The organism is Pseudomonas sp. 910_21 (assembly GCF_052850735.1).
Genome location: NZ_VXCY01000004.1, coordinates 1 through 229,314, shown reverse-complemented (window position 1 = coordinate 229,314; position 229,314 = coordinate 1). Strand labels below are relative to the sequence as shown.

The following is a 229,314-nucleotide window of genomic DNA, read 5'->3' as shown; positions in this document are numbered from 1 at the left end:
GGCCGGTTGTGCCAGCGGGGGCTTGGGCAGGGTGGGGAGGGGATCACTGTGGCCTGGACGAATGCCGTCGCGCTCCAGGGCTGCGAGGACTCGATCGGCGAAGTCCGGCGCCAGGGCCAGTTTGGTCGGCCAGCCCACCAGCAGGCGATCCTGCTCGGCGAGGTAGGCGTTGTCCGGCCGAGTCAGCCCCGATTGCGCCGGCTCGGCCCGGTCCACCCGCAAGGTGGCCCATTGCGCTTGGCTCAGATCGACCCAGGGCAGCAACTGAGAAAGCTCTTTGCGGGCTGCAGCGATCTGCGCCGCTGGTTCCCGGGCCACGCCTTCGGCCTCGGCGATGTCGCCACCCAGGTACCAGACCCACTGACCATCGGCAGCTGGGTGAGTGGTGACGGTGATCCGGGGTTTGGGGCCGCCACCCAGGCAATGGGCGTACAGGGGTTTCAGGCTCGGTCCCTTGACCAGCACCATGTGCAACGGACGTCGTTGCATGGCCGGCTGGCTCAGGCCGACGGCCTTGAGCAGGTCGGCATTGCCGGCGCCGGCGCTGAGGACGATGCGTTGCGCGCGAATCTCGCGCTCATCGACCCGCAGGCCCACCAGTTGATCATTTTCCAGCAGAGGTTCGATTTTCTGCCCGGCCAGCAGGCTGTCGCCGCCCAGGTCCGCCAGACGCTGGATAACGCTGGGCACATCCACTACCAGTTCAGCCAGGCGATAGACCTTGCCTTTGAAGCGCTTGTCCTGCAGGGCCGGGGGCAGTTGCTCGCCCTTGACCTGATCGACCCGGCCGCGCACGGCCTTGCTGGCAAAGAAGCTGGTGAGGTTGCCGGCCAGAGTGCCAGGTGACCAGAGGTAGTGGGCCTCGGACAGCAGGCGCACGCCGGACAGGTCCAGCTCGCCGGTGCCGGCCAGGGCTTCGCGCCAGCGCCGCGGCATGTCGGCAATGGCTTCCGAAGCACCGGTGAGGGCGCCATGCAGGGCGTATTTGGCGCCTCCGTGGATGATCCCCTGGGATTTCACGCTCTGTCCGCCACCGAGGCTGGCGCTTTCCACCAGCACAGTGGAAAAGCCCTGGCGCCGCAGGCGGGCGTTGAGCCAGAGACCGGCGACGCCTGCGCCGACAATCAGCACATCGGTGGAAATAGCGGATGGCATGCAGCGACCTCAGTGTTCAAAACGAGAGGCGCAGTATACAGGCTCATGAATCTGTAGGAGCGGCCGGGCGAACCGCGTGACAGGTTGTCACGGGGTGGGCTGTTCGCCGGCAAGCCGGCTCCTGCATGAGGCGAGGGTCAGTGCCCGGCGGTTTTCGAGAACAGCTGGATCACCACGACCCCAAGGACGATCAGCGCCATGCCGAGCATGGCCGGGATATCCAGCTTCTGACCGTAGAGAAACAGCGCGGCGATGCTGACCATGACGATGCCCATGCCGGCCCACACTGCATAGGCCACGCCTACCGGGACGGTGCGCACCACCAGGGTCAGCATCCAGAAGGCCACGCCGTAGCCGACGATGATCAGCGCCAGGGGCAGCGGTGTGCTCAAGCCCTTGACCGCTTTCATTGAAACAGTGGCAATTACTTCCGCGCAGATGGCGATAGCCAGGTAGTAGTAAGCGTTCATGGGAGGGTTCCTCGTGTCTGGGACTGCTTTTCTGAGGTCGGCATTCTAGAGGCTGATCAGATGGGGTAAAGTCATTACCTATCTGTTATGGAGATAGGTTGCTCTATGAACATGCAATGGAACCTGGAGCAGCTGCGGCTGTTTGTCAGTGTCGCCGAATTGCGCTCGTTTTCTGCGGTGGCCCGCCAGCAGCGCAAGGCTCAGTCCGCCATCAGCAACGCCATTGCCCTGCTGGAGGAGGACTTGGGAGTCAGCCTGTTCGAACGCAGCAGCGGTCGTCAGCCAAAGCTCACCGAAGCGGGCAGTGCCTTGTTGCAGGAGGCCCGGGAAATCCTGCGCCAGTGTGATCGCCTCAATGGCCGTGCGCTGGCCTTGATGCGAGGCCAGGAGGCTCGGTTGCGCCTGGCCCAGGACGAGGCGATGCCCTATCAGCCGGTGCTCGACAGCCTCGAAGCCCTGGCCGAGCGCTTTCCCAGCCTGGAAGTGCAACTGGCCAGCGGTGCCCAGGGGGACGTGGCACGCAAGCTGGTGGAGCGCCGTGCCGACTTGGGGCTGCTGTTTCACCATGAGCAGATGCCGGAGACTCTGGAGCGTCGGGCCCTGGGGAGCGTCGAGATGGTCACCGTCTGCGCCGTGGGGCATCCGCTGGCCCATGAGAAGCGGGTCAACCGTCAGCTTCTGGCCCGGCACCGGCAGTTGCTGATCGCTCCCCAACTCAGTGGTTATCCCGGTGGGGAGCAGGTCAGCCCCCAGGTCTGGCGGGCTGACAGCTTTTATGTAATGGCTGAATGGCTGATGCGGGGCCTGGGCTGGGCCTGGCTGCCGCGGCATGTGGTGCAGTACCCGGCTTACCAGCACCAGATGGTCGAATTGGTCAGCGAATGGACCCCGCCGGCGCTGGTGGTGGAGTTGGCCTGGCGTCGCGATGAACCTTTGGGGCCGGCGGCGCGCTGGCTGGCGGAACGTTTTGCCGTGCACTTGAAGGCGATCGGCTAAAAAACCGATAAACTCCGCCGCCATGAATAGAACTCTCTATACCGCACTGTTTTACCTGGGGCTGCCATTGGTAGCGATTCGCCTGTGGCTGCGTTCGCGCAAGGCCCCGGCTTATGCCAAGCGCATTGGCGAGCGTTTCTCCCTGGGCTTGCCGGCCATGCAGACTGGCGGCATTTGGGTGCATGCGGTGTCTGTGGGCGAGAGCATCGCCGCCGCGCCGATGATTCGTGCCCTGTTGGCGCGTTATCCCCAGTTGCCGATCACTGTGACCTGCATGACGCCCACCGGCTCCGAGCGTATCCAGGCGCTGTTCGCCAATGAGCCGCGAATCCAGCATTGCTACCTGCCTTACGATCTGCCCTGCGCCGCGGCGCGGTTTCTTGACCGGGTGCAGCCCAAGCTGGCGGTGATCATGGAGACCGAGCTTTGGCCCAATCACATTGACCAGTGCGCCCGGCGCGGGATTCCGGTGGCCCTGGCCAATGCCCGGTTGTCCGAGCGTTCGGCCAAGGGCTATGGACGTTTTGCCCGGCTGACCGCGCCCATGTTGGGGCAAATGAGCCTGTTCGCGGTGCAGACCGAAGCCGAAGCCGAGCGTTTCCGTCAATTGGGTGCACGTCCCGAGACGGTCGAGGTCACAGGCTCGATCAAGTTCGACCTGAGCATTGACTCGCAACTGCTGGAGCGTGCCCGGGCGCTGCGCCAGCAATGGCAGGCCATGGAGCGCCCGGTGTGGATCGCCGCCAGTACCCACGAGGGTGAAGACGCCGTGGTACTCGACGCCCATCGGCAACTGCTGGCCAGTTACCCGAACGCCTTGCTGATCCTGGTGCCACGGCACCCGGAGCGCTTCAACTCGGTGTTCGAGCTGTGCCAACAACAGGGTTTTGCGACGGTTCGTCGGTCTTCCGGGGAGCCGGTAAGTGCCACCACTTCGGTCTTGCTGGGGGACACCATGGGCGAGTTGCTGTTCCTTTACGCCCTGGCCGACAGCGCTTTCGTCGGTGGCAGTCTGGTCGCCAATGGCGGGCACAACCTGCTGGAACCGGCGGCGCTGGCCAAGCCGGTGATCAGCGGACCGCACCTGTTCAACTTCCTGGAAATCGCCGCGATGCTGCGCGAGGCCGGTGCCCTGCAGGAGGTGGATGACGCTGAAGGGCTGGCGGTGGCGGTGCAGCGTCTGTTCGAGCTGCCCCGGGATGCGCAGAAGATGGCCGAGGCCGGGCTCAAGGTGCTCAAGGCCAATCAAGGGGCGTTGCAGCGTTTGCTCGAGGGTCTCGATCGCTTGCTCAAGGGGCGCTGAGCCTTAGCTCCGAAAGGGCTTTGCCGGCATGCAAAAAGGCCACCCATTTGGGTGGCCTTTTTTATTGCTTCAGGCTTCAGGGACGAGCCTTGAGTTGCTCTTGCGCGGCCTTGGCCAGGTCCGGCGGCAGGAAGTCGCGGTCCGGGTTGTAGTCGGCCTTGAGGTAGCGCGACAGGTCCTGCAGATCCCCGGGGTTGAGGGTGCCGGCGGCCTGCTTCAGGCGCAGGTTGTCGAGGATGTAGTCGTAGCGGCTGTTGTTGTAGTTGCGCACCGAGGTGTACAGCTGGCGCTGGGCATCGAGCACATCGACGATATTGCGCGTCCCCACTTGGTAACCGATTTCCGTGGCTTCGACTGCGCTCTGGTTGGAGATGATCGACTGACGTCGGGCCTGGACCTGCTCGACATCGGTGTTCACTGCGCGGTGCAGGTTGCGGGTGTTCTCCACCACCTGGCGGCGCAGGGATTCACGCTGCTGTTCGGTCTGGCTCAGGCGCGAATAGGACTCGCGAACCTGGGAGCTGGTCAGGCCGCCGCTGTAGATCGGGATGTTCAACTGCAGGCCGATTGAGCGTTGTTCGACATCGCTGCCATAGCGCGTCAACGGATTGGGGTTGCTGAAGCCCAGGGCGTCGTTGTCGCCTTTCTTGTACTGCGCCACGGCGTCCAGGGTCGGGGCGTGCCCGGCCTTGCGCTGCTTGAGGGTTTCCTCGGCGGCGCTGACGGCGTAGTTGCTGGCCAGCAGGTTGAGGTTCTGCTTGGCGGCGGTGTCGACCCAGGCCTTGGCATCGTTGGGCGTCGGCGCGAGCACCGGCAGGGTATGGACGATGCCCTGGATCGAGTTGTAATCACGATTGGTCAGGGTGATCAGGGCTTCGAAGGCGTCGTCCACCTGACGCTGGGCAAGGATGCGGTTGGCCCGGGCGGTGTCGTAGCTGGCCTGGGATTGCAGCACGTCGGTCTTGTCCGACAGGCCCACATCGAAGCGCTCGTTGGACTGGTCCAGTTGGCGTTTGAAGGCGGCTTCTTCGGCCTTGGTCGAGGCCAGGTTGTCCTGGGCGCGCAGCACGGCGAAGTAGTTCTCCGCGCTTTGCAGGATCAGGTTCTGTTCGGTGGCCGAGAGTTGCAGCGAGGCCTGTTCGTTGATGTCCTTGGCCGCTTGCAACTGGAACCAGCGATCGGCGCGGAACAGCGGCTGGGCCAGGGTTGCCTGGTAGACGTTGCCGCTGCGGGTCGAGGTCATGGACGGTTCATCGAACTTGGTGCGGGTGTTGCTCATGTCCGCGCCGGCCGAAAGATTGGGCAGCAACCCGGCGCGAGCCTGGGGCACCACTTCCTTTTGGGCGCCGTACTGGGCGCGTGCAGCGGCCAGATCGGCATTGTTGTCTACCGCTTCCTGGTAGACGCTGACCAGGTCGGTCTTGGTGGTCAAAGGCGCTTCTGCTGCCCAGGCCATTCCATTGGACGCACAAGACACGGCAACAGCCAGTGAGAGTTTGCGCAGCATTCGGCGATCCCTAGAGTTGATATTACGGAGATAATCCAGGCGCCAAGGCTAAGGCGCGACCCATAGAGCGTCAAGGTTCGACACAGGGCAAGGAGTGTAGAGCCGCTGGCAGGTCGCAACAATCCGCTGATTACGCCATTCATCCTGCTTATTGCACGGGGGTTGGCGTTCTGTCCCGGCTTTGTCTAGACTGGCCCGGTTCTTGTCGGGGTGCCTTGCTGTGAGGCTGAGATCGGATAATCCGGATCCCGTTGAACCTGATCAGGTTAGCGCCTGCGTAGGGAACAAGATTTCTCGTCACCCGGCGAGTCCTCTTGTGCTTCGTCCGGGATGTTGTTCGACAATCGAACACCCCTCGAGTACCAAGCACTGCACTCACTAGTTGCTTAGACAGGGTGCGTCCGTCCGTTACAGGTTCGCTCCGACAAAATTCCACTGCCTGGATGCTGTCTGGAGAGCCCGTGATGACGACAAAACTAAAAAACGCTAGCAACCTCAGTGAGTCGGCCCAAGTCGACCAACAATCGGTTCAGCCCTTTACCCGCTCGCAAAAAGTCTATGTCCAGGGTTCCCGCCCGGACATCCGCGTGCCCATGCGCGAAATTACCCTGGACGTGACCCCCACCGATTTCGGCGGCGAGATCAACGCGCCGGTTACTGTGTATGACACCTCCGGTCCCTACACCGATCCCAATGTGGTGATCGACGTGCGCAAGGGCCTGGGCGATGTGCGTTCGGCGTGGATCGAGGACCGTGGCGACACCGAGCGCCTGGCGGGCCTGAGCTCCAACTTCGGCCAGCAGCGCCTGGCGGACCCGGAGCTGACCAAGCTGCGTTTTGCCCACGTCAACAACCCGCGCCGGGCCAAGGCCGGGGCCAACGTCAGCCAGATGCACTACGCGCGCAAAGGCATCATCACCGCCGAGATGGAATACGTCGCCATCCGCGAAAACATGAAGCTGCAGGAGGCCCGCGCCGCCGGCCTGCTGAAGCAGCAACACGCCGGTCACAGCTTCGGCGCCAGCATTCCGAAAGAAATCACCCCAGAGTTCGTCCGCGAAGAAATCGCCCGCGGCCGCGCCATCATCCCGGCCAACATCAACCATGTTGAGCTGGAGCCGATGATCATCGGCCGCAACTTCCTGGTGAAGATCAACGGCAACATCGGCAACAGCGCCCTGGGTTCCTCCATTGAGGAAGAAGTGGCGAAACTGACCTGGGGCATCCGTTGGGGTTCGGACACGGTGATGGACCTGTCCACCGGCAAGCACATCCATGAAACCCGCGAGTGGATCATCCGTAACTCGCCGGTGCCGATTGGTACCGTGCCGATCTACCAGGCCTTGGAAAAGGTCAACGGCGTGGCCGAAGACCTGACCTGGGAGCTGTTCCGCGACACCCTGATCGAGCAGGCCGAGCAGGGCGTGGACTATTTCACCATCCACGCCGGCGTGTTGCTGCGCTATGTGCCGCTGACCGCCAAGCGCGTGACCGGCATCGTTTCCCGGGGCGGTTCGATCATGGCCAAGTGGTGCCTGGCGCACCACAAAGAGAACTTCCTCTACACCCACTTCGACGAAATCTGCGAAATCATGAAGGCCTACGACGTCAGCTTCTCCCTGGGGGATGGTCTGCGTCCGGGGTCGATTGCCGACGCCAACGACGAAGCCCAGTTCGGTGAGCTGGAGACCCTCGGCGAGCTGACCAAGATCGCCTGGAAGCACGACGTGCAGTGCATGATCGAAGGCCCTGGCCACGTGCCGATGCAGTTGATCAAGGAGAACATGGACAAGCAGCTGGAGTGCTGCGACGAAGCACCGTTCTACACCCTGGGTCCGCTGACCACCGACATCGCTCCGGGCTACGACCACATCACCTCCGGCATCGGCGCGGCGATGATCGGCTGGTTCGGCTGCGCCATGCTCTGCTACGTCACGCCCAAGGAACACCTGGGCTTGCCGAACAAGGATGACGTGAAGACCGGGATCATCACCTACAAGATCGCCGCCCATGCGGCCGACCTTGCCAAAGGTCATCCTGGCGCGCAGATCCGCGACAACGCCCTGTCCAAGGCGCGTTTCGAGTTCCGCTGGGAAGACCAGTTCAACCTGGGCCTGGACCCGGACACCGCCCGTTCCTACCACGACGAAACCCTGCCCAAGGACTCGGCCAAGGTGGCGCATTTCTGCTCCATGTGCGGGCCGAAGTTCTGCTCGATGAAGATCACCCAGGAGGTTCGTGAGTACGCGGCCAACCAGCGCATCGAAGCGGTGGACGTGGACGTCGCCAAGGGACTGGCCGAGCAGGCCGAGCGCTTCAAGCAGGAAGGCAGCCAGCTGTACAAGAAAGTCTGACCCCCCTCTGTAGGAGCGGGCTTGCCCGCGAACCAGGCGCCGCGCTCTCAACGAGGTGGCGCTTTCGCCGGCAAGCCGGCTCCTACAGACCCTATTCCTTCGAGATAACAACCTTGAGCAGTCCAAGTACCTACTCTCCCAATCTCGCGGTGCCGGCCGACAAGCGTGTGTTTGGCGCCCGCGATCTGTTTTCCCTGTGGTTCTCCCTGGGCATCGGCCTGATGGTGCTGCAGACCGGTGCGCTGCTGGCGCCGGGCCTGGGGTTGTCCCACTCTTTATTGGCGATTTTCCTTGGCACCGCAGTGGGCGTCCTGCTCCTGGCGGCGGTGGGGGTGATCGGCAGTGACACCGGCCTGTCGTCCATGTCCGCGCTCAAACTGAGCCTGGGGCGGCGCGGCGCGAGCTTGCCGGCGGTGCTGAACCTGCTGCAATTGGTGGGCTGGGGCTCGTTCGAGATCATCGTCATGCGCGATGCCGCCAGCCTCCTGGGTGCCCGTGCTTTCAGTGAGGGCAGCCTCTGGACCAGTCCCTTGCTCTGGACCCTGTTTTTCGGCGCCTTGGCCACCTTGCTGGCGGTCAGTGGTCCCTTGACCTTCGTCCGTCAGATCTTGCGCAAGTGGGGCATCTGGCTGTTGCTGGCGGCCTGTCTGTGGCTGACCTGGAACCTGTTCGCCCGGGCCGACCTGGCGGCGCTCTGGGCTCAGGCGGGTGACGGCTCCATGCCGTTCGCTGTGGGCTTCGACATCGCCATTGCCATGCCCTTGTCCTGGTTGCCGTTGATCGCGGATTACTCGCGTTTCGGCAAGCGCGCCAAGAGCGTGTTCGGCGGCACCGCCCTGGGGTTCTTCATCGGCAATTTCTGGCTGATGAGCTTGGGCGTCGCTTACACCCTGGCGTTCGCTCCCAGCGGTGAAGTGAATGCACTGTTGCTGGCGTTGGCGGGAGCCGGCCTGGGGATTCCGCTGTTGTTGATCCTGCTGGACGAATCGGAAAACGCCTTTGCCGACATCCACTCGGCGGCGGTCTCCAGCGGCATTCTGCTGCGCCTTAAAGTCGAGCACCTGGCCCTGGCCATCGGCGTGCTCTGCACCCTGATCGCGTGTCTGGCGCCATTGGCCCAGTACCAGAATTTCCTGCTGTTGATCGGCTCGGTATTTGCGCCGTTGTTTGGCGTGGTGCTGGTGGATCACTTCATCCTGCGTCGCCGCAGCGGGCAGATCCCGGAGTCAGCCCTGCGCTGGACGGCGTTGCTGGCCTGGTTGGGTGGGGTGAGCACCTATCACGTGCTGGCCAATCTGTACCCGGATGTCGGTGCAACCCTGCCGTCGCTGGTGCTGGCAGGGCTGCTGCAGTGGCTGCTGGGGCGGGCGTTCAGTTCCCGGGAAACAGCTCGGGCTTGAGTACGCCCTTGAGGCGGTCGTAGGGAATCTGCAATTCGATATGGCCCAGGACCGAGGGCGCGATGGTGGTGACGTCGTACTTGAGGGTCACGGCTTTCTGGGTCAGGGCGACATTCGGGGTTTTCTGGAACGGCCAGGTCTTCACGAATTCGGCTTCGCGATCCAGGTGGGTGCTGATCAGCCAGTTGTTGTGGGCAACCCGCGCAGCCTTCCAGAACATGTCTTCCTGGCCGGGCAGGAGCATGTCCGCCAGGTTCAGGGACTTGTGCTGCTGACGCGAGTAGTTGACGAAGCCCCGTCCCGGAGTGCCATTGGCGGCGCCGGTGTCCAGGTAACTGGCCAGCTCGATGATCACCAGGCCGTCATGCTGCTCGCGTACCTTGGATTGCAAGTACATGCCGTGGCGGTCCGCTGCGCTGCGCAGGAACTGTTCGCGGTAGGCGCTGAGGCTGGCCGGCAATGGTGCGTCGGGGCTGGTGCGGGTCATTTGCAGCAAGCGTTTTTCAACGATGGCATCCAGTTGCGGCTCGGCGGGAAAGTGCACGGTGTCGAGGTTGACCAGTGGGCAGTCGGCGCCGCTGCAGCCGGGCTTGAGTTGCTCGGACTTCTCGCGCTTGGTTTCCAGTGGGGTGTTGTAGCTTGGCTGAAACAGGCTTTGGCACGCGCCCAGGGTCAGGGCGATACAGGCCACGGAGGCGATTTTGACAAGCGACATGGGCGTCCTTCATAAACCAGGGGGAGGCAAAAGTTACCGGCTTCGACTGTCTGCGAGGCAGTCGGTTCGCCACTAAGCTCAATAGAGGCAATTAGAGTAGGTTTAGCCCCTCGCCGTCTATCCCGCTGAGGGCAAAGGGGCTGCATCGGCAGCCGCGAGCGCGTTAGGATGGCGCGAAGTCGAGGGGGATCCTCGGGTCGAACACGCTGTACACGAGGATTGTTATGACTGACTTTGCCAACTCCACGCCCAGTGCCGTTGAGATCATCCGGCGTGAAAACTGCTTCCAGGGGTTCTACCGGCTCGATCGCTTGCAACTGCGCCACGAGCTGTTCGCCGGTGGCATGGGGCGGGAAATCAATCGTGAGGTCGTTGTCCGTCACGATGCGGTCTGCGTACTGCCGTACGATCCGCAACGCGATGAAGTGGTGCTGATCGAACAGTTCCGCGTCGGTGCCATGGGCAAGACCGCTACGCCCTGGCTGGTAGAACTGGTGGCCGGACTGATCGACAAGGACGAGCAGCCGGAACAGGTTGCTCGGCGTGAAGCACAGGAGGAAGCTGGCCTGGACATTTGCGCGCTGTGGCCGATGACCCAGTATTTTCCGTCGCCGGGGGGCAGCACCGAGTTCGTCCACCTGTTCCTGGGTCGTTGCGACAGCAGCGCTGCCGGCGGGCTGCATGGGCTGGAAGAAGAGGCGGAAGATATCCGGGTTTCGGTGATGGCCTACGAGGATGCCTTGCAGGCCATGCGTGACGGGCGGATCTGCAATGCCGCCAGCATCATTGCCTTGCAGTGGCTGGCGCTCAATCGCGCTGAAGTGAGGGGGTTATGGTTGTAAACAAGGCTCGCGACCGCTATCGGGTTGATCTCGCGGGGCTGCAAGCTTCCTGCGAGGCCAACTACGCTCGGCTGATGCGCTTGTTGCCCGACATGCGCAACCAGCCTGTGGCGCGGCGCATTGCCGTGACCCAGGGTGATCAGATGCTCGGCGTACTGGCTCTGGAAGTGGTGCTGGCCTGCCCCTACACCACCACCTTGCAGGTGCGTCAGGAGCACAGCTTGCCGTGGCTGCCGGTGCCGCAACTGGAAGTGCAGGTCTATCACGATGCACGCATGGCGGAAGTCATCAGTGCCGAGCATGCCCGGCGTTTTCGCAGCATCTATCCCTATCCCAATGCCTTCATGCATCAGCCGGATGAAAAGGCTCAGTTGAATGTCTTTCTTGGGGAGTGGCTGAGCCATTGCCTGGCCTGTGGTCACGAGTTCGAAGCCGTGCGCTAGATGTGAACTGGGTCCGTTTCCCAGGTTTCCTCTTTTCCATTTCCCCCAGCATAATTGCCACCTTCATCATGCTTTGTGCCCTTGCTCCGGGAGAACGCCGTGCCAAGCGTATCCGCACTGACTGCCGACGATTCCGTACTGTTGGTGCAACTGTCTGACAGCCACCTGTTTGCCGACACTGACGGCACCTTGCTGGGCATGAACACCGCCGACAGTCTGCAGCGGGTTATCGAGCAGGTGCTGGCGCAGCAGCCGCGGATCGACCTGATACTGGCCACGGGCGATCTGTCCCAGGACGGCACCCTGGAGTCCTATCAGCGCTTTCGTCAGTTGACCCGGCAGATTCCGGCACCGGGCCGCTGGCTGCCGGGCAACCATGACGAGCCGCAGATCATGCAACTGGCGACGCGGGACAGTGACTTACTGGAGCCGGTAGTGGATATCGGCAACTGGCGCATCACCCTGCTGGACTCAGCGGTGCCTGGCTCGGTGCCGGGTTATCTGCAGGATGACCAACTGCAATTGCTGGCCCGCTCCCTGAGCGAGGCTCCGGAACGCCATCACCTGATCTGTCTGCACCATCACCCGGTATCCATCGACTGCGCCTGGATGGAGCCCATTGGCCTGCGCAACGCCGAGGCGCTGTTCGCCGTGCTCGACGCTTTCCCTCAGGTCCGTGCCTTGCTCTGGGGGCATGTGCACCAGGAGATCGACCGCCAGCGCGGCGCCGTGCGGCTATTGGCCTCACCCTCGACCTGCATCCAGTTCGAGCCCGGCAGCGACGACTTCAAGGTCGAGGAGCAGGTGCCGGGCTATCGCTGGCTGCGGCTGTGGCCCGATGGACGGTTGCAAACCGGAGTGGAGCGGGTCCTGGGCTACGAATTCACCATCGATTACGGCAGCAACGGCTACTGAAGCGGCTTCGTAACCTGCCTTCATCCCTGTAAACTGCGGCTTTTGCCCAGGTGCACAGGGAGTTCGCATGTCCGGTTCGATCCTTTATATCCACGGCTTCAACAGTGCTCCCGCGTCGACCAAGGCCTCCCAGTTGCGGCGCGTCATGGAGCAGTTGGGGCTGGCTGAACAATTGCGGGTGCCGGCCCTGCATCATCATCCGCGACAGGCCATTGGCCAGCTGGAGCAGGCGATTGCCGAACTCGGTCGACCATTGCTGGTCGGCAGCTCGCTCGGCGGCTACTATGCGACTCACCTTGCCGAGCGCTACGGGCTCAAAGCCCTGCTGATCAACCCTGCTGTCAGCCCGCACCGGATGTTCGACGGTTATCTGGGCACGCAGAAAAACCTGTATACCGATGAAACCTGGGAGCTGACCCATGACCATGTGGCGGCTCTGGCAGCGCTGGAAGTAGCGCCGCCCCAGGACCCACAGCGTTATCAGGTGTGGTTGCAGACCGGGGACGAGACGCTGGACTATCGCAGCGCCGAGCGCTATTACCGTGCCTGTGCCTTGCGCATCCAGGCCGGCGGCGATCATAGTTTCCAAGGTTTTGCCGGACAATTGCCGGCGATGTTGAATTTTGCCGGCATCACTGCCGATCAGTACCAGGCGATCGACTTCACTGCACTGTGAAAGCCTCGCCCCATATTCATTGAACGACTAACGACGAGAACCCATGGCCACTCCCAGCGCTAGCTCTTATAACGCAGACGCCATCGAAGTCCTCTCGGGACTCGACCCGGTGCGCAAACGCCCGGGCATGTACACCGACACCACGCGGCCCAACCATTTGGCCCAGGAAGTCATCGACAACAGCGTCGACGAAGCCCTGGCCGGCCATGCGAAGTCGATACAGGTCATCCTGCATGCCGACCACTCCCTGGAAGTCTCCGACGACGGCCGCGGCATGCCCGTGGACATCCACCCGGAAGAAGGCGTGTCCGGGATCGAGCTGATCCTCACCAAGCTCCATGCGGGCGGCAAGTTTTCCAACAAGAACTACCAGTTCTCCGGCGGTCTGCACGGGGTAGGTATTTCCGTGGTCAACGCCTTGTCGAACCAGGTGCGGGTGCGGGTCAAGCGCGACGGCAACGAATACCAGATGACTTTCGCCGACGGCTACAAGGCCACCGAGCTGGAAGTGGTCGGCACCGTGGGCAAGCGCAACACCGGTACCAGCGTGTACTTTGCCCCGGACCCGAAATACTTCGATTCGCCGAAATTCTCCGTCAGCCGCCTCAAGCATGTGCTCAAGGCCAAGGCTGTATTGTGCCCGGGGCTGTTGGTGAGCTTCGAGGACAAGTCCAGCGGCGAAAAGGTCGAATGGCATTACGAAGACGGCCTGCGCTCCTATCTGGTGGATGCGGTCAGCGAGTTCGAACGCCTACCGGACGAGCCGTTCTGCGGCAGCCTCGCGGGTAACAAGGAAGCGGTGGACTGGGCCCTGCTGTGGCTACCGGAAGGTGGCGACAGTGTTCAGGAAAGCTACGTCAACCTGATCCCCACGGCCCAGGGCGGTACCCACGTCAATGGTTTGCGCCAGGGTTTGCTGGATGCCATGCGTGAGTTCTGCGAATTCCGCAACCTACTGCCCCGTGGTCTGAAGCTGGCTCCGGAAGATGTCTGGGAGCGGATTGCCTTCGTCCTGTCGATGAAGATGCAAGACGCGCAGTTCTCCGGCCAGACCAAAGAGCGTTTGTCGTCCCGTGAGGCGGCGGCTTTCGTTTCCGGTGTGGTCAAGGACGCCTTCAGCCTGTGGCTCAATGCCAATCCCGAGCTGGGCATGCAACTGGCTGAACTGGCCATCAGCAACGCCGGTCGCCGCTTGAAGGCCAGCAAGAAGGTCGAGCGCAAGCGCATTACCCAAGGCCCGGCACTGCCCGGCAAGCTGGCGGACTGCGCGGGCCAGGACCCGATGCGTTCCGAACTGTTCCTGGTGGAGGGTGACTCCGCCGGTGGTTCGGCCAAGCAGGCACGGGACAAGGAATTCCAGGCGATCCTGCCGCTGCGGGGCAAGATCCTCAACACCTGGGAAGTGGACGGCAGCGAAGTCCTGGCCAGCCAGGAAGTGCACAACATCGCCGTGGCCATTGGCGTCGATCCGGGCGCCGAGGACATGAGCCAGCTGCGCTACGGCAAGATCTGCATCCTCGCCGACGCCGACTCCGACGGCCTGCACATTGCCACCTTGCTCTGTGCCTTGTTCGTCCAGCATTTCCGCCCCTTGGTGAATGCCGGTCACGTCTATGTGGCCATGCCGCCGCTGTACCGCATCGACCTGGGCAAGGAAATCTACTACGCCCTGGACGACGCCGAGCGTGATGGCATTCTCGACCGCCTGGTGGCCGAGAAGAAACGCGGCAAGCCCCAGGTCACTCGATTCAAAGGCCTGGGCGAAATGAACCCGCCGCAACTGCGCGAGACCACCATGGACCCGAACACTCGGCGCCTGGTGCAGTTGACCTTGGAAGACGTCGAGGCGACTTCGGAAATGATGGACATGCTGCTGGCGAAAAAACGCGCTGGCGACCGCAAGACCTGGCTGGAGTCCAAAGGCAACCTGGCCGAGGTGCTGGCCTGATGCACAGAGGTTTTGCCTTGGCCCTAGCGCTATTGGCAACCTCGGTGGTGGCCGCGCCAGTGCCCGAACTGACCTTGTTGTCCGAGCATCCTGTTGAAGGCATGCGCGGTGGCAATCTGTCCGGGCTGGCACTCTGTGGCGAGGATTTGTGGACGGTTTCCGACCGCGATGACGATCAAATCTACAAGCTCGATACCCGCGACAGCGTCTGGCAGGCCGAGACCGTCAAGCTGGAGGTGCCTGCAGTACCCGACACCGGCTTGCCCTGGGGCTTGAAGTCGCGAACTTGGGCGGCGTCCTTCGTGCGTGGCGGCGACCTGGATTTCGAAGGCATCTCCTGCGATGCAGCCGGCAACAAATATGTGGTCAGCGAAGCGCATGCGACGGTGCTGCAGGTGCCGGTGCAAGGCGCACCGGCCTGGTTGAAGATCTCCCCGATCATGGTCCGTGAGGCTCGGGCCAGTGGCATGCTCCTGCATTTCAACGCCTTGTTCGAAGGCCTGGCGGTGAACCCCGCCGGCGACCGGATCTGGCTGGCGGCGGAGCGTGAGCGGCGCGGGTTGTTGTTGATCAAGCGCGGGCAGACCACCTGGGACTGTGACGGCGGTTGCGTGCTACTCAGTGAGGCCGGCTCGGAAATGCAGCCGGAGCAGGTGCCCAACGCCAAGGCGGTGTCCCGGGATTTTGCCGACCTGTCGCTGTTCGACGGCAAGCTGTTCACCCTGGAGCGCAACGCCTATCAGATCTGTCGCCGGGATGCGCAGACCGCCAAGGTCGAGCAGTGTTGGTCCTATGCCGCCGGGGCGCTGGTGGAACATCGACGTTATCCACAGCCCTATGGGCTGGCGGAAGCCTTGGTGGTGGACGCCAAGGGTGCCTGGATCGGTGTGGACAACAACAACGGAGCCCGCGCCGATGGCGAGGCCCGTCCGATCGTCTGGCGTTTTGCCGCGCCTGAAGGTGGTTGGAGTAGCAAGTCATGAGCCAGCAACCGGGCAAGAGTGCCGGGCGTGTGATGCTGATCATGGCCTGGGCCGCGGCGCTGTTCCTGGCCACGCGGTTCTTCGCCGATTGGGAGGCCCGTCAGGAAAACCCGAACACGGTCGTCAGTTCGCAACAACATGAGGGTTACATCGAAGTGAAACTGGTCGGCAACGGCCAGGGGCATTTCGTCGCCAGCGGCCATATCAACGGGCAGCCGGTGCAATTCATGCTCGATACCGGCGCCACCGAGGTGTCGATTCCTTCTGGGCTGGCCGAGCGCCTGGGCCTGGAACGCGGGGTGCCGGTCACCCTGAGCACGGCCAATGGGCGCAGCGAGGGTTACCGGACCCGCATCGAGCGTTTGCAACTGGGGGATATCGTTCTACAGGATGTCAGGGCCCTGGTGGCCCCGGGGCTCGATGGCGATCAGATTTTGCTGGGCATGAGCGCTTTGAAGAAACTTGAATTTACTCAGCGCGGCGGCACCATGCTGCTGCGCCAGACAACGAACCAATGAGGCCCGCATGAGCGACTCCCTTGATCTCAGCCTGGATGGCGTAGAACGCCGGTCACTGGCTGACTTCACCGAAAGTGCCTACCTCAACTACTCCATGTACGTGATCATGGACCGTGCTTTGCCGCATATCGGCGACGGCCTGAAACCGGTACAGCGGCGTATCGTCTACGCCATGAGTGAGCTGGGGCTGGATGCCGATTCCAAGCACAAGAAATCCGCGCGTACCGTGGGTGATGTGCTCGGCAAGTTCCACCCCCACGGGGACTCCGCCTGCTACGAAGCCATGGTGCTGATGGCGCAGCCGTTCAGCTATCGCTACACACTGGTGGACGGCCAGGGCAACTGGGGTGCGCCGGACGATCCCAAGTCCTTCGCGGCCATGCGTTATACCGAGGCGCGTCTGTCGCGCTATTCCGAAGTGCTGCTCAGCGAGCTGGGCCAGGGCACCGCGGATTGGGGGCCGAACTTCGACGGCACGCTCCAGGAACCCCTGGTGTTGCCGGCCCGTTTGCCGAATATCCTGCTCAATGGCACCACTGGTATTGCCGTGGGCATGGCCACCGACGTACCGCCCCATAACCTGCGGGAAGTGGCTTCGGCCTGTGTGCGTCTGCTGGACGAGCCCAAGGCCACGGTGGAACAGCTCTGCGAACACATCCAGGGTCCGGACTACCCCACCGAAGCGGAAATCATCACCCCGCGCGCCGACCTGCTGAAAATCTATGAAACCGGCCGTGGCTCGGTGCGCATGCGCGCCGTGTATCGCGTCGAAGATGGCGACATCATCGTCACCGCGTTGCCGCACCAGGTCTCCGGGGCCAAGGTGCTGGAGCAGATTGCCGCACAGATGCAGGCCAAGAAGCTGCCGATGGTGGCCGACCTGCGTGACGAGTCGGACCATGAGAACCCTTGCCGCATCGTGATCATCCCGCGCTCCAACCGGGTCGATCCCGAGGAGCTGATGCAGCATTTGTTTGCCACCACCGAGTTGGAGTCGACCTACCGGGTCAACATCAACATCATCGGTCTGGACGGCAAGCCGCAGTTGAAGAACCTGCGGGCGTTGTTGGTGGAATGGCTGGAGTTCCGAGTTGCCACCGTGCGCCGGCGTCTGCAGTTCCGCCTGGACAAGGTCGAGCGTCGCCTGCACCTGTTGGATGGTTTGCTGATCGCTTACCTCAACCTGGATGAAGTGATCCACATCATCCGTACCGAGGAGCATCCGCGGGCCAAGCTGATCGAGCGTTTCGCCCTCAGCGAAATCCAGGCCGACTATATCCTCGACACCCGTCTGCGGCAGTTGGCGCGTCTGGAAGAGATGAAGCTGCGGGCCGAGCAGGATGAATTGCTCAAGGAGCAGGCCAAGCTGCAAGCCCTGCTCAACAGCGAGACCAAGCTGAAGAAGCTGGTGCGTACCGAATTGTTGCAAGACGCAGAAACCTACGGCGACGACCGTCGCTCTCCGATCGTCGCCCGCGCGGAAGCCAAGGCACTGTCGGAAAACGAGCTGATGCCAACCGAGCCGGTGACCATCGTTCTGTCGGAAAAAGGCTGGGTTCGCTGTGCCAAGGGGCATGATATTGACGCCACTGGTTTGTCCTACAAGGCAGGTGACGGCTACAAGACCGCTGCTGCGGGGCGTTCCAACCAGTTTGCGGTGTTCATCGACTCCACCGGCCGCAGTTACTCGGTGGCGGCCCATACGTTGCCATCGGCCCGTGGTCAGGGCGAGCCGTTGACCGGTCGTCTGACGCCGCCGCCGGGGGCGACGTTCGAGTGTGTACTGCTGCCCGATGACGATGCCTTGTATGTGATCGCTTCCGACGCGGGCTATGGCTTCGTGGTCAAGGGCGAAGATCTGCAGGCCAAGAACAAGGCGGGCAAGGCGCTGCTGAGCCTGCCGAACAACGCCAAGGTCCTGGCGCCACGGCCGGTGGCCGACCGCGAGCAGAACTGGCTGGCCTCGGTGACCACTGAGGGTCGTCTGCTGGTGTTCAAGATCAGCGATCTGCCGCAGTTGGGCAAAGGCAAGGGCAACAAGATCATCGGCATTCCCGGTGAGCGCGTGGCCAGCCGCGAAGAGTACGTCACCGACATCGCGGTACTGCCGGATGGCGCGACCCTGGTGTTGCAGGCGGGCAAGCGCACCTTGTCGTTGAAGGCCGATGACCTTGAACACTACAAGGGCGAGCGCGGACGTCGCGGCAACAAACTGCCTCGCGGTTTCCAGCGGGTCGATGCGTTGTTGGTAGAGCCTCTCAGTTAAGGGCGGGCTAGAGCGTTCGATCTGGGATTTAAGCGCCAGATCGACGCTAGAACACTGGAGTCACGGCGCATATTCACGGATGATATGCGCTTTCAAACGCCGGCGTGGCCGGGCGTTATTCAATTTTTTTGAGTATTTACACTGTGGCCAGCCTTGTGGCCGCCACTTGGATGGGATGATGACTGCTCTGCGCCTTCCTCTTGTTTTCTTGCTCGCGGGCGTTCTTGGCCTGGCGGGTTGCAGCGTTCACCAGCCGGTGTCGCTGTATCAGCTGGACAGCGGAAGTCCAGCCCAGCCGGCCAGTGCCGGCATGTCGGTATTGTTGGGGCCGGTGTTGATCGCCGACTACCTGCAACGTGAAACACTCCTGCAACGCCAGGACGATGGCAGCCTGCAAGCCTCCACCGATGGTCGTTGGGCCGGCAGCCTGTCTTCGGACATCGACCAGTTGCTGCTGCGCCAGGTGGCCGGTCATCTGGACAGCCAGCGCGTGGTACTGGCTCCGGCGACCAGCGGCTTCACTCCGGATGTGCAGGTGTTGCTGTCGATCACCCGGCTGGACTCCGGCAAGTCGCAACCCGCGGTGCTGGATGCGCAGTGGCGCCTGATCGATCGTCGTGGTCAGGTGCGGGACAACCGTATTGTTCACCTGCAGGAGCAGCACGCAGGGACCACGGCTTCCCAGGTCCAGGCTCAGGGCGTGCTGTTGCAGCGTCTGGCCGAGCAACTGTCGGGCGCTCTCAAGCCCCTGGCCAATCAGCCGGCCGTGGCGGAAGTGCCACGCAAGGCAACACCGGCGCCAGCGCCCAAGCCTGTCGAGCACGAGAAACAGCCGAAGATTCCGATGGCCACGCCGATCCGTACGGATATGGAAGTGTTCAGGTTCTGAGGTGAATGGCTGCAAGACAAGGCCCGCCCATTGGCGGGCCTTGTTGTTTCTGCCGTGGGGTGGATGTGTAGCCGATAGTGTTCGCTGGCAAGCCAGCTCCTACGGAGTTTGCGGGGCTGTTGTAGGCGCTGGCTTGCCAGCGAAGGGCAGAACGCCGCCCGCCAGTCGGGCACAAAAAAGCCCGCACTGAGCGGGCTTTTTCTTGCACGGTTTCGGCCTTACAGCTTGGCCCGTGTCTCATGCATGCGCGCCAGTTGCCGTTCCAGCATCGACGGATAAGGCTCCATCAATCGCTCCACGCAGCAAGCCCCTTCCGGGCTGGCGATTGGGCGAATACGTGCTCGCTGACGAATCAGCGCGTCGTCATTGATCTTGCGCTCCACCAGCAGCAGGTTGCGGCTGTGCTGGGACAGTGCCAGGGCATCCTGGGCGGTCTCGGTCAGCAGCAGATCGATCTGGCTGAGGCCGAACAGCTCCTCGCCCAGCGTCAGGCCCAATTGCAGTTGCAAGGTGATGCCGCTGTCCGCCACTTCGATCTGCAGGGCATGGCCCAGGGCGCGCAACAACTCGCCGCAGCAGATGGCGTTGGTGAGGTAATCGTCGCCGCTGTCTTCGCTATGGAACAACATCAGCGTGCTGCCGTCGTTCAGGGTGTGCAGTTCGCTCTGGTACAGCGAGGCCGCCTGGTCGAGGCAATCGCGATAGCGCTCCAGCAGTTCCATCAGGCGTGCGCGGGGCAGGCGGCGCAGCTGTTCCTGGGCTCCCAGCTGCACGGCGAGTACTGCGCTGTGCTGAGGCTGGCTCGGGACCTGGGGCTGCAGCGCAGGTTTGGGGGCGGGAGTCGACGAGTGATCACGCAGGTCGGCGAACGGATCTTCTTCGTCCAGTTCGTCTTCCTCGGCGCTGACCAGATGCCGTGGCGCAGGCTTCAGGCCGGCGACCGGGGCGCTTTCGTCAAAGCTTGGGTCACGCAGGTTGCGTACTTCGAACGCGGCTTCGTGTTCCTCGTCATCCTGCTCTTCGAGTTCTGGCTGCGGCTCTGGCTCGGGCTTTTCCGGTACCAGGCGAGCGTGCAGCTGACGCGCCAGATCGCCGATCTCGTCCTGGCGCTGGGTCGCTGGGGTGTGTTCATCCAGATCCCGCAGCCAGACCCGCAGTTGCAGCAGCGGGGTGGAGATGTGGCGCCCCAGGCGCAGGCTCAGGGCCAGAGCCAGAGCCAGCAGGATGGCGCCGAGAATGCCCATGCTCTGCAGGCTGATGGTCATCGGCTGCTGGAACTGCGCCATGTCCAGGCTGATCCGCAGGTTGCCGGCGGTCACATCCTGGAAGGTGATCTTGGTCTGGTACACACCTTCGGTTTCACCCAGCAGGCTGCTCTTGGGCCGCTGACCGGCTTCGGCGAGGATACGGTTGTCGACGCTGTAGATCGCCGCATGGGCCACCAGCGGGTTTTTGGTCAGGTTGTTGAGCAGGACATTGAGGCTGAGGATGTCATTGGACACCAGCAGCTCGGTGGCCGAGGTAGCGGTCTGGGTGGTCAGGCTCTGACCCAGGGCGTCGGCTTGTTCGTGCATGGCTTGCTTGAACTGCAGGCCCATCACGCCGGCATAGATCACCAGGGCCAGGGCGACCAGGATCACGTTATGGCTGGCAATGCGCAATGCAATCGGCACACGGCGGTGGCGCAGTGCACGGAAGATCAGCAGGAAGAAGTTATCGGTTTTAACTGGCGTGGGCCGGTTCACTGAGCTCGGCTCTTTTGTCCGTGAAGTTGACGCGCAGTATAGCGACAGGCCCTAGACCGGCAAAGCGCTGGCTGTGCCCGATGGTCACCGAAAGTGGGTAGAATGCGCTTTTTTTCCACCTCGGGGGTGCGCCTTGCGCGAAATTGTCCTGATAAACATCACCGGCGAAGATCGTCCCGGTCTGACTGCGGCCATTACGGGTGTTCTGGCCCAGGGTGGTGTGAACATTCTCGACATCGGTCAGGCGGTGATTCACGACACCTTGTCGTTCGGCATCCTGGTTGAAATTCCCAGCAACGAGCAGAGTTCGTCGGTGCTCAAGGACATTCTGTTCACCGCCTACAAGCTCGACCAGCAGGTGCGTTTCACACCGGTGTCCGAGGACGATTACCAGCAGTGGGTCGCCGGGCAAGGCAAGCAGCGCCATATCGTCACCCTGCTGACGCGCAAGGTCACCGCCGAGCAGTTGCAGCGGGTGAGCTCGATCACCGCCAAGTACGGCTTGAACATCGACCATATCGATCGGCTGTCCGGGCGCATGCCCTTGGATATGCCAGCGGATCAGGGCAAGGGTTGCATCGAGTTCTCGGTGCGTGGCGAGGCCGCCGATCCGCAAGCCCTGCGCGCCGAGTTCCTTAGTGTGGCCCAGGAGCTGAACGTCGATATCGCCTTCCAGGAAGATTCGCTGTTTCGCCGCAACCGGCGCTTGGCGGTGTTCGATATGGACTCGACCCTGATCGAGGCCGAAGTCATCGACGAACTGGCCAAGGCGGCTGGGGTGGGTGAGCGGGTGGCAGAAATCACCGAGCGGGCCATGGCCGGCGAGCTGGATTTCCGTGCCAGCTTCAAGGAGCGCCTGGCCTTGCTCAAGGGCCTGGACGTCAGCGTGCTGGACTCCATCGGCGCTTCCCTGCGCCTGACCGAGGGTGCTGAAACCCTGTTCGCCGAGCTTAAGCGCCTGGGTTACAAGACCGCGATTCTCTCTGGTGGCTTCACCTATTTCGCCAAGCAGTTGCAAGCCAAGCTGGGTATCGACTACGTGTTCGCCAACGAACTCGAGGTGGTGGACGGTAAGGTTACCGGCGTCGCCATCGAGCCGATTGTCGACGCTCAGCGCAAAGCCGATCTGCTGCGCGAGCTGGCCCACAAGGAAGGCCTGCGTCTGGAGCAGACCATCGCTGTGGGTGACGGCGCCAACGACTTGCCGATGCTGGGAATTGCCGGCTTGGGCGTGGCCTTCCGTGCCAAGCCGCTGGTCAAGCAATCGGCCAAGCAGGCGATCTCGACCCTGGGCCTGGATGGCGTGCTTTATCTGCTGGGTTTCCGCGATCGCGACGGGCAGCTCTGAGTCACCGGGAAAAATCCCCGCCGATAAAAAACGCCGCTGATCAGCGGCGTTTTTTGTGTCCGGCATTCAGGCCTCAAGCCTTGGGCAGACCCAGACCCTGGCCCATACGCACTGGCGAACCGGCGGCCAGTTCTTCAGCCCACTGCACCTGATCCGGGCCAAACAGCACGATTGCCGTGGAGCCCAGTTTGAAGCGACCCATCTCTGCGCCTTTTTCCAGATGGATCGGGGCACGGGCCGCTTCGTCGTAGCGAACGGTCTTGAGCTCGCGCTTGGGCGGCGTTACCAGGCCGGCCCAGACGGTTTCGATCGAAGCGACAATCATTGCGCCGACCAGTACCAGCGCCATCGGGCCGCGCTCGGTGTCGAAAATGCACACCACGCGCTCGTTGCGGGCGAACAGTTCCGGGACGTTCTCGGCGGTGGTCTGGTTGACCGAGAAGATCCGTCCAGGCACGTAGACCATTTCCCGTAGGGTGCCGGCCAGGGGCATGTGCACCCGGTGGTAATCCTTGGGCGACAGGTAGACGGTGGCGAAGTCGCCGCCCATGAAAGGCGCGGCCAGGGCCGGATCGCCACCCAGCAGTTCCAGTACGCTGTAGCTGTGGCCCTTGGCCTGGAATACCCGGCCGTGCTCGATCGGACCCAGTTGGCTGATGGCTCCGTCGGCGGGGCTGAGGATTGCCCCAGGGGTCGGGTCCAGCGGTCGTGCGCCCTCTTTCAGGGCGCGGGTGAAGAAGGCATTGAAATGTTCGTAGGCCGTTACGTCCTCCACTTGGGCTTCGGACATGTTCACTTGGTACTGCTTGGCGAACCAGCTGGTGAACGCATTCTTGAACCAGCGCACGCGGCACTCGGCAATGCAGCCGGCCAGGCGCGACAGCAGGTGATGAGGCAGCAGGTACTGGCTGAGGATGAACAAACGCTTTTTCATTGGGTGTCCTTAAAAACCTTAAATCTCTACGGGCGTATCGGGATGATTGCCCCATTCGCCCCAGGAACCGGCGTAGCCCTTGACCCGCGGGTAGCCCAGCGCCTTGGCCACCAGATAGGTGAAGCCCGAGCGGTGGTGGGTCTGGCAGTGGGTGATCACTTCTTTGTCTTTGCTGATGCCTAGATCCGCGAGGATCTGCGGCATGTCGCGGCGAATGCGCAGATGACGCGCCTGGTCCATGCCGGCGGTCCACTCGAAGTTCACCGCGCCGGGAATGTGTCCGCCCTTGGCGGCCAGGACTTTCTCCCCGGAGTATTCCAACGGTCCGCGGGCGTCCCAGATTGCAAGGTCGGCTGCACCGAGGCGGCTTTGCAGGTATTCGCGGGTGGCGGTGGGTTCGTCATGCAGGGTCAGCGGCACTGGGCGGCCTGCCGCGGCCGGTACTTCGGTGGTCACCGGCAGGCTTTCTGCCAGCCAGGCCGGCAGGCCGCCGTCCAGGTAGTGGTAGCCAGTGTGGCCGATCACGTCCAGCAGCCAGATGAAGCGGCCGGCCCAGCCACCGCCTTCGTCGTCATAGACCACGTAGACCGCGTCAGGGTTGTGTCCGAGTTCGCCGAACAGTGCTTCGAGAGCGGTCTGCGGCGGCAGCAGTCCAGGGGCGGGAGCCTGGCCGAGTTGAGTGCGTTTGGGATCGACGAAGCGCGCTCCGGGAATATGCCCGGTTGCATAGCGGGCAGCGCTGGTCAGGTCGACCAGGATCAGTTCGCGGGCGTCAAGGCGGGCGAGCAAGTCGCTCGGTTCGATGACCAGCGGCAAGCCAGAGAAGTCAGACATGTCAGGTCCCCAGGGCACAAAGGGAAGGATTGTAGCGCAAGCGTCATTGGCTGCGGTTGGTAAAGCTATGCAAGGCTTTTTCGATGCACTGAGCGGTCTTGCCGAACGCCTGGACGCTGATTTCCGAGAACGGAACACCACCCTGATCGGCCACGGCCAGCATCAGTACCCGGCCGTTGCACGACAGGGAGCGCATTAGCAGGTGTTCGCCCCGAAACAACTGGCGCAAGGAAGTTGGCAGGTGGGCGGAAAACTGCCCATTGTTGACCGGTGTCAGACGCACCTGGGCAGACTTTTCCAGCAGGCGTTGCAGCACCGTGCTCTGCTTGGCCTGCAGTGTCAGCCCTGCTGTTTCCTGGGGCAGACCATACAGTTGCTGCACCCGCAGGTGGCTCTGGCTGCGGTCGACCATCAGTAGCAGCACTCGATGCATGCCGCAGGCCACCAGGGCATCTCGGGCAAAGCCGGTGAGGTGCACGGCATTGGTGAAGGGGCTGGGCTCCAGTAGAAGTTCGCCGCAGAGCTTGCGCCATTTGGCCAGCTCCTCGGCTGTCGGAGCCGGTGCCGGCTGTTCGCCGTTGTGCAGGCGCCGCACATCCCAGGGCCAGATCAGGGCCTGGGCCGGGTGCCATAGATCGGGCTGGCTGTCATTGCGGGCGCTGGTTGCCGCCTGCTGGTGCAGCTGTTGCTGGACCTGTGCGACCGGCATTTGCAGGTACAGACCGGTGAGGTTTTGCCAGCGTCGGCCATGAGCGTTGTTCCAGGAGTGCTGCGCCGCCAGGGCCAGGCCGTTGGCCAGCAGGACGCAGTTGGCCGGCTGGTTCAGCCAGCGCTGCAGGTCCGGGTCCGCATCCAGGCGTTGTTGCTGGCGCAGCGGATGTTCGCTGTCGCGGGCGATCAGCATGACCTTGGCCAGTTGATGCTGCTCCTGGGTCAGCAGGCGATAACCCTGCTGCACCCAGATCGGCAAGTGCCAGGCATGGACCAGGGCCTGGCACAACTCCATCAGCCGAACACCGAACAGTTGCATTTCTACCTGGCGAGCCGACTCGTGCTTATAGATGACCCGCAGTTCCCATTCTTCCACGAGCTTGGGGTAGACCAGGGCCATGGCCCACAGTGGCGAGAGAAACAGCAGGCTGCCCCAGTGAATGTCCTGCCACAGTCGTGCCAGGCGCCCGGCGAAAAAACCGTTGGCTTGCTGGGTGGCGTGCTGGCTGATCAGTTGCAACTGACGCAGTGCCTGGGGGATCTGTTGCTCTGGCAGGGTGGGCAGTTGCTCGAGCAGTTCTTCGGTGCGCTTGAGTCCCAGGCGGTTGACCGCGACCTCCAGGTTTTCTGCCGGTTCGCTCATGCTGCCGTGGGAGTGTCGATTGGCTTCGCGGATCACACTCAAGGCCAGCGCCGGGCTGTTTTGCATCAGTTCGGCAATGTCGCGTAGCGAACTGCGATTGTTGGCGATGGCTTTGCACACTCGATCATGACTGGCTTGCGGCACGGGCAAGCGCACGCCATTGAGGAGCTTTACCCAGGCGTCGAGAGAGGCGGGCGGGGAATGTGGGACGTTGGTTTCATTAGACATGGTCGGGCGCAATCATCGTCTGCTGTGAACACGCCCAGAGCGGGCCAAACTGGCTTTTCGCCTTAACTGGCTATAGTCTGGCGCAGTTTTGCCGATAAGTAGAAGAAGAGTTTTAAGAACTTCCGAATATGACCTTGAACCCGACTCAATAAGTACTCTCCTACCTATGGCTAAAATTATCGGCATCATCGTCGTATTCGCGAGCGTGCTCGGCGGATACGTGCTTTCACACGGCAAAATCGCGGCACTGATCCAGCCCTTCGAGGTTCTGATCATTGGCGGTGCTGCCTTTGGCGCATTCCTCCAGGCCAACCCGGGCTACATGACGATGCACGTCGTCAAGAAATCCCTGGGCATGTTCAGCTCGCGCTTCACCCACACCTTCTATCTGGAAGTGCTGGGTCTGATCTACGAGATACTCAACAAAAGTCGTCGCGAAGGCATGATGGCCATCGAAGGGGACATCGAGGACGCTGCCGCCAGCCCGATTTTCGCCAAGTATCCGGCAGTGCTCAAAGACGAACGCATGACCGCTTTTGTCTGTGACTACCTGCGCATCATGTCCTCCGGCAACATGGCTCCCCACGAGCTGGAAGGCCTGTTCGACATGGAGCTGTTCAGCCTCAAGGAAGACCTTGAGCATCCTTCTCATGCGGTCAACGGGATTGCCGACGGCATGCCGGGCTTCGGTATCGTTGCGGCGGTACTGGGGATCGTGGTGACCATGGCCTCCCTGGGCGACGGCGACCAGAAGTCCATCGGCCTGCACGTAGGTGCGGCGCTGGTAGGTACCTTCTTCGGTATTCTCGCGGCCTATGGTTTCTTCGGCCCGCTGGCCCATTCCCTGGCCCACGATGCCAAGGAAGAACTGAACGTCTACGAAGCCATCAAGGCGTCCCTGGTAGCTTCGGCTTCCGGCATGCCGCCGTCCCTGGCGGTGGAGTTTGGGCGCAAGGTTCTGTACCCGGCGCACCGTCCTAGCTTCGCCGAGCTGGAACAAGCGGTTCGCGGTCGCTAAGTCATGGAAAATAATCAGCCGATTATCATCAAGCGCGTCAAGCGCTTCGCTGGCGGACATCACGGGGGCGCCTGGAAAATCGCCTTCGCCGACTTCGCCACGGCGATGATGGCGTTCTTCCTGGTGCTGTGGCTCTTGTCCACCGCGACCCCGGAACAGAAGATCGCCATCGCCGGTTACTTCAAGGACCCGATCGGCTTCTCGGAAAGCGGCACGCCCTACATCATCGACCTGGGCGGCTCTCCTGAGCTGGCGCCGGACAACACCCTCAACCCCGAGATCAAGTCCCAGCCGCAGCCGGACAAGGTCACGGTGGATGCCGATCAGGTGGAGGGCATGGCCGAGCAGGTTGAGCGCGAGCGTCTCGAACTGCTGCTGCAAGAGTTGCAGAACAAGGTTGAAGAGAATCCCCAGCTGCAGAAGTTCAAGGATCAGATCCTCTTCGAAATCACTCCGGACGGCTTGCGGATCCAGATCATGGATGCCGAGAACCGGCCGATGTTCGACTCTGGCAGCGCCCGTCTGAAGCCGTATTTCGAAGACATCCTGCTGGCCATGGCCGACACCATCAAGGCGGTGCCGAACAAGATCAGCATCAGCGGCCATACCGATGCCACGCCTTATGCCGGCAGCGGTGAGTTCGGCAACTGGGAACTGTCCGCCAACCGTGCCAACGCTGCGCGTCGGGCTCTGGTGGCTGGCGGTTATCCCGATCCGCAAGTGGCGCGGGTGGTGGGCTTTGCCTCCTCGGCGCTGTTCGACCGCAAGAATCCGTTCAACCCGGTCAACCGGCGGATCGACATTGTGGTGCTGACCAAGAAGGCCCAGCGCGCCATTGAAGGCGAGCAGACGGATCCCAACGCTCCAGTGCCCAATCAGGGGAGTGGGGCGCCAGGTGAAGTGCCGGGTGCGGCGGCGGATCCGAATGCCTTGCCGCCGGGCAGCGAGCCATTGCCGGCCCATGAAGTGCGCCAGCGCATGAACATCTTCGAGGATGGTGTATTGAAGATGGATGAGCAGGGATCGGCCGGCCAGGCGCCGGCTCCCAAGCCGGTTGCGCCGGCGTCCCAGCCTGCGACCCCAGCGGCCGCACCGGGAACTGTCAGGTGACAAACAACAAGGCCGCGAAGATCGCGGCCTTGTTGTTTCTACGGCGGTGGGTTCAGTAGCTGCTGTCTGGCAGGCTGGCGAGGATCGAACGGTAGCTGTTCATCCGTTGCTGCTGGATGCGCCCGTCTTCCAGAGCCTTGAGCAGTGCACAGCCCGGCTCGCGATCGTGCTTGCAGTCGCGGAAACGGCAGGTGCCCAGCAAGTCGTTGAACTCAATGAAGCCGGCTTCGACATCGGCGCGGCTGACATGCCCCAGGCCGAATTCCCGGATACCGGGGGAGTCGATCAGTTCACCGCCGCCCGGGAAGTGGAACAGTCGCGCAGTTGTGGTGGTGTGGGTGCCCTGTCCGGAGTATTCCGACAGCGGGCCGACCCGGGTTTCGACTTCCGGCAGCAGGCTATTCACCAAAGATGACTTGCCCACCCCCGATTGCCCCACGAATACGCTGATGCGCCCGTCCAGCAAGCCTTGCAGTTGCTCCATGCCGTCGCCGTGGTGGGCCGAGACTTCCAGCAGCGGATAGCCCAGCTGGCGATAGACCGCCAGCAACGCGTTGAGCGCTGGGGCGTTCTGCTCGTCGATCAGGTCGGCCTTGTTCAGCAGCAGCAACGGCCGGATCCCGGCGTGCTCGGCGGCAACCAGGTAGCGGTCGATAAGATTGGCATGGGGCTCGGGCATGGGGGCAAACACGATCACGATCATGTCGACGTTGGCGGCCACCGGCTTGAGCTGGCCACGGCTGTCCGGTCGGCACAGCTCGGTGCTGCGCGGCAATTGCGCGACGATTACCCCGATGCCTTGATTGCCGGCGCGCCAGACCACCTGATCACCGGTCACCAGGGCCGGCAGGTTGGCTCGCAGGTAGCAGCGGAACACTTGGCCGGCCAGCTCGCCTTCCCGGGCCTCGACCTCGACCTGTACGCCGAAGTGAGCAATGACCAGGCCGGTCTGTTCCGGGCCCAAGTCGCCACCCTCCAGCGCCTCTACGGCGGAGGACTCGCGTTTGGCGGCGCGGGCAGCGCGCTCACCTTGAATCTTTTCGATGCGCCAGTTTTGGCGGCGATTGAGCTGGCGTTTGGCCATTGGTGTTCCGTGTCGATAGTTACGGCGGATAGGTAAAACGGCGGCGAGTTTAGCACGCCGGACAGGCCCTCTAGGCTAAACTGCGCAACTACGCCGAGGAGCCCTCCCCATGCAAAACCCGCAGAACCTGATTTGGATCGATCTGGAAATGACCGGTCTGAACCCCGACACCGACGTCATCATCGAGATGGCGACCATTGTCACTGACAGCAATCTGAACACCTTGGCTGAAGGACCGGTCATCGCAATCCACCAGAGCGACGAGATTCTTGCCGGCATGGACGAGTGGAACACTCGCCAGCACGGTGGTTCCGGCCTGACTCAGCGGGTTCGCGACAGCCGCATCAGCATGGCCGAAGCCGAAGCCCAGACCATTGCCTTTCTGGAGCAGTGGGTACCCAAGGGCAAGTCGCCCATCTGTGGCAACAGCATCTGCCAGGACCGACGCTTCCTCTATCGCCACATGAAGGCCCTGGAAAGTTACTTCCACTACCGCAACCTGGACGTCTCGACCCTCAAGGAACTGGCCGCCCGCTGGGCCCCGGACGTGCGCGACAGCTTCAAGAAAGGCAGCACTCACCTGGCTCTGGACGACATCCGCGAATCCATCGCCGAGCTGCAGCATTACCGCAAGCACTTCATCAAATTCTGACCTGCAGGAGCCGGCTTGCCGGCGAACGGGCGCGCGCTGTTGGCGGCGCCCGTACCCGCCCTCTTTTGGTGCTCGCTTCAACTGAGTAGACTGCGCGCCTTCCTGTAAGGACCGCCATCATGCTGTTGATGCTTTATCTGATCGCCATTACCGCCGAAGCCATGACCGGCGCCTTGTCTGCCGGCCGTCGCGGCATGGACTGGTTCGGCGTGGTGCTGATCGCCTGTGTCACTGCCCTTGGCGGCGGCTCAGTGCGTGATGTGCTGCTGGGCCATTACCCGCTGACGTGGGTCAAGCACCCGGAATACCTGGTGCTGACCTCGGTGGCGGCCCTGGTGACAATCTTTATCGCGCCGCTGATGCGCCATCTGCGTTCGCTGTTTCTGGTGCTCGACGCCGTGGGCCTGGTGGCTTTTACCCTGATCGGTTGCATGACAGCCCTGGAAATGGGGCACGGCATGCTGGTGGCGGCGGTCAGTGGGGTGATCACTGGGGTCTTTGGCGGCATCCTTCGGGATATCTTCTGCAACGACATTCCCTTGATCTTCCGCCGTGAGCTGTACGCCAGCGTGTCCTTCGCAGCGGCCTGGTGCTACATGCTATGCATTTATCTGCAGTTGCCCAGCGAGCAGTCGATCCTGGTCACCCTGTTCGGCGGCTTTCTGTTACGGCTGTTGGCCATCCGCTTTCATTGGGAAATGCCCAAGTTCGTCTACAACGACGAACATTGACGCTTGGCGTGCTGGCTCAGGGCCCACTGCACGTGCTCGCGGACCAGTTCAGAGGGGTAGTCCTGGCGCGCCTTCAGGGCTTCAAGTACCGGAATGCTGGAAGGGGCGTTGCCCAGGCCTACCGCCAGGTTGCGTAGCCAGCGCTCATAACCGGCGCGGCGCAGGGGCGAGCCTTCGGTGCTGCTGAGGAATTTGTCCTCGTCCCACATGAACAGTTCTGCCAGTTCGGCATTGTCCAGGTTGTGCCGGGGTTTGAAGTCGCCTTCTCCCGAGGGGCGGGCGAAGCGGTTCCAGGGGCAGACGATCTGGCAGTCATCGCAGCCGAATACCCGATTGCCGATCAGGGGGCGCAGGTCTTCGGGAATGGCGCTTTTCAGTTCGATGGTCAGGTAGGAAATACAGCGCCGGGCATCCAGTACATAGGGGCCGACGAAGGCGTTGGTCGGGCAGATGTCCAGGCAGGCGGTGCAGCGCCCGCAGTGTTCGGTGGCGTGGGGCTCGTCCACTGGCAGAGGCAGGTCGACGAACAGCTCGCTGAGGAAGAAGTAGCTGCCGGCCTTGCGGTTGAGTACCAAGGTGTTCTTGCCGATCCAGCCGAGCCCGGCCTGCTCAGCGATGGCTTTTTCAAGCACCGGCGCGCTGTCGACGAATGCGCGGTAGCCAAAGGGGCCAATGGCTTGCTGGATGCGTTCAGCCAGTTGCTGCACACGCTTGCGGATCAACTTGTGATAGTCGCGGCCCAGGGCGTAGCGCGAGACATACGCCTTGGACGGCTCGGCCAGGCGCTGGGCCATCTGGGTGTCGCCGGGCAGGTAGTCCATGCGCAGCGATACCACCCGCAGCGTGCCGGGCACCAACTGATCAGGATGGGAGCGTTTGCTGCCATGGGCGCCCATGTATTCCATTTCGCCGTGGTAGCCGGCGGCGAGCCAGCGTTCCAGGTGCTGCTCATGCTCGGCCAGGTCCAGGCCGCTGATGCCGACTTGCTGAAAGCCCAGTTCGCGGCCCCAGTCCTTGATCGATTGGGCGAGAGCGGGGAGATCCTGGGTAATAGCGGGCATGAGGCGAGAGAAACCGGAGCTGAGGTGCGTATAATTCTGCCAGACATCGGAGCCCGAAGACGCATGCCGCAGACAAAACACCCTTTACCCGACGTTCAGTTGCTGACTGGCGCCCATTTGCCGCGACTACAGGCTCGTCCTCTGGACGCTCATAAGGGCCAGTTCGGTCATTTATTGCTGATCGGTGGCGACTGCGGCTTTGCCGGCGCCGCGTTATTGAGCGCGGAAAGTGCCTTGCGCAGTGGTGCGGGACTGGTGTCCCTGGCGACTCGCAGTGAACACGTGGCGGCGGCCGCCGCACGGCTGCCGGAAGTCATGACCCAGGGCACCCATTCGGCCAACCAACTGATGGGGTTGTTGGCGCGGGCCACGGTGTTGGTGGTCGGTCCCGGGCTGGGGCAGGGCGCTTGGGGGCGCAGCCTGTTGTCGGCAGCGGCCAGCGCACCTTTGCCACAGGTATGGGATGCCGATGCCTTGAACCTCCTGGCTCTGGGCGGCCTACAACTGCCGGCGGCCTGCGTGATCACCCCTCATCCTGGGGAGGCGGCCCGTCTGCTGGGGGTTTCCATCGCCGAGGTCCAGGGTGATCGTCCGGCGGCGGCCCGAGCCTTGAGCGCAAAATACTCGGCGGTTGCCGTGCTCAAGGGCGCCGGTAGCCTGATCGCCAGTCCCGACGGGCAAGTGGCCCGTTGTGAGGGTGGGCATCCGGCGATGGCCACGGCGGGGTTGGGGGATGTGCTCGCGGGGTTGATCGGTGCGTTGATGGCGCAGGGACTGTCGACATTCGATGCAGCTTGCCTGGCGGTCTGGGTACACGCCCGCGCCGGCGAGCAGCAAGGCAAATTGGGCCGAGGGCTGGCGGCCAGTGATCTGATTCCAGCCATTCGTCAGTTGTTGGAGGAGCAATCACCGTGTCTGAGTTAACCCTTTATCTGGCCGATGAGCAGGCCATGGTGGAATTTGGTGCACGCATTGCTCAGGTCACTCAGGGCGTGGGGGTGATCTTTCTTGAAGGCGATCTGGGGGCGGGTAAAACCACCTTGTCCCGTGGGATCATCCGGGGGCTAGGGCATAAAGGGGCGGTAAAAAGTCCGACCTTTACCCTGGTGGAGCCCTACGAGATAGGCCCGGTGCGGGCTTTTCACTTCGACCTGTACCGTCTTGTGGACCCGGAAGAGCTGGAATTCCTGGGGATTCGCGACTACTTCGAAGGCGATGCACTGTGTCTGTTGGAGTGGCCCCAGCGTGGTGCAGGCTTTTTGCCAAAGCCCGACCTGACCATTACCATTACCCCGCATAACAATGGGCGTTCTGTGCATCTGTTGTCTCAAGGCTCGCGAGGCGAGTCCTGGTGTGCCGCTTTGGCGTTGGAATTCAAATAATTGATGGGGTTAGGTATGCGCATTCGCGCGTTGGTTGCTGTCGTAGGACTGTTGCTTACGGCATTGGCCGTCGATGCTGTGGCCGCTACACAGGTTCGCAGCGTCCGCCTGTGGCGGGCACCGGATAACACGCGACTGGTATTCGACCTGTCCGGCCCGGTTCAGCACAGCGTCTTTACCCTGACGGCCCCGGATCGTCTGGTGATCGATATCAATGGCGCGACTCTCGGCGGTCCGCTGAATGTTGCCACGGCCAATACGCCGATTACTGCCATGCGCTCGGCGCAGCGTACCCCCAGTGACCTGCGGGTGGTCATCGACCTGAAAAAGGCCGTCACCCCCAAGAGTTTCACCCTGGCGCCCAACGCCCAGTACGGCAATCGCCTGGTAGTCGATCTGTTCGACAACCCGGCTGATGCCGCGCCGCCTGTTGCTCCGCCCCCTGCTGTGGCTACCGTTCCAGCCGTGCCAGTCACGCCTGCGGAGCCGGCGATCAAGCTGCCGCCGGCCCCGGCGGGCAAGCGCGACATCATTGTGGTGATCGATGCCGGTCACGGCGGTGAAGACCCGGGTGCCTCCGGTTCGCGTGGCCAGCATGAGAAGGACGTGGTGCTGGCCATTGCCCGCGAACTGCAGCGCCAGGTCAATGGCCTCAAAGGGTTCCGCGCCGAGCTGACTCGTACTGGCGACTACTTCATTCCGTTGCGCGGTCGCACCGAGATCGCTCGGAAGAAGGGGGCTGACCTGTTCGTTTCGATCCACGCCGATGCCGCACCTTCTGCTGCGGCCTTTGGCGCCTCGGTATTCGCCTTGTCCGAGCGCGGCGCCACATCGGAAACTGCTCGCTGGCTGGCGGACAGTGAAAACCGCTCCGACCTGATCGGTGGTGCGGGCAACGTCAGCCTGGATGACAAGGACCGGATGCTGGCCGGGGTGCTGCTGGATCTGTCGATGACCGCATCCCTGACCTCCAGCCTCAATGTCGGGCAGAAAGTCCTGAACAACATCGGCCGAGTCACCCCGCTGCACAAACAGCGTGTGGAACAGGCCGGGTTCATGGTGCTCAAGTCCCCGGACATTCCATCGATCCTGGTGGAAACCGGCTTTATCTCCAACTCTAATGAAGCTTCGAAGCTGGCCACCGCCAGCCACCAGCAGGCCTTGGCTCGCTCCATCAGCAGCGGCGTGCGGCAGTTCTTCCAGCAGAACCCGCCACCGGGCACTTATATCGCCTGGCTGCGGGACTCCGGGAAGATTGCCCAGGGCCCTCGTGATCACCGGGTCAACCCGGGGGAAACCCTGGCGATGATCGCGGTGCGCTACCAGGTATCGGCGGCCACCCTGCGCAGTGCCAACAATCTGAAAAGTGATGAATTGAAAGTGGGGCAGGTCCTGACCATCCCCGGTACTGAATTGGCGGCCAAGGAATGAGTGACTCGGTAATCAGCAGCGCGCGCATCGAGCTGCTCAGCCCGCGCCTGGCCAACCAGATCGCCGCGGGCGAGGTGGTTGAGCGCCCGGCTTCGGTGATCAAGGAGCTGTTGGAAAACAGCCTGGACTCCGGCGCCAAGCGCATTGATGTGGATGTCGAGCAGGCTGGAGTCAAGTTGCTGCGGGTCCGTGATGATGGCAGTGGCATTTCCTCCGACGATCTGCCCCTGGCGCTGGCGCGGCACGCCACCAGCAAGATCCGCGACCTGGAAGACCTGGAGCGGGTGATGAGCCTGGGGTTTCGTGGGGAAGCCCTGGCCTCCATCAGTTCCGTGGCGCGCTTGACTCTGACTTCACGTACCCGTGATGCCGATCAGGCCTGGCAGGTAGAAACCGAAGGCCGTGACATGGCGCCGCGAGTGCAGCCTGCGGCCCACCCGGTAGGCACCTCGGTGGAAGTACGTGACCTGTTCTTCAATACTCCGGCCCGACGCAAGTTTCTCAAGGCGGAGAAAACCGAGTTTGATCACCTGCAGGAAGTGATCAAGCGTTTGGCTCTGGCGCGTTTCGATGTGGCTTTCCACTTGCGCCACAACGGCAAGAGCATCCTTAGTCTGCATGAAGCCAAGGACGACGCAGCTCGCGCCCGGCGCGTGGCGGCGGTCTGTGGCTCGGGCTTTTTGGAGCAGGCGCTGCCCATTGAGGTCGAACGCAACGGCCTGCATCTGTGGGGCTGGGTGGGCTTGCCGACCTTCTCCCGCAGTCAGGCGGATTTGCAGTATTTCTACGTCAACGGTCGTGCGGTACGGGACAAACTGGTGGCCCACGCGGTGCGTCAGGCCTATCGCGATGTACTGTTCAACGGCCGGCATCCGACTTTTGTGCTGTTCTTTGAAGTCGACCCCTCGGTGGTCGACGTCAACGTGCACCCGACCAAGCATGAAGTGCGCTTCCGTGACGGGCGCATGGTCCATGACTTCCTTTATGGCACCTTGCACAGGGCCTTGGGCGATGTGCGCCCCGAGGACCAGTTGGCAGCGCCGGCGGCGGTCGCAGGTATTGTGCGGCCCAGCGGTATCGAAGCCGGTGAGTTCGGACCTCAGGGTGAAATGCGCCTGGCTGCGAACCTGGCGCTGGAACAGCCGCAGGCCCAGCCGAGCTTCAGTGCGCCGGGTTCCGGTGTTGGCAGTGGCTATCAATATCAGTACACGCCACGGCCCCAGCCGGTGCTGCCGGCGGCGGAGTCCCAGGGAGTCTATCGCGAGTTCTTCGCACCTTTGCCGGGGGCTGCGGCGACAGCGCTGCCGGAAGGGCAGGAGGATATTCCTCCGCTGGGCTATGCCCTGGCGCAGCTCAAGGGCATCTATATCCTTGCGGAAAACGCTCTGGGCCTGGTGCTGGTGGATATGCACGCCGCTCATGAACGGATCATGTACGAGCGCCTGAAGGTGGCCATGGCCAGCGAAGGCTTGAGTGGCCAGCCGTTGTTGGTGCCGGAATCCATTGCTGTCAGCCAGCGTGAAGCTGATTGCGCGGAAGAGCATGTTGCCTGGTTCCAGCGTCTGGGCTTCGAGTTGCAGCGCCTGGGGCCCGAGTCCCTGGCGATCCGACAGATTCCGGCGCTGTTGAAGCAGGCCGAAGCCAATCGCCTGGTGCACGATGTGCTCGCTGATTTGATGGAGTACGGCACCAGCGACCGAATTCAGGCTCATCTTAATGAGCTGCTCGGTACCATGGCCTGCCACGGTGCCATTCGCGCCAACCGGCGCCTGGCCCTGGCGGAAATGAACGGCCTGTTGCGGGATATGGAAAACACCGAACGCAGCGGCCAGTGCAACCACGGTCGACCGACCTGGACCCAATTGGGTCTGGATGATCTGGACAAACTCTTTTTGCGCGGCCGTTGATGACTCAGCTTCCTCCTGCGATTTTCCTGATGGGCCCGACCGCTGCGGGCAAGACCGACCTGGCCATCGAGCTGACCAAGGTGCTGCCTTGCGAGCTGATCAGTGTCGATTCGGCGCTGGTGTATCGCGGCATGGATATCGGTACTGCCAAGCCCTCCAAGGAGCTGCTGGCGCAGTTTCCCCATCGCCTGATCGATATTCTCGACCCCGTCGAAAGCTACTCGGCGGCAGATTTTCGTACCGATGCCCTGGCGGCTATGGCCGATATCACCGCCCGGGGCAAGATTCCGCTGCTGGTGGGCGGCACCATGCTGTATTACAAGGCGCTGCTTGAAGGCCTGGCGGATATGCCGCCAGCAGACCCGCAGGTCCGCGCCGAACTCGAAGACGAGGCGCAACGCCTTGGTTGGCAGGCGCTGCATGACCAGTTGGCGGCTGTGGACCCCGAGTCTGCGGCGAGGATTCATCCCAATGATCCTCAACGCCTGACGAGAGCGCTGGAAGTCTATCGGGTCAGCGGCCTGACAATGACCGCTCATCGTCAGCGTCAATTGGCGCAAAGTGCTGAAGCAGGCGCATCGGGACGCGGTCAATTGCCCTATACTGTCGCCAATCTGGCCATCGCTCCGGCGAATCGTCAGGTACTGCACCAGCGTATTGCACAAAGATTCACACAAATGTTGGAACAGGGATTCATTGACGAGGTCGTAGCTCTGCGCTCAAGAAGTGACCTGCATGCCGGGTTGCCGTCTATACGTGCAGTGGGTTATCGCCAAGTCTGGGATCATCTGGATGGCAAGCTGACGTCAGCCGAAATGCAGGAGCGGGGCATCATTGCCACGCGCCAATTGGCGAAACGGCAGTTCACCTGGTTACGCAGTTGGGCTGACCTGCAATGGTTGGACAGTCTGGATTGCGACAATCTGCCACGCGCCTTGAAATACTTAGGGACGATCTCCATATTGAGCTGAGTCCTTGCAATTGCCGTCTATCCTTGGGGGTGTGACGGTTTTAGCTATCTGTTTTCCGATTTTTATTATTGATCCTTAAAGGAGTGCGGCACATGTCAAAAGGGCATTCGCTACAAGACCCTTACTTGAATACATTGCGTAAAGAGAAAGTTGGGGTTTCCATCTATCTGGTTAACGGGATCAAACTGCAAGGCACGATCGAGTCCTTCGACCAGTTCGTTATCCTGCTGAAAAACACCGTCAGCCAAATGGTTTACAAGCACGCTATCTCGACAGTGGTTCCGGTTCGCCCAATTCGTCTGCCTAGCGCATCCGAATCCGAACAGGGTGACGCTGAGCCAGGTAACGCCTGATAGGAGTCTCCTTTGTTCTTTGAGCGCCACGGTGGTGGTGAACGGGCCATTCTCGTTCACTTGGATGGTCAGGACCCTGAGGCGCGCGAAGATCCGCAGGAGTTTCAGGAGCTGGCATTATCGGCCGGCGCCGAGACCGTCGCGTTTGTTAGCGTGCCGCGTCATCGGCCAACCGCCAAATACCTGGTTGGCAGCGGCAAGGTCGAGGAATTGCGCGATCTGGTCAAAGCCGAACAGGTAGACCTGGTGATTTTCAATCACATCCTCACGCCCAGTCAGGAACGTAACCTCGAACGTGTATTCGAGTGTCGCGTGATTGATCGCACGGGTCTGATTCTCGATATCTTCGCTCAGCGCGCGCGCACTCATGAGGGCAAGCTCCAGGTTGAACTGGCACAGCTTGAGCACATGAGCACGCGATTGGTTCGTGGCTGGACTCACCTTGAACGGCAGAAAGGCGGTATTGGTCTGCGTGGCCCGGGTGAAACTCAGTTGGAAACCGACCGGCGCCTGCTGCGAGTGCGTCTGCGGCAGATCAAGGCGCGGCTGGAAAAGGTTCGCAGCCAGCGCGAGCAGGCTCGTCGAGGCCGCAAGCGTGCCGACATCCCTTCGGTTTCGCTGGTGGGTTACACCAACGCCGGCAAGTCCACGTTGTTCAACGCGGTCACCCAATCCGATGTTTTCGCCGCCGACCAGTTGTTCGCCACCCTCGATCCGACCTTGCGCCGTTTGGAGCTGGATGATCTGGGGCCGATTGTGCTGGCTGATACCGTAGGTTTCATTCGCCACCTGCCGCACAAACTGGTGGAGGCCTTTCGGGCTACCCTCGAAGAGTCCAGCAACTCTGACCTGCTGCTTCATGTGATCGATGCTCATGAGCCCGAACGCATGGCCCAGATCGAGCAGGTGATGGTCGTGCTGGGGGAGATCGGGGCTCAAGACTTGCCGATCCTGGAGGTCTATAACAAACTCGATTTGCTCGAGGGTGTGGAGCCACAGATTCAGCGCGATCCCGATGGCAAGCCGCAGCGGGTCTGGTTGTCGGCCCGTGATGGCCAGGGACTGGATCTGCTCAAACAGGCCATTGCGGAGCTGCTGGGCGAAGATTTGTTCGTGGGCACCTTGCGCTTGCCTCAGCGTTTTGCTCGACTGCGAGCACAGTTTTTCCAGTTGAACGCTGTGCAGAAAGAAGATCACGACGACGAAGGGGTCAGTTTGCTGGCCGTTCGCCTGCCGCGGGCCGAGTTGAACCGGCTGGTCAGTCGCGAAGGTCTGCAGCCGTCGGAATTCATCGAGCAACACACTTTGCAATAAAAGCCTGGGCATGCGGTTGTGCCGCTGTAGCAGGCATTCTGTAGCATTGGTCGGCGCGCCGTGGGTGCGTCTTTGCTTTATCAGATGGAGAGCGCTATGGCTTGGAATGAGCCGGGTGGCAACTCGAATAATCAGGACCCTTGGGGTGGTAAGCGCCGCAATAATGGCGATCGCAAGGGGCCACCAGATCTCGACGAGGCCTTCCGTAAGCTGCAGGAAAGCCTGAATGGGTTGTTCGGTGGTGGTAAGAAACGTGGTGATGACGGCGGTGGCTCCGGCAAGGGCGGTGGTTTCGGCTTGCTGGGTATTGGTCTTGTCGTGCTGGCGGCCGTGTGGCTGTACAGCGCGGTATATGTAGTCGATGAGCAGGAGCAAGCCGTGGTGCTGCGCTTCGGCAAATACTACGAGACCGTTGGCCCGGGTCTGAACATCTACTTCCCGCCGATCGATCGCAAGTACATGGAAAACGTCACGCGTGAGCGTGCCTACACCAAGCAGGGGCAGATGCTCACCGAGGACGAGAACATCGTCGAAGTGCCACTGACCGTGCAGTACAAGATCAGCAACCTGCAGGACTTCGTGCTGAACGTTGATCAGCCGGAAATCAGCCTGCAGCATGCGACCGACAGTGCTCTGCGCCACGTGGTGGGTTCCACCGCCATGGACCAGGTGCTGACCGAAGGTCGTGAATTGATGGCCAGTGAGATCAAGGAGCGGCTGCAACGCTTCCTCGACAACTACCGCACCGGTATCACCGTGACTCAGGTGAACGTACAGAGTGCAGCCGCACCGCGTGAAGTGCAGGAAGCCTTCGACGACGTGATCCGTGCTCGTGAAGACGAACAGCGTTCGCGCAACCAGGCTGAAACCTATGCCAACGGTGTTGTGCCGGAGGCTCGTGGTCAGGCTCAGCGCATCCTCGAAGATGCCAATGGTTATCGCGACGAAGTGGTATCGCGGGCCAAGGGTGAGGCTGATCGCTTTACCAAGCTGGTTGCCGAGTACCGCAAGGCTCCTGAAGTGACTCGTCAGCGCCTGTACCTGGATACCATGCAGGAAGTCTTCAGCAATACCAGCAAGGTGCTGGTGACCGGCAGCAAAGGTGGGCAGAACAACCTGCTCTACCTGCCTCTGGACAAGATGATCGACAGTGGTCGTAGCGGTGGTGTTCCGGCAACGGGCTCGGCGTCTGCGACCAGCAATGAAGCGAATGCGCGCGCCGCTGCTGATCACATGCAGCAACAGCAGCAGACGCGTTCTAGGGAGAGTCGCTGATGAGCAATAAATCGCTGATCGCCCTGATCGTGGGCGTTGTCGTGGCGGTGGTTGCCTGGAACAGCTTCTACATCGTCGCTCAGACCGAGCGCGCGGTGTTGCTGCAGTTCGGTCGCGTGGTTCAGGCTGATGTCCAGCCTGGTCTGCATGTGAAAGTGCCCTACGTGAACCAGGTGCGTAAGTTTGATGCGCGCCTGATGACCCTGGATGCACCGACACAGCGCTTCCTGACCCTGGAAAAGAAAGCCGTAATGGTGGATGCCTACGCCAAGTGGCGAGTGAAGGATGCCGAGCGCTTCTACACCGCGACTTCCGGTCTCAAGCAAATTGCCGACGAGCGTCTTTCCCGTCGTCTGGAATCGGGCCTGCGTGACCAGTTTGGTAAGCGCACCCTGCATGAAGTGGTTTCCGGTGAGCGTGATGCGCTGATGGCGGATATCACGGCTTCGCTGAACAAGATGGCGGAAAAGGAGCTGGGTATCGAAGTGGTCGATGTCCGGGTCAAGGCCATCGATCTGCCGAAGGAAGTGAACCGCAGCGTGTTCGAGCGGATGAGTACAGAGCGTGAGCGTGAGGCTCGCGAGCATCGTGCCAAGGGTAACGAGTTGGCCGAAGGTATTCGTGCTGACGCTGATCGTCAGCGTCGCGTGCTGCTGGCCGAAGCCTATCGTGAGTCTGAAGAGGCGCGCGGTGACGGTGATGCTCAGGCGGCGGCGATCTACGCCAAGGCCTATGGCCAGGACCAGGAGTTCTATGCGTTCTACCGTAGCCTGCGTGCCTACCGTGAAAGCTTTGCGAACAAATCCGACGTCATGGTTCTGGACCCAAGCAGTGACTTTTTCCATTACCTGGAAAAGTCCAAGCCTTGATCCGGCCCTGATCCTGGGGCACCCCGCCGGGCGGCTAAAATGCCTCGCGGGGTGATCCTTTGGGAAAACGGGTGTATGATGCGGCAGCCGGGAAATTCCCGGCTTTTTTGCGTCTGCATCTTTGATTGGCCGCGGCTCGTTCAAGAGCTCGGCAAGATTTTTCGAGGAAAATAGTCTGTACAGCTGATTTCTGGCTGCCTGTCCGGCTGAGCTCGCGTCGGATGCGACTGTTTTCTGCTTCACTCTAAGGCTGGCCCCAGGCTTGCCGCCCGGACCATAGGGGAATGGCGTAATGGCAACGGTAGACCGCTGGCTGCTGCCAGATGGCATCGAAGAAGTATTGCCGCCGGAAGCGGCGCGCATTGAAGTGGCGCGTCGTCAGGTGTTGGATCTGTTTCAGAGTTGGGGTTACGAATTTGTCGTTACTCCCCATATCGAATACCTGGAATCCCTGCTGACAGGCGCTGGCCAGGACCTGGACCTGCGTACCTTCAAGGTCATCGACCCGCAGTCGGGTCGGCAGATGGGGTTCCGTGCCGACATCACGCCACAAGTGGCGCGAATCGATGCTCACACCTTGCGCCGTGAAGGGCCGAGCCGCCTGTGCTATGCCGGCAGTGTGCTGCATGCTCAGCCGCGGGCCTTGTCGTCTTCGCGCAGCCCGATCCAGTTGGGCGCCGAGTTGTACGGCGACGCCAGCCCGAGCAGCGACGTTGAGGTCATCAGCCTGATGCTGGCCATGCTGCAGTTGGCCGATGTGCCGGATGTGCACATGGATCTGGGGCACGTAGGCATCTACCGTGGCCTGGCCCAGGCTGCCGGCCTGTCCGGCGCCGTAGAGCAACAATTGTTCGACGCCCTGCAGCGCAAGGCGATCGATGAAGTCATCAGCCTGACCGAGGGCTTGCCAGCCGACCTGGCGGACATGCTGCGCTCCCTGGTGGAGTTGTGTGGCAGCCGCGAAGTACTGGGCGATGCCCGCCGTCGCCTGGCGGGTGCACCGACCTCGGTGCTGCTGGCTCTGGATGAATTGCTGACGATCGCCGAGCGCTTGTCGGTGCGTTTCCCTGATTTGCCGCTGTACTTCGACCTGGGCGAGCTGCGGGGCTATCACTACCACACGGGTGTGGTGTTCGCAGTGTTTGTACCGGGCGTGGGTCAATCGATTGCTCAGGGTGGCCGTTACGATGACATCGGAGCCGATTTTGGGCGTGCCCGTCCAGCGACCGGTTTTTCTACCGATTTGAAAACCCTGGTGACCCTGGGGCGTGCTGAGGTCGAGCTACCGTCTGGCGGTATCTGGATGCCTGACAGCACTGACGCGGCACTCTGGCAGACCGTCTGCCAGTTGCGCAGTGAGGGTCAGCGTGTCGTTCAGGCTCTGCCTGGGCAACCTTTGGCCGCCGCCCGTGAAGCGGACTGCGACCGGCAATTGATTCAGCAGAATGGGCTTTGGCAAGTTTTGCCGCTGGCTTCTTGAGTTTTCCTGCCGGCGGCTGCCGGCACCAAGTTTGCGCGAATGAGGACAAGTGTTATGGGTAAGAATGTCGTAGTCCTGGGCACCCAATGGGGTGATGAGGGCAAAGGCAAGATCGTTGATCTGCTGACCGAACATGCCGCCGCCGTAGTGCGCTACCAAGGTGGTCACAACGCTGGCCACACCCTGGTGATCGACGGTGAGAAGACCGTCCTGCACCTGATTCCGTCCGGCGTGCTGCGCGAAGGCGTGCAGTGCCTGATCGGTAACGGCGTGGTGGTGGCACCGGATGCCTTGATGCGTGAAATCGTCAAGCTGGAAGAGAAAGGCGTACCGGTGCGTGAGCGCCTGCGTATCAGCCCTTCCTGCCCGCTGATCCTGTCCTATCACGTAGCCCTGGACCAGGCCCGCGAGAAGGCCCGTGGCGAGCAGAAGATCGGTACTACCGGTCGCGGTATCGGCCCGGCTTACGAAGACAAGGTTGCACGTCGTGGCCTGCGCATCGGTGATCTGTTCCACCGTGAGCGTTTCGCCGCCAAGCTGGGCGAGTTGCTGGACTACCACAACTTCGTGCTGGTCAATTACTACAAAGAGCCGGCCATCGACTTCCAGAAGACTCTGGACGAGTGCATGGAATACGCCGAGCTGCTCAAGCCGATGATGCTCGACGTGACTGCCGAACTGCACCAGCTGCGTCGCGCTGGCAAGGACATCATGTTCGAAGGCGCCCAGGGTTCGCTGCTGGACATCGACCACGGTACCTACCCGTACGTCACCAGCTCCAACACCACCGCGGGCGGCATCGCCACCGGTTCGGGCGTGGGTCCGATGTACCTGGACTACATCCTGGGTATCACCAAGGCCTACACCACTCGCGTGGGCTCGGGTCCGTTCCCGACTGAGCTGTTCGACGATATCGGTGCATTCCTGGCCAAGCGCGGTCACGAGTTCGGTGCCACCACTGGCCGGGCCCGTCGTTGCGGCTGGTTCGATGCCGTAATCCTGCGTCGCGCCATCGACGTCAACAGCATCTCGGGCCTGTGCCTGACCAAGCTGGACGTACTGGACGGCCTGGAAACCATCAATATCTGTGTTGGCTACAAGAACCAGGATGGTGCAGTCATCGACGCACCGACCGACGCCGACAGCTACATCGGCCTTGAGCCGGTGTATGAGCAGATGCCAGGCTGGAGCGAATCGACCTTGGGTGCCAAGACCCTGGAAGAGCTGCCTGCCGCCGCCCAGGCCTATATCAAGCGCATCGAAGAGCTGGTCGGCGCGCCGATCGACATTATTTCGACAGGTCCGGACCGCAACGAAACCATCGTTCTGCGTCATCCGTTCGCTTGATAAGTTGTTGATGTAAAAACCAAAGGGCCCTTGATCGGGCCCTTTGTCGTTTCTGTCTGCCGTGCGGCACGACCCTTGCTGTGAAATTCGCTTCTAGAGTGCCATCAGAATAATGGCGTCAAAAGTAGAGGGATTTCCTGTGTCGGCCGTTCTCTCACTGTTACAAAGCCGTTTACTGCGGCCTGTGTTCGTTACTCTCGGTATCGCCCTTTTGGTGCAAGTGTTGCTCGCTGTTGCCCTGACTCGGAGCACAGTGACGGCCCTTGAGGCCGATCTGGCTGCGCGTTTGGGTGTCGATAGCCAGAAGTTGTCTGGCGAGCTCGAGCAAGCGGGCAAGGAAGTCACTTCCAGTCTGGAAAGCCTGTCCAGCAGTACGCGTCAGCGTCTGACGGCGGGGTTGTCTTCGCGTCTAAAGGAAGAGCAGGTCCAGCTGCGTGCCGCGCTGGAGAAGGACCTCAAGGACTCCGCCAATGACATGGCCCAGTTGCTGGCTTCTGTGGCTCCTCGTGCCATGTGGGACAGTGATGTGCCGACTCTGTCCGAGTTCGCACGGCGTGCCCAGCGTAATCCCAACGTACTGTTCGTGGTCTATGACGATGCGGCGGGTGAGCATCTGACTCGCTATCTGAATCGTGAGAATCCGATCAACAAGGCCCTGTTGGAAAAGGGCAAGGGCGATCGGGCCTTGGACAAGGTTCTGGATGCGGCCAAGAACGATCCTTCTGTCTACTACCTTGAGGCGTCGATAAATCCTAATGGAGTGGAAATCGGCAAGGTGCTGATGGGGGTTTCCACGGCCTCGGTAGAGGCAGATATCGCTGCTTTGGATCAGCGTTTCGGGGCATTGATCGCCAGCAGTGACCAGTTGGTTGGCGACAGTCTCAAGGGTGCCTCCGCCGACAGTTCGGCGGCCATGCGCTCGCGCTTGCAGTCGGCTCAGGCCACTGCCGCGCAGATGCAGGCCAATACCGCAAGCACGGTGCAGGAGGCTGCGGCCACCTTGCGCTGGCAGATCGGTGTCGGCCTGGCGCTGGTGGGGTTGGCTCTACTGCTGTTGTTGGCGGTGGTGCTTGGGCGGCGAGTGGTGAACAAGCTGCATCTGTTGATCACGGCGCTCAACGATCTGGCCGCGGGCGAAGGGGATCTGACCAAGCGCGTGCCCCTCAACAGCAATGATGAGATCGGTGATATGGCCTCGGCGGTAAACCGCTTTGTGGATAAGTTGCAACCCATTGTGCGTGAGGCGGGCGATGTGGCGCAGCGCACCGGTGTGGAGATCGGGGCTATGAGCCTGCGCAATGCCGGGGCGGATGCAGCGGCCGAGGCGCAGCGTGACGAAGTGGCCGAAAGCTTGCGGGCGCTGTCGCAGATGGCCGATGAGGCTCAGGCGGAAAGCCAGGCAATGCAAGCAGCGCTGCGGCAGGTGGTGGAGATCCGCCAGGCCACTGACGAGAATACTCGTACCTCGGAGCAGGTCGGCAGTCTGATCGAGGCCTTGGCGGGGCAGGTGGATACCGGGGCCAAGGTGATTGAGCGGCTGGCTCAGCAGAGTGAGCAGATCGAGGTGGTGTTGACGGTGATCCATGGTATTGCCGAGCAGACCAACCTACTGGCGCTGAACGCGGCGATTGAGGCGGCGCGAGCCGGTGAAACCGGTCGTGGTTTTGCCGTGGTGGCGGATGAGGTGCGAGCCCTGGCCAGCAAGACGCAAAGCTCCACTGGCGATATCCAGGCGCATATCGGTGCTTTGCAGCAAGGTGCTCGAGAAGCGGTTGCGGCCATCGGTCAGGCCGGGCGTCAGGCCAGCGAGGGTTTGCTGGTGCTGCGCGACAGTGCGCGGTTGCAGCAATCGGTGCAGTCCTCGGTAGAGCAGGTGCATGCGGCTATCGGTCTGGCCACCCAGGCTGCAGCGCATCAGGCTCAGGGCGCGCAAGCGGTGCGGGGGCGGGTGGAAACCATTCATGCTCAGGCCGAGCGAGCGGCTCAGGCTGTGGTTGAGACCACTGCCAGCGGCAAGGTGCTGGACAGCCTGGCGGCGCAGCTCAAGGCTAGCCTGGGGCAGTTCCGCGCCTGATGCTTTGCCGGCAAGCCGGCTCCTACGAGCGTTCTGTAGGAATCGGCTTGCCGGCGAAGGTCTTCTCAGCGATTCAAATACATCCGTGTCGTCAGCAGATACACCGGCAGCCCCGACACCAGAATCAGCAGTGCCGCATAAGGTGCTGCGGCCGCAAACTCCACATTCGCCGTATGGGCCCAGACCTCTGTGGCCAGGGTGTTCAACCCGGTCGGGCTGAGCAGCAAAGTAGCAGTGAGCTCTTTCATCGCATCCAGAAATACCAGGGCGAAGGCCGCGCCCAGCGCTGGAAAGATGATCGGTAAAGTCACCCGGCAAAAAGCGCTGAACGACGATGCTCCCAAGGTTCTTGCCGCTTCTTCCAGTTGCGGTGCGGCCTTGTTCAGGGCAGTGCGGATCGGCGCCTGTGCCAGGGGTAGGAACAGCAAGGCATAGGCGATCAGCAACAGCGCCGAGGTTTGATACAGCACCGGTACATAGTGCAGGGCGAAGTACACCAGCGTCAGGGCGATCACCAAGCCCGGTAGGGCATGTAACAGGTAGGGCAGACGCTCGGCCCAGATGGCCAGTCGTCCCTTGTAGCGCACCACCAGCAGTCCCACAGGAACCGCCAGCACCAGGCACAGGGCGGCACCGCCCAGGGATAGTGCCAGGGAGGAAAGCAGTGCTTCGCTGATGGCGGCGACCGGGAAAGCGGCCGATGAACCTACGGCCAGCCAGTAGGCAAGCATTCCCAGGGGAACGCCGCTGCCAATCAAGGCCAGTAGCAGGCAGTAGATCTGCCCGCCTGCGGACCAGCGTCCCAGGCGTACCTGATCTGCATGTCGCGCTGCGCCTTGGCCGGTGCGTACGTGGCGCCCCTTGCCGCGAACCCGCAGCTCCAGTCCCAGCAGTACCAGGCATAGCGCCAGCAGCACTGCCGAGAGCATGGCTGCGTTGGCATTGCTGAACTCCAGCTCGAATTGCTGATAGATCGCCGTGGTGAAGGTCTGCAGGCCGATGATCGACAGGGCGCCGAATTCCACCAGCATGTGCAGGGCAATCAACAGAGATCCCGCCAGCAACGACGGCCAGAGCAGGGGCAGGGTGATCTTGAAGAACACGCCCCAGCGATTTTGCCCAAGGGTACGTGCGGACTCTTCGAGGGAGGGATCCAGATTGCGCAGGGTGGCTGCCACCGGCAGGAACACCAGGGGGTACTTGGACAGGGTCATCACCAGGATCGCACCGCCCAGCCCTTCGAATCCGGCACTCAGGGACACCCAGGTGAAGCTGCTGACGAAGGCCGGTACGGCGAAGGGCAGGCATAGCACCACGCCCCAGATCCGTCGCCCTGGCAGATCGCTGCGTTCCAGTAGCCAGGCCAGGGATAGGCCAATCACTGCGCAGGCGATGGTTACTCCCAGCATCAGTAGCAGGGTGTTGCTCAGCAGGCGGAATACATAAGGGCGCCACAGCAGGTGCAGGGCTTCGGCCCAGCCGGCCTGCCAGGCCTTGAGCCCGACATACAACAGCGGCTGCAGGCTCAGGCAAACCAGTAACAATACCGGCAGCAGCAGCCAGATCGAGGGCCGCTTGCGCCTCGGCACATAAAGCGTGCGCGAGGCGGGGGCGCAGAGTGGCGGATTCATCAGTTCAGGCCGACGTCGCGTTCCAGGTCTAGTGCTTCCTCGGCATTACCGAGATCGGCCGGGGTGACTTTCGGAGCCTGCAATTCACTGAATGGCTTGAGGCCGCGATCCGATTCCATGCCTTTATGCAGTGGGTACTCGGCGGTGGTCTGGGTGATCACCCGCTGACCTTCTTCACTGGCCATGTAGGCAAGGAATTGCTGAGCTTCTTTCGGGTGCTTGCTGGACTTGAGCACTGCGGCGCTGGATACAGTGATCAGGCCGCCGACGTCGCCGCCGGTGAAATAGTGCAGTTTCGAGTCCAGCTGACCTTTTTCCCGTTGCAGGGCAAACCAGTAGTAATTGTTCACCAGGACGGTGGCCACTTCGCCGTTTTCCACGGCCTTGAGGGCTACCATGTTGTTGCTATAGACCTTGCCGAATGCCCGCAGGCCGGTCAGCCACTCTTCGGCTGCATCCATGCCGTGCAATTTGATGATGGCCACGGCCTGTTCCTGAAACGCGCCGCTGGTCGGTACGAAGCCGACCTTGCCTTGCCATTGTGGCTGGGAAAATTCCATCACCGACTTGGGGAGGTCTTTCTCGTCGATCAGCTTCGGGTTGAAAGCCACCACCCGCACTCGCGCAGTGATGCCGATCCAGGTGCCGTTGCCGGCCACGTATTCCTTGGGCAGGACGGCCAGGGTTGCGGCATCGGTCTGTGCTAGCAGGCCTTGTTCGCCCAGTTTGTTCAGGGGCGGGGACTCTTCGGTGTAGATCACATCGGCGGGGGAGCGATCGCCTTCTTCGACGATCTGGCTGGCCAGCTGATTGCTGCTGCCCTTGCGCACGTTGACGTGAATGCCGGTCTTGGCTTCGAAAGCCTTGGCGACGGCGTCGCCGACTTCCTTGTGCTGGCCGTTATACAGGGTCAGGGAAACCGGATCGGCTGCCTGGGTGAGTGGAGATGCCAGGGTCAGTCCTAGCAAAGTGATGGTCAAGCCACGCAGAAGGGATGTTGGAAGGAGGGTATTTCTGAACATCATTCGCAGGTTTCCTCACTGTAGTGCCGCAAAAACTTGTAACAATCATAAACGATATCGTTTCTCATGTGCGCTTTGCGGGTAAGGCGGCGGGTTGATGAAGTGAGGAAATACCTGAAGGCAGAAACGCAAAAACCCGCTTTCGCGGGTTTTTGAGAGACTTGAAAGCGATGCTCTCAAGCTTGAATTGGTGCCCAGAAGAAGACTCGAACTTCCACGACCTTGCGGTCACCAGCACCTGAAGCTGGCGTGTCTACCAATTTCACCATCTGGGCAATATCGACGTTGTCGCCGTGTCGATGGAGCGCACTATACGGACCGTGTTTTGATCTGTAAACCCCTGTTTTGGTTTTATTAAATCAAACACTTAGAATGCAAAAACCCGCTTTCGCGGGTTTTTGTTTGAGCCTTGAAACTGATCTAATCTCAAGCTCTTGAATTGGTGCCCAGAAGAAGACTCGAACTTCCACGACCTTGCGGTCACCAGCACCTGAAGCTGGCGTGTCTACCAATTTCACCATCTGGGCAGTATCGCTGACGTCTCCGTCGTCGATGGCGCGCACTATACGGAGGCTCTTTTAAGCTGTAAACCCCAGATTTCAAAAAAGCTCGAAAAAAGTCTTCGGTGGCAGGCGTGAGGATGTTTCTGAGGTGGCGATGAAGATTTTTCCAGCGTTGTCTGAGCCTGAAATTTCCCGTTTCAATACGCGTATGCCAAACTAACCCGCATATAGACAAGGTGAAATTTATCTAATGGCCGATTGGCAGTCCCTCGATCCCGAGGCCGCTCGTGAAGCGGAAAAATACGAAAACCCTATTCCTAGCCGCGAACTCATCCTCCAGCACCTTGCTGATCGGGGTTCGCCTGCTAGTCGCGAGCAGTTGGTAGAAGAGTTCGGTCTGACCACAGAGGACCAACTGGAAGCCCTGCGCCGCCGCCTACGCGCCATGGAGCGCGATGCTCAACTGATCTATACCCGCCGTGGCACTTATGCGCCGGTGGACAAGCTTGACCTGATCCTTGGTCGTATCAGCGGCCACCGCGACGGCTTCGGCTTTCTGGTGCCGGATGATGGCAGTGATGACCTGTTCATGAGCCCGGCGCAAATGCGCCTGGTATTCGATGGCGACCGTGCCTTGGCCCGGGTTTCCGGCCTGGATCGTCGTGGTCGTCGCGAAGGGGTGATCGTCGAAGTGGTATCCCGTGCCCATGAAAGTATCGTGGGTCGTTACTTTGAAGAAGGCGGTATTGGCTTTGTGGTAGCGGATAACCCGAAGATCCAGCAAGAAGTGCTGGTGACCCCGGGGCGCAATGCCAATGCCAAGGTCGGTCAGTTTGTTGAAGTGAAAATCACTCACTGGCCGACGCCGCGCTTCCAGCCACAAGGCGACGTGGTTGAGGTCGTAGGCAATTACATGGCACCGGGCATGGAAATCGACGTTGCCCTGCGCACCTATGATATTCCTCATGTCTGGCCCGAGGCTGTGCTCAAGGAAGCGGCCAAGCTCAAGCCGGAAGTGGAGGAGAAGGACAAAGAGAAACGCATCGATCTGCGTGATCTGCCTTTCGTCACCATCGACGGTGAAGATGCTCGCGACTTCGACGACGCAGTGTTCTGCGAAGCCAAGCCCGGAAAGCTGCGCCTGTTCGGCGGTGGCTGGAAACTGTACGTGGCCATTGCCGACGTCTCCAGCTACGTGAAGATCGGTTCGGCCCTGGATGCAGAAGCCCAGGTGCGTGGCAACTCGGTGTATTTCCCCGAGCGGGTTATCCCGATGCTGCCTGAGCAACTTTCCAATGGCCTGTGCTCGCTGAACCCGAAAGTCGATCGTCTGGCCATGGTTTGTGAGATGACCATCTCCAAGTCCGGCGAAATGACCGACTACCAGTTCTATGAAGCGGTGATCCACTCCAAGGCGCGACTGACCTACAACAAGGTCAGCGCCATGCTCGAGCAGCCGAAAACCACCGAGGCCAAGCAGTTGCGCGGTGAGTACGCGGATGTCGTACCGCATCTGAAGCAACTGTATGCGCTGTACAAGGTCCTGCTCGGTGCTCGCCATACCCGTGGCGCCATCGACTTCGAAACTCAGGAAACCCGGATCATCTTCGGTTCCGAGCGCAAGATCGCCGAAATTCGTCCAACCACGCGCAACGATGCTCACAAACTGATCGAGGAATGCATGCTGGCGGCCAACGTGGCTACCGCCGAGTTCCTCAAGAAGCACGAGATTCCTGCCTTGTATCGGGTGCACGACGGTCCGCCGCCGGAGCGTCTGGAGAAACTGCGCGCCTTCCTTGGCGAGCTGGGCCTGTCCCTGCATAAAGGCAAGGATGGTCCGACGCCGAAGGACTATCAGGCGCTGCTGGAAACCATCAAGGACCGTCCGGATTACCACCTGATCCAGACCGTGATGCTGCGCTCCCTGAGCCAGGCGGTGTACAGCGCTGATAACCAGGGTCACTTCGGCCTGAATTACGAAGCCTATACCCACTTCACTTCGCCGATCCGTCGTTATCCGGACCTGTTGACCCACCGGGCCATCCGCAGTGTCATCCACTCCAAGCAAGACACGCCACACGTGCGTCGCGCTGGAGCGATGAGTATTCCGAAAGCGCGTATCTATCCCTACGACGAGGCTATCCTCGAGCAGCTCGGCGAGCAGTGCTCGATGAGCGAGCGTCGTGCCGACGAAGCCACTCGTGACGTGGTGAACTGGCTCAAGTGCGAGTTCATGAAGGATCGCGTCGGCGAATCCTTCCCAGGAGTGATCACGGCGGTCACCGGTTTTGGTCTGTTCGTCGAACTCACCGATATCTACGTCGAAGGCCTGGTGCATGTCACCGCGCTGCCAGGCGACTACTACCACTTCGACCCTGTGCATCACCGCCTGGCGGGCGAGCGCACCGGTCGCAGCTTTCGCTTGGGTGACACTGTGGAAGTGCGGGTCATGCGCGTCGATCTGGACGAGCGCAAGATCGATTTCGAGATGGCGGAAAAGACCATCGCTGCACCGATTGGTCGCAAAAAGCGAGGTGCTGCGGACGTACCGGCAAGCAAGGCAGTCGAAGAGCCGGCTCCAGCGAAGGCGGGGCGTCGCAGCTCTGCCAAGGAGAAGGCTGTCGAGGCTTACCGTCCCAGCGACGCAGCGGCAAAAAACGCCGAAGTACGCAAAAGTCGTGAAATGAAACAGGCGCTGCTGGCGGGAGCCAAGGGCGGTGGTAAAGCGGCGTCTGGGGGAAAGTCCGGCAAATCGGCTCCGGCCAGAGACAGCGACAGGCCAGCCAAACCGAGCAAACATCGTAAGGGTCCGCCCAAGGCGGGCTCCGCTTCCGGCGCGAAAAGCGGCGGGGCGCGCAAACCTAAGGCCAAGTCATGAGTCAGTTGGAAAAGATCTACGGCGTGCATGCTGTAGAAGCGTTGCTGCGTCACCATCCCAAGCGGGTCAAGCAGATCTGGTTGGCTGAAGGGCGCAGTGATCCACGGGTTCAGGTGTTGGTGGATCTGGCAGCGCAGAATCGCGTTTCAGTCGGCCAGGCCGAGCGTCGTGAGATGGACGCCTGGGTTGAAGGCGTGCACCAGGGGGTGGTGGCGGAAGTCAGCCCAAGCCAGGTGTGGGGCGAGGCCATGCTCGACGAGCTACTGGATCGCACCGAAGGCGCGCCACTGTTGCTGGTGTTGGATGGCGTGACCGATCCGCACAACCTTGGCGCCTGCCTGCGTACTGCCGATGCGGCGGGTGCCCTGGCAGTGCTGGTGCCCAAGGACAAGTCGGCCACTCTGACCCCGACCGTGCGCAAAGTGGCTTGCGGCGCTGCGGAAGTGATTCCGCTGGTGGCTGTGACCAACCTGGCGCGGACCCTGGAAAAACTTCAGCAGCGCGGCCTGTGGATCGTCGGTACCGCCGGCGAGGCTGAGCAGGAGTTGTACGATCAGGATCTGACAGGCCCGACCATCATCATCATGGGGGCCGAAGGCAAGGGCATGCGCCGTCTGACTCGCGAGCACTGTGACTATCTGGTGCGTCTGCCAATGGCTGGCAGTGTCAGCAGTCTCAACGTCTCCGTGGCCACAGGCGTCTGCCTGTTCGAGGCCATGCGCCAGCGCGGTGCAAAAGCCAAGGCCGTCGCCAAGAAAGCCTGATCTATCCCGTAGGAGCCGGCTTGCTGGCGAACCACGCCCAGCCGTCCATCGCCGGCTCGTTGGCTCCTGCAGATGATTGTTCAAATAATCACCAATTGCCTTGCGCCGCTGTTCCCCCTTCTCTACAATTGCGCCCCTTGCCGTGACGGCAGGCGCATATGTGCCTATCTGTGGCAAGACACACAAGTGTCATTCACTCCTTGTCTGACCGCTTATAGGCGGCAGGCTACAACCCGTAAGGAGCATTCATGCGTCATTACGAAATCATCTTTTTGGTCCACCCGGATCAAAGCGAGCAAGTCGGCGGCATGGTTGAGCGTTACACCAAGCTGATCGAAGAAGACGGCGGCAAAATCCACCGTCTGGAAGACTGGGGCCGTCGTCAACTGGCCTACGCAATCAACAATGTTCACAAGGCTCACTACGTGATGCTGAACGTTGAGTGCACTGGCAAAGCCTTGGCTGAGCTGGAAGACAACTTCCGTTACAACGATGCTGTGATCCGTAACCTGGTCATCCGTCGCGAAGAAGCCGTTACCGGCCAATCCGAGATGCTCAAGGCTGAAGAAAACCGCAGTGAGCGCCGTGAGCGTCGTGACCGTCCTGAGCATTCTGACAGCGCCGATGGCGATGACAGCGATAACAGCGACGCCAGCGATAACGCTGACGAGTAATCCACGGACCTTTTAAGGAGCCAATTACATGGCACGTTTCTTCCGTCGTCGTAAATTCTGCCGCTTCACCGCTGAAGACGTGAAAGAGATCGATTACAAAGATCTCAACACTCTGAAAGCCTACGTATCCGAGACCGGCAAAATCGTTCCAAGCCGCATCACCGGTACCAAAGCTCGTTATCAGCGTCAGCTGGCCACCGCTATCAAGCGCGCCCGCTTCCTGGCCCTGCTGGCCTACACCGACAGCCACGGCCGCTGAGACCGGGCAGTCGACAAGTAGTAAGGGATTGAATGCATGCGCGCCTTAGCTGAGTTCATCATGCGCGGTCGTATGCAGGCCACTCTGGTAGTGGCTGGCTGTTCGGCATTGCCGTTGTTGTATTGGTTGGGTGCTGCCGCGGGGAGCCTGGTGCTTCTGCGGCGCGGGTTGAAGGATGCCCTTGGTGTCCTCGCTCTGGGAGTGCTGCCGGCTTTGTTCTGGTGGCTGGCGTTCGATGACCCGCGAGCATTTCTGGTGCTGGTGGGGTCTTCGAGTCTTGCGTTGGTTTTGCGCGCAAGCGAGTCCTGGAGCCGCGTGCTGCTGGTCAGCATAGCGATGGGATTGGTGTTTGCTGGAGTCCTGGGTGCGGCTTTCCGCCCTCAGATCGAAGCGTTGTCGCAGGAATTGATAAAAATCCTGCCGATGGCCTTGGGTGAGGTCTACCAGCAGTTATCGGTTGAAGAGCGAGCTCGTCTTGCCACGCTGATTGCACCGATCCTGACCGGCCTGATAGCGGCCTTGTTGCAAGCCATCAGCGTGCTGAGCCTGATTCTTGGGCGTTACTGGCAGGCTGTGTTGTATAACTCGGGTGGTTTTGGTCGCGAGTTTCGCGCCATCAGAATCCCTCTTGGGCCAGCGATGTTACTGCTGGCGTGCATGTTGGTGGGGCCGAACTTCGGACCTCAACTGGCCATGCTCACGCCGATGTGCAGTGTCCCGCTGGTTTTTGCCGGGCTGGCCCTGATTCACGGGCTGGTGGCGCAAGGGCGACTGGCCAGATTCTGGCTGGTGGGGTTGTACGTCACGCTGTTGCCATTCATGCAGCTGATCTATCCGTTGCTCGTGGTCCTGGCCATTGTCGACAGTCTGGTTGATTTTCGCGGTCGTTTGGCGCCGAAAGACGCCGATAGCGCGAACGGTGAAGGTTAAAAGTTAAGAGGATTTTCACATGCAACTGATCCTTCTGGAAAAAGTCGCCAACCTGGGCAACCTGGGCGACAAAGTGAACGTTAAGGCTGGTTACGGCCGTAACTACCTGCTGCCTTACGGCAAAGCCACCGCTGCTACCGCTGCCAACCTGGCTGCGTTCGAAGAGCGTCGTGCTGAGCTGGAAAAACTGGCTGCAGACCGTAAAGCTTCGGCTGAAAGCCGCGCTGCCCAACTGGCCGAGCTGGAAGTGACCATCACTGCCACCGCCGGTGACGAAGGCAAGCTGTTCGGTTCGATCGGCACCCACGACATCGCTGATGCACTGACCGCCTCCGGCGTTGAAGTTGCAAAAAGCGAAGTTCGTCTGCCGAACGGCACCATCCGCAACGTAGGTGAATTCGACGTAGCCGTGCACCTGCACGCTGAAGTTGAAGCAACCGTACGCGTTGTCGTGGTGGCTGCTTAAGCAGTACCAAATCGTCTGGCACCTTGTGTGGCTGACGGTTAACATCGGGCACGATCCTGTTTACAGGTCGTGCCCTTTGTCTTTCTGCTGATCCTGTTTTTCACCCCCCGAATTCCAAGTGGCCATGAACGATATCTCCGCTCCCGAGCAATACGATCTGCAAACCGCTGCCCTGAAGGTGCCGCCGCATTCCATCGAGGCCGAACAGGCCGTGCTCGGTGGTCTGATGCTGGACAACAACGCCTGGGAACGCGTGTTGGATCAAGTGTCCGACGGCGATTTCTATCGGCATGACCACCGTTTGATCTTCCGCGCCATCGCCAAGCTGGCCGACCAGAACATGCCGATCGACGTGGTCACCCTGTCCGAGCAACTGGACAAGGAAGGGCAGACCTCCCAGGTCGGTGGCCTGGGCTACCTCGGTGAGCTGGCGAAGAACACCCCGTCGGTGGCCAACATCAAGGCCTATGCGCAGATCGTTCGCCAAAGGGCGACCCTGCGCCAGCTGATCGGTATCAGTACCGAGATCGCTGACAGCGCCTTCAACCCTGAAGGCCGCACCGCCGAAGAGATCCTCGATGAGGCCGAACGGCAGATCTTCCAGATCGCCGAGGCGCGGCCCAAGACTGGCGGCCCGGTAGGGGTCAACGAGTTGCTGACCAAGGCCATCGACCGTATCGATACCTTGTTCAACACCGACAACGCCATCACTGGCCTGTCCACCGGCTACACCGACCTCGACGAGAAGACCAGTGGCCTGCAACCGGCCGACTTGATCATCGTCGCCGGCCGTCCGTCCATGGGTAAGACCACCTTCGCCATGAACCTGGTGGAAAACGCGGTACTGCGCAGCGACAAGGCGGTGCTGGTGTACTCCCTGGAGATGCCAGGCGAATCGCTGATCATGCGTATGCTGTCCTCCCTGGGCCGCATCGATCAGACCAAGGTCCGTTCCGGTCAGTTGGAAGATGACGACTGGCCGCGCCTGACCTCGGCGGTCAACCTGCTCAACGACCGCAAGCTGTTCATCGACGACACCGCGGGCATCAGCCCCTCGGAAATGCGTGCGCGGACCCGGCGCCTGGTGCGCGAGCACGGCGACATCGGCCTGATCATGATCGACTACCTGCAACTGATGCAGATCCCGGGCTCCAGCGGTGACAACCGGACCAACGAGATTTCCGAGATCTCCCGATCCCTGAAAGCCCTGGCCAAGGAATTCAACTGCCCGGTGGTGGCTCTGTCCCAGCTCAACCGCTCCCTGGAGCAACGCCCCAACAAGCGTCCGGTGAACTCCGACTTGCGGGAATCCGGAGCGATCGAGCAGGACGCCGACGTGATTATGTTCGTGTACCGGGACGAGGTGTATCACCCCGAGACCGAGCACAAGGGCATTGCCGAGATCATCATCGGCAAGCAGCGGAACGGCCCCATCGGCTTTATCCGCCTGGCCTTCATCGGCAAGTACACCCGCTTCGAGAACCTTGCTCCGGGCAGCTACAACTTCGACGACGACGAATAACGGCGCCAGCCATAGTGGTTGGCCACGGGTCGCGTGACGTGACAACGAATTCCGACCATTACGGTCGGAATTGGTTATTTTTTGTGCTATATTCCGCGCCCGCGAATTTCCCTGTGAATCAACGCGTCCCTATCCAAGCCAACACCGGTCATCGACATGCAAGCAGCCAAGCCGTTATTTGACTATCCAAAGTACTGGGCCGAATGTTTCGGGCCGGCACCATTCCTGCCCATGAGCAGGGAGGAGATGGATCAGCTCGGCTGGGATTCCTGCGACATCATCATCGTCACCGGTGATGCCTATGTCGATCACCCGTCGTTCGGCATGGCGATCATCGGCCGGCTGCTGGAGTCCCAGGGCTTTCGCGTCGGGATCATCGCCCAGCCCAACTGGCAATCCAAAGACGACTTCATGAAGCTCGGCGAGCCGAACCTGTTTTTCGGTGTCGCCGCCGGCAACATGGACTCGATGATCAATCGCTACACCGCCGACAAGAAGATCCGCTCCGACGACGCCTACACCCCGGGCGGCCTGGCGGGCAAGCGTCCGGACCGTGCCAGCCTGGTCTACAGCCAGCGTTGCAAGGAAGCCTACAAGAACGTGCCGATCGTCCTTGGCGGCATCGAGGCGTCTCTGCGTCGCATCGCCCACTACGACTACTGGCAGGACCGGGTGCGCAACTCGATCCTGATCGACGCCAGTGCCGATATCCTGCTCTACGGCAACGCCGAGCGAGCCATTGTCGAAGTTGCCCAGCGCCTGTCCTACGGCCACAAGATCGAAGACATCACCGACGTGCGCGGCACCGCCTTCATCCGCCGCGACACGCCCAAAGACTGGTACGAAGTGGACTCCACCCGTATCGACCGTCCGGGCAAGATCGACAAGATCATCAACCCCTACGTCAACACCCAGGACACCCAGGCCTGCGCCATCGAGCAGGAGAAGGGTCCGGTTGAAGATCCGAGCGAAGCCAAGGTGGTGCAGATCCTGGCCAGCCCGCGGATGACCCGGGACAAGACCGTGATCCGCCTGCCGTCCATGGAGAAGGTGCGCAACGACCCGGTCCTCTACGCTCACGCCAACCGCGTGCTGCACCTGGAAACCAACCCGGGCAACGCCCGTGCCCTGGTGCAGAAGCATGGTGAAGTAGATGTGTGGTTCAACCCGCCGCCCATTCCCATGACCACCGAGGAAATGGACTACGTGTTCGGCATGCCTTATCAGCGCATTCCGCACCCGGCCTATGGCAAGGAAAAAATCCCGGCCTACGACATGATCCGCTTCTCGGTGAACATCATGCGTGGCTGCTTCGGTGGCTGTACCTTCTGTTCCATCACCGAGCACGAAGGGCGGATCATCCAGAACCGTTCCGAAGAGTCGATCATTCGCGAGATCGAAGAAATCCGCGACAAGGTTCCCGGCTTTACCGGGGTGATCTCCGACCTTGGCGGTCCGACCGCGAACATGTACCGCATCGCCTGCAAGAGCCCGGAAATCGAATCCGCGTGCCGCAAGCCGTCCTGCGTGTTCCCCGGCATCTGCCCGAACCTGAACACCGACCATTCGTCGTTGATCCAGCTGTATCGCAGTGCTCGCGCCCTGCCTGGGGTGAAGAAGATCCTCATCGCCTCGGGCCTGCGTTATGACCTGGCGGTGGAATCGCCGGAGTACGTCAAGGAGCTGGTGACCCATCACGTGGGTGGCTACCTGAAGATTGCCCCGGAACACACCGAGGAAGGTCCGCTCAATCAGATGATGAAGCCGGGCATTGGTACCTATGACCGGTTCAAGCGGATGTTCGAGAAGTACTCCAAGGAAGCGGGCAAGGAGCAGTACCTGATTCCGTACTTCATCGCCGCGCACCCGGGGACCACCGACGAAGACATGATGAACCTGGCCCTGTGGCTCAAGGGCAACGGCTTCCGCGCCGACCAGGTGCAGGCGTTCTATCCGTCGCCGATGGCTACTGCCACCGCCATGTACCACTCGGGCAAGAACCCGCTGCGCAAGGTCACCTACAAGAGCGACGGCGTGACCATCGTCAAGAGCGAGGAGCAGCGTCGCCTGCACAAGGCGTTCCTGCGCTATCACGATCCGAAGGGCTGGCCGATGCTGCGCGAAGCCCTGCTGCGCATGGGCCGTGGTGATCTGATCGGCCCAGGCAAGAACCAGCTGATTCCGACCCATCAGCCGGCCACCGACAGCTACCAGAGCGCCCGCCGCAAGAACTCGACACCGGCCGGCAGCCACAAGGTGGCCAAGGAAACCAAGATCCTTACCCAGCACACCGGCTTGCCGCCGCGAGGCAGTGACGGTGGCAATGCCTGGGACAAGCGTGAGCAGGCCAAGGCCGCTGCCTTCGCCCGCAACAAGCAGGCTGCCAAGGAGCGTGCCGATGCGGCCAAGGGCAAAGGCAAGAAGCCAACCCGCAAGCCGGTGGTGCCGCGCTAGACAACAGAACGCCAGCTCCTCGGAGCTGGCGTTTTGCTTTGGCTCTCGATAGCGGCGCAAGCCGGTCTTGTTGGCGATCGGCTGTCAGCGCTGGCGCTCCATTAACAGTGCGAGCGCAGCCGCTTCGAGCCATGCCGTCTGGCACATTTCTGTGCAGTGAGCTGCACAGGGATGCACCGGTTGCGCGGTTTTGGTGCTGTACTGCCCTGAGTCGTTGAACAACCCCCCGGACTTGGGCCCTGGCACAAGTCTTGCGCGGGTTCATCCACCGCTCAGGCTCGCAGGAGGCACGCCGTGTCGATTCATGTCGCATTGCACCATGTCACGCACTATCGCTACGACCGCGCCGTCGAACTTGGCCCGCAGATCGTCCGCCTGCGCCCGGCTGCCCACAGCCGCACGCGAATCCTCTCCTATGCGCTGAAGGTCCAGCCCGAGCAGCATTTCATCAACTGGCAGCAGGACCCACAGGGCAATTACCTGGCGCGCCTGGTCTTTGCGGAGAAAACCACCGAGCTGCAGATCGAAGTGGATCTGCTGGCGGAGATGGCGGTGTTCAATCCGTTCGACTTCTTCCTCGAGCCCTACGCGCAGAAGATCCCTTTTGCCTACGCCGCCGATGAGCAGCGTGAGCTGGCGCCCTACCTGGAAACCCTGCCCCTGACGCCGAAGTTCCAGGCCTACCTGGACGGTATTTCGCGTACGCCGTTGCCAGCGGTGGACTTCCTGGTGGCGTTGAATCAGCGGCTCAGCGCAGACATCGCCTACCTGATTCGCCTGGAGCCGGGGGTGCAGAGCCCGGAGCAGACCCTGGTCAATGGCTCCGGCTCCTGCCGCGATTCGGCCTGGCTGCTGGTGCAGCTGTTGCGCCACTTGGGACTGGCGGCGCGTTTCGTCTCCGGCTACCTGATCCAGCTCACGGCCGACGTCAAATCCCTGGATGGTCCTTCGGGCACCGAGGTGGACTTCACTGACCTGCATGCCTGGTGCGAGGTCTACTTGCCCGGAGCCGGCTGGATCGGCCTGGACGCCACCTCGGGGCTGTTTGCCGGAGAGGGCCACATTCCCCTGGCCTGCAGCCCCGATCCCTCTTCAGCGGCGCCCATCACTGGCCTGGTGGAACCTTGCGAGTGTCAGTTCAGCCATGAAATGAGTGTGGAACGGATCTGGGAAGCACCCCGGGTCACCAAGCCTTACACCGACGAGCAGTGGCTGGCGATCCAGGCCCTGGGCCGGCGGATCGATGTGGACCTGCTGGAGGGCGATGTGCGCTTGACCATGGGCGGCGAGCCGACCTTCGTGGCCATCGACGACCCCGACGGCGCCGAGTGGAACACCGCCGCCCTGGGAGCGAACAAGCGGCGTCTGGCCGGTGAGCTGTTCCAGCGCCTGCGCCAGCGCTACGGGCCTCAGGGGCTGGTGCACTTCGGCCAGGGCAAGTGGTACCCGGGGGAGCAATTGCCGCGCTGGTCGCTGAACTGCCATTGGCGACGGGACGGCGTGCCGATCTGGCACAACAACGCCTTGATTGCCGATGAGCACGAGGACTACGGCGCTGATGCAGCACTGGCCGGGCGCTTTCTCGCCAGTGTCGCCGAGCGCCTGAAGCTGCCGGGGCGCTTCGTGTTTCCCGCCTATGAAGACCACTTCTACTACCTGTGGCGCGAGGGCAGCCTGCCCCTCAATGTCAGTGCCGAGGACTCGCGGCTGGAGGATGCCCTGGAGCGCCAGCGGTTGCGCAAGGTGTTCAGCCAGGGGCTGGACAAGGTCATTGGCCAGGTGCTGCCCCTGGCCCGTACCGCCAAGGGTGATCAGTGGCAGAGTGGCCGCTGGTACCTGCGCGACAGTCATTGCCGGCTGGTGCCCGGGGATTCCGCTCTGGGCTATCGCCTGCCCCTGGCGTCCCAGCCCTGGGTGACGGCGGCGGAGTACCCCTTCATACATCCCAACGATCCGAACCAGGACTTCCCTGAGCTGCCGGACCTGGCGCGGCTCGCAGAAGTCCCTGAGGCGGCGGTTCTGGATGAGCGCGTGCCAATGATCGATCAGTCCGCGGACTGGTTGACCCGTACCGCGCTCTGCGCCGAGGCGCGAGAAGGGCGGCTGTATCTGTTCATGCCGCCCCTGGAACGACTCGAGGATTACCTGCAACTGGTCAGCGTGATCGAAGCCACGGCGGCAGAGTTGCATTGTCCGGTGCTGCTGGAGGGCTACGAGCCGCCGGCGGACCCACGCTTGTGCAACTTCCGGGTGACGCCGGACCCGGGCGTGATCGAGGTCAACGTGCAGCCATCGGTCAGTTGGGACGAGCTGGTGGAGCGCACCGAGTTTCTGTATGAGCAGGCCCGGCAGACCCGCCTGACCAGTGAGAAGTTCATGATCGACGGGCGCCACACCGGCACCGGCGGCGGCAACCATTTCGTCCTCGGTGGCGCGACGCCGGCGGATTCGCCGTTCCTGCGCCGCCCCGACCTGCTGCGTAGCCTGATCAGCTACTGGCACAATCATCCGTCGTTGTCCTACCTGTTTTCCGGGTTGTTCATCGGCCCCACCTCCCAGGCTCCCAGGGTCGACGAGGCGCGCAACGACTCGCTTTACGAACTGGAAATCGCCTTTGCGCAGATACCCGCGCCGGGCGAGGAGTGCCCGCCGTGGCGAGTGGACCGCCTGCTGCGCAACCTGCTGATCGATGTCACCGGCAATACCCATCGCGCGGAGTTCTGCATCGACAAGCTCTATTCGCCGGACGGCGCCACCGGGCGTCTCGGTCTGCTCGAGCTGCGGGCCTTTGAAATGCCGCCCCATGAGCGCATGAGCCTGGTCCAGCAGTTGCTGCTGCGGGCGCTGGTGGCGCGGTTCTGGCGCGAGCCTTATGCCCCGGCCAAGCTGGCGCGTTGGGGCACCGAGCTGCACGATCGCTTCCTGCTGCCGCATTTCATCGAGCAGGATTTCGCCGATGTGCTGGTGGAGCTCAATGCCGCCGGATATCCGCTGCGGGCCGAGTGGTTTGCCCCGCACCTGGAGTTTCGCTTTCCCAAGGTCGGCGATTACGCGGTCAGCGGCATCGAGCTGGAGTTGCGTCAGGCGCTGGAGCCCTGGCATGTGCTGGGGGAAGAGGGCGGGGCCGGGGGCGCGGTGCGTTATGTCGACTCTTCTCTGGAGCGTTTGCAGGTCAAGGTCAGCGGGTTGACGCCGCAGCGCCATGTGCTGACCTGCAACGGTGTGGCGGTCCCCTTGCAGCCCACCGGTCGGGTAGGGGAATTTGTCGCCGGAGTGCGTTATCGCGCCTGGCAGCCGGCCAACTGCCTGCAACCCGGCATCCCGGTACACGCACCGCTGGTGTTCGATCTGCTGGACAGTTGGATGCAGCGCTCCCTGGGGGGCTGCCAATACCATGTGGCCCATCCTGGGGGACGCAACTACGACAGCCTGCCGGTCAATGCCAATGAAGCGGAAAGCCGGCGCATGGCGCGTTTCTTTCGCCTCGGACACAGCCCCGGGAGCCTCGCGGTGCCGCCTCTGATCATCAATGACGAGCTGCCCATGACCCTGGATTTGCGACGCTTCTAATCCACCTGCGACGCCCGCGATATAGCCATATCCGGGTGTCGGGGCTGTGGGTTAATCTGACTTTCCCTGCCGTCTGCCGAGTGTTCCATGCCTGACTTGCTAGACCGTTACCCGCTGACGGCGGGTACCTACCACGAGCTGCTGGATGACCAGGGTGCGGTCCGGGCGCACTGGCAGCGCCTGCTTGAACAACTGCAACGCAGCAGCCCCGCGCAACTGGCCCAGCGCCAGGCGCTGCTGACCCGGCAGATCCACGAGAACGGTGTCACCTACAACGTCTATGCCGACCCCAAGGGCGCGGACCGGCCCTGGGAGCTGGACCTGCTGCCCCATGTGATCCCAGTGGAGGAGTGGCAGCTGTTGTCCGCCGGTATCGCCCAGCGAGCGCGCCTGCTCAATGCCGTACTGGCGGACCTGTACGGCCCGCAGCGACTGATCAGCGAAGGGCTGTTGCCCGCGGAACTGGTGTTCGGACACAACAATTTTCTCTGGCCATGCCAAGGCATCCAGCCGCCCGAGCAGACCTTTCTGCACCTCTATGCAGTGGACCTGGCGCGCACCCCCGATGGTCGCTGGTGGGTCACTGCCGATCGTACCCAGGCGCCGTCCGGGGCTGGCTATGCCCTGGAAAATCGCATGATCGTGTCCCGGGCCTTTCCGGATCTGTACCGCGACCTGCAAGTGCAGCATCTGGCCGGCTTCTTCCGTGCCCTGCAGGAAACCCTGGCCCGGCAGGCGCCCCGAGATGCCGAAGCACCGCTGATCGTGCTGTTGACGCCCGGGCGTTTCAACGAGAGTTATTTCGAACATCTGTACCTGGCACGCCAGCTGGGTTACCCGCTGGTGGAGGGCGGCGACCTGACGGTGCGCGATGCCACGGTCTATCTCAAGACCCTCAGTGGCTTGCGTCGGGTGCACGCCATCATGCGTCGCCTGGATGATGATTTCTGTGACCCCCTGGAGCTGCGTACCGATTCCGCCCTGGGGGTGCCCGGCCTGCTGGATGCCGTGCGTCAGGGCCGGGTGCTGGTGGCCAATGCCTTGGGCAGCGGGGTGCTGGAGTCCCCAGGGCTGCTGGGCTTCCTGCCGAAAATCAGCCAGTTCCTGCTGGGGGAGGAATTGCTCCTGCCTTCCATTGCCACCTGGTGGTGTGGCGAGGCACCCGTGCTGCAACAGGCCCTGGAGAAACTTCCGGAGCTGCTGATCAAGCCGGCGTTTCCGTCCCAGAGCTTCACACCGGTGCTGGGGCGCGACCTGAGCCCCGAGCAGCGCGCCAGCCTCGCCGAGCGCATGCGTGCGCGGCCCTACGCCTATGTCGCCCAGGAGTTGCCGCAACTGTCCCTGGCGCCGGTGTGGCAGGCCGAGGACGGTCGCTTGCAGCCCCGGGCCATCGGCATGCGGGTGTACGCGGTGGCCAGCGACGACGGCTATCGGGTGCTGCCCGGCGGCCTGACCCGGGTCGCTGCCGATGCTGACGCCGAAGTGGTGTCGATGCAGCGCGGTGGCGCCAGCAAGGACACTTGGGTGCTGGGGGAGCGCGCCCCTAGCGGCGAGCAATGGAAGGCCCAGCGCACCATTGGTGTCTATGACTTGGTCCGTCGTGATCCCTACTTGCCGTCGCGGGTGGTGGAGAACCTGTTCTGGTTTGGTCGTTATTGTGAGCGCTGTGACGACAGCGCACGGCTGCTGCGGATCATGCTGGCCCGTTACGTCGATGGCGACGATCCGCGAGCTTTGCTGGCCGCGGTGGACCTGGGGGAAAGCCTGATGCTGTTGCCGGATGAGGGCGAGTTGCCCGAGCGTCTGCTGGCGGCCCTGCTGGGGGAGGACTGGTCGTTCAGCTTGCGCTCCAACCTGCAGCGCCTGCAGTGGGCTGCCTCCCAGGTGCGCGGCAAACTGTCCCGGGAAAACTGGCAGGCCCTGGTGGAGCTGCAACGCGAAGCCCAGGAGCTGGACACCGCGGAGCCGGACTTCGGCGAGCTGCTGGATTTTCTCAACCGTCTGGTGATGTCCTTGGCGGCGCTCTCGGGGTTCGCCCTGGACGACATGACCCGGGACGAGGGTTGGCGCTTCCTGATGATTGGCCGGCGCATCGAGCGCCTGCAATTTCTCAGCAGCAGCCTGGCGGCCTTCCTGCGGGGCACTGCGGTTTTCGACCAGGCTGGCCTGGAGTGGCTGTTGGAGCTGGGTAACAGCAGCATCACCTATCGCTCCCGTTATCTGGCGGTGGCGCAGTTGATCCCGGTCCTCGACCTGTTGCTGCTGGATGAGCAGAACCCCCACGCCGTGCTGTTCCAGCTCAAGCTGGTGACCCGTACCCTAAAGCGACTCAACGATGACTTCGGTGTGCCCCGTGAGGTGGCGTTGCCGAGGCTGGTGGAGCGCCTGGCCCATTTCGACCTGGGCTGCCTGGAGAACTCGCTGTTTGGCGAGGCCAGCGTGAGAGCCGCCGTGGCAGGGTTGGCGGACCTGTTGCAAGAGATCGCCGAGGTCAGCGGCCAGGTGTCCGATCGCCTGGCCTTGCGGCATTTCGCCCATGTGGATGATGTCAGCCAGCAAACGGTGTCGGTCTGATGAGCGCTCGTTACCAGATTTTCCATGACACCCATTATCGCTATGACAGCCCGGTGTCCCTGGCCCAGCAGCTGGCGCACTTGTGGCCCCGGGCTTGCGCCTGGCAACAGTGCAGCGAGCGGCAATTGCTGATCACTCCCGAGCCCACCACCCGCCGTGACGAGCAAGATGTGTTTGGCAATCCCCTGACCCGGCTGGCCTTCGAGCGGCCCCATGATGAACTGCAGGTCAATGCCCAGCTTGGCGTCGAGGTGCTGGATCGGCCGCGTTTGGACTTTGCCGCGTCTATGGCCTGGGATGTCGCCCGGGGAGCCCTGACCTACAGCGGTCGGCCGTTGCCGGTGGCTTTGCTGGAAGCCAGCCGCTATCGCTTCGAATCACCCTATGTGCATCTCAAGCAGCGCTTCGTCGAGTTTTCCGAAAGCTGCTTTGCTCCGGGACGGCCACTGTTGCAGGGCGTCCAGGCCTTGATGGAGAAGATCTTCAGCGAGTTCACCTTCGATGCCGAGGCGACCCAAGTGGCGACACCTTTGGTGGAGGTGCTGGAGCGTCGACGGGGTGTGTGCCAGGACTTTGCCCATCTGATGCTGGCCTGCCTGCGTTCACGGGGGCTGGCGGCGCGCTACATCAGCGGCTACCTGCTGACCCAGCCACCGCCGGGGCAGCCGCGGCTGATCGGTGCCGACGCTTCCCATGCCTGGGTTTCGGTGTTTTGCCCGGTGCTGGGCTGGGTGGATTTCGACCCTACCAACAACGTGCAGCCGGCACTGGAGCACATCACCCTGGCCTGGGGCCGTGATTTTTCCGATGTTTCGCCGTTGCGTGGAGTGATTCTTGGTGGTGGCAGCCATGACCCGGAGGTTCGAGTCACCGTCATGCCCCTGGCATAACACCGCCAATCTGTAGGAGCCGGCTTGCCGGCGAAGAGGGCGGCGGATACTGCGTAGGGCTGGAGAGCGCTTTCGCTGGCAAGCCAGCTCCTACGGCTAGGCGCGAAATCAAACCTTGTAGGAGTCGGCTTGCCGGCGAAGAGGCCAGCGGATACTGCGTGGGGCTGGAGAGTGTTTTCGCTGGCATGCCAGCTGCTACAGTCTCGGGTCAGGCCTGGGGGGCCTGGGGCTCGGCGTCATCGACGCTCACTTCACCTTCAGTCTCCGGGGTCAGTGTGCTGGTTTCTTCTGCAGCAGCTTTCTTGCGTTGCAGCTTTTCCTCTTTCTTCTGTTCCTTGGCCAAGTCTCGTTGACGTTTGGCGAAGGAGTAGTTGGGTTTGGCCATGGGCGATCCTCTGGGGTCGAAGGTGAGGTTGAGCGGCGCGTATTCTGCCTGTTATCGGGCGCTGACGGTTAACTGGGTTTGCGCTCGGCCCACTTGTCCGCCACCGAAGGCTTCCAGGCGTCCAGGGCATCCAGCAGGCTGGCCGGCGATTCGCTCATTTGCAGCATGTCACGGTGTGGGGCACGGACGAAGCCTTCGCCGACGATATGGTCGAGAAATCCACTGAGTTTTTCGTAGAAGCCGTTCACTTCCAGCAGGCCCAGGGGCTTGTGGTGATAGCCCAGTTGTCCCCAGGTCCAGACTTCGAACAACTCTTCCAGGGTGCCCAGGCCCCCAGGCAGGGCAATGAAGGCATCGCTGAGTTCGGCCATGCGCGCCTTGCGCGCGTGCATGCCGTCCACCACTTCCAGACGGGTCAGGCCGCTGTGGCCGATTTCCTTGTCTTTCAGGCTTTGCGGGATGATCCCGATGACTTCACCACCGGCTGCCAGTGCAGCATCGGCCACTAGGCCCATCAGGCCCACCGCGCCGCCGCCATAGACCAGGGTCAGTTTGCGCTCGGCCAGGGCGCGGCCCAGGGCCTGGGCCGCTTCACGATAGAGGGGATGGCTGCCAGTACTGGCGCCACAAAATACACAGACAGAAGTTAACGACATGCCTTACTCCGAGGTCATTGATGGCCTCAGAGTAAAGGCTGAAAGATCTGGCTCCAAGCATTAAACCTCGCGTTGCGGGGTTTCATGGGTACCGCTGGCACCGCAGGCGTAGGCGGCGAGCAAACTGCGAAACAGGCTGTTGAGAGGCATGACCAAGGCTCCGAAAAGATGCTGATGGGCAGATTTTAGGGGGCGGTCCCGCAGTCGGCTGTTTGATTGTCTTGATCGGCCCGATAGCAGAGAGTTGTATACAATTTTTTGATGCAAATCATAGGAACTTGGTAGAAATTCAGGCAGTCTTCGGTCCCATGGATTCAGATGGATTTTGTTAACCCTGCCTTGGAGATTCACCATGTTTGCCAAACTCGTTGCGGTATCCCTGTTGACACTGGCCAGCAGCCAATTGATGGCCGCCGAATGCAAGGTCGATGTCGACTCTACCGACCAGATGTCCTTCAACACTAAGGAAATCACCATCGACAAGAGTTGCAAGACCTTCACCGTGAACCTGACTCACTCCGGCAGCCTGCCGAAGAACGTCATGGGCCATAACTGGGTCCTGAGCAAAACCGCAGACATGGCCGGCATCGCCACCGACGGCATGGCCGCCGGCATCGACAAGAGCTACTTGAAGGAAGGCGACACCCGCGTCATCGCCCACACCAAGATCATCGGTGCTGGCGAGAAAGATTCGGTGACCTTCGACGTATCGAAGCTGACTGCTGGCGAAAGCTACCAGTTCTTCTGCTCGTTCCCAGGCCACAACTCGATGATGAAAGGCGCTGTGGTCCTGAAGTAAGCATCAGGCCCGGCTGCAACAGGAAAGCGCCCCGAGGGGCGCTTTTTTTGTGTGTGTCTGTAGGAGCGGGCTTGCCCGCGAACAGGCCGTTGAACCTTGTGCAGCATCAAGCGGCCGCTTCTCCGGCAAGCCGGCTCCTACAGAACGTGGTGGGTCACGGGGCGAAGGGCATGACGCGCTTGTGATGGGTCTTGCGGTAGGTGTCGCAGATGATCTTGAAGGCTTCTTCACGCACCGGCTGGCCATGCAGGAAGGCGTCGATCTCGGTGTAGGTGACGCCGTGTGAGGCTTCATCCGGTTTGCCCGGGGAGAGGTCCTCGAGGTCGGCGGTAGGCACCTTCTCCACCAGGGATTCCGGAGCGCCGAAGTAGCGAGCAATCGAACGCACCTGATTCTTTACCAGGCCGCTCAGTGGCGCCAGGTCGCAGGCGCCATCACCGAACTTGGTGAAGAAACCCATCACCGCTTCGGCGGCGTGGTCGGTACCGATCACCAGGCCTTGGGCGGCGCCGGCGATGGTGTACTGGGCCACCATGCGCATCCGTGCCTTGGTGTTGCCGAGGACAAAGTCCCGGGACACCGCGTGCTGGCCTTCAAAGGCCGCCACTTCATTGGCCAGGGCCTTGACCGCCGGGCCGATGTTCACGGTGTGGCGTTCGTCGGGGTTGATGAAGTCCACCGAAGCCTGGGCGTCGTGTTCGTCGAACTGGGTCTCATAGGGCAGGCGCACGGCAATGAAACGGTAGTGCTCGTCACCACTGCGCTCGCGCAGCTCACGCATGGCGCGTTGGGCCAGCAGGCCAGCGGTCAGGGAGTCGACACCGCCGCTGATACCCAGGACCAGGGACTTGAGACCGGAATTGACCAGGCAGTCCTGGATGAAACGGATGCGCCGGGCGATTTCCGCCTCCAGGGCAGCATGGTCGGGAAAAGGTGCTTGGACCTTCAGCTGCTGCGCAATCTCACGCTGTGCGGCTTGCATGATTCACTCCTTGCCAGGTTGGGCAGGTACTTGGAAAACGTGGCGCAAGTAAGCGACGAAGTTGGGATCCTTGCAATGGGTCTTGCCCGCTTCATCGGAGATCTTGGCGACGGGCTGGCCATTGCAGGCGGCCATTTTAAGCACGATGCTCATCGGCTCGACACCGGGAATATCGCAGGTCAGGTTGGTGCCGATGCCAAAGCTGACGTTGATCCGCCCCCGCAGCGCCCGGAATATTTCCAGGGAGCGTGGCAGGGTCAGGCTGTCGGAGAACACCAGGGTCTTGCTCATCGGGTCGATGCCCAGCTTGTGGTAGTGGGCGATGGCTTTCTCCGCCCAGAGGATCGGGTCCCCGGAGTCATGGCGCAGGCCGTCGAACAGCTTGGCGAAGAACAGATCGAAGTCACCGAGGAAGGCGTCGGTGGTGATGCAGTCGGTCAGGGCGATACCCAGCAGCCCGCGGTATTCACGGACCCAGCAGTCGAGGGCGGCGATCTGGCTGTCGATCAGTCGGGGGCCCAATTGCTGGTGGGCCATGATCCATTCGTGGGCCATGGTGCCCAGGGGCTTCATGTTCAGCTCGCGGGACAGGTGCACGTTGCTGGTGCCGACAAAACGCCCGGGGAAGTCGTGCTTGAGCACGTTCACCACTTCTTCCTGGACCCGGTAGGAAAAGCGTCGGCGGGTGCCGAAATCCGCCACTTGCAGCTCGGATAACTCTTCGCTGCTGGCGTTGGCGCTCAGCCAGTCGAACTTGCGGTACAGCTGCTCCCGGGCCTGCACCAGCAGGATCTCGCGGTAGCGGTAGCGGTTACGCACTTCGCTGATGATGGCCAGCATCGGCACTTCGAACAGAATCACGTGCAGCCAGGGACCGCGCAGGCGGATGAACAGTTCGCCGTTTTCGATACCGGTGTGCACGTAGCGCAGGTTGAAGCGAAACAGCCCGAGAAAGCGCAGGAAGTCCGGCTTGAGGAAGCTGATGCGTTCGAGAAAGCCCAGTTGGTCGGCGCTCAGGCTCAGTTCCGCCAGGCGCTCGAACTGATAGCGGATCTCCGCCAGGTACGGCTGCAGATCCTCGCTGTTACGGCAACGAAACTCCCATTCCACTTCCACGTTGGGATAGTTGTGCAGCACCGCCTGCATCATGGTCAGTTTGTAGAAGTCGGTGTCGAGCAGGTTCTGCACGATGCGATCGGCAAACACACTCTCGCTCATAACGGGAATCTCCATGCTGGCCGCAACGGACAGCGGCGGCTTCAGCTCTTTCAATGAATGCGCTAGTGGCGCATAGACGTCCTGCGCTTGACCAGCGTTTTTTGCGGCGGGCCATTCTCCAGCTGTAGGCGCTGGCTGGCCAGCGAATGGCTCTTCAGCCTTGTGCAGGGCTCAAGGGCTCCATCGCCGGCAAGCCGGCCCCTACGGGAGGGGGGCGTCGTTGTGTTCCAGCATCCAGCGCACGAAGTCACGGACCTTGGGCACTTCCGCCGAGTGCTCGGGATAGGCCAGGTAATAAGCGTCCTGGCTGGGCATGGCGTATTTCCAGGCGATCACCAGCTTGCCTTCGGCCAGCTCTTCTTCCACCAGGAACCTGGGCAGCAGGGCCACGCCACACCCGACCTGGGCGGCGCGAATGCACATATAGAAGGTTTCGAAGCGCGGGCCATGGTAGCTGTGTTCGGTCTGATAACCCTGCTGGTCGAACCATTCGTGCCAGCCTTGGGGGCGTGAGGCGTTTTGCAGCAGGACCAGGTCGGTCAGCTGCCTGGGGTCGGTCAAGGGTTCGGCGGGCAGGCTGTCGGGGGCGCAGACCGCCACCAGCTCCTCGCTGAACAGCTTCAGGCTCTCGGTGCCGGGGCGCGAACCCTGGCCGAAGTAGAACGCCAGGTCGGCGTGGCCCTGGAGCAGTTCGTCCGGCTCCTGCTCGTTGCACAGGTCCAGGTGGATATGCGGATGGCGCAGGCGCCAGCCCTTGAGGCGCGGCACCAGCCAGCGAGCGCCGAAGGTGTAGGGCGTGGAAACCCGCAGTACTTCGGTCTCGCCGCCGTAGGAGCGCAGGTAGTGGGTGGACATCTCCACCTGGGTAAGGATCTTGCGCACCTCGACCAGATACAGGTCGCCGGCCGGGGTCAGTTGCAGGCGGCGGCGTACCCGACGGAACAACAGGTGCTGCAGCAGCTCTTCAAGCTGCGCCACCTGCTTGCTGACCGCGCTCTGGGTCAGGTTGAGTTCCTCGGCGGCGCGCGTGAAGCTCAGGTGCCGGGTAACGGCCTCGAAGCACTGCAGGGCAGTGATCGACGGCAGGTAGCGTTTGTTGAGCATGGGTGGTCCTTGTTCTTATCGGTGCTGGATGCCGGCTCAGCATGAATAAACGGAATGATATCTCGCTTAAAGGTCGTTTGTTGGCAAGTCTCAGGCCAGCTACAACTACAGGCCTTGATGGCCGTCGCAGCGGTCGGTTTTTTTGGCTTTTCATCTGTAAGGAGTGACCCCATGGTTGCCGCATTGCTTGATCGTCTGGGTGTGAACCCGGCCCTGTACCAGTCGGGCACCCAGCCTGTGCATTCGCCGATCGACGGCAGCCGTATCGCCGCAGTGAACTGGCAGGGCGCCGCCGAAGTGGAGCAGCAGGTCAGTCGCGCAGAGCATGCATTCGCCCTGTGGCGCAAAGTACCGGCCCCCCGTCGTGGCGAGCTGGTGCGGCAATTCGGTGAGGTGCTGCGCGAGTACAAGGCCGATCTGGGCGAACTGGTTTCCTGGGAAGCCGGCAAGATCACCCAGGAAGGGCTGGGGGAGGTGCAGGAGATGATTGACATCTGCGACTTCGCCGTCGGCCTGTCGCGCCAGCTCTATGGCTTGACCATCGCCTCCGAGCGCCCCGGTCACCACATGCGTGAAACCTGGCATCCGCTCGGGGTGGTGGGGGTGATCAGTGCCTTCAACTTCCCGGTGGCGGTCTGGGCCTGGAACACCGCCCTGGCGCTGGTTTGCGGCAACCCGGTGATCTGGAAACCCTCGGAGAAGACCCCGCTCACCGCCCTGGCTTGCCAGGCACTGCTGGAGCGCGTGCTGAAGAATTTCCAGGACGCTCCCGAGTACCTGAGCCAGGTGATCATCGGTGGCCGCGACGCTGGCGCCGCCCTGGTGGACGATCCGCGAGTGGCCCTGATCAGCGCCACCGGCAGTACCCGCATGGGCCGTGAAGTGGCGCCGAAAGTGGCCGCACGCTTTGCCCGCAGCATTCTCGAACTGGGTGGCAACAACGCCATGATCCTTGGCCCGAGCGCCGACCTGGACATGGCTGTGCGCGCCATCCTGTTCAGCGCCGTCGGCACCGCCGGCCAGCGTTGCACCACCTTGCGCCGCTTGATTGCCCACGAGTCGGTGAAAGAGGAAATCGTCACCCGTCTCAAGGCGGCCTATTCCAAGGTGCGCATCGGCCACCCTCTGCAAGGCAACCTGATCGGCCCGTTGATCGACAAGCACAGCTTCGAGGCCATGCAAGATGCCCTGGAGCAGGCCCTGAGCGAGGGCGGCCGGGTGTTCGGTGGACAGCGCCAGCTGCAGGACCAGTTCCCCAATGCCTATTACGTGTCGCCGGCAATTGTCGAAATGCCGGAGCAGAGTGATGTGGTGTGCAGCGAAACCTTCGCTCCTATCCTCTATGTCATTGGTTACAACGACTTCGAAGAGGCCCTGCGCTTGAACAATGCCGTGCCCCAGGGCCTGTCGTCGTGCATCTTCACCACCGACGTGCGTGAAGCCGAGCAGTTCATGTCGGCGGTGGGCAGCGACTGCGGCATTGCCAACGTCAACATCGGCCCGAGTGGTGCAGAGATTGGCGGCGCCTTTGGTGGCGAGAAGGAAACCGGCGGCGGCCGCGAGTCCGGTTCCGATGCCTGGCGCGGTTACATGCGGCGCCAGACCAACACCGTCAACTACTCCCAGGAGCTGCCATTGGCCCAGGGCATTACCTTCGATTGACCTGGTATCGCCGGTAGGAGCCAGCTTGCTGGCGAACAGCGGCAAACGCGCTTCTTGGTTTGTGGTGGGTTGATTCGGAGTCTGGCAATGGCGTTACGTGAAGAGTGTCTATGGGAAAAACTGACTCCGCAAAGGCCTGACAACGCGCCGCTCAAGGGCGAGCTGACGGCGGATGTGTGCATCATCGGCGCCGGCTTCACCGGTTTATCGGCGGCCGTGCATCTGCTGGAGCAAGGCAAGCGGGTCTGTGTCGTCGAAGCCCACCGCGCCGGGCAGGGCGGTTCAGGGCGCAATGTCGGGCTGGTCAATGCCGGCCTGTGGATTCCCCCGGACGAGATCGAGGCCGGTTTCGGCGAGCAGGTGGGCAGCCAGCTCAACCGCATGCTTGGGGCCGCGCCGTCCCTGGTGTTCAGCCTGGTGGACAAATACCAGATCGATTGCCAGTTGCGCCGCGAAGGCACGTTGCACATGGCCCACAACGCCCGGGGCGAAGCCGACCTGCGCAGCCGTGAAGAGCAATGGAAGCGCCGCGGTGCGCCAGTGGAACTGTTGACCGGTGCCGCCTGTGAAACCGCCACCGGCACCCGGAAGATCGCCGCTGCCTTGCTTGATCGGCGCGCTGGCACCCTCAACCCGATGGCCTACACCACCGGGCTGGCCAAGGCCGCGATCAAGCTCGGCGGCCAGTTGTTCGATCATTCCCCCGTCACCCGCCTGGAACGCCAGGGCCAGCGCTGGTCGGTGCAGACCGACCAGGGTTCGGTGCTGGCCGAGCAGGTGGTGATTGCCTCCAATGCCTACACCGAAGGCGACTGGACCGAGCTGCGGCGCAACTTTTTCCCCGGCTACTACTATCAGGTCGCCTCGGCGCCGCTCACCGAAGAGGCCGCCCGGCAGATCCTGCCCGGGGGCCAGGGCTCCTGGGATACCCGCCAGGTGCTGAGCAGCATTCGGCGCGATGCCGATGGCCGCTTGTTGCTGGGCAGCCTGGGCAACGGCAACCAGAAACCCCTGTGGTTCCTCAAGGCCTGGGCCGACCGAGTGCAGCAGCATTACTTCCCCTACCTCAAGCCGGTGCAGTGGGAATCCACCTGGACCGGCTGCATTGCCTTTACCCCCGATCACTTGATGCGTCTGTTCGAACCGGCCCCCGGCCTGGTGGCAGTCACCGGTTACAACGGCCGTGGCGTAACCACCGGCACCGTGGTCGGCAAGGCCTTCGCCGACTACTTGTGTAACGGCAATCCCCAGGCCCTGCCGATTCCCTTCGCCCCCATGCAGCCCCTGGCCGGAGTGGGGCTGCGCAGTTGCCTGTACGAGGCCGGATTCTCCCTCTACCACGCGGGCCAGTGCCTGCGGATCGTCATCTGAACAAGGAAATAAACAGTCGAGGACGACGCTTTTCGATGCAGCGACTAGCCTGTAATGGTGCGGCTCGTAGCAGTCTCGCACCAGCAGTGTGCAGTTCGGTGACGCGGGCTGTTACAGCAGGGTTGCACGTTGAATTGTGTCGCGGTTGCAATGATGGCACGCATGGGTTGCGCCCATTAAAAAGCAGGGTTTTACCTTCCGCGGTTTAGACGGTTGCACGCCCAATAAAAATGGGCTCGAAACAGTCGAAATAACAATAAGACAGCGACTTTTTTCAGAATAAAAAACCACTGGCACGGCGCTTGCTCTGAGCAATTCTAGTGAAGTCGCAGTGCCAACTAAAAAAACCTTGGAGCACCACCTCATGTCCCAGACGTTTTACAAGAAAGGCTTTCTGGCCCTCGCAGTGGCAACTGCGCTGGGTGTTTCTGCGTTTGCTCAAGCCGACCTGAAGATCGGCGTAGCGGGTCCCATGACAGGCGCCAATGCGGCATTTGGCGAGCAGTACATGAAGGGTGCACAGGCAGCGGCTGACGAGATCAACGCCAAGGGCGGGGTCAACGGCGAGAAGATCGTCCTGGTCAAGGGCGACGACGCCTGCGAACCGAAGCAGGCCGTGGCCGTGGCCAACCGCCTGGTGGACCAGGACAAGGTGGCGGGCGTCGTGGGGCACTTCTGCTCTTCGTCGACCATTCCGGCTTCCGAGGTGTACAGCGACGCCGGTGTGATTGCCATCACCCCGGGCTCCACCAACCCCCAGGTCACCGAGCGTGGCCTCTCCGCCATGTTCCGTATGTGCGGGCGTGACGACCAGCAGGGCATCGTTGCCGGCGACTACATCGTAGACGTGCTCAAGGGCAAGAAAGTCGTGGTGCTGCACGACAAGGACACCTACGGCCAGGGCCTGGCGGACGCCACCAAGGCACAGCTGACCAAGCGCGGCGTGACCCCGGTGCTGTACGAGGGCCTGACCCGTGGCGAGAAAGACTTCAGCGCCGTGGTGACCAAGATCCGCGCTGCCGGTGCCGACGTGGTGTACTTCGGCGGCCTGCACCCGGAAGCCGGTCCGCTGGTACGCCAGCTGCGCGAGCAGGGCCTGAAGGACGTCAAGTTCATGTCCGATGACGGCATCGTTACCGACGAACTGGTGACCACCGCCGGTGGCCCGCAATACGTCGACGGCGTGTACATGACCTTCGGCGCCGACCCACGCTTGCTGCCGGACAGCAAGGCGGTGGTGGATGCCTTCCGCAAGGCTGGCACCGAGCCTGAAGGCTACACCCTGTACGCCTACGCGTCGGTCCAGGCCCTGGCCGCCGGCTTCAACGGCGCCAAATCCAACAAGGGCGAAGACGCCGCCAAGTGGCTCAAGGCCAACCCGGTGAAAACCGTGATGGGCGAGAAGTCCTGGGACGCCAAGGGCGACCTGAAGATCTCCGACTACGTGGTCTATCAGTGGGACAAGGACGGCAAGTACCACCAGCTGGAAAAACAGAAGTGACATGAGTCCGACCGAACCGGTACCACCCCCTGGTACCGGTTCGTACTCGTGCAGTACTTGCCTTTTCTCGTAGAGCTGCACAACGGACGTGTTGCGCGGACCGGTGATCCCTGTCCGTCGCTGACGCCCTGTGCCGTCTCTCAAGTCCGTGAGATTGCGTTATGGATGGTATTTTCCTGCAGCAACTGATCAATGGACTGACCCTCGGGTCTGTCTATGGTCTGATCGCCATCGGCTACACAATGGTCTATGGCATCATCGGCATGATCAACTTCGCCCACGGCGAGGTTTACATGATTTCCGCTTACCTCGCGGCAATCAGTCTGGCTCTGCTGGCCTACTTCGGCATTGAATCCTTCCCGCTACTCATTCTCGGCACCCTGATCTTCACCGTGGTGGTGACGGGGATCTATGGCTGGGTCATCGAGCGCGTGGCCTACAAACCCCTGCGCAACTCCACCCGACTGGCACCGCTGATCAGCGCCATCGGTATCTCGCTGATCCTGCAGAACTATGCGCAGATCAGCCAGGGCGCCAAGCAGCAAGGGGTTCCGACCCTGCTGGCCGGGGCCTGGAAAGTCGATATCGGTACCGGCTTCGTGCAGCTCACCTACACCAAGATCTTCATCCTGGTGGCGGCGTTCGCCGGCATGGCTCTGCTCACCTACATCATCAAGTACACCAAGCTCGGACGCATGTGCCGGGCCACCCAGCAAGACCGCAAGATGGCCTCGATCCTGGGGATCAACACTGACCGGGTGATCTCCTACGTATTCGTCATCGGCGCGGCCATGGCGGCCCTGGCCGGTGTGCTGATCACCATGAACTACGGCACCTTCGACTTCTACGCCGGCTTCGTCATCGGCATCAAGGCGTTCACCGCAGCTGTGCTCGGCGGCATTGGCTCGCTGCCCGGAGCGATGCTCGGCGGGATCATCCTCGGGATCTCCGAGTCGCTGTTCTCCGGCTTGATCAACTCCGACTACAAAGACGTGTTCAGTTTCTCGCTGCTGGTGCTGATCCTGATCTTCCGTCCCCAAGGCCTGCTGGGTCGCCCACTCGTGGCGAAGGTATAAGTATGTCTGCTGCCAATAAACCGATTGATATCAAAAAGAGCGTCATCGACGCCGTACTGGCCGGGCTGATCTCGCTGATCGTGTTCGGTCCCATCGTGGGCGTGGTCCTGGATGGCTACAGCTTCAACCTGGAACCGACCCGGGTCGCCTGGCTGGTGGCGATCGTCATGGCTGGCCGCCTGGCCCTGAGCCTGTTCCTGCAAACCCCCAAGGGCCTGAAGATTCTCCAGGGCTTTGAAAGCACCGGCTCCGGGGTACATGTGCTGGCGCCGGACTACAAGTCGCGGCTGCGCTGGATCATTCCGGCCCTGATCGTGATCGCCATCGTGTTCCCGTTCTTCGCCAACAAGTACCTGCTGACCGTGGTGATCCTCGGCCTGATCTACGTGCTGCTGGGCCTGGGACTGAACATCGTGGTGGGGCTGGCGGGGCTGCTGGACCTGGGTTACGTGGCCTTCTACGCCATCGGTGCCTACGGCCTGGCCCTGGGTTACCAGTACCTGGGCCTGGGCTTCTGGAGCGTGCTGCCCCTGGCGGCGATTGCTGCGGCGCTGGCGGGGTGCATATTGGGCTTCCCGGTGCTCCGAATGCATGGCGACTACCTGGCCATCGTGACCCTGGGCTTCGGCGAGATCATCCGCCTGGTGCTCAACAACTGGCTGTCCTTCACTGGCGGCCCCAACGGCATGCCGGTGCCATCGCCGACTTTCCTGGGCCTGGAGTTCGGCCGCAAGGCCAAGGATGGCGGGGTGCCGTTCCACGAGTTCTTCGGCCTGGAATACAACCCCAACCTGAAGTTCCTGTTCATCTACATCGTGCTGTTCCTGGTGGTGCTGCTGGTGCTGTACATCAAGCACCGGCTGACCCGCATGCCGGTGGGCCGGGCCTGGGAAGCCCTGCGTGAAGACGAGATCGCTTGCCGTGCCATGGGCCTGAACCATGTGCTGGTGAAACTCTCGGCCTTCACCATCGGTGCCTCCACCGCCGGCTTGGCCGGGGTGTTCTTCGCCAGCTACCAGGGCTTCGTCAACCCGTCCTCGTTCACCTTCTTCGAGTCGGCGCTGATCCTCGCCATCGTGGTGCTGGGCGGCATGGGCTCCACGGTGGGCGTGGTAATCGCAGCCTTCGTGCTGACGGTGGCGCCGGAGCTGCTGCGCAGTTTCTCCGAGTACCGGGTGCTGCTGTTCGGCATCCTCATGGTGTTGATGATGATCTGGCGACCGCGAGGGCTGATCCGCATCAGCCGTACCGGGGTGACGCCACGCAAAGGTGCTCTGACTGAGGGGAACGCGCCATGAGCGAATACATTCTTTCGGTCGAAAACCTGATGATGCACTTCGGCGGCATCAAGGCCCTCAGCGACGTCAGCCTCAAGGTCAAGCGCAACTCGATCTTCGCCCTGATCGGTCCCAACGGCGCCGGCAAGACCACGGTGTTCAACTGCCTGACCGGTTTCTACAAAGCCTCCGGCGGGCGTATCGAACTCAATACCCGGGGCCAGCAGACCAACGTCATCAAGCTGCTGGGCGAGCCGTTTCGCGCCAGCGACTTCGTGTCGCCGAAAAGTTTCGCCAGCCGCCTGTACTACAAGATGTTCGGTGGCACCCACCTGGTGAACCGTGCCGGCCTGGCACGGACCTTTCAGAACATTCGCCTGTTCAAGGAAATGTCCGTGGTGGAGAACCTGCTGGTGGCTCAGCACATGTGGGTCAACCGCAACCTGCTGGCGGGCATCCTCAACACCAAGGGCTACCGCAAGGCGGAAAGCGCCGCCCTGGACCACGCCTTCTACTGGCTGGAAGTGGTGGACCTGGTGGACTGCGCCAACCGCCTGGCCGGCGAGCTGTCCTACGGCCAGCAGCGGCGCCTGGAGATCGCCCGGGCCATGTGCACCCGGCCGCAGATCATCTGCCTCGACGAACCGGCCGCCGGCCTCAACCCTCAGGAAACCGAAGCGCTGAGCGCGATGATCCGGCTGCTGCGCGACGAGCACGATCTGACCGTGGTGCTGATTGAACACGACATGGGCATGGTGATGAGTATTTCCGACCACATCGTGGTGCTCGACCACGGCAACGTGATCGCCGAAGGCGGGCCGGAAGCGATCCGCAACGATCCGAAAGTGATTGCCGCCTACCTGGGTGCCGACGAAGAGGAGCTGGTATGAGTCAACCCATACTCCAACTCAAGGACCTGGACGTGTACTACGGCCCGATCCAGGCCCTGAAGAAAGTCTCGATGCACATCAACGAAGGGGAAACCGTGAGCCTGATCGGCTCCAACGGGGCCGGCAAGTCGACCCTGCTGATGTCGATCTTCGGCCAGCCCCGGGCTGAGTCCGGACAGATCCTCTATCGCGGCGTGGATATCACCCACAAGTCGTCCCACTACATCGCCTCCAACGGCATCGCCCAGTCCCCGGAAGGGCGCCGGGTGTTCCCCGACATGACCGTGGAAGAGAACCTGCTGATGGGCACCATCCCCATTGGCGACAAGTACGCCAGCGAAGACATGCAACGCATGTTCGAACTCTTTCCACGGCTCAAGGAACGGCGTACCCAGCGGGCCATGACCATGTCCGGTGGTGAGCAGCAGATGCTGGCCATCGCCCGGGCGTTGATGAGCCGGCCCAAGCTGCTGTTGCTGGATGAACCCAGCCTGGGGCTGGCGCCGATCGTGGTGAAACAGATCTTCGCCACGCTGCGGGAACTGGCGGCCACCGGCATGACCATCTTCCTGGTGGAGCAGAACGCCAACCACGCCTTGAAGCTCTCGGATCGCGCCTATGTGATGGTCAACGGCGAGATTCGCCTGAGCGGCACCGGCAAGGAACTGCTGGTCAACGAGGAGGTGCGCAACGCTTACCTGGGCGGTCACTGACGGCCCGATCTGTGGATAAACCATGCCCCGTCGGTTCACGCCGCCGGGGCATTTTTTATCCACAGTCCCCACCCGCCCTGTAGGAGCTGGCTTGCCAGCGAAACGCCCCTCCCCGATGGCCGCTTATTCAGATGCTGTTGTGTGTTCGAGGTTCGTCGGCAAGCCGGCTCCTACGCGCTTGACGCGCGCATGGGCAAGGGTGCGTTTGCAGAAGGGCAGCCTGCGTCCGACAATTGTGGAAAACATTATTCGCAAGCTGGCAAAGCGCGGCATAAAGACGCTGCAAACAGTTGTTTTTCCACCGTTTTGACTTGTCCCCGTTTGCTGTGGAGCGGGCTGTGGGTAACGTGGGAGTAGCTGGCTGGAGCCCTTTATTTACGTGGCTTGCAAGCAATTGATTGTTTTTTGATCATGGCTTTTTGGGTAACTTGAAGACGCGCTTGTCAACCTTTTTATTGTCGCAGCCGTACCGGTAAAAGACCTTGGACAAGCCTGTGGATAAGTCTGTGACTAAACTCTGGAAAGACTGCTCCGGGCAGCGTCGTTACTGGCCTCTGGCCTTATGCACTTTGACCGTTCGGTCATCTTTTTCGTCGCCACCTGCATGGACCGCCTCTGCGGGTCAAGCAAAAAACTTCCCATGATCCGCTGCAAGCCCTGTGTACAGCGGCTTTGCGAGATTTGCACTTGCCCCCAAAGACTGTGGACCGGCCTGTGGATAAGGTGCGGGCATGTGGCTGCAGGCCGTGCCGGCCATAGCTTTCAGGCATGTGAGCGTTTTTTGTACAGTGACGTCGGATATCCAGCGCTTCTGTTGCCGCCCAGAGCCGGGCCGGGCATGCTGCGAAACGCTTTTTTATCGTAACGGCGGCTCGCCACCCAGCTAGGAGAACACCATGACTTCCACACTGTTCATTACGGGCGCGACGTCCGGTTTTGGCGAAGCCTGCGCCCGGCGTTTTGCCGAGGCCGGCTGGTCGCTGGTGCTCACCGGCCGTCGCGAGGAACGCCTCAACGCGCTGTGCGCAGAGCTGTCCAAGCAGACCGAAGTGCACGGTTTGGTGCTCGATGTGCGGGACCGCAAGGCCATGGAAGCAGCCATCGCCAACCTGCCGCCGTCCTTCAGCAAGCTGCGCGGCCTGATCAACAATGCCGGCCTGGCCCTGGGCGTCGATCCGGCGCCCAAGTGCGACCTGGATGACTGGGACACCATGGTCGACACCAACATCAAGGGCTTGATGTACAGCACCCGTTTGCTGCTGCCGCGGCTGATCGCCCATGGCCGAGGCGCCGGGATCGTTAACCTGGGCTCCATTGCCGGCAACTACCCGTACCCGGGCAGTCACATCTATGGCGCGAGCAAGGCCTTCGTCAAACAGTTCTCCCTGAATCTGCGCTGCGACCTGCAGGGCACTGGCGTGCGGGTCACCAACATTGAGCCGGGCCTGTGCGAAAGCGAGTTCTCCCTGGTGCGTTTTGCCGGTGATCAGGCGCGCTACGACGCCACCTACGCCGGTGCCGAACCGATCCAGCCCCAGGACATTGCCGACACCATCTTCTGGGTCCTCAATACGCCCGCCCACGTCAACATCAACAGCCTGGAGCTGATGCCGGTGAGCCAGACCTGGGCCGGTTTCGCCATCGAGCGCAACGCCAAGTCCTGAAGCTGTCACCTGGAGCGACTACAGTTGGTTGTACTCGGAAACACATAAGCTGATTCGTTTCAGCTGAAGGTCAGCCCCGGCAAGGTAGAATTCCGACCCGAAATTTCGCTGCCGCCTCACTCGAGGCGGTGTTTTTGAAGTTCGATAGGAGGAATTGTGAGTAACCGAGGTGAGCAGGCTCTGCTCAAACAATCGACTGTACTGATGTTCGCCGTGGCGATCGCCGGTATCGTCACAGGTTTTGTTTCTGGCGCCCAATCCATTCTGTTCGATGGATTTTTTTCCCTGATCGCGACCTTCATCAAGGTCCTGATGCTGATCACTGCCAAGCTGATCGCCAAGGAAAGCAATCACCGTTTCCAGTTCGGCTTCTGGCACCTGGAACCCATGGTGCTGCTGATCGAAGGCAGCTTCCTGCTGCTGATCGCTATCTACGCCTTTCTTAACGGTGTGTTCGGCATCATCAATGGCGGCCGGGAGATCGAGCTGGGGATGGTGATCTTTTACGCCGGGTTCTTTGCGGTAACGGAGTTCGCCTACTTCTTCTATGTGCGCCGGCGTAACCGCAAGCTCAAGTCGTCGCTGATCCAGTTCGACAACATCAGCTGGCTGGTGGACGCGATGCTCTCGGTGGGGCTGCTGGTGAGCTTTATCATCGCCTTGCTGCTCAAGCAGTACGGTCATGGCCAGTGGGCGGTGTATGTCGACCCGGCGATCCTGATCCTGCTGGCCCTGAGCATGTTGCCGCCGGCGCTGAAGATCCTGCGTCCGGCCTTGCGTGATGTGCTGGGGATCGCCCCGGACCAGTTGGACGAAAAGGTCCGCAACGTGATGGAGCAGGCCAAGGCCGTCCATGGCTTTGACGACTACATCAGCTACGTGCAGAAGCACGGTCGGGCGCGGTTCATCGAGATCCATATCGTCTTGCCGGCGGACTATCCGCTGCAGGATGTGGCGACTCTGGACCGCTTGCGCGAGGAGATTTCCAGTGAGTTGGGAGAGGCCGACGCAGCGCGTTGGCTGACCATCAGCTTTACCGGGGATCGCAAGTGGATCGCTTGATGGGTGGTGCGCCCTTCGCCGGCCAGCCGGCTCCTACGCGGTGTTTTAGGAGCCTGCTTGCAGGCGAAGGGCTTCAGGCAAAATATTCCGCCAGCCCGCGATAACAGGTCGCCAGGTGATAAGGCGTGGTCGACGGCATATCCCGCCGGCTGACCGCGCCGCTGGCATCCAGGCATTCATTCCAGCCCCCGGCATGCAGAAAATGCGCGTGCAGCGCCTTTAGCTGACGCAGCAAGGGTGCCTGGCTGTCCGCACGCAAGGTGAGGGCGCGCAGGTACTCGGCCTGGGCCCAGATGCGTTGGGTGGCGTCCTTGACGGGGGCTTCCGGTTGCAGCTCAAGCATGGCGCACACCGCGCCGCTCTGCGGATCGACGCCAAGTTGCTCGGTAAAGGCAAAGGCACGGCTCAATGAAGCGTGCAGCGGGCTGCTGCGCAGCAAGGGCGAAGAATCGAGCAGGAAGTACCACTCGAACTGATGCCCTGGCTCGAACCAGTTATCCACAGCCCCCAGGGGTTTCTCCAGCATCACCCCGTGCTGCGGGTCGATGAACTGCTGCTGCATGGCCTGGCACAGCTCCAGAAGTGCGGCTTGTACCGCGGTGTCCTCGCGTACTGCCAGGATCGCGAGGAAGGCTTCGGCCAGGTGCATCAGTGGATTCTGCAGGGGGCCCGAACCCAATACGGACCAGTCCTCGGCCAGGCTGGCTTCGTAGAGGCCGTCGCCCCGGGTGAAGCGCTGGGCCACCACTTCCAGGGCGGCGTTGAGCACCGACTCCACCAGCGGCTCGCGGACCTTGGCCCAGTAATGAGCGCAGGCGAAGAGGATAAAGGCGTGGGTATAAAGGTCCTTGCGGCGATCCAGCGGCGCGCCTTCTGGGTCGATGCTGTAGAACCAGCCACCGTGCTCGGCGTCGTGGAAGTGCCGCTGCAGCGAGCGGAACAGTGCGGCGGCACGCTCCTCGGCAAAGGGGGCGGCGGCATCACCGATCAATTGGGAGAACAGATACAGCTGCCGGGCACAGGCCATGGCTCGGTAGCGCTGCGGCGGCAACGGCTGATGCTCGGCATCCAGCGCCTCATAGGGCAGCGCCAACTGCGGATTCCAGCCCGGGCCTTGCCACAGCGGCACTATCACCTTGTGGAAATGCTGCTGCATGGCGTTGAACAGAGCGCTCGATTCAGGCGAGGTGGCGGAGCGGGATACATCGGGCATTGGCTGGCGTCGTCACGGCAGGTTTGAGTGCGCGACATGTTACCAGAGAAGCCCCACAAGGCGGCTTGCCCGCCGAGCAGGACGTACTGATGGGCGCTGGCTTGCCAGCAAAGACGGCTGAAAGGTCACCTCAGCCTTGTAGGAGCTGGCTTGCCAGCGAAGGCGGCCGAAAGATCACCTCCGTCTTGTAGGAGCTGGCTTGCCAGCGAACGAGGCCCGCAAGACCGTCTTCGCCGGCAAGCCGGCTCCTACAGATGAAGCGGGGATCAGCCTGCCAGCAACCACACGCCCGTAGCGGCCGAGGCCGCGCCGGCCACGCGCACCAGCGGCGCCGCCGCCTGAGGCAGTACTCGCACCACGGCATAACCGGCGGCATGCAGGGCCGCAGTGGCCGCCACAAAGCCGGCGGCATAGGCCCAGGGGCTGGACATGTCCGGCAGTTCCAAGCCGTGGGCCACGCCATGGAACAGGGCAAACAGCGCAGTGGCGGCTAGCGCCAGGCTCAGCGGCGGACGCACTGCCAGGGCCACGGCCAGGCCCAGGGCCAGTACCGAGGCGGCAATCCCGCTTTCCAGGGCCGGCAGGTTCAGCCCTTCGAAGCCCAGCAGGCCGCCAATCAGCATGGTGCCGACAAAGGTGCAGGGCAGCGCCCAGCGCGCCGCACCTTGTTGCTGGGCGGCCCACAGGCCGACAGCGACCATGGCCAGCAAGTGGTCGAGGCCGCCGATGGGGTGACTGATGCCGGCCATCAGGCCGTTGTCGCCGTGGCCCGGGTGGGCGAAGGCCAGGGCCGGGGTCAGCAGCAGCGCCAGGGTGCCGAAGAGAGATTTCAGGGTCATGAGTGGCTTCCTTGTTGAGCTTTTTTCAGGTTCGGTTTCAGGCCGCGGTCAGCAGTCCCTGGCGTTCGATGAAGGCGATGATGTCTTCCAGGCCCTGGCCGGTCTTCTGGTTGCTGAAGACGAACGGCTTGCCGCCGCGCATGCGCTGGGTGTCGCTGTTCATCATCTCCAGAGAGGCGCCCACCAGCGGTGCCAGGTCGATCTTGTTGATCACCAGCAGGTCGGATTTACAGATGCCCGGGCCCCCCTTGCGCGGCAGCTTGTCGCCGGCGGAAACGTCGATCACATAGATCGTCAGGTCCGACAGCTCCGGGCTGAAGGTGGCTGAAAGGTTGTCGCCGCCGGACTCCACCAGGATCAGATCGAGCCCCGGGAAGCGCCGGTTCAACTGGTCCACCGCTTCCAGGTTGATCGAGGCGTCTTCGCGGATCGCAGTGTGCGGGCAGCCGCCGGTTTCCACGCCGATGATCCGCTCCGGCGCCAGGGCTTCATTGCGTACCAGGAAGTCGGCGTCTTCGCGGGTGTAGATGTCGTTGGTCACCACCGCCAGGTTGTAGCGTTCGCGCAGGGCCAGGCACAGGGCCAGGGTCAGGGCGGTTTTTCCGGAGCCCACCGGGCCGCCGATGCCGACGCGCAGAGGTTGTGCGTTCATGAGTTTCTCCTAGGAACGAAACAGGCGGCTGTACTGGCGCTCGTGGGCCATGCTCGCCAGGGACAGGCCGAAAGCGGCGCTGCCAAGGTGGTTGGGGTCAAGGTGGGTGGCGTGTCGCTGGGCTTCTTGCAGCAGCGGCAGCAGCTCGCTGGTCAAGCGCTGGGCCGCCTGCTGGCCCAGGGGCAGGGTTTTCATCAGCACCGCCAGCTGGTTTTCCAGCCAGCTCCAGAGCCAGGCGGCCAGGGCATCTTCGGGGTTGATGTGCCAGGCGCGGGCGGCCAGGGCCCAGCCCAGGGCCAGGTGCGGTTCGTTCTGGTGCGCCAGCAGTTCCCGGGCGCCGCTGTCCAGCTCCGGCAGGCCTTCGAGCAATTGCTTGAGGGAATAGCCCATCTGCCGGCTTTCCTGGTACAGCTCGCGGGTTTCACGGCTGGCCCGGTGCTCTTCGCAGAGTTGCTGGAGCCTGGTCCAGTCCTGATCCGCGGCGGCCTGGCAGTGGGCGAGCAGCAGTGGAGCCTCGAAGCGCGCCAGGTTGAGCAGCAACTGATCACTGATCCAGCGCCTGGCACTGTCCGGGTCGTTCACCCGTTGTTGCTCCACTGCCATCTCCAGTCCCTGTGAATAGCTGTAGCCACCGATCGGCAACTGCGGGCTGGCCAGGCGCAGCAGGGCCCAGGCTGGGTTCATTGACGGACGCCGAACTGGTGCAGGCGCGGCGGGTAGTTGAAGTCTTCATCGCCGTGGCGGGAATGATGGTGGCCGCCACCGTAGGCGCCGTGTTCGGGCTGGAACGGCGCCTCGATGGTTTCAGTGCTGGCGCCCAGTTGTTCGAGCATGGCCTTGAGCACGTAGTCATCGAGCAGGCGCAGCCAGCCATCGCCCACTTGCAGGGCGACGTGGCGGTTGCCCAGATGATAGGCGGCGCGGGTCAGTTCGAAGGCATTGCGGCAGGTGACATGGAGCAGGGTTTCCGGGCGGGCGCAGACCTTGACGATGCGTCCGTCCTCGGCCGCCAGGAACTCGCCGTCATGCAGGGGGGGCTGGCCGCGCTCCAGAAACAGGCCGACGTCTTCGCCTGTGGCACTGAAACAGCGCAGGCGGCTTTTGCTGCGAGCCTCATAGGTGAGGTGCAGCTCGGCGGACCAGGTGGCTTGGGGTTCGGTTCTGCGGTGGATCACCAGCATCGGAAAGCTTCCAGCTATGAGCGATGCACAAGCCAGAGCAAGGGCCTTGCCAATCGCCCGGAGGAGAGGAAAAACCCTTTGTCGACACCGGAGCTGCGCCTGAAAAAGGGGCAAAACCTTGTTTTATCTTGTTACAAAATGGCGCGCTGAGCTGATTTATAGCACTGAGTTGGTGCGCTGGAAATAATTTTGCTGCAATCCGGTGCCGGGCCGACGAGCAGGCGCAAACGCACCGCCCAGAGCGGGGCACGCTGATTGATAGGGGGAGAGGGGCAGGCAGTGTTACTCGGTGCTGCCCAGGCCTTGCCAGTGCTTCAGGCCAATGAAGATGAAGCGCAACTGCTGGGTGATCTTCGCCTGTGGCGTCAGGTGTTCAGGCAGGGCCTGGGCCGGGGGATCAATGATGTCCGGCAGGGTGGCGAACACGCTCTTGACGATCAGGTCGGCCATGACGCCCAGGTCGGCGGCGTTCAGGTGCTGCAACTTGGGCATCAGGGTCAGGTCGGCAGCCAGGTCCGAACTGATGTTCTCGCGCAGGGTGGCGATGGCCTGGCGCACCGGCAGCGAGCCGCCGTATTGCTCACGGGCGAGAAACAGAAATTGCGCGCGCTTGGCTTCCACGACATCGAGGAAGATGCGCACCGAGGCGTCGATGATGCCGCCCATGACGAATTCGTTGTGGCGTACCAGGCGGATGGTTTCGCGGAAGGTCTGGCCGACCTCGCTGACCAGTTCCAGGCCCAGTTGGTCCATGTCGCTGAAGTGCCGGTAGAAGCCGGTGGGGACAATGCCGGCGGCTTTGGCCACTTCCCGCAGGCTCAGGCTGCCGAAACCACGACCACACTCCATCAGATGTCGGGCGGCATCCATCAGGGCATTGCGGGTCTGTTGCTTCTGTTCGGCGCGGGGCAGCATCGGCGGGTGAATTCTTTGCTCAATGGGAGCGGCGCACTCTAGCAAATCAACTTTGCCGGAGTCGAACTGGAGTCAGGCGAAGGCGCGAGGTGCAGCGGGGAAAATGCAGCGGCTATAAAAGTCAAAGCCCGATCCGGGGATCGGGCTTTTTTCCAGGGCCAGCATGGCCTCAGCTCGCTGCTTGATGACGTTCAGCCAGACGATCAGCACCGCCTTCGGCAACGGTCTGACCTTGAGGAGTGCGGCTGTAGCCGTCTTCAACCAGGCCTTTCTCTTCCAGGCGATCACGGCCGCCTTCAGCTACGTTCTGACCTTGTGGGGTGCGGTCGTAGCCGTCTTCGGCAACGTTCTGACCTTGTGGAGTACGGTCGTAGCCATCTTCGGCAACGTTCTGGCCTTGTGGGGTGCGATCATAGCCATCTTCGGCAACGCTCTGACCCTGCGGAGTGCGGTCGTATCCGTCGGCAGCGACTTTGTTGCGTTCGATCAGACGGTCCGAACCGCCTTCAGCCAGGGTCTGGGTGAATACGCTGTGGCTGGCCTTGACCTGCGGAGTGGCCTGTTCGGCGGCGGGCAGGGCGTAAGCGTTGGCGGCCAGGATGGATAAGGTCAGGCTCAGTAAGAGGTGGCGTTTCATGATGAGGTGCTCCTTGGGAGGGCGATAAATTGGGTACGGAGCTAATGTTACCGCCGCTAAATCGATATAAAAGTTCATAAACACAATGGTAATAATCAACGGAATTGATTGTTTGGTCGCGACGCTCTAGCACGGGCGTTTGCGTCGTTGGCTTTTGCACTGGGGTGGGTATTTTCGACCCATTCATGCTTCACGAAAGGGCGGAGGGAGGTAACACAAAGCTGCCTGATTGATCAGGAATCCGGGTTTTTTCGCCCGAACGAGCTCCCCGATTAAACCTGCGGGGGCTTTGTCAGTCGTAGTTTTCATGGCCGGTGATTTTCCATCGGCATTTCATCGATGCGTCGTGGTTTGGCGCTCAGTTGTCTTCAGGAGCCTCGTGCAATGACGCGCACTCGTAAAATCCTCGCCTGGTCCGTCGCCAGCCTGATCCTGCTACTGGCCGTGCTGGTGCTGGTGATCGCGTTCTTCGACTGGAACCGCATCAAGCCGACCCTCAACGCCAAGGTGTCCGAAGAGTTGCATCGGCCCTTCGCGATCAATGGTGACTTGTCCGTGGCCTGGCAGCGCGAACCCGACGAGGGTGGCTGGCGGGCCTGGGTGCCCTGGCCTCACGTAGTGGCTCAGGACCTGACCCTGGGCAACCCGGAGTGGTCCAAGGCGCCGCAGATGGTCAGCCTCAAGCGGGTCGAGTTGCGCATCTCGCCCCTGGCCCTGTTGGCCCAGCGAGTCAGCATCCCGCGTATCGATCTCACCGAGCCCGATGCCGCGCTGCAGCGGCTGGCGGACGGTCGCGCCAACTGGACCTTCAAGTTCGACCCGAAGGACCCCGAGGCCGAGCCTTCCAACTGGACGGTGGACATCGGCGCCATCGGTTTCGACAAGGGCCATGTGACCCTGGACGACCAGAGCCTGAAAACCCAGCTTGATCTGCAGGTAGAGCTGCTCGGCAAACCCATTCCCTTCAGCGACATAGTCGGTGAGAGCGAAGCGAAGAAAATCAGTGAAAAAGGCGCCGAGGCCCAGGCCTATGCCTTCGCCCTCAAGGTCAAGGGCCAGTACCACGGGCAGAAGCTGGCCGGCACCGGCAAGATCGGCGGCTTGCTGGCCCTGCAGGACGGGCGCAAGCCGTTTCCATTGCAGGCCCAGGCGCAGATCGGCGACACCAAGGTGGAACTGCGTGGCAGCCTCACCGACCCGCTGAACCTCGGCGCCCTGGACCTGCGCCTTAAATTGGCGGGCACCAGCCTGGGTAATCTCTATCCGCTGACCGGGGTGACCCTGCCGGACTCGCCGCCCTACGCCACCGACGGCCACCTGACCGCCAAGCTCCACGACCCGGCGGGTGCGACCTTCACCTACCAGGACTTCAACGGCAAGATCGGCGACAGCGATATCCACGGCAACCTGACCTACGTGGCCAGCCAGCCGCGACCCAAGCTCAGCGGTGCATTGGTCTCCAACCAGTTGCTGATGAGCGACCTGGCGCCGCTGATTGGTGCCGACTCCAACGCCAAGCAGAAGGCCCGGGGTGGCGAGAGCAAGCAACCGGCGGACAAGGTGCTGCCGGTGGAGGAGTTCCGCACCGAGCGCTGGGGTGACATGGACGCCGATGTGGAGTTCACCGGCAAGCGCATTGTCCACAGCGCCGAGTTGCCGTTCACCGATCTCTACACGCACTTGGTGCTCAACGACGGCCAGCTCAGCCTGGAGCCCCTGCGCTTCGGCGTGGCCGGGGGCAAGCTGGACGCCCAGGTGCGCCTCAATGGTCACACCACGCCGCTGGAAGGCCGGGCCAGGCTGACGGCGCGCAACTTCAAGCTCAAGCAACTGTTCCCCACCTTCGAGCCGATGAAGACCAGCTTCGGCGAGCTCAACGGCGATGCCGACATCACCGGGCGCGGCAACTCGGTGGCAGCCTTGCTGGGCAGCGCCAACGGCGACCTGAAGATGTTGATCAATGATGGCGCCATCAGCCGCAGCCTGATGGAAATCGCCGGGCTCAATGTCGGCAACTATGTGATTGGCAAGATGTTTGGCGACAAGGAAGTGAAGATCAATTGCGCCGCTGCCGACTTTGGCATCAAGAGCGGTCTGGCTACATCACGGCTGTTCGTCTTCGACACGGAGAACGCCATCATCTACATCGATGGCACCGCCAATATGGCCTCCGAGCAACTGGACCTGACCATCACGCCGGAGTCCAAGGGCTTGCGTCTGTTCTCCCTGCGTTCACCGCTTTATGTGCAGGGCAAGTTCATCAAGCCCAGTGCCGGGGTCAAGGCGGTGCCGCTGGTGCTGCGCGGTGCCGGGATGGTGGCGCTGGGGCTGATCGCCGGGCCGGCGGCGGGCTTGCTGGCGCTGGTGGCGCCCAGCGGTGACGAGCCCAATCAGTGCGCGCCGCTGCTGCAGCAAATGCGCTCGGGCAAGGCACCGGTGACGGTCAAACCGAGCAAGTAAGAGGGGCAGGGGCTTCGCCGGCGAGCCCGCTCCTGCGCTAGGCAGAGGCGGGCTTGGAAGAGCGCGTTACAGGTCGTTGAGGATGTCCGCCATGTCGTCGGCGTGTTCCTCTTCCTGGGCCAGGATCTCTTCGAACAGACGGCGAGTGGTGGGGTCCTTGTCGCCGATGTACTGGATGATCTCGCGGTAGCTGTCGATGGCGATTCGTTCGGCCACCAGGTCCTCGTAGACCATTTCCCTCAGAGTATTGCCGGCCACGTACTGGGCGTGGGAGTGCTTGGACAGCAGGTCCGGGTTGAACTCCGGCTCGCCGCCGAGCTGGACGATCCGCTCCGCCAGCTTGTCGGCGTGTTCGGCTTCCTGGGTGGCGTGTTCGAGGAACTCATCGGCTGCCACGCTGGCCTTGAGGCCGCTGGCCATGAAGTAGTGGCGCTTGTAGCGCAAGACACACACCAGCTCGGTGGCCAACGATTCGTTGAGCAGCCGCAGCACCTCCTCGCGATCGGCGTTGTAGCCCTCGGTCACGGCACCGTTTTCCACGTGTTGGCGGGCCCGTTCGCGCAGGGTGTTCACATCAGATAAGTGCTTGTCGCTCATGTCGATCTCCTGGAGGCTAATCCGTTTTGCGTCAGGCTCTGTCGACCTGATCACTACCTGAGTTGTGAGTCCCGGGCGCAGCAAAAAGTTTTATCGGATGTGCCCGATGGTCTGCGCCGGGGTCAGCTGCGGACCAGGGGTGGATGCCCGGCCAGCAGCGCTTCCTGTTGCAGCCACTGGAGGAAGGCCCGCACCGGTGGATGCCGCTCCCGTCCCGGCACGCACAGGGCGCTGTAGCCCGCGCCATCCACCTGGACCTCCGGCCGATAGGCCTGCAGCAGGCCGTTGGCCACGCTCTGGGACACCAGAATGTTGCTCGCCAGCACCAGGCCCTGGCCGGCAATGGCGGCTTGCAGGGCGTACTGTTCCTCGTCGTAGGAACGGATCTGCGGCTGAGCGTCGAGCCAGTTTTCCCCGGCCTGGGCACACCAGGCCTGCCAGCCATCGGCATACAACCTGGAGTTGCGCCAATGCACGCTGATCAGGGACGGTGGCTGCTGCCGGACCAGGGCCACCTGCTGCGGCGCGCCATAGACCGCAAAGCGCTCGTCGAACAGACACAGGCCATGGAGATTCAGGTAGCCGTCCTGGCTGTAGCGGATCGCGACATCAATGCTGGCGTCCTGTTGCAGGTCCACCACCTCGCACTGAGTGTCCAGGCGCAGGTTGATGCCAGGGTGCCGAGCGTAGAAGCGCCCCAGGCGCGGCACCAGCCACAGGGCGGCGAAGGCCGCAGTGGTGGACACGGTCAACTGCGCGGCGCTGGGACTGGGGCGCAGGGTATCGACGCTCTGGGCCACATCCAGCAGAGCGCCATGCAGGCTGTGGAACAGTCGGCGGCCGGACTCCGTCAGGCGTACCTGACGGGGCAGGCGTTCGAACAGTGGCACCCCCAACCAGTGTTCCAGGCTGCGGATCTGGTGGGACACCGCCGTGGGGGTTACCGACAGATCCTCGGCAGCTGCCTTGAAGCTCAGCAGCCGCGCGGCGGACTCGAAGGTGCGCAGTGCGGTAAGGGGCAGGTGGGCGAACATGATGGGCTCCATGGATGAATGCAGTTCATCCAAGTGAATTTTTAGTCATTTGTTGGTGAGTCGCGGTGGCTCTAGCTTTAACGCGGAATAGGGCCGACTTCAAGGCCGTTTCAGCCAATCCGTACACGAGAAATCAGATGAGCACAATTCTTGCGATTCACGGCAGCCCACGAGGCGAGCGCTCCTACAGTCGGCGTCTGGCCGATGACTTTCTACATGCCTGGCAACAGGCCAATCCCGAGTCAATCCTGACCCGGCGCGAAGTTGGGCGGGGCTCCTTGCCCCATGTCAGCGAAGCCTTTATCGCGGCGGCGTTTTATCCACAACCCGAGGCTCGACCGCTATCGATGCAGGCCGATCTGGCCTTGAGTGACGAGCTGGTAAGCGAGTTGCTCGGCCATCAGCGCCTGGTGATCTCGGCGCCGATGCACAACTTCAGCGTGCCCAGCGGGATCAAGGCCTGGGTCGATCACATCGTGCGTCTGGGGCTGACCTTCAACACCCTGCAGGACAACGGCGTGGCCCAGTATCAGCCCTTGGTGCAGGGCAAGAAGGTGTTGATCGTCACCAGTCGTGGCGGTGGCGGCTTTGGTCCGGGGGGCGAGCATGAGGCGATGAACCATGCGGACCGCTGGTTGCGCACGGCGCTGGGTTTTATCGGTATCGAGGACATTACCGTGGTCGCGGCGGAAGGCGAGGAGTCGGCGCCCGAGCGTTTCGCGGGCTCCTGCGGCGAAGCTCAGCAGCGCCTGCTGGCGCTGGCGCAGGGTTTCTGAGGCGGCGCCATGGCCTGGATGCTCCTGCTGCCGGCGGCGGCCTGCGAGGGCAGGTTCGCCATGGGCTGTCATCGGTTTGTCGCCAAAGCGTCACGGGGGCTGACGACGGCCTTGGTTATGGTCTAGCTTTCAGCCAGCCCCGCTGCCTTCGCACAAGGATGTCCCCCGCATGTCCCAAGAGCTTGCCACGCGTTACCCCCTGGTACTGGTGCCCGGCATGCTCGGCTTTGTCCGCCTGCTGTTGTATCCCTACTGGTACGGCATCATTCCAGCCTTGCGCCAGGGTGGGGCCCAGGTGTTTGCGATACAGGTGTCGCCGCTCAACTCCAGCGAGGTGCGCGGCGAACAGCTGCTGGCCCAGGTCCAACGGATCATGGCTCAGACCGGTGCCGCCCGGGTCAACCTGATCGGCCACAGCCAGGGCGCGCTCACCGCCCGTTATGCGGCGGCCAAACGCCCGGACTGGGTCGCCTCCGTGACTTCGGTGGCAGGCCCTAACCACGGTTCCGAACTGGCGGATTACCTGGCACGGCATTCCCCGGCACACAGCCTCAAGGGACGTGTCCTGAGCTGGCTGTTGCGGGGCATCTCGGCCTTGATGACGCTGCTGGAAACCGGTTATCGCGGGCCGAAACTGCCAGTGGATATCCACGCCTCGCATCAGTCCCTGACCACCGAGGGCGTGGCCCTGTTCAACCGCCAATACCCTCAAGGGTTACCGTCCACCTGGGGTGGCCAGGGCGCGGAAGAGGTTGGTGGCGTGCGTTACTACTCCTGGTCCGGCATTTTGCAGCCGGGCAAGACCAATCGTGGACGCAACCTGTTCGACGGCACCAACCGCAGTTGCCGCCTGTTCGCCCGCACCTTCGTCCGCGAAGCCGGCCAGTGCGACGGCATGGTCGGGCGCTACAGCTCGCACCTGGGGCAGGTCATCGGCGACGACTACCCTCTGGACCACTTCGATATCGTCAATCAATCCCTGGGGCTGGTGGGCAAGGGCGCCGAACCGATCCGTCTGTTCGTCGAACATGCCCGACGCCTCAAGGCCGCCAACCTTTGACCCTCATTGTTGCCCTGTAGCCGCCGGCTTGCCGGCGACCGGCCCCAGCACCGTGGTCCAGCGCTCCGAAAGAACCACCCCGCCCAAGGTCAACAACCCCCCCACCAGATGGAACCAGGCCAGCTGCTCATGCAGCACCACCGCTGCAATCAGCGCCGTGATCAACGGCAGCAGATTGAAAAACAGCGTGGTCCGGCTTGGTCCCAGGCGCACCACCGCCTGCATCCAGGCCAGGGGCGCCAGCATCGAAGCCAGCAGGCAGGCATAGAGCACCAGCGGAATGTTCTGCAGGGTCGGGCCGACCTTCGGCGAAGCCAGGAACAACGGCAGCAGCACCAGCACGGCCACCAGCACCTGCAGGTACAGCAGCACCAGCGGCGGCAGGCGCAGTTGCCACTTTTTCAGCAAGGTGCTGTAGATCGCATAGGCCAGGGTGGCAATCAGCATCATCGCGTCCCCTAGGTTGACCCCGTGTTGCAGCAGCGCGGCGAGGCTGCCGGAAGACACCACCACCAGCACCCCGGCAAAGGACAGCACGGCGCCCACCAGGGCTCCCGCGGTCAGGCGCTGGCCCAGGGCGGCGATGGCCATGGCCAGGGACATCAGCGGCATCAGCGAGAGGATGATGCCCATGTTGGTGGCCGAGGTCAGGCTGGCGGCGAAGTAGGCCAGACTCTGGTACACCGCCATGCCCAGCACACCGAGAATGGCGATGCGCCAGAGGTTGGGGCGGATCTCGGGCCAGTGCTTGATCACCGGCTTGAGCATGAACGGGGTGAACAGCAGGCCCGCCAGCAGCCAGCGGTAGAAACCGATCTCGGCAGGGAAGATCGCGCCCACGGCGAGTTTATTGATCACGGTATTGCCGGCCCAGATAAAGATGGCCAGCAGTGGATAAGCGTATTGCATGGAAACAACCAGAAAGTTGATGAGGGCTGATTATCCTCCTGTCCGGATCAATGCCTATACTGCGAACCGGACAACCAGCCCCGACATCCGGACAGCATGAGCAAAAAACACATCGACCTCCTGGATTTTCACGGCCTCCCTGCGCCGGTGTACTTCCGCTACGCCGACTTTGCCGCCCACAGCCATGCCCTGGAGCACCGGCATCCCTGGGGCTGTCTGGAGTATTCGGCCCACGGCGTGATGCACATGGACATTGCCGGCCAGCGCTTCATGTCGCCGCCGCAGTACGCGGTCTGGGTGCCGCCGCAGACCGCCCACAGCTTCTATACCTCGCAACCGATCAACTACCGGGCGGTGCTGCTGGCGCCGGAACTGTGCACGGATCTGCCGGAGCAGGGCAGCACCCTGGCCATCAGCGAGATTCTCAAGGCGATCCTCAAGGACTTCGCCGCCCGGGATGTGCAGATCCCGGAGGGCGAGGCCGACCAACGTCTGGCCCAGGTGGCGCTGGACCAACTGCGCCAGGCTCCGGTGCATAACTGTTACCTGCCCTATGCCCGCAACCCCGAGCTGTTGCGGGTGCTCCAGGCCCTGCAGGCCGAGCCGGGCAACCATCAGCCCCTGGCCCACTGGGCGCAGCAGGCCCATGTCAGCGAACGGACCCTGGCCCGGCAGTTCGTGCGCGAGCTGGGCATGAGCTTCGGTGAATGGCGCCAGCGTCAGCGCTTCCTCGCGGCCATCGAGGCCCTGGAAAGCACCCGCAGCGTCCAGGAAATCGCCTTCGACATGGGCTACAGCACTGCCTCGGCGTTTATCGCGATGTTCCAGCGCCAGGCCGGTTGCACCCCCGAGCAATACCGCCGGGCCGGCCTGCAGAACAGATGAAGGTGTAACAGGCTTTGTCTACACTGCGCAGGAGGCCGTGCCCGTCGGTACGGTGACCAGGAGAAAACTCCATGAAGATGTTGCGTATCCCTTTGTTGATGGTGGGCCTGCTGCTCTGCTCCCAAGGTTTTGCCGCCACTGCCCAGCAAAACAAGATGACCACCTGTAACGCCGAGGCCACCGCCAAGACCCTCAAGGGCGACGAGCGCAAGGCCTTCATGAGCACCTGCCTCAAGGCGGCTCCGGCGGCTGCAGCGACACCTTCCACCCCCCAGGAAAGAATGAAATCGTGCAACGCCACGGCCACCACCCAGGCCCTCAAGGGCGATGCGCGCAAGGCGTTCATGAGTGATTGCCTGAAGAAAAAGTGAGCCTGAATCGATGGGACCAAGGTATCTGGGCGGGTACAGGGCCTTGGTTCGCATCGGTTTTTACGGATTTAGAATCATAAAAACTATTTAATTTCAATGAGATAAATCTGAAAGTTACCGCTCGTCGCTTTTTTTTTATGTCATAAATTTTACATTTAGACTTTATCCCCTTCGAAAACAGGTGCTGGGATGCACTGCGCGGCCGCTCTAGTACCGGCGTCTGCGACTCAAGGGAATGGAAGGCATGTCGCGTTTTGGCTGTTGCAGGCCTGTAGTAGCGTTTTGTGCTTTATTTGGCTCGTTTGCCCTCAGCGCTGCGCCGCTGCAGACCCCGGGTGACCGTGATCTGATCCGCGATCGCCAGCAGCAATTGCTGCAAGACCAGCAGAAACGTCTGGACGAGCTCCAGCAGTTGCCTGGCAAGACCCTGCCCCCCGCTCCCGCCGAGCAACCTGGCGAGCAGCGCTGTTTCACCATCAAGACCGTGGTCCTCAAAGGCGCCGAACACCTCTCGGCGGTCGATCAGGAGCGCCTGGTGGCGCCCTATCGCGACCAGTGCCTGTCGGTGGCGCAGATCAACACCCTGCTCAAGGCCATTACCCACCACTACCTGCAACAGGGCTATGTCACCACCCGCGCCTATCTGCCTGCCCAGGAGCTGGCGTCGGGGCAATTGATCATCGTCATCGTCGAAGGTCGCCTGGAAAGCCTGGACAGCTCGGCGCTGGCCAGTTCCCGGGAGCTGGCCATGGCCTTTCCCGGCACCACCGGCGAAGTGCTCAACCTGCGGGAGCTGGAGCAGTTGGTGGACCAGCTCAGCCGCCTGCCTTCGCGCCAGGTCGAGTTGGAGCTGTCCCCGGGGGAGAAACTGGGTGACAGCCGTGTCGGGCTCAAGGGCCAGCGCTCGAAGCCGTGGCACGGGTCGGCAACCCGCAACAACAGCGGCGACAAAAGCACCGGCGAGCAGCAGATGGGCGTCGGCCTGGACTGGGATAGCCCCCTGGGGCTGGCGGACCAGTTGAGCCTGCGGGCCAACCAGGATGCGGTCAGCGATCGCTGGCGCCATTCCGACAACCAGAGCCTGTACTACAGCCTGCCCTGGGGTTGGTGGACCTTCAATTACTCCTACAGCCAGAGCTACTACCGCACCCGCAATGACAGCACCGGCTTCGACTTCAGCATGGACGGCGAGAGCAAGAACCAGCAACTGCGGGCCGAGCGGGTGCTGCACCGCGACAACCTGAGCAAGACCGGCATGAGCCTGGGGCTGAGCCACTTGCGCACACGCAACTACATCGACGACAACCTGATCGATGTTTCCAGCAACCGGATCACCGAAACCCAGCTGGGCTTCAACCACGGGCGGCGCATCGGCAATGCCCTGGTCAACGCCGACATCGGCTGGCAGCAGGGCGTCGGCGCCCTGGACGCCCAGGGCAGCGGCAATCCCCACGGCAGCGAGCCGGTATCGCGCTACAACAAGTACAGCCTGACCCTGAGCTACCTGCAGCCCTTTCGCCTGTGGAACGAGAACTTCAGTTTCGACAGCCTGGCCACCGGCCAGCGCAGCGAGGACGTGCTCTTCAGCCCCCAGCGCATCAGCCTTGGCGGGCTCAATTCGGTGCGTGGTTTCCAGGACCAGACCCTCTCCGGCAACAGCGGCGGCTACTGGCGCAACCAGCTGCGCTGGCGCCGTGCCGTGACTTGGCAGGCGCTGCAACCCTTTGTCCAGGAATACGGCCTGGCCTTTGCCTATGACGTTGGGGTGATCAAGGCCGATCGCTACAACCATGACGCCAAGGGGCGCATGAGTGGCAACGCCATCGAACTCAACGCCCGTGGCCAGTACCTGGCCGCGTCAGTCAGCTTCGCGCGCTCCCTGGAGCGACCGGACATTATCGAGAAGCGAGAGCATCCGGTGTACTTCCGAGTAGACCTGTTCTTCTGACCCGACCCAAACGCTAGTGGATGGATGATTCGTATATGGACGTACGCAAGCCCTTTGCCCAATGCATTGCCCTGTCGTTGTCGGGGATCCTGTTTCTCAATCCGATCGTCAGTGTCGCCGCCGGCCTGACCCTGGACCCGGCCGCCGGGGGCAATGCCACCATCGGCGCGGCGGGCAACGGCGTACCCATTGTCAACATCAACGCGGCCAATGGCAGCGGCTTGTCCCACAACAAGTTCAGCGAATACAACGTCGGCAGCAACGGCCTGATCCTCAACAACGCCACCGGCTCGACCCAGAGCACCCAGCTGGGCGGCTACATCCTCGGCAACCCCAATCTCAAGGGGCAGGCGGCGCAGGTCATCCTCAACGAAGTCACCGGCAGCAATCGCAGCAAGCTGGCGGGGTACACCGAGGTGGCCGGGCAGGCCGCCCGGGTGATCGTCGCCAACCCCCATGGCATTACCTGCAACGGCTGCGGTTTCATCAACACCCCGCGCGCCACCCTGACCACCGGCAAGCCGATTATCGAGGGCCAGAAGCTCGATCGCTTCCAGGTCGATGGCGGCGACATCAGCATTGAAGGTGCCGGCCTCAACGCCAGCAATATCGATCAGTTCGACCTGATCACCCGCAGCACCAAGCTCAACGCCAACCTGTATGCCAAGAACCTCAACGTCATCACCGGGCGCAACGACGTCAAGGCCGATGACCTGAGCGTCACGGCCCGGGAAGCCGATGCCAGTGCCAAGCCGGAACTGGCCATCGACAGTGCGGCCCTGGGAGGCATGTACGCCGGGGCCATCCGCCTGGTGGGCACGGAGAAGGGCGTGGGCGTGAACATGTCGGGGGAGATGGCGGCCAGCACCGGCGACATCCAGATCGATGCCAACGGCAAGGTCACGGTGGCCGGCATGGGCGCCAATCAGGCGATCGCGATCAAGGCCCAGAGCATCGACCTCAAGGGCAAGGCTTATGCCGGGACCGAAGCGACCCTGCAGGCCAAGGAACAGATCGAGGTCCGCACCAGTCTGGCGGCGCGGGATCAGGTGCGGGTGGTGGACGCCGGGCAACTGGTCAACCACGGCATCATCGAGGCCGGGGTCAACAGCGACAACAGCCGCAACGATCAAGGCGTGGTCAAGCTGAACGCCGACAACCTGGAAAACCGCGGCGATGTGCTGGCCAGCCGCACTCTGCAACTGACCGCACGGCAGACTCTGAACAACCAGAACGGAGTGATCCAGGGGCCCAAGGTCGAGGTCAAGGCTGCACGCCTGGTCAACCAGGGCGGGCAGGCCCGCGTGCTGGCGAACAATGAGCTGGTGCTCACCACCCCGGCCATCGCCAATCTGGGCGGCCTGATCCGCTTTGGCGACCGGCAGACCGCCACCCTGAGCCTGGACAGCCTGAACAACAATGGTGGGCGCCTGGAAGTGGCGGGTGCCGACCTGACCCTCAACGCTCGTGAGATCAGTAACCAGAAGGGCTCGATGATCGCCGACAAGGTGGCGATCAGCGCCGAGCGCTTGGACAACCAGCAGGGCCTGATCGGGTCCAGTCAGGGCAGCGCCACCTTCAAGATCAGCGAGCAGTTGAACAACAACGGCGGCCAGCTCCAGGCCCAGACCCTGCTGGAAACCCAGGGTGGGGAGTTGCTCAATCAGGGCGGCAAGCTGCTGGCGGACCAGATCAAAGTGACCGGCAAGCGCCTGGACAACAGCCAGAAGGGCCTGATCAGCGCCGAGCAGGGCGCGCTGCAAGTGAGCCTTGATCAGGACCTGATCAATGCCGGTGGCAAGCTGCAGGCCACTTCGCTCCTGAACCTCAAGGCCGGCAGCGTGGACAACCGCGGCGGCACCCTGATCGCCCCGCAACTGATCCTCGACAGCGGCGGCAAGCTCGGCAACCAGGGCGGCACCCTCACCGCCGACGAACTGGAGCTGCATACCGCGGACATCGACAACCAGGGCGGCCTGCTGCAAGGCAAGAACCACCTGCTGCTGGACGCCCGGGACCTGGCGAACAACCAGGGTCAGGTCATCGGTAATGTGCTGACCGCCAACCTCGACAGCCTCAGCCAGAACCAGGCCGGGGTGTTGAGCGCCGAGACCGGCAAGCTCACGCTGACGGTCAAGCAGCACCTGAACAACGCCCTGGGCCACCTGCAGGCCAAGACGGGCGACGTGCAGATCGTCTCGGGCAGCCTGAACAACCAGGGCGGAGTCGTGGTGGGCAATCACTTGCTGCTGACCAACACCGGTCTGCTGGATAACCGTGGCGGGCAATTGGCCGGTGATCGGCTGACCGTCAGCACCCAACGTCTGGACAACCAGGCGTCGGGCCTGCTGGCGGCCGGCAGCGATGGCCTGCAGTTGACGTTGACGGCCGACGGCGTGGCAGCGGGGCAATTGCTCAACAGCCAGGGGCGCCTGCAAAGCGACGGGCATCTGCAGATCAACGGCGGTCAATTGAACAACAGTGGCGGTGTGCTGCTGGGCCGCAGCGTCGGGCTCGATGCCGCCGGTCTCGACAACAGCGCCAAGGGCGCGGTGGTGGCCAGTCAGGGTGGGCTGGATCTGAAGCTCAACCACGGCGCACTGAACAACAACGCCGGGGTCATCGACGCCGGTGAACAGGCGCTGCGAGTGACCCAGGGCGGGCAGTTGGACAACCTGGGCGGCACCCTCAAGGGCCAGCGTCTGGAGGTTGAGGGCGCAGCCCTGGATAACCGCCAGGGACAACTGCTGGCCGGCAGCGACGGTTTGAATCTGGTGGCCGGCGGCCTGAACAACGTTCAAGGGATGATCCTGGCCAAGGACAGCCACGGCGAAGTGGCGCTGGGCCAAGGCACCCTGGATAACCGTGGAGGCACCCTTCAGGGCGCGACCCTGGGGATCACCGCAGGGGCTGTGGATAACAGTGCCCTGAACGGCAAGTCCGGACTGATCAGCAGTCAGGCCGGAGCGCTCAAACTGGTGGTCGATCGCCTCACCAACCAGGCGGGCAAGCTCTACGCCAATGGCCTGCTCAGCAGCACCGGGCAGACCCTGGACAACCGCTTTGGCGGTGAAGTCAGCGCCCGGCAGCTAGACCTTAACGTTGCGGCCAACCTCTACAACCAGGGCGGGCTGGTGGAGTCGGGCAACTCACTGCTGCTGGTGGGCGGCAACCTGGACAACAGCGCCGGGGGCCGGGTGCGGGCGGTGGGTGGCGAGCAAAGCCGGATCACCCTGGGCGGCGGGCTGAACAACCAGGGCGGTACCCTGGCCCTGGGCTCCAGCGCCTTTGCCCTGAATGCCGGACAACTGAACAACATCGGCGGCGGTATCGAGCACGCCGGCGGCGGCCTGTTCAAACTGGACCTGGGGGCGCTGTCCGGCTTCCAGGGACGGATCACCGGCCTGGGCCATGGCGACTGGGATGTCGCTGCCGTGGATCGCAGCGGCCTGATGCAACTCAACGGTACGCTGGACCTGAGCACCGGGAGCGACCTCAACCTGAGTGCCGGTGACCGCATCGCCAGCGCCAGCGGCCTGCGTGTGGGTGCGGCGACCCTGAACAACGCCGGGGAACTGGCCAGCGACGGTTACCTGACCCTGGACCTGGGGGGCAACCTGAACAACAGCGGACTGCTGTCATCCCGGGGCAAACTCACGGTGGGTGCTGGCGACCTCAACCAGTACGGCGGGCGCCTGGCCAGTGGCGGTGACACCGAACTCAACCTGCGCGGCACCCTGGACAACCTGGGACGCCTGATCGCCAGCCAGAACCTCTATGTGTCCGCAGCACAGATCAACAACCGCGGTACCCTCGGGGCCCTGGGGCAGATGCAACTGCGCTCCGGCAACGGTATCACCACCTCGGCCGACACCCTGATCTACAGCGGCGGCGACATGCTGCTGCGAGGCAACGGCCTGGCCAACAGCTACGGTGATATCTACAGCGCCGGCAACCTCAGCTTCGCCGCCCTCGACGGCGGCCGTGCGGTCCTGCTGAGCAACCGCTCCGGGACCATCGAAAGCCAGGGAGATATGAACCTCAATGTGGCGACCCTGGTCAACGCCATGGACAAATATGCCGTCAGTGAGAGCATTGCCCGGCGCAATATCACGATCAATTGCACCGACTGCTCAGGCAAGCACCACTCGGGGGTCTACACCGTCAACACCACCTATCAAAACACCATGGGCGAGCACTCCGCCGCCGCGCGACTGGTGTCCAACCGTGACCTGACCATCAATGCCGATACGGTGGAGAACCAGCTGAGCCTGATCGCCGCCAACCGTGATGCCTTTGTCACCGCCAACAACTTCTACAACCGCGGCCTGACCCTGGATCAGCGGGTCGAGGCCATCAACTACACATTGTCCTGGGTGAAAAAAAGCGCCTACCGTTTTGCCGAGCGTGAGACCAGGGCCTGGAACGCGCGCAACAGCGGACGTGCGCCGGACCAGCAAGACCCACTGCCGGCAGCGGTGCTGCAGTACCCGTCTTCGGTTGGCAGCAACGTGATCCTTCCAGGTACACAGACCGGCTATAGCGCCACCTTGCAGGCTGGAGAGCGTCTGCACCTGCAAGTCAGCGGCAACCTGGAAAACGGCACCCTGAGCGAGCAGGCCCGTGCCCAGCTCACCGGGCAGCAGTTGCAGAACAGCCTTGCCCAGGTGGGCGGGCAGGCCATCACCGTCAACGCGCAAAGCACCGCGGCTGCGGCGCAAGTGGCCAAGGACGTGCAGCGTATCGAGCGGGTCGCGGCGGATGGCACGACCCAAGTCAGCTTCGTGCCGGTGGACTTCTCCGGCGTGCCTTTCGCGGCTGTCGATCCCACTTCGTTGTCGAGCTACAGAGTTCCCCAGGGGGAATACGGCCTGTTCATCAAGAGTCAGAACCCTCAGGGTCGCTACCTGATCGAAACCAACCCGACCTTCACCGACCTCTCGCGCTTCATGAGCTCGGACTACATGCTCGGGCACTTGAACTACAACACCGACCAGACCTGGCGTCGCCTGGGCGACGGCCTGTATGAAACCCGCTTGATTCGCGACGCGGTATTGGCCCAGACCGGGCAGCGCTTCCTGGCTTCGGGGCTGACCAGCGACTATGACCAGTATCGTTACCTGATGGATAACGCCATCGCTTCCAAGGACCGCTTGAACCTCAGCGTCGGGGTGTCTCTCACACCCGCGCAAGTGGCTTCGTTGACCCATGACATCGTGTGGATGGAGACCCGCGAGGTACAGGGCGAGAAGGTTCTGGTACCGGTGCTTTACCTGGCCCAGGCCGAGACCCGCAACTTGCGCGGCGGCAGCCTGGTGCAGGGACGGGACATGACCCTGATCGCCGGTGGCGACCTGAGCAACGTCGGCACCCTGCGCGCCAGCAACGACTTGAGCGTCAATGCGGGTGGCAATCTGTACCAGGGCGGTTTGATCGAGGCCAATGAGCGCGTCAGCCTGATGGCCCAGGACAGTGTGCGCAATGCCCTGGCCGGGGAGATTCGCGGCAACCAGGTCAGCGTCTCGGCGATCAAGGGCGACATCCTCAATGACCGCACGGCGGTAGCTGTGGCCTATGGCGCAGGTACCCGGACCGTTCTTGACCAGGGAGGTCAGATCAGTGCGCGCCAGCAGCTTGATCTGAGTGCCGGACGCGACCTGACCAACAAGGGCCAGATCGCCAGCGGCGGTGATGCCAAGCTCAGCGCCGGTCGCGACATCGACCTGCTGGCGGTGCAGGACCATACCTTTACCCAGAACGCTATCCGTCGCGGCCTGGTGACCAATGACACGGTGCAGACCCTGGGCTCCAGCGTGACCACTGGCGGCAATCTCGAGCTCAAGGCCGGACGCGACCTGGCCGTGGTCGCGAGCAACGTCAGTGCCGGGCATGACCTGTCGCTGGGGGCGGAGCGCGATATGGTCATCGCCTCGGCCCAGGACGAACAGTCCTCGACTTTCTATCAGAAGAAGAAAGGCTCTTGGGGTAAAAGCAAAACCACCCGCAGCGCCGACTCCTCTACCACCAACGTGGCCTCGCAAATCAGCGCTGGGCACGACCTGATGGTCAACGTCAGCCAGGACAAGGACGGCCGCATCAGCCTCAACGGCGGGCGCGATGTCACCGTGGTCGGCAGCGAGCTCAAGGCCGGCAACGACCTGCTGGTGGGCGCCACCCGGGACGTTAGCCTGGTATCGGCCCAGGAGCAGCACGACAGCTCCTACAGCCAGAAAAAGAAAGGCAGCTTTGGCCTGAACAAAAGCGGCAAAAGCCGCACCTCCAGCAGCACCACCCAGGTGGGCAGCGAGCTGAGTGCCGGCAATGACGCGGTGGTGATCGCCGGGACCAACGTCAACCTTTCGGCCAGTTCCATCGAAGCCAAGCGCGATGCCGAAGTGCGCGCCGGGCTGATCGACAAGAACGGCGACATCAACCTGATGGACGCTGCCAACACTTCCAGCAGCCAGAGCGACAAGTACAAGAGCAAGGTGGGGCTTTCCAGTTCCGGCACCTTTATCTCCGTGGCTTCGTCGAAAAAATCGGGGCAGGAAAACCAGCAAAGCCAGAGTGTTGGCAGTGTGGTCAGCGGCGGGCGTGATGCGACCCTGCAATCGGCGCGAGACGTGAACCTGATTGGCAGTACCGTGGCTGCCGGGGGCGACTTGAATGTCGGCGCCGGACGCGACGTCAACATCCTGGCCGGGAGCAACAGCCAGGACCAGAGCAACTGGAAAAGCCAGAGCCGTACCGGGCTCTCCCTGGAAAGCGACCGTAATGGCCTGACCGCATTTCTCGGGCGCGAAGGGCTCAAGGACAAGTCGCGCAATGCCGAACAGACCGCGGCACCGAGCCTGCTGCTTGCCGGGCAGGATGTGACGATCAAGGCGGGGCGTGATCTGGCACAGGGCGGCTCTTCGGTGGATGCCGGACGGGATGTCAACCTGCAGGCCGGACGCAACATCATTCTCGACGCCGCGCGCGAAGAGAGTCTTGAGGAACGCAGCAAGAGTCGTGATCGCAACGGCTTGACCGTCAACGTCAGTCACAACTTCGGCAATACCATGGATGCCCTGAAAGGTACCGGCAAGGGGGATGACAACGTCAGCAAGGCTTCCAGCGTGCTGAGCACCATTGACTCGATCAACCAGTTCACCTCCGGGCCCACCGCCGCCACTCACTTGGGCTCGGCCAGCCAAACTAACAGCTCACGCACAGAGACCCAGTCCAACCGGCCTTCGACGTTCACCGCCGGGCGCGATATCAGCGCCATTGCCGGCAACGAACTGGTCTCCCGGGGTACACAGTTCGATGCCGGCCGTGACATCAATCTGCTGGGCAAGAATGTCACGCTGGACGTGGCCCATGGCGCAGTGAGCGGGGAAAGCAAGACCACCCGCAGCCAGGGTGGTATCAACGGCCAGAGCGGTGGCGGCAGTGCCCGAGCCGGCGTCGGTGGCAGCCGTGGGGAAGCCACCGAGAGCTTCAACCAGGGCACCAGCACGCCGACAGTGATGCTGGCCGGCCGGGATGTGAATCTCAAGGCTGAGAACAACCTGTCGCTGATCGGCACCCAGGTGCATACCGGCCGTGATATCGACCTGGCGGCAGGCAATAACCTGGAAATCCGTGCCGCGCAGAACGACTCCAGCAGCGACTCCAACCGCCGCAGTGGCGGTGGCGAAGTGGGCGTGGCGATAGGCGGCAAGGACTTCATATCGGTCTACGCCAGTGTCGACATGGGCAAGGGCAAGCTCGATCGGGAAGGGCTGCAACAACAGAACGCCCATCTCAACGCAGGCGAGCAACTGCGCTTCAGCAGCGGCAAGGACACGACCATCGCCGGAGCAACCTTGCGTGGCGACGAAGTCATCGGGCGAGTGGGCGGAGACCTGACTGTCTCCTCGGTACCGGACACCGGCAAGGTCAGCGGCAAGCAGTCAGACCTCAGTGTGACCGTGAGTATCGGCCTCGGCGGCGGTGGCAGTGTCAGCGGCTCGGCAGGTGTCGGCAAAACCACCGGCAAGACCAACTGGGTGCAGGAGCAGACCAGTGTTACCGGCAAGAGTGGCGTGGACATTCGCACCGAGGATCACACTCAGATCGATGGTGCGCTGATCGCCGCCGACAACGGCAAGCTCAAGCTGGACACCAACACCCTGGGCTTTCGGGATATCGCCGGCCAGGACAAGGAGCACAGTTACTACCTCAATGTTGGCGGCACTTTTGGCTGGAGCGGCGGTGATGGGGCCAAGTCCACTGGCGGCAAGGATGTGGCTTTCACCACCGACAAGAGCCTGGCGGGCAAGGGCACCAGCGGGACATCGGGGTGGAGTGTCAGTGGCTATGACTACCGCAAGGAGCGTGAGCAGGAAGTACGCGCCACCGTGGGCGCCGGGACCGTCACTGTACGCAACGACGCCAAGACTGGTGTGGACTCCACTGCGGGTTTGAATCGTGATGTGTCAGAGGCGTACACCATCACCAAGGACAAGGAGAAACGCACTGACCTGTATGTCAGCCAGTCTTCCCTTGAGGCGGTGGGTAGTCCAATCCAGACCCTGAACAAGTGGAAGAAGGGGATGGAGAACTATGGCAAGAACACCACTGCGCTGTTCGACCTGTTTGGTGACCTGGATGCCGAGAGTCGCAAACAGTTGGCCGACAACCCGTTGCTGGCGCCGTTGGCCTGGATACCGGCGCTGATGAATGGGGCGATGGACAAGGCCTCGGATTATACCTTCGGTACTTTCCCCGGGGTGGAGTCCAAAGGCGGTGCACTGGCGCAGGCACTTATCACCGTAATCCGCGGAGACGGGATACTTTTTGCGAAAACCACAGTTTACAAGACTGAAAATGGCCAGACCGTGATCAAGGATGGTAAGCCGATCGTTGATCCGGACAAGTCCTCCACAAGCCTGATCGAGGCCCTTGAAAAGTCAGGTGTCCTCACGATCAACGGGATTCAGAACTCGTTGGATGAGGGTGGTGTTAACGGTTCGATGCAGGGTGGTGTGACGGAATACGTGCACTTCTATAACCCGGCACATGGCCTGGTGGGGGATCTGATCGAGTCTCTTTGGGATGAGACTATCGGTTACATCATTCCTTCGGGTATCTCCCGTCAGTTGCATGATGTGATGGACGATGGAATCAAGAAGGGTTATGTCATCAGTCCTGTTGCCCACAGCCAGGGGGTGTTGATCCTGATGCAAGCAATGGGCGGATTGAATTTTCAGGTGAAGGATGACGCAGGAGGCATTGGTGGTGTGCAAGCGTCGGGTGGACCTGTGGGGGCCAAGGAGTTTTACGATGCGGCCATGAAAGCGGGCTTCGACGAGAGGGATATTGCCTTCCAGATCAACCGTCCTGAAGGTCAGACGGTGTTTTTTGGTTTGTTGCCCAAGACAGATACAGTGCCAGACTTGCTGGGTTTCAACTACAGGAACTCTGACAAACCAGTGAGCCTCTTTGTCGGATCTCTCTTTAGTCTCGGCTCACTCTTTGATCCACCCACCAGTGCACATTCCAACTACTTATGTGTGAACCAGAAAATCTGCGGCGGCACGACCAGCCCAGTGCAGACGGATTTCAAAAAGCAGAAGGATCTGTACATAGTGCCAACCCTGATCGATAAAAATGGTAGAGCGGAGCTCTTCAAGTGATTCTGAAGTGGCTGGCGGTCTCAACCAGTGTGCTGGTTTTGGTCGGCTGTATCGGCTCCTCGCAGGAGTATGACAACAAGACCATGCAAACCCGATTGCTGTGCAAGATCGGGACTGAGCGTGTGACCGTTAGCCCGCGTCTTTCCTATGATCTTCCGGCCCCATTTCGTAACGCGGCATGCCCTTCACTGGTGGCGGACTTCGTATATCGAAAAGAGTCGGGCTCGGTCTCGGTGACGATCCCTTCAGTGATCAACTACGGCAACGTGCAAGCCCATTCGACTTCCGCTTCAATGTCGATCAATAGCTATCTGGGCGGCACCTTGTTTTATCCAATGGACAAGTTCCTTGAGCCCCGGCTGGCTTACATGGCGCTACCCGGAACCCAACGCCCGCCAAACAGTGTGGAGAAGCGTCAGGTCCACGGCTTTGCCTGTTATCGGTTCTACCGCGTGAACGATTTGCCCGCGGTAGGCATACAAGGCGATGAAGTCGAGTACTGGTGCTGGGAGAAACAAAGTGGCCTGTCGATACCCTTTTATGTCAGTGCCAGCCAGAGTGGCAAAGTCGGTGAGCCAAGGGGCGATCTTGATCAACTCTATATCGAACCACTGTTTCGCAGTTTGACCATCCACCCTTTACCCGCTTCGACACTGGCCGACATTCGTGCAAAAAACGCAGCCGCCTGCGCCTATGCCAAATCCCGGTTTGACCAGAATCTGCCCTGGGGTGATGACTATCCGGACAAGCGCCTGGCGTTGACCCGCCTACACTACTGCGGCTACGACGTGCCGCTGCCCGATCTCAAGGCGCCTTCACCTTGAACCTTCGGGCCTGTTCCAAGGGGAGGCGTTTGCTGCCAAGCCCGTCAGCCAACAGTGCATAAGGAGATGGAGATGAAAAGCTGGACATGGATTGCGATGCTGCTGGCCTTGGCTGGTTGTGCGGCGCAGCCGGTATCCAAGGACCATGACCAGGTCCTGTCTGAGGTCGCTGATGTGGTGCAGAGGGACAGCGGTGGCTCAGGTGAGCGTCAGGATCTGCAACTGCTTGTCACGCAGATCAACAGCCATGGGCAGCTTCCCGATCGTCTAGTGATTGTGGCCGGCGGGGGTGTTGAACGCTTCAATGTGCGTGACATGTTCGCCAAGGTTTCCCAAAGCCCCAACGGCAGGTTCCTGATGTTCGGGGCCAACCCGGCACTGGACAAGGCGATTGTCGGTGGCGCACTGAGTGATCAGCGCTTTCCTCGGGTCTGGCTGTTCTTTGTTGGCGAACCTGAGCAAGAGCAGGAGATGCGGAGCATCGTCGAAGCCGCGGGCATCAGGTATTCGTTTATCAGCAAATACAAAGAGTGAAAGTGTTTGGGTATATCTGCGGCGCTACAGGGATTGCCCTGGTCTGTGGTTGTCCGGGGGATCAGCGGCTGCACGGCGCCCTCTCTGCTTTACGAAAACCAGCGCCTGGACTCTCGCCTGCACTACTGCGGCTATGACGTGCCGCTGCCGGCCCCTTCAGCCCCGCTGCCTCAGGCCAGAACAGACTGAACCTTCGCCTGTCACAACACTCAAGTACCCTGTAAGCCCATGCCCTTGGGGCGCCTGCCACTATTCCTCCGGGGTGAAGGCTGGCAGACTGCCGGTCTTTTCCCGCTGTTTGTCTTGAGGCTATATGCCAGCGTTTTCACAGCGTCATCTGTTGTTCATCAGTTGGATCATCATCTTTGGCGGCCTGCTGCTGGCCTTGCCGTTGCGGCTGCTGCCGAGCCTGCTGGCGGGGCTGTTGGTGTTCGAGCTGGTCAATATGCTCACTCCACAACTGCAGCGGCTGATCGAGGGCCGGCGTGCGCGTTGGCTGGCGGTGGCGCTGCTTGGCACGTTGGTGGTCAGTCTGCTGACCCTGCTGTTCGCCGGGGCCATCAGTTTCCTGCTGCATGAAGCGGAGAATCCCGGCGCCTCGCTGGGCAAGTTCATGGTGGTGGTGGACAAGGCCCGTGGCCAATTGCCGCCGTTCCTCGATTCCTACCTGCCGGCCAGTGCCGCCGAGTTCCAGGCCGCCATCGGCGCCTGGGCCAGCAAGCACCTGAGCGAGTTGCAACTGGTGGGCAAGGACGCGGCGCACATGTTCGTGACCTTGCTCATCGGCATGGTCCTGGGGGCCATCATCGCCCTGCAGCGCATCCCCGACCTGACCAAGCGCAAGCCCCTGGCGGCGGCGCTGTTCGACCGCCTGCACCTGCTGGTCCAGGCGTTTCGCAACATCGTCTTCGCGCAGATCAAGATCTCCCTGCTCAACACCTTCTTCACCGGGGTCTTTCTGGCGCTGATCCTACCGCTGTTCGGGGTCAAGCTGCCGCTGACCAAGACTCTGATCGTGCTGACCTTCCTGCTGGGCCTGCTGCCGGTGATCGGCAACCTGATTTCCAACACCCTGATCACCATCGTCGGCCTGTCGCTGTCGATCTGGGTGGCGGTTGCGGCCCTGGGTTACCTGATCTTTATCCACAAGCTGGAATACTTCCTCAACGCGCGGATCGTTGGCGGGCAGATCAGTGCCAAGTCCTGGGAGCTGTTGCTGGCGATGCTGGTGTTCGAGGCGGCGTTCGGCCTGCCCGGGGTGGTGGCGGGGCCGATCTATTACGCCTATCTGAAGAGCGAGTTGAAGCTGGCGGGGCTGGTCTGAGTCTCGCCGGGCTCAATCGCGCCCGGCATCCTCATAGGTCACCGCCTGCAGGCGATCGATGCCTGAGCCGATATGGAAGGAGAACGGTCGGCCCAACTGTTCGATCTTCTTCGCGCATTCGCTGGTCCAGGTGTCCTGGCGGCTGTCGGCACTGAAGTCGGCGGCCAGCATCTGCTCGCCCAGGTTGCCGATTTCAATCGACAATTGCAGCTTGGTGCGCAGCAGGTCGTTCGGGATCTGCTCTTCGCCCCACAGGCGAATCTCGCCTTTGCTCATGCTCTCGCGCAGTTGGGCATCCCTGACCTGCATCAGGGCCGGCAGGGTCTGTCTTCTAAAATTCTGAGTGCGGAAATTCAGGTAGACATGCTCCGGCGACTGCTTGGGGATCTGTTGCACGCTCAGCCCATTGAAGGGCAGCTCGCCGTTCAATTGTCCCTCGATGCCGCAGACGATCTGCACCGGAACCCCGCTCTGGTTGAACAGGCCTATTGCCCGGTCGAGATATTGGTAGCGCGCCGACAGCTGTACCTCGGGGGTGATGGCCAGCTCCAGGGGGATTGGCTGCGGGGTGGCCGCGCCGGGCTGGGCCTGGAGTGTCAGGTCGATGGCCATGCTGCTGGCCGCCCGGGCCTTGACGACCTGGTCAAACAGGTCGCGCAGGGCCGCCCGCTGCTCAGGACCCAATTCGCCGTCGAGGGCCAGATGGACCACCCGAGTGTCCTGCTCATCCAGTTCCAGCACGATCTGTTCAGGGTCGATACCGCGAGAGCCAATCGCCTCCCTCAGCAGGGTGCCGACCTTGGCATCTATCTGCTGGCCGCGATACCCCACCGGCTGCTCGAACTGCAGGGACATGAAATCTTCCTTGCAGCCGGTCAGCAGCAGGGCGGTCAGTAGGGGCAGCAGCTTGCACAGGTTCATCGTTGCGGTTCCTTGCGAAAATTTTCCCCATCCCTGGGGTACCAATGTCGGGCGCGGGGTGCCTAGCCGTAGCGCTTTCTGGCTTCAATCGCCAGGCCGCTACCGATGCTGCCGAAGATATTGCCTTCCACATGCCGGGCGTTGGGCAGCATCGCCGCCACGCTCTGGCGCAGTGCCGGAATGCCGCTGGAACCGCCGGTGAAGAACACCGTATCGACCTGACCCACACCGACATTGGCGTCGCTCAGCAATTGGCTGACGCTGGTGCGGATGCGCTCCAGCAGACCGTCGATGGAGCTTTCGAACAGGGCCCGGCTCAGGTCGACACTGAGGTCGCGCTCGATCCGGTCCAGGGGCACCAGGCGGTTCTCGGCGTGGGTCAGCTGGATCTTGGTCTCTTCCACTTCCATGGCCAGCCAGTGGCCGGCGCGCTGTTCGATCAGCCTGAACAGGCGGTCGATGCCGCCGGTGTCTTCGATGTCATAGCGCATGCTGCCCAGGGCCAACTGGGACTTCTGCGAGTACACCGAGTTGATGGTGTGCCAGGTCGCCAGGTTCATGTGGTGGCTGGTGGGCATGTAGGCGCCGCTCTTCATCCGGCTGCCGTAGCCGAACAGTGGCATTACGCCCTGCAGGCTCAGTTGCTTGTCGAAGTCGGTACCGCCGACGTGCACACCGCCGGTGGCGAGGATGTCGTCGTGCCGGTTGTCGACCCCACGGCGCTCGGGGGAAAGGCGCACCAGGGAGAAGTCCGAGGTACCACCGCCGATGTCGACGATCAGCACCAGTTCTTCGCGTTCGATGGTGGATTCGTAGTCGAAGGCCGCGGCGATGGGTTCGTACTGGAAGGACACTTCCTTGAAGCCAATCTTGCGGGCCACTTCCACCAGGGTGTCTTCGGCTTCCTGGTCGGCGGCGGCGTCGTCATCGACGAAGAACACCGGACGCCCCAGTACCACTTCGTCGAATTCCCGACCGGCGGTGGCTTCGGCACGGTTCTTGAGCTGGCCGATGAACAGCCCCAGCAGGTCCTTGAACGGCATCGCGGTGCCCAGCACGCTGGTGTCGTGCTTGATCAGCTTGGAGCCCAGCAGGCTTTTCAGCGAGCGCATCAGCCGGCCTTCGTAGCCTTCCAGGTATTCGTGCAACGCCAGGCGGCCATACACCGGACGGCGTTCCTCGATATTGAAGAACACCACCGAAGGCAGGGTGATCTTGTCGTCCTCCAGGGCGATCAGCGTCTCCTCGCCGGGGCGCAGCCAGCCGACGGTGGAGTTGGAGGTACCGAAGTCAATGCCGCAGGCACGGGCCGGGGTGGCGTTGTTCATGTCTTTGGATCCGGTGAAAAAAACGGCCGCGCAGCGTACGCCAGTCCTCGCGCGTTGCAAAGGCCGACTATCTGCTAAATCGCAACCTGTTGTGCCTTGAAAGACTATCCTTGACCCCCAAACTTGCAGGCATGGGCCGAGCAGCCACCTGGGATCACAAGATCCGCCCGAGGCTGCCGATAAACTTCTGATGCGCCGTTCAGTCAGAGGATTGAGATTGATCAATTCTCATGCTGCCAGACCGAGCATGCTGTGCTGCACGCCGCGCGACTTTGATAACGGATGGTGATTCCCTCGATGGACTTCAAAGACTATTACAAGATTCTCGGCGTGGAGCCGACAGCGGACGACAAGGCGATCAAGGCCGCCTATCGCAAGCTGGCGCGCAAGTACCACCCCGACGTCAGTAAGGAAAAGGATGCCGAGGCCAAGTTCAAGGATGCCTCGGAAGCCTATGAAGCGCTGAAAAGCGCGGACAAGCGCGCCGAGTACGACGACCTGCGCAAGTACGGCCAGCATGGCCAGCCGTTCCAGGGGCCTCCGGGCTGGCAGAGCCGTGGTGGCTTTGGTGGCGGTGACGGTGGGGACTTCTCGGACTTCTTCAGTTCGATCTTTGGTAACCGGGGGCCAGGATTCGGCGGCCCGGAACAGCGCCGCAGCAGCGGTCGTCGTGGACAGGATGTGGAAATGGAACTGCCGATCTTTCTTGAAGAAACCCTGTCGACCGAGTCGAAGAAGATCAGCTTCCAGGTGCCGCAGTACAACGCTGCCGGCCAGCATGTGAGCAATACCAGCAAAAGCCTGAACGTGAAGATTCCAGCCGGGGTCACCGACGGCGAACGCATCCGCCTCAAGGGCCAGGGTGCACCGGGCGTTGGCGGCGGAGCCAATGGCGACCTGTACCTGACCATTCGCTTTGCGCCCCATCCGAAGTTCGATGTGGAGGACGAGAACCTGATCATCACCCTGCCGCTGGCCCCTTGGGAGCTGGCGCTGGGCACCGAGGTGGCGGTACCGACCCTGACCGGCAAGATCAACCTCAAGGTCCCGGCCGGCAGCCAGAACGGCCAGCGCATGCGCGCCAAGGGTCATGGCCTGCTGAACAAGGCCGGCCAGCGTGGCTACCTGTTCGTCCAGCTCAAGGCCGTGATGCCCAAGCAGACCGGCGACGACGTCAAGGCGTTGTGGCAGGAGCTGGCGAAGAAGGCCGCGTTCGACCCTCGGGAAAATTTCTGATTCGACACTAGGAGGCGCTGATCATGAGCACCCTGATCGTTCAGCTGGACATGGAAGAGTTCTGTGAAGTGGCCGACCTGTCGGCGGCCTACGTGATCGAAATCGTCGAACACGGCATCCTCGAACCTCAGGGGACGGCGCCCAAGGACTGGCGTTTCAACGATGTCGAACTGGCCCTGGCCAAGCGTGCGGCGAAGTTGCGCCGCGACCTGGACCTGGAGTGGGAAGGCGTTGCCCTGGCGTTGGACCTACTGGACGAAGTGCGGCAACTGCGGGCCGAGAATCAGATGCTCAAGCAGCGCCTGGGCCGCCTGCTGCTGGATTGATCCGCCTCACTGCGCAGGAGCCGGCTTGCCGGCGAAGAGGCCCCTGGGCCTTGCGCAATCCGGGCTGACGCCTTCGCTGGCAAGCCAGCTCCTACGAGGTGGCGCGGGAGACGCGCGGCAGGATCACGGCGAAGGTGGTGCCGTCGCTCTCGTTGGAGCTGACTTCGATGCTGCCCTGGTGCGCGGTCACCACTTCCTTGACGATGAACAGTCCCAGGCCAAGGCTGGTGCTGGTACTGCCCAGTTCCTCATCGGCACTGCGCACCAAAGGATCGAACAGGGTGCCCAGGGCTTCCTTGGGAATCGGCGGGCCGTAATTGTGCACGGTCAACAGCACCTGTTCCGCACCGCCGGTAATGGTCACGGTCACGGTACGGCGGTTGCTGCCGTGCTGCAGGGCGTTGCCGATCAGGTTCTGCAGCATCTGTTCGATACGTCCCCGGTCCCAGATGCCATGGCTGTCACCCTCGAAGCTCAGTAACGGCGTGCAATCGGGTTGCCCGGCGCAGGCTTCGTCCATGGCAGCCTTGGCGGCGCTGGCCAGGTCCATGGGCGCCGGATCGATGGGCAGGCCATTGCCCAGGCGACTGCGGACGAACTCCAGCAGGTCGCTGACCATGGCGCCCATGTGTCGGGTGCCGCTCTTGATGCGTGAGACAAAGGCCTGGGCGTCGCTATCCAGCGGCATTTTGCGCGCCAGCATCTCGGTGGACATGCTCACCGCCTGCAACGGCGCCCGCAGGTCGTGGCCGAGAATCGCCAGGAAGATGTCCCGTGAGCGGCTGACCTGCTCGGCGTAGGCGCAGGTGGACTCGGCCAGGGCTTCGTCGATGGCCTCGTTGAAACGGATCATGTCTTGCAAGTGTTCCAGGTCCGGCGTCACCAGGCTGGCGACCCACAGGCGGATCACGCAGGCCCGCAGGTGGCGGAACTCGGACGTCATCTGCACCAGATCGAAACCCACGTGATGACGCAGTTCGCCATGGCTGGCGGCGGCCTCATCCAGGCTGGGGGATTTCTCCGGGCCTTCGCCCCTGGCCTTGGCCAACTGCTCACCCGGGCTCTGGGTGATGCGCATGTCCCGGGCGGCGGCCAGCAGGATCGAGGTGGCGTGATCCCGCAGGTCGCTGCGGGTCAGGGTGTCCGCGGCCAGGGTCCTGGCAAATTGTTCCCATTCATCAACGATTCGATCAACGTGCTGCACGATGAAATCGGACAGGCGCATAGCCGGGCACCTTACTGGGCAGAGAGTGGAAAACCGACACGCATCTTAGCGCCTTATCCGCGGCTTCAACACCGGGCCTGCCCAGCGGCCGGACGCGCCTCAGAACAGGAAGTAACGCTGGGCCATGGGCAGCACATCCGCCGGTTCGCACCACAGCAGGACACCATCGGCCTTGACCTGATAAGTCTGCGGGTCGACTTCGATATCCGGCAGGTAGTCGTTGTGGATCAGGTCACTCTTTTGCACCTTGCGACAGCCCTTGACCACGGCGATGCGCTTCTTCAGCCCCAATTGCTCCGGTACGCCGGCGTCCAGTGCGGCCTGGCTGATAAAGGTCAGGCTGGTGGCGTGGCGGCTGCCGCCGTAACTGGCGAACATCGGCCGGTAGTGCACCGGCTGCGGGGTCGGGATCGAGGCATTGGCGTCGCCCATCAGGCTGGCGGCAATGGCCCCGCCCTTGAGGATCAGGGTCGGCTTGACCCCGAAGAAGGCCGGGCGCCAAAGCACCAGATCGGCCCATTTGCCCACCTCGATGGAGCCCACCTCATGGCTGATGCCGTGGGTGATGGCCGGGTTGATGGTGTACTTGGCGATGTAGCGCTTGACCCGGAAGTTGCTGTTGCCCGGGCCGTCTCCCGGCAGCGGGCCGCGCTGGCGGTGCATCTTGTCGGCGGTCTGCCAGGTGCGGGTCACCACTTCGCCGACCCGGCCCATGGCCTGGCTGTCGGAGCTGATCATCGAAAACGCTCCCAGGTCATGGAGGATGTCTTCGGCGGCGATGGTTTCCCGGCGGATGCGGCTCTCGGCGAAGGCCACGTCCTCGGCGATGCTCGGGTCCAGATGGTGGCAGACCATGAGCATGTCCAGGTGTTCGTCGATGGTGTTGCGGGTGAAGGGCCGGGTCGGGTTGGTGGAGCTGGGCAGCACATTGGCGAAGCCGCAGGCCTTGATGATGTCCGGGGCATGGCCGCCGCCGGCACCTTCGGTGTGGTAGGTGTGGATGGTCCGCCCCTTGAAGGCGCCGAGGGTGGTTTCGACGAAGCCGGATTCGTTCAGGGTGTCGGTGTGGATCGCCACCTGCACGTCGTACTCATCGGCCACGCTCAGGCAGTTGTCGATGCTGGCCGGGGTGCTGCCCCAGTCCTCGTGCAGCTTGAGGCCGATGGCCCCCGCCTTGACCTGCTCGATCAAGGGCTCCGGCAGGCTGGCGTTGCCCTTGCCGGTAAAGCCGATGTTCATCGGGAAGGCGTCCGCGGCCTGGAGCATGCGCGCCATGTGCCAAGGCCCGGAGGTGCAGGTGGTGGCGTTGGTCCCGGTGGCCGGCCCGGTGCCGCCGCCGATCATGGTGGTGACGCCGCTCATCAGCGCCTCTTCGATCTGCTGCGGGCAGATGAAGTGGATATGGGTGTCGACGCCGCCGGCGGTGAGGATCATGCCTTCACCAGCGATGACCTCGGTGCTGGCGCCGATGGCGATGGTCACATCGGGCTGGATATCCGGGTTGCCGGCCTTGCCGATGGCGGCGATGCGCCCGTCCTTCAAACCGACGTCAGCCTTGACGATGCCCCAGTGATCGATGATCAGCGCGTTGGTGATCAGGGTGTCCACCACATCGCATGCCAGCAGCTGGCTCTGGCCCATGCCGTCGCGGATCACCTTGCCACCGCCGAACTTCACTTCTTCGCCGTAGGTGGTGAAGTCCTTCTCCACTTCGATCCACAGCTCGGTATCGGCCAGCCGCACCTTGTCGCCCACGGTAGGGCCGAACATATCGGCATAGGCCTCACGGGAAATCTTCATCGCAGCTCCTTACAGAAACAGGTCTTGTAGGAGCCGGCTTGCCGGCGAAGGGGCCCGAAAGACCGCATTCGCCAGCATGCCGGCTCCTACGCGCTTAGGGTCGAGGGGTCAGAGGTCGCCCATGATGCGTCCGGCAAAACCGAACACCCGGCGCTTGCCGGCCAGATCCACCAGTTCCACCTCCCGGGTCTGTCCCGGTTCGAAGCGCACGGCGGTACCGGCGGCAATGTTCAGGCGCATGCCGCGGCTGGCGGCGCGGTCGAAGGTCAGGGCGTCGTTGGTTTCGAAAAAGTGATAGTGGGAGCCGACCTGGATCGGCCGGTCGCCACTGTTGGCCACGCTGAGGGTCAAGGTGCGGCGCCCGGCATTGAGTTCGATCTCGCCAGGCTGGATCTGGTATTGGCCAGGAATCATAGGGGTTGTCCCAGGGTCTTGAAGTAGATGGCGGTGGGGGTATAGGTGCCGTCCGGGCTCTGGCAGTAGTTGGGCAGTTCGCCGACCCGGGTGTAGCCCAGGGAACGGTAGAAGTCCTCGGCCGCCGAGCCTGCCTCGGTGTCCAGGTACAGCAGCCCGCGCTTGTGCTGGCGGGCGGCCTGTTCCAGGGCGTTCATCAATTGCTGGCCCAGGCCACGGCGCCGGGCGCTGTGCAGCACCTGAAGCTTTTGCACCTCGGCGCGGTTGCGCCCATTGGCCTTCATGCACAGCGCCAGTTGCACGCTGGCCAGGACCTTCTCATCGTGAACCACCACCCACAGCATCAGGCTGCCGTCCTCGACCCCGGCCTGCACGCTGCCGAGGTAGTCCCGGGCCTGGCTGTCGTCCAGATCGGCCATGAAGCCGATGGACGCGCCGTGGTGCACCGAATCCAGCAGCAGGTCGATCAATCCTTGACGGTAATGGGCAAAGCTTTCTCCATGGACTCGGCGCAGTTGGGCGGCGTTCATCGAGAGGTCACTCCTTGTGAGGGGCGGGCGGTTGTGCCCCGGGGTTGAGAATCAGCTGCATGAAGGTCAGGTCCAGCCAGCGCCCGAACTTGGTGCCCACCTGGGGCATCTGTCCGGTGCTGATAAAGCCCAGGCGCTGGTGCAGGCGGACCGAGGCGGTGTTGGCGCTTTCGATGGCGGCCACCATCACGTGCTTGTCACAGCCACGGGCGCGTTCCAGCAGCACCGCCATCAGCTGTGGACCCAGGCCGTTGCCGCGCTGGTCGCTGCGTACATAGACCGAATGTTCCACGGTGTGGCGAAAGCCGTCGAAGGGCCGCCAGTCGCCGAAGGAAGCGTAGCCGAGCACCTGCTCCTCGGCGTTGACGATCACCAGGATCGGGTAGCCCTGGGCCTGGCGCGCACTGAACCAGGCCTGGCGGTTGCCCAGGTCCACCGGCGAGTCGTTCCAGATCGCCGTGGTATTGACCACGGCGTCGTTGTAGATGTCGCGGATCGCCGGCAGGTCGGCGTGCAACGCGTCGCGGATGCGATAGGTCATGGCGCGGCCTCAGGCGATGGGTTGATGGACAGTGACCAGCTTGGTGCCGTCGGGGAAGGTGGCCTCGACCTGGATCTCCGGGATCATCTCCGGGATGCCTTCCATCACCTGTTCACGGCTGAGCAGGGTGGTGCCGTAGTGCATCAGTTCTGCCACGGTCTGGCCATCCCGGGCACCTTCGAGCAGCGCCGCGGAAATATAGGCCATGGCCTCCGGGTAATTGAGCTTGAGGCCGCGAGCCAGTCGCCGCTCGGCCACCAGGCCGGCGGTGAAGATCAGCAGCTTGTCTTTTTCGCGTGGGGTCAGGTCCATCGTGATCAATCCGTTGTTGGGCAGTTAAAAAAGAGAGTCGGCATCAGGTGTTCCAGATCCTCGGTGGCACAGCCTCGCGGCCCAGCAGCGCCGGGCGCAGCAGACGCCACAGGTCGATCAGCCAGGCCCGGGCCTGCAGGGCTTCACTGGCCAGGCAGCGGGCCACCAGCAGGCCTGGCAGTTGGCTCAGGTCGCCGCGTACCGGGTGCGCCAGGGCGCGGCAGCGCTCCAGCAGTTCGCTGTCGATTTCACCGGTCACCAGCAAAGTGGCGAACACCGGCTGGCCGTCCAGGCCGATGGGGGAATCCAGCAGGCCGTCGCCGCCATTGATGCGCTGGCGTTCATGCCAGAGCGGCCGGCCGTCGCGACGGATGTCCAGGTGCGCCTGGAAGTGCCCTTGCTCGAAGCGCTCGCCACTGGCCGGGCGTCCCAGGGCCACGATGTCCCAGTAGAACAGCCGGGCATCGCCTTGCAGTTCGACCAGGGTGGTCAGTTCGGCCTGGGCGGCGCTGAAGACAATGGTTTCCTGGGGCAGCCATTCCAGGGTCGCCCCCGGTGCCACTTGCAGCCTCAGGGTCTGGCTGGCAGGGCCGGTGGCGCGGTACCACTTGGCGGCACCGGGGCTGGTCAGCTGTGCCCAGGCGCCGTGGTCGACCCGGGCACTGATGGCCAGCCGGTCGCCGCCGGCGATGCCGCCGGGTGGGTGGACGATGATGTGCTGGCACACCTCGGGGCCCTCGGCGTACAGGTGCTTCTGCACCCGCAGCGGGCCCAGGTGGCGACGCAGAACCGGGCGCGTGGTGGCGCCGAAACGGGCGTAGGCCAGCTCCAGCTCGGCGTGCCAGCTGGGGGTGAACAGGGAGGTGACGGCAGGTGAGTTCATGCTGGGTCGTTATCGTTAGGAGGCTACAGATTAGATCGTAACCAGGCCGCGTACACCTTCTGCCTGCATATTTTCCCCACGGCCCTGCTGGACGATTTCGCCCCGGGACATCACCAGATACTGGTCGGCCAGTTCGGCGGCGAAGTCGTAGAACTGCTCCACCAGCAGAATCGCCATATCGCCCTGGGCCGCGAGTTTCTTGATCACCGCGCCGATCTCCTTGATCACCGAGGGCTGGATGCCTTCGGTGGGCTCATCGAGGATCAGCAGCCGGGGGCGGCTGGCCAGGGCGCGACCGATGGCCAGTTGTTGCTGCTGGCCGCCGGAGAGGTCGCCGCCACGGCGCTGCTTCATCTGCAACAGCACCGGGAACAGTTCGTAGATGAAGGCCGGTACTTCCCTGGCCTGGGAGCCGGGGAAGCGGGACAGGCCCATCAGCAGGTTTTCTTCCACAGTCAGGCGGCCGAAGATTTCCCGGCCCTGGGGCACGTAGGCGATCCCGGCGTGGACGCGCTGATGGGGCTTGTAGCCGGTGATGCTCCGACCCTCCCAGTTGACCGCGCCTTCCTTGGCCGGCAGCAGGCCCATCAGGCATTTGAGCAGGGTGGTCTTGCCCACGCCGTTGCGCCCCAGCAGGCAGGTGACTTCGCCGATCCGGGCTTCGAAGCTCAGGCCGCGCAGGATGTGGCTACCGCCGTAGTATTGGTGCAGCTTGTCGACTTGGAGCATGGTCGGGTACTCGAATTTTGTGGGGATTGCGGGGTGGTCTTCGCTGGCAACCCAGCTCCTACGGGAGCGGGTAGGAGCCGGCTGCCGGCGAGCGGCGGTTGCGCTAACGGCCGAGGTACACCTCGATCACCCGTTCGTTTTCCTGCACCTGCTCCAGGGACCCTTCGGCCAGTACGCTGCCCTGGTGCAGCACGGTGACGTGGTCGGCAATCGAGCCGACAAAGCCCATGTCGTGTTCCACCACCATCAACGAGTGCTTGCCCGCCAGGGTCTTGAACAGCTCGGCGGTGAACTCGGTCTCGGCGTCGGTCATGCCCGCCACCGGCTCGTCCAGCAACAGCAGTTGCGGGTCTTGCATCAGCAGCATGCCGATCTCCAGGAACTGTTTCTGACCGTGGGACAGCAAGCCCGCCTGGCGTTGGGCCGAAGGGCTCAGGCGAATGGTCTCCAGCACTTGGGCGATGCGGTCCTTCTGCTCACCGTTCAGGCGCGCCCCGAGGCTGGCCCACACCGACTTGTCGGTCTTCTGCGCCAGCTCCAGGTTCTCGAACACGCTCAGGGCCTCGAACACCGTGGGCTTCTGGAACTTGCGGCCGATCCCGGCCTGGGCGATCTGCACTTCGCTCATCTGGGTCAGGTCCAGGGTTTCGCCGAACCAGGCCTTGCCCTGGGTGGGGCGGGTCTTGCCGGTGATCACGTCCATCAGGGTGGTCTTGCCGGCGCCGTTGGGGCCGATGATGCAGCGCAGCTCGCCGACGCCGATGTACAGGTTGAGGTCGTTGAGGGCCTTGAAACCGTCGAAGCTGACGCTGATGTCTTCCAGGGTCAGGATGGTGCCGTGGCGGGTGTTGAGGCCCTTGCCGGCAGCGTGCCCGAGGCCGATGGCGTCGCGGCTGCTGCCCTGGTCCTTGTTGGGTTCGAGGATGGGTTCGAGCATGAAATCCGCGGTCGCTGTGACTCTCATTGCTCACCTCGTTTCTTCAGCAGGCCGATCACGCCCTTGGGCAGGTACAGGGTCACCACGATGAACAGGGCGCCGAGGAAGAACAGCCAGTATTCGGGGAAGGCCACGGTGAACCAGCTCTTCATGCCGTTCACCAGCCCGGCTCCCAGCAGCGGTCCGATCAGCGTGCCGCGTCCGCCCAGGGCTACCCACACGGCGGCTTCGATGGAGTTGGTGGGGGACATTTCGCTGGGGTTGATGATGCCCACCTGGGGCACATACAGCGCGCCAGCCAAGCCGCACAGCACGGCGCTCAAGACCCAGACGAACAGCTTGAAGCCACGCGGGTCATAGCCGCAGAACATCAGGCGGTTTTCGGCATCGCGCAGGGCGGTCAGCACCCGGCCGAACTTACTCCGGGCCAGGCGCCAGCCCAGGTACAGGCTGGCCACCAGTAGCAGCACCGTGGCCAGGAACAGCGCCGCGCGGGTGCCGGGTTCGGTGATGCCGAAACCCAGGATGCTGCGGAAGTTGGTGAAGCCGTTGTTGCCGCCAAAACCGGTCTCGTTGCGAAAGAACAGCAGCATCCCGGCAAACGTCAGGGCCTGGGTCATGATCGAGAAGTACACGCCCTTGATCCGTGAGCGGAAGGCGAAGAAACCGAACACCAGGGCCAGCAGACCCGGCGCCAGCACCACCAGGCACAGGGCCCAGAGGAAGTGGCTGGTGCCGGTCCAGTACCAGGGCAGCTCGCTCCACGAAAGGAAGGTCATGAACGCCGGCAGGCCGTCTCCGGCGGCCTGGCGCATCAGGTACATGCCCATGGCGTAGCCGCCCAGGGCGAAGAACAGGCCGTGGCCCAGGGACAGCAGTCCGGCATAGCCCCAGACCAGATCCAGGGCCAGGGCGACAATGGCGTAGCAGAGAATCTTGCCCACCAGGGTCAGGGTGTAGGCCGAGACCTGCAGCGGGTTGCCCGCCGGCAGCAGTGACAACAGCGGCAACGCCAGCAGCACCAGGAGCAGCAGCGCGCCGACCGCGATCGTGACCTTGGGCCCGGCTTTCTGGCTGGCGGTAATCAGCAGTGGTTGATTCATCAGTCGATCACCCGTCCTTTCAATGCGAAGAGTCCTTGCGGGCGTTTCTGGATAAACAGAATGATCAGCGCCAGGATGAGGATCTTGCCCAACACGGCGCCGATCTGCGGTTCGAGGATCTTGTTCGCCACCCCCAGACCAAAGGCCGCCAGCACACTGCCGGCCAGTTGCCCGACCCCGCCGAGCACCACCACCAGGAACGAGTCGATGATGTAGCTCTGACCGAGGTCCGGGCCGACGTTGCCGACTTGGCTCAGGGCCACGCCACCGAGGCCGGCGATGCCCGAGCCGAGACCGAAGGCGAGCATGTCCACGCGCCCGGTGGGCACGCCGCAGCAGGCGGCCATGTTGCGGTTCTGGGTTACTGCACGCACGTTCAGGCCCAGGCGGGTCTTGTTCAGCAGCAGCCAGGTGAGCACGACAACGAACAGCGCGAAGGCGATGATCACGATGCGGTTGTAGGGCAGTACCAGATTGGGCAATACCTGGATGCCGCCGGAGAGCCAGGCCGGGTTCGCCACCTCGACGTTCTGCGCGCCGAACAGCAGGCGCACCAGTTGGATCAGCATCAGGCTGATGCCCCAGGTGGCCAGCAGGGTTTCCAGGGGCCGGCCATAGAGATGACGGATCACCGTGCGCTCCAGGGCCATGCCGATCCCGGCGGTGACGAAGAACGCCACCGGCAGTGCCAGCAGCGGGTAGTACTCGATGGCTTGCGGGGCGTAGCGCTGGAACAGCAATTGCACCACGTAGGTGGCGTAGGCGCCGAGCATCAGCATCTCGCCGTGGGCCATGTTGATCACCCCCAGCAGGCCGAAGGTGATGGCCAGGCCCAGGGCCGCAAGCAGCAGGATCGAACCCAGGGACAAGCCGCTGAAGGCCTGGCCGAGGACTTCACCCACCAGCAGCTTGCGCTTGACCTGGGCCAGGCTGGTTTCGGCGGCGGTGCGCACGTTGGCATCGGCCTCGACACCGGGTTCGAGCAAGCCTTCGAGGCGGGTGCGGGCCAGCGGGTCGCCGGTTTCCCCCAGCAGGCGCACGGCGGCCAGACGTACTGCCGGGTCGCTGTCCACCAATTGCAGGTTGGCCAGGGCCAGGCTCAGGGCGTCGTGCACGCCGGGGTCTTGCTCGGCTGCCAGCTGGGCATCGAGGAATTTCAATTGCGCCGGCTTGGCGCTTTTCTGCAGTTGCCGGGCGGCATCGAGTCGGCTGCCGGCATCGGCGGCGAGCAATTGATGGCTGGCCAGTGCGGTGTCGATCAGGCCCCGCAGGCGGTTGTTCAGGCGCAGGGTTTTGCTTTCACCGGCGATACTCAACTGGCCCTGTTGCAGGGCGTTGAGCAGTTCGATGCGCGCCGGATCGGGCTGCGCGGCCCAGCTTTCCAGAAGCTGGGCCTGTTGCGTGGGATTGGCCGTGACGAAGTCTTCGGCATCACCGGCTTGGGCCGCCCATGGCAGCAACAGCAGGCAGGCGAGGATGAAACGGTAAAGGGCAGTGGGCATATCGATGTCCTTGAAAGCGCCTGGGTAACCTGTAGGAGCGAGCTTGCTCGCGATCCGCGCAGCGGCCAGCCGGGCGGTTTTCGTTGCAGGTCCAACGGACCTCATCGCGAGCAAGCTCGCTCCTGCAGGAAAGGCGTCAGGTTCGGATCAGTTGCTCTTGACCGCGTAGTCCGGCTTTTTGTCGTTGCCCGGGATGAAGGGGCTCCAGGGCTGGGCGCGGATCGGGCCTTCGGTCTGCCAGACCACGTTGAACTGACCGTCCGGCTGGATCTCGCCGATCATCACCGGCTTGTGCAGGTGGTGGTTGGTCTTGTCCATGGTCAGGGTGTAGCCCGACGGTGCGGCGAAGGTCTGCCCGGCCAGCGCCTCACGGACCTTGTCGACATCGGTGGACTTGGCTTTCTCCACTGCCTGGGCCCACATGTGGATACCGACGTAGGTGGCTTCCATCGGGTCGTTGGTCACGGCCTTGTCCGCACCCGGCAGGTTCTTGGCCTTGGCGTAGGCTTTCCAGGCGGCGACGAACTTCTGGTTCACCGGGTTATCCACCGATTCGAAGTAGTTCCACGCCGCCAGGTTGCCCACCAGTGGCTTGGTGTCGATGCCGCGCAATTCTTCCTCGCCCACGGAGAACGCCACCACCGGCACGTCGGTGGCCTTCAGGCCCTGGTTGGCCAGCTCCTTGTAGAAGGGCACGTTGGAATCGCCGTTGACCGTGGAGATCACTGCGGTCTTGCCGCCGGCGGAGAACTTCTTGATGTTGGCGACGATGGTTTGATAGTCGGCGTGGCCGAAGGGGGTGTAGACCTCTTCGATGTCCTTGTCCGCCACGCCCTTGGAGTGCAGGAACGAGCGCAGGATCTTGTTGGTGGTGCGCGGGTAGACGTAGTCGGTGCCCAGGAGGAAGAAGCGCTTGGCGCTGCCGCCGTCCTCGCTCATCAGGTATTCCACCGCCGGGATCGCTTGCTGGTTCGGCGCAGCGCCGGTGTAGAAGACGTTGGGCGACATTTCTTCGCCTTCGTACTGCACCGGGTAGAACAACAGGCCGTTGAGCTCTTCGAATACCGGCAGCACCGATTTGCGCGACACCGAAGTCCAGCAGCCGAACACCACCGCCACCTTGTCCTGGGTCAGCAACTGCCGGCCCTTTTCGGCGAACAGCGGCCAGTTGGAGGCCGGGTCCACCACCACGGGTTCCAGCAGCTTGCCGTTGACCCCGCCCTTGGCGTTGATCTCGTCAATGGTCATCAGCGCCATGTCTTTGAGCGAGGTTTCAGAGATCGCCATGGTCCCCGACAGGGAATGCAGGATACCGACCTTGATGGTCTCGGCGGCCTGGACGGTCCAGGTCATGCCCATCGCGGCAATGCTTGCCGAGAGAGTGAAAGCCTTGAGCAAACTACGACGCTTCATTGTGCGATCTCCATGAACTTTTGATTTTTTTCAGGTGGCAGATGCGGACTTCACAGGCGCAGTGAAAACCTTGGCTAACGCAGCAGTTTTCACTCCGCCTGTACTGAAGGGCTGTTTTGCAAGGGATGTGCCGAGTCGGCGCAGGGCATGAAAACGTCGCTTTAACTGCGACGGCGGGAGAGGTGATGCCCCAAGACGAGGCCTGGGCTAGGGCGTGGTGCGCGAGGATGCGTCATTGTGGTGCTGCCGCAGAGCGGCAGCCGTGATCGCAGGGGAGCTTCAATTCACGCCGGGGAAGGAGTCGACATATTTGATGGTGAAGTCCGGAAAGGAGTCGACGATCTGGATCTTGTAATCGGGAAAACTGTTGACGATCTTCCATTTGCCCGCCGAGTCGGGAAAGGAGTTGACCTGCTTCACCTTCAGATCGGGAAAGGAGTTCACCACCTTGACCTTGTAGTCGGGGAAGCTGTTGACGATCTGGATGTTGCCGTAGATTTTCGAGACGTCGACCGAGGTGCCGGCCTGGGCGCCAAGGGAGGTGCCGAGCAGCACGGCCAAGAGTGCGGTTCTGAACATGAGACTCATCCTGAGAGATCGAAGCGCGCGATCTTAAAGCAAGGGCGACGTTTGTAGGAGCTGGCTTGCCAGCGAAGAGGCCCTCGAACCTGGCACAAGGCTCACGGGCGCCTTCGCCGGCAAGCCGGCTCCTACAGAGGCGGGCACAGTCAGCGGCGGCGCATCAGGCCGATGAAGAACACCCCGCCAATGGCCGCGGTGGCCACACCGATGGGCAGATCCTCGGGGGCAATCAGGGTGCGGGCAGCGACATCGACCCAGACCAGGAACAGGCTACCCAGCAGCACGCACGCCGGCAGCAGCCGACGGTGCTCGGCGCCCACCAGGCGCCGGGCAATGTGCGGCACCATCAGCCCGACAAAACCGATGGAGCCACTGATGGACACCAGCACCCCGGTCATCAGGGAGGCGATCAGGAACACCTTGAAGCGTACGTTGCGTGCGTTCAGACCCAGGGTCACGGCAGTCTGCTCCCCGGCCATCAAGGCATTCAGCGGCCGGGCCATGCCCAGTAGCAACACCAGCCCCAGCAGCACGCTGGCGGCAGGAATCGCCAGCAGTTCCCAGCGCGCCAGCCCCAGGCCGCCGAGCATCCAGAACATCACCGCGGAGCTGGCCCGGTGGTCGCCCATGAACAGCAGCAGGTTGGCCACCGCCATCATCACGAAGGACACCGCCACGCCGCACAGCAGCAGTCGGTCACTGTCGAGCCGGCCGTTGCGAGCGGCAATGCCCAGCACCAGGACCATGCTCGCCAGGGCGCCGACAAAGGCCGCCAGGGGCAGGGTCAGCAGCCCGATGACTTGCCCCAGGTGCAGCACCACGATCACCGCGCCGAGGGTGGCGCCGGAGGTCACCCCCAGCAGGTGCGGGTCGGCCAGTGGGTTGCGGGTCACCGCTTGCAGCACCGCGCCGATCAGCGCCAGCCCGGCGCCTACCAGAGCCCCCAGGAGCATGCGCGGGACGCGGATCAGCCAGACGATATGCTCCTGGCCCGGGCTCCAGTCCACTGTTCCCAGGCCCAGGGCCTTGTGCAGGAGAATCCGCCAGACCACATCCGCCGGCACCCGCGCCGGGCCAAACCCCAGGGACAGCACACAGGACACCAGCAGCAGGGCGGCGAGGGTCAGCAACAGCCAGGCATAACGACTTTTGATCATTCGCCGTGGAAACCCTTGGCCAGGGTTTCCACGGCCAGCACGTTGTCGATGCCCGGGGTGGCCTGCACATAGGGAATGACGATGAAGCGCTGGTTCTTGATCGCGTCGACTCCTTGCAGGGCCTGGTTGTTCAGCAGGAACTGCTGCTTTTGCTCGGCCGTGACTTCGCTGTAGTCGACGATGACGATCACTTGCGGGTTGCGCTCGACCACGGTCTCCCAGTTGATCCGGGTCCAGCTGGCCTCGACGTCATCGAGAATGTTGCGCCCTCCGGCGGCATCGATCAGGGCCTGGGGCATGCCCAGGCGGCCCGAGGTCATGGCCCGGTCTTCGCCGCTGTCATAGAGGAACACCCGAGGCTTGTCCTGGGGCAGGTCCTTCTGTACTTCGGCGACCTGCTCCTGCATCTGAGCGATCAGGGCGTTGGCACGGTCCTGCACGTCGAAGATCCGCCCCAGGTTGCGCAGGTCGTTGTAGGTGTCCTCAAGGCTGGCTGCCGGGCGCTTCATGACGAAGGCGCAGGACTCGGTCAGCTCGTAGACGTTGATCCCCAGGGGCGCCAGGGTTTGCGGGGTCAGGTCGCCGCCGACGCGCATGCCGTAGTCCCAGCCGGCGAACAGGAAGTCGACGTTGGCGTTGAGCAGGGTTTCCACTGAAGGGTACTTGGCTGCCAGCTCCGGCAGGCCGTCCAGCAGCGTGCTCATTTGCGGGGTCACGGCCTTCCAGCCACTGACGCCGCTGTAGCCCACCATCCGCGACTTGAGCCCCAGGGCCAGCATCATCTGGGTCATGTTGATGTCATGGCTGAGGGCGTGTTGCGGCGCTTGCTTGAAGGTCACTTCGCGGTTGCAGCTGGTGAGGGTCAGCGGGTAGTGAGTGGCCGCGGCGAAGGCTTGGGCAGTGGCCAGCGACAGGGTCAGGGCGAGGCCGGAGCGGAGCAGGGAGCGCAAGGTCATGGTTGAGTGATCCAGGTGATTCGTGGGTAGCCGGACAGGGGGTGGGAGTCGATCAGTGCCTCGACCCCGAAGACATTGCGCAGCAGCTCGACGGTGAGCACTTCGCTGGGAGGGCCGCTGGCAACGATGCGCCCGTGATCGAGGACATACAGCCGGTCGCAGAAAGCCGCGGCCAGGTTCAGGTCGTGGATGCTGGCCAGGGTGCCGATGCCCAGGCGCTTGACCCGCTGCAACAGCTCCAGCTGGTAGCGCGGGTCGAGGTGGTTGGTCGGTTCGTCGAGGATCAGCAGTTGCGGCCGCTGGGCCAGGGCCCGGGCCAGGATCACCCGCTGTTTCTCTCCCCCCGACAAGGTGGCGAAAGCATGGTCCTCGAAGCCCAGCAGGCCCACCGACTCCAGGGCCTCGCGAGCGATGCTGCGGTCTTCCTGAGTGTCTGCATCGAACAGGCCCTTGTGGGGCGTGCGGCCCATGGCGACCACTTCCTCCACCGTCAGGCCGAAGGCGTCGGGGAATTCCTGGAGCACCACAGCGATGCGTTGCGCGCACCAGCGTGGAGATTGCTTCCACACATTCTGATGCTCAAGCTGCACCTCACCCTGCTGCGGCTTGCTGAAGCGATAGGCGCAGCGCAGCAGGCTGGTCTTGCCGCTGCCGTTGGGCCCGATCAGGCCAACGAACTCGCCGGCCGCCACTTGCAGGCTGGCTTCACGCAGTTGGAACTGGTGATGGCAGTGACCCTGGCCCAGGGGTGTCCAGGCCAGGTTGGTGAGGTTCAGCGAGGTCATGCCGTGTCCGTGTGATCCCCGCGCCGTAGCGTCAGGAGGGGTTAGAAGGTGTAGTCAGCGGTGACGAAGAACGAGCGTGGCTCGCCGAGTATCCATTGCTGGCCGTCATTGTATTGGCTTTGTGCGTACTGGCGGTCAAACAGGTTGTTCAATTGCAGGCCCAGAGTGGTGTTGGGCAGTGCTTTCCACGACAGGTTGGCATCGACCACGGTGTAGCTGGGCAACTCATTGCGGTTGGCCATGTCGGCGTAGCGTGCGTCCACGTAGCGCACCCCGGCGCCGGCCCGCAGGTCATCGTTGATGGCTTTGCTCAGCCACAGGTTGGCCGTGCGGCGCGGCACGTCCACCGGGCGATTGCCGTCGCGGGAGACTTGCACGCCGTTGACGTCCTGCTGGAAGTCGTCGTACTGGGCGCGAACGATGGCGGCGTTGGCTTGCAGTTGCCAGGCGTGGGGCAGTTGCAGGTCCAGGCTGGCTTCCAGGCCGTTGGAGGATTGTTGGCCCACTTGCTGTTTCTGGTTCGGTTCGCCTGGAACATCGGTCAACAGCTTCTTCTTGACGATGTGGTAGGCGGCCAACGTCCATTCGCCACGCTGGTCCCAGAACGCCTGCTTGAGACCGATCTCGCTCTGCTTGGCGCTGGACAGGTCGAATTGCTGCTGGCTCTTGCTCAGGGAAATCAGTCCGCCGACGCCGTCGGTGCTGGTGGAGTACTGACCGTAGAGGGAGGTGTCCGGAGTGACGGCGAACACCAGCCCGGCCTTCCAGTTATTGCCGGTCAGGGTCTTGTCGCTCTGGCTGCCGTCCTTCAAGTCATCGCGATCGATATGTGCGTAGTCGCGGCGCACACCGGTCACCAGGGACCAGCGCTCGCTGAGCTGCAGGCGGTTTTCGGCGAACACCGACATCTGCTTGGTGGTGGTCTTGAATTGATCGCGGTAAGGGCTGTTGCTGGCGAAGTCGCCCGGGGCCGGATGGTACAGATCCACCGGCTGACCGTTGCTCACGCTGTCTGTGAAGGGCGAGTTGCTCTTCATGTGGAAGCGGATGCGGTTGTAGTCGACGCCGGTCAGGGTCTGGCTGTCGAGGCCGAACAGCGAGTGCTTGAAGGTGAAGGTCTGACGGTCACCGAGCTGTTCCTGCTGGTGGCCGATACCGTAGTTGCCGCTGCGGGTCAGTTGCCGGTCCAGGGTGTTGAAGTTGTAGTTCTCGGCGTTCTGCCAACGGCGCTGGGCCTTGAGGTAATACAGCTCGTTGCTGGCACTGATCTGGTCGGAAATCTGCCATTCGCTGGTCAGGCGGGTCCACTGGTCGTTGTAGTGCTGCTGGTCGTTGCGCACGTTGTAGTTCTTGTCACGCAGGCTTTTGTGGAAACGCCCGTCGATCAGCGGCGTGCCGAAGTAGTTCATCGGGTTCTGGTCGCCGTAGTCGTGGGCCAGGGTAAAGGCCAGGTCATCACGGGCCTGCCAGCGCAGGGCGGCGCTGATGAAATCGCCAGAGGAGTCGCCACGGTCGACCCAGCCGTTGCTGCGCTCGCGGTTGAGGTTGAGCCGGTAGCTCAAGGTGTCGCTCAGGGAGCCGCCGCTGTCCAGGGCCTGCTGCTGGCGATCGAAGGAGCCGTAGCCCAGCCGCAGGTGGTTTTCGATCGCGCCGCTGAAGGGTTTTTTCGCCACGGTATTGATCACCGCGCCGGTGGCGCCTTCGCCATACAGCACCGAGGCCGGGCCGCGCAGCACGTCGACCCGCTCCACCGCCCAGGTGTCCACCGGGAAGGTCACGGTGCCCATGCCGGTGTACATGCGGTTGCCGTCATACAGCTGCATCACCGAACTCTGCCCGGTGAAACCCCGTGCCGACAACGAAGTGCCACCGTCGCCCGGTGTGCCGGTGCGGCTGATGCCGACACTGCGGGAGACCGCGTCCTGAATGCTGCGCTCACCCCGGGCGCGAATCCGTTCGCCGCTCAGGCTGTCGGTGCTGGCCGGAGTTTCCAGGGCGCTGAGGCCCAAGCGCGAACCGGCGCTGGTGGGGGTCTTCAGGCTGACGCTGTCGTCGGCCTCGCTGGCCGGAGCCGAAATGGTGCCGGTGGGCAGGGTCAGGGAAGCGGCGGAATCATTCGCCTGGGCCAGGGAAGGCAAGGCCATCAGGCAAAGGCTGGGCAGCAAGTATTTGTTCATCGGGACGGTGAATCACTTCTTCGAGAGGGTTGCCCGCAGTGGGGGACTGCGGGCAGGGATCTTACACTTTAGTGTTATAAAGTAACATTATAACTGTGCACGGCTAAAGCGCCGAGATTCTACAGAGCTCTCTGGAACGCGCATCTCGGCTGATTCATGTTGAAGATGAAGCAGATTCAGGCCCGCGGTTGAAGCGTGAGAGCAGCAGGCGATCGAGCAGCCACACCACAATCAGCGAGGCCCCGACCAAAGGAAACGCCAGGGCCAGCAGCGCCATGATCAACATCGCGGTTTTCCATTTCGGCAGGTCGTGGCGCAGTGGGGGCACGCCGAGTCGGCCCTGGGGGCGACGCTTCCACCACATGACGATGCCGCTCACGGCGCTGAGCAGGATCATCAGGCACACCACCAGCACCAGGATCTGGTTGAAGCGGCCGAACATCTTGCCTTCGTGCAGCATCACCCCAAGCTCCGTGGCCCGGGCCACGGAGCTGTAATGCTGCCAGCGTACGTCGGCCAGGACCTTGCCGCTGTACTGGTCAACATGCAGGGTGGCATCGTTGCGCGGGTCGTCGGCGAACACCGCGATGGTGAATACGCCCGTGGCAGTGCTCGGCAGAGTGATGCTGTAGCCCGCCTCGACCTGACGCTGGCGAGCAATATCCTGCACCGCTTGCAGGCTGATGGACGGCGCTGCCGGCGCCGCGTCCGCGGCGTTGTGGGCCATGTGCTCGGCGTGGTCGCCGGACATCGGCATCGGGGTGTTTTCCAGGGCCCAGGGCACGGTCTGGCGCGTGGCGCTGTTGAGCTCCCGGGCCTGCTGGTCGGAGGTCGGCACGTTGTTCCACATGGCCGCCGGGAAGCGGTTCCACAGGTCGGCGTACTGCTTGCCCCAGAAGCCGGTCCAGGTCATGCCGCTGAGCAGCATCAGCAGCAGAAAGGCCGCGCCCCAGAAGCCCAGCACGCTGTGCAGATCGCGCCAGAACAGCCGGCCGCGGGCGCTGAAACGGGGCCACAGCACGCCCGCCGAAGACGGGCCCCGAGGCCACCACAGGTACAGGCCCGAGATCACCAGGACGATGCCCCAACCGGCGGCCAGTTCCACCAGCCGGTCACCGACGGTGCCGATCATCAGCTCGCCGTGAATGGCCCGAGCCACGGCCTGCAGGTTGGCCTTGGCATCCTGCTCGCCGAGCACGTCACCGTGGTAGGGGTCGATGAACACGTTGAGTTCGTGGCCGGCATCCTGCACCACGAACTGCGCGCTGCGTTCGCTATCCAGGGGCGGCAGGTATTGTTTGACATGGCCTTGGGGGTAGGCCGCTTGCACCCGTTGCAGCAGCTCATCGGCGCTCAGGCTGTGATGGCCCGGGGGAACGTTGAGCAGGCTGCCGTACATCAACGGGTCCAGCTGTGGCTTGAACAGGTAGACGATGCCGGTCAGGGCCAGCATCACCATGAAAGGAGCAACGAAAAGCCCGGCGTAGAAATGCCAGCGCCAGGCCAGGTTGTAGAAAGACACTTTGGGTCGATTCATCGGGGAACGCTCCGCAGGGCTGTGGATCTTTTCTTATGGGGGCTGTTCGCTGGCAAGCCAGCTCCTACGACGAGGAGCCGGCGTGCCGGCGAAGACGGATCAGAAGCTCAGGTCGACCTTGGTCCAGAGGGTGCGCCCTGGTTCCTTGATCGCCTGGGGATCATTGGCCGGGTAGCCGAAGCCGGCGTTGCCCGCCAGGTTCAGGTGTTCGGCGTGGGCCTTGCCGAACAGGTTGTCGACCCCGGTGCTGAGCTTGAGGTTCTTGGTGACCCGGTAGGCGCCGTTGAGGGAGAACACGCCGAAGCCACCGCTCTTGCCGAAGTCCTTGCCGACCACGTTGCCCTTGTTCAGGTCAACGCGGTTTTGCGCTGCCACCACCCGCCACAAGGCCCCGGCGCTCCAGTTGTCCTCGCTGTAGGTCAGGCCGAAGCGCGCATCCAGCGGCGGCATCTGCGGCAGGGCCTTGCCGTCGCTGCTGTTCTTGCCCCAGGCGTAGGCCAGGGTCGCATCGGCTTTCCAGTTGGAGGTCAGTTTGTAGGCCGCGCCCAGTTCGCCGCCCATGATCCGTGCGTCGATGTTCTCGGCCCGGGACATGTTCATGCCCATCATCATGGAGCTGTAGTCGAAGAGGATGTAGTCGCGCACCTGGCCGATGTAGCCCGAGGCCCAGGCTTCCAGGTCTTCATCCTGGTATTGCAGGCCGAAGTCCAATTGGGTGGTCTTTTCCGGCTTGATCGAATCGAAGGCGTTCACCGAGCCTGCCGGACCCATTTTCGGCGAGAACAGCTCCCAGTAGTCGGGGAAGCGCTGAGTGTGGCCAAGGCCGACATAGAGGGTGGTCGGGCTGTCGGCCAGGTCATGCTCGTAACGCACGAAGCCGCTGGGCAGGGTGTCGGCCCGGGTATCGCCGGCAGTGGGGTTGGGGCGGCTCATCATTCCCGAGCCGGTGCGCTCGCGATAGTCCTTGGCCGAGGCGCGGTCGAGGCGGGCCCCGGTGATCAGGCGGTCGCGCTCGGCGGCGTACCAGGTCAGTTCGCCGAAGGCGCCGTAGTTGTGGAAGTCGGCGTCCTTGGTACGAGGCAGCTGCTTGTAGGTATCGATACCGCCGCTGGCGCGGTTGCGGTGTTCGTTGGTCTGGGCATCCAGGCCGCCGATCAACTGCAGGTCGGCCCAGCGCCAGGTGGCCTTGATCCGTGCACCGAGGGTGCGACGGTCGACATTGGAGGCCATGGGGCCGGCCATCATGCCGGTGCCGGACGGGGTGCGCAGGCTGTAGTTGTCCATCACGTGGTCGGCGTAGTTGTAGTAGACCTGGGCCTCGACCTTGTCCAGGACCTCGCCGATGTTGGATTTTTCGAAACGCAGGCCCAGGCTTTCGCGCTTGAACTGCGAGCCGTCCATGCCACGGCCAGCGTAGCGGGCTTCGCCGTCGCCCTTGCCGGCGGTGAGCTCCAGCAAGGTGTCGGCGTCCGGGGTCCAGCCCAGCGCCACGTCACCGTTCCACTTGTCGTAGCGCGAGGCCACGGTGTCGTTGTTGCCGTCCTTGTAGTCGTCGGCGTGGGCGGTGTTGCCGATCACTCGCACATACCCCAGGGGGCCGCCGGCGGCAGCATCCAGGGTCTTGTCGAAGCGGCCGTTGGAGCCCGCCAGCAGGCTGGCGTTGACCCGGGTGCCGAGTTCGCCGAAGTGCTCCGGTTCACGCTCGAAGAGCACCGTGCCGGCCGAGGCGCCCGGGCCCCAGAGTACGGTTTGCGGCCCCTTGATCACGGTCAGGCGATCGTAGGTTTCCGGGGAGATGTAGGAGGTCGGTGCATCCATGCGACCGGGGCAGGCACCGAGCATCATGCCGCCGTTGGTGAGGATGTTCAGGCGCGAGCCGAACATGCCTCGCAGTACCGGGTCGCCGTTGGTGCCGCCATTGCGTACCAGGGCGAAGCCGGGAATGGTCTTCAGGTAGTCGCCGCCGTCACTGGCCGGGACCGGCTGGCGCGGGTCCTTGGGATTGGTGACCACGGTCAGGGGCGAGCTGGGGGCGATGGCGGTGATCACCGTCGGGCTCAATTGCGTGCCGTGTCGGGAGTGGTCCGTCGGAGCCTCGTCGGCCAGGGCCAGGGGTGTCAGCAGCACGCCGCAAAGCACCGCCAGGGCATGGTTGAAACGCAGGCGCGACGGGTTCAGGGCAAAGGGCTTGGATGGCTGGGCAGCGCCCAGGCGAGTGTCAGCAGAAAACATAGAGGTTCCATCGATCGGTCTTGAATGACACGGCCGCAACTACGCGGCTGTCGCGATGACAGTCGGCCGTGTGAGATGAGCTGGAGACTCAGACGAGGATCGGCGGGGCGCGGGTCAGGGCGCCGGGGAACACGGTCTGCCGGGCGTGGCCCAGGCGCGTGGCGGGGATCAGGAAATACGGCGTGGGCGGCGTGAACAGAGCGGCGAACGACAGCGCCGAAGGCAGTGCCGGGCAATTGAACAGCAGGCTGCAATAGCCGCATTTTTCCCAGAGTACGTGTTGTTCACCCTGGGACTTGCCTTGTTGGGCCTGATGCGGGCTTTCACCGTGACAGCCGGGCTCGCCGTCGCCCATGTCCATGGAGATGGACATGTTCATCGGCATCGCGTGATCCATCGGCATCGACTGAGAGATCAGCGGGCCGATAAAGATCATCAGCATGGCGAACAGGCTGATCCAGCTGCCGCGGCGGACTCCCGGGGAGTTGCGACGCGGCGCGGACCGCCTGCGGCCAGGCGCGTGCGGGGCGTTCACGGTAACGAGCCGGTCAGCTTAGTGAGCGTGCTTGGACTCTTGCGTGGCGGCCGGCGGCTGCTTCTGTACGGCCACTTCGACGGTGACATCGCCGGCCTTTTCAAAGTGCAGGGTCAGCGGGAAACGCTTGCCGTCGCTGAGCAGGCTGCGGTCTTTGAGCTCCATCAGCATCACGTGGTAGCCCATGGGGGCGAAGGTCGCCTCGCCGCCGGCGGGCACCGTGACCTTGGCCACTTGCTGCATTTTCATCATGTCGCCTTGCATGACGTGTTCATGCAGTTCGGCCCGACCGGAGATCGGCGAGTCGACACTGAGCAGGGTGTCGGCGTTCTTGCCCGGGTTGTGCACCACGAAGTAAGCGGCGACGGTCGGCGCGTTCGGCGGCAGTTCCTGTGACCAGGGATGGGCGATCTGCAACTCACCGGCCTTGTAGTCGTGGGCGGTGGCGAAACAGGCAGGCAGCAGCAGGGCGGCCAGGAGCAGGGATTGCTTGACCAGGGACGGTTTGGACATGACGGTTCTCCAGAACGATTCAAATACGCAGATCACTTGCGAAAGGGAATCATGCCAGAGGCGGGGCACCGGGGTTCAGGCTGGGCCATTGCTGGCGCGGGGTGAGCATTGCGATCTTCGGTTGCGGCGCGCCCGGCTGGGCGGCGAAACGAATGAAGTTCAGCTGCGGCACATGGCCCGGTAGGGCCACCAGAGGCGCCGAGCCGGAACAGCACCAGCAGTGCTGCATGTTCGAGTGGTCGTCGTTCTGCGGGGCTTTCTGCTCAAGCTTGCCCAGGGAAATGGCCACCATCCTGGTGCCGCTGGAAGAGCAGAAGCTGCCCCACAGCAGTTGTTCGTCCAGCCCCGAATCGTTGCGTTGCATGGCCCCGGAAAGCGGCATGGCAAGCATGTTGAACAGCACTGCGAAGCAGGCGATCCAGGCAAATGCGAGCCGTTGTCGGGACATGGGGACGATCCGTCGGTTGAGCGATCAGGCGGGTATTTAGCCTGATCGCTGTGGATAAGTAAAAAAGCAGCGTATGCGGTGTGGTGTCGCAGTGCCAGTTCAGGCCAGGCTGACGTGAAGCTTGAGTCCCAGTGCCTTCATGACCTTGATGATAGTCGCGAACTCGGGATTGCCCTGGCTGCCCAGGGACTTGTACAGGCTCTCGCGACCCAGGCCGGTGTCGCGGGCCACCTGGGTCATGCCCCGGGCGCGGGCGATGTCGTTGAGCGCGGCGCGGATCAGCACGCCGTCGCCGGCGTCTTCCTCGAAGCAGGCGTCGAGGTAGGCCACCATGTCTTCCGGGGTCTTGAGGTACTCTGCCGCGTCGAAGCGGGTCACTGGGGTACGCATGTTTCAGCCCTCGCTCTTGAGGTCATGGGCCAGCTGCCTGGCGCGTTGGATATCGCGTCTCTGGGTGCTCTTGTCACCGCCGATCAGCAACAGGTAGATCACGGTGTCCCGGCGCGAGAAGTACACCCGGTAGCCGGGGCCGCGATGGATGCACATTTCATAGACACCTTCGCCCACGGGTTCGCAGTCGCCGAAACGGCCCAGTTGCGCCGCCCTGATCCGGGCCAGCACGCGGGTTTTTCCCTGGGGATCTTTTAGGCGTAGCAGCCAATGGGTGAACGCCTGAGTCTGCTCAAAGACGAACATGGTGACTGTATTCCTTGGGATACTGCCTAGCAAGTCATTTGCCAGACTGAAATCGATTGGCGCGACGACCGGCTACTGATGAACCGGTCGCCACTGGATCGTTCCAAGGAGGCTAAAGCACTGCCTTATCGATCGCTGCCAGGGGAATCCCAAGAGTCTGTGGGGCTTGGCGTCTTTGTCTGTCAGGCGTGAGGCAGTTGCCCCAGGGCGCTCAGTACCTCGGCTACGCTGGCAAATTGGCGGTCGACCTCGGGCAACTCGGGACGCTTGAGCACCAGCACCGGTATGCCCCGCTCGCGGGCCACTTCCAGTTTGGGTTCGGTGGCGCTGCTGCCGCTGTTCTTGCTGATCAGCACGTCGATCTGCCGACGCACGAACAGCGCCCGTTCGTCTTCGATCAGGAACGGCCCGCGGGCCCCGATCACTTCACAGCGCGGGTTGCCCGGGTAGGCGTCCAGGGCGCGTAGGGTCCAGAACTGGCCGGCCGGAATTTCTTCCAGATGCTGCAAGGGTTCGCGACCCAGAGTGAACAAGGGTCGCTTGAAGGGTTCCAAGGCCTGCACCAAGTGCGGCCAATCCGTGATCTCGCGCCAGTCATCCCCGGGCTGCGGTTGCCACGCCGGACGCCGCAAGGCCCAGCAGGCAATCCCGGTCAGTTGCGCGGCAGCTTGTGCATTGGCGCTGATCTGTGCCGCGTAAGGGTGGGTGGCATCCAGCAGCAGGCCGATGCGCTCTTCGCGGATAAAGCGTGCCAGCCCCTCGGCACCGCCATAGCCGCCGACTCGTACCTGGCAGTTCAGGTCGGTGGGCACCCGGCCTACTCCGGCCAGGCTGTAGATATGTGTTGGGCTCAGGGTGCGGGCGATGGCCAGGGCCTCGGTGACCCCGCCCAGTAGCAGGATACGGGTCATTGCCAGGCTCCGGCGTGGCCGACGATGCCGCCCTGGCGATCGATGGCGAAGACTTCCACCTGGACTTGAGCGGGCACCACGCTGCGGGCGAAGTCCAGGGCGTGCTGGCACACCACGTCCCCCAGGGTGACCCCCGCGGCGCTGGCCATGGCCAGCGCCTGCTGGCTGGTATTGGCCTCGCGGATGGCCTGTTGCAGCGCCGGATCGGCACCCGCATCGGCGGCCCATTGCGCCAGTTGCGGCAGGTCGATGCTGGAGTGGCGGCTGTGCAAGTCCATGTGCCCGGCGGCCAGTTTGCTGATCTTGCCGAAGCCGCCGCACAGGCTGAGTTTATCCACAGGTACTTTGCGCAAGTGCTTGAGCACCGCGCCGACGAAGTCGCCCATTTCGATCAGGGCGATTTCCGGCAGCTCATAGACCCGGCGCATGGTGTCCTCGCTGGCGTTGCCGGTGCAGGCGGCGATGTGCAGGTAGCCATTGGTCTTGGCCACGTCGATGCCTTGGTGGATCGAGGCGATGTAGGCGGCGCAGGAGAAGGGCCGGACAATGCCGCTGGTGCCCAGGATCGACAGCCCGCCAAGAATCCCCAGGCGCGGGTTCATGGTTTTCAGGGCCAGTTCCGCTCCGCCCTCGACGTTCACCGTAACTTCGAACCCGCCGGGGTAGGCCTGCTCCTCGGCGAGCCGTTGCAAGTGCTCGCCGATCATCCGGCGCGGCACTGGATTGATCGCCGGCTCGCCCACTGCCAGCACCAGCCCGGGGCGGGTCACGGTGCCCACGCCCTGGCCGGCGATAAAGCGGATTCCCGGCTCGGGAGTCAGGCGCACCTGAGAGTAGAGCAGGGCGCCGTGGGTCACGTCCGGGTCGTCGCCGGCATCCTTGAGGGTTCCGGCCTCTGCGCCGTCGCGGGTACGGCGGCAGAACTCCAGGCGCATCTGCACCTGTTTACCCTTGGGCAGGACGATATCCACCGCGTCCGCGTTGACGCCCCCCAGGAGCAGGCGAGCGGCGGCCAGGCTGGTGGCCGTGGCGCAGCTGCCGGTGGTCAGGCCGCTGCGCAGGGGCGCGGGTTGTTCCGCTGTTTCTTCACGCATGCCCCAGCCCTCGTAGGAGCGAGCTTGCTCGCGAAGGGCGCGCTGCGGTCTCTTGGGTGGGCGCTTTCGCGGGCAAGCCCGCTCCTGCAAGGTTCATGGCAGGTCCCGGGGTTTGTGCAGGTCCAGCAGGGTGATCGGCAGGGCCTGGCGCCAGGTGTCGAACTCCCCCAGGGGTTGGGCCTGGGCGATATGGATGCGGGTCAGTTCACCGCCGTACTGGTCGCGCCAGTGCATCAGGGTCATTTCACTTTGCAGGGTCACCGCGTTGGCCACCAGGCGCCCACCGGGCTTGAGCTGCTCCCAGCAAGTCTGTAATACGCCTTCGCGGGTCACGCCACCGCCGATGAACACCGCATCCGGACGCTCCAGTCCGGCCAGGGCCTGGGGGGCGCTGCCGCGAATCAGTTGCAGCCCGGGTACCCCGAGTACGTCGCGGTTGTGTTCGATCAACTGCTGGCGGCCGTCATCGGCTTCGATGGCCAGGGCCCGGCAACTGGGGTGGGCACGCATCCATTCGATACCGATGGAGCCGCTGCCGGCCCCCACATCCCAGAGCAGTTCACCGGGCACGGGCGCCAGGCGGGCCAGGGTGATGGCGCGCACGTCCCGCTTGGTCAACTGGCCGTCATGACGGAAAGCCGAGTCCGGCAGGCCGGCCAGACGGGACAGTTGTGGCGTATCGGTGGCCGCGCGACATTCGATGGCCAGCAGGTTGAGGTCGGCGATCGACGGGTCGCTCCATTCATTGGCGGTGCTGTCCAGGCGTCGTTCCAAGGGCCCGCCCAGGTGCTCCAGTACGGTGATCCGGCTCGGGCCGAAGCCGCGCTCGCGCAGCAGTCCGGCGATGGTGGCCGGGCTGTGGCGGTCGTTGCTCAGCACCAGCAGACGCACGCCGCTGAACAGTTGGGCATTGAGAGCGGCAATCGGCCGCGCCACCACCGACAGCGTGACCACCTCCTGCAGGGCCCAGCCCAGGCGTGCGGCGGCCAGGGAATAGGCGGAGGGGAAGGGCAGCACCTGCAGCTCCTCGGCCGGCAGTTGCCGGGCCAGGCTGGCACCGACGCCGAACAGCATAGGATCGCCGCTAGCCAGCACGCAGACCGGCGTCCCGCGCTGGCTCAGCACCGGCTCCAGTGAGAACGGGCTGGGCCACAACTGGCGTTCACCACGGATGCAGGCCGGCAGCAGATCCAGCTGGCGCTGGCCGCCGATGATCCGTGAAGCACCCAGCAGGGCATGGCGGGCGTTCCTGCCCAGGCCCTTGAAGCCGTCTTCACCGATTCCCACTACTGTCAGCCAGGGCGACATCTATATTCCTCAAACCGAAGGTTCCGACAGGCAGGCTTTTCATGCCTTCGGACAAAGCAGGCATAATACCGCGCCTTCGCTGACGAAGCGCTTTTCCCACACTGCCGGTCACCCCTTTGAACGAACGCCCGATGTCCACCGCCATCCGCCCCTCGGCCTGCCCGGGGTTGCTGCGCATTGTCCCGGCGCTGGACGGTGGCATCTGCCGGATCAAGCTGGCGGGCGGGGCCATCAGTGCAGCCCAGGCAACGGCGGTGGCCGAGGCGGCGCAGGCTTATGCCGGCGGTGTGATCGAGGCCACCAACCGCGCCAACCTGCAGATTCGCGGTATTGGCGCCGAGCAGCAGGCGCTGATCGACAAACTGCTGGCGGCCGGCCTGGGACCGACCACCGCCGCCGGTGATGATGTGCGCAACCTGATGCTCAGCCCCAGCGCCGGGATTGATCGGCAAGCGCTGATGGATACCCGGCCCCTGGCCGGGCAGATTCTCGAGACCTTGCAGAGCCACCCGCGCTTGCATGAACTGTCGGCCAAGTTCGCCGTGCAGCTCGATGGCGGCGAAGCCCTGGCCATGCTCGAACATCACCACGATCTGTGGCTGGCAGCCTTTGTGCGGGAGGGGCAGTTGCGGTTGGCCTTTGGCCTGGCGGGCAGCCCTGTGGATAAACCCTTGGCGGCAGTGCCTCAGGAACTGGGTCATGAACTGCTGGTGGCGGTGCTGGAGCTGTTTCTCGAGCTGGCGACGCCCGAGCAGACGCGGATGCGCCACCTGTTGGCGCAGGTGCCGGTGGCGAATTTTCTCGCCCATCTGAACCGGCGCCTGAGTCGACCCTTGTTGAGCCTCGACGGCTGGCAGCGCCCGGCCTCGGTCGCAGGGCTGCACCTGGGGACTTATCCACAGCGTGAAAGCGGTCGGGTCTATATCGGTGCGGTTGCGCCCCTGGGGCGCCTTGATCCCGTCATGCTCAAGGGCGCTGCGCAACTGGCCGAACAGTACGGCGACGCCAGCCTGCGCTTCACGCCCTGGCAGAGCCTGCTGCTGCCCGGCATTGCCCCCTCGGATGCCCCCGGGGTCACGGCGGGTCTGAGCCAACTGGGCCTGTTGTGCAGCCCTGAACAATCCCTGGCCCACCTGATTGCCTGTACCGGCTCCAGTGGCTGCGGCAAAGCCCTGGCCGACACCAAGGGCGATGCGCTGAAGTTGGCAGCCCTGCTCCAGCGCCATGGCCGCCAGCAGGCGGTGCATTTGTCGGCCTGTTCCCGTTCCTGCGCCGCCGCCCATGTGGCGCCGGCCACCCTGCTGGCGACGGCCCCAGGGCGTTACGACTTGTATTTGCGCGAGGCAGCACAGCCGGGTTTCGGCACGCTGCACGCACGCAACCTTTCTATTGAAGCGGCAGAGGCACTGCTTGATGCCCGCCCACGGAGCCACCTAGATGATTGATTACATCCGCGACGGTCAGGAGATCTATCGCAACTCCTTCGCGATCATCCGCGAAGAAGCCAAGCTGGATCGCATTCCCGCCGACCTGGAAAAACTCGCGGTACGGGTGATCCACGCCTGCGGCATGGTCGAGGCCATCGACGGCCTGCAGTTCTCCGCGGGCGCCGGCAAGGCCGGGCGCGATGCCCTGGCCGCCGGGGCACCGATCCTCTGCGATGCACGGATGGTCTCTGAAGGCATTACCCGGGCACGCCTGCCGGCCAACAACAAAGTGATCTGCACCCTGCGCGACGACAGCGTCCCGGAGCTGGCCCGGGAGCTGGGCAACACCCGCTCGGCGGCGGCTCTGGAGCTCTGGCGTCCGCACCTGGAAGGCAGCGTCGTGGTGATCGGCAATGCTCCCACAGCACTGTTCTACCTGCTGGAAATGCTCGACGCCGGCGCGCCGAAACCGGCGCTGATCCTCGGCTTCCCAGTGGGCTTCGTCGGCGCCGCCGAATCCAAGGCGATGCTCGCCGCCGACAGCCGCGGCGTGCCCTTCGTGATCATGCAGGGTCGCCTGGGCGGTAGCGCCATGGCGGCCGCCGCCGTCAACGCCCTGGCCACGGAGATCGAATGATGCAGCAACCTGGACGTTTGATCGGCCTTGGCGTGGGTCCTGGTGATCCGGAGCTGATTACCGTGAAGGCTCTGCGCCTGCTGCGCGAGTCGCCGGTGGTGGCCTACTTCGTGGCCAAGGGCAAGAAAGGCAACGCCTTCGGCATCATCGAAGGGCACCTGCAACAGGCCCAGACCCTGCTGCCGCTGGTGTACCCGGTCACCACCGAAGTGCTGCCGGCACCGCTGTCCTACGAACAAGTGATCAGCGATTTCTACGACAGCGCCAGCGCAGAGCTGGCGCTGCATCTGGATGCCGGTCGGGATGTGGCGGTGATCTGCGAAGGCGACCCGTTCTTCTACGGTTCCTACATGTACCTGCACGATCGTCTGGCCGAGCGTTACCAGGCCGAGGTGGTGCCGGGTGTGTGCTCGATGCTGGGCGGCGCTTCGGTGCTGGGCGCGCCCCTGGTGTATCGCAACCAGAGTCTGTCGGTGCTCTCGGGCGTGCTGCCCCATGACGAACTCAAGCGGCGTCTGGCGGACGCCGATGCGGCGGTGGTGATGAAGCTGGGACGCAACTTCCCCAAGGTGCGCCAGGTCCTCGAAGAACTGGGGCTGGCGCAGCGTGCGCTGTACGTCGAGCGCGCCACCATGGCCAACCAGAAGATCGTGCCGCTGGATGAAGTGGAGCCGATGTCCTCGCCGTACTTCTCGCTGATCATAGTGCCCGGCGAAAGGTGGCAAGGCTGATGGCCCGTTCAACTCCGGCCATCGTCATCCTTGGCCAAGGCAGCCTCGACACCGCGCGGCAGATCCAGCGGCTGTATCCCGACTCGTTGATCCACGGTCTGGCGGAACGGGTCGAAGGCGCCGATCGGATCTACCACGAATTCGGTGCCACCCTGCGTCAGCTCTATCAACAGGACACGCCCATCATCGCCCTGTGTGCGGCGGGTATCGTGATCCGGACCCTGGCGCCGCTGCTGCTGGAAAAAGGCGCCGAACCGCCGGTTCTGGCCGTGGCCGAAGACGGCAGCGCCGTGGTGCCGCTGCTGGGCGGCCTTGGCGGCGTCAACGTCATGGCCCGGGAAATCGCGGCGGGCCTTGGAGTGGCCGCGGCCATTACCACCAGTGGTGAACTGCGCTTCGGCACCTGTCTGCTCAACCCGCCCAGCGGTTATGCCCTGGGCGACCTGGAACTGGGCAAGCGTTTCGTCTCCGACCTGCTGGGTGGCGAAAGCGTGCGTATCGAAGGCGCAGCACCCTGGCTGGCCGCAGCGAAGCTGCCCGAGAATGATCAGGCCCGCCTGACCATCCGGGTCGGCTCTGCCGAGCGCGAGCCTGCGGCCAATGAGCTGCTGATCTACCCCCGCAGCGTCCTCATCGCCTGCCGCAGGAACCAGCGTGCTGGCGCCAGCGATACCGACCTCGCCACGCACATCCGCCAGGCCCTGCATCAGGCGCGAATCGCCGTGCAGTCCGTTGCCTGCCTGCTGGCGGCCGACAGCGACATGGCCGACCGCGCCCTGCACCAGGCGGCTGCGCAACTGGGTGTGCCGCTGCGCTTCCTGCCGGCCGCCGGCAGTGTCGCCGAACTGGCACAGCAAGCCGTGCCGCAATTGCTGCCGCCGCTGAAGGTGGGAGACGACATCGCCATCGCCGTGGCCAATCAGCCCCTGGACCCGGAGCAGATCGGCCGTCCCCGCGGACGTCTGGCGGTCATCGGCCTTGGTCCTGGCGCGGCCGAGCTCATGGTGCCGGCGGTCAAGGCCGAACTGGCCCGGGCCAACGACATCCTGGGCTATGAAACCTACGTGCGCATGGCCGGCCCGTTCCGCGCCGATCAGGTGATGCACTGCACTGACAACCGCGAAGAAATGCAGCGCGCCCGCCACGCATTCGAACTGGCGGCCCAGGGCCGTTCGGTGGTGGTGGTGTCGTCCGGCGATCCGGGGGTATTCGCCATGGCGGCCGCGGTCCTGGAAGCCCTGCACGAATCCAGCGATCCGGCCTGGCACCGCGTCGACCTGGAGATCCTCCCTGGCGTCTCCGCCTCCCTGGCCACCGCTGCCCAGGCCGGCGCGCCGCTGGGTCATGACTTCTGTGTGTTGTCACTTTCGGACAACCTCAAGCCCTGGGACATCATCGAGAAGCGCCTGGACCTGGCGTCCCAGGCCGACCTGGCCCTGGCCTTCTACAACCCCATCTCTCGTTCCCGACCCTGGCAACTGGGCCGGGCCCTGGAGATCGTGCGCCAGCACCGCACGCCGCAAACCCCGGTGGTATTGGGTCGAGACATTGGGCGTCCGGGCCAGACCCTGCGGGTCATCACCCTGGGCGAGCTGACCCCGGAGCAGGTGGACATGCGCACCATGGTGCTGGTGGGGTCTTCCACCACCTGCGTGTTCCCCCGGGCCGAGGGCGGCGAGTGGGTGTACACCCCGCGCTGGTACGGCAACAAGCCCTTGTAGGAGCCGGCTTGCCGGCGAAGGCGTCCACCAGAGCCGTGCAAGGCTCAAGGGCCTCTTCGCCGGCAAGCCGGCTCCTACGGGTCGGTGGGTTCGGCGGTCAGCAGCCAGTGGATGAATTCGAAGAAGCTGGCCCATCTGGCCGGGATGCGGCCGGCGATGAAAGCTTCCCGGTCGCCCAGGTCGAAGTCCCAGACGCCGCCGCTGTCCTTGTCCAGCAAGTAGCCGCCTTCGCCTTGCAATGAGGTGAAGGCGACAAATTGCTTTGGCAACTCCCAGACCTCATGGATGAACTCGGTGCCCATGAGGATCTCCTCGGTGGGCTCGGCGATATCCATCAGCACTTCGTAGTTCGCTCGGCTTTCGAAGTCGGCGGGGTGGTAGGCCAGGTAGATCTGTGCGAACTCGCTGTCCAGGGCAATGCCCAGTGTGGTCAGCGCTCGGCTGACCTCTGCGGTGTCGGGGCGCTGGCGGAAACTGGGCTGGGATTCGATCAGGGTGACCAACTGCTGGGGAATCATGGGTGGTCCTTGGTGATGTGTGGCCATTTGTCCAAGGGCAGGCGGCTCTGCTGCTGGGCAAAGTGTTCCCGGGCCTGGCCCAGGGTTTTATGGTTGGGCCCGCTCAGCACATCCAGCGCTTCGCTGCCGTCGTCTTCCCAATGGCACAGCCCGCAGATCTCGTATTCGCCCCGCGCCGAGAGGGTTCGATAACCGCAGCAGGGGCAGGCCTCCAGGCACTCGATGTTCGCGCCGACGGCGAAGTCGCCGAGCCCGGCTTCACGCAGGCAGCGCCTCAGGTACAGGTGAGTCACGCCGCGATATTCGGCGCGCAGGGCGATCAGCAGCAGCGCGTCGTAGAGCGGGTCTTGCGTATCGTCCGGGGGCTCCGGTTGCGAGATGAGTTGTTGCTGCAGGCCGGGTGGCAGTGTCGCGAATTCAAGGTCGTCGCAGTCCATCCCCCACCAGTTCAAGAGATGGCAGGCTCGGGCGGCGACGTCGAGGCCGGGCAGCCTGTGTGTGCTCAGAAGGTCGATGGCGGCGTTGGCGGTGAGTTTTTCCATGGGGCTCGGCTTGTTGAAGGCGCGGTTCAGGGCCAGGTCAGGGTCAGCTGATCGGGCCGCTCGATGGGAACTCGTACCCTGACTCCGGATGTGGATTCGGCACACAGGTACTGGCCCTGGATGTCTACACGGTTGAAGGGGTTGGTCTCACTGAGCACGATCAACCAGATCAGAGTGTCCGAATCCTTTTCCTGCAATGACAGGAAGCCGTCGCCGCCAAAGGCCGCCGTCTCGCCGCCTGTGGCGTAAAAGGGTTGTGGGCCGTCGGCGGAAAATCCCAAGGGCATGACAAAACCGGGCTCATCCTGGCGGGGGTAATCCAAGGCTGGCATCCAGACTTTGTTGATCAGCCGGGGATGTTGGTGGGGCAGGTCGAACAGGCAGTAAAAACCCGTGTTCAGGGTCAGAGTGTTTTCCCGAGGGAAGTATTCGTTCTGCCATTGTTCCTGGATAAAGGCCGCGTCGGCGCTGTAGGGCATGGTGCGGTTCCTGCTCCTGCTGGAAGGGTTTTCTACAGGTTCGAGACTTGTCGGAAACCGGAATTGTAAGCGCATTGCCCGGCGTACTCCGGGCGTGCATCGCAGGCTTTGAGGCAGCCCGATCCCTTGGGGAAGCGTGCCGCCACCGACAGGGCGAAACCATAGGTCGGCGTCGTCACCGCGAAGCTGCTATTGCAGGCCACTTGCGTGCTGTAGGTGAAGGTCATGGCTTCGCGCCGGCCGTTGTGGGCGAAGGCCACCTCGAAGCTGTCGAGGCTGTTCCAGCCCGACAGCGGCAACACCACAAAGCGGTAGTGGGTGCTGTCCAGCTGCTGGCCGACGACCCGCAAGGTGTTACTCGCGGAGTCGGCCTTGGGCGAGGGGTAGGGCAGGGCAAGCAACGCCCGTGGGTCACCGACCACGCCCAGCTCGAAGCCGATGCCCTTTTGGTAGAACGGGATCTGCAGCGTCGGTGCGCCTTCGATCTTCACGTACTGGCTGTACGCATAGGGGCCGGAGGTTTCGGGCTTGTAGTCCGGCGCCTTGGCGAAGCTGACCTGAAGCTCCAGCACTGCTTCTGCCGCCTTGGCGTCTTCGGTGCGAATATCGCTGGGTTGCTCGGCACCATGGCTGGCGCAACCGCCCAGCACAATGGCCGCGGTCAGTTGCAGCAGGTGTCGAGTGGGCCCTGGGCGTAAAACGGTCATCACTCAATGCTCCTTCTTCAGAGGGCTGGAGGTCAGCCCCAGGCCTTTGAGTTGCCAGGTTCCCTGCACCTGCTGCCAGCTGAATTGCCGGCCCACCCAATCCACCTGCAAGGCATGATGCAGGCGCCCCTGGTCAATGCGCCGGCCTTCGTCCAGGGCCTTTCGCGCACGGGCGCCGGCTTGGTTGAACAGTGGCCAGAGCTGGCTCAGATTCATCTCCTTGCTGATCGGCAGTTGGGCATACACCCCCTGTTCCGCCGAGCTGAGCAGCAGCCCTTCCTTGCCCAGAAATGCGGCGCTGCGATTGTCCGGCGACACGGACACCAACATGGCGTAGTGGGAGAAACCCCAGCCGGGCAATCGCTCATCGAACCACAGGACTTGCCCGGTGGAGGGCACCAGGGCGCGTGCGCCCTCGGGGAACAGCAGCAGGTCGTTGCGCCCGAGCTGTGGCTGGCCCCAGTCGGGCTCGTCGCGACTTTTGACCGGGCTGAGGATGCGGGCCAGCGGCGTGTCGTTCTGCACCGCGATCAGCACGGTGCCGACCCCCATCCACTCGATGGTGGTGGCCAGCAGTACGGGCTGTCCGCCCTGGGTCGCCCCGGTGGGTTTTACATCGGTGATCTGCCAGGCGTTCAGCGGCCGATAGAGTTGGCCCTTGTAGGTGATTTCCCGGGGGCTGCTGCCGTCCCGGCGGTGGTACACCTTAAAGTCGCCAAAGCGCTCACTGGATTCACTGGTCTGGTTCAGCCAGGCCTCGAGCTTGGCCTGGGGCGATTCGGCTGCCAGCGTCGGGAGGGGCATGAGCAGGAGCCCGGCCAGCAGGCAGGCCAGGCCGCGCCCGATCTGTGCAAGGCACTGGGCGCGCGCTGGAGCGGGCCCAGTGCCGGTGGGTCGTTGAAGAGTCTGCATTGCGTTGCCTGTCGCTTGATTTGAGTATTGTCTGGCGGACCTAAGGCACCAGGTAGCCCCTGACTCCGGTGAAGATGATTTGCGCCGCCAGGGCACAGACGAACAGTCCCATCAGCCGGCTGACGATCTGCAATCCCTGGTCGCCGAGGATGCGTTCGATGCGGTTGGACAGGTACAGCACCACGCCCACGGTGAGGCTGGCCAGGGCGATGCTGAGGATGGCGGTGAGCTTGTCGTCCCAGTGGGGCTGGCTGACCCCCATCACCAGCAGGGCGCCGATGGTGCCCGGGCCTACGGTCAGGGGAATGGTCAACGGTACGATGGTCACGTCCTGCTGCACGTTGTCGGTCTGTACAGCCGACTTGCCCTGGGCCATGCCCAGGGCCGAGATGAACAGCACACTGCCCGCGCCGATGCGGAAGGCATCCACGGTGATGCCGAATACGCTGAAGATCACCCGCCCGAACAGGTACAGCAAGATGCTGGAGACTAGGGTGGCCAGGGCGACTTTCCAGGCCAGGCGTCGGCGTTCCTTGGAGGAGTAGCCCCGGGTCAGGCTGATGAAGCACGAGAGGACGAAGAACGGGCTATAGAGCACCAGCATCTTCAGGTAAACGCTGAACAGCACGTGGAGCATGGCAGGAGCTCACGACTAGGGAGGGCGAGCCAGAGTTTAACAGGCGCTGCAGAGGCTGTCGGCTCAACTGGTGTGTGCGGCGCTGCGCTCGCGCAGGTCGCGCTGGGTGACCCAGTGTTCCACCAGCTCGCGCAGTTGCGACAGCTCCACCGGCTTGGCCATGTGCCCGTCCATGCCGGCCTGGCGCGCGCGCTCCTTGTGCTCGGCGAGGATGTGCGCGGTCAGCGCCACCACCGGGGTGCGCACCCGTTGGTTGCCGACCTCCCAGGCCCGTAACTGCTGGGTGGCGGAGAAGCCGTCGAGCACCGGCATTTCGCAGTCCATCAGCACCAGGTCGTAGCGCTTGGCCTTCATTGCCTGCAGGGCCTCCTCGCCGTTGCTGGCGGTGTCGGGTTGCAGGTTGAGCTTGCCCAGCATGCCGCGGATGACCTTGGTGGAGATGCTGTTGTCCTCGGCCACCAGAATGCTGAAGTCGCTGGGCACAGTGACCGGCGCCGGGCCGGGTGTCGGACTCAGGGGCATGTTGTAGGGGGCGGCGGGCGCCTTGTCACGCTGGTTGAGCTCGTCGGCCAGGGTGGTCTTGAGGGTGTAGCCGGCCACCGGCTTGGCGAGGATGCGCTTGATCCCGGCATTGCGCGCAATCACCTTGCTGGGCGCGTTGCTGATGCCGGTGAGCATGATCAGCAGGATGTCGTGGTTCAGGCTTGGGTCTTCCTTGATCTTCGCCGCCAGTTGCATGCCGGTCATGCCGGGCATGTTCTGGTCCAGCAGCACCACGTCGAAGTAGTCCCGCAGGTGCGCCTTGGTCCGCAGCAGGGCCAGGGCTTCCTTGCCCGAAGGCACGGCACTGACGTTCAGGCCCCAGGCGCTGCATTGCTGCACCAGGACCTTGCGGCAGGTGTCGTTGTCGTCCACCACCAGCACCCGTGCGCCCTGCAAGGGACCGTCGAGGTCGGCGGTGGGATGCTCCAGGCGCTCGGCGTCCAGGGGCAGGGTCAGCCACAGGGTGCTGCCCTGGTTGGTGCCGCTCTTGATGCCGAATTCGCCGTGCATCAGCAGGATCAGCTGACGGGCGATCACCAGGCCCAGATTGCCGCCCAGGCGGGTGGTGGCGAGGAAGTTCTTGCTGTGCAGCTCGGTGTGCAGCAGCGCCTCGCGCTCTTCGGTATCCATGGGCTGGCCGCTGTCTTGTACGGCAATGCGCAGGCGCGGCTTGCTGCTGCGTTCGTCGAGGGCGACGACGATCAGCACTTCGCCTTCGTCGGTCTTCTTCAGGGCGTTTTCCAGGAGGCTCAGCAGGGCCTGGCGCAGGCGTGTCGGATCACCGCTGATGACCCGAGGCACCTGGGGCTGGATAAAGCTGATCAGCTCGACGTTCTGCTGCTCGGCCTTGGCCCGGAAGATACTCAGGCAATCCTCGATCAGGGCGTTGAGGTCGAACTGCACGTCGTCCAGTTCGATCTGCCCGGATTCCAGCTTGGAGATGTCGAGGATCTCGTTGATCAGGGTCAGCAGCTCGTTGCCGGCACTGTGGATGGTCTGCACGTAGTCGCGCTGCTTGACCGACAGTGGGGTGCCCAGCAACAGCTCGGTCATGCCCAGCACGCCGTTCATCGGCGTACGGATCTCGTGGCTGATCTTGGCCAGGAACTCGGCCTTGGCATTGACCTCGGCGGTGCTGGCGGCCAGGTCGCGGCTGACGCTGAAGCGGTTCTCGGTGATGTTGCGCTGGCGCTCGCCCAGGGCAATGCTCATCAGCAGCCCGGCGATGCACACCACGCTCAGTAGGGTGACGATCAGCCCTTGCGGCGCCACCAGGGTCAGGCCCAGCAGCGCCGGAAGTATCACCAGGGTGCCGAGGTTGAAAATCACCATGGCGGTCACGAACAGCCGAGCCGGACGGTAGCCCTTGTGCCAGTGGTAGCCGCCGACGAACAGCATGCTCAGGCCGGCCAGGGCCACCAGGCCGTAGGTGATGATGTTCAGCGGCAGGGTGCTGACGAACAGCAGCAACAGACCGAACAGGCCGATCAGCAGGATATTGCCCAGCAGCAGGCGGTTCAGCGGGTGCGGACCCAGTGGCGCAAAGAACCGGTAGGCGAACATCATCCCGCAGGGCGCGGTCAGCAGCAGGGCCACATAGGCGCCCGGAGTCTGCAGCGCTTGCCAGTCCGGCAGCCAGGGACCGAACAGGTTCAGCAGCATCAGCAGGCTGAGGGTCAGCAGGCCCTCACAGGCTGCCAGCCACAGGCTGCTGCGTGATCGGGTGTAGGCGAAGCGGGTGAGGTTGTGCAGGATCAGCATCGCCAGGCAGCCGAACAACAGGCCGTAGATCAGCGTCTGGCTCTGGTCGGCGGCGCCCATCACTGCCGATTGCAGGGTGATGTAGGGACGCAGTTCATGTTCGGACACCAGGCGCAGATAGACGTCCAGCGGCTTGGCACTTTGCGGCAGTGGCAGTATGAAGTCGCTGCTGGGCAGGGGCTTTTGGGCTTGCGACTGGCTGGAGCCGGTGTTCACTTGTTCGATCAGCTTGTCGCCGTCGAGCACGTAGAGATTCAGGTGGGACAGGTCGGGGGCAAAGATCCGCAGGATCTGCTCGTGGGTCCCCGGTTGGAGCTTGAAGCGCAACCACAGGGCGCCATCGGGTTCGGCAGCGGTCAGCTTGTCCAGCTCGATGGGGCTGAACTGGTTGGTGTAGCGCGGGGAGCGGATGTCACTGAGCTGCAGGTCGGCCTGTTCGTCGAGCAAAACCGCCCAGCCACTGCCTTGAGCGGCCAGGGCCGAATTCAAGCAGAGCAGGGTCAGCAATGTGACGGTGAAGCCTAGGGCAGTCCTGAGCCAGCGCACGGCGAAATCCCTTCATTGGTTGATGCCTGATTATAACTATGCGCGGCGTAATGACCGCACGGCAAGGGCGCAAGGCCCTTGCCGGGGGGCACTGGCAGCTTTACTCCTGGCCGCGCTCACGAGCAATGGCACGGTAGCCGATGTCGTTGCGGTAGAAGCAGCCCTGCCAGTCGATCTTGGCCGCCAGGCGGTAGGCTTGCTGCTGGGCTGCATCGACGCTGTCGCCCATGGCGGTGGCGCAGAGTACCCGGCCGCCGGAAGTCACGACCTGACCGTCCTTGAGTGCGGTGCCGGCGTGGAACACCTTGCCTTCCAGTGCAGCGGCGGCGTCCAGGCCAGTGATGGCCGCGCCCTTGGCATAGTCACCAGGATAGCCGCCGGCGGCCAGGACGATGCCCAGGCTTGGGCGTGGGTCCCACTGGGCTTCGACCTTGTCCAGGGCCTGGGCCAGGGCGGCTTCCACCAACAGCACCAGGCTCGATTGCAGGCGCAGCATCACCGGCTGGGTTTCCGGGTCGCCGAAGCGGCAGTTGAACTCGATGACTTTCGGGTTGCCAGCCTTGTCGATCATCAGGCCGGCATAGAGGAAGCCGGTGTAGACGTTGCCTTCCTCGGCCATGCCGCGCACGGTGGGCCAGATCACCAGATCCATCACCCGCTGGTGCACTTCGGAAGTGACCACCGGTGCCGGCGAGTAAGCGCCCATGCCACCGGTATTGGGGCCAGTGTCGCCGTCGCCGACGCGTTTGTGGTCCTGGCTGGTGGCCATGGGCAGCACGTTCTTGCCATCGACCATGACGATGAAGCTGGCTTCCTCGCCGTCGAGGAACTCCTCGATGACGACGCGGGAACCGGCATCACCGAAGGCATTGCCAGCGAGCATGTCGCGCACGGCTTCCTCGGCTTCGGCCAGGGTCATGGCGACGATCACGCCTTTGCCGGCGGCCAGGCCGTCGGCCTTGATCACGATCGGCGCACCTTTTTCCTGCAGATAGGCCAGGGCCGGCTCGATCTCGGTGAAGTTCTGGTAGTCGGCAGTCGGGATCTTGTGGCGTGCGAGGAAGTCCTTGGTGAAGGCTTTCGAACCTTCCAGCTGCGCGGCGCCGGCGGTTGGGCCGAAGCAGTCCAGGCCACGGGAGCGGAACAGATCCACCACGCCGGCCACCAGCGGCACTTCTGGACCGACGATGGTCAGGGAGACGTTTTTCTCGGCGAAATCCGCCAACTGTTCCAGGGCCAGGACGTCAATGGCGACGTTCTCGCACTTGGCTTCGATGGCGGTACCGGCGTTGCCCGGGGCGACAAACACTTTCTGAACCCGTGGGTCCTGAGCGACTTTCCAGGCCAGAGCGTGTTCACGACCGCCGCTACCAATGATCAGTACATTCATTTCAAAAACCTCGGATGACGCTAATTCTGTTTTGGAACCTGAAGAGCTGCACGCCTCAGGAGGTTGCAATGACAGTGGTAGATGCAAGGCGGAGCCCACCTCGATGAGCGCAGTTGCCTGTTGGCAATGAGCATCATCGAGGTGGGCTCCAACGCAGCAGATGCCGGTGTCAGTGCGACCGTTGTCGTATCAGTGACGGAAGTGGCGCATGCCGGTGAAGACCATGGCAATGCCCGCTTCGTCGGCTGCGGCAATCACTTCGTTGTCACGCATCGAGCCACCGGGCTGGATCACCGCGGTGATGCCGACCTTGGCGGCGTTGTCCAGGCCGTCGCGGAACGGGAAGAACGCGTCAGAGGCCATTACCGAGCCCGCTACTTGCAAACCGGCGTGCTCGGCCTTGATGGCGGCGATCCGCGCCGAGTTCACACGGCTCATCTGGCCGGCGCCGACACCGATGGTCTGGCGGTTCTTGGCGTAGACGATGGCGTTGGACTTGACGAATTTGGCGACTTTCCAGGCAAAGATCAGGTCGTGGACTTCCTGTTCGGTCGGGGCGCGCTTGGTCACTACTTTCAGGTCGTCGGCACCGATCATGCCGATGTCGCGGCTCTGCACCAGCAGGCCACCGTTGACGCGCTTGTAGTCCCAGGCCGGTACGCGGTCTGCCGACCACTCGCCGCAGGCCAGCAGGCGCACATTGGCCTTGGCGGCGACGATGGCGCGGGCTTCTTCGCTGACGCTCGGGGCAATGATCACTTCGACGAACTGACGCTCGACGATGGCCTTGGCGGTGGCTGCATCCAGTTCGCGGTTGAAGGCGATGATGCCGCCGAAGGCCGATTCGGTGTCGGTGGCGTAGGCCAGTTCGTAGGCCTGGCGGATGCCGCCTTCAGCGTCCGGGCTCACCGCCACGCCACAGGGGTTGGCGTGCTTGACGATGACGCAGGCCGGCTTGACGAAGCTCTTCACGCATTCCAGGGCCGCGTCGGTGTCGGCTACGTTGTTGTAGGACAGCTCCTTGCCTTGCAGTTGGGTGGCGGTGGCGATGCCGACTTCGGCAGGCTTGGCTTCCACGTAGAACGCCGCGCTCTGGTGCGGGTTCTCGCCGTAGCGCATTTCCTGGGCCTTGATGAACTGGCTGTTGAAGGTGCGCGGGAATTCGCTGCGACCTTCTGTGCTGAGGGTCTCGGCAGCCTGGTTCACGGTGCCCATGTAGTTGGCGATCATGCCGTCGTAGGCGGCGGTGTGTTCGAAGGCCTTGAGCATCAGGTCGAACCGCTGGGCGTAGGTCAGGCCGCCGGCCTTGAGGCTTTCCAGGATGCCGGCGTAGTCGCTGGCGTTGACCACGATGGCCACGTCCTTATGGTTCTTGGCCGCCGAGCGGACCATGGTCGGGCCGCCGATGTCGATGTTCTCGATGGCGGTCGGCAGGTCGCAGCCGGGCTTGGAAATGGTGGCTTCGAAGGGGTAGAGGTTGACCGCTACCAGATCGATGGGCTTGATCCCGTGCTCGTTCATGATGGCGTCGTCGATACCGCGACGACCGAGGATACCGCCGTGGATTTTTGGGTGCAGGGTCTTGACCCGACCGTCCATCATTTCCGCGAAACCGGTGTAATCCGCGACTTCCACTGCGGCCACGCCGTTGTCCTGCAGCAGTTTGAAGGTCCCGCCGGTGGAGAGGATCTCCACACCGAGGGCTTCCAGCTCCTTGGCGAATTCGAGGATCCCGGTCTTGTCGGAAACACTGATCAAGGCGCGGCGGATCGGCAGGCGGATAGTCTGGTCGGTCATCTCAATTTCCATCAAAAGCAAAGGAGTCAGCAAAAAAGGCGACCGTTTTTTACGCGGGCGCCTTTCTGGTTTGATTGAATGCTTACAACAAATCGTACTGCTTGAGTTTCTTGCGCAGGGTGCCGCGGTTCAGGCCCAGGAGTTCGCTGGCCTTGGTCTGGTTGCCCTTGACGTAGTTCATCACGCTTTCGAGCAACGGAGCCTCGACTTCGGAGAGCACCAGGTTGTACACGTCCGTGACGGCAGCGCCCTCAAGGTGGGCGAAATAATTGTGCAGCGCCTTCTCGACACTCCCGCGAAGGGTCTGGCCTTCTTCGCTGGGTGTATTGAGGTGCTGTTTCAAATTCACGTTGTCGCTCACGGGTGTAGTTCCACTCACTAAAGTCTCGGTCATCATCGTCATGCGGCCACCCCCTCTCCGTCCCCTGTTTCCAGGCTCTTGTAACGTCCGGCAAAGAACTCACGAACGTTGGCGCATTGTGCTTCCGTATCTTCCAAACGATTGAAGTGGGCGCGAAACTCCCTGGCGCCCGGCAGGGTTGCGAGATACCAGCCCACATGCTTGCGCGCAATGCGGACGCCCATGACCTCCCCATAGAAGGCATGCAGCGCGGCCAGGTGCTCTAGCAGAATACGTTCCACTTCGAACAGCTCCGGTGCCGGGAGGGTTTCACCGGTACGCAGGTAGTGTTCGATTTCACGAAAAATCCATGGCCGCCCCTGGGCGGCCCGGCCGATCAACAACCCGTCGGCCCCGGTGGCGTGCAATACCTGCCGGGCCTTCTCGGGCGAGTCGATGTCGCCGTTGGCAAAGACCGGAATCGACACCGCCTGCTTGATCGCGGCAATGGTGTCGTACTCGGCTTCACCGGTGTACAGATCGGCCCGGGTCCGACCGTGGACCGCCAGTGCCGTGATGCCCGCCTGCTCGGCGATCTTCGCCACCGTCAGGCCGTTCTTGTTCTGCCGGTCCCAGCCGGTGCGGATCTTCAGGGTGACCGGTACGTCCACCGCGGCCACCACCGCCTGGAGAATCTCGTTGACCAGGGCTTCGTCTTTCAGCAATGCGGAACCGGCAGCCTTGTTGCAGACCTTCTTCGCCGGACAACCCATGTTGATATCAATAATCTGTGCGCCCAACTCGACGTTGGCGCGGGCGGCGTCTGCCAGCATCTGTGCATCGCCACCGGCAATCTGTACCGAGCGTGGCTCGGGATCGCCTTCGTGGATCATGCGCAACCGCGATTTGCGGCTGTTCCACAAGCTCATGTCGCTGGTGACCATTTCCGAGACTACAAGGCCCGCGCCCAACTGCTTGCAAAGCTGACGAAAGGGCTGGTCGGTGACCCCCGCCATCGGGGCGAGAATCAAGCCGTTGTGCAATGTATATGGGCCGATGCGTACCGCCGACATAGGACTTCCCTGTTGTGGGGCCGGATCATGAGAGTTCGAAAAAGGGTTGGCATGATACCCGCTCTCGATGACTGGATAAAGGCTGAATTGGATAAAATCTGAACAGTTCTTCCGTTATCGCCCGGGGATCAATCTGAGCGATGCAGTCATAAATCTGTCGTCAATCCAGAGTTGTCCGTTAGTCTGATCAGCCGATTCACTCGGGCGAGTGGAAACTCAGACTGTAGTTCACGGCTTTCGGTCCGGGGTCGAGAATATCCAGGGCGATGTGAATCGGCGTCTGCGGCGGCATTTCCGCCACATCCTGCATCTCGCCGCCCAGATATTCCCCGGGTTTGAAGCTGCGGCTGGCAATCAGATGGCCGTTGAGGTCGGCGAAGCGCAGCTCCAGCAGTGGGAAGGGTTGGGAGAAGGGCGCGCGGTTATAGATGATGGCGTCCACCACCAGTGCTCCGCTGAATTCCGGGTGGCTGCGCACCACCAGGTTGCTGCTCTTGATTCGGGCGATATCCACGCGGGACGGTACCGTACAGCCAAATTCCGGGCACAACTCCTGGAACCACGGGCGGTACTGATCCTGGCGTGCGAGCTCGTCGAAGTGATACGCGACGTATTGTCCCACCAGGCCGCCGGCGGCCAGCAGGATCAGCAGCAGCCAGAGCAGGCGCCGGCCCCAGGGGGAGCGGCGTTTCTGCCAATCGAGGTGGATTGGATCGTCCACAAGGTCCAGCAGTACATCTTCCTGGACTCCGGGCTCGCTGCGTTCGCGGCGTTTCTTGCCGGGGGTGGCGGCTGGTGATGGTTCGTCGTTTTCGGCGGCGTCTGTGTGAGCCTGGGCCTCGAAGGGTTCCAGGTCGTCGTCCTGGCGCAGTTTCGGCGCCTTTGGTTCGTCATCCAGATCCGCCAGGTTGAAGGACAGCGACGGCTCGGTGCGGCTGGGGCGGGCCGGCTCGGGTTCAACGTCGTCCTGATGTGCCTGGGCCTTGAGGGGGGCCGGCTCTGACTCGTCGTGCTCGCCGGCGCTGCCGAACAAGCCGTCGGGCCAGTGGGCTTCATCGGCGTCCTGAGGGTCGCGACGGGCGCTGAGGCTGTCTTCCTGGTGTTCGCGTTCCTGGCCAAAGGCCTTGGCCGGCTGAATCTCCCGCTGCTCGAGCTTGGCCAATTCCTCGTCGAGGTCCAGGTGATCCAGGTCCATTTCGGCAGCCGACCATTGTTTCTGGCTGATGGCGCGCTGGGGAGGTGCCGCCGCAGGCGTAGGTACGGGGGCGGGCTGCTGTTCGGGTTTTGGCGTCGCTGCTACCGCAGGCGCGGTTGCCGGTTTCGCCGCCGGCCTGGATGTTGCGCTTTCCTTGGCGGCGCGCTGCTCAAGCAACTGCCGCGCGGCGTTGAACACCTGCAGGCAGGAGCCGCAGCGAACCACCCCGCGAGCCACGCTCAACTGAGCATGGCTGACACGGAACCTGGTTTGGCAATGCGGGCATTGGGTGACGAAACTGTCGGTCATGCGGCCATCCGGATTATGCAGGCGGCCATTCTAGCGCCGACGGCCGGTGATGCGCACCCAGCCATCGAGGGTGGCGATCGGGTCCAGATCGAAGTCCTGGGCATAGGCGGCAGCCACTTCCTCACCTTGTTCGGCGAGGATGCCAGAGAGTGCCAGGCGTCCTCCGGACTTCACCAGGCCCGACAGCTGCGGGGCCAGGGAGACCAGCGGGCCGGCCAGGATGTTGGCCACCAGCACATCGGCCTGGACCTGGGGCAGTTGCTCGGGCAGGTACAGTGGGAACAGTTCGTCGGCAATACCGTTGCGCCCGGCGTTGTCGCGGGAGGCTTCCAGTGCCTGCACGTCGATATCGGTGCCGACCGCTTGCTTGGCGCCCAGCAACAGGGCTGCGATGGCGAGGATTCCCGAGCCGCAGCCGAAGTCCAGCACGTTGCAGTCCTTCAGGTCCTGGCCGTCCAGCCACTCCAGGCACAGCGCGGTGGTCGGGTGGGTGCCGGTGCCGAAGGCCAGGCCCGGGTCTAGCAGCAGGTTGACCGCGTCAGGCTCCGGTGCAGCGTGCCAGCTTGGAACTATCCACAGGCGCTGGCCGAAACGCATCGGCTGGAAGTTGTCCATCCAGCTGCGTTCCCAGTCCTGGTCCTCGATGACTTCGCTATGGTGCTCGGGCAGCGGGCTGCCGGTCAGCAGTTCCAGGTGAGCGAGCACGCTGGCGGCTTCGGTGCCGCCCTCGAACAGGGCCAGCAAGTGAGTGTGGGACCACAGCGGGGTGGTGTTCAGTTCGGGTTCGAAGATCGGCTGATCCTCGGCGTCCATAAAGGTGACCGAGACGGCACCGACTTCAAGAAAAGCGTCTTCATAGGTTTCGGCTTGTTCTGGGCTGATGGCGAGACGGACTTGCAGCCAAGGCATGGCGGGCACCTTTGAAAATATGTGATGTGCAGCCTAGCGGGCCGCGAGAAGCGCGCAAGTTTACGCGAGACGACCCGCAGGAGCGAGGGGGGATGCCGAGTGCTTGGTCGCGGTGGCGGTTGATCAGGGAATGGCCGCTGCGCGGTTCGCGAGCAAGCTCGCTCCTACAGGGCTGTGGGGGCGGATACGACAAGGCCGCTCGAAAGCGGCCTTGTCGGTGTGGCGAGTGCCGATCAGTGTTGCTCGGCCAGCTTGTGCTCGAGGTAGTGAATGTTCACGCCCCCTTTGCAGAAGCCTTCGTCACGGGTCAGATCGCGGTGCAGCGGGATGTTGGTCTTGATCCCGTCGACGACGATTTCGTCCAGCGCATTGCGCATGCGCGCCATGGCTTCGTCACGGGTCGCCCCGTAGGTGATCAGCTTGCCGATCAACGAATCGTAGTTCGGTGGAACCGCGTAACCGCTGTACAGGTGCGAGTCGACGCGCACGCCGTTGCCGCCCGGAGCATGGAAATGCTTGACCGTGCCTGGGCTTGGCATGAAGGTTTTCGGGTCTTCGGCGTTGATCCGGCATTCCAGGGCGTGACCGCGGATAACCACGTCATCCTGGGTGAACGACAGCTTGTTGCCGGCGGCGATGCTGAGCATCTCCTTGACGATGTCGATACCGGTCACCATTTCCGAAACCGGGTGCTCTACCTGTACGCGAGTGTTCATCTCGATGAAGTAGAAGCGGCCGTTCTCGTAAAGGAACTCGAACGTACCGGCACCGCGGTAGCCGATGTCGATGCACGCCTTGACGCAGCGGGCGAAGACTTCCTGGCGCGCAGTCTCGTCGATGCCCGGTGCCGGCGCTTCTTCGAGGACTTTCTGGTGACGACGCTGCAGCGAGCAGTCGCGGTCGCCCAGGTGGATGGCGTTGCCCTGGCCGTCGGACAGCACCTGAACTTCCACGTGACGTGGGTTGGTCAGGAACTTCTCCAGGTAGACCATCGGGTTGCCAAACGCTGCGCCGGCTTCGGAGCGGGTCAGCTTCGCCGAGGCGATCAGGTCTTCTTCCTTGTGCACCACGCGCATGCCGCGACCACCGCCGCCGCCAGCGGCCTTGATGATCACCGGGTAGCCGACTTCACGGCCAATGCGCAGGGCAGTTTCTTCGTCTTCCGGCAGTGGGCCGTCGGAACCTGGAACCGTAGGAACACCGGCCGCGATCATGGCGTGCTTGGCGGAAACCTTGTCGCCCATCAGGCGGATGGTGTCAGCTTTCGGGCCGATGAAGGCGAAGCCGGAGTTTTCCACCTGTTCGGCGAAGTCGGCGTTTTCCGCCAGGAAGCCGTAGCCAGGGTGGATTGCCGTAGCGCCAGTGACTTCAGCGGCCGCGATGATGGCCGGGATGTGCAGGTAGGACTGCGCGGCTTGCGCAGGCCCGATGCAGACGGATTCGTCCGCCAGGCCCAGGTGCATCAGCTCCTTGTCGGCCTTGGAGTAGACGGCGACGGTCTTGATCCCCATTTCCTTGCAGGCACGCAGGATCCGCAGGGCGATTTCGCCGCGGTTGGCGATCAGGACTTTTTCCAACTTCGCAGGCTTCAACATCAAAGACTCTCCGCGGTTCAAACGATGGTGAACAGCGGTTGGTCGTACTCAACCGGCTGGCCGTCTTCGACAAGAATGGATTCGATCACACCGCTGGTTTCAGCTTCGATGTGGTTCATCATCTTCATCGCTTCGACGATGCACAGGGTGTCGCCTTTCTTCACGCTCTGGCCGACTTCAACGAAGGCTGGCGAGGTAGGCGAAGATTTGCGGTAGAAAGTACCGACCATTGGCGAGCGGGCTACGGTGCCGTTCAGCGCAGGTGCGGCGGGTGCGGCAGGAGCGGCGGCCGGTGCGGCTGCGGCAGGTGCAGCTACGGGTGCGGCAACGGGAGCCGGTGCGTAGTACTGCTGGGCTGGAGTCTTGCTGTGGCGGCTGATGCGTACGGACTCTTCGCCTTCCTTGATCTCCAGCTCGTCGATGCCGGACTCTTCCAGCAGTTCGATCAGTTTCTTAACTTTACGGATATCCATGAATCATCAACTCCCAAGGGTCGGTCAGGGGCGTTTAGCTTGTTGTTCAAGCTGCTCTAGTGCGGCCTCCAGGGCCAGTCGGTAACCGCTGGCGCCAAGGCCGCAGATCACTCCCACCGCAACGTCGGAGAAGTAGGAGTGATGGCGGAAAGGTTCGCGTTTGTGCACGTTGGACAAATGCACTTCGATGAATGGGATGCTCACCGCCAGCAGCGCGTCACGTAATGCGACGCTTGTATGCGTAAAAGCTGCTGGATTGATCAAAATGAAGTCCACGCCTTCATCGCGGGCAGCATGGATACGTTCGATCAATTCGTACTCGGCATTGCTCTGCAGATACTGCAGATGATGCCCGGCATCACGGGCCCGCTGCTCCAGATCCTGGTTGATCTGGGCCAGGGTGGTTGCACCGTAGACCCCCGGTTCACGGGTGCCGAGCAGGTTCAGGTTGGGTCCGTGAAGAACCAGTAGGGTGGCCATCGGTTGTTCCTTGTTATCGGGGTGCTGTTGTCAGAACCCGGCGACTATGCCGGAAAGACTTTATGACTGTCCAGTTCTCGGCAATAGCCAGCACGATGACCGATGTTTGCGCAAAATATGTGACCAAGCAGTTAAATCCGGTCATTTGCCTGCAGGGTAAGAGCACTGAACTCCCGGCCAGCCGTTTCACCGATGATCAGGCGTTTGTCGGGGAAAGCCGGGGCAGATGCACAGCTTAGACGCGGAAGGCTTGCACCGCTGTATGCAATTGTCCCCCAAGGTCCAGCAGGTTATCGCCCTGGGCCCGGCCTTCGCCAATGCGCAGCAGGTTGTCGCCGCCCAGTTGATGGATGCGCTCGCTGTGATCGCGGATCTCGCTGACCGCACCGCTTTGCTGGGCCGTGACGTCGGCGATGCGCACGGCGGTGTCGGCAATGGTCTGGATCGCCCCGACGATTTCGTCCAGGGCGCCGTCGGCGGCCTGGGCCTGGCTGGCGGTGGCTTCGGCGTGTTCCACCTGGGCGCGCATGCCTTGCACCGATTGTTGCGCGGCGGTCTGCAGGCCGGCGATCAAGGTCTGGATCTGCGCCGTGGCCCCGGCGGTACGCTGGGCCAGGGAGCGCACCTCTTCGGCGACCACGGCAAAGCCGCGGCCCATTTCTCCAGCACGGGCAGCTTCGATGGCGGCGTTGAGGGCCAGCAGGTTGGTCTGTTCGGCAATGGAGCGGATCACTGTCAGCACGCCGCCGATGGTGGCGGACTCCTGGGCCAGGTGCTCGATCATTTGCGCGTTGCCCTGTACCTCGCCCACCAGGGCGTGCAGCCCGGTCAGGCTCAGGCCTATGACTTTCTGCCCCTGTTGCACCGCAAGGCCAGCGCTGCGGCTGGCATCGGCGGCCTGGCTGGCGTCACCGGCAACCTGCTGGATGGTGGCTTCCAGCTCCCCCAGGGCATCGCGGATCTGGGCGGTGTCGCCGGCCTGGCGCTCGGCGCCGCTGTGCAGGCCGCTGCTGAGGTCGGCCAGGGCGCGGCTGCTGCCGGCCACTTGCTCGGCGTTCTGGCGAATGGTGCCCACCAGGTCCACCAGATAGGCTCGAAGGCGGTTCAGGGACTCTTCGATGGCGTGCAGTTCGCGGTTGGTCTTGCCCAACTGGATCGGCCGGCTGAAGTCGCCTTCGGCCCAGGTCGATAGCGCCGGGGCCAGGTTGGTCAGGACTCGGGCCAGCTTGCGCTGCAAGGTGTCGATGACCAGGGCGATCAGCAGGATCAGGCCAATCATCAGCCCCTGCATCAAGCGCACTTCGCCCTGGATCTGGCCGTGCTGGGCCCGTACCGCGGGTTCCAGCTCGGCGATGGCCTGGCGCACAGCGGTGATCTTCAACAGGGTCGCGGCGCTCAGGTCGGCGCGTTTCTGGATCTGTTGCCGGGTGCGTTCGAGTTCTGCCGGATAACGGTTGAGCAGGCTGTGGAGTTCGCGCTTGAGGCCGACGCCGGCGTCTTCTGCGGCGGCTTTCTGGGTGTTTTCCAGGCCCATCAGGGCAGCAAAATCATCGGTGCCCGATTCGCTGCTGGCGGTTACCCCTAATAAAGGCAGGGCTTCGAGCCGGTCGGCCTGGGCCTTGATATTGTTCACTTCGCGTTCGACATCGGCGGCCAGTTCGCTGCGGCCGCTGCTCACCAGCTTGTCCCGGGCCAGGGACAGTTTGCCCAGGTGCTGTGCAGCGGTGAGCAGCAAGGGCAGGTAAGTGGCGCCTTCTGTGGACTGGGTCCTGCTGGCGTACTGGCTGAGCTGTTCCAGGTTGGCGCCCAGCTCCCGCTCGGCCTGCAACAGCAGGGCCTGGGGATCGCCGGCCAGCTTGCCCGCGGCCAGCAGGTCGGTCCTGCTGAAGTCGTCCAGGCTGGCCAGGCTCGGGCGCAGGCTTTGCGCGAGCTGCGGCGGCAGCTCGGTCAGTTCGCCTTGCAGGGCCTCGATGGCCTGCGCCGCGCTACTCAGGCGCAGAGCGTCACCGCTGGCCAGGTAGTCTTCGATGTTGCGCGCCACCTGGTTTTGAAACTGCTGGGACAGTCCCAGGTAGCGCTCCATCAGCAGATAGGGGCGTTCCAGGGCTCGTTGCGACCACCAGAGCGTGGCCCCCAGGGCCAGGCAGACGGCAACTAACAGCAGGGTATTGAGATTGGTCAGCAGCTTCAGGCGCATCAGGGCTCTACCAACGGCAAAAATGGTAAGCGCCTGAATTTATTGCGTTTGTATTACAAGGTTATGACCGAATCTGTGGATTCGGATGAAAAGATGGCACTTTGACTTGATTGCCGTGCGGCCTGCACCCGGTTGCGTCCGCTGTGCTTGGCGCGGTACAGCGCCTCGTCCGCCTGGCTGGCCATCATCAGGCTGTCGGAGTCTTCCTGCATCTCAACCACGCCGGCGCTGAAGGTGCACCACAGGTCCTGGGGCTGGGCCGGGTAATGGATCTCGGCAAAGCGCTGGCGGATTTCGTCCAGCACTTTGCAGGCGGCGTCCTGATCGGTGTCGGGCATGACGATGGCGAACTCTTCGCCGCCGTAGCGGCCGATGAAGTCGGTCTTGCGCAGGCGCTGCTTGAGGAACAGGGCCAGGCTCTTGATTACCCGGTCGCCCATGGGGTGGCCATGGCTGTCATTGACCCGTTTGAAATGGTCGATGTCGAGCATGGCGAAGCTCAGTGGCTTGCTCTCGCGGCGAGCGCGGAAGCTGCAGTCTTCCAGCAGTTGCAGGATGTGGGTGTGGTTGTACAGGCCGGTGAGGCTGTCACGGACCATTCGCGCCTTGAGGTTGCGGGCCCGGGCCGCGCGGTTGCGCACGGTGGTGATCAGGTGCCGCGGCTTGATGGGCTTGGTGAGGAAGTCGTCGCCGCCTTCGCTCATGGCGTCCAGTTGCTTGTCCAGGTCGTCTTCGGCGGACAGGTAGATGATCGGCACACTGACATAGCGGTCGTTGTGGCGGATCACCTTGGCCAGCTCGGTCCCGGTGCAGGCCGGCATGTACATGTCGAGGATGATCAGGTCCGGCTGAAAGTCCGCCAGCTCGGCCATGGCCTGGATTGGCTCGATCAGGGTGCGGGTGACGATTCCGGCGCTGTTGAGCAGGCGCTCGGTATGCAGGGCCTGGGCCCGGGAGTCGTCGATGATCAGCACTTTATAAGGTTCGTACTGGGCGACGCAGGTCAGCACTTCGATCTTTTCCAGCAGGCTGGAGGCTTCCAGGGTGCCGGTGAGGAACTCCTGGCCGCCGGCGCGTACTGCCGCCAGGCGAGTCGGGGTGTCGGTTTCATGCAGGCTGAAGAACAGCAGCGGTAGTTTCTGTTCCAGGCCGACCTGGGCTTCGGCTGCCAGGGTCAGGCCCATGCCGGGGCCGCAGAAGTCTACGTCGATGACGATGGCCGCCGGCAAGCGCTCGACCATGGACGAACGAAAGGCGGCGATGCTGTCCAGGGACTGGGCCGTGAGGCCAAAGAATTCCAGTTGCTTGGCCAGGCGTTCGGCCCGGTCGTGATCCTGCAACATCACGTAGATAGGTTTGCGCAACGGTGGCAGGAAGGTCTGTTCCAACTGGTCGCCGTGGCGCAGGCCGGTGCGCGACAGGCGCTGCATCAAGCGATTGAGATCGGTGATCAGGTTGCTGCTCAGGCGACCGCGATTGGCATCGACCGCTTCCAGCGATTGGCCGATGCTGCGGGCCAGTTGGGTATGTTCGGGCTGTTCGAAGCGTTCAGCGAAACGCAGCAGGCGCAGGTTGGCTTCACACAGTTCCGACATGTCGTTGGTGGACCATTCGCTGCGCTGCAGACGCTGCCATATCTCAAGAATCTGACGTGCCTGATGAATTACCCGCTGGGCAAAGTGGTGCTTGAGGCGCTCACGGCTGGGGTCTTCTGGCTCGGTCATATCCTGACTACTAGTTAGGGTGCATGCTGAGATCGACTGGTGGCTCTATGCTAGCACCACTTTTGTATCCCATGAGTGTCGTACGTCAATAATGTGCAAAGCGGCGTTATTCAGTTCCTGACTGCCTAGTCGCATAGGCTCTGGAGTGTGCTTCATTTATAGTGACCGCCTGATTCGCAATCATTGCGCGGCGCGCATTTGCCGGAAGATTTATCCCGTCAAGGCAAGGCACGATGGAGTAGGGTTGTGGTCGAACCGATGAACCCAAGTGATTGAAAGGACATAGCCATGCTGGATTGGAAGAATCGCGCAGGCAGCGCGCCGGATCGTGCTGCCGAACCCAAGTCGGCGACACGCAGCTATTTCGGTGGCCTGCTGTTCAGTCGTGCCCTGGCCACCTTGCTGGGCCTGTATCTGTTGGTCACTGGCGGCCTGGGCTGGTACTGGAGCCAGGAACCTGCGCTGTTCCCGGTCCAGCAGAACGCCCAGATCGCTGCCGAGAAGGAAGGCCGGCAGATGGTGGTGGGCTACACCACCGTGGAAACCCTGAAGACCGTGGTCGGTACCTTGCTGGACAAGCCGGGTGGCTATATCTCCAACGACCGTTTTCCACCGGGCCTGTGGATGGACAACATGCCAAGCTGGGAATACGGCGTGCTGGTCCAGGTCCGCGACCTGACCCGAGCCTTGCGCAAGGACTTCGCCCGCTCCCAGTCGCAGTCCGCTGAAGACGCCGACCTGGCCAAGGCCGAACCGCGCTTCAACTTCGACAACAAGAGCTGGGTGCTGCCATCCAGCGAGTCGGAGTATCAGGAAGGCATCAATTCCCTTAGCCGCTACCAGGCTCGCCTCTCCGATCCAAACCAGAAGACCGCACAGTTCTATGCCCGTGCCGACAACCTCAACAACTGGCTGGGTGATGTAGGGACGCGCCTGGGCTCTCTGTCCCAACGGCTGTCGGCCAGTGTGGGCCGGGTCAAGCTCAACACCGCACTGAAAACCGAAGTGCCGGCCCCGGGCCAGGGTCCGCAGGTGGATGAAGAAGTGGTGGAAACCCCATGGATGCAGATCGACAACGTCTTCTACGAGGCCCGTGGCCAGGCCTGGGCGCTGTCGCACCTGCTGCGCGCGATTGAAGTGGACTTCGCCGACGTGCTGGCGAAAAAGAACGCCACGGTCAGTGTGCGTCAGATCATCCGTGAGCTGGAGGCATCCCAGGAGCCGGTCTGGAGCCCGATGATTCTCAATGGCAGCGGCTTCGGCGTCCTGGCCAACCACTCGCTGGTCATGGCCAACTATATTTCCCGGGCCAACGCGGCGGTCATCGACTTGCGCCAACTGCTCAATCAAGGCTGATCCATGGTTGCAACCACCAATGAGGCGGCCCATCGCGCCGCCTCCGACGCTGAAGAAATTGCCTGGGTCGATGGCGAAGACCAACTGTTGGGTGCCATGGTCCGCTCGGAGCTGCGCCAGCGCGGCCTGATCGGGCGTGGCACCTACATCATGCTGTTCAATTCCGCCGGTGAGCTGTGCGTGCACCGGCGCACCCTGAGCAAGGCCATCTATCCGGGCTATTGGGATGTCGCCGCAGGCGGCATGGTCCTGGCGACTGAAAGCTATGCCGAATCCGCCGCCCGGGAGCTGGAAGAGGAGCTGGGGGTGAGCGGGGTCGAACTGACCGCCCATGATCACTTCTTTTTCGAGGACACCGGCAACCGTCTCTGGTGTTCGGCGTTCTCTGCCGTGTGGGACGGTCCGCTGCGCCTGCAGCCGGAAGAAGTCCTGGAAGCGCACTTCATTCCCCTGGATCAGGTGCTGCGGGAAATCCACGAAAAGCCCTATTGCCCGGACTCCCTGGCCGCCTTGCAACGCTATCTGGCGCGTCGTCGTTAAAGTTGCATAAATTGACGCTGATTGGCTCTTAGCAACCGGGCTTTTTGCCGTTACACTGCGCGACTTTTCAAGCTGAACCGGCGGCGCTTGTTGCAAGCGCGCCGGGTCAGTAGCGCTGCCCCTGCCTGAGTGGGGCTTCGCGGTCGATGGCAGCGCCATATGCTTCGACCAGTCTTTGTCCTCCCAAGAGGATTGCCGGTGGCCAAAAAAGCCGCATCCTTCGCCGCCCTTGGTGGCCTGGTGTTTTCCACCGACGCAGGTCGACATTGCCCGGACTGTAGCCAGCCGGTGGCCGCCTGTATCTGCAAACAAACCGTGATTCCGGCCGGCGACGGCATTGCCCGCGTGCGTCGCGAGAGCAAGGGCCGTGGCGGCAAGACGGTGACCACCATCACCGGCGTGCCCCTGGCCGAAGACGCCCTCAGGGAGCTTGCCACCACGTTGAAGAAACGCTGTGGCACCGGTGGCGCCTTGAAGGACGGCGTCATTGAAATCCAGGGTGACCATGTCGAGCTACTCTTGGCGGAACTGGTCAAGCACGGTTTCAAGGCGAAGAAGTCCGGCGGCTAGCAGCCTCTGTGAAAACCACCTCTGACTGGACGCTGTCTTGATTGGCTCAGGACGCTGGCGTCGTCTCCATGGTTTTCACAGAGCCTGTTCATGAACGGTTTCTAAACTCAGCACGGCATGCGCGGTCTATTGCGCTTGCAGGCTAATCGTCATTTTCATTCTTTAGACTGCGCCGACCCCGGATTGGGGCGGCGCTCTATGACTTCTTTATAGGGGACTTCGATGTCCGTACGACGCACACGTAAAGACGATGGCAGCCAATGGACAGTTGCGGACAGCCGCAGTGTTTACGGGATTCGCCATTGGGGGGCCGGGTATTTCGCGATCAATGACGCCGGTCGCGTCGAAGTTCGTCCGAACGGCCCGAGCAGTTTGCCCATCGATCTGTTCGAACAAGTCGAGGAGCTGCGCAAGAGCGGCTTGTCCCTGCCTTTGCTGGTGCGCTTCCCGGACATCCTCCAGGACCGCGTGCGCCAGCTGACCGGCGCTTTCGACGCCAACATCGGCCGCCTGGAATACCAGAGCAAGTACACCGCCCTGTACCCGATCAAGGTTAACCAGCAGGAAGCGGTGATCGAGAACATCATCGCTACCCAGAATGTCTCCATCGGCCTGGAAGCCGGCTCCAAGCCGGAGCTGCTGGCGGTCCTGGCCCTGGCGCCCAAGGGCGGCACCATCGTTTGCAACGGCTACAAGGATCGCGAGTTCATCCGCCTGGCGCTGATGGGCCAGAAGCTCGGTCACAACGTGTTCATCGTCATCGAGAAAGAGTCCGAAGTGGGCCTGGTGATCGAGGAAGCGGCGTCCCTCAAGGTCAAGCCACAAGTGGGCCTGCGGGTACGCCTGTCGTCCCTGGCTTCGAGCAAATGGGCCGACACCGGTGGTGAAAAGTCCAAGTTCGGCCTGTCGGCAGCGCAACTGCTGTCGGTGGTGGAGCGTTTCCGCGCCGCCGGCCTGGACCAGGGCATTCGCCTGCTGCACTTCCACATGGGCTCGCAGATCGCCAACCTGGCGGACTACCAGCACGGCTTCAAGGAAGCCATCCGCTACTACGGCGAATTGCGCAACCTCGGCCTGCCGGTGGACCACATCGACGTCGGTGGCGGCCTCGGCGTGGACTACGACGGTACCCACTCGCGCAATGCCAGCTCGATCAACTACGACATGGACGACTACGCCGGCGTGGTGGTGGGCATGCTCAAGGAATTCTGCGATGCGCAGAACCTGCCGCATCCGCACATTTTCTCCGAGAGCGGTCGTTCCCTGACTGCCCACCACGCCATGCTGGTGGTGCAGGTCACCGACGTCGAGAAACACAACGACGACGTGCCGAAGATCGAAAACAAGGAAGAGCTGCCGGAAACCGTGCAATGGCTGGTGGACCTGCTGGGTCCGACCGACATCGAGATGGTCACCGAAACTTACTGGCGCGCCACTCACTACATGAGCGACGTGGCGGCCCAGTATGCCGATGGCAAGCTGACCCTGGCCGAAAAAGCCCTGGCCGAGCAGTGCTACTTCGCGGTATGCCGTCGCCTGCACAACTCCCTCAAGGCGCGTCAGCGTTCCCACCGCCAGGTGCTGGACGAACTCAACGACAAGCTGGCCGACAAGTACATCTGCAACTTCTCGGTGTTCCAGAGCCTGCCGGACACCTGGGCCATCGGCCAGGTGCTGCCGATCCTGCCGCTGCACCGTCTCGACGAAGAGCCCCTGCGCCGTGCCGTGTTGCAGGACCTGACCTGCGACTCCGACGGCAAGATCAAGCAGTACGTCGACGAGCAGAGCATCGAGACCAGCCTGCCGGTACACGGCCTCAATGAGGGTGAGGACTACCTGTTGGGGATCTTCCTGGTGGGCGCCTACCAGGAAATTCTTGGCGACATGCACAACCTGTTCGGCGACACCGACTCAGTGAACATCTACCAGCGGGCCAATGGCAGCGTGTACCACGCCGGGATCGAGACCCACGACACCATCGAGGACATGCTGCGCTACGTGCACCTGTCGCCGGAGGAGTTGATGACCCACTACCGCGACAAGGTGGCCAGCGCCAAGATCAGCGCCGCCGAGCGCACCCAGTTCCTCGACGCCTTGCGTCTGGGCCTGACCCGCTCGTCCTACCTGTCGTCCTGAGGGCCCGGGCATCCCCGGTGATGCCCGTCCCGCCCCCGCACAAAGCCGCGCCCTGCGATGGAGGGCGCGGTTTTTTTTTGCGCGGCTTTCACGTTTGTCACAGAAGAGGGGGCCCCGTCCCATTTGCAGCTAGCCTGCGAAGAGGCGTCCATGATGGGCGCAACGAGGCTTGCTGATGCTCAATACATCCAAGGGCGCCTGGCGTCTGTTGTTCAGCACCCTGGTGATCAGCCTGCTGGCGGCGTGCTCACCGCTCAAAGTGCTCAATTCCCTGACACCCGGCAGCACCTTTATCAAGACTCGGGACATTGCCTACGGCAGCGATCCCCGGCAGAAGCTGGATGTCTATCAGCCCCGGCAGGCGGTTCCCGGTGCGCCGGTGGTGGTGTTCTTTTATGGCGGCAGTTGGAACAGTGGCTCGCGCAGCGACTACGACTTCGTCGGCGAGGCCCTGGCCTCTCGGGGCATGGTGGTGGTCCTGGCGGACTACCGGCTGTATCCACAGGTGCGCTACCCGGCCTTTCTCGAAGACGCGGCCCGCGCCGTGGCCTGGACCCATGAACATATTGGTGAATTTGGCGCCGACCCGCGGCGGCTGTATCTGATGGGGCACAGTTCCGGCGCCTACAACGTGGCCATGCTCGCCCTGGACTCGCGCTTGCTGGGGCAAGTCGGGCTGACGCCGCAGATCATCAAGGGCTGGATCGGTCTGGCCGGGCCCTATGACTTTCTGCCGATCCGCAACCCCGAGGTGCGCCCGGTGTTTTTCTACCCCGACTCGCCGCCGGACTCGCAGCCCATCAACCATGTCAGCCGGGGCGCGCCACCGGCACTGTTGATCGCGTCCAGCGAAGACTCCCTGGTCAACCCGCAGCGCAATACCGGCGGTCTGGCCAGCAAGCTGCGAGCGGCAGGCGTGCCGGTGCAGGAGTTCTACTTCTCCCGCACGGGCCACGCCACTCTGGTAGCGGCCTTGTCCCGGCCCTTGCGCGGCCTGGCTCCGGTACTGGATCGGGTCAGTGGTTTTGTCGAGTCGACGCCGACTCAGTGAGTTCCGGCAAACCAGCCGTCGCGTCGCTCCAGGTGCCAGGCGAAGGCTGCCAGTGTCAGGCTGCGCAGGAGCATGAACAGCAGAAAGGTCAGCCACAGGCCGTGGTTGCCGAAGCCTTGCAGTGCCCAGGCGAAAGGTAGCAGCAGGAGCACGGTGAGGAGCATGCCGTTGCGCATTTCCCGGGCTCGGGTGGCACCGATGAACAGACCGTCCAGCAGGTAGCTCCAGACGGCGATCAGGGGCAGCACGGCAAGGTAGGGCAAATAGGTGAAGGCGGTCTGGCGGACCTCGGGAATGTTGGTCTGCATTTCGATGAACAGGTGGCCTCCCAGCAGGAACAGCACGGCAAAACCCAGGCTGGCCAGCAGCGACCAGCCGCCGGCCACCACCAGCGAACGGCGCAGGGCCTGGCGATCGTGGGCGCCGATGGCATGGCCGCACAGGGCCTCTACCGCGTGGGCCAGTCCGTCCAGCGCGTGGGCGGTGAGCAGCAGGCCGTTGAGCAGCAGGGCATTGGCTGCCACCGTGGCATCCCCGAGGCGCGCACCTTGTACGGTAATCAGGAAAAACACCGATTGCAGGGCCAGGCTGCGGATGAAGATGTCACGGTTCACCGCCAACAGTGGGCGCCAGCTTTGCCAGCGGCGCAGCGTGGCCCAGACGATCTGCCCCGGGTAGGCGCGCAGGGCCGGACGAGTCATGGCCAGGCCGATCAGGGCGCCGGTCCATTCGGCGATCACCGAGGCCCGGGCCGAGCCCACCACGCCCCAGTCCAGGCCCAGGACGAACCACAGGTTGAGAGCGATGTTCACCAGGTTGGTGCTGAGCAGGATGGTCAGCGGCGCCCGGGCGTTCTGGGTGCCGAGGAACCAGCCCACCAGGGCGAAGCTGGCCAGGGCCGCGGGCAGGCCCAGCAGGCGTGTGTGGAAGAATGCCCGGGTCATCTGGTCCAGGTCCGCCGAGGGCTGCATCAGATGCAAGGCGGCGCCGCTGAGGGGGACACCGATGGCGCCCAGCACCAGTGCCAGGCCCAACGCCAGCAGCAGCCCCTGGAGCAGGATCTGGCGCAGGGCTGCGCCGTCGCCACGGCCGGCGGCCTGGGCAGCGAACCCGGTGGCCCCCATGCGCAGGAAGCCCATGGCCCAGGCCAGGAAGGTGTAGAGGCTGGCGCCAACCGCCACCGCGCCCAGTTGATGGGCGTGGGGCAGGTGACCGATCACCGTGCTGTCCACCAGAGCCACCAGGGGCACGGAAATATTCGACAGAATCATCGGCGCGGCCAGGGCCCAGACGCGACGATGGGTGGGGCGATGACGCCAATCGGTGATCAGGGGGGACATGCAGGCTCCTTGCGAGAGCCGGCATTGTAGCCTCGGCGCCAGGATGCGCCGAGGTTTAAGTCGCGGTTGAGGATCTGCCGCGCTTCGGTGATGCCGCGTTGCAAATCGCTGACCGGCGCTTGCGAGTGGGTGAGCAGGTTCTGACGCCAGCGGATCAGTGGATGATCCAGCTCAGCAGCCAGAGGCCGAGCACCAGCCAGATGATGCCGAGGATGATCGAGGCGCGCATGAAGGCACGGATCGCCGAGTAGAGGAACATCAGGCCGATGATCAGGCCGATGATGCTGACGATGGAGGTGTCCATTCCCAGTGCCCGGGACAGCCCGTCGACGAAGTTGCCACCGGCATGGGTCAGGGTATTGAACAACCCGCTGAGCAGGTCGACGATAAACCGGATGACCGAACCTATGGCCTGGCCAAGCCACTCGAAGAAGCTTTCTACCTGCATGTGTGTGTCCTGATGAAAGAGGGGGCGGGTGCCGAGCTCAACCTTGGGCCATGAATGCCCGCAGCGAGTTCCCTGTTAAGCATAGAAGCTGCCAGGGGCTGCACATTCTGTAGGAGCCGGCTTGCCGGTGAAAGCGCTCTTGCGTCCCACGCCCAACCCCCGGAAGCTATACGCCTTCAGGAGACCCCGATGAACCTAGAGCAACTGACCCAACGCCTGCACGCCATTCGTGACCGTAACGACTGGCAGCAATTTCACAGCCCGAAGAACCTGGCCATGGCTGCCAGTGTCGAGATGGCGGAGCTGGTGGAAATCTTCCAGTGGCTGACCGAGGACCAGTCGCGGCAATTGCCCGCGGACAAGCTGGCTCACGCCGGACAGGAGGTGGGCGATATCGTCCTCTATCTGCTGTTGCTGTGCAGCGAGCTGGGGCTGGACATGGACCAGGTGGTGCGCAGCAAGCTGGCGGACAGCGAACGGCGGTTCTGCTCATGAGCGATCGGCATTTCGACCAGTTGGCGACCCGTTTCGCCGAGAAGATCTATGGCGGCGCCAAGGGGGCGATCCGCCTCGCGGTGCTCCAGGCCGACCTCAAGGAAAGCCTGCCCGAGCGGCCGTTGCGGGTGTTGGATATCGGCGCCGGCTTGGGGCACATGTCCCTGTGGCTGGCCCAGCGTGGGCACCAGGTGACCCTGGCCGAGCCTGCGGCGCCCATGCTTGAGGGGGCTCGCCAGCGCTTTGCCGACGCCGGGCAGCAGGCGACCTTCATCCAGGCACCCTGGCAGGAATTGCTGGGGCAGCTCACCGAACCCTATGACCTGGTGCTCTGTCATGCGGTGCTGGAATGGCTGGCCGAACCCCACGCGATCCTGCCGGTACTGCACCAACTGACCAGCGCCGACGGCTGGCTGTCCCTGGCGTTCTATAACCGCGATGCCCTGGTTTATCGCAATCTGCTCAAGGGCCACTTCCGCAAGCTGCGCAAGAACGACATGGCCGGTGAGAAGCAGAGCCTGACCCCGCAACAACCGCTTGATCCTCGTGAGCTGGCGGCGCAACTTGAGGGCTTGTGGCGAGTCGAAACCCAGAGCGGAGTGCGGGTTTTCCACGATTACATGCCGGTGGAATTCCAGGCTCGCGCCGAGCTGACGGATCTGCTGGAGATGGAGCTGGCTCACCGCCGACACCCAAGCTTTGCCGGCCTTGGGCGTTATCTGCATTGGCTGTGCCGGCCGGTCTAACGGAGTGCGCAATGAAACGCCGCCTGGGTCTGATCTTCCTGTGTTCCGGGCTTGCCGCCTGTCAGGGCAGCAACCCCTACGTCGCCAGTAGCAACCCCCTGCCACCGGCGCCGCCGCAAGCGGCCAACACCTTCGACCGCAGCGCCTATCCTGCGCCGCAACGGGACTATGGACGCTACCGCAACTGGGCCTGGCTCAATGGGCGCCTGCCCAACGGCTCGGCCTGGGCCGACTCGGCGCAGATCGCCGAGGCGGTCAGCAATGCCCTGGATCAGCAGGGTTTGCGCCCCGTGCATGACTCGCGGCCGGCGGACCTATGGGTCAGCGCCGACCTGCACCTTGAGAAGCGCCTGCGCCAGGTCCAGGACGACTATGGTTATGGCGGCTACGGCGGTTACAACCGCTACGGACCGGGCTACGGCATGTACGGCAGCGTGCCGGTGGTGCGCACCTACGAGGTGGAGGTCGTGGTGGTCCGGGTCAATCTGTTCGACGGCGCCAGCGGCCAGCCGGTATGGAGTGCCAGCGCCGAGACCAGCAGCAGGGGCAGCCTGAGTGAACGTGCCGATTCGCTGCGCGAGGCGGTGCAAAAGGCCATGGCCGCCTATCCTCCCAGTTAGTTGAACGGCGCCCGTTTTTTGTCTTCACGCGGAGAAACAGCATGTTCCATCGAATCGCGTTACTGGTGTGTGCCGCCTTGCTCAGTGCCTGCGCCGCCGACCAGGTCAATCATGACTTTGACGCCAGCCGGGACTTTGGCGCCTACCGCAGCTGGAGCTGGAAAGAACCCGCCCTGCAATATCGCCCCGACGACCCGCGCATCAAGAGTGACCTGACCGAGCAGCGCATCCGTCAGGCGGTGGCCGAGCAGTTGGACCAGCGTGGCCTGCGCCCGGCCCAGGGCGGGAATCGGGCTGATCTGAATGTCCAGGCGTATCTGATCGTCGAGGACCGCCAGCAGCAGGTCACCACCAACTATGGTGGAGGCTGGGGTGGCCCATGGAATGGCTACTGGGGCGGCCCGATGTACAACGAGACCCGTAACATCACCTATAAAGTGGCGACCATCCAGATCGATTTTCTGGACGGCAAGGACGGCAAGCTGGTTTGGCGTGGCAGTGATGAACAGATGCTCAGCAGTTCGCCCAATCCCGCCGAACGCAGTGCAGCGGTGCGTACCACGGTGATGCGTATCCTGCAGAACTATCCGCCGCACTGAAGCTGCTCCTGAGTTTTTGCGAGGCTCATCGGGAACGCCGCATGAGGGGCTCCCGATGACCCCGCTCACCGCCAGTCAGCCGGGCTATCACCCTGCCAGCATGCCCCTCAAGCGTTGTCTACACTGCCTCATATTCTTGGAGGTAGCGCTCGGCTGCGAGCCGGTAAAGGAGTGCCCCGATGTCTCCCCTGAAGCGGTTTTCCGGCCCGGCTCGACAACGCGGGGCCATTGGCCTGATGGCGGCGGCGACCCTGGGTCTGGCGCTGTTGCTCATGTTGCTGGTGGTGGACAGCGGTCGGCTCTACATGGAGCAGCGCAAGTTGCAACGGGTCGCGGACAACGCGGCGCTGGAAGCCGTCAGCCGTGGCGGCAATTGCCAGGCCGGCCTGACTGCCGCCACCTATGCCGGGCAGAGTGCAGTGCGCAATGGTTTCGTCATCGCCACCGGCAGTACCCTCACCACCACCTGTGGCTCCCTGACCACCGGAGCCAACAGCTTGCGTACCTTCAATGCCAACCCAGCGCAGTCGGCGGCCGTGCGGGTGATTGCCACCAACACCGTACCCATCAGCGTGGCGTCGGGGGTGGGGGCGCTGTTCTCGCCAGGCCCGATCAACCTCACCACTCAGCTCAGCGCCACGGCCGTGGCTGCTGCGCCGACGCCACCGCTGGCGCAACTGAGCATTCGCAGCACCATAGGCACCGTCAACAGCACCAACTCACCGATACTCAATGCCGTGGTGGGCAACATGCTCGGCGGCAGTGTGAACATCAGTGCTGTGGGCTGGAATGGCCTGCTCAACAGCGATATCAATTTACTGCGCTACCTCGATCAACTGGCGATCGACCTGGGCGTCGCCGCCGGCAACTACACCCAGTTGCTCAACACCCAGGCCAGCCTGACCCGGCTGATCCAGACCGCCGCCACCGTGGTCCAGGCCAATGGCGCGACCGCCGACATACTGGCGGCCCTGGGGGCTCTACAAGTAGCGGTGAGTGCCCAGATACCGCAGTTGAAACTGGGGGACATCCTGAAACTGCAGACCGGTGCTGCATCCACCGCGCTGGATGCCAACTTGCAGCTCTTCCAACTGCTGCAAGCGATGATTCAACTGGCCAACAGCAAGAGCGCAGTGGCAGCGGTGATACCGGCCAACCTGCTGGGCCTGGCCAGTGTGACGGTCCGGGTCAAGGTCATTGAGCCGCCTCAGTTCTCCGCTGTCGGTGACCCTCGGCTGGCCATCCTCGATCCGTTGGGGGCCAATCGCATCTACGTGCGCACAGCTCAGGTACGGACGCTGATTTCGGTCAACCTCACAGGCCTGTCCGGGGTGACCGGCCTGGCCAACGCCTTGCTGGGGCTGGTGGGCTCGCTGACTCCGACCCTCAACAGTGTCCTGAGCCTGAATCTGGCCGATACCATCAACTCCTTGGGCTGCCTGCTGGGCGCCGGGTGCCAGCAAGTGGACCCGCAAGTGCTGCCTTCTCCGCGAATCGATATCAACCTGGAGCTGGGGGGCGCCAAGGCCTACGTCACCAACTACAGCTGTCCGACGGGCAACACCGGAACCAAAAGCCTCACGGCGCACAGCGAGTCGTCCCTGGCCGACATCAAGGTGGGGCAGATTGATCCCAACACCGCGTTCTCTTCCTCGACGGAACCTGTGGTGACGCCGCTGCCGATCATCGACCTGGGTATCTGGACCTGTCACAAGATTCTGGGGATCGGCAGTTGCGGGCCGGCGCGCACGGCCTTCGCCGCAGGGGGCATCGGCATCAAGGTTGATAGTTCGCTGGGGCTCAGCCAGACCGGACCGAACGTGGGGCGGGATCTGATCTACTCAAGCGGTGCGCCGGATTTTTCCGTGCCGCGCAATGTCAACCAGGCGCCGACCTACCAGAACGCCGCCCCGACCAACAACCTCGTCAACAGCCTATCGGGCACTATTGCCGGGATCAGCCTGCAGGTTTACCAGCCGGTCAGCGCCAACCTCCTTGGCTCGGTGGTGGCAGTAGCGGGAGGAGTGATCAACGGTGTCACCAGCCTGATCATGCCGTTGATCAGCAACCTGCTGAGCCCCCTGCTCGATCCGCTGTTGAATAACTTGCTGACGGCGCTGGGGATCAACCTGATGGATGTGGAAGTAGGCGCCAACCTCACCTGTGGGCAGACGGGCAGGGCCTATCTGGTGATCTGATCCGCCTGGGCGATCGGCAGCTCGATGCAAAAACGTGCGCCGTCCTGACCGTTGCTGACACTCAGGCGACCGCCCATGTTCTGGATTATGCCGTAGCTCACCGACAGACCGAGCCCGGTGCCGACGCCCACCGGCTTAGTGGTGAAGAAGGGCTCGAAGATTCGCTCCAGCAGCCGCGGGTCGATGCCACCGGCGTTGTCCTCGACCCACAGGCGCACCCACTGTTCGTCACGCTGGCCGTGTATGGCAATCCAGGGTTTGAAATCCTTCTGCTGGCCCAGCTTGCCCAGCAGGGCGTCCCGGGCATTCACCAAAAGGTTGATCAGCACCTGTTCCAACTGGTCGACAAAGCCCAGCACCTGGACCTCGAAACCCAGCTCGCTGATACGCAGTTCCAGTCCCTTGCCGCGTATGCCTTCGGCCAGCAGTGACAGGGTACCCTCGATGGCATTGGCTGGATTGAAGGGCTGTTGCTCCACCTCCGAACGTCGGCCGAATACCCGCATGTGATCCACCACTCGGGCGGCCCGCTGGACCTGAGCGTCGATGCGATTGAGTTTGTCGGTGAGGTAGTCGACCTGGATATCGCCATTGCTCAGGCGCTTTAGCACATTGACGATGGCCATGCGCATCACGTTGAGCGGCTGGTTGATTTCATGGGCCAGGCCGGTGGCCATTTCCCCCAGGGTGGCCATTTTCGCGCTTTGCGTCAGTTGCTGCTGGGAGCGCCGCACCTCGGTGTTGTCACGGCCCACGGCCTGGATTTCCAGCAACTGCCCCTGGTCATCGAATACCCCGCGATCCGACCAGACCCACCAGGCGTGTTCACGTCCTGGCAGTTGCAGGTTGATCTCTGCGGTGCTGACCGGAAACTCCGGGCTCAGCAACTTGAGTCGCCGTTCGAACCCCTCGCGCTGTTCGGCGGACAGCCACTGTCCCAGATTGCTCCCCGGCAGATCCTCGGCGGCGCACTCCAGGTAGGCTGCCAGCGGCCGGTTGCCGAAGGTCAGGGTCAGGTCCGGGCGGTAGCGGCAGATCATCGCCGGCGAGTCTTCCACCAGAATCCGGTAGCGCTCCTCGCTCTTGCGCACCTGTTCGGCGGTCAGGGTGGCTTCGGTGACGTCCAGCCACAGGCCAACGGCTTCCACCGGCAGGCCCAGGTCATCGCGCAGCAGCCGGGCTTCGTCCAGGACCCAGTGGAAGTTTCCCTGGCGATCCCGGAGTCGGTAGCGGGCGTGGACATTGCCTTCGCGCAGCAGTTGGCGGCAGCGCTGGAAGTACAGGTCGCGGTCATCGGGGTGGACCCACTCCGCCAGGGTTGCTTCGCGGCAGTCTTCCAGGGTCCAGCCCAGCAGGGGTTGCAGGCTGGCGCTGAAAAAACTCGGTTGCAGGGCGCCTTCCTGGTAGCGCTGGACATAGATCACCGCCGGCGAGCTGGCGATCAGGTTATCCAGGCGGGCATGGGCCGCGGCGGCTTGTTGCTGTTGGTTCTTGATGTCGCTGATATCCAGCATGAACCCCACCAGCCGTTGCTGTTCCCCGCGTCCCAGGGCCTGGCCCTGCAAGCGGTACCAGCGCGGTGGCGCGCTCGGGTCAGCTTCATGCAGGCGTACGCAGAGCAGCAGCGGCTTGCCCAGTTTCAGGGCCTGCAGGCGGCTGCTGAGTTCGGCGCGGTCGGCGGGGTGAATCAGTTCCAGCCAGTCCTGGACGCTGAGTCTGTTGCTGGGGGCGGGCAGTTGCAGGCTGGCGGCCAGTTGGCTGGCCAGCAGCACCTGCGCCGTGTCGGCGCAGAGCTCCCACCAGCCGGCGCCCAGCAGTCCTTGCAGGGCTTCCAGGCGTTCCAGGTGCAGATGATGACGATGTTCCCGCAGGCGGCTGAGCAGTGGTCCGGCCAGGGCCGCGGTGAGCATCAGCCAGTCGCGATCCAGCAGGTTGGGCGCATATTGCTGCACGGTGTAACAGCCGCACAGGAGCCAGGCGGCAACACCATGGTCGTCCCGGTAGGGCACCAGGAAACCTTCGCGATGACCGAAGATACCCTGCAGCCGCGGGTGTTCATTCAGGCCCTGGATATGATTCAGATGCAGCGGTGTGTTGCCGCTCAGGCTGTCCAGGCCGGTGCCCAGCTCTTGGTCGTTATGCCACAGCCGGGGCGCGTCATGGGCGCTGTAGCAGCTGTGGATGACCCAGCTTTGCTCCTGTTCGTCGAGCAAGGCCAGGCCTAGGCAGGGGATGTGCCAGTAGCGGGCCAGGTCGGCGAGCTGGTCGTGCAGTACGTCCGACAGACGGGTCAGGTTGCACAGGCGGATCTGTTCGCTGATCTGCGCGGCGAAGATCCGGCATTGCTCACGGCTCAGGGCCTGCTGGCGTTGTTGAATCAGGTCGCCGATGTCCAGCAGATGCAGCGACCATTGCGAACCCCAGGGCTGGAGCCAGCCGCGCAGGTGCAAGGTCTTGCCACCCAGCCCGCGCAGGTCCAGGTCCAGCACCTGTCCACTCCAATCGGCGGGACGGCCTTCGAGGGCCAGGGTGCTGTCGGGCAGGATGTAGTCCAGCAGATGTGGTGGCTCGGCGGAGGGGGGCAATTGGACCAGCCCATGGCGCAACGGCCCGCTACTGCTGAGGACTCTGCCCTGCTGGTCCAGTATCAGTTGCAGGCCGACAGCCTGGGGCGTTACCTGGGGCTCGTCGGCGGGAAGTGGCTGGCGACCCAGCAAGCGCCCGAGAAGCTTGTCCCCAGAGGTCAAAACTGCACACTCGAGATAGCGGTCAGGGTGGTGGGCAGGTTGGGCACCGGGCCGACCACCGGCAATACCAGGCTTGGTAGCACCTGGGTGAGTTTCTGGGTGGGGTAGTCGACCCGCACGGTGAGCACGCCGTTGGCGTATACAGCGCTGTAGTCGGTAGCGGCGAAGTTGAAGGCCGGCGGAATCCAGCTGGTCTGGGTCTGCACCACGGTGTTGGCCAGGTTCTGCACCGTAGTGGCGTAGTTGGCAGTATTGGGGTCGACCGCCACGGCCCGACGCACCGCTTCGGCGGTCGCCTGGTTGAAGGATTGCATCATCAGCAGCGGCAGGCTGTAGCTGACCAGGCCGTAAAACACCGCGAAGAAGATCACGAACACCGCAGCGAACTCGATCGCCACAGCACCTTTCTGCTTTCTAGGGAGGCCCGGTTTCATGAGTGCGTCTACCCTGACAACCACTATGTCCATTGAGCATAGGATCAATCCGGCAAAAGGAACGTTCAAGCCGATGCATTTCTGGGTTTTGTGGATCTGGTTGGCAATCTGTGCGCTGCAGGATCTGCATCAGCGGCATATCGCCAACACCTTGACTCTGGGCGCGGCACTGCTGGCCGCCTTCTACCTGTTGTGGACCGGCAGTACCTGGCTGGGTGCCAGTGCCGCACAGGGCGGCTGGGCATTGTTGCTGGCTCTGCTGTTCACCCTGCCCGGGTATGCCATGGGCCGGATGGGGGCGGGGGACGTCAAGTTGATGGCGGCCCTGGGGCTGCTCTCCGACCCTGAGCATCTGCTGGGGGCCTTTATTGGCGCCGGGCTCTGTAGCCTGGTGTGGTTGCTGATTGTCCCCAGGTTCTGGCTGCAGCAGAAACAAGGACTTGAGCCCCAAGGGCGAGTGTCCGGCACAGGCTTGTCAAAAAAATACCCATTTGCCCCCTTTGTACTGGCTGGAATGGTCTTAACTGTGAGCGTGATCCACTAGTCGCCGGACGGATTAATGCTATGTACATAGTCGGAAAGTGGGTCTAGGTTTTAAGTTGTAGCTGCCCGGATCATGCGGGGCAGGACAGGAGTGGCCCGTCGACGATTGGCCCGCACGGAGTAGCACGTGAACAAGCTCACCTCACAGATGAAAGTGCTCGTGGTCGATGATCAGCCACTGATTGTCGAAGAACTTTGCGAGTTTCTTGAAAGCAGTGGTTACCGTTGTGTTCCTTGCGAGTCCAGCCGCCAGGCTGTGGATTGCTTCAACAAGGACGCGGAAATCTCCCTGGTGCTCTGCGATCTGCACATGCCCGATATGGACGGTATCCAGCTGGTGCAGGAGCTGCAGCGCCTGGCCGGCAAGCATCGGGTGTTCGAAGCCATCATGCTCACCGGGCAGGCGGACAAACAGGACGTGATCAAGGCCCTGCGCGCCGGCATTGCCGACTACTATCAGAAACCCATCGACCTGGACGAACTCCTCGAAGGCCTGCAGCGTCAGGAAATCGCCTTGCAGGAGCGGCAGAAGAACCTGCACCTGGGGCATCTGAACCAGAAGCTGCAGTTTCTTTCGGAGTCCATCGACGATCTGTACCAGGACCTGGACAAGGTCCGGCGTACACCCGCCGCCAGTCGCAGCGAGGAGTCTCAGGGCGACAGCGCCGACGCGGATTCCATCGAGATGCCGGCAATCTTCAACCAGCTGTCGCCACGACAACTGGACGTGGCGCGACTGGTGGGCAAGGGGCAGACCAACTACCAGATTGCCTGCGAACTGGGGATCACCGAAAACACCGTCAAACTCTACGTTTCCCAGGTCCTGCGGCTGACCCACATGCACAACCGCACACAGTTGGCCCTGGCCTTGTCACCGAGCAATTCGGGGTTGCGCCAGCGGGTCACTGCCCACTGATCGCGAGCTGTGCATGGCGGCGGTGATGGATTCACCGCCGCTTGATTCCCTCCTGACTATTTGGTTTCCACCTTGCCACCGGCATCCGGGTCGTACAGGTCCGGAATTTCGTAGTGGTATTTTTTCAACCAGCGTTGCAGCGCCAGTTCACGTTCCGTGGGGGTCGCCGTCTGTGGCTGCGGCGAGGCCGCCAGATTGCGACTTTGCAACAGCAGCCAGCCTTCGGTCTCCTGCTGCTGGGGCGAGGCGGGGCCTGCGTCGATGGCCAGTGCGGCCAGGGGCAGCGTCAGCAGAACGGTACAGCAGAGCATGGGCAGTTTCATTTCAGCGCTCCTTGGTCGGCGTGGCCTCAGGCTGCAGGGTGGTGGACCCCTTGGCCACCTGGGTCACGGAGGCGGTGGTGGCCGCGGGTTTCCCGAGCTCCTCGGCGCGGGCCTGGGCCTGGGCAAATTGCTGGGGATTGAGGTTGGCCTGGCTGACCACTTCTGCGGCTTGCTTCCAGTTGTCCTGATAGAGCAACAGGGTCACCAGGTTGATGGCCGCCAACGGCTCGGACTGCTTGAGCTCGATGGCTGTGAGGAATTCGAAGCGCGCCTCTTCGATGCGCAACTGGTTGAGGTAGACGACCCCCAGGTCGTTGCGGATTTTTTCATTGGTCGGTGCCAGATGCGCCGCCCGTTGCAGGTGAGCCTGGGCCTGGCCGTTATCTCCCCGTGCCGCCGCCAACTGGCCCAGGCCATGCTCGCCCTCGGCGGCCAGGCATGAACCCAGCAGGCTGCGGTACAGCGGCTCGGCCTCACTACGGCCCAGCAGACGGTAGACCCGGGCCTTGCGTACCCGCACTTCGGCGAGGTTGTCCGGCAGGTTCTGCAGGTTGGCCAGGCTGGCGTAGAGCTTGCCGTCGTTGGCCATCTCATCGGCGAGATTGACCGCCAACTCTTGCTCGGAGCTGAGCTTGGCGCAACTGGTGGTGTTGGTCAGGGTCGCCCACGACACCTGGCCGTTGCTGGCGCATCCGCCGAGCAGCAACAAGCTGGCAGCGACAATCATGGCTTTCATCAGATTCCCTCTAGGAAGCAAAGGCCCGGGCGATGGCGGTGAAGCCCGGCCCGGCCAGTACGATCAACAAGGCGGGGAAGAGAAACAGCATCATCACCACCGACATTTTGGCCGACATTTTCGAGATGTATTCCTGCAGGCGGGTCAGGCGCCGGTCGTCGAGCAACTGCTTGAGGGCCTGCAGGGATTTCATCGCGCCGCCACCTTGCAGTATCAGTTGCTGGAGAATCACGCAGGTGTCGGTGAATTCGTCTACCGCCAGCAGGGTTGCGGTCTGGCTGAGTTCCTGGCCCAACTCCAGGCCCGAATCGACCCGCGCCAGGATCAGGCGCAGCTCGTGGGTCAGTTCCGGCAGCAGCTTCTGGGCTTCGTTGCCCAGAACCCGCAAGGCCTGTTCCACGGCCATGCCCGACTCGAACAGAATGCGCAGCAAGGGAATGAAGGTGGAGATCTCCATGGCGATGAGTTTCTGCCGGCGCTTGGCGGCGTAGGCCAGGGCGCGCTTGGGCAGCAGATAGCCGGCACCGGCGGCCAGCATGGGCACCAGCCATTTGTTCTCGGCCTGGGGATAGGCCACTTCCTGGATGAAGATCGTCAGGCACACCACCAGCAGCGGCGTGGCGATCTGCAAGGCGGCGAACAGCGAGCGCTGGTTGGCTCGACGCCAGCCCAGGCGGTTGAGCAGGACCTGCGTCTCGCTGTCCATGCTGACGGCGCGCTGGCCGAAGCGGCTGTCGCCCAGCAGTCGCAGCCAACTGCCCAGGCGGTTGTCACGGGTCATGTTGCCCTGCAGTCGCTGGGCAATCTGGCGCTCGCGCCGGCGCTGCTCCAGCACGCCGTTGCCAAGCAGCAGCAAGGCGCCGAAAAACAACATCGCAGCGGCCAGCAGAAGCATTTCAGATACTCCTCAACATACGCCACAGCGCCAGGCAGCCGAAGATCTGCAGGCACACGGCAATAATCAGCATCTGTTGCCCGGCAGGGTCGTGCCACATGCCGAGCATGTAGCCGGGGTTGGTGAGCATGAAGTAACTCACCAGAATCATTGGCAGGAGCCCCAAGACCCAGGCGGTCATGCGGGTTTCCCCGGTCATCGCACTCAGTTGCCGAGCCCCTTGCTCTCGCTCGCGAATCAGCTTGATCAGGTTTTCCAGTAGCTCGCTGGCGTTGCCGCCGTAACGGTGATTGACCTTGAGGCCCAGGGCGAACATGCGTAACTCGTCCTGTTCGTAGAACTCGGCAAAATCACTGACTGCGTCCGGCAGGTTGACCCCCAGCTGCACGTTGCGCTGGATACGCCCCATGGCTTGTTTCAGTGGATCGTTGCTGGCCTCGATGGCTCCCAGCACGGCGTCTGCCAGGGTGCGCCCGGACTTCAGGCTGCGCACGCTGTGATCCAGCAAGGGGGGCAGTTGCTCGATCATGCGCTTGAGCCGGCGCTGGTACAGCCAGGCGATATACAGCCGCAACAGCAGCGGTGGGCCGCAGATGCAACCCAGCAGCCCGAGCCAGTCCCCCAGCAGGTAGCCCAGCAATATGAGTACTGCCCACATCGCCAGCCACAGGCCCAGGCGCTCACTGGGCTGGCCCAGACCGGCGCGGGCGAATGCGCGCTCCAGGCCGGTCCATGAACTGCGTTGCGGGCGCAGATCGGGTTGCCCCTCGGCCAGCCGGTTGAGTACCCGTTCACGCTCGGTCTTGCGCACGCCGTGGTAGAACAGCCAGCCGGAAAGCCCCAGCAGAATCAGGCAGATCAAGGTAAGCAGCAGACCGATCATGGGCTACCTCGCCGGTTCAATTGACGCCCAGCCCGCTCTCGCGGCGCAGTTTGTCCCCTGCCGGATTCAGTGCCTCGCGCAAGAAGCCGAAGCCCAAGCCGTTGCGGCGATCCAGGCGGAACAGGGTATTGGTGACATAGATGTCATCGCGAATGCCCACCACCTCCACCACTTCGCTGACGCAGCGCCGGCCATCGGGCAGACGGGTCAACTGGATCACCACATCCAGGGCCGCGCAGATCATCTGCCGCAAGGTGCGCTCGGCGATCTGGCGACCTGTCAGGCCTACCAGGGTTTCCAGGCGCAGCAGCGCATCCTGGGCGTTGTTGGCGTGCACGGTACTCATGGAACCATCGTGGCCGGTGTTCATCGCGGTCAGCACATCCAGCACCTCCACGCCACGGATCTCACCGAGGATGATCCGGTCCGGGCGCATCCGCAGGGCGTTGCGAATCAGGTCGCTGGCCTTGACCTCGCCATGGCCCTCGGCATTGGGCGGACGGGTTTCCAGGCGCACCACATGGGGGTGTCCCAGTTGCAGTTCGGCCACGTCTTCGATGGTCACCAGCCGCTCGTGGGGATTGATCAACTGACTGAGGATGTTCAGCAGGGTGGTCTTGCCGGTGCCGGTGCCGCCGCTGATCAGGATGTTGCAGCGTTTGCCCACGGCCTCCTGGAGGAACTCGAAGATCGCCAGGTCGATGGTCTGCATGGCGATCAGGTCGCTGCTCTTGAGCATGTCCTTGCGAAATTTACGAATCGACAGGCAGGGGCCGTCCAGGGCGATGGGCGGGATGATTGCGTTGACCCGGCTGCCGTCCGGCAGCCGCGCATCGACCATGGGCGAGGACTCGTCGAGGCGTCGGCCAAGGGGCGCGAGAATCCGCTGCATGACCCGCTCCACATGGTGGGCGTCGATAAAACGCAGGTCGCTCTGGTGCAATACACCGTCACGCTCGACGAATACCCGGTGCGGACCGTTGACCAGGATTTCAGTCACCGCCGGGTCGCGCAGCAGCACTTCCAGGGGGCCGAAGCCGGTCAGCTCATCAACGATTTCCTCCGCCAGGCGCTCCATCTCGTAGCGCGAAATCGCCAGGTGCATGCGCGCGATGTACTCCGCCACTTTATCGGTGACGAACTGCGCAAGGTTCTGCCGCGAGCTTTCCAGCAGGTTCTTTCCCGATTCTTCGATGGCATCGATGATGTAGCGATGCAGCACCAGCTTCAGCCCCTCGTGATCGCTGTTACCCAGGGTCGCGCGGGCTGGGGCACCAAACAGTTTTTCGCCGCTCATCTGCCCCCCATGATCCGGTTGAGCCAGCCGGCTTTGGGCTTGGGCAGGCCTTCGGAACGTTTGGCCAGGCGCTCGCCCAGGGTACGCAGGCTTTGCGTCAGGGCTTCGCGTGGGGCCAGTTCGAACAGGGTGACGCCCTGGTTCTTGGCATTCAGGCGAATCTCCGGGCTGTAGGCCAGCACCGCGATCACCTCCAGGCCAAAAGTCTTGCCCAGGGTCTCGGAGTCTGGTGCGACGGCGCGCAGGTAACGGTCCACCAGCAAGCGCGCGTGATCGAGCTTCAAGCCCTTTTCGCGCCAATGGTTGAGCACCGCCAGGTTGCGCCGGCAGTCGAGCACGTTCTGGTCGGTGCACCAGATCAGCTTGTCGCAATGACTGACGAAGGTGCGCAGGGCCTCGCTGTCCGGTTGCCCGACCAGGTTCACCACGATGTGCTGGAAGTGCTGGCGCAAGGCACTGAGCAGCATGTACAGCTCGGCCGCGCTGGTGTGTTCCAGGGGCTCGTCGTGGGGGGCATAGGCGAGGATGCGCAAGCCGGCCTCGGCACTGGTGAAGGCGCTGTCGATCAGGGTTGTATCCAGGCGTCGCAAGTGCCGCAGGGCGTCGCCAAAGTGGAAGGAGCTTTCCAGCCCCAGCAAGGCCAGGCTGTCGCCCCGGGGCAGACCGAGGTCCAGCAATAGGGTCTGCTGACCGCTCTTCTGCACCACCAGCGCCAGGTGCCCGGCCAGGAGTGCGCCATCCCCGTCGCCCTGGACGCCGTAGAGCACGGTCAGGCCGCCCAGATGGGTGTTGGGCGTCACGGCCGGCAGGCGCTTGCTCAAGCGTCTGACCAGGCCGGCGACTTCGCTGGAGCGCGAGCCGTAGGCGACAAAATCCCGCGCCCCGGCGCGCATGGCGTTGAGCACCAACTGGTTGTCCATGCCATCGCCGAGGGCAACGATCGCCAGCATCGGCTTGGCTTCCAGGGCCCCTTCGATCAGCGCGGCCTGGGCCACTACATGCTCGCGGTCGAGGCCGACGAACACCAGATTGGCGAAGGTCACGTCCACCAGTGCCAGCAACTCGTCGAGGCTGCCATCGGCCCCCACTACCTGGCCCAGGGGCGCCAGGGCCCCTTGCAGCCACTCAAGGTCGGTGCTGTTGCGGGTGATGGCAAGAAAGGTCTGACTCAGGCTCTGGCTCATTGCGATAGCCCGCTGCGCTTGTCGAAGTTGCCGTTCTCGAGGAAGAACATGCGATAGAAGTTCGGGTCGTAGCTGCGCAAGCGCTCACCGGGCAAGGCCGGCAGTTTGGCGTCGGCGGCCAGGGGCTGGACCAGGTGCGGAGTGACCACCATCAGCAGCTCGCGCTCCTCGCGATTGATCGTCGAGTCGCGGAAGAACGCACCCAGTACCGGGATGTCCCCCAGCCCGGGAAACTTGTTCACCTGGGAACTGTTGCGGGAGCTGATCAGGCCGCTGATGACGAAGCTCTCGCCATCGGCCAGGGAGATGCTGGTATCGGTACGGCGGATGGTCAGGGCGGGCACCTGGGTCCCGGCGATGGTCACAGCGTTGCTGTAGTCCAGCTCGCTGACCTCCGGGGCCACTTTCAGCGAGATGCGACCGCTGTCGACAATGGTGGGGGTCAGGGTCAGGCGGATACCGAATTCCTTGTACTCGATGGTCACGCTGTTGCTGCCGGTGCTAGGCACCGGAATAGGGATCTCGCCACCGGCAAGGAAGCTTGCGCTCTGGCCGCTGAGGGCCACCAGCGACGGCCGGGCCAGGGTGTAGGCGAAGCCGCTGCCTTCCAGGGCGTTGATCAGCGTCAGCACCCGCCCGTTGCCGAAGCCGATATTGAAGGTGCCGTTGTCCAGGGGGATGTTGGTGCGCCGGCCACCGAAGGTCGGGGTGACGCTGCCGGAGGTGCCACTGCTGACAGGAGCGGTGTTGGGGGAACCGAACAGGAAGTTGTGCCCACGGCCGAAGATCGAGGTACTGGCCTCCTTGAGCTTGGTGCGGCTGACCTCGACGAAGCGGATGTCGGTCTGTACCTGGCTGGGCAGCAACGGATCATCGCTGATTGGCAAGCGGCTGGTAGTCATGTCGGCAGTGGCCCGGCCGCGGACGAATACCATGCTCTTGCGCGGAGTGCTGGAGCAGGAGGTCCAGACCATCAGGCTAGTGGCGCCAGGGGCCATGCCGGTGAGGAGAAAGGCCTTGTTGCCGTTGGCGTGGACATCGGCGACTTTCGGATCGCCCACCGCCAGCCGGGTGATGGCCACCGGGGACTGCAGTTCCTGCTGCAAACCTTCGCCGACTTCCAGCACTGTCGGCAACGGCGCCAGGCTCGAGCAGCCCGGCACTGGAGCAGCCAGGGCCTGGTTCCAGAGCAACTGGCCCAGGCTCAGGGTCAACAGTGTGGTGAACAGCGGCATGGAACGACTGCGCATGTAGTGCATCCTTGCTCAATCAGGGAGTTTGTTGAGAGACCTGGTTACCTCGGATGACCTCTACCGCCGATCGTGGTGCGCCACCGTGGGCGACCGGACTACGGGGAGCGTTGCCGAGGGCCAGTTGAGTGAACTGGAACAGGTTGCTGTTGGCGGCATCGAGGTGGCCGATGGCGTCCTCGTTGCCCGCCCAGTAATGGGCCAGGCGCTGTTCCTCGCTGCTACGCACGGCCAGTCGCAGCACACCGACCTGGGTGGCGAGCATCAGCCGGCTCAAGAGCTGCTCGGGAACGGCCAGGACCACAGTACGGGCGGCGATCCGGCGCTGGTCCTGCTTGAGCTTCTCCTCGTTGCTTACGGCAGGGGCAGCGGGCTGTCCGTCATTGGTCAGTCCCAGTTGTTCGCCTACCGCCAGGACCCGCATGGCGGGCACCGCAATCTGTGCCGATTGCTGTGGATTGGTGGTGTCCTGGCGCAGGAACAGCAGCACGTCGACATAGTCCCCGGGGCTTAGTTGTCCGGCGGCGCCGATCACTTCATCCACCGCTACCGCCAGGGCTCGCTCATCGCTGCGAATCATCCGTGCCAGGGCGCCACCGGACTCGAAACTCTGGGCGTTGAGCCAGGTGCCGGCGCTCAGTTGCCGCCAGGGCGTACGCCCCACCGCCTGATCAATGGCATTGAGGCTGCCGGCCGGCGCGGTGCGCAGTTTTTCCAGCGCCAGATCCGCGGCGGTGAGGGGAATGAACGGCGGTACATCGTGCACCAGTACCACCACGGGTTGGCGGGTCTGGTCCTCGGCGTTGCTGGTGACTTGTTCGACGACAGGTGGGGCCACCGGTTGAGTCGGTGGTGCCGGTTCGGGTTGACGGCTGAGGACCAGGCCCCAGTAACCGAAAAACACCGCCCCCAGCAGTAGAAGTCCAGCCAGACCGATTGTGACGCGACTGTTCATGAAGGCTCTCCCTATCCTGCTGCACTACCAGCCCGTGATTCCAAACGAGTTAATTTCGCAATCAGGCAGCTATGAACATGCAACTATTTCGCTATGTGAAGGTAGTAGAGCTAGGACGAAATGCCATTAACTCGTCGAAAAATAGCTAACAAAGGTATGAGTTACCCAACAGGGGGAGTTTTTTTGGCGCCAACCTTCCAATTAATACTTAGTGATTAATCAGTTCTTACAGTTGCTGGGCTGGGCTTTGTTGACAATGCTCAACTTGCACCGGGGAACTTTGTTCCGGTGTGCTTGCATCGGCGCCGTCTGGCGCATAGGAGAACTAGGATGATCCTTCAATATTTGTGGCTCAGGGCGCGCCTGTTTTTTGACCGTACCGATGGCGCTTCCGCGATCGAGTACGCGATTGTGGTGGCCATGGTTGCGGTTGTGGTGGTGGCGTTCGTGACCCCTCTGGGTAATCGGGTGCTGGCCATTTTCAACAACGTTCTGGTTGCCTTGGGAGGAGCCACGGTCACTCGCCCCACTCCGTGAATCAGCGCGTGAGTGCTTCGCCGGCTGTTGCTGCGATCGATAAATCGGAGGTGCTTCATGCTGATTGAATACCTGCTGCTTCGCGCTCGCCTGTTTCTGGCCCGGACACACGGTGCGTCGGCCATCGAGTACGCGATAGTGGTTGCCATGGTAGCGGTTGTCGTAGTGGTGTTCGTGACGCCGATGGGCGATCGGGTCTTGGCCATTTTCAACAATATTCTGGTTGCCATGGGAGGTGCCACGGTTACCCGACCCACGCCTTGAGGCCGGCAATTACTCTTGCTGTGAAGGCCGTCGGACAGTCAGCTCAAGGTAATGTCGATGAATATTGCTTCCCCCCAACGCCAGCAACTGCTTCTGGTGGACGATGAAGAAGACGCGCTGCTGGAGCTCACCGAGTTGCTGGAAGGTGAGGGCTTCTGTTGTTTCACCGCAACCTCGGTGAAGCTGGCGTTGGAGCACCTCACTCGCCATCCGGACATTGCGCTGGTCATTACTGACCTGCGTATGCCGGAGGAGAGTGGCCTGTCTTTGATCAAGCGCCTGCGCGAACACACCTCGCGGCAGCATTTGCCGGTCATCGTCATGTCCGGCCATGCCGATATGGATGACGTCAGCGATCTGTTGCGCCTGCAGGTACTGGATCTGTTCCGCAAACCTATCTATCACGTGCGCCTGCTGGAAACCCTCAACAATCTGTTTCCTCAACCCCGGCTGCATATAGTCGGTCCCTGATCGCCCCCTGTCGGCTCGGGCTGACGCTCATCGAGTGGTCAGGACGCGGGCAGCGCTTTTTTTGAACAACACTCAAGCACCTGATCGCGGAGCCCTCTGCGAGAGGTGTCGTGCGGGCAAAAAAAGGCCTGCCGCTGGGCAGGCCTCGGTCACACCACTGTTCAGAGTTGATAACTGAAGCTCAGGGTGTAGCGCGGACGGCGGTTGTAGGTGTCCAGGGCTTCATCGGACATGGGCTTGGCTGCCTCCAGAGCGATGTTGTAGTGCTTGGCGTCGCCGAAGCGCAGGCCCACAGCGGCTGATGACAGGTTACTGCCCCTGACCGGCAACTGGTTGAACCAGGTCTTGGAGCGGTCCAGCACGACGTAGGGTTGCAGTACCCGGACCCAGGGGCCCTCACGATGGAAGCTGTAGTTCACCTCATAGGCCACGCCCCAACCCTTGTCCCCAGTGGCCTGGTCATCGGGATAACCCCGCGCGAAGTTCTGCCCGCCGAAACTGGCCCGTTCACTGTCGGGCAGGTTGTCGTCGCTCCAGTAGAGGGCCGCGGAAAGCACCCCCTGCCAATTGTCGAAGAAACGGTCGCTCTGTACCCCCGCCACCCGCAGGCGGAAGAAATCCAGGTCGTAGAGCTCGTTGTTGGTCTTGGCCCCCATGCTGTCCAGGCCCCGGTAGATACCGGCGCTGAGAATCCGCAGTTGGCGCGGATCGGACTTGCTCCAGTCACCCTCCAGCGCCAGGGCGCGGATATCGGTTTTCTCTTCCAGGGTCAGGGGGCTGTTGCTCACCCGATAGCGGGTCTTGTCGTTCACCGCATACAGGCGCGTACCGGCGGTAAGCATCTCATTGGGCGAGGCGATGAAGGGGTGGCTGACACCGATGGAGAAACGGTCGTTCTCGCGATGGGGCTCAAGCTCCAGGCCATTGGCCAATTGCACGTTGCTTCGCGGATCACTGCGGTAGCGTGCACCGTAGAGGCTCAGTTGCGTGCCCTCGGAACCCAGCAACTGGCTGTAGTCCAGGCGGTAGTAGTGTTCCTTGTCCTTGCCCGGGGGAAACAGTCCGCTGAGGCTGAGCTGTTCGCCCCAGGCCGTTTGCGAGCTGCTGGTAATGCCCACCAGGGCCTGCAGGCCGTTGCGGTTGTCGTCGGTGCTGTTGAGGGTGGTGCTGATGGGCTTGCGGCTGGCCACGGCCACCAGTTGCGTCGCACCGTCGGTGGTTCCCGGTGGCGGCACCACCGCTTGCAGGGTCACACCCGGTACCCGGCTCATCAGCGTGGTATAGCGTTCGAAGGTTTTGCGGGTCAGCGGGCGTTCGGCCTTTAGCTTGCTCACCAGCTTGTCCAGGTAGGTGGCCACCGGGCCGATGTCGCCCTGCAACTGGTAGTCCCTGATATAGCCTTCCACCAGCACCACCCGCAGGACACCCTGGTCGAAGTTCTGCTGCGGCATGAAGGCGTAGGACAGCAGGTAGCCGTCGTTCTGGTAGCGTCGGGTGATCTCACGAGTGGCTTCGATCAATTGAGCGAAGCTGGTTTCATGGCCGATCAATGGCTGGTAGATCGCCGCCAACTCCTCAAGCGGGTAGACCGTGCCGCCCTCGATCTGTACCTGGCGCACCGTGACCTTGGTGCCCATCATCAGCGGCTGCTGCCCTTGAGGGGCGACGGGTTGCTCGGGCATCTGCAACTGCGGTGTGGCCGGGCGATAGGCGTCCACCGGCAGGTTGGGTTGGGGGAGGTTGGTAATGCTGTCGTTGCTGTTGAGAAAACGGGGAAGGGAGTCGGCGTAAGCGGAGGTACAGCATCCAATCAACAACAAACTGGCCAACGTGCGCATAGGACACTCCATGGTCAAGCCGCAGCGATGCTAAAAGTCCTCATTCCATGCACCGTTCAGGGTCTGAGCCATGATCGGGTGCTGGATTGTCATGCTCTGGATAAACAAAAAGGCGAGAGACTCATCTGAATCCCTCGCCCTCAACCAAGCGTAGGCGCTGTAGGTAAGGCCGTCGAATCGGCCAGGTGCAAATTATTTTTTGCTGCCGCCCAGGGCGCCGGTCAAACCACCCAGCACACCACCCAGGCCACCGTTGAGACCCGCTCCTGCGGAAGCGCTGCCACTGGCGCTGGCGCCGACCCCGAGCCCACCGAGCAAGCCGCCGCTGGGGGCAGTGCCACCGTTGACCAGACCGCCCACCGAGGCCACGGTGCTGCCCACTGCGCCGAGGGTGCCGCCCAGGGCGCCGCCGACCTGATTGCCGCCCGTGCTGCCGGCTACGGTAGTGCCCACATTGCTCACAGCCCCGCCCACTTGGCCCAGCAGACCGCTGACCGGGCCACCCAGACCGCTGGCTGCGCCCACTTGCTGGGTCAGGCCGGAGACCGAACTGGTGATCGGATTCAACGCCGAGCCAAGGTTCACACCGACACTGGCCAGAGGAGCGGTGACCACCAGGTTGGGAGTGCCTGGGCCGCCCAAGGCGCCGCCCACCGAAGCGATCAGGCCGCCCACTGCACCGCCAGCGGCACTCCCTGTGCTGACAGTGCCATTGGTGTTGCCGGTATTGATGCCGTTGCCGAGGTTGGCCACTGCACCGCCTACGACTTCCAGCAAGCCGGTGCCGCCCAGGCCAGTACCACCGCCGGTGCTGCCACCGCTTCCGGTGCCGCTCCCGGACTTGCCGACGTAGCCACCCGCGCTGTTTACAGCGCCGCTGGCATTGCTCAGGGCATTGCCCAACAGGTCGGTCACAGGGTTGCCATCACCGGTATCACTGACCTTCTCGCCGGTATCATCCACAGCATCGGTCACCCCTTTGATCAGACCCTTGACCGGAGCGCCGAGGCCGGTGCTGCTGCCGACTTTGCCGGTCAGGCCTTCTGCCATGCTCACTACCGGTACCAGTACCTTGTCACCCACGCCGTCGGTCAGGGTGCCTACCGGCCCGCTGCTGGTAACGGTACTCAAGGTGTTGCCCAGCATGGTTACCCGGGTGCCGACACCGCTGAGTACCGGGGCCACCCTGGTCACCACGCCACCGACTACCGGAACGCTTTGGGTGGTCGCCGCCAGTTGCCCGCTGAGATCTTTGACTCCGGTGCCCACATCGCCGACCACGTTGCCGACGGTGGCGGTGGTCTTGCTCAGGGCCTTGGGATCGCTGCCCAGTTTGCCGAGGCCGTTGGTCAAGCCTTCACCAACGGTGTCCACTACATTGCCGGTAGTGTTGACGGCACTGCGGGCCAGGCTGCCTACCACCGGAACCGCCGCCAGGGAGTCGCCCAGGGCAGTGACACCGTCGCCGACACCGCTCACGGTAGTGCCCACGCCGGACACCACGTCCGCAGTCACCAGGGTGCTGGTCGTGCCACCTGTTCCGCCTCCGGTGCCTCCGCCGGTACCACCACCTGTTCCGCCACCAGTACCACCGCCAGCAGTGGTTGGAGATGAGCTGCTACCGCCACTCTTATGGCCGCCACCGCCGCCGCTGCAGCCTGCCAGGCTGAGGGTCAGGATCATGGCCAGTGCTGTACATGCTTTCCATCCGAATTGAGTTTTCATGAGAGGTATCCCTTGCACCTGTTACAACGTTCGTTGTTTTCGACAGCTCTCCAGTTCTGTGCTGAAGATGCCTTCGTCCGTTGTCTACATAAAAGGCGCAAGCGACTATTTGAACAATTATGAACTTGGTATTAATGACTTGTGTTCTTGGGGTTTTGTTTCTCTATAAGCAACTAGTTTAAAAGTATTGGCTGTGGGTTTGTGTTTTTATAAGTTATTGTTAGTTAAGGGATTATTGTGTGAGGTTGGAGTGTTCTCTTTGGGGTTTAAACTAAAGTTGTATATATACAATTAATAGGTTTTATTTTGCTTTCTAGGCAGCGGGCGACAACTGCCGGGACTTTCTTAGTTGGTGTCGAGGGCTTTCAATTCTGCGCAAGCCGATACTGCGCGAGCGAATGGCTGTTGGAGCCTGTGATGCCTGGTCCCATCGGGTGGCTGTTGTGCCTGCCGTTTTTCGCTGGGGACTTTCTGGCCCGGCAAGCCGGAATCCACGCTCAGTTAGCCAAGCAGGTCGGGGTTGATGACGTCTCAGGCGATGGGCTGCCAGCGACCCTGCATATGTTGCAGATCGCCGTTGCCCAGTAGCAGGAGTTCGCCACTGGACCCAGCGGCGTTGGCCAGCAAGCGGACGGTCCCCGGCAGCAGCACGGGCTTCATGAACTGCACCGACACTTCGATATTCGCGGCCGGCAGGTGCTCGCTCAGCGCCGCCAGGGTCATGGCCTTGTTCCACAGACCGTGGGCTATGGCCTGGGGAAAGCCGAACAGACGGGCACTCCAGGCGCTGAGGTGGATAGGGTTGTAGTCACCTGAGACCCTGGCGTAGCGTCGGCCGATGTTGCTTTCGGCCTGCCAGCGGCTCACCTCGTTCAGACCTTCACCCAATGACGGGAGCGGCGCGGCAGGCTCTCCGGGCAACTTGACTGTGCGACAGAGCATCTGACTTTCGGCTTCCCAGAGTGGCCCCAGCAGATCGTCCACGGTGGTCACCAGATCGAACACCGCCCCCTTGGCGTGAGGTTGCAGGTTGTCTACCCGGACGCCGATCCGCACGCTGCTGACGTTGCCCATGGGGCGTAACACTCGAATCCGGTTGGCCAGATGGACCAGCCCCAGCAACGGGAAGGGGAAGTTCTGCGCGGTGAGCAGCTGCATTTGCAGCGCGAAGGCCAGCACATGGGGATAGGTGGCGGGGAGCAGGCCGTTGTCGGCAAAACCGCAGACCTTGCGATAGGCCGCCAGCTGTTTGGGCTCCAGGCTGATCCAGCAGCGCAGCCCGTCTTCGGGCAACTCGGTGCCATGAGGCCGTCGTCTCAGCGCCGCTTTGAGAAACAGCGGCGGCAGGAGTGCAGGCAGGTTCAGTTCATGCCAGTGCGTCGTCATTTTCAGGCTCCCAGGACACTTTGGCCACACACCCGCAAGGCTTGCCCGCTGACCGCGCCACTGCCCGGCTGGCCGAGCCAGGCCACGGCCTCGGCGACGTCCTGAGGCAGCCCGCCCTGGCCCAGGGAACTCATGCGGCGTCCGGCTTCGCGCAAGGCGAAGGGCACCTTGGCGGTCATCTGGGTCTCGATGAAGCCTGGCGCCACGGCGTTGATGCTGATGCCCCGGGCCTTGAGCACGGGTGCCCAGGCCTGGGCCAGGCCGATCAGCCCGGCCTTGCTGGCGGCGTAGTTGGTCTGCCCACGGTTGCCGGCGATGCCGCTGATGGAGGCCAGCAAAATCACGCGTCCGTGATCGTGCAGTAGGCCGCTGTCCAGCAGGGCCTGGGTCAGCACCTGTGGGGCATTGAGGTTCACCGCCAGCACCGCGTCCCAGAACTCCGCGGTCATGTTGGCCAGGGTCTTGTCCCGGGTGATCCCGGCGTTGTGCACCAGGATGTCGATACCGTCGGGCAGTTGCTCGAGCAACTGGGCCGGGGCGTCCTCGGCGCAGATATCCAGGCCGATGGCGCGTCCGCCGAGACGGGCGGCCAGGGCTTCCAGATCGGCCTTGGCCTGGGGCACATCCAGCAACAGCACCTGAGCGCCGTCCCGAGCCAGGGTTTCGGCGATGGCCGCGCCAATGCCTCGGGCCGCGCCGGTGACCAGGGCCTTGCGCCCGGCCAGTGGTCGGCTCCAGTCCTGGACCTGGCTGGCACAGGGCTGCAAGTGGATCACCTGCCCGGAAACATAGGCACTCTTGGGCGAGAGAAAAAATCGCAGGGCGCCTTCCAGCTGCTCTTCGGCGCCCTCGGCCACATACAGCAGTTGCAGGGTGGCGCCGTCGCGCAACTCCTTGGCCAGGGAGCGACTGAAGCCCTCCAGGGCGCGCTGGGCACTGGCGGCAAAGGGCTCTGCCAGGGTTTGCGGAGCACGTCCGAGGATCAGCAGATGGGCGCTGGATTCAAGGCTTCGCAACAGCGGCTGGAAGAACTCCCGCAGTTGCTTGAGCTGGTCGGTATGCAGCAGTTCGCTGGCATCGAAGACCACTGCCTTGAGCTTGGGCCCGTGGCCGGGAATCCAGGGCGTGGCCAGGGCCGGATCGGTGCCGTAGCTGTAGACCGAGTCGGTCAGGCGCGGTGCCAGGGCGCTCACCTGTTGGGCCATGGCGCCGCCACCGATCAACAGGGCGCCTTCGATGGGCCGCAGACGGCCGGCCTGCCAGCGCTCCAGACGTACCGGTGACGGCAGGCCAAAGGCCCCGACCAGGCGCTGGCCGATGGACGAATTGGCGAAGTCGATATAACGGTCGGACATGGAACGCACTCCGCAGGCTGGGGTTCAAAGTGTGGACCACGAATGGCCCCGAGTCGTTCGATCTGCGAGAAGCCTCCTACGCTAGTGGGGGACGTACTCACCGAAGTCGCACTCAAAGAATAGGGAGCTTTCCATGACACAGCTGCGCCGCGTCGCGATTATCGGCGGTAACCGCATTCCCTTCGCCCGCTCCAACGGCCCGTATGCCACGGCCAGCAACCAGGCCATGCTCACGGCCGCCCTGGAGGGGTTGATCGAGCGTTACCAGCTCCATGGCCTGCGCCTTGGCGAAGTAGCGGCGGGGGCGGTGCTCAAGCATTCGCGGGACTTCAACCTGACCCGGGAATGCGTGCTGGGTTCGCGGCTGTCGCCCACTACCCCGGCCTATGACATCCAGCAAGCCTGCGGCACCGGCCTGGAAGCGGCCTTGCTGGTGGCCAACAAGATTGCCCTGGGGCAGATCGACTGCGGCATCGCCGGTGGCGTCGACACCACCTCGGATGCGCCGATCGGGGTCAACGAAGGGTTGCGGCAGATCCTGTTGCAGGCCAATCGGGCCAAGAGTACCGGTGACAAGCTGAAGATCCTGCTGCAGTTGCGGCCCCATCACCTCAAGCCGGAACTGCCGCGCAACGGTGAGCCGCGCACCGGCCTGTCCATGGGTGAACACTGCGAGCAGATGGCCAAGACCTGGAGTATTCCCCGTGGCGAACAGGACCAACTGGCCCTGGAAAGCCACCAGAAGATGGCCGCCGCCTATGCCGAAGGCTGGCACGACGACTTGCTCACGCCCTTCCTCGGCCTGACCCGGGACAACAATCTGCGCCCGGACCTGACCCTGGAAAAGCTCGCCAGCCTCAAGCCCGCCTTCGATCGCAGTGCTGCGGGCACCCTCACCGCCGGCAACTCCACGCCGCTGACCGACGGGGCCTCCCTGGTGTTGCTGGGCAGTGAGCAATGGGCCCGGGAGCACGGTCTGCCGATCCTCGCCTACCTGCGCGACGGTGAGGCTGGCGCGGTGGACTTCGTCAATGGAGCCGAGGGGCTGCTGATGGCACCGGTGTATGCCGTGCCGCGCTTGTTGGCGCGCAACGGGCTGAGCCTGCAGGACTTCGACTATTACGAGATCCACGAAGCCTTTGCCGCCCAGGTGTTGTGCACCCTCAAGGCCTGGGAGGATGCGGATTATTGCAAGACCCGCCTGGGCCTCGACGCGCCCCTGGGGCCCATCGATCGCGCGCGGCTCAATGTCAAAGGCAGCTCCCTGGCGGCGGGACACCCCTTTGCCGCCACCGGTGGACGGATTGTCGCCAACCTGGCCAAGTTGCTGAGTGTGGCGGGGCAGGGGCGCGGGCTGATTTCCATCTGTGCGGCCGGGGGCCAGGGCGTGACGGCGATCATCGAACGCTGAGGTTCGTGGCATTCGCCGGCAAGCCGGTTCCTACAGAGAAATACCTCAAACCCGTAGGAGCCCGGCTGGCCGGCGAAAGGGTCCTCAAGTCTTGAAGCGTCGTACCAGGCTGTCCAGCTCATTGGACAGCCCGGCCAGGCTCTGGGAGTCCAGGCGCGCCGCGTTGGCCAGTTCCGCCACCAATTGCGCATCGCCATGGATCTGGCTGATGTGCCGGTTGATGTCTTCCGCCACTTGATGCTGCTCCTCGGCGGCGGTGGCGATCTGGGTGTTCATGTCGCGGATCACGTCCACCGACTCGCGGATCTGTCCGAAGCTGTTGCGCGCCAGGCCGATGCGGTTCACTGACTGCTGGGACACTTCCAGGCTGGCGTGCATCTGCTGGGTCACGGCGCTGGTGCGCTTGGCCAGGTTGCCCAGCAGCCCGTCGATCTCGGCGGTGGAATCGGCGGTGCGCTTGGCCAGGGCGCGGACTTCGTCGGCCACCACGGCAAACCCACGACCCTGTTCACCGGCCCGGGCCGCCTCGATGGCGGCGTTGAGGGCCAGCAGGTTGGTCTGCTCGGCGATGGAGCGGATGGTGCCGAGAATCGACTGGATGTCGTTGCTGTCGCGTTCCAGTTGCTGCATCGATTGTGCCGACTGCTCGATCTCCTGGCTCAGGCGGTCGACGCTGTGTACCGCGTCGTCGATCTGCTGCTGGCCTTCCTGGGCCTGACGCTGGCCACTGTCCGCCGATTCGGCGGCCTGGCTGCAGGAGCGGGCCACTTCGTTGGCCGTGGCAACCATTTCGTGGAAGGCCGTGGACACCATGTCCACCGCTTCGCGCTGGCGTCCGGCGGCTTCGGCCATGTCGCTGGAAACCTGGGTCGAGGAATGGGAGGTGGCGAGAATCTTCTGTGCCGCCTGGCCGATGTGCTGGATCAGGCTGCGGATCGCCGCGAGGAACTGGTTGAACCAGTTGGCCAGTTGCGCGGTTTCATCGCTGCCACGGATATTCAGGTTGCGGGTCAGGTCGCCTTCGCCTTGGGCGATACCTTCCAGGCCACTGGCGACACTGCGGATCGGGCGCACGATGAGGCTGGCGAAGCTGGCTCCGAATACTGCGAACAGCACGGCCAGGACCCCGGCGATCACGGCGATGATCCAGGTCAGTTGGGTGGCCGAGCCCATGACTTCGCTCTGCTTGATCAGGCCGATGAAGGTCCAGCCCAGTTGTTCGGAAGGCCAGACGTTGGCCATGTAGTGCTCGCCACCCAGCTCAACCTGCACCAGGCCCTTGCCGGTCTTGGCCAGTTGCGCATAACCATCGCCGAGGCTGCCCAGGGCCTTGAAGTTATGTTCCGGTTGTTTGGGGTCCACCAGCACCGTGCCGTTGTTTTCCATCAGCATCAGGTAGCCGGACTCGCCCAGCTTGATCTGCTTGACGATTTCGGTGAGTTGCTTGAGCGACACGTCGACCGCGACCACCCCGCCTTGAGGGCCCAACTGGTTGGACAGGGAGCGTACGGTGCTGACCAGCACCGCATCGTCGCTGGCCCAGTAATAGGCGTCGGTGCGCAGGGTCTTGCCTGGGTTGGCCAGGGCGGTTTTGTACCAGGGGCGTACACGAGGGTCGTAGTTGGCGAGCTTCAGGTCGGCGGGCCAAGAGACGTAACCGCCGTTGCTCACGCCATAGGACACATAGGAATACGCGGGATGGCTGGCGGCCATGGCGGCGAACAGCTCGAAAATGCGTTTGTCCTGCTCGCCTTCCGGGACCTTCGCGGCATCGGCGCTCATCCAGGTCTTGAGGTCGCCGCCGGCCTGGGTCAGCAAAGGTTGGGCCGCCAGGTAGTCGATGTTCTGGCTGATGCCTTCGAAAAACAGTTGCATGGCGTTGGCCACTTGGCGGATCTCGCGACCGCTGCCGTCGACAAAGGTGTTTTCGGCATCGCTGCGCAGGTTGATCACCACCAGCGTGGCCACCAGCACCACGGGCAGGCAGGCAATGACGGCGAAGGCCCAGGTGAGTTTCTGTTTGATATTCATCCGCGCTCCAGATTTTCTTGTATGACCACGAAGTGCAGGCGACTCGCGGATTATTGGCAGCTTGAAGGGTGGCGCTGATTGCAGTCCCTGAGGCAGAAGTCGAGCAGGCAGCGATCGAACCTTGGCCGGCGGCTGACGTCTTCATTGGATTGTCGGACAAAATCCTTTTGTCTCTGATGACTTCGGCTGGGACGGCGGAAAATTGAGCCGCTGGGAGAAAAAACCTCCTTGCAGACGCCAAGGGCGTGCGACGGATGGCGGCAATCTCTCAAGCCTTGGCGGGCGTTGTTCGCTGGCCGCTCGGCTATGATCTTCGGCGGCGGGGCTTCAGGGATCTGGCACATTGAGTGCATTGCTGTCGTCCGGCGCTCGGCAGCCCTTTCCCGTGGTGGGAGGATTGCCGTATAACGAGTGACTTTCGCGTGTTTGGTAACAAGGGACCCACAATAAAAGCTGATGAAGACTCCAAAACGCATTGAACCCCTGATCGAAGACGGTCTGGTAGACGAGGTGCTGCGCCCACTCATGAGTGGTAAAGAGGCAGCTGTGTATGTGGTGCGCTGCGGCAACGAGCTACGTTGCGCCAAGGTCTACAAGGAGGCGAACAAACGCAGTTTCCGTCAGGCGGCGGAATATCAGGAAGGGCGCAAGGTTCGCAACAGCCGACAGGCGCGGGCCATGGCCAAGGGCTCGAAGTTTGGCCGCAAGGAAACCGAGGACGCCTGGCAGAACGCCGAAGTGGCGGCCTTGTTCCGTCTGGCCAATGCCGGGGTGCGGGTGCCCAAGCCGTTCGACTTCCTCGAAGGCGTGCTGCTGATGGAGTTGGTGGCCGACGAATACGGCGACGCGGCGCCACGGCTCAACGATGTGGTGCTGGAACCGGACCAGGCTCGTGAATATCACGCTTTCCTGATTTCCCAGATCGTCCTGATGTTGTGTACCGGTCTGGTGCACGGTGACCTTTCCGAGTTCAACGTGCTGCTGACGCCGGACGGTCCGGTGATCATCGACCTGCCCCAGGCGGTGGATGCCGCTGGCAACAACCATGCGTTCAGCATGCTGGAGCGGGACGTGGGCAACATGGCGTCCTACTTCGGGCGTTTTGCCCCGGAGCTCAAGCACACCCGTTATGCCAAGGAAATGTGGGCCTTGTACGAGGCCGGCATCTTGCATCCGGGCAGTGTGCTGACCGGCGAGTTCGACGACCCCGAAGAACTGGCGGATGTTGGCAGCGTGATCCGCGAGATCGAAGCGGCACGTCTCGACGAGGAGCGTCGTCAGGCAGTGCGGGCGGCGGACGATGCACCGCCAGGCAAGTCCGAAGAACCACCGCCTCCGCCCTGGATGCAGTGATGGAATAAAAAAATCCGGCCGAGGCCGGATTTTTCATGCCCGCGATTTCAGCCTTCGCAGCAACTGCCGGACGCCAGTTCCTTGAGGATCGGGCAGTCCGGGCGGTGGTCGCCGTGGCAGTGCTCCACCAGGTCCTGCAGGGTGTCGCGCAGTCCGGCCAGTTCGCGGATCTTCTGGTTGAGCTCATCGATGTGCTGGCGCGCCAGGGCCTTCACATCGGCGCTGGCTCGTTGCCGGTCCTGCCACAGGGTCAACAGCTTGCCCACTTCTTCCAGGGAAAAGCCCAGGTCCCTGGAGCGCTTGATGAACGCCAGGCTGTGCAGGTCGTCGTCGCCGTACAGACGATAGCCGCTGTCACTGCGATGGGCCGGCTTGAGCAGGCCGATGGACTCGTAGTAACGGATCATCTTGGCGCTCAGGCCGCTCTTTCGGGCTGCTTGGCCGATGTTCATTCGGCGTTCTCCAGGTCTTTGGGTTTCCAGGTTTTCAACAGTAGTGCATTGCTTACCACGCTGACGCTGGACAGGGCCATGGCCGCGCCGGCCAGCACCGGGTTGAGCAGGCCGAACGCAGCCAGGGGAATGCCGATCAGGTTGTAGACGAAGGCCCAGAACAGGTTCTGGCGGATCTTCGCATAGGTCTTGCGGCTGATTTCCAGGGCCGCCGGAATCAATCGTGGATCGCCGCGCATCAGGGTGATGCCCGCCGCGTGCATGGCCACGTCGGTGCCGCCGCCCATGGCAATGCCGATGTCGGCCGCCGCCAGGGCCGGGGCGTCGTTGATGCCGTCGCCGACCATGGCCACCACGCCGGTCTTTTTCAGTGCCGTCACCGTGGCGGCCTTGTCCGCCGGCAGTACTTCGGCATGCACATCGTCGATGCCCAGGGCATCGGCCACGACCTTGGCGCTGCCACGGTTGTCGCCGGTCAGCAGATGGCTGCTGATATGCCGCGCGCGCAGTTGCTGTACCGCTTGCAAGGCGCCGGGCTTGAGGGTGTCGCCGAAGGCGAACAGGCCCAGTACCCGGGATTGCGGGCTCTGCTCGATCAGCCAGGACAGGGTCCGGCCCTCGTGTTCCCAATCCTTGGCCGCCTGGGCCAGGCTGCCCGGGTTCAGGCCGCATTCCTCCAGCAGGCGACGGTTGCCCAGGGCCAGTTGGCGGCCGTCCAGGGTGCCGGCGATGCCGCGCCCGGTCAGGGACTGGCTGGCGCTGACATCGGCCACGGGCAGTTGGCGTTCCTGGCACAGGTCCAGCACCGCCTTGGCCAGGGGATGCTCGCTACCGCGCTGCAGAGCGCCGGCCAGTTGCAGTACCGCGTTTTCGTCGCCTTCCAGGGCCTGCATGTGGGCGATGCGCGGCGTGCCGGAAGTCAGGGTGCCGGTCTTGTCGAAGACCACCGAGCTGACTTCGTGGGCCCGCTCCAGGGCTTCGGCGTCCTTGATCAGAATGCCGTGGCGGGCGGCCACGCCGGTGCCGGCCATGATCGCAGTGGGGGTGGCCAGGCCCAGGGCGCAAGGGCAGGCGATCACCAGCACGGCCACGGCGTTGATCACTGCAGTTTCCAGGGGCGCGCCGTACAGCCACCAGCCCACCAGGGTGATCAGCGCCAGCACCAGTACGGTGGGCACGAATACCTGGCTGACCTTGTCCACCAGCTTCTGGATCGGTGCCTTGCCGGCCTGGGCGTCTTCCACCAAGCGAATGATCCGCGCCAGCACGGTTTCCGCACCCAGAGCCAGGGTGCGCACCAACAGGCGGCCTTCGCCGTTGATGGCGCCGCCGGTGACTTTATCCCCGGGCTGCTTGGGCACCGGCAGGCTTTCACCGCTGATCAGTGCCTCATCGGCATGGCTCTGGCCTTCGATGACTTCACCGTCCACCGGAAAGCGCTCACCAGGCTTGACCAGCACCAGGTCGTTCAGGCGCAGGGCGCTGATGGCCACATCCTGCTCGCGGCCGTCGATCACCTGGATCGCCCGCTCCGGGCGCAGGGCCTCCAGGGCGCGGATGGCGCTGGCGGTCTGGCGCTTGGCCCGGCTCTCCAGGTATTTGCCCAGCAGCACCAGGGCGATCACCACGGCCGAGGCTTCGAAGTACAGGTGCGGCATGCTGCCGGCGGCGGCCGTGGCCCATTCATACAGGCTCAGGCCATAGCCGGCGCTGGTGCCCAGGGCCACCAGCAGGTCCATGTTGCCGCTGCCGGCGCGCACGGCTTTCCAGGCCGCCACGTAGAAGCGCGCACCGAAGATGAACTGCACCGGGGTGGCCAGGGCGAACTGGGCCCAGGCCGGGAGCATCCAGTGCAGGCCAAAGGGTTGCACCAACATCGGCAGCACCAGGGGCAGGGCCAGGAGGATCGCCAGGACCAGGCTCCAGCGTTCGCGGCGCAGGTTCTGCTGCTGATCATTACCGTGCTTGTGTTCGGCCTGCCACAGGCTGGCGGAGTAGCCGGCCTGGGTCACGGCATTGATGAGGAGCGCCGGATCGACCTGGCCCAGCAGCTCGAGGTGAGCCCGTTCCGTGGCCAGGTTGACGCTGGCGCTGCGGACGCCTTGAACCTTGTTCAAGGCGCGTTCTACGCGACCGGCACAGGTGGCGCAGGTCATGCCGCCGATGGTCAATTCAATGGACTGCACCGGCACGCTGTAACCGGCATTTTCCACCGCTTCCAGCAGGGCCGGCAGACTGTCACCGGGGGCTTCGATCCGGGCCTGCTCCGTGGCCAGGTTGACGCTTACCGTACGTATACCGGCGACCTTGCCCAAGGCTCGCTCCAAACGACCGGCGCAACTGGCGCAGGTCATGCCGGCAATCGGCAGGTCGAAGGTGGTTGATTCAGGCATGGCTGACACTCCCTGTAAATGTTGCCTACAGGATCAACCTTGCCATGCAGGCAAGGTCAAGCGGGCATTGCCAGGGTGCTTCATTTTGTCCCAGGGGGGAGCAAAAGCACACCTTGCGCTGTAGGGCGCAAGGCGTGTGGAGGACGGTGCGTCAGTAATCCAGGGCGGTGGGCTTGAGGTACATGCCCGAGGCGTTGGTGGCGATACGGAACTTCAGCACATCGCCGGCCCGCACGCTGATGTCCTGGGAACCCGGGGCGAGCAGACCAGGGTTGCAGCCCGGCGCCTGGCCCGGCAGCAATTTCAGGCGCAGGGACACTTTGCCCGGCGGCAAGTTGAAGGAGGCGCTCTGCTCCTGGAACAGCCGGCCGGCGAGCTGGTCCTGGATGTACAGGCCGATCTCGCAGGAGGTGGCGACTTCCAGCCGCTCCCGGGAAATGATCAGTACGCCGTAGTCTTCTCCGGCGGCCAGTACTGGTGGCGTTGCCGCCAACAGACCAAGGAGGCCGACGAGGCTGAAAGTTGACCAGCGCATGGCTGAATCTCCTGCTGTGATGTCGTAAGACGTGCAGCTTGGCGGAGCGCGGCGCCGATTTCCAGCCCGGCAGTTCAATCCGGAACTTGACCTTGCCACGGTGGCAAGGACAAGACTGCATGCATCCCAATACAGGAGAAGCGCGATGCAAGTATTCAATGTTCAAGGCATGTCCTGCGGCCACTGCGTGCGGGCCATCACTCAGGCGCTGCAGAGCAAGGACCCGGCGGCCACCGTGCGGGTGGACCTGGCGGCCAAGGAAGTGGGGGTCGAGAGTCGCCTGTCCAGCGAAGAGGTGATCAATCTGATCAGCGAAGAAGGCTACGCCGTCCAGGTTGCTTGAGTCTTTTTAATAGTTAGCGACCTATCGGAATGTTCAAGGCGTCCAAGCGCAGCTAGACTGTGCGACCGCTGACCAACGCTCGCTTGGATGCCATGAACCTCCGCACAATCCTGATTCTCGGCGCCTTGAGCGCCTTCGGCCCTTTGGCCATCGACTTTTATCTGCCGGCCTTTCCCTCGATGGCCCTGGCTTTCGGTACCGATGAAAAACACGTCCAACTGACCCTGGCCGCCTATTTCCTTGGGCTGTCCATTGGCCAGCTGGCCTATGGACCTGTGGCCGACCGTTTTGGTCGGCGCCTGCCGTTGCTGGTTGGAGTGGGGCTGTTCACCCTGGCCTCACTGGCCTGCGCCTATGCACCCAACCTGGAGTGGCTGATTGGCGCACGCTTCGTCCAGGCCCTGGGCGGTTGCGCCGGCATGGTGATTTCCCGCGCGGTGGTCAGCGACAAGTGCGATGCAGTGGGCTCGGCCAAGGTGTTCTCCCAGTTGATGCTGGTGATGGGCCTGGCGCCGATCCTGGCGCCAATGCTCGGCGGCCTGCTGGTCAACCTCTACGGTTGGCAATCGATTTTTATCATGCTCACGGTGTTCAGCGCCCTGTCGGGATTGGCAGTTGCTCTGGGTCTGCCGGAAAGCATGCCGGCCACTCGCCCGCGCCTGCCGTTGTCCGGAGCGTTGCGCCAGTACGGCCTGTTGCTGGCGGACCGGGTCTTTCTCGGCCACGCCCTGACCGGCGGCATCGCCATCGCCGGGATGTTTTCCTATATCGCCGGCTCGCCCTTTGTCTTTATCAAGCTCTACGGCGTGCCGGCGGAGCACTTCGGCTGGTTCTTCGGGATCAATGCCGGCGGTTTCATCCTGGTGGCGCAGATCAATGCGCGGCTGTTGGCCAAGCGTGGTCCGGCCTTCCTGCTGGCCCGTACTGTGTGGATCTACCTGGCGGCCGGGCTGGCCTTGCTGGCAGTCAGCGCCCTGCATACGAGTGAGCTCTGGCCGCTGTTGCTGCCCTTGTTCGTGTGCATCGCCAGCCTGGGCTGCATCATTCCCAACGCGGCGGCCTGTGCCATGAACGGCCAGGGCGCGCGGGCCGGCAGCGCTTCGGCGATGCTCGGTTGCCTGCAGTTCAGCGTCGCAGCGGGTGCTGCCTATCTGGTGGGTGTGTTGCACGATGGCAGTGCCATGCCGATGGCCATGGTCATCTGCCTGTGCGGTGTTCTGGCGGTGAGCATGGCGGTCATGACCCGGCGTTTGCAGAATGCCCGGGCATTGAAATCCGCCGAGCTCTGAGTCAGCCGACGGCGCGCTGACTCTGGGGAATCTGGTGAGGGGCTTGCAAGCGGGCTTGCAGGGTCTGGGTGAAAGCCCGGGCCTCGGCTTCGCTGCGGAAAGTCACCGCGTGCTGGTCGAGACGGACTTGCCATTGAGAGCCTTGAGGGTTTGCCAATTCTTTTATCAGGATCTTCATTGCTGACCTCCTAACGGTAAAAGAGTGCGATGCAAGGGCTGCCAGTGTAGACCCGAATACGGTCACAAATATGACCGAAATCAACTCTCGGACTGACGGCGGCCATCGAGCTTTTCTGCGCGATGGCCGCCGTGCGTTCAGCCCTTAGAAACCTTCCAGGACGATCTTGCCCTTGGCCGTGCCGCTCTCCAGCAAGGCGTGGGCGCGGCGCAGGTTGGCCGCATTGATCTGGCCGAAATGCTCGCCCACCGTGGTCTTCAGGGTGCCGGCGTCGATCAGCTCGGCGACCTTGTTGAGCAGAACGTGCTGTTGCTGCATGTCGGCGGTCTCGAACAGCGAACGGGTGTACATGAACTCCCAGTGCAGCGACAGGCTCTTGCGCTTGAGCTTGGTCACGTCGAGGCTTTTCGGGTCGTCGATCAAGGCCAGTTTGCCCTGGGGCGCCAGGGCTTCCACCAGCTCATCGAGGTGGGCGTCGGTCTGGGTCAGGCTGGCGACGTGGGTCACTTGATCGATGCCGATGCGCTTGAGCTCGGTGCTCAAGGGCTGGCGGTGATCCACCACGCCATGTGCACCCAGTTCGCGGACCCAGGCTTGGGTCTGCTCCCGGGAGGCGCTGCCGATCACCTTGAGGCCGGTCAGTTGTCGGGCCAGTTGGGTGAGGATCGAACCGACCCCGCCGGCGGCGCCGACAATCAGCAGGCTCTGGCCCTGGTCGCTGCGGTCCTGGCTGATTTGCAGACGTTCGAACAGCAGCTCCCAGGCCGTGATCGCGGTCAGCGGCAGGGCTGCGGCTTCGGCAAAGCCCAGGCTCTTGGGCATATGGCCGACGATGCGTTCATCCACGGTGTGCAGTTCGCTGTTGCCCCCGGCCCGGGCGATGGAGCCGGCGTAGAACACCCGGTCGCCAACCTTGAACAGGCTGACCTCGTTGCCCACGGCCTTGACCACTCCGGCCACGTCCCAGCCCAGCACCTTGGCCGCGCCGCCTTCGGGCTGGACGTTCTGGCGGACCTTGGTGTCCACCGGGTTGACCGAGATGGCCTTGACCTCCACCAGCAGGTCGCGAGGGCCGGCGAGCGGCTCTGGCAGCTCGATGTCTTGCAGGGACTTGGGGTCGTCGATTGGTAGGGATGCGTAGTAGGCGATGGCTTTCATGGTGAATTCCTGTTGAGTGCAGAGAGAAGGTCAGACGATCAGTTGCAGGCGCTTGAGTTCGAAGTACTCGATCGCCTCGCGGGTCTGGGCGAGGAAGTGCTGGAAGTGCGGGGTGTTGTTGTGAAACTCCAGGGCGGCTTCATCGTCCCAGCGTTCCAGAACGTAGAAGGTGCCCGGCTGTTCGGCGTCCTGATGCAATTGGTAGTACTGGCAGCCGGCTTCGGCACGGCTGGGGTGTACCAGGGCACTGAGTTGGTGCTTGAGGACGCTGTGCTGGTCAGGCTTGGCGATCAGGGTCGCGATGGCGGTAAAGGCTTGGGACATGGGGTTTACCTTTGGGCAGTCAGGTGATGGGCAGATAATTGGCTATTTCTCCTGAAGATAAAACCGGCTAAAAGAGCAGTCTCTTTCAATATTTTTTTGATAATCCAGGGGCCAATTCATGCTGCGATTCGATGACCTGCAGTTGTTCGTGCGTGCCGCGGACCTGGGCAGCCTGTCGGCGGCGGCCCGGGTCATGGACCTGTCGCCGGCGGTGGCCAGCGCCGCCCTCAAGCGCATCGAGGAACACTTGGGGGCGCGTCTGCTGGCCCGTTCCACCCGCAGCCTGCGTCTGACGGCCGAGGGTGAGGGCTTTCTTGAATACGCTCGCGCCGCCTTGAGCAACCTGGATGAAGGGCGGCGCCTGCTGGCCAGTGGACAGGATCAGGTCAGCGGTGTGTTGCAGCTGTCCGCGCCTTCGGACTTTGGGCGCAACCTGCTGTTGCCCTGGCTCGACGAGTTCCAGCGCGAGCATCCCAAACTCAGCGTGCGCCTGCTGCTGGGGGACCGGATTGCCGATCTGTTCCGCCAGCCGGTGGACATTGCCCTGCGCTACGGTGAGCCGGAGGACTCCAGCCTGGTGGCGCTGCCGATAGCCCCGGACAATCTCCGGGTCCTGTGTGCGGCCCCCAGCTACCTGGCCCGTCACGGCGAGCCGCGCCAGCTGGAGCAATTGGCCCAGCACAACTGCCTGCTGTACATGCTCGACAGCCGAGCCCATGACCTTTGGAGTTTTTATGACGGCAAGCGCGAGGTGAGCCTGACCGTCAGCGGCGACCGCCTGAGTGACGATGCCGATGTGGTGCGGCGCTGGGCGGTGGCCGGTGAAGGGATTGCCTACAAGTCCTGGCTGGATGTGGCGGGCGATGTGCTGGCCGGGCGCCTGCAGATACTGCTGCCGGAGCTGCGCTGCGAAGGCGCGTCGCTGAACCTGCTGTGCACCCATCGCGCGCACCTGAGCAAACCGGTGAAGCTGTTGCGGGATCTGCTCCAGAGCCGCTGCGCCGAGATCAGCGCCCGGCGCCCGTAGGAGCCGGCTTGCCGGCGAACCCCCCCGCGTCGCTGACGGACGCGAACAGGTCGCCCTCGGCAATCAGTTCCGGCCTCGATCGCGCACACTCCAACGGTCAAGCATTCAACCGGGGGACGGGGCATGGGCATACAGGGATACAGCGCCGCAGAGCGCCTGGAACGGCTACCTATCAGCGGCTATCACCGGGTGATCTTCATCATCATTGCCCTGGCGTTTTTCTTCGACTCCATGGACCTGGCGATGATGACCTTCCTCCTCGGCTCGATCAAAACCGAGTTCGGCCTGAGTTCGGCCCAGGCGGGCCTGCTGGCCAGTTCGAGCTTTTTCGGCATGGTGCTGGGCGCCTCGCTGTCGGGCATGCTCGCCGACCGCTTCGGGCGCAAGCCGGTGTTCCAGTGGAGCATCGTGCTCTGGGGAGTGGCCAGTTACCTGTGCTCGACCGCCCAGAGCGTGGACAGCCTGACCCTGTTCCGGGTGCTGTTGGGAATCGGCATGGGCATGGAGTTTCCCATCGCCCAATCGATGCTTTCGGAGATGATTCCGGCGCAACGACGCGGCCGCTACATCGCCTTGATGGACGGCTTCTGGCCCCTGGGTTTTGTGGCTGCCGGCGTGCTGTCGTACTTCCTCCTACCACTGATCGGCTGGCGCGACATCTTCCTGGTGCTGGCGATTCCGGCGGTGTTCGTGCTGGTGATCCGCTTCTTCATTCCCGAGTCGCCGCGCTGGCTGGAGCAGGCTGGACGTCATGCCGAGGCCGATCGGGTGCTGCTGGGCATCGAGGACAAGGTGCGAGCTTCCCTGGGTGGCGGCTCGTTGCCGGAGCCAGTGCGCCTGCCGCGAGTCGAGGGCGCGCCGGGGCACTTCTTTTCCGCGCTGAAACAGATCTGGTCGCCCCTGTACCGGCAACGCACGATGATGATCTGGAGCCTGTGGTTCTTCGCATTGCTGGGGTTCTACGGGCTGACTTCCTGGCTCAGCGCCTTGCTGCAACAGTCCGGTTTTGCCGTGACCCAGTCGGTGTACTACACGGTGCTGATTTCCCTGGGCGGGATTCCCGGGTTCCTCATGGCCGCCTGGCTGGTGGAGCGCTGGGGGCGCAAACCAGTGTGCATCGTCACCTTGCTCGGCGGCGGGATCATGGCCTTCTTTTACGGCCAGAGCGCGGTGTTTGGCGGCAACGTCAGCCTGTTGATCGGCACCGGCCTGCTGATGCAGTTCTTCCTGTTCGGCATGTGGGCGGTGCTCTACACCTACACGCCTGAGCTGTACCCGACGTCCGCCCGAGCCACGGGCTCGGGCTTTGCTTCGGCCGTTGGCCGGATCGGTTCGCTGCTGGGGCCTTTGGTGACCGGGCTGGTGTTTCCCGTCACCGGGCAGGGCGGGGTGTTTGCCTTGGGCGCGTTGTGCTTTGTGATCGCGGCAGGGGTGGTGTGGCGGTTCGGGATGGAGACCCGGGGCAAGACTTTGGAGGAGTTGAGCGAAACGGGGAGCTGATAGCGAACGGCGGTGGAGCTGTTCGCCGGCAAGCCGGCTCCTACAGGCTGGTGTAGGAGCAGGTTTGCCGGCGCTGGGCGTTACGGCTTGACCAGTCGCGCATCCAGGCTGTTCTGCGCCAGGCGTCGGGCCTGGTCCTGGGTCATCCCCAGGTCGGTGTACAAGGCGTGGAAGTTCTCGGTGACGTAGCCGCCGAAGTAGGCCGGGTCATCGGAGTTGACCGTGACCTTCACCCCGCGCTCGAGCATTTGCAGGATGTTGTGCTGGGACATGTGGTCGAACACGCAGAGCTTGGTGTTGGACAGCGGGCACACGGTCAGCGGGATCTGTTCGTCGATGATGCGCTGCATCAGTCGTTCGTCTTCGAAGGCCCGCACGCCGTGGTCGATACGCTGGATCTTCAGCAGGTCCAAGGCTTCCCAGATGTACTCGGGCGGACCTTCCTCGCCAGCGTGGGCGACGGTGAGGAAGCCTTCGCTGCGCGCGCGGTCGAAGACCCGCTGGAACTTGCTCGGCGGATGACCCATTTCCGAACTGTCCAGGCCCACGGCGACAAAGGCGTCGCGGAACGGCAGCGCCTGGTCGAGGGTTTTCTGTGCTTCTTCTTCGCTCAAGTGGCGCAGGAAACTGAGGATCAGGCCACTGGTGATGCCCAGTTGCTGTTCGCCGTCCTTCAGCGCGGCGGCGATGCCGTTGAGCACCACTTCGAACGGCACGCCACGGTCGGTGTGGGTCTGCGGATCGAAGAAGGGTTCGGTGTGGATCACATTCTGTTCTTTGCAGCGCAGCAGGTAGGCCCAGGTCAGGTCGTAGAAGTCCTGGGAGGTGCGCAGCACGTCCGCGCCCTGGTAATACAGGTCGAGGAACTCTTGCAGGTTGTTGAAGGCGTAGGCCTTGCGCAGGGTTTCGACGTCGCTCCAGGGCAGGGCGATCTTGTTGCGTTCGGCCAGGGCGAACAGCAGTTCCGGCTCCAGGGAGCCCTCCAGGTGCAGGTGCAATTCGGCCTTGGGCAAGGCGTTCAGCCAGTCATACATGGTGTTTTCTCATCAGGTGCAGGTGGGCGCTGCGAGAAGGAAACTGTGCCACAGCCATGACCCTCTGCGGGGACGTTGCTGGCGGTTCGCGGTTCTCGCCGGTTTTTCACCGGGCCCGAAAAAGCCGCCATTCTACAGCCGGCGGCGCAAATGTTCGGCAAAACCTGACCGAGTGGGCGATCAGGCCTGCTCCAGCTCCCGGCGATAGGCGTAGGTATCGGCAAAACGCGAGAGCAGGAATTCGGCGCAGGTGGTCAGCGGATACTTGGCCGGATGCTCTGCGTCCTGGCAGCCGGGCAGGCATTCGATGCGGGTGTCCGGGTGCGGTTCGGCGAAGAACGGCATCGAGTAGCGATCCACCCCCAGCGGGCTGATGACCCGGTGCGGGGTCGACAGGTAACGGTCGTTGCTCCAGCGGGCCATCATGTCGCCCAGGTTGACCACGAAGGTGCCATCGATGGGCGGCGCGTCGATCCATTGCCCCTGAACGTTGCGCACCTGCAAACCGCCGGCGGCGTCCTGGTAGAGCAGGGTGATGCAGCCATAGTCGGTGTGGGCCCCGGCGCCTTGCTGCTCAGTGCTGCTGGCGGTGTGGCGCGGCGGATAGTGGATCATCCGCAGTACGCTGACCGGGTCATTGAAGCGGCAGTCGAAGAAGTCCCGCTCGATGCCCAGGGCCAGGGTCATGGCCCGCAGCAGGGTCTGGGCCAGGGCCTGCATGTCCTGATAGTGCTGCTCCATCAGGTCTTTCCAACCGGGCAGGTCCGGGTGGCGGTTGGGGCCGCGCAGGGGCTTGTCCGCCAGTACCTCGGGATGGTCGGCGGGCAGATGCAGGCCCATGTCGAAGGTTTCCTTGAGGTCGCTGGGCTTGCCCGGGTCCAGTTGCTCGGTGGCGATGGCGCCGTAGCCGCGATGGTGATGGCTCTGGGTGATGTCGATCTTGAGTTTTTCAGCGCTGGGTAGGGCGAAGAAGTGCTTGGCCGTGACCAGCAATTGCTCGATGCGCTGTGCACTGATCGGGTGACCCTTGATGTAGAAGAATCCCCATTCGCGACAGGCGCGGTCGATCTGCTTGGCGACGCTGTCCCAGCCTTGCAGCTCATCCTGATACAGCGGGCTGATATCGATGATCGGCAGTTGATTCATGAAAATGCTCCCATCCTGTTGGCGGTCCGTCGTCGCTGGCGGGTGCTCCGCCAGCGACGACCAGCTTATTTGGGGATGTCCGCCTTCAGGCCTTCGACGTAATAGTTCATCGAGGCCAGTTCGGCATTGCTGGCGCTGACCCCCGCGGCGATTTTTTCTACCCCGGCCTGGTCCTTGATCGGGCCGGTGAACGGGTGGAACTCGCCACTCTTGATGCTGGCGATGATCTGCTCGGCCTCGGCTTTCACCGGGGCCGGCAGCAGGTCGCTGAGGGGCAGCTCAACCGTACCCTCTTTCAGACCGCCCCAGTAGTCCTGGGATTGCCAGCTGTGGTCCAGCACCCCTTGGGTGGCCTGGATGTAGTGCGGGGCCCAGTTGTTGACGATGGAGGTCAGCACTGCCTTGGGGCCGAAGTGGGCCATGTCCGAGGCGTAGCCCACGGCATAGACGCCACGGCGCTCTGCGGCCTGGATCGGCGCCGGGCTGTCGGTGTGCTGGAAGATTACGTCGGCGCCTTGGTCGATCAGAGCGTTGGCGGCGTCGGCTTCCTTGCCCGGGTCGAACCAGGAGTTGACCCACACCACCTTGATCTCGGTGCCCGGATTGTATTTGTTCAAGGCCAGCTGGATGGCGTTGATGTCACGGATCACTTCCGGGATCGGGAAGGAGGCGACGTAGCCGATCTTCTTGGTCCTGGTCATCTTCGCCGCGAGGAAACCGCCGACATAACGGCCCTCGTAAGTGCGCGCCAGGTAGGTGCCGAGGTTCTTGTCCTGCTTGTAGCCGGTGGCGTGTTCGAAGGTCACCTTGGGAAATTGCTTGGCGACTTTCAGGGTGGGGTTCATGTAGCCGAACGAGGTGGTGAAGATCAGGTCGTAATTGTCCTTGGCCATGTTGCGGATCACCCGCTCGGCGTCGGCGCCCTCGGCGACGTTTTCCACGTAGTTGGTCTTGATCCGGTCACCGAACTTTTCCGCCAGCGCCTTGCGTCCCTGTTCATGCTGATAGGTCCAGCCGTGGTCGCCGATGGGGCCGATGTAGACGAAGCCGACCTTCAGCGAATCGGCAGCGCTGGCGGCGAGACTAGCACTCAGGCCGACGGCGGCGGCCAGGGTGCAGAGCAGCTTGTGCAACGGGCGTGTATGCATGAATTGGAGCTCCATCTTGTTGTGGTGGGGGGCTGGGGCGGCAAGCGCTGGAGGGCAATGCAAATAGCTGACCAACAGGACAACAAAGATGGGGGCGTCGGGCGAGGCGGTTTCTACGGGGGCTTTGGGGCGCGCTTTTCGCTGGCAAGCCGGCGCCTGCGGGAATGGAATGTAGGAGCCGGCTTGCCGGCGAAGCGCTTTTCAAGAGCCATCCCGGTGCGCGGCGCCTGAGCCTGGTGCACTAACATGTAACGAAACGTTAGTGACTCGAAGCAGTCTTTCACTCATCTCCTGTACTCGTTTTTATTTCCGTCAAAGGACTGCAATGCTCACTTCCCTCAAGCAAGAAAAGTTTCTACTGCTTGCGCTGTTGGCCGCCGTGGCCGCCTATCCCCTGGAGCACCTGCTGCTGAGCAGCGGCCAAGGCATCGCGTTGATGGCCGGGCTGGTGCTGATCGGCTTCATCGTCATCGCCTCGATGCGCGTTGCCCACCACGCCGAACTGCTGGCGGAAAAGGTCGGTGACCCCTACGGCACCATGATCCTGACCCTGGCCGCGGTGCTGGTGGAGGTGGTGATCCTGGCCATCATGATGAGCAACGAAGCCTCGCCGACCCTGGTGCGTGACACCATCTATTCGGCGGTGATGCTGGACATCAACGGCATCCTCGGCCTGGCGGCGCTGATGGGCGGCATCAAGCATGGCGAGCAGCCCTATAACGACGACTCGGCGCGTACCTACAGCGTGATGATCCTCACCGCCATGGGCGTGTCGATGGTGGTGCCGGAGTTCATTCCAGAAGCCGACTGGAAGGTCTATTCGGCCTTCACCATTGGCGCCATGGTGGTGCTCTACACCTTGTTCCTGCGGATGCAGGTCGGGCCGCACAGTTATTTCTTCAGCTACAGCTACCCGGAAAAGCGTCGCAATAAAGAGGCCCAGGAGCAGCCTGATGCCATCAACCTGAGCTGGAGCATCGGCATCCTGGTGTTTGGTGTGGTGGTGATCGGCGCCCTGGCCGAGGTGATGTCCAAGACTCTGGACCTGGGGCTGGAAGGCACGGGCGCACCGCCGGTGATCACGGCGATCCTGGTGGCGGCGATTTCTGCGGCGCCGGAGATTCTCACTGCGCTGCGCGCGGCCTTGGCCAACCGCATGCAGTCGGTGGTCAACGTGGCGTTGGGGGCTTCCCTGTCGACAGTGATCCTCACGGTGCCGGTGATGGAAGCCATGGCCCTGTACACCGGCCAGCCGTTCCAGATGGCCATGACGCCGGTGCAGACGGTGATGGTGTTCATCACCCTGATCGTCAGTGCGATCAACCTCAACGACGGTGAAACCAATGCCATCGAGGGCATGACCCACTTCGTGCTGTTTGCGACCTTCATCATGCTGTCGCTGCTCGGCCTTTAAAGCGGCTGCGCTGACTGGATGGCGCAGCGAAAGCTGACACCCGGGGCATTCCAGGCCGCCAGTGCCCCCCAACGCCAACGGCGGACGGTGCTGGCCGAAGGGGAAAAGGTCGGGTCGTTGGCAAACTCGTTGTTGGCGCCCCGTTGTGCCCGATAAATGCCCGTTTCGGGCCCTTGCGGGTTCTCCACGGGAGACTCGCGATAGTAGTGTTTATCGTACCAATCGTTGACCCATTCACTGGCGTTGCCGGTGAGGTTGTAGAGGCCAAGCGGATTGGGTGCAAACCTGTTCACGGCGAAGGTTTTGTTGTCGTCGGGCGCCGGAAAGTTGCGGCCGTAGTCCAGATTGCCGTTGTCGGTCGCGAACATGACCGGCTGGCCGCGGTTGCGCGCCGCATATTCCCATTGGGCCTCGGTCGGAAGATCGACGGGATAGCCGCTGAGCTCTGCCAGCCAACCACAGTAATCCTTGGCCTCTTGCCAGTCTCGTGAAGCCGGGGCGGGCAGGTTTTCAAGGTAGAGGTGCTTCATGTCTTCGCGTTTACGAAGTTCAGCGTCGAATGGCGGCTTGCCTTGCGCCAGGAAGAACAGATCAAAATCGCCCAAGGTGGTTTGCAGCGAGGACAGGTAATAGCTGCTCAATTTGACGGGGTGAACGAAGTCGTCATCGACGTCGAGACTGATCCGGTCCATTTTTGCCGGGGCTACGCCGCAGGGCCATTTGCACAAGGCATGGGGATCGAAGTCATGGGGCCAACCGAAATCGCCCATCTGGAATTCTCCCCCTTCAATCAACACCATGTTGTCCATCGAGCGGACGACCGTGTTGAGCACGGCATCGCGGTTTTGCGGGGACAGGTCCGGGTATTTGCGACTGATGGTCGAAGCAATTTCTGCAACTTTCTCAGGTGACAGCGCTTTGCTGGCGGGCCCTGCAATTTCCTGTTTTTCACAGCCTGAAATCAGCAGCGCGACGCAGAGCGCCAGTCCGTGCTTTTGCTTCACGTAATGTCCCTATAACGGCTCGATTGAGGGCGGCAAATTAACATGTTTGCTCAATCCGCTTGCGCTCAAAGCGCAGGCGAGGGAACCGGCCCCTCGCCGTTGGAGTCGGGGATCAGGTACCGGCGATCAGTTGCCGAGCAGCCTGGCTGTGATCGGCGATCAGGTTTTTCAGGTCCAGCCCTTCGACTTGCCCATCAATCACCCGCCACTTGCCGCCGATCATGACCCGATCCGCCCGATCCGCAGCGCACAACAACAGCGCCGAAACCGGATCATGGCTGCCCGAGAAACGCAGCTCATCGAGCTTGAACAACGCCAGGTCCGCCTGCTTGCCCACCGCCAGTTCGCCGATGTCGGTGCGGCCCAAGAGGCTTGCCGAACCCTGGGTCGCCCAGCCCAATACGCGCTCCGGGGTGATCTTCTCGGCGCCGTAACGCAGACGCTGGATGTACAGCGCCTGGCGCGCTTCGAGGATCATGTTCGACGCATCATTGGACGCCGAGCCATCCACGCCCAAGCCAAACGGCGCCCCTGCATCAGTCAGCTCGATACTGGGGCAGATGCCGGAGGCCAGGCGCATGTTCGAACTCGGACAATGGCAGATGCCGGTGCCGGCAGCGCCCAGGCGGGCAATTTCATCCGGGTTGAAGTGGATGCCGTGGGCCAGCCAGGTACGCGGACCGAGCCAGCCGACGCTGTCCAGGTAATCCACGGTACGCAGGCCAAAGCGCTGCAGGCAGAAATCTTCTTCGTCGAGGGTTTCGGCCAGGTGAGTGTGCAGGCGCACATCGAGTGTGTTCGCCAACTCGGCGCTGGCCGACATGATTTCCGGGGTCACCGAGAACGGCGAGCACGGCGCCAGGGCGATCTGGATCTGCGCACCGTCGCCACGCTCGTGGTACTGGTGAATCAGGCGCTGACTGTCGTCGAGAATCACCTGACCTTCCTGCACGGTCTGCTGTGGTGGCAGGCCGCCGTCCTTTTCGCCAAGGCTCATCGAGCCGCGGGTGAGCATGGCGCGCATGCCCAGTTCACGTACGCTTTCGACTTGCACGTCGATGGCATTTTCCAGACCGTCCGGGAACAGATAGTGATGGTCGGCGGCGGTGGTGCAACCGGAGAGCAGCAGTTCGGCCAGCGCCACTTTGGTCGCCAGGGCGAGTTTTTCCGGGGTCAGCCGGGCCCAGACCGGGTACAGGGTCTTCAGCCAGGGGAACAGCGGCTGGTTGACCACCGGCGCCCAGGCCCGGGTCAGGGTTTGATAGAAGTGATGGTGGGTGTTGATCAGGCCCGGCAGCAGTACGTGCTCGCGGGCATCGAACACCTGTTGGCAAGGGCTCGCAGGCTGTTGGCCGAGGCCCAGCACTTCAACGATCAAACCGTCTTGCACGACCAGGCCGCCACGGGCGTCGAGGGCATTGCCGGTGAAGATGGCCAGGGGATTTTTTAACCAGGTACGGATCGCAGGCATGGTTGCCGGCTCCTCTGAAAGTGGGTTCAGGTTAGCCAGCTCAGTGTTGCCCTGTCTGCTGATCCAGGGTCGCCGCAAGGGGCGAGGTGCGCAGTCTAGCGAAAGATTTACCGGGGGACAAAGCTTGCATTCTGCCCCCCGATCCAGAGCCTTTGCCGCTCTGTGCAAGTGCTGCCTGAGGCAGCCGCTGCAGAGGTTAGGGGTTTACCAGGGGATGGTTTCGCCCTTGTAGTTGACGAAGTGATGGCCGCCCTTGCCGGTGTAGGCGTTGACCTGGGCGATCAGCCCACGGGTGCTGGTTTGCACGTCGATGTCGGCGCCTTCGCCGCCCATGTCGGTCTTCACCCAGCCCGGATGCAGGGAGAGTACGGTCAGCTTTTGTTCCAACTGGGTCACGAAGCTGTTGGTCATGGAGTTCAGTGCGGCCTTGCTGGCTTTGTACAGGGCCAGCTCCGGGGCGTCCGGCATGGTGACGCTGCCCAGCACCGAACTCATGAACGCCAGTACGCCGCTGTCCTTGCGGATCTGCCCGACAAAACGCTGGGCCAGGTTGATCGGCGCCACCGCGTTGGTGAAGAACAACTGGCCGACTTCGGCCTGAGTCGCATGGCCCGGCAGTTGGTTGTCCGGGCCCTTGACCCCGGCATTGACGAACAGCAGGTCGAACACCTGATCCTTGAGCTTCTGGCTGAGGGCGATCACCGCTTGCTGATCGTCCATGTCCAGTTGTTCGATCTGCACCTTGCCCAGGGCTTGCAGGGCCTCGGCCTTGTGCGGGTTGCGCACGGTGGCGGTGACCTGCCAGCCGTCCTCCAGCAGGCGTTGTACCAGGCCGAGGCCCAGGCCCCGAGAGGCGCCGATGATCAGTGCGGTTTTTGCCGTGGACATGATGAGGTTCCTTGATAAATGAGGATCACGGATTCAATGGACAGGCTTGCTCGAGCCGTTGTTGCAGTTGCTGGCGCAAGTGGCCCAATTCAGTGATACGGGGTTCGATCAGGGTCAGTTTGTCATGCAGCAGCCGGGTTATGACCTGATCCGGATCGGCACTCTGCCACAGAGCGCCGACACTGCTGCCAATCTCGCCCAGGCTTCGGCCAGTTCTCCAATGCGCATGTGCGGGTCTTGAAAGGGCTTGACCCTGGAGCATACTCGAGGCTTTAGCCTGCGCGCTCCTTGAATCGATGGAGCAGCATTTATGTGGACGAGCGAACAGTATCGAACATTGGTCCGGGCCAGCGGCTGGTACGACTTGCTGGTGACGCTGGCCTTTGTCACCCCCTGGAGCTTCATGGCATTGCATGGGCTGATGCAGGACACGGCCCTGACCTTGCACCTGCCGGGTAGCCTGCCGCCGTTCGAGCCGATGCACCTGCTGATGGCCAACTTGATGGGCTCGATTGTCTGCGTGTGGTCGGTGCTGCGGATTCGTGATCCGCAGCAGGCGTTTGGCCGTTATGACGCGGTGGGGCGCATCCTGTTTGCCACCTGGCAGGTGTATGCCCTGATGCACGGCGCTACGGCGTTGATCGGGGTGATTCTGTTTTTCGAGCTGGCGTGGTGCGTGGCACAGTTGTGGCCGGTGAACGGCTCCGCCGGCAAGCCAGCGCCTGCGGAGGCCGTGGCGGTCATTTAGTGCCCCGCCTGCCACGGCTGGCCCAGGGAGACTGGTGCATACAGCCGGGTGCGCAAGGCATCCCGGGACAGCAGCACCAGCACCAGGATGGTGGCGGCATAGGGCAGCATCGCCAGCAGGTTGGACGGTATCGCCAGCCCCAGGCCCTGGGCCACCAGATGCAGGATGCTCGCCAGGCCGAACAGGTAGGCGCCGAGCAACAGTCGCCACACCCGCCAACTGGCGAACACCACCAGGGCCAGGGCGATCCAGCCGCGGCCGGCGCTCATGTTCTCGGCCCACATCGGGGTATAGGCCAGGGACAGGTAGGCTCCGGCCAGCCCGGCCATGGCCCCGCCGAACAGCACCGCGAGCATCCGCACGCGCAGCACCGGCAGGCCCATGGCGCTGGCGGCATCGGGATTTTCGCCGACTGCCTGGATGATCAGGCCGACCCGGCTCTTGAGAATCATCCAGGCCACCACGGCGAACAGCGCGAAAGACAAATACACCAGCAGATCCTGGGCAAACAGCATGCGGCCGATCAGCGGGATGTCGCTGAGCAATGGCAGCGCCAGCGGCTCGAACCCGGCCAGTGGCTTGCCGACCCAGGCCGCGCCGACAAAGCTCGACAGGCCGACGCCAAAAATAGTCAGGGCCAGGCCCGTGGCCACCTGATTGGCGTTGAACACCAGGGCCACCAGGGCAAACAACGCCGAGAGCAGCATTCCCGCCGCCATTGCCAGCAGCACGCCAAGCCACAAATGGCCACTGTTGAAGGCGACGATAAAACCTATCACCGCGCCGAACAGCATCATGCCTTCCTGACCGAGGTTGAGGACGCCGCTCTTTTCACAGATCAGTTCTCCCAGGGCTACCAGCAGCAAGGGCGTACCGCAGCGCACCATGGCGTAGAGAATATTGCTCAGCAGATCGATATCCATCACAGGGCTCCGGCGGTAGCAGTGGCGGTGGCGTCGCGGCGCGCCCAACGCAGGTTCAGGCGCGGGCGGTAGAGAATCAGCACGTCGCAGGCCAGGAGGAAGAACAGCATCATGCCCTGGAACAGTTGGGTGATGGCTTGGGGCAGGTTGAGGCTCATCTGCGCGCTTTCGCCACCGATGTAGAGCAAGGCCATCAGCAGGCTGGAGAACAGGATGCCGATGGGGTTCAAGCGTCCAAGAAAAGCCACGGTGATCGCCGCGTAGCCATAGCCGGGGGACACTTGTGGCACCAGCTGGCCAATAGGGCCGGTGACTTCACAGACACCGGCCAAGCCCGCCAGCGCACCGCTGATCAACAACGCCAGCCAGATCAGGCGCTTCTGGCGAAAGCCGACGAAACCCGCGGCGCGCGGGTCCAGCCCGAGGACCTTGATCTGGAAACCGACAAAGCTTTTCTGCAGCAGCACCCAGACCGCCACCAGGGCCAGCAGGGCGAAATACACCCCGGCGTGGACCCGGCCGTCCTCCATCAGTAGCGGCAGGCGGCTGGCGTCACCGAACATGGCCGACTCGGGAAAGTTGAACCCGGCGGGGTCCTTCAACGGGCCGTGCACGCAGTACAGCAACAGGTTCAGGGCGATGTAGTTGAGCATGATGCTGGTGAGTATTTCGTTGGCGTTGAAGCGTGTGCGCAGCCAGGCGGTAAGCCCGGCCCAGGCGGCGCCGGCCAGGGTGCCGCCGAACAGGATCAGCACCAGCGCCCAGCGACTTTGTAGCTCGATGAGGTTGACCGCCAGGGCGCTGCCGGCCAGGGCTCCGAGCAGCAGTTGGCCTTCGGCGCCAATGTTCCAGATGCGGGCCCGGTAGGCCACTGCCAGGCCCAGGGCGCAGAGCAGGATCGGCAGCGCCTTGACCAGCAGTTCCGAGACGCCGTACAGGTCGCTGACCGGGGCGATCAGCAAGGTGTGCAGGGTCAGCTGCGGGTCATGTCCCAGGGCCATGAACAGCAGGGCACCACAGCTCAGGGTCAGCAGCGCGGCGAGAAGGGGGGAGCACCAGAGCATCAGGCGCGATTGCCGGCCGCGAGGTTCGAGTGAAAGCAGCATGGACGACTCCGTTAGACCGCCGGGGCGGGGGCAGAAGGGACGGTTTCGAAGTGGCCGGCCATCCAGGCGCCGACTTCGACCAATGAGGTGTCGGCACAGGCTTTGGGCACCGAGAGACGACCGCCGCAGAGGGCGGCAATGCGATCGCTGATCTGCAGCAACTCATCCAGGTCTTCGGAGATCACCAGGATCGCCGCACCGGCATCACGCAGGGCAATCAGTGCCCGGTGAATAGTGGCTGCGGCCCCCACGTCGACGCCCCAGGTCGGGTGCGCGGCGATCAGCAAGCGCGGTTGCTGGAGGATCTCGCGGCCGAGGATGAATTTCTGCAGATTGCCGCCAGACAGGCTGCGGGCCGGGCTCTGGGCGTCACCGGCCTTGACCCCGAAGCGCTGGATGATGGTCTCGGCCAGGGTGCGGACCTTGGCTCTTTGAATCAGGCCATTGTGTATCAGCCCCTGTTGAAAGGCGGTGAGCAGCGCGTTGTCTTCCAGGCTCAGTTCCGGTACGGCACCTTGCCCCAGGCGTTCGGCGGGGACGAAGGCCAGCCCCCTTTGGCGTCGGGCATCGGGGTATAGATGGCCGACGGCGTGGCCGGCCAGGCAGATGCGTTGGGCTTCGCCGGGAGTCAGGCGTTGCTCGCCGCTGAGCAGGGCCAGCAGTTCGTCCTGGCCATTGCCGGCGACCCCGGCGATGCCGACGATTTCGCCACTGCGCAGGCTCAGGTCGATGGCCTTGAGGGAGCAGCCGAAGGGATCGGGGTTGTGCCAGCTCAACTCGCGGATCTGCAGGAATTCGGCGCCGCCGCTGACCTTGGGGTAGTCGGCAAGCAGGGCCGCTGCGTCACCCACCATCAGTCGCGCCAGTTCCTGGTTCGAGCATTCGGCCGGCCGACAGTGCCCGGCCACCCGGCCGCCCCGCAGTACTGTGGCGCTGTGGCACAGGGCGCGGACTTCGGCGAGCTTGTGGCTGATGAACAGGATGCTGCAGCCCTCGGCAGCCAGCCGGCGCAGGGTGATGAACAGCTCTTCGGCCTCCTGTGGGGTCAGCACTGAGGTGGGTTCGTCGAGGATCAACAGGCGGATGTCCTGCATCAGGCAGCGCACGATCTCCACTCGTTGGCGCTCGCCGATGGACAGGCTGTGCACCAGGCGCTGGGGTTCAAGGGCCATGCCGTAGCGCTGGGACACTTCGCGGATCTTGCCTTCCAGCTGGCTCGGCGTGCCGGCCGCCGCGCCCATGGCCAGGGCGATGTTTTGCGCGACGCTGAGGGTTTCGAACAATGAGAAATGCTGGAACACCATGCCGATCCCCAGGCCGCGAGCCTGGGCCGGGCTGCTGATGAGCTGGCGCCGACCTTGCCAGATCAATTCCCCCGAGTCGGCCTGGATCACCCCATAGATGATCTTCATCAAGGTGCTTTTGCCGGCGCCGTTCTCGCCGAGCAGGGCCTGGATTTCACCTGGGGCGATGCACAGGTCGATGGCGTCGTTGGCCAGGCAACCGGGATAGCGCTTGCTGATCTTGCGCAGTTGCAGGCGCGGTGTTTGCCCGATGGGCACAGCGGGATTTGGCATGACAGGCTCGGGGGGATTGGAGGTGTTTGTGTGGATAAAGCAATTTCCTGGCCAGTAGGTCAGGAAAGCTCAAGCGCCGCCCTGGACTGCACCTTGAACTGTCGGAGGAGGCGGATGCCGGGCACCACATCGGGGCAAAGTGTTTGAAAGGGCTCTGTTTTTGTCCGCGATAACCTGAGCAAAAAATGACCAGTGGCCTGCAGGCCCTGTGCAATCGGCGGCTGGGGCAGCCTTGCACGGGTTATCCACAGCTTGCTCCACAGTAATTGTGTGCAAGCCTGGAACTTGGGCATAAGCCCGGCGGCCTTGCCTTCCAACCGCGATAAACCACTCTAACTTGCTGTTTTACGTTGCAAAAAAGTCCACTGGCGGAACTTTGGACAAAAAATGAACAAAGCCGGCAAAGCCACGTTACAGAAGGGTTACAGCGCTATGTGCTCAGGTTATCCACAGTCGGGTGCACAGCAGATGTGGGCAACTGCGGGAGGCTCTGCCGGGTTATGCACAAGGTGCTCGGGCCGGGTTGGTGCGTTCAGCGCTGCAAGAGGATGCGTCCGCGACTGAGGTCGGCCAACTGCTGTTGCAGGGTATCGATCTGCGCTTCGCCCAGGGCCAGTTGTAACTCCACGCCATTGGCGGTGAAGTCTTCCTCGACCAGCAAGCCGCCCAGTTCTGCGACCCGCAATTTGACCAGTGCCAGCTCGCTGAAACTGCAGGCGCAGCGCAGCGGTACGCGGTTGACCAGGGCGATGCGCTCGGCGCCTTGCAGGCATTTGTTGGCACCGCCGCCGTATGCCCGGGCCAGGCCACCGGTGCCCAGCTGGATGCCGCCGTACCAGCGGATCACCAGCACGGCCACCTGATCGCACTCCTGGGCCTCGATGGCCGCGAGGATCGGCCGTCCGGCGGTGCCGCCGGGCTCGCCGTCGTCGTTGCTGCGGTACTGATCGGCCAGCTTCCACGCCCAGCAGTTGTGGGAGGCGTTGAGGTCGCTGTGCTGCTGGATGAAGGCTTGGGCCTCGGCCGCGCTGGTGATGGGCGCGGCGAAGGTGATGAAGCGGCTTTTGCGAATCTCTTCGCGGTACTCGCAAAGGCCGGCCAGGGTAAAGGGCATGAGCGTCAGTCTTTCTGGGCGGGAGTCAGGCCACAGCCTTTGAGGATGATGCGGATCAGGTTGTTGCCGGCCTCTTCGAAATCCTGCTTGGTCAGGCGGCTGCGCCCGGTGACACGGCAGATCTGGGTGGCGAAGTCGGCGTAGTGCTGGGTGCTGCCCCAGAGCAGGAAGATCAAGTGCACCGGGTCAATCGGGTCCATCTTGCCGGCGTCGATCCAGGCCTGGAATACATTGGCCCGGCCTTGGAACCAGGCGCGGTAGTCCTGGCTGAAGTATTCGCTCAGGCATTCGCCGCCGCTGATGATTTCCATGGCGAAGATCCGCGAGGCCTGGGGCTGGCGGCGGGAAAATTCCATCTTGGCGCGGATGTAGCGGGTCAGGGCCTCGGCCGGGTCATCCTCGGCGGTGAGGGTGTTGAAGGTGCTGTCCCAGAGCTCGAGGATGTTGCTCAGCACTGCGATGTACAGCCCCAGCTTGTTGGTGAAGTAGTAGTGCAGGTTGGCCTTGGGCAGTCCGGCCTTCTGCGCGATGGTGTTCATGCTGGTGCCTTTGAAGCCGTGACGGGCGAACTCGTCCTCGGCGGCCTGGATGATGGCCTCTTCATTCTTCTGCCGAATGCGGCTGGCGGGTTTGCCGGGGTGAGGAGCGCTGTGGGCGGGGACTTCAAAGGTCATGGAGGTTTCCGAGCAAGTCTGTGGGTGCTACCTGTGCGTTGATAGCGCACCCAGGTTGATCAGACAAGCCTTGGCACGACAAAAGCTTCAGTGGGCCTTCAGGCTGTGGTTTTCCGGCGCCGGATTTATGTCGTTTGACAGGCTTTTACCCTCCGGCAGCCGCAGGCACATCAGCAGGGCGGTGATGCCGACCTTGATCAGGCTGATTCTCAGCGGGTCGCCGCCAGGCTCTCCAGGAAGCTTTCCAGCACCAAGTGAGGGCGCCGGCCCTTGCGCGTGACCGATGCCAGGCTCAGGTCATAGAAGCGGGATGTGGGCTTGAGCGCGCGCAACCGGCCCTGCTGTACCCAGAGGGTGGCGTAGTGATCAGGGAGATAGCCGATATAGCGTCCGGTGAGGATCAGGAAGGCCATGCCTTCGCGGTCGGAGGCGCTGGCGGTGCAGTTCAATGCCTGGTAGTGGGCCTGGATTTCCGCGGGCAGGCGGAAGGTCGGGGCAATGGCGTCCTGGTCATTGAGGCGCTGATCGTCCAGTTGCTTGTCGTCCACGTAGAACAGGGGATGACCTACCGCGCAGTACAGCAACGAACGTTCGTCATACAGCGGCTGATACTCCAATCCGGACAGGGCGCTGGCCTGGGGCACCACGCCGACGTGCAGGCGACCATCGAGTACCCCTTGTTCGACTTCGTTGGGGGCGATCATGCGGATCTGGATCTGTACGTCCGGGCCGCGTTCCTTCAATTGTGCCAGGGCGTGGGTGATGCGCATGTGGGGCAGGGTCACCAGGTTGTCGGTGAGGCCGATGATCAATTCGCCCCTCAGGTGACGGTGCAGGCCGTTGACCTCGGTGCGAAAACTCTCCAGGGCGCTGAGCAGTTGCAGGCTCGACTGATAGACCTCGCGGCCTTCTTCAGTGAGGGAGAAACCGGCGCGTCCGCGCTGGCACAGGCGCAGGCCGACCCGTTGCTCCAGGTCACTCATCTGTTGGCTGATGGCCGAGCGGCCAATGCCGAGCACGGTCTCTGCGGCGGAGAAACCACCGCACTCCACAACACTGCGAAAGATCCGCAGCAGGCGGATATCAAAGTCGCTGACTTGCGCCAGCGGGTCGGCTCGACGGCTGCTCATAGTTTAGTAGATGCCAGACTGAAGGTTATTAAAGTTGGATTTCACCGACTTTATAGCCGTGGCAACTTAGTCGCAACAACGCTTTTATTCCTACGCCGCTTCATTGCCTTGCGAGGTTTTGCTCATGAACATGCCGGAAACCGCTCCTCAGTCCCTGGCCAGTCAGCTCAAGCTCGACGCTCACTGGATGCCCTACACCGCCAACCGTAACTTCCAGCGTGACCCGCGCCTGATCGTCGGCGCCGAAGGCAGCTGGCTGGTGGATGACAAGGGCCGCAAGATCTATGACTCGCTGTCGGGTCTGTGGACCTGCGGCGCCGGTCACTCGCGCAAAGAGATCCAGGAAGCGGTATCCAAGCAACTGGGCACCCTGGATTACTCTCCTGGCTTCCAATACGGTCACCCGCTGTCGTTTCAACTGGCGGAGAAAATCACCGACCTGACCCCGGGCAACCTGAACCACGTGTTCTTCACCGACTCCGGCTCCGAGTGCGCCGATACCGCAGTGAAGATGGTGCGTGCCTACTGGCGCCTGAAAGGCCAGTCGACCAAGACCAAGATGATCGGCCGTGCCCGTGGCTATCACGGGGTGAACATTGCCGGCACCAGCCTGGGCGGCGTCAACGGCAACCGTAAGCTGTTCGGCCAGGCAATGATGGATGTGGACCACCTGCCGCATACGTTGCTGGCCAGTAACGCGTTTTCCCGTGGCATGCCGGAGCAGGGCGGTATTGCCCTGGCCGATGAGCTGCTGAAGCTGATCGAGTTGCACGATGCTTCCAATATCGCTGCAGTCTTCGTCGAGCCAATGGCCGGCTCTGCTGGCGTGCTGGTGCCGCCACAGGGTTATCTCAAGCGTCTGCGGGAGATCTGCGATCAGCACAGCATCCTGTTGGTGTTCGACGAAGTGATCACTGGTTTCGGTCGTACGGGGGCGATGTTCGGCGCCGACAGCTTTGGCGTGACCCCGGATTTGATGTGCGTGGCCAAGCAGGTCACCAACGGGGCGATTCCGATGGGCGCGGTGATTGCCAGCTCCGAGATCTATCAGACCTTCATGAATCAGGCGACGCCTGAGTACGCGGTGGAGTTCCCCCACGGCTACACCTATTCGGCGCACCCGGTGGCTTGTGCGGCGGGCCTGGCGGCATTGGATCTGCTGCAGAAGGAAAACCTGGTGCAGAGCGTGGCTGACGTCGCTCCGCATTTCGAGAATGCGTTGCACGGCATCAAGGGTGCGAAGAACGTGATCGACATCCGTAACTTCGGTCTGGCCGGTGCGATTCAGATCGCGGCTCGGGACGGTGATGCAATCGTGCGTCCATTCGAAGCCGGTATGGCCTTGTGGAAGGCCGGTTTCTACGTGCGCTTTGGCGGTGACACCCTGCAGTTCGGCCCAACCTTCAATAGCAAGCCACAGGACCTCGATCGCCTGTTCGATGCGGTTGGCGAAGTGCTGAACAAGCTCGACTGATTCGATCCTTCTTATATAGAAGCGGGCGCGAAGTGTTTCGCGCCTGCGCCTTCCCTTTTTCAGGAGTCCCCGCATGAGTCTGATTCAACACCTGATCCACGGCGAGCTGGTAAGCGACAACGGTCGCAGCACTGACGTCTTCAACCCGTCCACAGGCAAGGCGATTCACAAGGTCCCGCTGGCGAGCCGTGAAACCATTCAACAGGCGATCGACTCCGCCAAATCGGCCTTTCCGGCCTGGCGCAATACGCCGCCGGCCAAGCGTGCCCAAGTGATGTTCCGCTTCAAGCAACTGCTGGAGCAGAACGAGGCGCGCATTGCCCAACTGATCAGCGAAGAACACGGCAAGACTCTGGAAGACGCCGCGGGTGAACTGAAGCGCGGTATCGAGAACGTCGAGTACGCCTGTGCCGCGCCGGAAATCCTCAAGGGTGAATACAGTCGCAATGTCGGTCCGAACATCGATGCCTGGTCCGACTTCCAGCCGTTGGGCGTGGTGGCCGGTATTACTCCGTTCAACTTCCCGGCAATGGTGCCGCTGTGGATGTACCCACTGGCGATCGCTTGCGGCAACTGCTTCATCCTCAAGCCTTCCGAGCGTGATCCAAGCTCGACCTTGTTGATCGCCGAGCTGTTGCATGAAGCCGGTCTGCCCAAGGGCGTACTGAACGTGGTGCACGGTGACAAGACTGCCGTGGATGCACTGATTGAGGCGCCGGAAGTCAAGGCGTTGAGCTTTGTCGGTTCGACGCCGATTGCCGAGTACATCTATGCCGAAGGCACCAAGCGCGGCAAACGCGTCCAGGCACTGGGCGGGGCGAAGAACCACGCGGTGCTGATGCCCGATGCCGACCTGGATAACGCCGTCAGCGCTTTGATGGGGGCTGCCTACGGTTCCTGTGGTGAGCGTTGCATGGCGATCTCGGTAGCTGTATGTGTGGGTGATCAAGTAGCGGACGCCCTTGTGACCAAGTTGGTACCGCAGATCAAGGCGCTGAAGATCGGTGCCGGCACTTCCTGTGGTCTGGACATGGGGCCGCTGGTGACTGCCCAGGCTCGCGACAAGGTCAGTGGTTATGTAGAGGACGGCGTCGCTGCCGGTGCACAGCTGGTGGTGGATGGTCGTGGTCTGAGCGTTGCCGGTCATGAAGAGGGCTTCTTCCTGGGTGGCTGCCTGTTCGATCGCGTCACTCCTGAGATGCGTATCTATAAAGAAGAGATCTTTGGTCCGGTGCTGTGCATCGTTCGGGTCAATAGCCTGGAAGAGGCCATGCAACTGATCAACGATCACGAGTATGGCAACGGTACCTGCATCTTTACCCGTGACGGTGAAGCAGCGCGTCTGTTCTGTGACGAGATCGAAGTGGGCATGGTGGGCGTCAACGTACCGCTGCCAGTGCCAGTGGCTTACCACAGCTTTGGTGGCTGGAAGCGCTCGCTGTTTGGCGATCTGCATGCTTATGGTCCTGATGGTGTGCGCTTCTACACCCGCCGCAAGGCCATCACCCAGCGTTGGCCGCAACGTGCCAGCCATGAAGCGTCGCAGTTCGCCTTCCCTAGCTTGTAAGTAGTGAGGCCACAAAGGCCGGCCCTGATGGGCCGGCCTTTGCTTTTATGGGCTTTTCTGATCGACATGACAGATTTATGAAAATAAGTG

200 protein-coding genes, 2 tRNA genes, 3 pseudogenes and 1 riboswitch (1 of these 206 only partly in view) are annotated in these 229,314 nt (G+C 62.9%); of the genes and pseudogenes, 92 read left to right on the top strand and 113 right to left on the bottom strand.

What is annotated here, in order from left to right:
• Positions 1-1,155 carry the 5' portion of an NAD(P)/FAD-dependent oxidoreductase gene (locus FW796_RS14770; protein ID WP_346634536.1) on the bottom strand. 21 nt of this gene lie to the left of the window's left edge, so the window shows 1,155 of its 1,176 coding nt (coding positions 1-1,155); the start codon lies at positions 1,153-1,155; its stop codon lies beyond the left edge, outside the window.
• Positions 1,156-1,292: 137 nt separating this feature from the next.
• Complete coding sequence (locus tag FW796_RS14765) at positions 1,293-1,625, bottom strand: DMT family transporter (protein ID WP_011058907.1); 333 nt, start codon at positions 1,623-1,625, stop codon at positions 1,293-1,295.
• Positions 1,626-1,736: 111 nt separating this feature from the next.
• On the opposite strand from FW796_RS14765, the gene FW796_RS14760 reads away from it, so the two are divergent.
• Positions 1,737-2,621: a LysR family transcriptional regulator gene (locus tag FW796_RS14760; RefSeq protein WP_346634624.1), complete on the top strand. Its 885-nt coding sequence runs from the start codon at positions 1,737-1,739 to the stop codon at positions 2,619-2,621.
• Positions 2,622-2,643: 22 nt separating this feature from the next.
• Positions 2,644-3,924 (top strand): lipid IV(A) 3-deoxy-D-manno-octulosonic acid transferase, encoded by a 1,281-nt coding sequence (gene waaA / locus FW796_RS14755; RefSeq protein ID WP_404938123.1) that lies wholly within the window; start codon positions 2,644-2,646, stop codon positions 3,922-3,924.
• 76 nt (positions 3,925-4,000) lie between these two features.
• Here waaA and FW796_RS14750 read toward each other — a convergent pair whose 3' ends face one another.
• A complete protein-coding gene (locus tag FW796_RS14750; RefSeq protein ID WP_346634538.1) occupies positions 4,001-5,431 on the bottom strand; it encodes a TolC family outer membrane protein in 1,431 nt (476 codons plus the stop codon).
• A gap of 196 nt (positions 5,432-5,627) precedes the next feature.
• A riboswitch (TPP riboswitch) is annotated at positions 5,628-5,732 on the top strand.
• Between the two features lie 163 nt (positions 5,733-5,895).
• On the opposite strand from FW796_RS14750, the gene thiC reads away from it, so the two are divergent.
• Positions 5,896-7,785 (top strand): phosphomethylpyrimidine synthase ThiC, encoded by a 1,890-nt coding sequence (thiC, locus tag FW796_RS14745; protein ID WP_011058911.1) that lies wholly within the window; start codon positions 5,896-5,898, stop codon positions 7,783-7,785.
• Between the two features lie 113 nt (positions 7,786-7,898).
• Positions 7,899-9,185, top strand: coding sequence for a putative hydroxymethylpyrimidine transporter CytX (gene cytX / locus FW796_RS14740; RefSeq protein ID WP_346634540.1), 1,287 nt, complete (start codon positions 7,899-7,901; stop codon positions 9,183-9,185).
• On the opposite strand, the gene FW796_RS14735 is transcribed toward cytX, so the two are convergent.
• On the bottom strand, positions 9,157-9,900 hold the full coding sequence (locus FW796_RS14735) for an RsiV family protein (protein ID WP_346634541.1): 744 nt from the start codon (positions 9,898-9,900) through the stop codon (positions 9,157-9,159). The genes cytX and FW796_RS14735 overlap by 29 nt on opposite strands.
• 224 nt (positions 9,901-10,124) lie before the next feature.
• Between FW796_RS14735 and FW796_RS14730 the strand changes: the two genes are divergently transcribed.
• The 9 genes from FW796_RS14730 (at position 10,125) to FW796_RS14690 (ending at position 19,380) form a co-directional block, all read left to right on the top strand.
• Entirely contained in the window at positions 10,125-10,742 is a 618-nt protein-coding gene (locus tag FW796_RS14730) for an NUDIX domain-containing protein (protein ID WP_346634542.1), read from the top strand.
• Positions 10,733-11,185 carry a DUF1249 domain-containing protein gene (locus tag FW796_RS14725; protein WP_346634543.1) on the top strand — a complete coding sequence of 151 codons (453 nt, stop codon included), beginning with the start codon at positions 10,733-10,735 and terminating at the stop codon, positions 11,183-11,185. The genes FW796_RS14730 and FW796_RS14725 overlap by 10 nt, the downstream gene beginning before the upstream one ends.
• A 99-nt stretch (positions 11,186-11,284) precedes the next feature.
• On the top strand, positions 11,285-12,100 hold the full coding sequence (gene cpdA / locus FW796_RS14720) for a 3',5'-cyclic-AMP phosphodiesterase (RefSeq protein WP_346634544.1): 816 nt from the start codon (positions 11,285-11,287) through the stop codon (positions 12,098-12,100).
• Between the two features lie 67 nt (positions 12,101-12,167).
• On the top strand, positions 12,168-12,776 hold the full coding sequence (locus tag FW796_RS14715; RefSeq protein ID WP_102862890.1) for a YqiA/YcfP family alpha/beta fold hydrolase: 609 nt from the start codon (positions 12,168-12,170) through the stop codon (positions 12,774-12,776).
• A 43-nt stretch (positions 12,777-12,819) separates the two neighbouring features.
• The gene (gene parE / locus FW796_RS14710; RefSeq protein WP_123723378.1) at positions 12,820-14,724 is read left to right on the top strand and encodes a DNA topoisomerase IV subunit B; all 1,905 of its coding nucleotides are present in this window, start codon (positions 12,820-12,822) and stop codon (positions 14,722-14,724) included.
• Positions 14,724-15,707 (top strand): esterase-like activity of phytase family protein, encoded by a 984-nt coding sequence (locus FW796_RS14705; protein ID WP_346634545.1) that lies wholly within the window; start codon positions 14,724-14,726, stop codon positions 15,705-15,707. The genes parE and FW796_RS14705 overlap by 1 nt, the downstream gene beginning before the upstream one ends.
• A complete protein-coding gene (locus FW796_RS14700; RefSeq protein ID WP_102862893.1) occupies positions 15,704-16,225 on the top strand; it encodes a retropepsin-like aspartic protease family protein in 522 nt (173 codons plus the stop codon). The genes FW796_RS14705 and FW796_RS14700 overlap by 4 nt, the downstream gene beginning before the upstream one ends.
• A 7-nt stretch (positions 16,226-16,232) precedes the next feature.
• Complete coding sequence (parC, locus tag FW796_RS14695; RefSeq protein WP_346634546.1) at positions 16,233-18,491, top strand: DNA topoisomerase IV subunit A; 2,259 nt, start codon at positions 16,233-16,235, stop codon at positions 18,489-18,491.
• Positions 18,492-18,669: 178 nt separating this feature from the next.
• Positions 18,670-19,380 (top strand): PqiC family protein, encoded by a 711-nt coding sequence (locus tag FW796_RS14690; RefSeq protein WP_123723382.1) that lies wholly within the window; start codon positions 18,670-18,672, stop codon positions 19,378-19,380.
• Between the two features lie 218 nt (positions 19,381-19,598).
• Here FW796_RS14690 and FW796_RS14685 read toward each other — a convergent pair whose 3' ends face one another.
• The gene (locus tag FW796_RS14685) at positions 19,599-21,125 is read right to left on the bottom strand and encodes an AhpA/YtjB family protein (protein WP_346634547.1); all 1,527 of its coding nucleotides are present in this window, start codon (positions 21,123-21,125) and stop codon (positions 19,599-19,601) included.
• Between the two features lie 133 nt (positions 21,126-21,258).
• On the opposite strand from FW796_RS14685, the gene serB reads away from it, so the two are divergent.
• Positions 21,259-22,473: a phosphoserine phosphatase SerB gene (gene serB, locus FW796_RS14680; RefSeq protein ID WP_346634548.1), complete on the top strand. Its 1,215-nt coding sequence runs from the start codon at positions 21,259-21,261 to the stop codon at positions 22,471-22,473.
• A 73-nt stretch (positions 22,474-22,546) separates the two neighbouring features.
• Here the strand turns inward: serB and asd are convergent, their stop codons facing one another.
• Genes asd through FW796_RS14665 form a run of 3 tightly spaced genes read right to left on the bottom strand, consistent with a single transcriptional unit; the run spans position 22,547 to position 25,823 of the window.
• Positions 22,547-23,407, bottom strand: a complete 861-nt coding sequence (gene asd / locus FW796_RS14675; protein WP_402889899.1) for an archaetidylserine decarboxylase — start codon at positions 23,405-23,407, stop codon at positions 22,547-22,549.
• Between the two features lie 18 nt (positions 23,408-23,425).
• Positions 23,426-24,241, bottom strand: coding sequence for a thiosulfate sulfurtransferase (gene rhdA / locus FW796_RS14670; protein WP_346634550.1), 816 nt, complete (start codon positions 24,239-24,241; stop codon positions 23,426-23,428).
• 43 nt (positions 24,242-24,284) lie between these two features.
• Entirely contained in the window at positions 24,285-25,823 is a 1,539-nt protein-coding gene (locus FW796_RS14665; protein WP_446439508.1) for an HDOD domain-containing protein, read from the bottom strand.
• A gap of 166 nt (positions 25,824-25,989) precedes the next feature.
• Between FW796_RS14665 and motA the strand changes: the two genes are divergently transcribed.
• On the top strand, positions 25,990-26,841 hold the full coding sequence (gene motA / locus FW796_RS14660; protein WP_011058928.1) for a flagellar motor stator protein MotA: 852 nt from the start codon (positions 25,990-25,992) through the stop codon (positions 26,839-26,841).
• 3 nt (positions 26,842-26,844) lie between these two features.
• Complete coding sequence (gene motB / locus FW796_RS14655; protein ID WP_346634552.1) at positions 26,845-27,951, top strand: flagellar motor protein MotB; 1,107 nt, start codon at positions 26,845-26,847, stop codon at positions 27,949-27,951.
• Between the two features lie 52 nt (positions 27,952-28,003).
• Here the strand turns inward: motB and rsgA are convergent, their stop codons facing one another.
• Positions 28,004-29,035 (bottom strand): small ribosomal subunit biogenesis GTPase RsgA, encoded by a 1,032-nt coding sequence (gene rsgA, locus FW796_RS14650; RefSeq protein WP_123723390.1) that lies wholly within the window; start codon positions 29,033-29,035, stop codon positions 28,004-28,006.
• A gap of 109 nt (positions 29,036-29,144) precedes the next feature.
• Here rsgA and orn point away from each other — a divergent pair, with 109 nt between their 5' ends.
• Together orn and FW796_RS14640 are read left to right on the top strand one after the other, a co-directional pair.
• The gene (gene orn / locus FW796_RS14645) at positions 29,145-29,687 is read left to right on the top strand and encodes an oligoribonuclease (RefSeq protein ID WP_346634553.1); all 543 of its coding nucleotides are present in this window, start codon (positions 29,145-29,147) and stop codon (positions 29,685-29,687) included.
• 116 nt (positions 29,688-29,803) lie between these two features.
• Entirely contained in the window at positions 29,804-30,418 is a 615-nt protein-coding gene (locus FW796_RS14640) for a trimeric intracellular cation channel family protein (protein WP_177330307.1), read from the top strand.
• Here the strand turns inward: FW796_RS14640 and queG are convergent.
• Positions 30,400-31,479, bottom strand: a complete 1,080-nt coding sequence (gene queG / locus FW796_RS14635) for a tRNA epoxyqueuosine(34) reductase QueG (RefSeq protein ID WP_346634554.1) — start codon at positions 31,477-31,479, stop codon at positions 30,400-30,402. The two genes, FW796_RS14640 and queG, sit on opposite strands and share 19 nt — an antisense overlap.
• A 63-nt stretch (positions 31,480-31,542) precedes the next feature.
• Here queG and FW796_RS14630 point away from each other — a divergent pair, with 63 nt between their 5' ends.
• The 12 genes from FW796_RS14630 (at position 31,543) to FW796_RS14575 (ending at position 45,882) form a co-directional block, all read left to right on the top strand.
• A complete protein-coding gene (locus FW796_RS14630) occupies positions 31,543-32,403 on the top strand; it encodes an NAD(P)H-hydrate dehydratase (RefSeq protein ID WP_446439507.1) in 861 nt (286 codons plus the stop codon).
• Positions 32,391-32,861, top strand: coding sequence for a tRNA (adenosine(37)-N6)-threonylcarbamoyltransferase complex ATPase subunit type 1 TsaE (gene tsaE, locus FW796_RS14625; RefSeq protein WP_346634556.1), 471 nt, complete (start codon positions 32,391-32,393; stop codon positions 32,859-32,861). Before FW796_RS14630 ends, tsaE begins: the two co-directional genes overlap by 13 nt.
• A 3-nt stretch (positions 32,862-32,864) precedes the next feature.
• Positions 32,865-34,292, top strand: a complete 1,428-nt coding sequence (locus FW796_RS14620; RefSeq protein WP_346634557.1) for an N-acetylmuramoyl-L-alanine amidase — start codon at positions 32,865-32,867, stop codon at positions 34,290-34,292.
• Positions 34,289-36,199: a DNA mismatch repair endonuclease MutL gene (gene mutL, locus FW796_RS14615; RefSeq protein ID WP_346634558.1), complete on the top strand. Its 1,911-nt coding sequence runs from the start codon at positions 34,289-34,291 to the stop codon at positions 36,197-36,199. The genes FW796_RS14620 and mutL overlap by 4 nt, the downstream gene beginning before the upstream one ends.
• Positions 36,199-37,170 (top strand): tRNA (adenosine(37)-N6)-dimethylallyltransferase MiaA, encoded by a 972-nt coding sequence (miaA, locus tag FW796_RS14610; protein WP_346634559.1) that lies wholly within the window; start codon positions 36,199-36,201, stop codon positions 37,168-37,170. The genes mutL and miaA overlap by 1 nt, the downstream gene beginning before the upstream one ends.
• A gap of 92 nt (positions 37,171-37,262) precedes the next feature.
• Entirely contained in the window at positions 37,263-37,523 is a 261-nt protein-coding gene (gene hfq, locus FW796_RS14605; RefSeq protein WP_007921378.1) for an RNA chaperone Hfq, read from the top strand.
• A gap of 12 nt (positions 37,524-37,535) precedes the next feature.
• On the top strand, positions 37,536-38,837 hold the full coding sequence (gene hflX, locus FW796_RS14600) for a ribosome rescue GTPase HflX (protein ID WP_346634560.1): 1,302 nt from the start codon (positions 37,536-37,538) through the stop codon (positions 38,835-38,837).
• A 96-nt stretch (positions 38,838-38,933) separates the two neighbouring features.
• Positions 38,934-40,112, top strand: coding sequence for an FtsH protease activity modulator HflK (hflK, locus tag FW796_RS14595; RefSeq protein WP_446439506.1), 1,179 nt, complete (start codon positions 38,934-38,936; stop codon positions 40,110-40,112).
• Positions 40,112-40,981: a protease modulator HflC gene (hflC, locus tag FW796_RS14590; protein ID WP_011058941.1), complete on the top strand. Its 870-nt coding sequence runs from the start codon at positions 40,112-40,114 to the stop codon at positions 40,979-40,981. The genes hflK and hflC overlap by 1 nt, the downstream gene beginning before the upstream one ends.
• A 292-nt stretch (positions 40,982-41,273) precedes the next feature.
• Positions 41,274-42,461, top strand: a complete 1,188-nt coding sequence (locus FW796_RS14585; protein WP_123723399.1) for an ATP phosphoribosyltransferase regulatory subunit — start codon at positions 41,274-41,276, stop codon at positions 42,459-42,461.
• Between the two features lie 54 nt (positions 42,462-42,515).
• A complete protein-coding gene (locus FW796_RS14580) occupies positions 42,516-43,808 on the top strand; it encodes an adenylosuccinate synthase (RefSeq protein WP_011058943.1) in 1,293 nt (430 codons plus the stop codon).
• A gap of 139 nt (positions 43,809-43,947) precedes the next feature.
• The gene (locus tag FW796_RS14575; protein WP_346634561.1) at positions 43,948-45,882 is read left to right on the top strand and encodes a methyl-accepting chemotaxis protein; all 1,935 of its coding nucleotides are present in this window, start codon (positions 43,948-43,950) and stop codon (positions 45,880-45,882) included.
• Positions 45,883-45,947: 65 nt separating this feature from the next.
• On the opposite strand, the gene FW796_RS14570 is transcribed toward FW796_RS14575, so the two are convergent.
• From FW796_RS14570 to FW796_RS14555, 4 genes are all read right to left on the bottom strand, one after another.
• Positions 45,948-47,513: an ABC transporter permease gene (locus tag FW796_RS14570; RefSeq protein ID WP_446439505.1), complete on the bottom strand. Its 1,566-nt coding sequence runs from the start codon at positions 47,511-47,513 to the stop codon at positions 45,948-45,950.
• The gene (locus FW796_RS14565) at positions 47,513-48,538 is read right to left on the bottom strand and encodes an extracellular solute-binding protein (RefSeq protein WP_446439504.1); all 1,026 of its coding nucleotides are present in this window, start codon (positions 48,536-48,538) and stop codon (positions 47,513-47,515) included. Before FW796_RS14565 ends, FW796_RS14570 begins: the two co-directional genes overlap by 1 nt.
• Positions 48,539-48,723: 185 nt before the next feature.
• Positions 48,724-48,810: transfer RNA gene (locus tag FW796_RS14560), tRNA-Leu, on the bottom strand.
• A gap of 165 nt (positions 48,811-48,975) precedes the next feature.
• A tRNA-Leu gene (locus FW796_RS14555) sits at positions 48,976-49,062 on the bottom strand.
• A 226-nt stretch (positions 49,063-49,288) separates the two neighbouring features.
• Here FW796_RS14555 and rnr point away from each other — a divergent pair.
• The 11 genes from rnr (at position 49,289) to FW796_RS14500 (ending at position 66,019) form a co-directional block, all read left to right on the top strand.
• Complete coding sequence (gene rnr / locus FW796_RS14550; RefSeq protein WP_346634564.1) at positions 49,289-51,916, top strand: ribonuclease R; 2,628 nt, start codon at positions 49,289-49,291, stop codon at positions 51,914-51,916.
• Complete coding sequence (rlmB, locus tag FW796_RS14545; RefSeq protein ID WP_016964328.1) at positions 51,913-52,680, top strand: 23S rRNA (guanosine(2251)-2'-O)-methyltransferase RlmB; 768 nt, start codon at positions 51,913-51,915, stop codon at positions 52,678-52,680. Before rnr ends, rlmB begins: the two co-directional genes overlap by 4 nt.
• A gap of 248 nt (positions 52,681-52,928) precedes the next feature.
• Positions 52,929-53,354 (top strand): 30S ribosomal protein S6, encoded by a 426-nt coding sequence (rpsF, locus tag FW796_RS14540; RefSeq protein WP_020299424.1) that lies wholly within the window; start codon positions 52,929-52,931, stop codon positions 53,352-53,354.
• Positions 53,355-53,382: 28 nt separating this feature from the next.
• Positions 53,383-53,613: a 30S ribosomal protein S18 gene (rpsR, locus tag FW796_RS14535; protein WP_002551829.1), complete on the top strand. Its 231-nt coding sequence runs from the start codon at positions 53,383-53,385 to the stop codon at positions 53,611-53,613.
• Positions 53,614-53,649: 36 nt separating this feature from the next.
• Positions 53,650-54,543, top strand: a complete 894-nt coding sequence (locus FW796_RS14530; protein WP_446439503.1) for a hypothetical protein — start codon at positions 53,650-53,652, stop codon at positions 54,541-54,543.
• 19 nt (positions 54,544-54,562) lie between these two features.
• The gene (rplI, locus tag FW796_RS14525) at positions 54,563-55,009 is read left to right on the top strand and encodes a 50S ribosomal protein L9 (RefSeq protein ID WP_020299422.1); all 447 of its coding nucleotides are present in this window, start codon (positions 54,563-54,565) and stop codon (positions 55,007-55,009) included.
• A gap of 124 nt (positions 55,010-55,133) precedes the next feature.
• Entirely contained in the window at positions 55,134-56,531 is a 1,398-nt protein-coding gene (dnaB, locus tag FW796_RS14520; RefSeq protein ID WP_025130480.1) for a replicative DNA helicase, read from the top strand.
• 156 nt (positions 56,532-56,687) lie between these two features.
• Entirely contained in the window at positions 56,688-58,985 is a 2,298-nt protein-coding gene (locus FW796_RS14515) for a YgiQ family radical SAM protein (RefSeq protein WP_346634566.1), read from the top strand.
• 294 nt (positions 58,986-59,279) lie between these two features.
• Positions 59,280-62,555, top strand: coding sequence for a transglutaminase family protein (locus FW796_RS14510; RefSeq protein WP_446439502.1), 3,276 nt, complete (start codon positions 59,280-59,282; stop codon positions 62,553-62,555).
• Positions 62,556-62,642: 87 nt separating this feature from the next.
• Complete coding sequence (locus FW796_RS14505; protein ID WP_446439501.1) at positions 62,643-65,129, top strand: circularly permuted type 2 ATP-grasp protein; 2,487 nt, start codon at positions 62,643-62,645, stop codon at positions 65,127-65,129.
• Positions 65,129-66,019 carry a transglutaminase family protein gene (locus FW796_RS14500; protein WP_346634569.1) on the top strand — a complete coding sequence of 297 codons (891 nt, stop codon included), beginning with the start codon at positions 65,129-65,131 and terminating at the stop codon, positions 66,017-66,019. The genes FW796_RS14505 and FW796_RS14500 overlap by 1 nt, the downstream gene beginning before the upstream one ends.
• 208 nt (positions 66,020-66,227) lie before the next feature.
• Here FW796_RS14500 and FW796_RS14495 read toward each other — a convergent pair whose 3' ends face one another.
• Together FW796_RS14495 and FW796_RS14490 are read right to left on the bottom strand one after the other, a co-directional pair.
• Positions 66,228-66,404 carry a hypothetical protein gene (locus tag FW796_RS14495; protein WP_346634570.1) on the bottom strand — a complete coding sequence of 59 codons (177 nt, stop codon included), beginning with the start codon at positions 66,402-66,404 and terminating at the stop codon, positions 66,228-66,230.
• A 68-nt stretch (positions 66,405-66,472) separates the two neighbouring features.
• A complete protein-coding gene (locus tag FW796_RS14490; RefSeq protein WP_346634571.1) occupies positions 66,473-67,060 on the bottom strand; it encodes an LOG family protein in 588 nt (195 codons plus the stop codon).
• 352 nt (positions 67,061-67,412) lie between these two features.
• On the opposite strand from FW796_RS14490, the gene azu reads away from it, so the two are divergent.
• The gene (gene azu / locus FW796_RS14485) at positions 67,413-67,859 is read left to right on the top strand and encodes an azurin (protein ID WP_011058960.1); all 447 of its coding nucleotides are present in this window, start codon (positions 67,413-67,415) and stop codon (positions 67,857-67,859) included.
• Positions 67,860-68,013: 154 nt separating this feature from the next.
• On the opposite strand, the gene nadE is transcribed toward azu, so the two are convergent.
• The 3 genes from nadE to FW796_RS14470 form a co-directional block, all read right to left on the bottom strand.
• Positions 68,014-68,841 carry an ammonia-dependent NAD(+) synthetase gene (nadE, locus tag FW796_RS14480; RefSeq protein WP_346634572.1) on the bottom strand — a complete coding sequence of 276 codons (828 nt, stop codon included), beginning with the start codon at positions 68,839-68,841 and terminating at the stop codon, positions 68,014-68,016.
• Positions 68,842-68,844: 3 nt separating this feature from the next.
• The gene (pncB, locus tag FW796_RS14475) at positions 68,845-70,059 is read right to left on the bottom strand and encodes a nicotinate phosphoribosyltransferase (RefSeq protein WP_404938133.1); all 1,215 of its coding nucleotides are present in this window, start codon (positions 70,057-70,059) and stop codon (positions 68,845-68,847) included.
• A 201-nt stretch (positions 70,060-70,260) separates the two neighbouring features.
• The gene (locus tag FW796_RS14470) at positions 70,261-71,163 is read right to left on the bottom strand and encodes a LysR family transcriptional regulator (protein WP_346634574.1); all 903 of its coding nucleotides are present in this window, start codon (positions 71,161-71,163) and stop codon (positions 70,261-70,263) included.
• A gap of 171 nt (positions 71,164-71,334) precedes the next feature.
• Between FW796_RS14470 and amaB the strand changes: the two genes are divergently transcribed.
• The 9 genes from amaB (at position 71,335) to FW796_RS14425 (ending at position 82,379) form a co-directional block, all read left to right on the top strand.
• Positions 71,335-72,825 (top strand): L-piperidine-6-carboxylate dehydrogenase, encoded by a 1,491-nt coding sequence (gene amaB / locus FW796_RS14465; protein WP_346634575.1) that lies wholly within the window; start codon positions 71,335-71,337, stop codon positions 72,823-72,825.
• An 87-nt stretch (positions 72,826-72,912) separates the two neighbouring features.
• Entirely contained in the window at positions 72,913-74,196 is a 1,284-nt protein-coding gene (gene amaA, locus FW796_RS14460; protein WP_346634576.1) for an L-pipecolate oxidase, read from the top strand.
• 364 nt (positions 74,197-74,560) lie between these two features.
• Complete coding sequence (locus FW796_RS14455) at positions 74,561-75,697, top strand: branched-chain amino acid ABC transporter substrate-binding protein (protein WP_016967874.1); 1,137 nt, start codon at positions 74,561-74,563, stop codon at positions 75,695-75,697.
• A 161-nt stretch (positions 75,698-75,858) separates the two neighbouring features.
• Positions 75,859-76,773 carry an ABC transporter permease subunit gene (locus FW796_RS14450; protein ID WP_011058967.1) on the top strand — a complete coding sequence of 305 codons (915 nt, stop codon included), beginning with the start codon at positions 75,859-75,861 and terminating at the stop codon, positions 76,771-76,773.
• Between the two features lie 2 nt (positions 76,774-76,775).
• Positions 76,776-78,071 (top strand): high-affinity branched-chain amino acid ABC transporter permease LivM, encoded by a 1,296-nt coding sequence (livM, locus tag FW796_RS14445; protein ID WP_236185729.1) that lies wholly within the window; start codon positions 76,776-76,778, stop codon positions 78,069-78,071.
• A complete protein-coding gene (locus tag FW796_RS14440) occupies positions 78,068-78,940 on the top strand; it encodes an ATP-binding cassette domain-containing protein (protein WP_253127652.1) in 873 nt (290 codons plus the stop codon). The genes livM and FW796_RS14440 overlap by 4 nt, the downstream gene beginning before the upstream one ends.
• Positions 78,937-79,653: an ABC transporter ATP-binding protein gene (locus FW796_RS14435; protein WP_346634578.1), complete on the top strand. Its 717-nt coding sequence runs from the start codon at positions 78,937-78,939 to the stop codon at positions 79,651-79,653. The genes FW796_RS14440 and FW796_RS14435 overlap by 4 nt, the downstream gene beginning before the upstream one ends.
• An 896-nt stretch (positions 79,654-80,549) precedes the next feature.
• A complete protein-coding gene (locus tag FW796_RS14430) occupies positions 80,550-81,317 on the top strand; it encodes an SDR family oxidoreductase (RefSeq protein WP_404938135.1) in 768 nt (255 codons plus the stop codon).
• Positions 81,318-81,473: 156 nt separating this feature from the next.
• Positions 81,474-82,379, top strand: coding sequence for a cation diffusion facilitator family transporter (locus FW796_RS14425; protein ID WP_346634580.1), 906 nt, complete (start codon positions 81,474-81,476; stop codon positions 82,377-82,379).
• A 73-nt stretch (positions 82,380-82,452) separates the two neighbouring features.
• Here the strand turns inward: FW796_RS14425 and FW796_RS14420 are convergent, their stop codons facing one another.
• The 7 genes from FW796_RS14420 to FW796_RS14390 all read right to left on the bottom strand — a co-directional run bounded on the left by FW796_RS14420 (position 82,453) and on the right by FW796_RS14390 (position 87,816).
• On the bottom strand, positions 82,453-83,592 hold the full coding sequence (locus tag FW796_RS14420; RefSeq protein ID WP_346634581.1) for an AGE family epimerase/isomerase: 1,140 nt from the start codon (positions 83,590-83,592) through the stop codon (positions 82,453-82,455).
• Positions 83,593-83,858: 266 nt separating this feature from the next.
• The gene (locus FW796_RS14415) at positions 83,859-84,431 is read right to left on the bottom strand and encodes a HupE/UreJ family protein (RefSeq protein WP_346634582.1); all 573 of its coding nucleotides are present in this window, start codon (positions 84,429-84,431) and stop codon (positions 83,859-83,861) included.
• Positions 84,432-84,468: 37 nt separating this feature from the next.
• Positions 84,469-85,083 carry an urease accessory protein UreG gene (ureG, locus tag FW796_RS14410; protein ID WP_047301379.1) on the bottom strand — a complete coding sequence of 205 codons (615 nt, stop codon included), beginning with the start codon at positions 85,081-85,083 and terminating at the stop codon, positions 84,469-84,471.
• A gap of 9 nt (positions 85,084-85,092) precedes the next feature.
• On the bottom strand, positions 85,093-85,767 hold the full coding sequence (locus tag FW796_RS14405; protein WP_404938136.1) for an urease accessory protein UreF: 675 nt from the start codon (positions 85,765-85,767) through the stop codon (positions 85,093-85,095).
• A complete protein-coding gene (gene ureE, locus FW796_RS14400) occupies positions 85,764-86,264 on the bottom strand; it encodes an urease accessory protein UreE (protein WP_102881992.1) in 501 nt (166 codons plus the stop codon). The genes FW796_RS14405 and ureE overlap by 4 nt, the downstream gene beginning before the upstream one ends.
• A 282-nt stretch (positions 86,265-86,546) precedes the next feature.
• Positions 86,547-87,179: a TetR family transcriptional regulator gene (locus FW796_RS14395; RefSeq protein WP_123723426.1), complete on the bottom strand. Its 633-nt coding sequence runs from the start codon at positions 87,177-87,179 to the stop codon at positions 86,547-86,549.
• 169 nt (positions 87,180-87,348) lie between these two features.
• Positions 87,349-87,816, bottom strand: a complete 468-nt coding sequence (locus FW796_RS14390) for a hypothetical protein (protein WP_404938137.1) — start codon at positions 87,814-87,816, stop codon at positions 87,349-87,351.
• A 384-nt stretch (positions 87,817-88,200) separates the two neighbouring features.
• On the opposite strand from FW796_RS14390, the gene FW796_RS14385 reads away from it, so the two are divergent.
• Positions 88,201-90,276 carry an AsmA family protein gene (locus FW796_RS14385; RefSeq protein ID WP_346634586.1) on the top strand — a complete coding sequence of 692 codons (2,076 nt, stop codon included), beginning with the start codon at positions 88,201-88,203 and terminating at the stop codon, positions 90,274-90,276.
• A 66-nt stretch (positions 90,277-90,342) separates the two neighbouring features.
• Here the strand turns inward: FW796_RS14385 and FW796_RS14380 are convergent, their stop codons facing one another.
• Positions 90,343-90,873, bottom strand: a complete 531-nt coding sequence (locus FW796_RS14380; RefSeq protein WP_346634587.1) for a ferritin-like domain-containing protein — start codon at positions 90,871-90,873, stop codon at positions 90,343-90,345.
• A gap of 122 nt (positions 90,874-90,995) precedes the next feature.
• Positions 90,996-91,919: a LysR substrate-binding domain-containing protein gene (locus FW796_RS14375; protein WP_446439500.1), complete on the bottom strand. Its 924-nt coding sequence runs from the start codon at positions 91,917-91,919 to the stop codon at positions 90,996-90,998.
• A 125-nt stretch (positions 91,920-92,044) separates the two neighbouring features.
• Between FW796_RS14375 and FW796_RS14370 the strand changes: the two genes are divergently transcribed.
• The gene (locus FW796_RS14370; RefSeq protein WP_446439499.1) at positions 92,045-92,683 is read left to right on the top strand and encodes an FMN-dependent NADH-azoreductase; all 639 of its coding nucleotides are present in this window, start codon (positions 92,045-92,047) and stop codon (positions 92,681-92,683) included.
• A 169-nt stretch (positions 92,684-92,852) separates the two neighbouring features.
• Positions 92,853-93,743 (top strand): esterase/lipase family protein, encoded by an 891-nt coding sequence (locus FW796_RS14365; RefSeq protein WP_346634590.1) that lies wholly within the window; start codon positions 92,853-92,855, stop codon positions 93,741-93,743.
• Between the two features lie 3 nt (positions 93,744-93,746).
• Here FW796_RS14365 and FW796_RS14360 read toward each other — a convergent pair whose 3' ends face one another.
• A complete protein-coding gene (locus tag FW796_RS14360) occupies positions 93,747-94,652 on the bottom strand; it encodes a DMT family transporter (protein ID WP_446439498.1) in 906 nt (301 codons plus the stop codon).
• A 96-nt stretch (positions 94,653-94,748) separates the two neighbouring features.
• Between FW796_RS14360 and FW796_RS14355 the strand changes: the two genes are divergently transcribed.
• From FW796_RS14355 to FW796_RS14325, 7 genes are all read left to right on the top strand, one after another.
• On the top strand, positions 94,749-95,537 hold the full coding sequence (locus FW796_RS14355) for an AraC family transcriptional regulator (protein WP_346634592.1): 789 nt from the start codon (positions 94,749-94,751) through the stop codon (positions 95,535-95,537).
• A 71-nt stretch (positions 95,538-95,608) separates the two neighbouring features.
• The gene (locus tag FW796_RS14350; RefSeq protein ID WP_025130517.1) at positions 95,609-95,908 is read left to right on the top strand and encodes a PsiF family protein; all 300 of its coding nucleotides are present in this window, start codon (positions 95,609-95,611) and stop codon (positions 95,906-95,908) included.
• A gap of 244 nt (positions 95,909-96,152) precedes the next feature.
• Positions 96,153-97,856, top strand: coding sequence for a ShlB/FhaC/HecB family hemolysin secretion/activation protein (locus FW796_RS14345; protein WP_446439497.1), 1,704 nt, complete (start codon positions 96,153-96,155; stop codon positions 97,854-97,856).
• Positions 97,857-97,891: 35 nt separating this feature from the next.
• Positions 97,892-107,518 (top strand): hemagglutinin repeat-containing protein, encoded by a 9,627-nt coding sequence (locus tag FW796_RS14340; protein WP_446439496.1) that lies wholly within the window; start codon positions 97,892-97,894, stop codon positions 107,516-107,518.
• Positions 107,515-108,342: a hypothetical protein gene (locus FW796_RS14335; RefSeq protein ID WP_402889997.1), complete on the top strand. Its 828-nt coding sequence runs from the start codon at positions 107,515-107,517 to the stop codon at positions 108,340-108,342. The genes FW796_RS14340 and FW796_RS14335 overlap by 4 nt, the downstream gene beginning before the upstream one ends.
• A gap of 72 nt (positions 108,343-108,414) precedes the next feature.
• A complete protein-coding gene (locus FW796_RS14330; protein ID WP_404938144.1) occupies positions 108,415-108,876 on the top strand; it encodes a hypothetical protein in 462 nt (153 codons plus the stop codon).
• Between the two features lie 313 nt (positions 108,877-109,189).
• On the top strand, positions 109,190-110,200 hold the full coding sequence (locus FW796_RS14325) for an AI-2E family transporter (RefSeq protein ID WP_346634597.1): 1,011 nt from the start codon (positions 109,190-109,192) through the stop codon (positions 110,198-110,200).
• A gap of 12 nt (positions 110,201-110,212) precedes the next feature.
• Here the strand turns inward: FW796_RS14325 and FW796_RS14320 are convergent, their stop codons facing one another.
• Positions 110,213-111,121, bottom strand: coding sequence for a hypothetical protein (locus tag FW796_RS14320; RefSeq protein ID WP_404938145.1), 909 nt, complete (start codon positions 111,119-111,121; stop codon positions 110,213-110,215).
• A gap of 62 nt (positions 111,122-111,183) precedes the next feature.
• A complete protein-coding gene (locus tag FW796_RS14315) occupies positions 111,184-112,449 on the bottom strand; it encodes an Hsp70 family protein (RefSeq protein WP_446439495.1) in 1,266 nt (421 codons plus the stop codon).
• 297 nt (positions 112,450-112,746) lie between these two features.
• Here FW796_RS14315 and FW796_RS14310 point away from each other — a divergent pair, with 297 nt between their 5' ends.
• Positions 112,747-113,685 (top strand): DnaJ C-terminal domain-containing protein, encoded by a 939-nt coding sequence (locus tag FW796_RS14310; protein WP_346634600.1) that lies wholly within the window; start codon positions 112,747-112,749, stop codon positions 113,683-113,685.
• A gap of 23 nt (positions 113,686-113,708) precedes the next feature.
• Complete coding sequence (locus tag FW796_RS14305) at positions 113,709-114,011, top strand: chaperone modulator CbpM (RefSeq protein WP_102862956.1); 303 nt, start codon at positions 113,709-113,711, stop codon at positions 114,009-114,011.
• A 91-nt stretch (positions 114,012-114,102) separates the two neighbouring features.
• Here FW796_RS14305 and FW796_RS14300 read toward each other — a convergent pair whose 3' ends face one another.
• The 27 genes from FW796_RS14300 to cbiE form a co-directional block, all read right to left on the bottom strand.
• Positions 114,103-115,236: a sensor histidine kinase gene (locus tag FW796_RS14300; protein ID WP_404938146.1), complete on the bottom strand. Its 1,134-nt coding sequence runs from the start codon at positions 115,234-115,236 to the stop codon at positions 114,103-114,105.
• Positions 115,237-115,335: 99 nt separating this feature from the next.
• Positions 115,336-117,036 (bottom strand): urease subunit alpha, encoded by a 1,701-nt coding sequence (gene ureC, locus FW796_RS14295; RefSeq protein WP_404938147.1) that lies wholly within the window; start codon positions 117,034-117,036, stop codon positions 115,336-115,338.
• A 108-nt stretch (positions 117,037-117,144) separates the two neighbouring features.
• Positions 117,145-117,450 (bottom strand): urease subunit beta, encoded by a 306-nt coding sequence (locus FW796_RS14290; protein ID WP_102862959.1) that lies wholly within the window; start codon positions 117,448-117,450, stop codon positions 117,145-117,147.
• Complete coding sequence (locus FW796_RS14285) at positions 117,447-117,980, bottom strand: GNAT family N-acetyltransferase (RefSeq protein WP_110650910.1); 534 nt, start codon at positions 117,978-117,980, stop codon at positions 117,447-117,449. The genes FW796_RS14290 and FW796_RS14285 overlap by 4 nt, the downstream gene beginning before the upstream one ends.
• Positions 117,981-117,987: 7 nt before the next feature.
• Complete coding sequence (locus FW796_RS14280) at positions 117,988-118,521, bottom strand: GNAT family N-acetyltransferase (RefSeq protein WP_346634603.1); 534 nt, start codon at positions 118,519-118,521, stop codon at positions 117,988-117,990.
• Between the two features lie 9 nt (positions 118,522-118,530).
• Entirely contained in the window at positions 118,531-118,833 is a 303-nt protein-coding gene (ureA, locus tag FW796_RS14275) for an urease subunit gamma (RefSeq protein WP_003197350.1), read from the bottom strand.
• Between the two features lie 43 nt (positions 118,834-118,876).
• Positions 118,877-119,716 carry an urease accessory protein UreD gene (locus FW796_RS14270; RefSeq protein ID WP_446439494.1) on the bottom strand — a complete coding sequence of 280 codons (840 nt, stop codon included), beginning with the start codon at positions 119,714-119,716 and terminating at the stop codon, positions 118,877-118,879.
• A 30-nt stretch (positions 119,717-119,746) separates the two neighbouring features.
• Positions 119,747-120,445: an urea ABC transporter ATP-binding subunit UrtE gene (urtE, locus tag FW796_RS14265; protein WP_123723445.1), complete on the bottom strand. Its 699-nt coding sequence runs from the start codon at positions 120,443-120,445 to the stop codon at positions 119,747-119,749.
• Between the two features lie 103 nt (positions 120,446-120,548).
• Positions 120,549-121,409 carry an urea ABC transporter ATP-binding protein UrtD gene (gene urtD / locus FW796_RS14260; protein WP_404938149.1) on the bottom strand — a complete coding sequence of 287 codons (861 nt, stop codon included), beginning with the start codon at positions 121,407-121,409 and terminating at the stop codon, positions 120,549-120,551.
• Positions 121,406-122,485: an urea ABC transporter permease subunit UrtC gene (gene urtC / locus FW796_RS14255; RefSeq protein WP_346634605.1), complete on the bottom strand. Its 1,080-nt coding sequence runs from the start codon at positions 122,483-122,485 to the stop codon at positions 121,406-121,408. The genes urtD and urtC overlap by 4 nt, the downstream gene beginning before the upstream one ends.
• Positions 122,485-123,987 carry an urea ABC transporter permease subunit UrtB gene (gene urtB, locus FW796_RS14250; RefSeq protein ID WP_404938150.1) on the bottom strand — a complete coding sequence of 501 codons (1,503 nt, stop codon included), beginning with the start codon at positions 123,985-123,987 and terminating at the stop codon, positions 122,485-122,487. Before urtB ends, urtC begins: the two co-directional genes overlap by 1 nt.
• Positions 123,988-124,134: 147 nt before the next feature.
• The gene (gene urtA / locus FW796_RS14245; protein WP_346634607.1) at positions 124,135-125,400 is read right to left on the bottom strand and encodes an urea ABC transporter substrate-binding protein; all 1,266 of its coding nucleotides are present in this window, start codon (positions 125,398-125,400) and stop codon (positions 124,135-124,137) included.
• 279 nt (positions 125,401-125,679) lie between these two features.
• The gene (locus FW796_RS14240; RefSeq protein WP_346634608.1) at positions 125,680-125,979 is read right to left on the bottom strand and encodes a hypothetical protein; all 300 of its coding nucleotides are present in this window, start codon (positions 125,977-125,979) and stop codon (positions 125,680-125,682) included.
• Positions 125,980-126,128: 149 nt separating this feature from the next.
• Complete coding sequence (locus tag FW796_RS14235) at positions 126,129-127,139, bottom strand: FecCD family ABC transporter permease (protein WP_446439493.1); 1,011 nt, start codon at positions 127,137-127,139, stop codon at positions 126,129-126,131.
• Entirely contained in the window at positions 127,136-128,095 is a 960-nt protein-coding gene (locus FW796_RS14230) for an ABC transporter substrate-binding protein (protein ID WP_404938152.1), read from the bottom strand. Before FW796_RS14230 ends, FW796_RS14235 begins: the two co-directional genes overlap by 4 nt.
• Positions 128,092-128,880: an ABC transporter ATP-binding protein gene (locus FW796_RS14225; RefSeq protein ID WP_346634611.1), complete on the bottom strand. Its 789-nt coding sequence runs from the start codon at positions 128,878-128,880 to the stop codon at positions 128,092-128,094. Before FW796_RS14225 ends, FW796_RS14230 begins: the two co-directional genes overlap by 4 nt.
• Positions 128,881-128,921: 41 nt before the next feature.
• Positions 128,922-131,057 (bottom strand): TonB-dependent receptor, encoded by a 2,136-nt coding sequence (locus FW796_RS14220; RefSeq protein WP_404938153.1) that lies wholly within the window; start codon positions 131,055-131,057, stop codon positions 128,922-128,924.
• Between the two features lie 154 nt (positions 131,058-131,211).
• Positions 131,212-132,594, bottom strand: a complete 1,383-nt coding sequence (locus FW796_RS14215; protein WP_446439492.1) for a PepSY-associated TM helix domain-containing protein — start codon at positions 132,592-132,594, stop codon at positions 131,212-131,214.
• Between the two features lie 99 nt (positions 132,595-132,693).
• Positions 132,694-134,826 (bottom strand): TonB-dependent copper receptor, encoded by a 2,133-nt coding sequence (locus tag FW796_RS14210; protein ID WP_446439491.1) that lies wholly within the window; start codon positions 134,824-134,826, stop codon positions 132,694-132,696.
• An 88-nt stretch (positions 134,827-134,914) separates the two neighbouring features.
• Positions 134,915-135,361: a DUF2946 domain-containing protein gene (locus tag FW796_RS14205; protein WP_446439490.1), complete on the bottom strand. Its 447-nt coding sequence runs from the start codon at positions 135,359-135,361 to the stop codon at positions 134,915-134,917.
• A gap of 18 nt (positions 135,362-135,379) precedes the next feature.
• On the bottom strand, positions 135,380-135,874 hold the full coding sequence (locus tag FW796_RS14200) for a copper chaperone PCu(A)C (protein ID WP_123723457.1): 495 nt from the start codon (positions 135,872-135,874) through the stop codon (positions 135,380-135,382).
• Positions 135,875-135,923: 49 nt separating this feature from the next.
• Positions 135,924-136,322, bottom strand: coding sequence for a DUF2946 domain-containing protein (locus FW796_RS14195; protein WP_346634616.1), 399 nt, complete (start codon positions 136,320-136,322; stop codon positions 135,924-135,926).
• 99 nt (positions 136,323-136,421) lie between these two features.
• Entirely contained in the window at positions 136,422-136,712 is a 291-nt protein-coding gene (locus FW796_RS14190; RefSeq protein ID WP_123723459.1) for an addiction module antidote protein, read from the bottom strand.
• Positions 136,713-136,715: 3 nt separating this feature from the next.
• Positions 136,716-137,018, bottom strand: coding sequence for a type II toxin-antitoxin system RelE/ParE family toxin (locus FW796_RS14185; protein ID WP_404938156.1), 303 nt, complete (start codon positions 137,016-137,018; stop codon positions 136,716-136,718).
• A gap of 182 nt (positions 137,019-137,200) precedes the next feature.
• The gene (locus FW796_RS14180) at positions 137,201-137,929 is read right to left on the bottom strand and encodes a cobalt-precorrin-6A reductase (protein ID WP_446439489.1); all 729 of its coding nucleotides are present in this window, start codon (positions 137,927-137,929) and stop codon (positions 137,201-137,203) included.
• Positions 137,926-139,023 (bottom strand): cobalt-precorrin-5B (C(1))-methyltransferase, encoded by a 1,098-nt coding sequence (locus FW796_RS14175; RefSeq protein ID WP_346634618.1) that lies wholly within the window; start codon positions 139,021-139,023, stop codon positions 137,926-137,928. Before FW796_RS14175 ends, FW796_RS14180 begins: the two co-directional genes overlap by 4 nt.
• A 93-nt stretch (positions 139,024-139,116) precedes the next feature.
• On the bottom strand, positions 139,117-140,331 hold the full coding sequence (gene cbiE, locus FW796_RS14170) for a precorrin-6y C5,15-methyltransferase (decarboxylating) subunit CbiE (protein WP_446439488.1): 1,215 nt from the start codon (positions 140,329-140,331) through the stop codon (positions 139,117-139,119).
• Between the two features lie 131 nt (positions 140,332-140,462).
• Here cbiE and cobG point away from each other — a divergent pair, with 131 nt between their 5' ends.
• From cobG to cobJ, 4 genes are read left to right on the top strand one after another with little or no spacing between them, the layout of a single operon-like run.
• Positions 140,463-141,776, top strand: coding sequence for a precorrin-3B synthase (cobG, locus tag FW796_RS14165; RefSeq protein WP_446439487.1), 1,314 nt, complete (start codon positions 140,463-140,465; stop codon positions 141,774-141,776).
• Positions 141,769-142,395 carry a precorrin-8X methylmutase gene (locus FW796_RS14160; protein ID WP_102862983.1) on the top strand — a complete coding sequence of 209 codons (627 nt, stop codon included), beginning with the start codon at positions 141,769-141,771 and terminating at the stop codon, positions 142,393-142,395. The genes cobG and FW796_RS14160 overlap by 8 nt, the downstream gene beginning before the upstream one ends.
• Entirely contained in the window at positions 142,395-143,126 is a 732-nt protein-coding gene (locus FW796_RS14155; protein WP_346634627.1) for a precorrin-2 C(20)-methyltransferase, read from the top strand. The genes FW796_RS14160 and FW796_RS14155 overlap by 1 nt, the downstream gene beginning before the upstream one ends.
• Positions 143,126-144,847 (top strand): precorrin-3B C(17)-methyltransferase, encoded by a 1,722-nt coding sequence (cobJ, locus tag FW796_RS14150; protein ID WP_346634621.1) that lies wholly within the window; start codon positions 143,126-143,128, stop codon positions 144,845-144,847. The genes FW796_RS14155 and cobJ overlap by 1 nt, the downstream gene beginning before the upstream one ends.
• Before the next feature lie 74 nt (positions 144,848-144,921).
• On the opposite strand, the gene FW796_RS14145 is transcribed toward cobJ, so the two are convergent.
• From FW796_RS14145 to FW796_RS14060, 18 genes and pseudogenes are all read right to left on the bottom strand, one after another.
• Positions 144,922-145,365 (bottom strand): SMI1/KNR4 family protein, encoded by a 444-nt coding sequence (locus FW796_RS14145; RefSeq protein ID WP_346636319.1) that lies wholly within the window; start codon positions 145,363-145,365, stop codon positions 144,922-144,924.
• Complete coding sequence (locus FW796_RS14140; RefSeq protein ID WP_404938158.1) at positions 145,362-145,907, bottom strand: CPCC family cysteine-rich protein; 546 nt, start codon at positions 145,905-145,907, stop codon at positions 145,362-145,364. Before FW796_RS14140 ends, FW796_RS14145 begins: the two co-directional genes overlap by 4 nt.
• Before the next feature lie 26 nt (positions 145,908-145,933).
• A complete protein-coding gene (locus tag FW796_RS14135; protein ID WP_346636317.1) occupies positions 145,934-146,386 on the bottom strand; it encodes a hypothetical protein in 453 nt (150 codons plus the stop codon).
• A gap of 32 nt (positions 146,387-146,418) precedes the next feature.
• Positions 146,419-147,093 (bottom strand): hypothetical protein, encoded by a 675-nt coding sequence (locus tag FW796_RS14130; protein WP_346636316.1) that lies wholly within the window; start codon positions 147,091-147,093, stop codon positions 146,419-146,421.
• 3 nt (positions 147,094-147,096) lie between these two features.
• Complete coding sequence (locus FW796_RS14125) at positions 147,097-147,897, bottom strand: hypothetical protein (RefSeq protein ID WP_446439486.1); 801 nt, start codon at positions 147,895-147,897, stop codon at positions 147,097-147,099.
• Between the two features lie 148 nt (positions 147,898-148,045).
• Positions 148,046-148,642: a MarC family protein gene (locus tag FW796_RS14120; RefSeq protein ID WP_123723472.1), complete on the bottom strand. Its 597-nt coding sequence runs from the start codon at positions 148,640-148,642 to the stop codon at positions 148,046-148,048.
• A gap of 63 nt (positions 148,643-148,705) precedes the next feature.
• Positions 148,706-151,492: a hybrid sensor histidine kinase/response regulator gene (locus FW796_RS14115; protein ID WP_346636314.1), complete on the bottom strand. Its 2,787-nt coding sequence runs from the start codon at positions 151,490-151,492 to the stop codon at positions 148,706-148,708.
• Between the two features lie 100 nt (positions 151,493-151,592).
• Positions 151,593-152,882, bottom strand: a complete 1,290-nt coding sequence (gene purD / locus FW796_RS14110; protein WP_346636313.1) for a phosphoribosylamine--glycine ligase — start codon at positions 152,880-152,882, stop codon at positions 151,593-151,595.
• A 189-nt stretch (positions 152,883-153,071) separates the two neighbouring features.
• A complete protein-coding gene (purH, locus tag FW796_RS14105) occupies positions 153,072-154,679 on the bottom strand; it encodes a bifunctional phosphoribosylaminoimidazolecarboxamide formyltransferase/IMP cyclohydrolase (protein ID WP_446439485.1) in 1,608 nt (535 codons plus the stop codon).
• A gap of 82 nt (positions 154,680-154,761) precedes the next feature.
• Positions 154,762-155,082: a DNA-binding transcriptional regulator Fis gene (gene fis / locus FW796_RS14100; RefSeq protein WP_003186237.1), complete on the bottom strand. Its 321-nt coding sequence runs from the start codon at positions 155,080-155,082 to the stop codon at positions 154,762-154,764.
• Complete coding sequence (dusB, locus tag FW796_RS14095) at positions 155,079-156,092, bottom strand: tRNA dihydrouridine synthase DusB (protein ID WP_346636311.1); 1,014 nt, start codon at positions 156,090-156,092, stop codon at positions 155,079-155,081. The genes fis and dusB overlap by 4 nt, the downstream gene beginning before the upstream one ends.
• Before the next feature lie 196 nt (positions 156,093-156,288).
• Positions 156,289-157,596, bottom strand: coding sequence for a DUF3426 domain-containing protein (locus FW796_RS14090; protein WP_446439484.1), 1,308 nt, complete (start codon positions 157,594-157,596; stop codon positions 156,289-156,291).
• 30 nt (positions 157,597-157,626) lie between these two features.
• Positions 157,627-158,505 (bottom strand): 50S ribosomal protein L11 methyltransferase, encoded by an 879-nt coding sequence (prmA, locus tag FW796_RS14085; RefSeq protein WP_102862993.1) that lies wholly within the window; start codon positions 158,503-158,505, stop codon positions 157,627-157,629.
• A gap of 233 nt (positions 158,506-158,738) precedes the next feature.
• Positions 158,739-160,100 (bottom strand): acetyl-CoA carboxylase biotin carboxylase subunit, encoded by a 1,362-nt coding sequence (accC, locus tag FW796_RS14080; protein ID WP_123726009.1) that lies wholly within the window; start codon positions 160,098-160,100, stop codon positions 158,739-158,741.
• Between the two features lie 17 nt (positions 160,101-160,117).
• Complete coding sequence (accB, locus tag FW796_RS14075; RefSeq protein WP_152685916.1) at positions 160,118-160,573, bottom strand: acetyl-CoA carboxylase biotin carboxyl carrier protein; 456 nt, start codon at positions 160,571-160,573, stop codon at positions 160,118-160,120.
• A 24-nt stretch (positions 160,574-160,597) separates the two neighbouring features.
• Positions 160,598-161,053: a type II 3-dehydroquinate dehydratase gene (aroQ, locus tag FW796_RS14070; protein WP_025130565.1), complete on the bottom strand. Its 456-nt coding sequence runs from the start codon at positions 161,051-161,053 to the stop codon at positions 160,598-160,600.
• Between the two features lie 235 nt (positions 161,054-161,288).
• Positions 161,289-161,804 (bottom strand): annotated as a pseudogene (locus FW796_RS14065) (methyl-accepting chemotaxis protein); the annotation flags it as partial.
• A gap of 1,499 nt (positions 161,805-163,303) precedes the next feature.
• The gene (locus FW796_RS14060) at positions 163,304-164,974 is read right to left on the bottom strand and encodes a diguanylate cyclase (RefSeq protein ID WP_404938162.1); all 1,671 of its coding nucleotides are present in this window, start codon (positions 164,972-164,974) and stop codon (positions 163,304-163,306) included.
• Between the two features lie 288 nt (positions 164,975-165,262).
• Between FW796_RS14060 and FW796_RS14055 the strand changes: the two genes are divergently transcribed.
• From FW796_RS14055 to FW796_RS14035, 5 genes are all read left to right on the top strand, one after another.
• Complete coding sequence (locus tag FW796_RS14055) at positions 165,263-166,330, top strand: DUF2333 family protein (RefSeq protein ID WP_123726007.1); 1,068 nt, start codon at positions 165,263-165,265, stop codon at positions 166,328-166,330.
• A gap of 3 nt (positions 166,331-166,333) precedes the next feature.
• Entirely contained in the window at positions 166,334-166,870 is a 537-nt protein-coding gene (locus FW796_RS14050; RefSeq protein ID WP_346636307.1) for an NUDIX hydrolase, read from the top strand.
• 198 nt (positions 166,871-167,068) lie between these two features.
• Entirely contained in the window at positions 167,069-167,440 is a 372-nt protein-coding gene (locus tag FW796_RS14045; RefSeq protein ID WP_346636306.1) for a translation initiation factor Sui1, read from the top strand.
• Positions 167,441-167,662: 222 nt separating this feature from the next.
• Positions 167,663-169,576, top strand: a complete 1,914-nt coding sequence (gene speA / locus FW796_RS14040; RefSeq protein ID WP_053148866.1) for an arginine decarboxylase — start codon at positions 167,663-167,665, stop codon at positions 169,574-169,576.
• A 175-nt stretch (positions 169,577-169,751) separates the two neighbouring features.
• Positions 169,752-170,627, top strand: coding sequence for an alpha/beta hydrolase (locus FW796_RS14035; protein WP_446439483.1), 876 nt, complete (start codon positions 169,752-169,754; stop codon positions 170,625-170,627).
• Here the strand turns inward: FW796_RS14035 and FW796_RS14030 are convergent.
• Positions 170,621-171,967 (bottom strand): MATE family efflux transporter, encoded by a 1,347-nt coding sequence (locus FW796_RS14030; protein WP_346636304.1) that lies wholly within the window; start codon positions 171,965-171,967, stop codon positions 170,621-170,623. The two genes, FW796_RS14035 and FW796_RS14030, sit on opposite strands and share 7 nt — an antisense overlap.
• Positions 171,968-172,121: 154 nt before the next feature.
• The gene (locus FW796_RS14025) at positions 172,122-172,415 is read right to left on the bottom strand and encodes a hypothetical protein (protein ID WP_102863000.1); all 294 of its coding nucleotides are present in this window, start codon (positions 172,413-172,415) and stop codon (positions 172,122-172,124) included.
• 189 nt (positions 172,416-172,604) lie between these two features.
• On the opposite strand from FW796_RS14025, the gene FW796_RS14020 reads away from it, so the two are divergent.
• From FW796_RS14020 to FW796_RS14000, 5 genes are all read left to right on the top strand, one after another.
• On the top strand, positions 172,605-172,910 hold the full coding sequence (locus FW796_RS14020) for a MazG-like family protein (protein WP_123726003.1): 306 nt from the start codon (positions 172,605-172,607) through the stop codon (positions 172,908-172,910).
• Positions 172,907-173,656: a methyltransferase gene (locus tag FW796_RS14015; RefSeq protein WP_123726002.1), complete on the top strand. Its 750-nt coding sequence runs from the start codon at positions 172,907-172,909 to the stop codon at positions 173,654-173,656. The genes FW796_RS14020 and FW796_RS14015 overlap by 4 nt, the downstream gene beginning before the upstream one ends.
• Positions 173,657-173,667: 11 nt before the next feature.
• On the top strand, positions 173,668-174,276 hold the full coding sequence (locus tag FW796_RS14010) for a DUF4136 domain-containing protein (RefSeq protein ID WP_346636303.1): 609 nt from the start codon (positions 173,668-173,670) through the stop codon (positions 174,274-174,276).
• A gap of 41 nt (positions 174,277-174,317) precedes the next feature.
• Positions 174,318-174,875 (top strand): DUF4136 domain-containing protein, encoded by a 558-nt coding sequence (locus FW796_RS14005; protein WP_346636302.1) that lies wholly within the window; start codon positions 174,318-174,320, stop codon positions 174,873-174,875.
• Between the two features lie 179 nt (positions 174,876-175,054).
• Positions 175,055-177,073 carry a pilus assembly protein TadG-related protein gene (locus FW796_RS14000; protein ID WP_346636301.1) on the top strand — a complete coding sequence of 673 codons (2,019 nt, stop codon included), beginning with the start codon at positions 175,055-175,057 and terminating at the stop codon, positions 177,071-177,073.
• Here FW796_RS14000 and FW796_RS13995 read toward each other — a convergent pair.
• Together FW796_RS13995 and FW796_RS13990 are read right to left on the bottom strand one after the other, a co-directional pair.
• On the bottom strand, positions 177,058-179,820 hold the full coding sequence (locus tag FW796_RS13995; RefSeq protein WP_446439482.1) for a PAS domain-containing sensor histidine kinase: 2,763 nt from the start codon (positions 179,818-179,820) through the stop codon (positions 177,058-177,060). The genes FW796_RS14000 and FW796_RS13995 overlap by 16 nt on opposite strands.
• Positions 179,817-180,254 carry a TadE/TadG family type IV pilus assembly protein gene (locus FW796_RS13990; RefSeq protein ID WP_346636299.1) on the bottom strand — a complete coding sequence of 146 codons (438 nt, stop codon included), beginning with the start codon at positions 180,252-180,254 and terminating at the stop codon, positions 179,817-179,819. Before FW796_RS13990 ends, FW796_RS13995 begins: the two co-directional genes overlap by 4 nt.
• Before the next feature lie 73 nt (positions 180,255-180,327).
• Here FW796_RS13990 and FW796_RS13985 point away from each other — a divergent pair, with 73 nt between their 5' ends.
• On the top strand, positions 180,328-180,798 hold the full coding sequence (locus tag FW796_RS13985; protein WP_346636298.1) for a prepilin peptidase: 471 nt from the start codon (positions 180,328-180,330) through the stop codon (positions 180,796-180,798).
• A 126-nt stretch (positions 180,799-180,924) separates the two neighbouring features.
• Positions 180,925-181,713: a response regulator transcription factor gene (locus FW796_RS13980; RefSeq protein ID WP_346636297.1), complete on the top strand. Its 789-nt coding sequence runs from the start codon at positions 180,925-180,927 to the stop codon at positions 181,711-181,713.
• Positions 181,714-181,769: 56 nt separating this feature from the next.
• On the opposite strand, the gene FW796_RS13975 is transcribed toward FW796_RS13980, so the two are convergent.
• Genes FW796_RS13975 through cpaB form a run of 8 tightly spaced genes read right to left on the bottom strand, consistent with a single transcriptional unit; the run spans position 181,770 to position 189,236 of the window.
• On the bottom strand, positions 181,770-182,036 hold the full coding sequence (locus FW796_RS13975) for a DUF3613 domain-containing protein (RefSeq protein WP_346636296.1): 267 nt from the start codon (positions 182,034-182,036) through the stop codon (positions 181,770-181,772).
• 1 nt (position 182,037) lies between these two features.
• Complete coding sequence (locus FW796_RS13970) at positions 182,038-182,772, bottom strand: tetratricopeptide repeat protein (RefSeq protein ID WP_346636295.1); 735 nt, start codon at positions 182,770-182,772, stop codon at positions 182,038-182,040.
• A gap of 10 nt (positions 182,773-182,782) precedes the next feature.
• A complete protein-coding gene (locus FW796_RS13965) occupies positions 182,783-183,667 on the bottom strand; it encodes a type II secretion system F family protein (RefSeq protein ID WP_346636294.1) in 885 nt (294 codons plus the stop codon).
• A 1-nt stretch (position 183,668) separates the two neighbouring features.
• The gene (locus FW796_RS13960; RefSeq protein WP_346636293.1) at positions 183,669-184,550 is read right to left on the bottom strand and encodes a type II secretion system F family protein; all 882 of its coding nucleotides are present in this window, start codon (positions 184,548-184,550) and stop codon (positions 183,669-183,671) included.
• A 16-nt stretch (positions 184,551-184,566) separates the two neighbouring features.
• Positions 184,567-185,847 carry a CpaF family protein gene (locus FW796_RS13955; protein ID WP_346636292.1) on the bottom strand — a complete coding sequence of 427 codons (1,281 nt, stop codon included), beginning with the start codon at positions 185,845-185,847 and terminating at the stop codon, positions 184,567-184,569.
• Positions 185,844-187,031, bottom strand: a complete 1,188-nt coding sequence (locus tag FW796_RS13950; RefSeq protein WP_446439481.1) for an AAA family ATPase — start codon at positions 187,029-187,031, stop codon at positions 185,844-185,846. The genes FW796_RS13955 and FW796_RS13950 overlap by 4 nt, the downstream gene beginning before the upstream one ends.
• On the bottom strand, positions 187,028-188,281 hold the full coding sequence (locus tag FW796_RS13945; protein WP_446439480.1) for a type II and III secretion system protein family protein: 1,254 nt from the start codon (positions 188,279-188,281) through the stop codon (positions 187,028-187,030). Before FW796_RS13945 ends, FW796_RS13950 begins: the two co-directional genes overlap by 4 nt.
• 19 nt (positions 188,282-188,300) lie before the next feature.
• Positions 188,301-189,236, bottom strand: a complete 936-nt coding sequence (gene cpaB / locus FW796_RS13940; protein ID WP_446439479.1) for a Flp pilus assembly protein CpaB — start codon at positions 189,234-189,236, stop codon at positions 188,301-188,303.
• 330 nt (positions 189,237-189,566) lie between these two features.
• Between cpaB and FW796_RS13935 the strand changes: the two genes are divergently transcribed.
• The 3 genes from FW796_RS13935 to FW796_RS13925 are packed head-to-tail and all read left to right on the top strand — an operon-like array spanning position 189,567 to position 190,508.
• On the top strand, positions 189,567-189,773 hold the full coding sequence (locus tag FW796_RS13935; RefSeq protein ID WP_446439478.1) for a Flp family type IVb pilin: 207 nt from the start codon (positions 189,567-189,569) through the stop codon (positions 189,771-189,773).
• 57 nt (positions 189,774-189,830) lie between these two features.
• The gene (locus FW796_RS13930) at positions 189,831-190,037 is read left to right on the top strand and encodes a Flp family type IVb pilin (RefSeq protein ID WP_346636287.1); all 207 of its coding nucleotides are present in this window, start codon (positions 189,831-189,833) and stop codon (positions 190,035-190,037) included.
• Between the two features lie 57 nt (positions 190,038-190,094).
• Positions 190,095-190,508, top strand: a complete 414-nt coding sequence (locus tag FW796_RS13925; RefSeq protein ID WP_346636286.1) for a response regulator — start codon at positions 190,095-190,097, stop codon at positions 190,506-190,508.
• A 161-nt stretch (positions 190,509-190,669) separates the two neighbouring features.
• On the opposite strand, the gene FW796_RS13920 is transcribed toward FW796_RS13925, so the two are convergent.
• The 4 genes from FW796_RS13920 to FW796_RS13905 form a co-directional block, all read right to left on the bottom strand.
• Positions 190,670-192,346 (bottom strand): ShlB/FhaC/HecB family hemolysin secretion/activation protein, encoded by a 1,677-nt coding sequence (locus tag FW796_RS13920; RefSeq protein WP_346636285.1) that lies wholly within the window; start codon positions 192,344-192,346, stop codon positions 190,670-190,672.
• A gap of 192 nt (positions 192,347-192,538) precedes the next feature.
• Positions 192,539-194,071, bottom strand: a complete 1,533-nt coding sequence (locus FW796_RS13915; RefSeq protein WP_346636284.1) for a collagen-like triple helix repeat-containing protein — start codon at positions 194,069-194,071, stop codon at positions 192,539-192,541.
• 531 nt (positions 194,072-194,602) lie between these two features.
• A complete protein-coding gene (locus tag FW796_RS13910; RefSeq protein ID WP_446439477.1) occupies positions 194,603-195,457 on the bottom strand; it encodes a MaoC/PaaZ C-terminal domain-containing protein in 855 nt (284 codons plus the stop codon).
• A gap of 2 nt (positions 195,458-195,459) precedes the next feature.
• On the bottom strand, positions 195,460-196,812 hold the full coding sequence (locus FW796_RS13905) for a 3-oxoacyl-ACP reductase (protein WP_346636282.1): 1,353 nt from the start codon (positions 196,810-196,812) through the stop codon (positions 195,460-195,462).
• Positions 196,813-196,945: 133 nt separating this feature from the next.
• Here FW796_RS13905 and FW796_RS13900 point away from each other — a divergent pair, with 133 nt between their 5' ends.
• Positions 196,946-198,223: an acetyl-CoA C-acetyltransferase gene (locus FW796_RS13900; protein ID WP_446439476.1), complete on the top strand. Its 1,278-nt coding sequence runs from the start codon at positions 196,946-196,948 to the stop codon at positions 198,221-198,223.
• Between the two features lie 84 nt (positions 198,224-198,307).
• On the opposite strand, the gene FW796_RS13895 is transcribed toward FW796_RS13900, so the two are convergent.
• Positions 198,308-199,036, bottom strand: coding sequence for a methyl-accepting chemotaxis protein (locus FW796_RS13895; protein ID WP_430962757.1), 729 nt, complete (start codon positions 199,034-199,036; stop codon positions 198,308-198,310).
• Positions 199,037-199,165: 129 nt separating this feature from the next.
• A pseudogene (locus FW796_RS13890) lies at positions 199,166-200,098 on the bottom strand (cache domain-containing protein); the annotation flags it as partial.
• Positions 200,099-200,710: 612 nt separating this feature from the next.
• Between FW796_RS13890 and FW796_RS13885 the strand changes: the two are divergent.
• Complete coding sequence (locus FW796_RS13885) at positions 200,711-201,607, top strand: PA4780 family RIO1-like protein kinase (protein ID WP_346636279.1); 897 nt, start codon at positions 200,711-200,713, stop codon at positions 201,605-201,607.
• A gap of 47 nt (positions 201,608-201,654) precedes the next feature.
• On the opposite strand, the gene cueR is transcribed toward FW796_RS13885, so the two are convergent.
• The 3 genes from cueR to FW796_RS13870 form a co-directional block, all read right to left on the bottom strand.
• Positions 201,655-202,059, bottom strand: coding sequence for a Cu(I)-responsive transcriptional regulator (gene cueR / locus FW796_RS13880; RefSeq protein ID WP_346636278.1), 405 nt, complete (start codon positions 202,057-202,059; stop codon positions 201,655-201,657).
• A complete protein-coding gene (locus FW796_RS13875; protein WP_446439475.1) occupies positions 202,056-204,452 on the bottom strand; it encodes a heavy metal translocating P-type ATPase in 2,397 nt (798 codons plus the stop codon). The genes cueR and FW796_RS13875 overlap by 4 nt, the downstream gene beginning before the upstream one ends.
• A 151-nt stretch (positions 204,453-204,603) precedes the next feature.
• Positions 204,604-204,987 (bottom strand): hypothetical protein, encoded by a 384-nt coding sequence (locus FW796_RS13870; protein WP_123725977.1) that lies wholly within the window; start codon positions 204,985-204,987, stop codon positions 204,604-204,606.
• A gap of 145 nt (positions 204,988-205,132) precedes the next feature.
• Here FW796_RS13870 and FW796_RS13865 point away from each other — a divergent pair, with 145 nt between their 5' ends.
• Together FW796_RS13865 and FW796_RS13860 are read left to right on the top strand one after the other, a co-directional pair.
• Positions 205,133-205,330, top strand: a complete 198-nt coding sequence (locus FW796_RS13865) for a heavy-metal-associated domain-containing protein (RefSeq protein ID WP_102863030.1) — start codon at positions 205,133-205,135, stop codon at positions 205,328-205,330.
• Positions 205,331-205,422: 92 nt separating this feature from the next.
• Positions 205,423-206,619, top strand: a complete 1,197-nt coding sequence (locus tag FW796_RS13860) for a multidrug effflux MFS transporter (RefSeq protein WP_446439474.1) — start codon at positions 205,423-205,425, stop codon at positions 206,617-206,619.
• Between the two features lies 1 nt (position 206,620).
• On the opposite strand, the gene FW796_RS13855 is transcribed toward FW796_RS13860, so the two are convergent.
• The 3 genes from FW796_RS13855 to FW796_RS13845 form a co-directional block, all read right to left on the bottom strand.
• A complete protein-coding gene (locus FW796_RS13855; RefSeq protein ID WP_185073655.1) occupies positions 206,621-206,797 on the bottom strand; it encodes a hypothetical protein in 177 nt (58 codons plus the stop codon).
• Positions 206,798-206,941: 144 nt separating this feature from the next.
• Entirely contained in the window at positions 206,942-207,955 is a 1,014-nt protein-coding gene (locus FW796_RS13850; RefSeq protein WP_346636275.1) for a zinc-binding alcohol dehydrogenase family protein, read from the bottom strand.
• A gap of 30 nt (positions 207,956-207,985) precedes the next feature.
• Positions 207,986-208,279 carry a putative quinol monooxygenase gene (locus tag FW796_RS13845; protein WP_446439473.1) on the bottom strand — a complete coding sequence of 98 codons (294 nt, stop codon included), beginning with the start codon at positions 208,277-208,279 and terminating at the stop codon, positions 207,986-207,988.
• A 118-nt stretch (positions 208,280-208,397) separates the two neighbouring features.
• On the opposite strand from FW796_RS13845, the gene FW796_RS13840 reads away from it, so the two are divergent.
• Both FW796_RS13840 and FW796_RS13835 read left to right on the top strand, forming a co-directional pair.
• A complete protein-coding gene (locus FW796_RS13840) occupies positions 208,398-209,306 on the top strand; it encodes a LysR family transcriptional regulator (protein WP_346636273.1) in 909 nt (302 codons plus the stop codon).
• A gap of 123 nt (positions 209,307-209,429) precedes the next feature.
• Complete coding sequence (locus FW796_RS13835) at positions 209,430-210,806, top strand: MFS transporter (RefSeq protein WP_346636272.1); 1,377 nt, start codon at positions 209,430-209,432, stop codon at positions 210,804-210,806.
• Between the two features lie 80 nt (positions 210,807-210,886).
• Here the strand turns inward: FW796_RS13835 and FW796_RS13830 are convergent, their stop codons facing one another.
• From FW796_RS13830 to FW796_RS13820, 3 genes are all read right to left on the bottom strand, one after another.
• Entirely contained in the window at positions 210,887-211,840 is a 954-nt protein-coding gene (locus FW796_RS13830) for an adenosine deaminase (protein ID WP_346636271.1), read from the bottom strand.
• A 180-nt stretch (positions 211,841-212,020) separates the two neighbouring features.
• The gene (locus tag FW796_RS13825; protein ID WP_446439472.1) at positions 212,021-212,986 is read right to left on the bottom strand and encodes a 2-oxoglutarate and iron-dependent oxygenase domain-containing protein; all 966 of its coding nucleotides are present in this window, start codon (positions 212,984-212,986) and stop codon (positions 212,021-212,023) included.
• A 65-nt stretch (positions 212,987-213,051) separates the two neighbouring features.
• The gene (locus FW796_RS13820) at positions 213,052-214,134 is read right to left on the bottom strand and encodes a BMP family ABC transporter substrate-binding protein (protein ID WP_446439471.1); all 1,083 of its coding nucleotides are present in this window, start codon (positions 214,132-214,134) and stop codon (positions 213,052-213,054) included.
• A 325-nt stretch (positions 214,135-214,459) separates the two neighbouring features.
• Between FW796_RS13820 and FW796_RS13815 the strand changes: the two genes are divergently transcribed.
• On the top strand, positions 214,460-215,548 hold the full coding sequence (locus FW796_RS13815) for a calcium:proton antiporter (protein ID WP_404938175.1): 1,089 nt from the start codon (positions 214,460-214,462) through the stop codon (positions 215,546-215,548).
• Here FW796_RS13815 and FW796_RS13810 read toward each other — a convergent pair.
• From FW796_RS13810 to FW796_RS13795, 4 genes and pseudogenes are all read right to left on the bottom strand, one after another.
• Positions 215,545-216,552: a formylglycine-generating enzyme family protein gene (locus FW796_RS13810; RefSeq protein ID WP_404938176.1), complete on the bottom strand. Its 1,008-nt coding sequence runs from the start codon at positions 216,550-216,552 to the stop codon at positions 215,545-215,547. The genes FW796_RS13815 and FW796_RS13810 overlap by 4 nt on opposite strands.
• A gap of 112 nt (positions 216,553-216,664) precedes the next feature.
• On the bottom strand, positions 216,665-218,023 hold the full coding sequence (locus FW796_RS13805; protein ID WP_346636266.1) for an 8-oxoguanine deaminase: 1,359 nt from the start codon (positions 218,021-218,023) through the stop codon (positions 216,665-216,667).
• 204 nt (positions 218,024-218,227) lie between these two features.
• On the bottom strand, positions 218,228-218,911 hold the full coding sequence (locus FW796_RS13800; protein ID WP_346636265.1) for an SDR family oxidoreductase: 684 nt from the start codon (positions 218,909-218,911) through the stop codon (positions 218,228-218,230).
• A gap of 25 nt (positions 218,912-218,936) precedes the next feature.
• Positions 218,937-219,128: pseudogene (locus FW796_RS13795) on the bottom strand (MerR family transcriptional regulator); the annotation flags it as partial.
• 93 nt (positions 219,129-219,221) lie between these two features.
• Between FW796_RS13795 and FW796_RS13790 the strand changes: the two are divergent.
• The gene (locus FW796_RS13790; RefSeq protein WP_346636264.1) at positions 219,222-219,659 is read left to right on the top strand and encodes a hypothetical protein; all 438 of its coding nucleotides are present in this window, start codon (positions 219,222-219,224) and stop codon (positions 219,657-219,659) included.
• Here FW796_RS13790 and FW796_RS13785 read toward each other — a convergent pair.
• The 6 genes from FW796_RS13785 to FW796_RS13760 all read right to left on the bottom strand — a co-directional run bounded on the left by FW796_RS13785 (position 219,656) and on the right by FW796_RS13760 (position 226,183).
• Positions 219,656-220,582, bottom strand: coding sequence for an ABC transporter permease (locus FW796_RS13785; protein ID WP_346636263.1), 927 nt, complete (start codon positions 220,580-220,582; stop codon positions 219,656-219,658). The genes FW796_RS13790 and FW796_RS13785 overlap by 4 nt on opposite strands.
• Positions 220,582-221,688: an ABC transporter permease gene (locus FW796_RS13780; protein WP_446439470.1), complete on the bottom strand. Its 1,107-nt coding sequence runs from the start codon at positions 221,686-221,688 to the stop codon at positions 220,582-220,584. The genes FW796_RS13785 and FW796_RS13780 overlap by 1 nt, the downstream gene beginning before the upstream one ends.
• An 11-nt stretch (positions 221,689-221,699) precedes the next feature.
• The gene (locus FW796_RS13775; RefSeq protein WP_446439469.1) at positions 221,700-223,265 is read right to left on the bottom strand and encodes an ABC transporter ATP-binding protein; all 1,566 of its coding nucleotides are present in this window, start codon (positions 223,263-223,265) and stop codon (positions 221,700-221,702) included.
• Between the two features lie 532 nt (positions 223,266-223,797).
• Positions 223,798-224,379 (bottom strand): IMPACT family protein, encoded by a 582-nt coding sequence (locus FW796_RS13770; protein WP_346636260.1) that lies wholly within the window; start codon positions 224,377-224,379, stop codon positions 223,798-223,800.
• A gap of 5 nt (positions 224,380-224,384) precedes the next feature.
• Positions 224,385-225,053: a TetR/AcrR family transcriptional regulator gene (locus tag FW796_RS13765; RefSeq protein WP_346636259.1), complete on the bottom strand. Its 669-nt coding sequence runs from the start codon at positions 225,051-225,053 to the stop codon at positions 224,385-224,387.
• A gap of 209 nt (positions 225,054-225,262) precedes the next feature.
• A complete protein-coding gene (locus tag FW796_RS13760) occupies positions 225,263-226,183 on the bottom strand; it encodes a LysR family transcriptional regulator (RefSeq protein ID WP_346636258.1) in 921 nt (306 codons plus the stop codon).
• A gap of 124 nt (positions 226,184-226,307) precedes the next feature.
• Here FW796_RS13760 and FW796_RS13755 point away from each other — a divergent pair, with 124 nt between their 5' ends.
• A complete protein-coding gene (locus FW796_RS13755; protein ID WP_346636257.1) occupies positions 226,308-227,657 on the top strand; it encodes an aspartate aminotransferase family protein in 1,350 nt (449 codons plus the stop codon).
• A 73-nt stretch (positions 227,658-227,730) separates the two neighbouring features.
• Positions 227,731-229,224 (top strand): CoA-acylating methylmalonate-semialdehyde dehydrogenase, encoded by a 1,494-nt coding sequence (locus FW796_RS13750; protein ID WP_346636256.1) that lies wholly within the window; start codon positions 227,731-227,733, stop codon positions 229,222-229,224.
• The last annotated feature ends 90 nt before the right edge of the window (positions 229,225-229,314 follow it).

Excerpts from the sequence above, each read along its gene's own strand:
- FW796_RS14765 (WP_011058907.1), bottom strand. The coding sequence starts at position 1,625 with ATGAACGCTTACTACTACCTGGCTATCGCCATCTGCGCGGAAGTAATT.
- FW796_RS14760 (WP_346634624.1), top strand. The coding sequence starts at position 1,737 with ATGCAATGGAACCTGGAGCAGCTGCGGCTGTTTGTCAGTGTCGCCGAA.
- waaA (WP_404938123.1), top strand. The coding sequence starts at position 2,644 with ATGAATAGAACTCTCTATACCGCACTGTTTTACCTGGGGCTGCCATTG.
- FW796_RS14750 (WP_346634538.1), bottom strand. The coding sequence starts at position 5,431 with ATGCTGCGCAAACTCTCACTGGCTGTTGCCGTGTCTTGTGCGTCCAAT.
- thiC (WP_011058911.1), top strand. The coding sequence starts at position 5,896 with ATGACGACAAAACTAAAAAACGCTAGCAACCTCAGTGAGTCGGCCCAA.
- FW796_RS14735 (WP_346634541.1), bottom strand. The coding sequence starts at position 9,900 with ATGTCGCTTGTCAAAATCGCCTCCGTGGCCTGTATCGCCCTGACCCTG.
- FW796_RS14730 (WP_346634542.1), top strand. The coding sequence starts at position 10,125 with ATGACTGACTTTGCCAACTCCACGCCCAGTGCCGTTGAGATCATCCGG.
- FW796_RS14725 (WP_346634543.1), top strand. The coding sequence starts at position 10,733 with ATGGTTGTAAACAAGGCTCGCGACCGCTATCGGGTTGATCTCGCGGGG.
- FW796_RS14715 (WP_102862890.1), top strand. The coding sequence starts at position 12,168 with ATGTCCGGTTCGATCCTTTATATCCACGGCTTCAACAGTGCTCCCGCG.
- parE (WP_123723378.1), top strand. The coding sequence starts at position 12,820 with ATGGCCACTCCCAGCGCTAGCTCTTATAACGCAGACGCCATCGAAGTC.
- FW796_RS14705 (WP_346634545.1), top strand. The coding sequence starts at position 14,724 with ATGCACAGAGGTTTTGCCTTGGCCCTAGCGCTATTGGCAACCTCGGTG.
- FW796_RS14700 (WP_102862893.1), top strand. The coding sequence starts at position 15,704 with ATGAGCCAGCAACCGGGCAAGAGTGCCGGGCGTGTGATGCTGATCATG.
- parC (WP_346634546.1), top strand. The coding sequence starts at position 16,233 with ATGAGCGACTCCCTTGATCTCAGCCTGGATGGCGTAGAACGCCGGTCA.
- FW796_RS14690 (WP_123723382.1), top strand. The coding sequence starts at position 18,670 with ATGACTGCTCTGCGCCTTCCTCTTGTTTTCTTGCTCGCGGGCGTTCTT.
- asd (WP_402889899.1), bottom strand. The coding sequence starts at position 23,407 with ATGAAAAAGCGTTTGTTCATCCTCAGCCAGTACCTGCTGCCTCATCAC.
- rhdA (WP_346634550.1), bottom strand. The coding sequence starts at position 24,241 with ATGTCTGACTTCTCTGGCTTGCCGCTGGTCATCGAACCGAGCGACTTG.
- FW796_RS14665 (WP_446439508.1), bottom strand. The coding sequence starts at position 25,823 with ATGTCTAATGAAACCAACGTCCCACATTCCCCGCCCGCCTCTCTCGAC.
- motA (WP_011058928.1), top strand. The coding sequence starts at position 25,990 with ATGGCTAAAATTATCGGCATCATCGTCGTATTCGCGAGCGTGCTCGGC.
- motB (WP_346634552.1), top strand. The coding sequence starts at position 26,845 with ATGGAAAATAATCAGCCGATTATCATCAAGCGCGTCAAGCGCTTCGCT.
- rsgA (WP_123723390.1), bottom strand. The coding sequence starts at position 29,035 with ATGGCCAAACGCCAGCTCAATCGCCGCCAAAACTGGCGCATCGAAAAG.
- orn (WP_346634553.1), top strand. The coding sequence starts at position 29,145 with ATGCAAAACCCGCAGAACCTGATTTGGATCGATCTGGAAATGACCGGT.
- queG (WP_346634554.1), bottom strand. The coding sequence starts at position 31,479 with ATGCCCGCTATTACCCAGGATCTCCCCGCTCTCGCCCAATCGATCAAG.
- FW796_RS14630 (WP_446439507.1), top strand. The coding sequence starts at position 31,543 with ATGCCGCAGACAAAACACCCTTTACCCGACGTTCAGTTGCTGACTGGC.
- FW796_RS14620 (WP_346634557.1), top strand. The coding sequence starts at position 32,865 with ATGGGGTTAGGTATGCGCATTCGCGCGTTGGTTGCTGTCGTAGGACTG.
- mutL (WP_346634558.1), top strand. The coding sequence starts at position 34,289 with ATGAGTGACTCGGTAATCAGCAGCGCGCGCATCGAGCTGCTCAGCCCG.
- miaA (WP_346634559.1), top strand. The coding sequence starts at position 36,199 with ATGACTCAGCTTCCTCCTGCGATTTTCCTGATGGGCCCGACCGCTGCG.
- hfq (WP_007921378.1), top strand. The coding sequence starts at position 37,263 with ATGTCAAAAGGGCATTCGCTACAAGACCCTTACTTGAATACATTGCGT.
- hflK (WP_446439506.1), top strand. The coding sequence starts at position 38,934 with ATGGCTTGGAATGAGCCGGGTGGCAACTCGAATAATCAGGACCCTTGG.
- hflC (WP_011058941.1), top strand. The coding sequence starts at position 40,112 with ATGAGCAATAAATCGCTGATCGCCCTGATCGTGGGCGTTGTCGTGGCG.
- FW796_RS14585 (WP_123723399.1), top strand. The coding sequence starts at position 41,274 with ATGGCAACGGTAGACCGCTGGCTGCTGCCAGATGGCATCGAAGAAGTA.
- FW796_RS14580 (WP_011058943.1), top strand. The coding sequence starts at position 42,516 with ATGGGTAAGAATGTCGTAGTCCTGGGCACCCAATGGGGTGATGAGGGC.
- FW796_RS14570 (WP_446439505.1), bottom strand. The coding sequence starts at position 47,513 with ATGAATCCGCCACTCTGCGCCCCCGCCTCGCGCACGCTTTATGTGCCG.
- FW796_RS14565 (WP_446439504.1), bottom strand. The coding sequence starts at position 48,538 with ATGATGTTCAGAAATACCCTCCTTCCAACATCCCTTCTGCGTGGCTTG.
- rnr (WP_346634564.1), top strand. The coding sequence starts at position 49,289 with ATGGCCGATTGGCAGTCCCTCGATCCCGAGGCCGCTCGTGAAGCGGAA.
- rlmB (WP_016964328.1), top strand. The coding sequence starts at position 51,913 with ATGAGTCAGTTGGAAAAGATCTACGGCGTGCATGCTGTAGAAGCGTTG.
- rpsF (WP_020299424.1), top strand. The coding sequence starts at position 52,929 with ATGCGTCATTACGAAATCATCTTTTTGGTCCACCCGGATCAAAGCGAG.
- rpsR (WP_002551829.1), top strand. The coding sequence starts at position 53,383 with ATGGCACGTTTCTTCCGTCGTCGTAAATTCTGCCGCTTCACCGCTGAA.
- FW796_RS14530 (WP_446439503.1), top strand. The coding sequence starts at position 53,650 with ATGCGCGCCTTAGCTGAGTTCATCATGCGCGGTCGTATGCAGGCCACT.
- rplI (WP_020299422.1), top strand. The coding sequence starts at position 54,563 with ATGCAACTGATCCTTCTGGAAAAAGTCGCCAACCTGGGCAACCTGGGC.
- dnaB (WP_025130480.1), top strand. The coding sequence starts at position 55,134 with ATGAACGATATCTCCGCTCCCGAGCAATACGATCTGCAAACCGCTGCC.
- FW796_RS14515 (WP_346634566.1), top strand. The coding sequence starts at position 56,688 with ATGCAAGCAGCCAAGCCGTTATTTGACTATCCAAAGTACTGGGCCGAA.
- FW796_RS14505 (WP_446439501.1), top strand. The coding sequence starts at position 62,643 with ATGCCTGACTTGCTAGACCGTTACCCGCTGACGGCGGGTACCTACCAC.
- FW796_RS14500 (WP_346634569.1), top strand. The coding sequence starts at position 65,129 with ATGAGCGCTCGTTACCAGATTTTCCATGACACCCATTATCGCTATGAC.
- FW796_RS14495 (WP_346634570.1), bottom strand. The coding sequence starts at position 66,404 with ATGGCCAAACCCAACTACTCCTTCGCCAAACGTCAACGAGACTTGGCC.
- FW796_RS14490 (WP_346634571.1), bottom strand. The coding sequence starts at position 67,060 with ATGTCGTTAACTTCTGTCTGTGTATTTTGTGGCGCCAGTACTGGCAGC.
- azu (WP_011058960.1), top strand. The coding sequence starts at position 67,413 with ATGTTTGCCAAACTCGTTGCGGTATCCCTGTTGACACTGGCCAGCAGC.
- nadE (WP_346634572.1), bottom strand. The coding sequence starts at position 68,841 with ATGCAAGCCGCACAGCGTGAGATTGCGCAGCAGCTGAAGGTCCAAGCA.
- pncB (WP_404938133.1), bottom strand. The coding sequence starts at position 70,059 with ATGAGCGAGAGTGTGTTTGCCGATCGCATCGTGCAGAACCTGCTCGAC.
- FW796_RS14470 (WP_346634574.1), bottom strand. The coding sequence starts at position 71,163 with ATGCTCAACAAACGCTACCTGCCGTCGATCACTGCCCTGCAGTGCTTC.
- amaB (WP_346634575.1), top strand. The coding sequence starts at position 71,335 with ATGGTTGCCGCATTGCTTGATCGTCTGGGTGTGAACCCGGCCCTGTAC.
- amaA (WP_346634576.1), top strand. The coding sequence starts at position 72,913 with ATGGCGTTACGTGAAGAGTGTCTATGGGAAAAACTGACTCCGCAAAGG.
- FW796_RS14455 (WP_016967874.1), top strand. The coding sequence starts at position 74,561 with ATGTCCCAGACGTTTTACAAGAAAGGCTTTCTGGCCCTCGCAGTGGCA.
- FW796_RS14450 (WP_011058967.1), top strand. The coding sequence starts at position 75,859 with ATGGATGGTATTTTCCTGCAGCAACTGATCAATGGACTGACCCTCGGG.
- livM (WP_236185729.1), top strand. The coding sequence starts at position 76,776 with ATGTCTGCTGCCAATAAACCGATTGATATCAAAAAGAGCGTCATCGAC.
- FW796_RS14440 (WP_253127652.1), top strand. The coding sequence starts at position 78,068 with ATGAGCGAATACATTCTTTCGGTCGAAAACCTGATGATGCACTTCGGC.
- FW796_RS14435 (WP_346634578.1), top strand. The coding sequence starts at position 78,937 with ATGAGTCAACCCATACTCCAACTCAAGGACCTGGACGTGTACTACGGC.
- FW796_RS14430 (WP_404938135.1), top strand. The coding sequence starts at position 80,550 with ATGACTTCCACACTGTTCATTACGGGCGCGACGTCCGGTTTTGGCGAA.
- FW796_RS14420 (WP_346634581.1), bottom strand. The coding sequence starts at position 83,592 with ATGCCCGATGTATCCCGCTCCGCCACCTCGCCTGAATCGAGCGCTCTG.
- FW796_RS14415 (WP_346634582.1), bottom strand. The coding sequence starts at position 84,431 with ATGACCCTGAAATCTCTCTTCGGCACCCTGGCGCTGCTGCTGACCCCG.
- ureG (WP_047301379.1), bottom strand. The coding sequence starts at position 85,083 with ATGAACGCACAACCTCTGCGCGTCGGCATCGGCGGCCCGGTGGGCTCC.
- FW796_RS14405 (WP_404938136.1), bottom strand. The coding sequence starts at position 85,767 with ATGAACCCAGCCTGGGCCCTGCTGCGCCTGGCCAGCCCGCAGTTGCCG.
- ureE (WP_102881992.1), bottom strand. The coding sequence starts at position 86,264 with ATGCTGGTGATCCACCGCAGAACCGAACCCCAAGCCACCTGGTCCGCC.
- FW796_RS14395 (WP_123723426.1), bottom strand. The coding sequence starts at position 87,179 with ATGCTGCCCCGCGCCGAACAGAAGCAACAGACCCGCAATGCCCTGATG.
- FW796_RS14390 (WP_404938137.1), bottom strand. The coding sequence starts at position 87,816 with ATGAAACGCCACCTCTTACTGAGCCTGACCTTATCCATCCTGGCCGCC.
- FW796_RS14385 (WP_346634586.1), top strand. The coding sequence starts at position 88,201 with ATGACGCGCACTCGTAAAATCCTCGCCTGGTCCGTCGCCAGCCTGATC.
- FW796_RS14380 (WP_346634587.1), bottom strand. The coding sequence starts at position 90,873 with ATGAGCGACAAGCACTTATCTGATGTGAACACCCTGCGCGAACGGGCC.
- FW796_RS14375 (WP_446439500.1), bottom strand. The coding sequence starts at position 91,919 with ATGGAGCCCATCATGTTCGCCCACCTGCCCCTTACCGCACTGCGCACC.
- FW796_RS14370 (WP_446439499.1), top strand. The coding sequence starts at position 92,045 with ATGAGCACAATTCTTGCGATTCACGGCAGCCCACGAGGCGAGCGCTCC.
- FW796_RS14365 (WP_346634590.1), top strand. The coding sequence starts at position 92,853 with ATGTCCCAAGAGCTTGCCACGCGTTACCCCCTGGTACTGGTGCCCGGC.
- FW796_RS14360 (WP_446439498.1), bottom strand. The coding sequence starts at position 94,652 with ATGCAATACGCTTATCCACTGCTGGCCATCTTTATCTGGGCCGGCAAT.
- FW796_RS14355 (WP_346634592.1), top strand. The coding sequence starts at position 94,749 with ATGAGCAAAAAACACATCGACCTCCTGGATTTTCACGGCCTCCCTGCG.
- FW796_RS14350 (WP_025130517.1), top strand. The coding sequence starts at position 95,609 with ATGAAGATGTTGCGTATCCCTTTGTTGATGGTGGGCCTGCTGCTCTGC.
- FW796_RS14345 (WP_446439497.1), top strand. The coding sequence starts at position 96,153 with ATGTCGCGTTTTGGCTGTTGCAGGCCTGTAGTAGCGTTTTGTGCTTTA.
- FW796_RS14340 (WP_446439496.1), top strand. The coding sequence starts at position 97,892 with ATGGACGTACGCAAGCCCTTTGCCCAATGCATTGCCCTGTCGTTGTCG.
- FW796_RS14330 (WP_404938144.1), top strand. The coding sequence starts at position 108,415 with ATGAAAAGCTGGACATGGATTGCGATGCTGCTGGCCTTGGCTGGTTGT.
- FW796_RS14325 (WP_346634597.1), top strand. The coding sequence starts at position 109,190 with ATGCCAGCGTTTTCACAGCGTCATCTGTTGTTCATCAGTTGGATCATC.
- FW796_RS14320 (WP_404938145.1), bottom strand. The coding sequence starts at position 111,121 with ATGAACCTGTGCAAGCTGCTGCCCCTACTGACCGCCCTGCTGCTGACC.
- FW796_RS14315 (WP_446439495.1), bottom strand. The coding sequence starts at position 112,449 with ATGAACAACGCCACCCCGGCCCGTGCCTGCGGCATTGACTTCGGTACC.
- FW796_RS14310 (WP_346634600.1), top strand. The coding sequence starts at position 112,747 with ATGGACTTCAAAGACTATTACAAGATTCTCGGCGTGGAGCCGACAGCG.
- FW796_RS14305 (WP_102862956.1), top strand. The coding sequence starts at position 113,709 with ATGAGCACCCTGATCGTTCAGCTGGACATGGAAGAGTTCTGTGAAGTG.
- FW796_RS14300 (WP_404938146.1), bottom strand. The coding sequence starts at position 115,236 with ATGCGCCTGTCCGATTTCATCGTGCAGCACGTTGATCGAATCGTTGAT.
- ureC (WP_404938147.1), bottom strand. The coding sequence starts at position 117,036 with ATGAAGATTTCCCGTGAGGCCTATGCCGATATGTTCGGCCCTACCGTG.
- FW796_RS14290 (WP_102862959.1), bottom strand. The coding sequence starts at position 117,450 with ATGATTCCTGGCCAATACCAGATCCAGCCTGGCGAGATCGAACTCAAT.
- FW796_RS14285 (WP_110650910.1), bottom strand. The coding sequence starts at position 117,980 with ATGAACGCCGCCCAACTGCGCCGAGTCCATGGAGAAAGCTTTGCCCAT.
- FW796_RS14280 (WP_346634603.1), bottom strand. The coding sequence starts at position 118,521 with ATGACCTATCGCATCCGCGACGCGTTGCACGCCGACCTGCCGGCGATC.
- ureA (WP_003197350.1), bottom strand. The coding sequence starts at position 118,833 with ATGGACCTGACCCCACGCGAAAAAGACAAGCTGCTGATCTTCACCGCC.
- FW796_RS14270 (WP_446439494.1), bottom strand. The coding sequence starts at position 119,716 with ATGAACTCACCTGCCGTCACCTCCCTGTTCACCCCCAGCTGGCACGCC.
- urtE (WP_123723445.1), bottom strand. The coding sequence starts at position 120,445 with ATGCTCCAAGTCGACAAGCTGCACCAATACTACGGCGGTAGCCACATC.
- urtD (WP_404938149.1), bottom strand. The coding sequence starts at position 121,409 with ATGAGAGTCACAGCGACCGCGGATTTCATGCTCGAACCCATCCTCGAA.
- urtC (WP_346634605.1), bottom strand. The coding sequence starts at position 122,485 with ATGAATCAACCACTGCTGATTACCGCCAGCCAGAAAGCCGGGCCCAAG.
- urtB (WP_404938150.1), bottom strand. The coding sequence starts at position 123,987 with ATGCCCACTGCCCTTTACCGTTTCATCCTCGCCTGCCTGCTGTTGCTG.
- urtA (WP_346634607.1), bottom strand. The coding sequence starts at position 125,400 with ATGAAGCGTCGTAGTTTGCTCAAGGCTTTCACTCTCTCGGCAAGCATT.
- FW796_RS14240 (WP_346634608.1), bottom strand. The coding sequence starts at position 125,979 with ATGTTCAGAACCGCACTCTTGGCCGTGCTGCTCGGCACCTCCCTTGGC.
- FW796_RS14235 (WP_446439493.1), bottom strand. The coding sequence starts at position 127,139 with ATGATCAAAAGTCGTTATGCCTGGCTGTTGCTGACCCTCGCCGCCCTG.
- FW796_RS14230 (WP_404938152.1), bottom strand. The coding sequence starts at position 128,095 with ATGACCTTGCGCTCCCTGCTCCGCTCCGGCCTCGCCCTGACCCTGTCG.
- FW796_RS14225 (WP_346634611.1), bottom strand. The coding sequence starts at position 128,880 with ATGACCTCGCTGAACCTCACCAACCTGGCCTGGACACCCCTGGGCCAG.
- FW796_RS14220 (WP_404938153.1), bottom strand. The coding sequence starts at position 131,057 with ATGAACAAATACTTGCTGCCCAGCCTTTGCCTGATGGCCTTGCCTTCC.
- FW796_RS14215 (WP_446439492.1), bottom strand. The coding sequence starts at position 132,594 with ATGAATCGACCCAAAGTGTCTTTCTACAACCTGGCCTGGCGCTGGCAT.
- FW796_RS14210 (WP_446439491.1), bottom strand. The coding sequence starts at position 134,826 with ATGTTTTCTGCTGACACTCGCCTGGGCGCTGCCCAGCCATCCAAGCCC.
- FW796_RS14200 (WP_123723457.1), bottom strand. The coding sequence starts at position 135,874 with ATGTCCAAACCGTCCCTGGTCAAGCAATCCCTGCTCCTGGCCGCCCTG.
- FW796_RS14195 (WP_346634616.1), bottom strand. The coding sequence starts at position 136,322 with ATGTCCCGACAACGGCTCGCATTTGCCTGGATCGCCTGCTTCGCAGTG.
- FW796_RS14190 (WP_123723459.1), bottom strand. The coding sequence starts at position 136,712 with ATGCGTACCCCAGTGACCCGCTTCGACGCGGCAGAGTACCTCAAGACC.
- FW796_RS14185 (WP_404938156.1), bottom strand. The coding sequence starts at position 137,018 with ATGTTCGTCTTTGAGCAGACTCAGGCGTTCACCCATTGGCTGCTACGC.
- FW796_RS14180 (WP_446439489.1), bottom strand. The coding sequence starts at position 137,929 with ATGACCCGTATCCTGCTACTGGGCGGGGTCACCGAGGCCCTGGCCATC.
- FW796_RS14175 (WP_346634618.1), bottom strand. The coding sequence starts at position 139,023 with ATGCGTGAAGAAACAGCGGAACAACCCGCGCCCCTGCGCAGCGGCCTG.
- cbiE (WP_446439488.1), bottom strand. The coding sequence starts at position 140,331 with ATGTCGCCCTGGCTGACAGTAGTGGGAATCGGTGAAGACGGCTTCAAG.
- cobG (WP_446439487.1), top strand. The coding sequence starts at position 140,463 with ATGTCCACCGCCATCCGCCCCTCGGCCTGCCCGGGGTTGCTGCGCATT.
- FW796_RS14160 (WP_102862983.1), top strand. The coding sequence starts at position 141,769 with ATGATTGATTACATCCGCGACGGTCAGGAGATCTATCGCAACTCCTTC.
- FW796_RS14155 (WP_346634627.1), top strand. The coding sequence starts at position 142,395 with ATGCAGCAACCTGGACGTTTGATCGGCCTTGGCGTGGGTCCTGGTGAT.
- cobJ (WP_346634621.1), top strand. The coding sequence starts at position 143,126 with ATGGCCCGTTCAACTCCGGCCATCGTCATCCTTGGCCAAGGCAGCCTC.
- FW796_RS14145 (WP_346636319.1), bottom strand. The coding sequence starts at position 145,365 with ATGATTCCCCAGCAGTTGGTCACCCTGATCGAATCCCAGCCCAGTTTC.
- FW796_RS14140 (WP_404938158.1), bottom strand. The coding sequence starts at position 145,907 with ATGGAAAAACTCACCGCCAACGCCGCCATCGACCTTCTGAGCACACAC.
- FW796_RS14135 (WP_346636317.1), bottom strand. The coding sequence starts at position 146,386 with ATGCCCTACAGCGCCGACGCGGCCTTTATCCAGGAACAATGGCAGAAC.
- FW796_RS14130 (WP_346636316.1), bottom strand. The coding sequence starts at position 147,093 with ATGACCGTTTTACGCCCAGGGCCCACTCGACACCTGCTGCAACTGACC.
- FW796_RS14125 (WP_446439486.1), bottom strand. The coding sequence starts at position 147,897 with ATGCCCCTCCCGACGCTGGCAGCCGAATCGCCCCAGGCCAAGCTCGAG.
- FW796_RS14120 (WP_123723472.1), bottom strand. The coding sequence starts at position 148,642 with ATGCTCCACGTGCTGTTCAGCGTTTACCTGAAGATGCTGGTGCTCTAT.
- purD (WP_346636313.1), bottom strand. The coding sequence starts at position 152,882 with ATGAATGTACTGATCATTGGTAGCGGCGGTCGTGAACACGCTCTGGCC.
- purH (WP_446439485.1), bottom strand. The coding sequence starts at position 154,679 with ATGACCGACCAGACTATCCGCCTGCCGATCCGCCGCGCCTTGATCAGT.
- fis (WP_003186237.1), bottom strand. The coding sequence starts at position 155,082 with ATGACGATGATGACCGAGACTTTAGTGAGTGGAACTACACCCGTGAGC.
- dusB (WP_346636311.1), bottom strand. The coding sequence starts at position 156,092 with ATGTCGGCGGTACGCATCGGCCCATATACATTGCACAACGGCTTGATT.
- FW796_RS14090 (WP_446439484.1), bottom strand. The coding sequence starts at position 157,596 with ATGACCGACAGTTTCGTCACCCAATGCCCGCATTGCCAAACCAGGTTC.
- prmA (WP_102862993.1), bottom strand. The coding sequence starts at position 158,505 with ATGCCTTGGCTGCAAGTCCGTCTCGCCATCAGCCCAGAACAAGCCGAA.
- accC (WP_123726009.1), bottom strand. The coding sequence starts at position 160,100 with ATGTTGAAGCCTGCGAAGTTGGAAAAAGTCCTGATCGCCAACCGCGGC.
- accB (WP_152685916.1), bottom strand. The coding sequence starts at position 160,573 with ATGGATATCCGTAAAGTTAAGAAACTGATCGAACTGCTGGAAGAGTCC.
- aroQ (WP_025130565.1), bottom strand. The coding sequence starts at position 161,053 with ATGGCCACCCTACTGGTTCTTCACGGACCCAACCTGAACCTGCTCGGC.
- FW796_RS14060 (WP_404938162.1), bottom strand. The coding sequence starts at position 164,974 with ATGACCGAGCCAGAAGACCCCAGCCGTGAGCGCCTCAAGCACCACTTT.
- FW796_RS14055 (WP_123726007.1), top strand. The coding sequence starts at position 165,263 with ATGCTGGATTGGAAGAATCGCGCAGGCAGCGCGCCGGATCGTGCTGCC.
- FW796_RS14050 (WP_346636307.1), top strand. The coding sequence starts at position 166,334 with ATGGTTGCAACCACCAATGAGGCGGCCCATCGCGCCGCCTCCGACGCT.
- speA (WP_053148866.1), top strand. The coding sequence starts at position 167,663 with ATGTCCGTACGACGCACACGTAAAGACGATGGCAGCCAATGGACAGTT.
- FW796_RS14035 (WP_446439483.1), top strand. The coding sequence starts at position 169,752 with ATGCTCAATACATCCAAGGGCGCCTGGCGTCTGTTGTTCAGCACCCTG.
- FW796_RS14030 (WP_346636304.1), bottom strand. The coding sequence starts at position 171,967 with ATGTCCCCCCTGATCACCGATTGGCGTCATCGCCCCACCCATCGTCGC.
- FW796_RS14025 (WP_102863000.1), bottom strand. The coding sequence starts at position 172,415 with ATGCAGGTAGAAAGCTTCTTCGAGTGGCTTGGCCAGGCCATAGGTTCG.
- FW796_RS14020 (WP_123726003.1), top strand. The coding sequence starts at position 172,605 with ATGAACCTAGAGCAACTGACCCAACGCCTGCACGCCATTCGTGACCGT.
- FW796_RS14015 (WP_123726002.1), top strand. The coding sequence starts at position 172,907 with ATGAGCGATCGGCATTTCGACCAGTTGGCGACCCGTTTCGCCGAGAAG.
- FW796_RS14010 (WP_346636303.1), top strand. The coding sequence starts at position 173,668 with ATGAAACGCCGCCTGGGTCTGATCTTCCTGTGTTCCGGGCTTGCCGCC.
- FW796_RS14005 (WP_346636302.1), top strand. The coding sequence starts at position 174,318 with ATGTTCCATCGAATCGCGTTACTGGTGTGTGCCGCCTTGCTCAGTGCC.
- FW796_RS14000 (WP_346636301.1), top strand. The coding sequence starts at position 175,055 with ATGTCTCCCCTGAAGCGGTTTTCCGGCCCGGCTCGACAACGCGGGGCC.
- FW796_RS13990 (WP_346636299.1), bottom strand. The coding sequence starts at position 180,254 with ATGAAACCGGGCCTCCCTAGAAAGCAGAAAGGTGCTGTGGCGATCGAG.
- FW796_RS13985 (WP_346636298.1), top strand. The coding sequence starts at position 180,328 with ATGCATTTCTGGGTTTTGTGGATCTGGTTGGCAATCTGTGCGCTGCAG.
- FW796_RS13975 (WP_346636296.1), bottom strand. The coding sequence starts at position 182,036 with ATGAAACTGCCCATGCTCTGCTGTACCGTTCTGCTGACGCTGCCCCTG.
- FW796_RS13970 (WP_346636295.1), bottom strand. The coding sequence starts at position 182,772 with ATGAAAGCCATGATTGTCGCTGCCAGCTTGTTGCTGCTCGGCGGATGC.
- FW796_RS13965 (WP_346636294.1), bottom strand. The coding sequence starts at position 183,667 with ATGCTTCTGCTGGCCGCTGCGATGTTGTTTTTCGGCGCCTTGCTGCTG.
- FW796_RS13960 (WP_346636293.1), bottom strand. The coding sequence starts at position 184,550 with ATGATCGGTCTGCTGCTTACCTTGATCTGCCTGATTCTGCTGGGGCTT.
- FW796_RS13955 (WP_346636292.1), bottom strand. The coding sequence starts at position 185,847 with ATGAGCGGCGAAAAACTGTTTGGTGCCCCAGCCCGCGCGACCCTGGGT.
- FW796_RS13950 (WP_446439481.1), bottom strand. The coding sequence starts at position 187,031 with ATGAGCCAGAGCCTGAGTCAGACCTTTCTTGCCATCACCCGCAACAGC.
- FW796_RS13945 (WP_446439480.1), bottom strand. The coding sequence starts at position 188,281 with ATGCGCAGTCGTTCCATGCCGCTGTTCACCACACTGTTGACCCTGAGC.
- cpaB (WP_446439479.1), bottom strand. The coding sequence starts at position 189,236 with ATGAACAGTCGCGTCACAATCGGTCTGGCTGGACTTCTACTGCTGGGG.
- FW796_RS13935 (WP_446439478.1), top strand. The coding sequence starts at position 189,567 with ATGATCCTTCAATATTTGTGGCTCAGGGCGCGCCTGTTTTTTGACCGT.
- FW796_RS13930 (WP_346636287.1), top strand. The coding sequence starts at position 189,831 with ATGCTGATTGAATACCTGCTGCTTCGCGCTCGCCTGTTTCTGGCCCGG.
- FW796_RS13925 (WP_346636286.1), top strand. The coding sequence starts at position 190,095 with ATGAATATTGCTTCCCCCCAACGCCAGCAACTGCTTCTGGTGGACGAT.
- FW796_RS13920 (WP_346636285.1), bottom strand. The coding sequence starts at position 192,346 with ATGCGCACGTTGGCCAGTTTGTTGTTGATTGGATGCTGTACCTCCGCT.
- FW796_RS13915 (WP_346636284.1), bottom strand. The coding sequence starts at position 194,071 with ATGAAAACTCAATTCGGATGGAAAGCATGTACAGCACTGGCCATGATC.
- FW796_RS13910 (WP_446439477.1), bottom strand. The coding sequence starts at position 195,457 with ATGACGACGCACTGGCATGAACTGAACCTGCCTGCACTCCTGCCGCCG.
- FW796_RS13905 (WP_346636282.1), bottom strand. The coding sequence starts at position 196,812 with ATGTCCGACCGTTATATCGACTTCGCCAATTCGTCCATCGGCCAGCGC.
- FW796_RS13900 (WP_446439476.1), top strand. The coding sequence starts at position 196,946 with ATGACACAGCTGCGCCGCGTCGCGATTATCGGCGGTAACCGCATTCCC.
- FW796_RS13895 (WP_430962757.1), bottom strand. The coding sequence starts at position 199,036 with ATGGTGTCCACGGCCTTCCACGAAATGGTTGCCACGGCCAACGAAGTG.
- FW796_RS13885 (WP_346636279.1), top strand. The coding sequence starts at position 200,711 with ATGAAGACTCCAAAACGCATTGAACCCCTGATCGAAGACGGTCTGGTA.
- cueR (WP_346636278.1), bottom strand. The coding sequence starts at position 202,059 with ATGAACATCGGCCAAGCAGCCCGAAAGAGCGGCCTGAGCGCCAAGATG.
- FW796_RS13875 (WP_446439475.1), bottom strand. The coding sequence starts at position 204,452 with ATGCCTGAATCAACCACCTTCGACCTGCCGATTGCCGGCATGACCTGC.
- FW796_RS13870 (WP_123725977.1), bottom strand. The coding sequence starts at position 204,987 with ATGCGCTGGTCAACTTTCAGCCTCGTCGGCCTCCTTGGTCTGTTGGCG.
- FW796_RS13865 (WP_102863030.1), top strand. The coding sequence starts at position 205,133 with ATGCAAGTATTCAATGTTCAAGGCATGTCCTGCGGCCACTGCGTGCGG.
- FW796_RS13860 (WP_446439474.1), top strand. The coding sequence starts at position 205,423 with ATGAACCTCCGCACAATCCTGATTCTCGGCGCCTTGAGCGCCTTCGGC.
- FW796_RS13855 (WP_185073655.1), bottom strand. The coding sequence starts at position 206,797 with ATGAAGATCCTGATAAAAGAATTGGCAAACCCTCAAGGCTCTCAATGG.
- FW796_RS13850 (WP_346636275.1), bottom strand. The coding sequence starts at position 207,955 with ATGAAAGCCATCGCCTACTACGCATCCCTACCAATCGACGACCCCAAG.
- FW796_RS13845 (WP_446439473.1), bottom strand. The coding sequence starts at position 208,279 with ATGTCCCAAGCCTTTACCGCCATCGCGACCCTGATCGCCAAGCCTGAC.
- FW796_RS13840 (WP_346636273.1), top strand. The coding sequence starts at position 208,398 with ATGCTGCGATTCGATGACCTGCAGTTGTTCGTGCGTGCCGCGGACCTG.
- FW796_RS13835 (WP_346636272.1), top strand. The coding sequence starts at position 209,430 with ATGGGCATACAGGGATACAGCGCCGCAGAGCGCCTGGAACGGCTACCT.
- FW796_RS13830 (WP_346636271.1), bottom strand. The coding sequence starts at position 211,840 with ATGTATGACTGGCTGAACGCCTTGCCCAAGGCCGAATTGCACCTGCAC.
- FW796_RS13825 (WP_446439472.1), bottom strand. The coding sequence starts at position 212,986 with ATGAATCAACTGCCGATCATCGATATCAGCCCGCTGTATCAGGATGAG.
- FW796_RS13820 (WP_446439471.1), bottom strand. The coding sequence starts at position 214,134 with ATGCATACACGCCCGTTGCACAAGCTGCTCTGCACCCTGGCCGCCGCC.
- FW796_RS13815 (WP_404938175.1), top strand. The coding sequence starts at position 214,460 with ATGCTCACTTCCCTCAAGCAAGAAAAGTTTCTACTGCTTGCGCTGTTG.
- FW796_RS13805 (WP_346636266.1), bottom strand. The coding sequence starts at position 218,023 with ATGCCTGCGATCCGTACCTGGTTAAAAAATCCCCTGGCCATCTTCACC.
- FW796_RS13800 (WP_346636265.1), bottom strand. The coding sequence starts at position 218,911 with ATGTCCACGGCAAAAACCGCACTGATCATCGGCGCCTCTCGGGGCCTG.
- FW796_RS13790 (WP_346636264.1), top strand. The coding sequence starts at position 219,222 with ATGTGGACGAGCGAACAGTATCGAACATTGGTCCGGGCCAGCGGCTGG.
- FW796_RS13785 (WP_346636263.1), bottom strand. The coding sequence starts at position 220,582 with ATGGATATCGATCTGCTGAGCAATATTCTCTACGCCATGGTGCGCTGC.
- FW796_RS13780 (WP_446439470.1), bottom strand. The coding sequence starts at position 221,688 with ATGCTGCTTTCACTCGAACCTCGCGGCCGGCAATCGCGCCTGATGCTC.
- FW796_RS13775 (WP_446439469.1), bottom strand. The coding sequence starts at position 223,265 with ATGCCAAATCCCGCTGTGCCCATCGGGCAAACACCGCGCCTGCAACTG.
- FW796_RS13770 (WP_346636260.1), bottom strand. The coding sequence starts at position 224,379 with ATGCCCTTTACCCTGGCCGGCCTTTGCGAGTACCGCGAAGAGATTCGC.
- FW796_RS13765 (WP_346636259.1), bottom strand. The coding sequence starts at position 225,053 with ATGACCTTTGAAGTCCCCGCCCACAGCGCTCCTCACCCCGGCAAACCC.
- FW796_RS13760 (WP_346636258.1), bottom strand. The coding sequence starts at position 226,183 with ATGAGCAGCCGTCGAGCCGACCCGCTGGCGCAAGTCAGCGACTTTGAT.
- FW796_RS13755 (WP_346636257.1), top strand. The coding sequence starts at position 226,308 with ATGAACATGCCGGAAACCGCTCCTCAGTCCCTGGCCAGTCAGCTCAAG.
- FW796_RS13750 (WP_346636256.1), top strand. The coding sequence starts at position 227,731 with ATGAGTCTGATTCAACACCTGATCCACGGCGAGCTGGTAAGCGACAAC.